Below are 174671 nucleotides of genomic sequence, written 5' to 3'. Positions count from 1 at the left end.
ACCACGCGGTTCCGGCCGCCACCGGGGCCGCCGCCGCGTGGGCCGCGGCCCCCGCAGCGCTAGCCGACCGGAGCGGGAGCCGGCGCGATGCGCTCGACGGCGTACGTCGCCGCGTCGTTGGTCATGCCGTTGAAGCCGTAGGTGGTGTGCGCGAAGGACGGTTGCCCGCCCGGCGTGCCGTCGCAGATGGTGTCGCCTTGGGCGCACAGCTGCAGCGTCTTGGGGGCGTAGTTCGCACCGATGGTCAGCTGGGGTGCGTCGTACTGCTGCAGGAATTGGCTCGAGGGTGTGCCGAACAGCGTCACGGCGGCAACGTGATTGGCGACCTCGGCCGGCAGCGGCTGCGGTACGACGGCGGCGGGGATGCCTTCGGGCGCCCGGTCGGCGGTGGCGTACCCGGCGACCATGGCGCCCTGGCTGTACCCGCCAAGGACGATCTTCGTGGCCGGGCAGTTCGCCGCCGTTGCCTGCACGTGGGCGCCGGCGTCCTTGACTCCGTCGATGACGCTGTTGGCGAACGCTTCTCGATTGTTGAAGTCGGTGCTGGCGGCGTAGTTCACCGGGTAGACATCCAGAGTGCGCGCGCCCAGTTGGCCGCGCAACGCGTCGACGTAGGACTGGCCGACACCGCCCACACCGGGGGCTTCACCGGAACCGCGGGCGAAGACGAGCTCCACGTCCGGGCAGGGTTCCGCCGAGGCGGCCGGGGCCGAGGTGGTGGCGAGGATTGCGCCGGCGGTGAGGACGGCGGCGCCGAGCAGGCGTGGCAAATGTCGGGTAGTCATGAGCCGGAGTTACCCCGGGGTTTGCCAGCCAAACCAGCGGCGCGCGTTGACGCGCGCGAAAACGGGGTATGTCGGATGGATGACCAGTGCAAACGTGCCACGCGCGTGACCGAGACAGACCAGCGTGACCTGGGGGACTCCGACAGTCCCATCGAGGACGAGTTGGAGGACGCCTTCCAGCGGATGATCGGGGAGGGCACCCAGCGGCTGCACCGCCCGTGGCGTGAGGTGCTCACCACGGGGTTCTTCGGCGGTACCGAGGTGGCCCTCGGCGTTCTGGCCTACCTGTCGGTGATGAACCAGACCCACAACCCGTTGCTGGCCGGGCTGGCGTTCTCCATCGGGTTCCTGGCGTTGCTACTGGGCCGCAGCGAGCTGTTCACCGAGGGCTTCCTGGTGCCGGTGACGACGGTGGTCGCCAAGCGGGCCAGCGTGGCCCAACTGCTGAAGCTGTGGAGCGGCACGTTGGTGGCCAACCTGGTCGGCGGCTGGCTGGTGATGTGGCTGATCATGACGGGGTTCCCGAAGCTGAGGGCGCAGACCATCGAGTCGGCGAGTCACTACGTCGACGCGCCGCTGGGCCCGGAGTCGATCGCGTTGGCGGTGCTCGGCGGCATGGCCATCACCCTGATGACCCGTATGCAGCACGGCACCGATTCGATGCCGGCCAAGATCGCCGCCGCCGTCGCGGGTGCCTTCCTGCTCGCCGGTTTGCAGATGTTCCACTCGATCCTGGATTCGTTGTTGATCTTCGGCGCCCTCATCGCCGGAGACGCGCCGTTCGGGTACCTCGACTGGCTGGCCTGGTTCGGGTACGTCGCGCCGCTCAACGTGCTCGGTGGGCTGGCGCTGGTGACACTGCTGCGGTTGATCCGCAGCAAGGACCGGTTGAAGGACGAGCGGGAGGACGCCGAAGCCTAGACTTCGGCGGCCTCCTCGACGAAGGTCTCCTTGATTTCCTTGGGCCCGAACGGCCACGTCTTCTCGGTCTTGGCGTAGATCAGGAAGGCGACGCAGCCGATGACGATCCAGCCCAGCGACAGCGCGATCGACAGCCAGGTCGCCGAGTAGTAGACGTACACCCAGCCGATCAGGGCGACGACGGTCGGCAGCGGGTACAGCCACTGCCGGTAGGGGCGTTGCAGATTGGGCTGCCTGCGGCGCAGCACCACGATCGCGGCCACCTGCGCCAGCGACTGGATGATCACCAGCGTCGCCACGGCGGCGTTGATGATCGTGGTCAGGGTGAACAGCGACCCGATGATGGTGATGACGCCCATGGTGAGCACGCCCGCGGTGGGCAGGTTGAGCTTCGGGTGCAGCTTGGCGAACACCGTCAGGAAGACCTTGTCGCGGGCCGCCTCGAAGGGGACGCGGGAGCCGCCGAGCAGGCCGGCGAACACCGAGCCGATGGCGGCGACGACGATCAGCACCGTAATGATCTGCGCCGCAGTCGAACCCCACGCCTGTTCGAGCACTGAGGAGGCGACGGAGGTGGAGGCCTTGATCTCTTCGAGCGGCAACGAGCCGAGCACGCCGATCTGCAGCAGGAAGTAGATGCCCATGATGCCGAGGATGGAGTAGACGATGGACCGCGGGATGGTGCGGCCGGGGTCGCGCATCTCGGCGCCGAGGTAGGCGGTGGTGTTGTAGCCGAGGTAGTCGTAGACGGCGATGATGAGGCCGGCGCCGAGGCCTGCCCAGAAGGTGCCGTGCGACCCGAAGGCGCCGGGGGTGAAGGCGAAGGCCTGCGCGCCGCTGAAGTGGCTGTAGGCGGCGATGATGGTGCTGAACACCGCGACCAGCATGACGACGAACAGCACCGTGGTGAGCTTGCCGATCTGGCCGATCTTGCGGAACAGCGCGGCCATGATCACCAGTGTGATGCCGACGCCGATGGCCTTGCCCAGCAGGGTGTTTCCCCCGTCGTCGGTAACGCCGGGAATGAGGTAGCCGAGGTACTGGACCAGGCCGATGATGCCGGTGGACATGATCAGCGGGATGAACAGCACCGCGCTCCAGACGAACAGGAACGGCATGAGCCGGCCGGTGCGGTACTGGAAGGCTTCGCGGAGGTAGATGTAGGTGCCGCCGGCGCCGGGCATGGCCGCGCCGAGCTCGGCCCAGATGAGTCCGTCGGCCAGCGCCAGGAGGGCGCCGACGATCCAGCCGAACATGGCCTCCGGCCCGCCGAAGGTGGCGACCATGGCGGGGATCGTCACGAAGGGGCCGATGCCGCACATCTGGGTCATGTTGATCGCGGTGGCCTGCAGTGGGCCGATCTGGCGTTCCAGCGCCGGCTGCTGGGGCGTCGTGGCGCCGCTTGACGGTGAGCTCATCACGCACCTCCTTCGTTGTAGTTTGTTAGTAAAGTTTCTTAACATACTCAGGGCGAGTGTGCGAGAGTTCACGTGTAAATTTCCGGAGTCGACGGGATGGGAGGTGGCGGTGGACGGCCGCACGGCACCGCAGGCGGGAACCCCGGCGAACATGCGCGCACTCAACCAGCGGCTGGTGCTCGACCGGCTGCGCGAGCACGGCGAGGCCACCCGGCCCGAGATCGCGGCCGCGACCGGCCTGTCGAAACCCACTGTCGGACAAGCGCTCCTGGACCTCGAAGAGCACGGCCTGGTGCGGGCCATCGGTCGGCGGCTGGACCGCCCCGGCCGGGCGGCGGTGGTCTACCGGACCGCGCCGGATGCGGGGTACATCGTCGGGGTCGACGTCGGACGCCGCGCCCTGCACGTCGCGGTCGCCAATCTCGACGGCGTCGTCGTCGCCCGCGTCGAGCAGCCCAACCGCAGCCGCTCGGGGGCCATGCTCGTGCGCATCGTGGGCGATTCGGTCGCCAAGGCCGTCGCCGAGGCCGGGCTGGCCGACGACGACATCGTGGTCACCGTGGTCGGCACGCCGGGCATCCCCGACACGTCGACCGGCACGGTGCACCGCTCGCCGAACCTGCCCGGCTGGGAGCGACGCGGCCTGCTCGGCGAGCTGATGACGTTGCTCGGCGTGAACGGGTCGACGGTGCTGGTGGAGAACGACGCGAACCTGTGCGCCGTCGGCGAGTACGCGCGCGGCGCGGCCCAGGGCGTCGACGTGGTGGCGTGCCTCACCGTCGGCACGGGCATCGGGCTGGGAATCCTGCTCGGCGGCAACCTGTTCCGCGGTGCGCGCGGGGCTGCGGGCGAGATCGCCGACCTGCCCTACGGCCGTGTCCCGGCGGGGGTGAGCTCGCACCGGCCCGGGCCGGTGGAGGTGGTGGCGGCCGGTGACGCGGTGGTGTCGGCGGCCCGCTCGGCGGGGCTTTCGCTGTCGACGGCCAAGGCGGTGTTCGAGGCGGCCCGCGGCGGCGACGCGCGTGCAGTGCAGGTAGTCGCGGACGAGGCGTCCAAGCTGGCACGGGTGGTCTCCGTCGTCACCGCCGTGCTGGACCCGGGCCTGATCGTGTTGGCGGGCGGCATCGGCCGCAACGTCGACCTGCTGGCCGACCCGATGCGCCGCGAACTGGCCGAGACGATTCCTTTGGTGCCCGACATCGTCGGGGGAGAGCTGGGGGACGACGCGGTCCTGGTCGGGGCGATAGCGACGGCGATGGACACGGCGTGGGACTTGGTGTTCGAGCGAAGGGTGTTGGGGCGGTAGTGGACGTCATCGTTGAGCGGGACGAGGCGGCGTGCGGCGTGACCGTCGCCGAGGTCTTCGACCGCGCGGTCCGGTCGGGGGCTCGGACGCTGGGGCTGGCGACCGGGTCCTCGCCGCTGTCGGTGTACCGGGAGCTGATCCGCCGGCACTGCGAGGAGGGGTTGTCGTTCGCGGCGGTTCAGGCGTTCCTGCTGGACGAGTACGTGGGGCTGCCGGCGGGGCATCCGCAGTCCTACGCGCAGGTGATCCGGACGGAGTTCGCCGACCACGTGGACCTGGGGGGTGTGTTCGGCCCGGACGGTAATGCTTCCGACTTATCTTCTGCGGCAGCGTCTTACGACGCGCTGGTGGTCGAGTCGGGGCCGGTGGACGTGCAGCTATTGGGGATCGGGGCCAACGGGCACATCGGGTTCAACGAGCCGGGTTCTGCGTTGGACTCGCGGACGCGGGTGACGACGCTGACTTCACAGACGCGCCAGGACAACGCGCGGTTCTTCGCGAGCATCGACGAGGTGCCCCACCGAGTGATCACGCAGGGGCTGGGCACGATCAGCTCGGCCCGGCACCTGGTGTTGATTGCGACGGGGGAGCACAAGGCGGCGGCGGTGGCGGCGGCTTTGGAGGGGCCGGTGACGCCGGAGTGCCCGGCGTCAGTGCTGCAGCGTCATCCAATGGTGACGGTGGTGGTGGATGAGGGGGCTGCGAAGGGACCTGAACGGATCGGCTCGTGAACGTCCCCTTCGTGATTGCGACGTTCATCGGCGTCCTGCTACCAATCTTCGCTCCACGCAGCGACATCGCGCGAGCTCGCCGGATTTTCCGGGCGGGTGTGGGAGTGGCGGTGGTGTCGGCGTTCTTCATCGGCTTTCCGCCGGACTGGAAGTCCGGTGCCCAGTTGTCGGCCTTCGTCGCGTTCATGATGCTCGGAACCGCCTACTTCACCAGTCCGTACCTGAAATTCCGCGGGAAGATCCACGCCGCCTACCGGGCGGACGCCGAGGCAGAGGACCCACCTGGCCCGACACCACGAGGCGCGACCCGGCTTCTGACGTCAGCGCGAAAGCTGTGGTGGTTCATCGTCGCGGGAATGGCGTTGTGCACGTTCAACGTCGTCCAGCCTGTCCTGACGGGGGACGATCCGCGACTCGCGATGGCTATGGCCGCCGTAATCCTGGTCATCGCAGTCGTCTTCGGTTTCGCCGACGGGCGAGCCGGTGACCCGATCGCGCAGGGACAGACACTTCAGTTCGTTCTCGCCTCGGTCCTCACCGCAGGCATCTTCGCGCTGTTGTACCTCGGCGCCCGCGCGGTTGGCAAAAGGAAGCGTAGTCCTGGCTGAGGGCAGAAACTGCCGCGCTTCGGGGACCTCTGCATACCGGACAATGGGAAGAAACCGGGACGTCGAGGGGTGGAGATGCAGGTCGATCCGCAGGTGTTGCGTGCGCTGGCGGGACAAGCCGACCGCGTCGCGGGTGTAGTGACGTCCGCAGACGTGGGGACGAAGGTGGTCACGGCAGCCGATGGCCTGCCCGGCTCGACGACGCAGTGGGCGGCGCACACGGTCGGAGACCACTTCACCGTGCAGGCCAAAAAGCTGGTCGACGACGTCACCAAGATGGCGCAAGCCGTGCGCGGCGCGGGCGATACGTTCGAGGTCGCCGACGACGCGCTCGCGAAGTCCTTCGACGGGTTGTTCTAGGCGATGCTTCCGTCACGATCCAGCTTGCGAGGTTGGAATCCCGACTCGTTGACGACGTCGGCTGATGGGATCTCCGCTGGAGCGAAGACGGTGGCCGATGCGGTGAACGGCCTCGATGACTCCTGCCGTCGCATGCCCGAGACGAAGGCATGGTCGGGTCGATCGCACGAGGCGGCGACCGTGATGTTCGGGCGGGCCGAGCGCAACGCCACGGCGTTCGCCGCGTACGCGCGCGACCTGGCCGTGGCGCTTCGTCACGGCAGCGACACGATCGGCCCGGCCCGGGCCGCGCTCTTGGCCAAGGCTGATCAGCTTGATGCCGGCCCGTTGGAGGTCACCGATCAATGGGTGGTCCTCATCGACCCGGTGAGGATGTCGGCCGAGGAGATGGCGAAGCTCGAAGAATTGGCACGCACTGAGCAGGAAGCCGTCAACCGCATGCTGACGGCGGTGGGGGATGCCGATGACACTACCGCGAATGCGGTTGTGGCCGCGGGGAAGTCGCGTGGCTTCGTCGAAGCGGGCCCGCCTACGGACTTGGGTTCGTTAATGATGCCGGTCGCACAGCGTCCAGGTGACCAGGTGCCCGATCCGCGCAATCCGATCGGCGTCCTGGCGCAGGAGGCGATCCGCAACGGAGACATGTCGGTGAAGATCCGGGAGGTGAGCGAGCCGGTCAAGAACCAATACGGTGACGAGGTCACCACGGTGACGATGCAGGACGGCAGCAAGCAGGTGCTGACGAAGTACGATCCGTTCGATTGGCCAAGTAAGGGGAACTTCAACTCGATCACGCAGTACGACAAGGACGGCAACAAGGTGTCGGAAACCAGTTCTTGGCACGACTACGGCACGGATTGCGATCAAACCACCATCACGTGGCCCAACGGTGCCTCCTTCATGATGTCGATGGACCCCTCGGGCAACAGAAGCGCGGGATTCACCACACCCCTGGGGAAGCACTCCTCGGTGCCGGTCGAGTTGATCGACGACATGTCGAACAACGCCGGCGGCCTGATGTCCGGCTTGGAAAAGCACATCGCTGGCGGTGGTTCCCTGCCCATGGTGACCGCCGAGTCGCTCGAGAACGTCGGCAAGACAGCCAAATTCGGCGGACCAGCCTTGAGCTTCGCGACGACGGTCTTCGACATGGCAATGGCCGACTCGGGTCGTGACAGGTGCATTGCCGCGGTGGCTGGCGCGGGCGGTTTCGGCGGGGGCTGGGGAGGAGCAGAGGCAGGCGCCGCTGCCGGTGCGTTCTTTCCTCCTGCCGCGCCCGTCTTGGTGCCAACCCTCGCTGCCGGTGGTGCCATCTTGGGAGGGTTCTACGGCGCCGACCTCGGCAAATTCGTCGGAGAAATCGTATGTCCCTACTGACACTGCCCGAGCCCGCCAACTGGCCCGACGGCCGGAGTCGATCAACACGTGCGTCGCTGGCGATGACAGTGCTCATCCTCGCGGGTGTCCTGGGCGGTGCGCACAGTGTGGTGCGCGGCGACTTCTTCACCGCGACGGTGTTATTCGGCCTGGCAGTACCCTTCGTCCTGACACTCGCGATGCTGCACTTCGTGTCTCGAGGCAAGACGGCGTTACGCGCCAGCCACGATCCCTCAGGCACTGTCTTACGAACGGACCGAACATTCAGCGCGACGATTCTGGTCGTGCTCGGGTTGTTCGTGCCGTTGGGAGCCTTCGTCGTGGTCTTCACGCTGACTGGCGATCTGCGCATGTTCTCCGGCGAGCGCGCCCGACTGGCGGCGATGGTCGTCATGGGCCTAGCTGCGGTGACGGCCCTCACCGGACTGCTTATGGCTTGGCGCCGTGGCGGGGTTGGATACGTGAAGCTTACGCCCGGGGGCGTCGAGGTCGCCGATATCAAGAGCACGGAAATCGTGGCGTGGGATGACATCGTCGGGGTCGATGATCACTCCGAGGTCAACAAGAAGACCCGCAAGGCCGTCGTGCTCCGACGTCGCGACGGCACCGAAAAGACGATCGACGGATGTGACTTCTACGTTCCCGAGGGTGCCGGGCTGTACTGGATGGTGCGGCACTACTGGCGCCACGCGAATGACCGTCCCGAGCTCGTCGACGGCCGGGCTGTGGCGCGACTTGGTGAGGGGCGGTTCGACACCGGTGTGGTGTAGCCGTGCGACGAAGATGGGTGACCTAGACAAATAGCCCGCTGCGGCGTTCCGACTTGGCTGACTACCGGCGACAATCCTTGCACCGACGCGCAGCCACGCTGTGAAACGACCGTGTGACCACCGTAAACGCCCGGACGGCTGCTCGATTTGTAACGAATTGCGTTCCACCGCCGATTCTTACCTCTGTGGTGCGCGTCCTCTCAGGGGCGTCTCCGGCCCATCGAGTCGACCCACAGCCTGCACAGGAATAAATCATAGGTTGGCTATGTAGTGTTTATTTGGGTCGGGGTGACTCGGAGCTACCACTCCGGACAAAGGAGCAAATGACGATGAACCTCAAGAAAGCGGTCGCAGGAGCGGCCTTCGCGGGCGGGATCGGGCTGAGCCTCATCGCCGGCAGTTCAGGGGTCGCGCTCGCGGCTCCTGGTGGTGGCGGCGCGTGCCAGCCGCCGTTCTGCGCAGGCGGACCTGGCCCGGGCGGCCCAGGCGGACCGGGTGGACCACAGGGACGTGGTCCCGGCGGACCGGGCGGCCCCGGCGGACCTGCTGACTTCCGCGGGCCGGGCGGCCCCGGTGGCGATCGCGGCCCGGGAGGGCCCGGCGGCCCCGGTGGGCCTGGCGGTCCAGGCGACTTCCGTGGTCCGGGTGGCCCCGGCGGTCCTGGTGGCCCCGGCGGACCCGGCGACGACCGCGGCCCCGGAGGGCCCGGCGGACCTGGCGGTCCAGGTGACTTCCGCGGCCCAGGCGGCCCCGACAACACCCGCGGACCCGACGGTCACGACTGGGGACCACGTCCCCCGGACGCCTTCGGTGGTTGGCGCGACGCCCCGTGGGGCGGCGGACCGGCGCCGTGGGGCTGGGGAGCGCCACCGCGTGTCGGCTGGGACCGGCCGCTGCCGCCTCCCGGCGGCTACTGGAACTATGGGCCGGTCAACTACTTCGGCTACAACGAGACGCCGATCTTCGATCCGGGCTTCAACGCCTGGGGCTTCTACTTCTTCGGAATCTGGATCCCGCTGTAGACCGATCTGACAATGAGCAGCCGCCTCGCGACGACGCGAGGCGGCTGTTCGTCTTCGGGTAAGACCTTGGGGCGCTGTACCTTACGTCAGAACTTGCCCACCAACGCGTCGCACTGCACCGGCAGGTCGCGCACCCGGACGCCGGTGGCGTGGAAGACCGCGTTGACCACCGCGGCGGCCGAGCCGACGATGCCGATCTCGCCGGCACCGCGCGAGCCCATCGGATTGGCGTGCTCGTCCAGGTCGTCGAGAGCGACGGCCTCGATCTCGCCGATGTCGGCATGGCTGCTGATGTGGTAGCTCGCGAAGTCCTGGGTGACGACGTGGCCGAACCGGTGGTCCCGCACGCTCTCCTCGTGCAACGCCATCGACAGCCCCATGGTCATGCCGCCGATCAACTGCGAGCGCACCGTCGTCGGGTTGATCACCCGGCCGATCGAGAACACGCCGAGCATCCGGGACACCCGGATCTCACCGGTGTACCGGTTGACCCGGGCTTCGACGAAGTGGGCACCGAAGGAATACATGCCGTAGTCGTCGACCTCGTCGTTCTCCGGGGCCTCGGTCATGGTGGTGGCGCCGACGGCCGGCTCGTCGCCGTGTTCCTTCCGAAAGGCTTGCGCCGCAGCCACGATGGTGCCACCCCAGGAGCTGGTGCCCGACGAGCCACCCGCCACCGAGGCGGGCGGCAAGTCGCTGTCGCCGATCTGCAGGTCGACGGCGTCGACCTCGCAACCCAGGGCGTCGGCGGCGATCTGCGTCAGGGCGGTCCACGCCCCGGTGCCGATGTCGACCGCTCCGATCTCGACGAGGTAGCGCCCGGCCGCGTCGTGGGTGATGCGGGCGGCGTTGCCGGGCATGATCATCGCGGGATACGCCGCCGACGCGACGCCGGTGCCCACCAGCCATTCGCCGTCTGTTCTCGGTTGCCTTGTGGCCCAACCGAATCGGTCGGCGCCGGTGCGCAGGCAGTCGACGAGTCGGCGGTTGGACCACGGGTTGCCGGTCTCGGGGTCGACGTCGGGTTCGTTGCGGATGCGCAGCTCGATCGGGTCCACGTCGCAGGCGACGGCGAGTTCGTCCATCGCCACCTCGAGGGCGAACATGCCGGGGCATTCGCCGGGCGCGCGCATCCAGAAGGGAACGGCGACGTCGAGTTCGGCGAGCCGGTGCGACGTCTGGCGCGTGGCCGCGGCGTACATCATCCGGGCCGGGGTGCCGGTCTGCTCGGCGTACTCTTTGACCGTCGCGGTCTGTTCGACGACCTCGTGGCTGATCGCGGTGAGCCTGCCGTCGCGGTCGGCGCCGAGGCGCACGTGCTGAATGGTGGGGGTGCGGTAGCCGACGAAGGCGAACATCTGCTGGCGGGTCAGCGCCAGCTTCACCGGACGGCCGGGCTCGCGCTTCGCGGCCATGGCGGCCAGTACGTTGTGCGAGTGCGGTGCACCCTTGGAGCCGAAGCCGCCGCCGACGTTCTTGGCGACCACGCGGATCTGCTCCTCCTCGAGGCCGAGGGTGGTGGCCAGGGTCTGCCGGACCACGTGCACGCCCTGACTCGAGTCGTAGAGCGTCAGCAGCGGGCCGTCCGGGTCCCAAATGGCAATGGTGGCATGGGGTTCCATCGGACTGTTGTGCTCGTGCGGGGTGGTATAGGTCTGGTCGACCGTGACGGCCGCGTCACGCAGGGCGCCCTCGACGTCACCGTCGGAGGTGTCGGTCTCGTGACCGGAGTTGACCTCCTCGGGGGCGTAGAGTCCAGGATGGTCGGCGCGCAGCTCGGTGTCGTGCTCGGCTTCGTCGTAGTCGACGCGGACGAGAGCGGCTGCCTGTCTGGCAGTTTCGGCGCTGTCGGCAAGGACGCCGCCGATGAGCTGGCCGCGGTAGTGCACCTGGTCGTCCTGCAGGATCACCAGGTCGCCGTCGGAGGTGTCGGCCAGGGTGGGCGCGTCGAACACGGTCAGGACCGCCTCGACGCCGTCGAGGGCCAGGGCAGCGGTGGTGTCCATGGTGAGGATGCGGCCCTTGGCGACGGTGGCCTGCACCGGGTGCAGGTACAGCGGGGCGTCGACCGGATACTCGAAGGCATAGGTGGCGGTGCCGGAGACCTTGGCGGGGCCGTCCAAGCGGGCCAGCGAGGTGCCCATGGCGCGGTGGTCGATGGTGGTCATCACTGGTGTCCTTCGACGAGGGAGGTCAGGGTGGCGACGATGGCGCCGCGGGTGAGGCCGACCTTGAACTCGTTGCCGCTGACGGGTTCTGCCTGCCGCAGTTCCGCGTCGGCGGCCGCGGCGAAGGTGGCCTCGGTGGCGGACTGGCCGCGCAGCGCCGCCTCGGCGTGGGTGGCACGCCACGGCTTGTGCGCGACGCCGCCGAGTGCGATCCGGGCGCTGGTGACGGTGTCGCCGTCGAGGACGACCTCCGCGGCGACGGAGGTCAGCGCGAACGCGTAGGACGCGCGGTCGCGGACCTTGCGGTAGGTGGAGCGGGCGCCCTCGGGTGGGGACGGGATCTCCACGGCGGTGATCAAGGCGCCGTGCGGCAGGTTGGTGTCGCGGTCGGGTTGATCGCCGGGCAGTCGGTGGAAGTCGTTGAGCGGCCCACGATGTTCGCCGTCCTCGGTGACGTAGACGACGGTGGCGTCGAGCGCGGCCATGGCGACGGCCATGTCGGACGGATGGGCGGCGACGCAGTGCTCGGAGGCGCCGAGGATGGCGTGGTAGCGGGTGTAGCCGCCGATGGCCGAGCAGCCCGTGCCGGGGGTGCGCTTGTTGCAGGGGGTGCTGACGTCCTGGAAGTAGACGCAGCGGGTGCGCTGCAGCAGGTTGCCCGCGGTGGTGGCCGCGTTGCGCAGCTGTCCGGAGGCGCCGGCGAGCAGCGCTCGGGACAGCACGGGGTAGCGGGTGCGGACGACCGGGTGGGCGGCGAGGTCGCTGTTGCGGACGTCGGCGCCGATGCGCAGCGTCCCGTCGGGGAGCTGGTCGACGTCGTGAAGTGGCAGGTGGCCGACGTCGACGAGCAGGGTGGGTTCGGCGATGCCGAGCTTCATGTGGTCGACGAGGTTGGTGCCGCCGGCGAGGAAGGCGGCGTCGGCTCGGCCGGCGATGGTGGTGACGGCGTCGGCGACGCTGGTGGCGCGGTGATACTCGAAGGGAATCATCGGGCGGCCTGCTGGATCGCGGCGACGATGTTCGGGTAGGCCGCGCAGCGACACAGGTTGCCGCTCATGCGCTCTCGGATCTCGGCGTCGGTGAGGTCGGGGGTGCCCTCGATGTCGGCGGTGACGTGGCTGGGGGAGCCGGCCTTGAGTTCGTCGAGCATGCCGACGGCGGAGCAGATCTGGCCGGGCGTGCAGTAGCCGCACTGGAAGCCGTCGTGGTCGAGGAAGGCCTGCGCGACGGGGTGCAGGTCGTCGTGGCTGAGGCCCGCCGCGGTCTGCACGTCGGCGCCGTCGTGCGCAACGGCGAGCGCCAGGCAGGTGGTGGCGCGGCGGCCGTCGATCAGGACGGTGCACGATCCGCACTGGCCGTGGTCGCACCCCTTCTTCGGCGCGGTGACGCCGAGGTGCTCGCGGAGCAGGTCGAGGAGCGTGATGCGGTTGTCGACTCGGACGGCGCGCTCGGTGCCGTCGACGCGCACGGATATGTCGGTGAAGTGGGCTGACTCCATCGTCGGGGACTACCCCGGGGTAGGGCGGTGAAACCGGCGGAGTCGACTTGTCCGTGCCAGCGCCGGACTGACGAAACCTACGGCCGGACGAGCAACTGCCCGCGTTCGTCTACTTGGGGGAAGTTCACCGTGGCGCGGGGTGGTTGGCCGTCGAAGACGTACGCCCGGCAGACGAAGGCTGCCGTCGACGACGATCCAGACGCGCCGGGCGATTCGACCTCGCCGCCGACGGCCCACACCTCTTTGACGTGTTCGGCATTGGTGCCAAGCCAGACGTTGTCATCCTCTGACAAGCGATCCTTTTTGGCATAGATGTCTCGGAAGGAGGCGTTCGATGGAGCCAACAGGTTGTGCTTCACCGCATCTTCACACATAGTCTGCGCCGGACCGGTGTTTGTCGCCGGCCGGGTCAGGCCGAACCAGTACGTCATGCTTCCGCTGACGACCACGATTGTCAGTACGATCGCTCCGACGACCAGGGACATGACGACCCGTCGGCTCATGCGTACCTCCCCGTCGATCGAGCGGCCGTCACCCCACGCCCACGTAGTGATCCTCGTCGATCTCCCGCTCGCCGCTCCACCGGTAGGCGACCAGCGCGCCAGATTTGACCGCGCTGAAGTCCACGCAGGCCGTGCGGTCGGTGAAGTCGACTCCGCGCTGCGGTCGCCCCTCGCGCCAGTAGTGACCGTAGAACACCGGCACGTCCCCGCGGTAGGAGTAGGACTGATCGTCGGCCTCCACCTCTGTGCCGGGGAGTGGCGGATATGGTTTGCCGTCAATCGTTTTGAAGTTCGAGCCCATGACGGCAAGCGCGCGGAGCGTCGTGGCGTCGTCGTCCCACCACGCCACCCGCGCGCGGCTGCGCCCGTTGCCGTCCCTGTCGAAGTACCTCTGCTGCCCGTGCCCGACCAGGTCGATCTCCGGTCCCTTCAGTAGCACTTCGACGGCCTCGTAGAGGGGGTCGCCCTTCGTCGTCGCGCGGGCGAACTGGTCGCGGGAGGTGAAGCGGTTCAACCCCAGCACCTCCACGACGACTCGTATCGACGGTTCGTGCCAACAGGCGTGCACCACCCGCAGACCGCCGAGGTCGAGCCACAGCGGGAGCGTCGTGAACCAGTCGAGGTACTCGGTGCGGGTGTCGCCGTCCACCTGGTCGAGGAACGCCTGGTGTTGGCTCGTGTTCTTCTCGGTGTGCGCCCGGAGGAAACCGCCATCGGGTGAAGGGGTGTCATAGGCAACCGCGTTGAATTCGTGGTTGCCCATGACGATCTGAGCGCTACCGGCGTCGACCATGCCCTTGACGATCCGTAGGACCTCCAGTTGGGCGGGCCCTCGGTCGACCAGGTCGCCGACGAAGATCGCTTGCCGTGTCGGGTGCTCGTACGCGCCACGCGACTGGTTCACGTGACATCCGAGGCGGTTCAGCAGATCCGTCAGCGGCGCCGCGCAGCCGTGGACGTCGCCGATGACGTCGTATCCGTTCTCGTCGGAGCTGGCGGTTGACTCCGTGGACGCGGGCATGGGCGTTTCCTTCTGTTGGGGTCTACGGCTCCGCCTCATGGAGCAAGTCGATCAGCAGCTCACCGCAATCGCCTGCCTGCGAACGGTATTGGCGATCAGTCGCGTGCTGTCGCCCGACAACCGGGTGGCCAACCCTTCAACCCGAATTTAGCGCACGGATCTGACACCGCTCAATTGAACCGCTTCGATGGCCGGAACGAATAGTGCGCGCGGCCGGGATTGGCCAGCCGGACATCCCAGCCGGCGTACCTCACCTGGCGGATTCGATGGCGGTGGTGTTTCTCCACTCTCTCGGGGGCTGGCCGAAACGTCGGCGGAAGGCGCGGCTGAAGGCAGCTTCAGACGAGTAGCCGACCTCGTTGGCGATGGCGCCGACGGGCGCGGAGCTGGTGCGGAGGAGGTCGGCGGCGCGGCCGAGTCGGCGATTCGCGATATAGGTCAACGGTGGCTCGCCGAGGAGTCGAGCGAACCGCTGAGCGAGTGCTGTTCGAGAAACGTCGGCGACGCTAGCGAGCTTCGCGACCGACCAGGGGTGGCCAAGATCGCGGTGGATGGCCGTCAGGACAACGCTAAGTGCGGGATCCATTGCAGCGGTTAGCCATCCGGTGGATGTGGGTCGGCGTCGGGACCACTCGCGCAAGACGTGGATGAACAACAGGTCCAGCAGGCGCGAGATCATCACCGACGAACCGGGGCTCGGGGACGTCACCTCGACGAGCAACAGCTCGAGCGTGACCGGCAGCCACTCCTGGCCGTGCGGTTGAGCGCTCACGATGAGCGCCGAAGGTAGCACTGAGAAGCCGGAATCGGCGATGGCGTCGTTGGCGGTGAAGGTGCCGGTCAGCCATCGCGGTGTCCGGGGGTCGGCGTCGGGCGCCCCTGCCTGCAGGTGATGGCCGTCCCCGCGGGCGCACAGAACCAGATCGCCGGCATTCAAGGCGTCGGCAGCGGATATTCCTGGCCCCTGGATTCGTATCGGACCCTGCTCGACGAAGTGGAACCGGCGCGTCCCAGCAGGCATGGCGATGTCGAACGGCGTGCGAGAGGTGTAGCGGGTGACCGACTGACTTTGCAGCTGCACGGTGTGGAGGATTTCCGAGAGCGCGTCCTCGTTCGCGGAAGAGGCCCGCCACTCGGATACGAATGGCGGTTCGGCAAAGTAACCCGGCTTTTGAGTCATTGTCCTGCGCCGATCGTACACATAGCCTCGAATGGGGACCGGCATTCCGTCGGACCCGTTTGTCGTCTCGAATCCTTTTGTCCCACAGAGGAAGTGTGCATTGTCCATCAAGCATTCCATTGTTTTCTGCCACGGCGTCTGGGCCGACGGCTCGTGCTTCAACGCGGTTGTTCCCGCGCTGCAGGCCGACGGACACGAAGTGATGTCCGTCCAGTACGGCCTCGACACCTTGGCCGACGACGTGGCGGCGGTGAAACGGACGCTGGAGCGGGTCAACGGCCCAGTCATCCTCGTCGGTCATTCCTACGGCGGAGCCACGGTCACCGCGGCGGGGGTCGACAATCGTGTGGTCGGATTGGTCTACATCGCCGCGGTCACGCCGGACACCGGGGAATCGGTACAGAGCTTGCTCGACCAGTATCCGACGGAGGTGTTCTCGCACATCCAGGTCGCCGACGGCCGGGCCTGGATGCTTCCCGGCGGCGTCGTGCATTTCGCGGGTGACCTTTCCGAGGACGAGCAGAAAGTAGTGTGGGCCACCCACTACCCGCCCGCCGCCGACCTGTTTGAGCACGAGATGGGTGACGACGTCGCATGGAAGACGAAGCCGAGCTGGTTCATCGTGGCCAAGAAGGACCGCACCGTGCATCCCGATCTCGAGCGCTTCCTGGCCAAGCGCATGGGCGCAACCATCGTCGAAGTCGACAGCAGTCACGTCCCGATGGTGTCTCAGCCGGACGTGGTCGTCGACGTGATCCGAAGCGCCGTAGCCAATCTTCAGACGGGCTGACGGCTGGGGCACGTCGCGGAGCCGCTCAGGCGAACCGCTCCTCGATAGCCCGGAACGAGTGATGCACGCGGCCGTGACTGACCAGCCGAATGTCCAATCCGGCGTCCTTGACGAGTTGGATCGCCCGCACGATCGCGTCGTCGATCCACGCGTCGGCGTTGCCGAACACCCCGCCGCCCAGCCGCGTCAACAGCACGACGTTCGACCTTGCGCCGACGGCCGCGAGCAGCGTTGCCTCGTACGCCGCCTCGAGTACTAGCCGCGCGAAGGCCTCCCACGCCGCCGGCCGTCCCTCCCCATACGCCACCGGCAGCGCCGAGCAGAACGCCTGCGACACCCGACGAGGCTCGGACACGTCGGTCACCTGGACGTCGCGATGGAGGCCGATGGCCAGCCGCCCGCGAAGGTCGTCACGGTCCTCCTCGGTGCCGCGATCGAGGAGGTCCGTGATGGCCCGCAGCCCGTCGCGCGTGCACAGCGCGTACCCGTTGCGCATCGTCCACAGCTCCGTCACGGGCCGGCCCAGCGTCGCCGACAACGACTCACCCACGTGGGCCAGCGCGTCGACCTGACGATCGCGGGTCTGGCCGATCGCGTCGCCGACGGGCACGAAGTAGTTGCGGTAGATCGTCGCCGCGCCCGCGGCCACCGCACAGGCCGGGCCCTGCGTGTGGTCGTCGACGTAGCGCGTCACGCCGTCCTCGGGGGTGACGTGCGGGCTGGTCATCTCCAGGAGGTTGAACTGCGACGCCACCTGGAACAGCGCCCCTTCGAGCTCGGGGTCGGCGTGCATCGCGCGGGCCTCGCCGGTGACGCATCGCACCGTAGAGCGTTGTGTCGCAGGCAGGTTGATACCATCGCGCAACTGCGCCAGCGTCGGAACCGACAGCGATCCGATGCCGTGCCGCGCCCCGGTGACCGTCGACACCAACTGGTCGCCGTCGACCCTCAACAACTCGCGGGTGACGTCGTAGGCTCCCTCGGGGAACCCCGTGAGGCGGGCGAACCAGTCGTCGGTCATGAGCTCGATGGTGGCACGCGGCTCCCGATGAGTTTCGCCGACTGCATGGGTCTGCCTCACGTCACCCCTTACGCTCGCAGCCGGAGGACCCATGCCACGCACCAATCTCTCGATGTCGATCTCCGCCGACGGATACGTCGCCGGCCCCAGCCAGAGCCAGGAGCATCCGCTCGGCGTCGGCGGTCAGCTGCTGCACGGGTGGCACATGGGTCCTGAGGCAGATCATCCCGTCAACCGGCAGGTGGTCTCGGAGATGCTCGACGGCATGGGCGCGACCATCATGGGCCGCAACATGTTCGGGCCGGTGCGCGGTGAGTGGGGCGACTCGGACTGGACCGGCTGGTGGGGTGACGAGCCGCCGTATCACTGCCCGGTGTTCGTGCTGACCCACCACGCTCACGACCCGATCGCGCTGACGGGGACGACGTTCCACTTCGTCACCGACGGCGTCGAGTCGGCGTACGCGCAGGCATGCGAGGTGGCGGGGGACCGGCCGATCAGCATCGCCGGCGGCGCGTCGTGCGCCCGGCAGGCGATCCGCGCGGGCCTCGTCGACGAGATCGACCTTCAGGTCAGTCCCGTGATCCTCGGCGTGGGGGAGCGGCTGTTCGACGGCTTCGACGCGGGCAACCCGCACCTGGAGTTGGAGCGCGTCCTCGAAGCGCCCGGGGTGGCACACCTGCGCTATCGCGTTATGCGGTGAGCTCCGCCGATCGCCCCGAGGCTGAAGATTGAGGCCGACGCCGCCGTGGCTGGGTAGGGGCGCTCACCCAGCCGTGTACGTCCTCGTACGAGCTATGGCCGTGACGTACGTGACGGTCGTTGTTTCGCATTCAGTCGCGGAAACCACGACCGTGGCGCAGAAATCGCGCCTAGCACCCGAGAGGGGCAGTGGGCCAGAGCCCTCGGCCAATCAACCGGCTTTTGTCCTCGTCCACTCCCTGTTGTCGACGTGGTAAGGGCAGCTGCCCCGGATAGAGCCGCCTATCCCAACGCCGCGGTGATCTCTGGGATCGGTCGCAGGTGCTCGTCGAGCAGAACGGCCACGCCGTCCACGTCGTTGCGCGCCAGGGCGTCGACGATCGCGCGGTGCTGGCGGTCGATCTCGGGCACTCGTTGCGGCCGAATCTGCAACGCGCGCACGGCCACCCGCTGTTGGCGCGACCGTAGCGCGTCGTACAGCTCGGTCAGGATCGAGTTGCCGTGCGCGTCCACGATCGCCCGATGGAAGGACCGATCCAGCCGGGCCACGGTGAACCAATCCTGTTCCTGGCCGGCGTCTTCCATGCGTTGTGCCAAACCGTCCAGGGGCTCCGGCGCGCCCGACTCGGCCAGGCACAGTTCCCGCGCCGCGTGGCCCTCGATCAGCCGTCGTGAGGCGTACACCTCCTCGAGTTCGCGCGAGGTCACGCTGCGTACCTGTGCGCCTCGCCGGGGCAGCAGGTCGATGAACTTCTCGGAGTTGAGTCGGTGGAAGGCCTCGCGCACCGGGGTCCGGGACGTGCCGACGAGTTCGGAGACCCACACCTCGTCCAGGAACCGGCCGGCCGGCAACGTGCCCTTGATGATCTCGTCGCGCACCCACTGGTAGACCCGGTCGCGCGCCGACGGGGTCGCGCCCGCCTCAGAGACCTCGACGGCCATGTCGACTCCTTCCGATGCTCGCAGAGTACTGGACACTTGACGCACATCTTGTGTATACAAGAGATGTACAAGCGCTGTGCCCGTCGCCCGACCACTTCAGGGAGAGACCGTGGAACCGAATCGTCGCTACGCCGTGTGGCTGTCCGGCCCCAACGTGGCCGCCGCCGAAATCGCCCGCCAGATCGGCTACGGCGCGGCCGTCCTCGACATTGAGCACGGCACGTTCGACCTTGCCGACCTGGAACGCTTCATCCCGTTCCTCAAGGCCATCGGACTGGAAGTCATCGCGAAAGTGCTTGGACCCGAACGTGGCCCGATCCAGCAGGCGCTGGACTTCGGGGCCGACGTCGTCGCCATCCCGCACGTCGAGAACGCCGCCCACGCCGCCGTCGTCACCGGGTACGCCAAGTTCCCGCCGCTGGGCGACCGCAGCTTCGCCGGCGGCCGCACCTCCGCCTACGGCGGGTTCACCGACGAGTGGGTATCCGCCCAAGATGCCAAGACACGGTGCTACCCGATGATCGAAGACGCCGGCGCGATCGAGCAGATCGACGACATCCTGGCCCTCGACACCGTCGACGGGGTCTTCGTCGGCCCGTCAGACCTCTCGCTGCGGCGCGACCGCGGCGCCTACGCCCGCACCGACGGCGACTTCGCCGACCTGGCCCGCATCGCAGCCGCCGCCCGCACCGCCGGCAAGCCCTGGCTGCTGCCCGCCTGGAGCCCCGAAGAGAAGCGGTTCGCCGTCGACCACGGCGCCGACCAGATGGCGCTCACCATGGAGCACGGCGCGCTGGTGGCCGGGCTGTCCGCCGCCCTCGACACGATGGCCGGCATCGACCGCAGCCCCGCCCTGAACGGCAGCAACCGATGAGCGACGTTCAGGCACACGACCTCGACGCGGTGCCGTCGACCAAGAGCCCGGGGCGATTCCGCTGGCAGATCGGCGGCCTGCTCGGCGCCGGGATGTTCGTCAACTACATCGACCGGGTGAACCTGTCGGTGGCCACCCCGGCCATCATGGACGACTTCGACATCAGCGCCGCGCAGATGGGCATCCTCGCGTCGGCGTTCCTGTGGACCTACGCCCTGTTGCAGATGCCGATCGGCAGCATCATCGACAAGATCGGCGTCCCGTGGGTCAACCGCGTCGGGGTCTTCCTCTGGGCCCTCGCGTCGTTCCTGGCCGCGGCCGCCGGCGGTCTGGGTCTGATGATCGTCGCCCGCCTGGCGCTCGGGGTCGGCGAGGCGCCGACGGTGCCCGCCGGCTGGAAGGCCATCGGTCAGTGGTTCCCGAAGCAGGAACGCGGCACGGCCACCTCCATCTTCGACGGCTGCGCCAAGCTCTCCAACGTCGTCGGCATCCCCATCATGGCGTTCCTGGTGTCGACGTTCAGCTGGCACGCCGCGTTCCTCTTCACCGGGGCGCTGAGCCTGGTCTACCTGGTCGCATGGTGGCTGCTGTACCGCAGCCCGGTGCAGGCCGTGGCCGACGGCAAGATGTCGGCCGAGGAGCTGGCCTACCTCAAGGCCGGTGACGCCGAGAACGAAGAGAACATCTCGGAGGGGTCGCTGCGCGGGATCGGGTATCTGCTGGGCCGGCGCAAGACCTGGGGACTGGCGCTCGGTTACGCCTCCTACACCTACGCGTACTACGTCTTGCTGACCTGGCTGCCGGGCTATCTGAAGAAGGAGTTCGGCGTCAATCTGCTTCAGGGCGGCCTGTATTCGATGATCCCGTGGCTGGTCGCGGTGATCGCGCAGTTCCTCATCGCCGGGCTGCTGATGGACTGGTGGATCAAGCGCACGGGTCAGGTCACCAAGGTGCGCCGCATCGTGCTGGTGGTCAGCATGCTCGCCGCCTTGGCGGTCACCGGCGCCGCCTACGTCGACACCATCGGAATGGCCATCGTGTTCATCTCCATCGGTGCGGCCGGCCTCGCAGTGTCGGTGCCCGCCGGCTCGAGCATCGTCTCGCTGATCGCCCCGGAAGGCCTCACCGGATCACTCGGCGGCATCGTCAACTTCATCGCCAACCTGATCGGCATCGCCGCACCGATCGTCACCGGCATGGTCGTCGACGCCACCGGTTCCTTCGCTGGAGCCTTCATGGTGACCGGCGTGGTGCTGCTTCTCGGAATCCTCTGCTATACCGTCGTTCTCGGACGGATGGACCGCATGGCCCCGCCGCCCGTCCCCGCCTGACCCATCACAGGAGGTCCCCATGGTCGTATGTTCGGTCGCCCAGTTCGCCCCCGGCGACGACAAGACCGCCAACCTGACGTCGATCCGCGGCCTGGTGTCCGAGGCGCGGGCACAGGGCAGCGAGCTCGTCGTCTTCCCGGAGTACTCGATGTTCACCGTCCCGGTGATGGACGAGCGGTTCGTCGCGTCGGCCGAGCCCCTCGACGGCGCCTTCGTCGCCGAGTTGAAAGCGCTTGCCGCGCAACACCAGATCGCCGTGGTGTGCGGTCTCAACGAGGCCGCCGACCACGGCGACCGCATCCACAACACGCTGCTCGCGGTCGACGCCTCCGGTGAGGTGGTGGCCACCTACCGCAAGCTGCACCTCTACGACGCGTTCGGCTACACCGAGTCCAGCCTCGTGCGGCCGGGGGAGATCGAACCGCCGCAGACGTTCACCCTCGGCGGTTTGCGCTTCGGCCTGCAGACCTGTTACGACCTGCGCTTCCCCGAGGTGAGCCGGCGACTGGTCGACGCCGAGGCCGACGTCGTGCTGATGCCCGCGGAGTGGGTGCCCGGCCCGCTGAAGGAAGACCACTGGACGACGCTGCTGCGTGCCCGTGCCATCGAGAACACCGTCTACCTGGCCGCCGCCGACCAGTGTGGAAAGTCCGGCGCCGGCAACAGCATGATCGTCGACCCGATGGGCGTCGTGCTGGCGTCGGTGGGGGAGGAAGAGGGGCTCGGCACCGCCACCCTCGACCCCGAGCGGATCAAGCGCGTGCGGGCGAAGAACCCGGCAATCCACCTTCGGCGCTTCGGTGTCGTGGAGGCAACGCCACCGGTCTGACGGTCGTCCCCGAGGGGACGCTTGACCGGAGTGTCACTTAGTGACACAGTGGTCCTGTCATTAAGTGACAGGAGGTTGGGACATCAACACCGCGGCGGCATCGAACACGGCCGAGGACAAGCAGGCCGAGGCGCGTCTGCGCGTGTCCCGGCATGCCTGCGAGCTGTTCTGGGAGCGAGGCGTCGCCGCGACCACCGGTGACGACATCGCCGCTGCCGCAGGACTTTCCACCAGAACGATCTGGCGCTACTTCCGCAGCAAGGAGAGCTGCGTGGAGCCGGTGCTGGCGTTGTCGGCGAGGCGCTTCATCGCGCTGGCCACTCGCTGGCCCGACGAGCTGTCATTGGCCGACCACATGGCGGCGGACATGCTCGAAAACCCGCTCACCGAGCGGGAACTCGCCGACGAGATCGCCTCATTGCGGATCGCCACCATGTCGGCGACGGAACCGGCCCTGCGCACCGCGTACCTGATGGTGCACGACGACATGGAGCGCGGCTTCGCTCCCGTCGTCGCCAGGCGGTTGCGGCTTCCGGAGGGCGATCTGACGGCGCGCCTGTTCGCGGCGGCCGTCACGGCGGCGTTCCGCGTGGTCGACGAAGACGTCGGGCGCCGCGTCATCGTCGAGAAGGAACGGGTCAGTCAGCAGGAGGCCTTGGCGTTGGTCGACCGGGCCATCCGTGATGCCACCAACGGCCGTCTGGGTGGGCCGGTGGAGCCGTGACGTAGCCGGATTACCAATTCCCTCAACCACATAGCACCGACATCTGCACCGCCAGGACACCTCCTGGCGCGCTCAACCATGCCCTCTACCCCCTGTGAAAGGACTGTCATGGCACTGCCCGCCCCGATCTCCGTGGAGGACTTCTTCCGTCCGCCGACCCGCGCGGCCGCGACGATCTCTCCGGACGGCACCAAGATCGCCTTCCTCGCACCCTGGAAGGAGCGCCTCAACGTCTGGGTTCAAGGCCTCGAACCCGACGCCGACGATGCCCGATGCGTGACCGCCGACGAGAACCGCAGCGTCCTGCACTTCGAGTGGACCGACGACCCCCGATGGCTGATCTACCTCCAGGACAGCAACGGTGACGAGAACTGGCACGTCTTCCGCGTCGACCTCGACGACCCCGATGCCCCCGCCGTCGACCTCACGCCGTCCCCGGGCGCGATGGCCGCGCCTCTACGCGAAGTGAAGAACGGGACGACGGCCGTCATGCTCAACAACCGCGACGCCACCCTGCTCGACGTCCATCAACTCGACGTCGCCACGGGCGATCTCACTCTGAAGGCACTCAACCCCGGACACGTCAGCGGATGGCTGTGCAGCGACGACGGAACCTTGTTTGCCACCTCGCTCACCTCAGCCGGAGACCTACAGTTATCGGGCTGGGACGACGCCACCGGGACCCTGCGCCCCATCGTCACATTCGACGGCAGTGACTACCCCACGGGCATTCACCCGCTCGTCGTCACACCTGACGGCACGGGGGTGTGGATGGGGTCCTACCGCGACACCGACCACACCCGGATCGTGCGCGTCGACCTCGCCACCGGCGAGGAGACCGACGTCGACGGTCATCCCGGACTGGACGTCGACCCACGGGGAATCGTGAGCCCCATCCTGCCGGCGCCGCTCATTCAGGACCGGCGCACCGGCGAGTTGCTCGGGGTGCGCTATTACGGCGAGCGCCAAGTGATCCGCGCGCTCGACTCCCGATTCGGCGACGTCCTGGCCAACCTGGAGAAGTTGTCCGAGGGCGACGTCGGCCGCCTCTCCTCCGACGAGTCCGGCCGGCGGTGGGTCGTCGGGTTCAACCATGACCGCGATCCCGGCGCCACCTACCTGTACGACCACGACACCGGAGAGAGTCGCCTGCTGTTTCGGCCCTTGCCGCATCTCGACCCGGAGGCGTTGGCGGCCATGCGGCCGGTCACCATCCCCTCGCGCGACGGCTGGGACCTGCATTCCTATCTGACGCTGCCGGTCGGGGTCGAGCCGCGGAACCTTCCGCTGGTGCTCGTCGTGCACGGCGGGCCGTGGTACCGCGACGGCTGGGGGTTCGACGCCGGGGTGCAGATGCTGGCCAACCGGGGATATGCGGTGCTGCAGGTCAACTTCCGCGGATCCACGGGATACGGCAAGGCGTTCCTCAAGGCGGCGATCGGTGAGTTCGCCGGCAAGATGCACGACGACCTCGTCGACGGGGTGAACTGGGCCGTCGAGCAGGGCTACGCCGACCCCGACCGCGTGGCCATCTTCGGCGGCTCCTACGGCGGGTACGCCGCCCTCGTCGGGGTCACCTTCACCCCCGACGTCTTCGCCGCCGCGGTCGACTACGTCGGAATCTCCGATCTTGCGAACTTCATGCGGACGCTGCCCCCGATCGCGCGCCCGCACCTGGCCAACAACTGGCACAGGTACGTCGGCAATCCCGAGGACGCGCAGCAGTTGGCGGACATGATGGCCCGGTCACCGATCACCAAGGTGGACCAGATTCGTACCCCGCTCCTGGTCATCCAGGGCGCCAACGACGTTCGCGTCGTGCAGGCCGAGTCCGACAACCTGGTCACCGCACTGCGGGCCCGTGGCGTCGAGGTGGACTACGTCGTCCAGGCCGACGAGGGACACGGAGCAGTCAACTCCGAGAACGTGTTTCAGATGTACCACGCCGTCTCGGGGTTCCTCGCCCGGCACCTCGGCGGTCGCGCATGAGCGAGACCCTCGACGACCGGAAGCCCAGCGCGCTGCAGCAGGCGGGAGGCGCGCCGGGGCTGATCTACGCCAGCGTGCCCAGCATCGTGTTCGTGGTCGCCGACGCCGTCACAGGGCTGCACGTCGCGACGGCATTGGCGGTGGGCGCCGGTGCGGGCATCGCGCTGCTGCGGCTGCTGCGGAGGGAGCCGTTGCAGCCGGCGGTCTCCGGTCTGCTGGGCGTCGCGATCTCCGCGTTCATCGCCTACCAGAGCGGCGACGCGAAAGATTATTTCCTGGTGGGTATTTGGGGGAGTTTGGCGTTCGCGGTGGTCTTCTTCGCCTCGGTGCTGGTGCGTTGGCCGCTCGTCGGCGTCATCTGGAGTGCGATGAGCGGAGGCGGCCAGGCGTGGCGTGCGGACAGGTCCGCACGGATGGGCTACGACGTCGCGACGCTCGCCCTGGTGGCCACGTTCGCGGCCCGGTTCGTGGTGCAGAACTGGCTCTACGGTCTGGAGGCCACGGGATGGCTGGCTTTCGCCCGAATCGCCATGGGATATCCGCTTAGCGCCGTCGCGCTCGTGGTCGTGGTGTGGGCGGTCCGACGAGCTGACCGGCGGATGGCGGTCCGTGTGTCCTAGGAGAGCAACTCGACCAGTGCGGCGAGGTCCTCTGCGTAGAGGTCGAACGAGTCGTCGGCCGATGGGCGCTCCGCGCCGGGGCGAGCGACGTAGGCGGTACGGAACCCGTGCTCGGACGCTGCGCGGAGATCCCAGGGATGAGCTGCGACGAACAGCGTCCGTGCCGGGTCGAGCCGGAGCGCGTCGATCGCATACTCATAGGCGGCGGGAGCGGGTTTGAAGGTGCCCGCCGACCCGGTGGACAGGGCGACGTCCCAGCTGATTGCGTTGGTATTCGCCAGCCGTGCAAGCGAATCGAGATCGCCGTTGCTGACGCCGGCGACGAGGTGGTTCTTGCGAAGCGCCGCCGTCGCGGGCGCCACGTCCGGCCACGCGGGGTATTCGGAGTCCAGGTCTTGCACGAGGGCCAGGGCGGCGGGTGCGGGGTTCCCGCCCGACCGCGTGATGGCCTCGCGCGCCGAGTCATTGACGAGCTGTCGATGCGGTCGCGAGGGCGCGGTGCCGTCCACGACGGCGTTCATCTGCTGTTCGAGGATCTCGGCCCAGACCGTGTAGAGGGCCGCGCCGTCGTCCACACCGGCTTCGGCGGCGAGGCGTTCGGCCACTGCCTGCCATGTCCCGTCTTCGTCGACGAGGGTTCCGATGACGTCGAAGACGACGGCGTCAATCTGCTCGGGGACCAATGCGGATCTGTCCATGGCTTCCACTCAAGCAGACTCCGCTGTTAATCGTGCGCACCTGCGCGTGACGGTGCCACCATGGAACCCATGGCTGACGAGATGACGTCCGAACGCGAATTCAACGCACGCAACATCGCGGAGTTCCGAAGCAACGGTGGAAAGGTCGGCGGGCAGTTCGAGGGCTTCCCGCTGTTGATCGTGACCTCGACGGGTGCCAAGAGCGGTGAGCGACGCGAGAACCTCATCGCCTACTTCGACGTCGACGACAAGATCTACGTCGTCGGCTCGGCGGCCGGCCGCGACGCCAGCCCGGGGTGGGTGTTCAACTTCCGGGCCGACCCGACCGTCACCGTGGAGATCGGTGCCGATCCGCCGACGCAGATGGTCGCCCACGAACTGCCGAAGGCCGAGCGCGACCGCGTCTACGACCTCATCGTCGAGCGGGCGCCCGGCTTCGGCGAGTACCAGAAGAAGACCGACCGGGTGATCCCCGTCTTCGAACTCGCCGGCAGCTGACGCGGTCTACCGCGGTTCGAGCTCGACGCGGTCGCCCCGGCGCATGGTGCCCGCGACGACGACCTCCAGGTACGCCCCCGCGCACGGCAACACGCCCATGTCCAGTGCGGGGACGCGGTTTTCGGCCGCCGGCGTCCGCAGCGCACCCGGATCCCTCGGCAACGAGCCGTGCTCCAGCGTGGGGATGACGCATCGCGGTGTCGGGCCGATGGCGCGGAGCCGCACCTGTCCGACCACGAGAGTGCTACCCGTCCAATCGTTTTCGGCGTAGGCCGGAAAGCCCGGCGGGGTCGCGATCACCAGATTGGGGCGGTAGCGCTCGGCCTCCGTGCCGATGCGTTCGAGCGTTGCGGTGGTGATGACGTGCACCGGGGCGTAGTCGGTGAACGAGGTGCCCGGGGTGGCCTCCGCCAACTCCAACAGTGGCGCGTCGACCTCGGCGTCCAGGCCGAACTCGAGTACCTGCTCGGGGTCGGCCCGCTCCAACGACGCGCCTGCCGGCCGACTGTGCGCCAGGCGGACCGGGCGGTCGAGCAGCTCGGAGAGCCGCGCGTCCACCTCGTCCGCGTCGGCCGACACGTGCGATCCGTCGGGCAGGCGGATGCTCACTCGGTCGGAATGCACTGTTGCGCTGCAAGTTAGGAGATCACGCCACAGCCGGGCCTGCTTGGCGCTTGCCACTCGGCCGGTCGCCTCGTCGATCAATGCCAGGCGACGATCGTTCTGGACGCCTTGCTCGTCGACGAACAAGGCGTCAACGGCCTCGCCGAGCATCGACTTCACCGGGTAGCGGTACAGCGTGCCCACGTGCATCTGCACGTCGACGGCGGAAGCGGTCATGACGACACCTTATGGGCGTCGAGTAGATCACCCCACTCAACTGCCACGACGGCTGCGGCGTCAGAGTCGACGACGTGACCGCGACTGGCCGCCGCTACCAGGGCCCGCCCGAGCGCGAACGGCGACAGGCCGCGGTCGGTGCTCACCTGCACCAGTTCCGCGAAGGCGTCCGCCGGTTCGCAGCGCCGCAGGCCCACCAGTATCCCCAGGGCGAGGTCTAGGCTTCGAGTCCCGGAATGCTCGTCCGTCCATGGATCGGCGAGGCGGTTGCTGCCGTTCACGTGCGGTCTCCCTCTACGACGTCGGCCCACTTGGGTGATCGTGAAATGGGGCCGTGCACCCAAACGATAGTCCCGGCCGTCTCGGGGTCGAGGCTTTTCAACCTTGGAAGTCGCTGTGCCGGGGCTGGTGGGGCACCTGCGCTTCGGGGTCGTCAACGGATGATGACGATCGTCAACGAATGATGACGCCTCGTGGCGCCGCATGCCGCCGGTCAGGCACCGTGGCGCCTCGGAGTCGTCCAAACATAATGGGTCGGCACACCCAATTGATGGGAGGGCGCCATGGCGGCGCGAGTTCGTCACGATCGGAGTCTTCTTGACCGCCGTCGGCGGTCGGCGGGAGCGTCGACACCTCGCGGCACGCCGTCGGCCCTGGTCACACCCGCCAAAAGCACCCGCGCAGGTATCTTCGTATGCACGATGACCACCGCAGATGCGTCGGAGAGCCGGAGTTTCACCGCCAAGGGGCTCGCGACCCGGGAGCGCATCCTGAGCTCGGCCGCCGACGTCCTGCTCGCCGACGGGCTGACGGCGTTCAACCTGGACAAGGTGCGTCAGGCGGCCTCGGTCAGCGGATCGCAGCTCAACCACTACTTCGTGGACCGGCAGGACCTCATCCGCGCCGTCGTGAAACGCCAGGTCGAGATCGTGTTGCAGTTCCACCGGCAGCCACGGCTGGGGGGACTCGACACCTTCGAGGACTGGGAGCAGTGGGCACGTCTCAACGTCCGCTACCTGCGCAAGGTCGGCTACCGCGGCACCGCCACGTACCACGTGCTGGCCGGTCAGCTGGCGAAGTCGGACGCGGCCACCCGGCAGACGTTCGCCGACGGGTACTGGCGCTGGGTCACCCTGCTCGAGGACTCGTTCGCACGGATGAAGAGCCAAGGCCTGCTGGTCAATTCGGCCCAACCCCGCCAGCTGGCGCTGGTGGTCGTCAGCCTGCATCAGGGTGCCGGCCTGCTGGCCTTCGCCTACCGGCAGGAGTGGCCGCTGGCGGACGTCACCCGGTGCGTCGTCGACTACATCCGCATGTTCGCCAAGGACGCCGACGAGCGCGCCCCGCGCCCCGCGCGAAAGTCCCGACCCCGACGACGTCGGCACCCCGTGGAGCAGGAGGCCGCCCCACGGTTCACGGCCAAGGGCATGGCCACCCGTGCCCGCATCATCGACGGCGCCGCCGAGCTGATCTTCGAGCGAGGAGTGAACGGCACCAGCCTGGACGACGTGCGCCGAGCCGTCGGCGTCAGCGGATCGCAGATCTCCCACTACTTCGAGGACAAGCAAGATCTCACGCGTGAGGTCATCGCGGCGCGCACCGACTTCGTCGTCGCCTTCCACACCCAGGGGGCACTCGGTCACCTGGACACCCTCGACTCCCTGCGGACCTGGGCCGATCTGTGTTGGGCCCAGGCCGGCGAGAACTACCTGCGCGGCGGATGTGTCTACGGATCCCTGACCGGTGAACTGCTCGAAGCCGACGACGTCGTGCTCGACGCACTGGCCGACGGGTACGACCGCTGGCTGCAGGTCTTCGAGGACGGGCTGGGGGCGATGTGCCGACGTGGCGACCTGACGCCCGACGCCGATCCCCGCCACCTCGCCGTCGCGATGATCGCCGCCCACCAGGGCGGCACGTTGCTCACGCACGTCACCGGAACCGCCGAACCCTTTCGGACTGCCGCGAACGCTGCGCTCGACTACGTCACCAGCTTTGCCGCGCGCCGGCCCAAGTCTGCAGCGAGGCCGAAGAGGTCGTAGAAGGGGCCCATTCTCGGGCCGACGCCCTGGACATTATGGGCTGCGTCACCCACAATAATGGGCGGTAAGACCCATTGTGCGTGATCGCTCACCACGCCGACCGTGGCCTCGACGCGGGCGAGATCCTTACGCGCACTTCGCGCACACGAGGTGGGAGAGAACATGGCAGAGGTCTACGACGTCGTCGTCCTGGGCGGCGGGCCGGTGGGCATCAATGCCGCCGACCGCGCCCACGCGGAAGGTCTGTCGGTCGCGCTCGTCGAGCGTGAACTCGTTGGGGGCGAATGCAACTACTGGGGGTGCGTGCCGAGCAAGTCCCTGCTGCGACCGGTGCTCGCCGTCGCCGAGGCGCGCAAGGTCGACGGGGCCCGCGAAGCCGTCGTCGGCGCGATCGACGCGAAGGGCGTCTTCGCCCGGCGAGATCGGTACGTCACCAACTGGGACGACGCCCCGGTCGCCGGCGCGGTCGTCGGCATGGGCGTCGACCTGATTCGCGGGCACGCCCGCCTCGACGGGGCACGTCGCGTCGTCGTCACCACCTCGGAGCGACGACTGGAACTCCATGCCCGACACGCAGTGATCGTGTGCACCGGCAGCACCGCCGCGGTGCCCGACCTTCCCGGCGTCGCCGAGGCCAAGCCGTGGACCAATCGCCGGGCGACCGACAGCAGTACGGTCCCCGATCGGCTTGCGGTGGTGGGCGCCGGGGGAGTGGGCGTCGAAATGGCCACGGCCTGGCACGGTTTGGGCTCACGGGTCACGCTGCTGTCGCGGACCGCCCGGCTGCTGCCGCGAATGGAGGCGTTCATCGGTGAGTACGTCCACGGCGGTCTCCTCGAGGCAGGCGTCGACGTACGAACCGAGGTGCTCGTCACCGAGCTGCACCGCCCCGGCGGACGCGGGCCCATCCAGGTCACCCTCGACACCGGCGACGGGCTCGAGGTGGACGAGATCCTCTTCGCCACCGGCCGGACACCGAACACCGCCGACATCGGGCTGGAGAGCATCGGGCTCGCGCCCGGTTCGTGGCTCGACGTCGACGAGACGTGTTTGGCCCGAGGCGTCGAGGGCCAGTGGCTGTACGCGCTCGGCGACGTCAACCACCAGGCGCTGCTGACACACCAGGGCAAGTATCAGGCGCGCATCGCCGGCGCGGTGATCGGCGCGCGTGCGCACGGCCGACCCGTGGACTCCGACCCGTGGAGCGCGCACGTGGCCACCGCCAACGACCTCGCCGTCCCGCAGGCCTTCTTCACCGATCCGGAGGCGGCGGCGGTGGGGCTCACCGCTGACCAGGCGCGGCAGCGAGGACACCGGGTGCGGACGGTCGAGGTGGACATGGGGCTGTCCGTGCCCGGCGCGAACTTCTACGCCGACGGCTACACCGGTCGGGCACGGATGGTGGTCGACGAGGACGACCACACGCTGCTCGGGGTCGGCTTCGTGGGTCCCGGGGTGGTGGAGATGTTGCACTCGGCCACCGTCGCCGTCGCGGGCCGGGTGCCGATCGCACGGCTCTGGCACGCGGTGCCGTGCTTTCCGACGATCAGTGAAGTGTGGCTTCGGCTGCTGGAGGCCTACCGGGACGGGGCTTCAGCAGGCTAGCAAGATCGGTGATGTTGCAGGCCAACAGGTTTGGCTGTGGCACGCCCGCCGTCACCAGCGGAGCATTGCCGGGCCGGGTGATCAGGGCGCTGCGCATGCCGGCGCCCTGCGCCCCGATGGTGTCCCAGGTGTGCGCCGCCACCATCATGCACTGCGACGTGTCGACTCCGAGCTGCGCGGCCACCCGGCGGTAGAGGTGGATCGACGGCTTGAACACACCCAGGGTGTCCACCGTGAACTGGTGCTCGAAGAAGTCGCCAAGACCGGCATTGTCCAGTGGCGACGAGACGTTGGGCTGATGCGGTGAATTGGTCAGGGTCACCAGACGGTAGCCGTCGGCCCGTAGCTGCGCCAAGCCCGGGGCCACGTCGGGGTGGGCGGGCATCGTGCGCATTCCCTCGGCCAGTGACCGCACGTCGTCGTCGGTGAGCGCCACGTCGCGGATCGTGGCGACCATCTGCAGGACTGCCCTGCCGAGGGCGAAGAAGTCGACGTAGTAGCCGGACAGCGTCAGCGTCATCGAATAGGTGACGAGCTCGCCGAACCACGTGCGAAGGACATTTGCGTCGCCGAAGATCCGCTCGAAGTGCGGACCGAGCGATTCGATGTCGAGCAGAGTCTCGTTGACGTCGAAGACCAACACCGACGGCGCTGCGGGGTCGAGGCTCGTCATGGAATTTCCTAGGGCCACTCGAGTATGGGTGTTCCTACCCAATGTAGCGAGCGCCTGGGGGACGCGGTTGGGCCTTGACCGAGGGAACGGCGGCGCGAGACGATCTGGGTGTCAGCACCAAGCTTTGGAGCCTCACTCACCGTCCCGAGCGCGTGAAGTCCGCGTTCGACGGTAGCTGTCGCCGACTGCGGATCTCGACGGCGCCCAGAACGTTCGGTGTCTCGCCGCTTCCCCGACGCCTTAAGGAGATGTGCGATGCCCTCGTCATCAACGTCCGACACGACTCCGGCCTCCAGGCCGAGGCGGGTCGCGGTGGTCACCGGCGCCAGCCGGGGAATCGGTGCGGCGACTGCGTCGCTCCTCGCCAGCGGTGGGTTCCGTGTGGTCGTCAACTATCGTTCCAGCGCCGCAGAGGCTGACGAGGTAGTCGAGACCATCAGTGCCGCCGGTGGTGAAGCCGTTGCGATTCGGGCCGACGTAACCGCAGCCGACGACGTGTCGGCACTGATGAGCGAGACCGAACGACGATGGGGCCGAATCGACGTGGTCGTGCACAACGCCCTCATCCCGTTCGCGATCACGTCGTTCGCCGATCTGAGTTGGGAGCAGCTTGGCGGCAAGCTCGACCGCGAGTTGCACGCCGCGTTCCTCGTCACCAAAGCCGTTGTGCCCGGGATGATGTCGCGCAAGTACGGACGCCTGGTGTACCTCAGCACAGGGTTGTCCAGGCGGCCTCGCGCCGGGATGATCACCCTCGGCACCGCCAAGGCGGCCCTGGACCAGTTCGTTCGCTACGTCGCACTGGAGGTGGCGCCGCACGGTATTACGGCGAACCTCGTCGCACCCGCCACGGTCGACGAAACGAAGGTGACGGAACAGTTGACGGCCGATCAGATCGACCACCTCGGCGCGACCAACCCCATGGGACGGCTGGTCCGGCCAGAGGAAATAGCCAGGACCGTGGCCTTCCTGGCAAGCGAGGCGTCCGCCTTCACCACCGGCCACTACCTCCCGGTCAACGGCGGCCTGTCCATGGACTGAGCCCGACGCACCCAACGAACAGGACGTTCCATGCACACGATCGACCTCGCATTCGCCGGACACGGAATTCACGAAGAGCTGGTCGCCTACGTCGCCGACCAGGAGGGCTACTACGCGGACGAGGACGTCCACGTCGCCATCCGCGACGGTGTCCACTGGCCTATCGATCGTCTGCGCCGCGGCGCCACCATCGGCCTCGGCCGATCGTTGTTGTCGCGGCTGACCGACGACGTCGGCTGGAAAGTGCTCAGCGTCAACACCCATCGCCCGCTGTTCTGGTTTCTCGGCAACGCCGAGGTGTCGTCGATGGACGACTTGCACGGGCGAAGATTGGCAGTCCATGCCGCGCACACCGCGCCCGGGTGCTTTGCTCGAATCGTCATGCGCAAGCATGGACTCGACCCCGATGGGGACCTGACGTGCGTGGCGCGCGATCCGGGCGACTACCAGATGGACCTACGCCGACTGCGCGACGGCTCGATCGACGCCGCCTACGTTGGCAGCACCCTCTCGCCGGAGCAGGTCGCCCACGAGGAGGGGTTTCACGTGCTGGCGTGGGTCGGCGACCACTTTCAGATCCCGACCGTCGGCGTTGCGGTGGACCCCGCCCACGTTCCGTTGGACAGCCCCGCGCTTCGCGGCCTGGTGCGCGCCAACGAGCGGGCCCTTCGAACGTTGGCCGAACAACCGGAAGTGGCCGTCGAGTACATCTCCGCATTTCTCAATCGAGTTACCAGTGACGAGGCCGCGCAGTATCACCAGCGCTACGTCGCTCCCCACTTTTCCGCCGACGGACACGTCGACCTCGACGTGGCGCGCGGCGCCATTGCGGAGGTCGCAGCCGAACTCGGTGTCCCGGAGGTTGCAGCCGAGACGGTGTATCCGACGCAGCACCCATAGATACGTGACCGGTCGGCTACCATCGGTGGGGTGCCACGACCACCAAATCCCGACGTCCGGCGCCGCCTGCTGTCGGCAGGCCTCGACCTGGTGCACGGCCGCGGCTTCGCGGCCAGTGGCGTCAAGGACATCACCGATTCGGCCGGCGTGCCGAAGGGATCGTTCTACGCGTACTTTCCTAGCAAGGAGGCCTTCGCCGCGGCGATCCTCGAGCACTACTGGTCCGACATCGAACGGCGGCTCCTGCCGATCCTCGACGAGAACGGCCCGGCGCAGGAGCGGCTCGTCCGCTTCTTTCATGCGTTGGCCGACGAGCACGAGGACGGCGACTTCCTGCTCGGCTGCCTGATCGGCAACCTGTCGCTCGAGCTCGGTGGGGCCAGCGAGGCGGTGCGCGATCAGCTGGCCAGCATTCTCGACCGCTGGGACGCCGCGCTGACGGCGTGCGTGCGGTCGGGGCAGCACGGCGTGGGGGGCATCCGCACGGATCTCGACGCCGACGAACTCGCCGCCACGCTGATCGAGGCGTGGGAGGGTGCGGCGTTGCGGGGCAAGGTCACCCGGAGCCGGACGCCGTACGCCCGCTTCGAGACGGTCACCGTCCCGGCGCTGCTGCGCTAGATCCCTGCGGCTGGCCCACTGTGATCAACGACGCTCTATACATAGACGACCGGTCACGTATTATCGGAACCGTACGCACCCGTCGACCCTGAGGATCGCCATGACCGTCGCGCCCCGCTACGCCGAACCGCTGCATCCCGCGCTACCCGCCTCTGGCTTCGAGCTCGATCTCGCGCATGCCGCCCTGGTGGTCACCGACCCGCAGATCGACTTCCTCAGTCCGGATGGGGTGTCTTGGGCGATCTTCGGCGACAGCATCACCGAAAACGGCACCGTCGCCCACATCAGCGAATTGTTCGACGCCGCCAAGCTCGCCGACATCACCGTCGCGGTGTCGCCGCACCACTTCTATCCCACCGACTCGCAGTGGCGCTTCGGCGATCCACTCGAGGCATTCATGGGGGGAGTGGGCATGTTCGGACGGCAGGGCGCGTACACGCTGGACGGCTTCGCCGGCTCGGGCGCCGACTTCCTGCCCGCCTACCGCGACCACATTCACGACGGCCGCACCGTCATCACCTCGCCCCACAAGATCGTCGGCCCGGAGTCCAACGACCTCGTCCTGCAACTGCGCAAGCGCGGCGTCAACCAGGTCATCCTCGCCGGCATGGCCGCCAACCTCTGCGTCGAAGGACACATGCGCGAACTCGTCGAGCAGGGTTTCGAGGTGGTCGTCGTGAAGGACGCTACCGCAGGGCCTCGACTGCCCGAAGGCGACGGCTACCTGGCCGCGCTCGTCAACTACCGATTCTTGGCCAGCGCGGTCTGGACCACGGCCGAGGCCGTGAACCACCTCATCTCCAACACCCCGAACACCGAAGGACGTTGAACAACATGACAATCCACGATCCACGACACCACACCCTTGCGTTGAACCACGGCGGCGGGCAGATCCCGGCGCTCGGGTTCGGCACGCTGGTCTCGGACAGCAGGAAGACCCGAGAGGCGACCGTGGCCGCCGTCGAGGTCGGCTTTCGCCACCTCGACTGCGCCGAGCGGTACCGCAACGAAGCTGAAGTCGGCTTGGCGCTCAAGGACCTACTCGGCAGCGGCGCGATCCGTCGCGAGGACCTGTTCGTCACCACGAAGCTGTGGAACAACAACCATCGGCCCGACCGCGTCAAGCCCGCCCTGCAGGCGAGTCTGCGCAAGCTCGGACTGGACTCGGTCGACCTCTACCTGGTGCACACCCCCTTCGCGTTCCGGCCCGGCGACGACCAAGATCCCCGGCATCCGCACGGAGCGGTCGTCTACGACGACGGGGTGACACTGGCCGAAACCTGGTCCGCCATGGAAGGTCTCGTCGACGAGGGGCTGTCCCGCGCGATCGGGCTGTCCGACATCGACGCCGACGGCACCCGTGACGTCATCGCCGGTGCCAGAATTACACCGGCGGTCGTGGAGGTGGAGTCGCACCCGTATCACCCGCAGTGGGAACTGCATCGTCTGTGCCAGGCCGAAGGCATCGTCCTGCTCGCGTTTGCGCCACTGGGCCACGCGCTGGAACCGCGCCTGCTCGACGACCCGCTCATCGTGGAGGTGAGCGAACAAACCAGGCAGACACCCGCGCAGGTGCTTCTGGCCTGGGGCATCCAACGTGGCACCGCGGTGCTGACGTCGTCGGTGACACCGTCCCGCATCGCCGAGAACGTCGACGTCACCGCGTTGCCCGACGACGCCGTCCAGTCGATCAGCGAACTCGAGACCAGAATCCGGTTCAACTCCGTCGTCGACGCCGGCGAACCCGGGTTCCTCCAGGTGCCGCAGGGGAGTTGACTGACGACCACATGAGATCGAATGGCTACGACCCCGACGTGCTGGCCCCCGGGCTGGACGTGGTGTTCTGCGGCGTCAACCCGGCCGCCAGCGCGGCGGCCGACGGACACAACTTCTCCAGCGCGAGCAACCGCTTCTGGCCGGTCCTGCACCTGGCCGGGTTCACCGACACCCGGCTGCGCGCCCAGGACGAACGCCAGCTGCTGACCTACGGCTGTGGCATCACCGCGGTGGTGTCCCGCCCGACGTCGACGGCAGCCGAGATCGGACCCGAGGAGTTTCGGGACGCGAAACCGTCCTTCGAGGCCAAGATGCGCCGGTACCGGCCCCGGGTCGTCGCCTTCCTCGGCAAGCGCGCGCTGTCGGCGATGCTCTCGACGCGAGACGTCGACTGGGGAAGGCAGCCGACGGATCTCGCCGGCTCGATCGCGTGGGTGCTGCCGAACCCGAGCGGGCTCAACCGAGGCTTCACCCTCGACGCGCTGGTGCGGGCCTACGCCGATCTTCGCGCCGCGGTGCCCGGCCGCTGACGACGCCACCAACGATCACCACGAGTCAAACCATCGCCCGACCGACGGTGCCTCCCTTACCGTCACCCCACGTGACCAACGCCCACCTCAGTCGTCGCCGCGCGCTTCAACTACTCGGACTCGCCGGCGGCGCAATGGCATTCGCGCCGGCCCTCGCCGCGTGCGGATCCGAGGGCAGCACCGCCGCGCTGTCCACCACCGCCCCGACGGGCGGACGCTTCGACGGCGTCACCCTCAAGCTGCTGGTCAACCAGCCGCACGTGACGTCATTCCGTGACGTGCTGGCGCCCAAGTGGAAGGACGCCACCGGCGGCACCCTCGAGGTCACCGCCGCACCGTACGACCAGCTGACCAGCAAGCAGATCCTCGACGTGCAAAGCGGTACGGGCGAATTCGACGTCTTCGACTACTTCTACTTCGGTCTCGGCGACCTCGTCGACGCCGGCGCGCTCACCGACCTCACCGGGTGGATCGACGCCAACGCCGACAAGATCGGGACGAGCGGCTACCTGAAGTCGATCTACGACCCGTACACCCTGCTCGACGGCAAGCGCTACGGACTGCCCTACGACGGCGACGTCCACATCCTCTTCTACAACGCCGAACTCTTCGACAAATACAAGGTCGCACCGCCCACCACGTGGGACGAGTACGACGACGTCGCCGCCAAGATCACCACCGACGCGAAGGGCTCCGCCTACGGCGCGATCGTCTCCGGTCAGCAGGTCCCGATGATCCTCGGCTGCTCCTACATCAACCGACTCACCGGTTACGGGGGAAACCTGTTGGACGCCAACGGGAAACCCGAGCTCACCTCCGACGCCTCGGTCGCCGCGCTGACCCACCTCGTCAAGGTTTCGCCCGCCGCGTTGCCCACCCCGCTGCAGATCGGCTTCGACCAGGCCAACACCGCCTTCCTCACCGGGCAGGGCGCGATGCTCGACACCTGGACCGACATGGCCCTGCGGGCCGAGGACCCGACGGCCTCGAAGATCGCCGGCAAGTGGGGCGCGCTCTCGCTGCCCGTCGGCGGTGCCAACACCACCCCGCGCACCGCGCTCGACGCCGGCTTCGGGCTGGGCATCTCCACCGCCACCAAGAACCAGGACGCCGCGTCGGCGTTCATCTCCTGGGCCACCGCCGCCCCGCAGAACCTGGTCGTCTCCTCCACTCCCGGCGCCGGCATCGACCCAGCCCGCGGCGAGGTGCTCGACTCCGACGGCTACGCCAAAGTGGTGACCAAGGCCATCGGCCCCATCCGCCAGGGATTGAACGGCAACCCGCTGGTGTGGCCCAAGACGGCCGGCGCACCACAGTTGCTGCAGGGCTTGGTCGACCAGATTGCGTTGGCCGTCAACGGCACCCAGACCGTCCAGCAGTCGCTGGAGAACTCCCAGCAACAGTGGGACAAGGCCCTGGCCTAATCCTCGTGTTGGGCCTCATCCCGCCCACACGTCCTCCACGTAGTGGTCGGACGCCACCAACCCCTCAATCCACTCCTTCGCCGCCGCGTCATCCGCACCCGTACGCGCGCTGTAGATGGCTCGGAACGCCGCCCGCACCGCCGGCGCCATCCGACCCCCGTCACCACAGATGAACACGTGGGTGTTCTTCGCCGGATCGCCCAGCAGCTCCCAGACGTCGTCCGCATCGGCGGCGATCCGATCCTGCACGTACTTGACCCCATCCACGGGAGCCCGCGAGAACGCCGGCCGCATCCGCACGATGCCCTCCCGCTCGCCCTCCTCGAACGCCTCGCGGAAGATGTAGTCCACGTCCGGATCGCGAACGCCGAAGAAGCACAACGCCGGTGAGAACGGTTCACCCGCCTGCTTCGCCGCCAACCTGTCACCGAGGAAGCCGCAGAACGGTGCGACGCCCGTGCCCGCGCTCACCAGGATCACGTTGCGCTTCGGCTCCGCGCCCGCGCGGAACGCCTGCCGCGCCGGGTCGATCCTCGCCCGGATCCGTGTACCGGGCGCGACCCCGGCCAGATGATTCGACGCCACCCCCTTGAACAGCCCGTAGCCCGACCGCGCCGGCGTGTCGAGCACGCTGACGATCAGCGCCACCTCGTGCGCCGACAACTTCGACGACGACGCGATCGAATAGTGCCGTGGCGTCATCGGTTCCAGTAGCTCCAATAGTTCGGCACCGGTCAGTGCGCACGCCTTGAACTGCGCCAGGCACTCCAGTGGGCTCAGCGCACACGGATCGTCCGAGTCCGCCAACGCCTCGAGCGCCTTCCGTTCCGGCTCGCACGGGTTGACCGCCGCCATCTTCTTCAGTTGGCTGCGCGTCGCCGGCTTGCGCAACTCGACGAAGTGCGTCAGCAGCTCGCGCACGCTCACCTCGCGGTCCAGCGCGATCAGCCGTCGCGACGTGCGCCGCGGATTGATCGACAGCCGCAGCTCTGGGTCGATCTGCAGTAGTTCCAGCACCGTGTCAACCACCTCGGGTGGATTGTCGGCCAGCACCGTCAGATGGTCACCCGTCGAATACGACACGTCCGCGGGAAGCGCCACCCGGACATAGTGTTTCGCCTGACCCGGCACGTTCACCAACTCGTCGTTGAGTGTGACCGTCATCGGCTGCACCGCGAACCGTTCGTCGATCGCCGCCGTCAGCAGGCCCTCGATGAGGCGCAGGTCGTACAACGGCTCGTCGTTCGTGGTCAGCGATACGGCATCCGGATCGCCGTAGTGCTCAGCCAACGCCGACCACAACGCCGTCTCGAACTCCTCCAGCGTTCCCGTCAGATCACCCGACGTGTCCGCCGCCGCCCTCGGCAGCAGCGGTCGTCCACCGAGCGCCGTCAGCCGCTCGTCGTAGATCTTGGGCACGGCCTGGTACGTGTCCGCCCAGTTGTGATCGCCGACGCCGAGCACCGCGAACAGCGGCTCATGTTGGAGGACGGCATCATCCGACTGCAACCACGAGTAGAACTCCCGGGCGTCATCCGTCGGCTGACCGTTGTACGAGGATGCGACGATCAGCACGGCATCGGCCTGGGGTAGCCCGTCCACCGCCGTGTCCAATGCCGCGACCGTTGCGACGCAACCGATGTCGGTCGCCTCCTCCGCGAGCTGCTTGGCCAGTGCCCGGCAGGTGCCGAGATTCGAGCCGTGCAGCACCGCCAACGTCGTCCCCGCCCGAACGGGCGCCGACGCCGACGCCGACGTGGTGACAGCAGTGGCAGGAGCCGTCGCCACCACCACCCGCTCCTCCGACGTTCGCCGCACCAGTTCCACCGAGAACCCGACCGGTCGTCGGCTCAACCCCTCCCACTGCAACACGTAGTGCTGCGAGTCGATCAGCCGGTAGCGGTGCACCAGCCGCGCGAGCAGCATTGCCGCCTCGTGCAACGCGAACTGCCGCCCGATGCACGACCGCTCCCCGGTGCCGAACGGCTTGAACAGCGCCGTCGACCGACCCTCGGCGACATCGGGGTCGAACCGGGACGGGTCGAACAGCTCCGGGTTGTCGCCCCACTCCGGCTGCCGGTGCAGCGCGCCGGTCAGGATGGTGAGGGCCTCGCGCGCCTTGACCGGATAGACGCCGCCGATCACCGTTTCCGCCAACGCCATCCGATCGAAGTTGAGCACCGGTGGCGACAGGCGCAGCGTCTCGCTGATCACCTGGCGCAGGTAGGCGAGCTTGCCGATGTCGTCGTACGTCGGCAGGTAGTCGTCGTCGGGGCCGAAGACGGCGTCGACCTCGGCTTGCACGCGGGCCAGCACCGCGGGGTGGTGCACCAGGTTGTAGACGGCGTTCGGCATGAGCTCCGACGTCGTCAGCTGCCCGGCAATCAGGAAGGTCATGATCTGGTTGCGGACGTTGTCGTCGGACAGGGTCCCGTCAGCGCCGAGCATCACGTACAACAGATCGCCGGTGCCGCCGCCAGAGTGTCCGGCGATCAGCTCGTCGAAGTACCCGTGCAGGGTGGCCAGCTCCGCCTCGAACGCCGGGGACTCGCCGTTGGTGAAGACCTCGGTCAGCGCGTTGGTGAAGCTCTGCGGAATGGGCGCCAGGCCGTCGTAGTCGTACGACTCGAACCGCGCCCCGAACCCCGCCAGCCCGACGGTGTCCATGGCCAGCTTCTGCAGATCGCCGGACACGTCGACCGGCCCCACTCCGAGGCGCGCGTCCCACCGCGCGACCAGCTGCTGGTTGATCGCCAACATCGCGTCGTGGTAGTTGCGCAGCCCGGAGTAACTGAATCCGGGCAGTAGAACATCGTGTGCCGTCTGCCAATTCGGCTCGCCGTGGAAGGCGGTGAACAACCCGTCCCCGGCTAAGGGGCGGATCCGCGACAGCGACGCCGTCGGGTTCTTGGCGAACCTGCTCTCGTCGCACAGTTCCGCGACGAGTTCTTCGGAGCACGCGTAGAGCTTCCGATCACCGCTCCAGTCGCCGTAGAAGATCGGGCCGTGCAACTCGGCGAGGATGTCGATCGGCAGCGCGTATGGCCTGCCGGCGAGTTGCGCGTCGGTCGGCAGGGACACGGAAGGGACGTCGTCGAGCGACGGCGGTGCGGACGGCGCGTACTCGGGCATTCGCGCAGCATAAGCATCGTGAGGTGCATATTTTCGGCAACGTTGAAAATGCGCAGTACTTGGGGTGACTCACCGCCCCGGTCGTCGCACCGTGATGTCGTCCGACCGGGTTCGCGCGGCGGCATCGGCAGGTGCGACCTGCACCGCCAACGCCCTGCCCGCTTCCTCGAACACCAGCGGCGGCGGGCCGTCGTGGAGGTGCTTGTCGCCCCACTGCACGAGGGACAGGAACGCCGGCAGCAGGTCCTCTCCGGCGTTGGTGAGCCGGTACCGGTCGCGCGCCCGCTGGCCCGGCTCCTGATAGGGCTCCCGTGCGACGATTCCGGCGGTCTCCAACTGCTTCAGCGCCCGCGAGACGGCTGGCGCCGAGCTCTCCGTCCGATCGACGAAGTCGTCGAAACGCACGGTGCCGAAGAACAATTCGCGCAACACCTGGAATGCGGTCTTCGTGCTCAGCACGTTGAGCACCTTCGTCATCGAACAGCCCTCGCCGATGGACCACTGCGAACGATCGCTGAGCGAGGGTTCGAACTTCATCGTCCACTCCGTCCTGAATAACGCTTGCATTAGTCAGAATAGCATGTTGTCATAGAGATGACTAACGACAACGTTATTCAGATGAAGGAGTCGGCATGACCTACTTGATCACCGGTGCCACCGGCAAGACCGGCGAGCGCGCCGTCCGCACCCTGCGCGTGCGCGGTCACCGCGTCCGCGCGTTCGTCCACTCCCGCGACGAACGCTCCGAGGCTCTCGAGAACCTCGGCGCAGAGATCGTCACCGGCGACTTGCTCGACTTCCACGCGGTGAGTTCGGCGATGGCCGGTGTCACGGCGGCCTACTTCTGCTACCCGATCCTGCCCGGTCTGCTCGACGCGACCGCGATCTTCGCGCAGGCCGCCTCCGAGGCCGGCGTCGACGCCGTCGTCAACATGTCGCAGATCAGCGCCAGGCGGAACGCGAAAAGCCATGCTGCGCAGAACCACTGGCTCAGCGAGCGGATCTTCGACCGGTCGGCGTTCAAGACCACGCACCTGCGGCCGACGTTCTTCGCCGAGTGGCTGACCTGGCAGTGGTCCCGCGACGAGCAGGGCGGCGTCTTCCGGCTGCCGTTCGCCGGCGGCCGGCACGCGCCGATCGCCGCCGCCGACCAGGCCCGCGTCATCGCCACGATCCTCACCAACCCCGCACCGCACGACCGGCAGGTCTATCCGCTGCGCGGCCCCGTGGAACTCGATCACCACGGCATCGCCGCCGAAGTGGCTGATGCGCTCGACATCCCGGTCCGATACGAGTCGATCGACCTCCCCACCTTCGAAGAGCTGCTGGCCATCCAGGGTCGCGTCCCCTACGCCATCCAGCACCTCGTCAACGTCGCGCAGGACTACCGCGAGGGGATCTTCGCGGGCGCGGACAACCTCGTCGAGGTCATCACCGGGACGCCCGCGAAGACGGTGGGGGAGTTCGTCGCGGCGAATCGGGGCGAGTTCGACGGGACGGGGCAGCAGATCGCCTGGGAGAAGCTGCGCGCACGTTAGCGGCGGCGGCCGCGCGACAGCCGACCCGGGGACTCGCTCTCAGTAGACGTCGCGCACGTATCGCTTCTCGCGCTTCATGGAGTTGACGTAGTCGGTGGCGGCGTCGTCGTCCAGCCCGCCGTGCGCCGAGACGACGGCATGCAGCGCATGGTCGACGTCCTTGGCCATCCGCGTCGCGTCGCCGCACACGTAGAAGTGCCCGCCCTCCTCCAGCCAGGAGAACAACTCCCGACCGTGCTCCAGCATCCGGGTCTGCACGTAGACCTTCTCCGCCTGATCGCGAGAGAACGCGAGCTCCAAGCGATTCAGAACTCCCGATTCCTGCCAGCCCACGATCTCGTCCTCGTAGGCGAAGTCGTGTGCACGGTGCTGATCGCCGAAGAACAACCAGTTGCGGCCCTTGGCCCCTCGTAGGGCCCGCTCCTGCAGGAACGCCCGGAACGGCGCGACCCCGGTGCCGGGGCCGACCATCACGATGGGCGCGTCGTCGTCGGCGGGCACCCGGAAGGACTTGTTGGGTTGCAGGAAGATCTTGGCCTCGACCCCGCGGTCGGCCAGGAACGTGGAGCACACGCCGCCGCGTTCTCGGCCGTTGGACTGGTACCGCACCGCCGCGACCGTGAGGTGGATCTGGTCCGGATGCGCCAGCGGGCTCGAGGAGATCGAATACGCTCGATGTTGAAGTGGTTTCAGCAGCCCGAGGAACTCCTCGACGCTGAGGTCGTCGCCCGCAATCTGCAGGATGTCCAACGCGTCCTTGCCGTACAGCCAGCGGTCCAGCGTCTCCTTCACGCCGCCGCGCAGCACGTGCGACAGCTCCTCGTTGTCGGCGCGACTCTCCACCTCACCGAGCAGATCCTTTGACGGCGCGCTGATTTCGTAATTCTGACTCAACAGCTTCCCGAGCGGCTCCCCGTCGACGAGCGTGCCGACCGACATCCGGAAGTGCTCGACGATCGCGTCCACCAGGGCGGGGTCGTTCTCCGGGATGACGGCCAGCGCGTCGCCGGCCTCGTACTCGATTCCGCTGTCCGCCAACGCGAATTCGACGTGCCGGATCTCCTTGTCCGAACCGGCACCCGACAGCAGCCGGTTGGTCGCAACCCGCGCGGTGAACGGGTTCTTGCGCGTCCATCCCGACCGGGCGACCGCACTCGGCGCCGGCGTGCTCGGCATCCCCGTCGCGCCCGAGGACGGCACCAATGCGGTCAGCGCCTGCTGAATCCACTCCGCGGCATCGGTCTCGTAGTCGACGTCGCAGTCCACCCGCTGCAACACCCGGGTCGCCCCGAGCTGCTCAAGGCGCATGTCAAACAGCTTGCCCGCCTGACAGAACCCGTCGTATCCGGTGTCGCCCAGGGCCAGCACCCCGAACGACACGCCCTCCAGGCGTGGCGCCACGTCGGCTGCCAGCGCCTCCCAGAACAGCTCCGCGTTGTCGGGCATCTCGCCCTCGCCGTACGTCGACGTCACGATCAGCACGTACTTGAGGCCCGCGAACTCCTCGAGCTCGATCTCGTCGAGCCCGCTGACGGTCACGTCGAAGCCCTGCGACTTCGCTGCCGCCGCAGCGTCGTTCGCGACACCCTCGGCGTTGCCGGTCTGCGTCCCGTACAGGATCCGCAGTGACGGCCCCGGCTCGACCTGGTCGGCGACGGCAGGTGGCGGGGCGTTCACGTTCATGGCGAGCCGCGAGTGCAACCCGGCCAGGAAGCCCGAGATCCACGCCCGTTGGTCCTCGTTGAACGGCGCGTCCTGCGGGATGTAGGCGATCTTCGTCATGCGCTCTCCTCGCAGGCTCCGAGCCCGCATGTCGATCGTCGATTCGCTCCGCAAGCGTCGCTCATGCGCTCTCCAACGAGTCGAACGACGCCGCGACGTCCGGGATGGACTGCGCGGCGAACAACTCCTCGAACGACGGCAGCCGGCCTATCCGTTCGACGTTCTTGGCGTCCTGATGCAGGATCCAGCCGTACGTGCCGGGACTGTCCATCGACAGCACGTTGCGCTGGGTCAGGGCCGCCTTGTAGTCCGTGATCCGCTTGTTGGCCACGAACACCGCCAGGTTCTCGTCGGTGAAACCGTCCACGGCGTCGCGTGCGTACTTCTGCAGCTTCTGGATGAGGTAGTAGTCCTCGGTGAGCACCAGGTTGCGCACCGCCTTGCCGACCCTCGCGTCGGCGACGTCGGTGACACCCGGCAGACGTGAAAGTGCCACCTGCTGAGCCATGTTCAGCACCGTATAGGTGTTCAGCAGCGCATACATGTCTTCGGTGTCGGTGACCCCGTACCCGGGCACCGCGCCGCCGAGCACGTACTCGTCGTCGCGGTAGGACCGCTTGAACTTCGCCACCTGGTGACCGGCAAGCGCCGTCGCCAACTCGTCCAGCAGCTCCTTGCGGGTCTTGGACGACAGGATCGCGTCGGCGTCCTGATACTGCAGCAGCGCCCTGGGCATCGCGAACACGACGTGCGTGCGCGTGGTCTCCCAATCGGCCAGCAGGTCGGCGCCCTTCACCGAGCCGGTGGCCGCCACGTGCCACTCCAGCAGCGTGCGTGCCGCCTCCTCGTGGAACGGCGCCTGCGTCACCGGTGCCAGGGTGACGGAGTCGGCGCTGACCTTCGACGGCAGGTCACCGGTCGGGTCGTACTGGTAGAGGAAGCCGCCACTCATGCCGTTGGCGACGCCCTTGCCGAAGCCGCCGATGTTGAACACCGCGCCGTTCGTCATGTATTCGCAGAGGAACTCGCCGACGCCCTCGACCACGGCGGTCGCGCCGGAGTTGCGCACCGCGAACCGGTCACCGGCCTCGCCCTCGACGAACAGCCGGCCGCCGGAGGCGCCGAACAGCGCGAAGTTGCCGATCAGCACGTTGCCGCCGGGTCGTGTCGACCCGCCACCGGGGGAGCGCACCGTGATGCTGCCGCCGCACTGGCTCTTGCCCACGCCGTCGTTGCAGGTTCCCTTGTGGGTCATCGTCATTCCGTCGTTGCAGAACACGCCGTAGCTCTGGCCGGCCGACCCCGTCGTGGTGATGACGACGCTGTCCGGCAGCAGATAGCGTCGGCCGCGGTGGTCGGTCGCGACCGCGCTGCCGGTGGCGCCCTCGTGATTCAGCATCCGCTCGATGTCGATCGCCAGCTGACCGCCGACACTCTTGTTCATGTTGCCCAGCGACACCGGATCCGCGACGACGCCGTCCAGGCTGGGTTGGGCCGTCAACTGGGCCAGGAACGAGTCGTCGACCGCGTAGTCCTTCTCCAGGTAGATCGGGTTCTCGGGCACGAATCCGTGTGCCGGTGCGAGCATCGCCCGCAGGTCGAGCCGGCCGATGCTCGAGGGGTGGTCCAGCAGGTGCAGCAGATCGCTGCGACCGCGGGCGTGCCGCAGCGACGACAGCCCGAGGGTGGCCAGGATCTCGCGCACCTCGTGGGAGATGTTCAGCAGGTACTGGGCCAGCGCGCGCGGGTCGCCCTCGAAGGCTTCGGCGTTGGTGGTCAGGCCGGCCGGGCACTTGATGTTGCAGTTCTTGGCCATCACGCACTTGAGCATCATCAGCGCGGTGGTGCCGAACTCGTAGCTGTCGGCACCCAGCAGCGCGGACTTGACGACGTCGCTGGCCGTCTGATGAGCGCCCGAGGCCCGCAGCACCACCTTCTGCCGAATCCCGTTGGCCACCAACGCCTGGTGTACCTCGGCGACGCCGATCTCGGCGGAACGCCCGGCGTACTTCAACGACGTCACCGCGGCGGCACCGGTGCCGCCGGTGTTGCCCGCGACGTTGATGACGTCGGCACCGGCCTTGGCGACGCCCGCGGCGATGATGCCGATGCCCTCGCTGGACACCAGCTTGACGATGACGCGGACTCGGGCGGCCTTGCAGTCGTGGATGAGCTGGGCCAGGTCCTCGATCGAGTAGGTGTCGTGGTGCGGTGGCGGCGACACCAGCTCGACGCCGGGGGTGCCGCCGCGGGCTGCCGCGATCTGCACCGTCACCTTCGGAGCCGGAAGCTGGCCACCTTCACCGGGTTTGGCGCCCTGCCCAATCTTGATCTCCAACTCGCGCAGCATCGGGTCGGCCAGGTAGCCGGCCCAGACCCCGAACCTGCCGGAGGCGAACTGCTTGATGCGCGAGCCGCGGATGGTGTCGTAGCGGGTGATGTGTTCACCGCCCTCGCCACAGTTGGACAGGCCGCCGACCATGTTGGTGCCGTGCGCGACGGCTTCGTGGGCCGGCGCCACCAGCGCACCGTGGCTCATCGCGCCCGAGCTCAGCGTGGCGGTGATCTCGTCGGCGGGCTGCACCGCCGCGAGCGGGATCGAGTCCGGTGCCGGCCGCAGCTGCGCCAGGTAGTGCCGCGCCCGACCGCGCGCGGTCAGCCACAACCGGTCGCCGATCACCTCGTGGTCGACGATCGCGTCGCCGAACCGTTGCAGCAGCGAGTCGGCGAGCGCAGCCAGCCGTTCGGGGGTGTGGGTCAGCCGCAGCGTGAACTCGTCACCGACTCTCACCAGCGTCAACCCGCGGACCAGGTAGGAGTTGTTGCCGAACTGTGCGAACTGGCCCATCTCGGAACGGAATTCGTCGGCCGTGTGCGCGAAGTTGACGTCGGCGGGGAACGCCAGCACGTCACGGAGGGCGGCCGGACGGCGGGCCCGCTCGGCGTTGACCGCGAACACGAAGCTGCGGTAGCCGGGCGTGATGTCGAAGCTGTTGATCGCCCGCGGCGTCATCTCCTCGAAGCTGTTGTTGCGGTATGCCTCGTCGTCCAGGCCGAAGGCCCCTTCGAGTTGGTGCAACGGCAGCGTCCTGAGGAACAACGGGTCGGTCATCTCGTGGTTCGCGGGCCGGGCTTCGTCGCCGAAGGAGATGGCTTCCTCGGTCATGTCGATGAAGCCGCGCACCGCGGTCGTGCCGTAGGAGTGGCCGGCACCCTCGGCCCGCTCCTTGAACAGGCCGAGCAGTGGCACGTCCTTCTCGTCGCCGACTTCGACCGCCCGGGCGTGCCATTCGGCGGAGGTGTCGGACAGGGTGCGGAAGCCGACGCCGCCCACCACCGAGATCACGTTGGGGAAGTACTTGTTGAGCACCGGCCCGTTGGTGTCGAGGTAACTGGGTTCGAAGAACTCGCCCCCGATGTAGCTCTCCACCGTGCACAGGCCGACGCGACCCATGGTCTTCATCAACGACTTCTCGGCGGCCTTCTTGAACCGCTTGAACGCGGCCACGACGGAGGCGTCATCGGGGCCGAACTTCTCCTCTGCGCGCATCTGCACGCCGAGTGAGTAGACCGCCGACGCGCCGAATCCCAGGACCGTCGCGACGTGGTGCGACGAACAGACCTGACCGCTCTCCACGATCACCGACACCCGCCGGCGCAGGCCCTCTTCGATGAGCCGCTGGTTGACCGCCGAGATCACGATGGTCATGGGCATCGCGGCGAGCTCGCTGGTGACGTGGCGGTCGGAGATGACCGCGATGCCACCGGATTCGCGGGCAAAGGCCTCGACCTCGTCGCACAGGTCGTCGATGCCCTTGATCAACGCGGCCGAGTTCGCCTCGCCGTCGTCGGGCACCACGCGGTACCGGCTGCCGAACCGCCGCACCGGCGTCTGCTTCTGGTCGCGGATCTTCAGCATGTCGAGGTGGGTGAGAATCGGCGACTGGATCATGATCTGCGGCGCGGGCGTCGCCCCGCTGTTGGGCTTCGCGCCGAGGGCGACCCGCAGCGTCATCCCGTCGGCCTCGCGGATGCTGTCCAGCGGCGGGTTGGTCACCTGAGCGAAACGCTGCGAGAAGTACCGCGCAATGCCGCCTTCGTGATTGGACAGCGCGTTGATCGCCGCGCCGTAGCCCATCGCGGAGATCTTCTCCTGCCCCGTGGCGAGCATCGGGTCCATCAGGAACTTGAAGCTCTCCTGGTTCAGCGAATACGCCACGTACCGCTGATAGCGGTTGAGGTCGCCGTTGTAGCGGGCGGGCGACAGTTGCCCTTCCGGCGGGACGGCGGGCAGATCGTCGAGGTTCACGCGCGCCTCGGCAACCATTGCCGGGTAGTCATGTTGTGCGGCAAGCATTTCCAGCGCCTCGGTGGTGGTGAACGAGCGCCGCCGGGTGTGGTCGTAATACAGCATGCCGCCGGCTTCGATTCGGCCGCGGGTGGTCACCTCGTCGGGCGGGAAGTAGAGCTGGCCCGCTTCCGACATGACGCCCAGGTACTCGGCCGTCTCGACGGTGCGCAACGGGCGCAACCCGAGCCGGTCGAGCCGGGAGCCGATGTAGCGGCCGTCACCGAAGATCAGGGCCGCCGGGCCGTCGTTCTTCTCCTCGTAGAGGCTGAAGAACTCCAGCATGGCGCGCACCTCGGGGGACAGCGTGGGGTCGTTCTCCCACGCCGGCGGCATCATCGCGACGACGGCGGTGACGAGGTCGAGGTCGTCTTCGAGGACACGGTTCTGCAGGGTCTGGTCGAGGCGGCAGCTGTCGGACTGGCCGTGCGGCCGAATGATGGCGCGGTTGCGGGCCAGGGCGACGGCGTTGTCGGAGAGCCGGTTCTTCTTGTCGGTGTTGAGTTCGCCGTTGTGCGCCATCAACCGAAAGGGTTGAGCCATGGTCGCGTTCGGCTCGGTGTTGGTGGAGAAGCGCGTGTGGAAGAACATCGAGTGCACTTCCATCGACGGGTCGGACAGATCGCTGAAGTAGGGCACCACTTCGTTGGAGTTCAGGCGACCCTTGAGCACCTGCGTGCGGGCGCTCAGCGACAGGGGGTACATGCCGCGAAGTTCGGGACGGGTGTAGGCGACGCCCTCGATGGCCATCAGAGCGTCGTGAATGCTGCGGTCCGACAGCGGGCCGCCGTTCGCCGCGGTGAAGACCCACTGGCGGATGGGCAGTTGGTACTTGACCGCGGCCGGTCGGATGGCCGTGTCGTCCACGGGCACCTCGCGTTCGACGAGGACGTCGAAGCCACGGTCGGCGAGGGCTTGGCGGATGACCTGCTCGGCCTCGGCGTGGAACGCCGGGTCGTTGGGCAGGAAGAAGTTGCCGACGCCGAAGACGCCGAGGTCGAGGTCGGATCGGCCGGTCACCCTGCGGAAGAAGCGCAACGAGAGGTCGAGGTTGACGCCCGCACCGTCGCCGACGCCCTCCGACGACATGCCGCCGCGGTGGGGGACCGCGCAGAGCGCCTCGTGCAGCTTGCGGATGACCTCGTGGGTCTGCCGACCGTCCTTGCGGGTCAGCAGGCCGACGCCGCAGCTGCTCTTTTCCTGATCCGGGTCATACAGTCCCATCACGCGAGGCTCACCCCTTTAGAACGCAGTCGCAACACCCGGGGCCTCGTCGTTGAGCATGGGCGAGCACAAACACCTTAGGATACCCTCATCCGGCGGTCGGTGCAGCGCTCGACGTCGGCGACGGTGGCGACGCTCGGCTCGTCACGAGTTAATCCATCGCCTCGGCGCCGGGTCTGCGCCTAACGTGCCCCCACGTGACTCGTCGCGTTCCCACCTGGCTGGCGGCCCCAGCCATCGCCGGCGTGGCGTTGCTACTGGTGTATCCGACGATGTACCTCGTCGGCCTCGCCCTGACCAAGTCCTCACTTGCCAAGCCGCTCAACCACTTCACCGGACTGGACAACTTCGCCGGGGCCTTCGCCTCGCCGGCGTTCACGCCGTCGCTGTGGAAGTCGACGGTCTTCGCGGTCGTCGCCGCCGTCGTGACGACCCTGCTCGGGCTCGGCATCGCGCTGCTCCTGCGGCACCGGGGCGGCGGCTTCGGCGTCGTCGGTGCGCTGTTCCTGCTACCGCTGGTGACCGCCCCGGTGCTCGTCGGGGTCGCCTGGAAACTCCTGCTGGCCCCGGTGGGCGGCGGATTCGCCACCCTGTTCAAGGCCGTCGGCCTCGAGGGCTTCAACCCGCTGGGCTCCGGCGTCGGCGCGTTCGTCGTGCTGGTGGTCATCCACGTCTGGCAGTGGACGCCGTTCGCGACGCTGATCGCCTTCGCCGCGCTCGGCGTCGTCCGCCCCGAGCTCCTCGAGTCCGCCCGCATCGACGGCGCCACCCCGTGGCGCACCTTCACCACCGTCACGTGGCCCGCGATCGCCCCCAGCATCTGGGCGGTCGTCGTGCTCGAACTGGTCATCGGCTACAAGGTGTTCGACGTCCTCGTCGTCATCACCGCCGGGGGACCGGGGTTCTCGACGAGCCTGTCGCCGTTCGTGATCTACCAGACCGGCCTGCGCGGCAGCTTCGACATGGGCACCGCCGCCGCCCAGACCCTGGTGTTCGGCCTCGTCGTGGGCGCCGTCGCCACCGTCGTCACGGCGCTGCGGGCCCGTGCGGTCAAGGCCGACGCGTGAAGGCTCGGCTCGTCCTCCTCGGCGGGGTCGCGGTGGCCCTGCTGCCCATCGCCTACCTGCTCTCGCTGGCCCTGCGTCCCGCCGGTGAGGTGCTCAACTCCAGCCTGCTGCCCGACACGGTGACCTTCGACAACTTCGTGAAGGTGTTCGACACCATCGAGCTGGGCACCATGCTGACCAACTCATGGGTCTCGGCCGTCGGCGCCGCGGTACTGGCGGTCGTGATCGCCACGCCGGCAGCCTATTTCACCGCGCGACACGTTCGCGGCGACCGCCTCCTGACGATCCTGCTGGCCAGCTACTGCGCGCCGCCGATCGTCGCGATCATTCCGCTGTTCTTCCTGCTGCGATACGCCGGGCTCACCAACAGCCTCGCCGGGCTCGTCCTCGTCAACGGGCTCGCGGGGGTCCCCGTCGCCGCCTGGTTGCTCGACGGCTTCGTCCGGCGCATCCCCGTCGAGATCGACGAGGCCGCGGTCATCGACGGACTGTCGGTGGCCGCGACGCTGCGCAAGGTCATCCTGCCGCTGCTGTGGCCTGGCATCGTCGCCGCGTTGCTCGTCACGTTCTTTCTGTCCTACAACGACTTCCTCTTCGCGGTGTACCTCGCCGTGACGAAGGAGAGTCAGACGCTCACCGTCGGACTGTCCCTCTTCCAAGGCGATCGCAACGTCCAGTTCGGCCAGCAGGCCGCGGCCGGACTGCTCGGCCTCGCCCCCGTCTACGTGCTCGCGCTCGCAGCTCAGCGCTACCTCGTCGGCGGACTTACCACCGGAGCCACGAAATGAGCCACGTCGACGTCGTCGGCCTCACCAAGACCTACGACGACCGCGCCGTCGTCGACGACCTGTCCCTCACCCTGCCCGACGGGTCGTTGACCGTGCTGGTCGGTCCGTCCGGCTGCGGCAAGTCGACCACCCTGCGCATCGTCGCCGGATTGGAGACCGCCGACGGCGGCACGGTGTCGATCGGTGGTCGTGACGTCACCGCGGAGTCCCCGCGGACGCGTGACGTTGCGATGGTGTTCCAGAACTACGCGCTGTACCCGCACTTGTCGGTGGCCGCCAACATCGCGTTTCCGTTGCGCAACAACGGCGTCGCGAAGGACGAGGCGGCGCGGCGGGCGCGTGAAGCCGCCGACCGGGTGGGCATCAGCGCGCTGCTCGACCGCAAGCCGCGGCAACTGTCCGGCGGCCAGCAGCAGCGGGTGGCCATCGCCAGGGCGTTGGTCCGCACGCCGAAGGTGTTCCTGTTCGACGAGCCCCTGAGCAACCTCGACGCCAAACTTCGCGTCGAATTGCGATCGGAAATCCGGCGCCTGCAACAGGATTCGGGCATCACCGCGCTCTACGTCACGCACGACCAGGAAGAGGCGATGACGATCGCCGACCAGCTGGTGGTCCTCGACGCCGGGGCGATCGCGCAGGTCGGCACGCCCGAGGAACTTTACCGGCGGCCGGCCAACGCGTTCGTCGCGGCGTTCATCGGCTCGCCGAGCATGAATCTGCTGCAGGGCGCCGTCCGGGGCGGGACGTTCGAGGGAGACGGGGTCCGGTTCGCCGCGCCCGGCACCGACGCCGCGGCCGTGACGCTCGGCGTGCGGCCCGAGGACCTGCTCGTCGCACCGGCGGAGCATGGCGAGGGCACCGTCGAGATCGTCGAATTGCTCGGTCCCCGTTACGTCTTCATCGTGACGGCCGGCGCGCACCGGCTGACCGCCGTGGTCGAGGCGGCCACCGTCGCGGGCTGGGGGAGGACGCCCGCCCCCGGGGACGCCGTGACGGTCGACGTCCGCGCCGACCGGGTGCACTTGTTCGACACCGCGTCCGGCCGCCGGGTCACCCCGTAGGTTCCCGCGAGCAGACATAAAGGGCCCTCAATCCCGTGGAATGAGGGCCCTTTGCGTCTGCTCGCCGGCAAAGGCTAGCGCTCGGTGCGCCCGATGCCCCACGCGTACGGCGGGGGAGTGCCGTTGACCTGATACGCCCCCAGCACCTTGGCCTTGAAGATGCGCGGGTTGTGCGACGCGACGGTGCGGGCGTTGCGCCAGTGTCGGTCCAGCCCGCGCGCCGACGACGTGCCCGATGCGCCAAGGGTGTCGAAGAGGTTCGACGCCGCGTCGATCGCCAGCTGCGAGGCCGTGACCTGCGCGGCCGAGGACTCCAGTTCGGCTCGCTCACTGGCCTTCTGCAGGCCGTCGGCATCCGCGGGATCCACCAGCGCGGCCGCGTCGATGGCCTCGGCGACCTTCAGGGCCAACGCCTCGGTGGTGTACGCCGACGCCCAGATCTCGCCGACGCGGGCCAGCACCTGCGGGTCGTCGCGCACGCGAGAACTGTTGGCGTGGCTGAAGTTCCGTTCGCGCTGCTGCACCTCGCGGGTGACGTCGACCAGCACCGCGCGCGTGATGCCCGCCAGCGACGCCAGGTGGTTCAGTTGGTAGAGCGCGGTCTGATAGGGGTGGCGCTCGCCGAAGGCCACCAGGTCGTCGACGTGGGCGTCGTGGAACTCCGCGGTGCCGGTGCCGGTGCCCCGCTGGCCGAACCCGTCCCAGTCGTCGTGCACCACGACCCCGGACTGACGGGTGTCGACGATCGCGATGGCCGGGTCGTCGCCGACCCGCGCGTAGACGTCGGCCCACTCGGCGAAGATCGTCCCGGTCGTGTAGTACTTGCGGCCGTTGACGACCGGCTGGCCGTCGAACGTGCGTCACCTCGGTCTGCACGCGGTCGATCGACGTCGAGCCCGTCTCGGTCCAGGCGTTGCCCGCGATCTCCCCGTCGACGAACCGCTCGAACCACCGCCGCACGTCCTCGCCGCGGCGATGCCGGAACAGCACGTCCTCGGCGAAGACGAAGTGCCCGCGCAGCGCCTGCGCCAGGTTGGCGTCGGCGGTGGCGACGTCGATCCACAGCGCCGTCACCTCGCGCCAGTCCAAGCCCCACCCGCCAAACTCGGTCGGCACGCGCAGCGCCCCGAAGCCCGCCGCCTTCAGCGCGTTCACGGCGTCGACCGGCAGTTCGCGGTCGAGGTCACGCTGGCGCGCCCCGGCCGCGATCTCCTCGAGCACGGGTGCGAAGTGAGCGCGGGCGTCGTGGACACGGGCTTCGGCGATGATGGTCACAAGGCTGCATTGAACTGCGAAAACACCCAAAAAGCGTGGCTTTGACTCTGCCAGAGTGCAACCCGACGGCCCCGAAGGTTCCGGTCATAGGGTGACGCCGTGACTCGCACGCCCTGGACCACGCTGCCCACCGACGACGAGACCGAGCGGTGGGATGCCGTTGCCGACGAGACCGGCCGGCTGCTCGCCCGCGACGCGCTCGCCCGCGACCGCGCCAACGCCGACCCAGAGGGGGAGCTCAAGCTCCTCAAGGACTCCGGTCTGGCCAACCTGCTGATCCCGCGCCAGTTCGGCGGCCACGGCGGACACTGGTCGACCGGTCTGCGCGCGGTGCGGATCCTCGCCCGCCACGACGCGTCGATCGCGCAGATCCTGAGCTACCACTACTGCAACCAGGCGGCCATCGTCTTCTTCGCCGACCCGTCGCGCTGGGAGCACTGGTACGGGGCGTCGGCGCGGGGCAGCTGGCTGTGGGGTGACGCCGTCAACCCCGTCGACCCCGACCTCGTGCTGACCGCCGACGGGACGGGCTACCGGCTCAACGGCCGCAAGCGATTCGCGACCGGCGCCTCGACGGGTGACGTCACCCTCGCCATGGCCGCCGACGGCGAGCCCGGCGCCCGGATCCTGGCCACGGTCGTCCAGCGGGACCGCGACAACGTCGAATTCGCCGGCGACTGGGATGCGTTGGGCCAGCGGCTCTCCGCAAGTGGCAGCGTCGAATTCCACGACGTGGCGGTCGCGCCGGAGGACATCCTCGGGGAGGTGGGTGAGGAACCGTACTCGACGCTCGTCACGCCGGGCGTGCAGCTGGGGTTCGCCAACCTGTACCTCGGCATCGCCGAGGGCGCGCTGGAACGAGCCAGGGAGCTGACGCTGGAGCGGCGCGGCGCCTGGCTGCTCGGCACCGCCGAGCACTACTCGCGAGATCCGTTCGTGCAGCGCGTGTTCGGCGAGCTGCTGTCGCGCACCGCGGCCGTCGAAGCGCTGGCCGACCGCTGGAACGCCCGCTTCGACCGCGTGATCGCCCGCGGCGCCGACGTCACCCCTGCCGACCGCACCGACGCCGAGATCGGCATCGCCAAGCTCAAGATCGTCGCCACCGAGACCGCGCTGGACGTCGCGCACCGCGTCTTCGAGGTCACCGGCTCCAGTTCGACCCGCAGCCACGTCGGCCTCGACATCTACTGGCGCAACATCCGCACGCACTCGCTGCACGACCCCGTCGACTACAAGAAGCTCGAGGTCGGCGCGAACTACCTCACCGGGGACGTGCAGCCAATCACGTTGTACACCTAGGCAACCGGCCACCCGGCGAGTGCCAGGTCGGCGACCTGCCGTAGTTGGTCGCGGGTGGCGCCGCTTTGGGCTTGAACGGCGAGGCCCTGGCAGATCACCAAGACCCACCGGGCCAGCAGTACCGCGTCGACGCCGATCGGCTCGCCGTCGGCGATCGCCCTGTCGAATCGGTCGGCGAGCTGGTGCACCGTGGCCTCGCGCAGTTCGACCAGCCCGGGTGCTCGCCCGACGGTCAGGCAGCCGGGGATCTCGCCGCTGACGGTCTGCGCTGCGCCGTGCACCATCGCCTGGGCAACCTCGCGGGCCGTGGGGCGGGCGAGAGCGTCGAGGAGGTAGTCGCCGGGTCCGGCGAGATAGCGCTGGGTGGCGCGGGCGAACAGGTTCTCCTTGGATCCGAACTCGGCGTAGATGCTGCGCCGGTTCACCCCCGTCGCGTCGCTGACGTCGGAGATCGACACGCCGTCGAAACCGCGTGCCCAGAACAACGTCATCGCGGCGTCTTCGACGTGATCGGGGTCGAACTGCCTCGGCCGTCCTACCGTCACGGTGGCACCTCCTCCGTGTGATGCCGGTCACAGGCGGAATGTCTGCGTCGCCAACAGGCTTGACCACAGCGTACTTAGTAACACAACGGTTCGTAACTATCTGGAGGTCAAGACATGAGCACAGCACCCCTGACGGGACGACGAGCACTGGTGACCGGCGGGTCGCGCGGCATCGGCGCCGAGATCGTCCGGCGACTGGCCTCCGACGGCGCCGCTGTCGCCTTGACCTACTCGTCGTCGAAGGCCGAGGCTGACGCCGTCGTCGCCGAGGTCACCGCGACCGGCGCCACGGCGCTCGCCATCCAGGCCGATGCCGCGGACCCGACGCAGACCGCAGCTGCCGTGGACCGGGCCGTCGCCGAACTCGGCGGCTTGGACATCGTGGTGAACAACGCCGCCACGGCGATTCTCGCCCCCGTCGACGAGTTCACCCCCGAGCAGTACGACCGGCTCCTGGCCATCAACGTGGGCGGGGTGTTCTGGACGGTTCACGCCGCGCTCGCGCATCTCGGTGACGGCGCCCGCATCATCAACATCGGCAGCGTCAACGCCGACAGCGTCCCGACCCCGGCGACCGCGGTGTACGCGCTGACCAAGGGCGCGGTGTCGTCGTTCACCCGTGGACTGGCCCGCGAGCTCGGCCCGCGCGGTATCACCGTCAACAACGTGCAGCCCGGTCCGATCAACACCGAAATGAACCCCGACGAAGGCGAATTCGCCGACTCGCTGCGACCGCTCACCGCGCTCGGGCGCTACGGCAAGACCAGTGAGGTGGCCTCCGTGGTCAGCTTCCTGGCCGGCCCTGAGTCGGCCTACGTCACCGGCGCCAACGTCAACGTCGACGGCGGCTTCACCGCCTGACGGCAACGATCGTCGGCTAGCGCGCGTCCCGCACCGCGAGGTAGTGCTCGGAGACCGGCACTCCCTCGGTGTAGCGCTCTACGGCCTCCTCGATGAGCCGGTCCTGCCCCGTCAGCCGGGTGTAGTGCTGGTGCATGTGCTCACCCCAGGAGCGCACGACGAAGGTCTCCACGTACGTCGACTCGTGCTCGATGCTGCGGAACAGGCGCCACTGCGCGGCCCCGGTGCGTTGCCGGGAGCGGCCGAGCACCGTCATCGCCGCGAGGAACGCCTCCTCGTCGGCGGCCGCCACCCGATACGACGTCAGCACCAGCACCGGACCGTCGAGTGGTTCGGGCTCGAAGATCAGGTTCGGCTCCGGCCAGTGCGAGGACGGCGTGAGGTCCAGGCTGCTGGTCTTGGCGTGCAGCGGCCACCACAGCGACGACATCGCGCACACCACCAGCAGGCCCGCGCTGACCAGAAGGCTGGTCGAACTGGACGCGGCCCCGGCGATCAGGCCCCACACCACGGAGCCGAGCGCCTGCCCGCCCATGAAGATCAGCTGGTACACCGACAGTCCGCGGGCGCGCACCCACGCCGGCAGGCTCAGCTGCATCGAGGCGTTCAGCGTCGACAGCGACAGCAGCCAGGACGCCCCGCCGACGATCAACGCCGCCAACACGATTGCGAAGACGGGCACCAACGCCAGCACCACGGTGGCGAGCGCGAAGCCGGCCGCTCCCACCGTCAACAGGACGTTCTGGCCGAACCGGGACCGCAACCGCCCCAACAGGAACGCGCCGATCACCGCACCGAGGCCGATCGCCCCCAGCAGCAGGCCGTAGCCCGAGGACGACAATCCCAGGTTGTTGGCCGCTACCACCGGTAGCAGTCCCCACAGCGCGCTCGCCGGTCCGATGAACAGCGCGGCGCGCAGCAGGATCCGGCGCACGATCGGCGAACTGCGGATGAACCGGCCACCGGCGCTCAGGGCGGCCAGCGCGCGCTCCGGTGGATAGTCGCGTTCGACGGCGGGCCGGCGCCACCACACCAGCACGACGACGATGCCGACGAAGGACACCGCGTTGAGGGCGAAGACCGACGTCGGGCCGGCCACCGACACCAGCACCCCGGCGATGGCCGGACCGATCGCCCGCGCACCGTTGAGGCTCATGCTGCCCAACGCGGCTGCAGCCGGAATCTGTTGGGCGGGAACCAGATCGGGTTGAATGGCCTGCCACGCCGGGGCGGTCAGCGCCTGCCCGCACCCGATCACGAATAGCAGGGTCAGCAGCACCGCGGGTGTGGTCAGCCCGGCACCTGTCAACGTGGCGAGCAGGCCCACCCCCGCGGCCATCGCCCCCTGCGTCGCGATGAGCAGTCGGCGCCGGTCCACCAGGTCGGCCAACACCCCCGACGGCAACGCCAGCAGCACCACCGGCAGCGTGGTCGCGGTCTGCACCAGCGGCACCAGCACCGCCGCGCGGGGATCGCCGACGAGCATCCACTGCGCCCCGACGGTCTGCATCCAGGTGCCGAGGTTGGAGACCAGTTGCGCGATCCACAGTGCGCGGTAGACCGGTGATCGCAGCGGCGCCCATGTCGAGATGGGTGCGGCCGTGTCCGTGGCCGAGGTCATTCCGGTCGCCCCCGGCTGGACGCGGCCGGGCTCAGCCCTTGACCAGGGTGAACTGTCCCAGTTCGCTGATGCCGCGCTTGAAGAAGTCGCTGCAGCCCACCAGGTACTTCATGTACCGCTGGTAGACCTCTTCGGAGGTGGCGGCGACCGCGGCGTCGTGATGCGCTTCGAGGGCCGTGGCCCACAGGTCCAGCGTGCGGACGTAGTGCTCGTCGAGCAGCTGCTTGTCGGCGACGGTGAAGCCGGCGGCTTGGGACAGGTTGACGATGTCCTCGTCGCACGGCACCGAACCGCCGGGGAAGATCTCCTTGGCGATGAACCGCATGAACCGCAGGTCGGTCATCACGATCGGGATGCCCATCTCGGGCCAGCGCTTCAGCGGGTGCCCGAGGATCGCCTGGATCAGCATCCGGCCGTCGGCCGGCAGGATACTGCTGCAGAATTCGAAGAACGGGGCGTAGCGCTCCTGCGGGAACGCCTCGATCGCCTCGAGGCTGATGATGCGGTCGACGGGCTCGTCGAACTGCTCCCAGCCCATCAGCAGCACACGCCGCGACCGCTCGGTGTCGACGCCGTCCAACAGCTCCTGCGCGAACTTGGACTGGTTCTTGCTCAGCGTCAGACCGATCACGTTGACGTCGTACTTCTCCACGGCGCGCTGCATGACCGAACCCCAGCCGCAGCCGATGTCGAGCAGCGTCATGCCGGGCTCGAGCTTCAGCTTGCCCAGCGCGAGGTCGATCTTGGCCATCTGGGCCTCTTCGAGCGACATGTCGTCGCGTTCGAAGTACGCACAGCTGTAGGTCCGCGAAGGGTCCTGGAACAACCCGAAGAAGTCATCGGAGAGGTCGTAGTGCGCCTGCACCTCTTCGAAGTGCGGCTCCATCTCCTTGCGTGCCTGCGGTGGCGTCACCGTGCTCTCAACCATTTCCCCGACCAACTTCCGTCCGATTGCCTCGAACTCTTAGTTTCCTGCGTGTCCTGCATAAGCGTGAAAGTGATTGTCCCTCAGCCGGTTACGCCTTCTCAAGGGTGAACTGGACCACGTCGGTGTAGCCCTCGCGGAACAGGTCGGCGCAGCCCACGAGGTACTTGAGGAACCGCTCGTAGATCTCCTCGTTGGTGATCTCGATGGCCTCGTCCTTATGGGCCTCGAGATTCGACGCCCACGTGTCGAGGGTCTTGACGTAGTGCGGCTGCAGGTGCTGCTCGCGCGTCACCGTGTAGCCGGCCTTGACGGCGTGATTGGTGACCATCGACGCCAGCGGCAGACGGCCGCCGGGGTAGATCTCGTCCATGATGAACTTGATGAAGCGCACCCGCGACATGGTCAGCGGCAGCTTCTTGGCCTTGATCTCCTCATCCTCGGGGATGGTGATCGTGTGCAGCATCTGCACGCCGTCGTCGGGCATCCAGTCGTAGGTCTTCTTGAAGTAGTCGTCGTACTTGTTGAAGCCGAAGTGCTCGAAGGCGCCGATCGAGACGATGCGGTCCACCTTGCCGCTGAAGTCCTCCCACGGCTGCAGGCGCACTTCCATCGTGCGATCGCCCTTGTAGTTGGCGAGCCAGTGGTCTTCGATGTGCTGCTTCTGGTTCTCCGACAGCGTCAGGCCGATGACGTTCACGTCGTACTTCTCGACCGCGCGGTTGATCGTGGCGCCCCAGCCGCAGCCGATGTCGAGCAACGTCATGCCGGGTTCGAGGCCGAGCTTGCCGAGCGACAGGTCGATCTTCGCCAGCTGCGCCTGCTCGAGGTTGTAGTCGTCCTTCTCGAAGTACGCGCAGCTGTAGACCTGATTGGGGTCCTGCCAGAGTTTGAAGAACTCATTGCTGATGTCGTAGTGGAACTGGACTTCCTTCTTGTCCGACCCGCGCGTCTGCGACGCGGACTTGGACAGCCACTGGGACTGCGCAGGTGACGGGGTTTGTGTCTCACTCGAGGAATTCATGAACCAACCTGTCGGCTATCGATTATGGCGTTTGCGGCCGTGCCGCCCAGCGTCTTCTTCACCATGCCGGCAGATCGACTCTATCCCCGTGCGGCGGTGAGATCGACGCCGACGCGGCCGGATGGGTGACCTTTCCCACAGCCCGTCCCGACTGCGGGTTTGCCGAGGGGCGGCCCACGAGTTGCTGAAATCGCGTTCGCCGGACCCGGGGTGACATCCGCCGGCCGCGCAGCCCAGACTGACCCCATGACAGAACGTGAGGACACCCGCGTTGCGGTCTACCTCGACTTCGACAACATCGTGATCTCGCGATACGACCAGGTGAACGGTCGCAACTCGTTTCAGCGCGACAAGACCAAGGGTCTGGAGGTCGACCGGCTGGCCCGCGCGACCGTGGACGTCGGCGCGATCATCGACTTCGCCTCGTCCTTCGGAACCCTGGTGCTCACCCGCGCGTATGCCGACTGGTCGGCCGACGTCAACGCCGGTTACCGCGGTCAGCTGGTCGGCCGCGCCGTCGACCTGGTCCAGCTGTTCCCGGCCGCGGCGTACGGCAAGAACGGCGCCGACATCCGGCTGGCGGTCGACGCCGTGGAGGACATGTTCCGGTTGCCCGACCTGACCCACGTGGTGATCGTCGCCGGCGACTCCGACTACATCGCGCTGGCCCAGCGGTGCAAGCGGCTCGGCCGCTACGTCGTCGGCATCGGGGTGGCGGGTTCGTCGAGCCGGTCGCTGGCTGCGGCGTGCGACGACTTCGTCATCTACGACGCGCTGCCCGGTGTGCCGGTCTTCGAGCCGACCCCCGCCCCGGTCAAGGACGAGGACGAGGGCGAGCCGGAACCCGAACCCAAGAAACGGGCCCCCCGCCGGCGGGCCACTCGGCCGCAAGCCGTGGAGGAGGAGCCGGAGGCGCCGGACCCGCAGGCCGACGCGACGGGTCTGCTGCAGCGGGCGCTGCGGATCGGCTTGGAGAAGGACGACGTGGAGTGGTTGCACAACTCCGCGGTCAAGGCGCAGATGAAGCGGATGGACCCGTCGTTCAGTGAGAAGTCGCTGGGCTTTCGGTCGTTCAGTGACTTCCTGCGCTCCCGATCCGACGTCGTGGAGCTCGACGAGAGCTCCACGACGCGGATGGTGAAACTGCGCAACGAGTAACTTTCGCGCGGTCCGTGCACCCACCGTTGCGCCGAACGCAACGGCGGGTGCACGAATCCCTAGGCGATGGTGTGGATGATGTCGGGCTTCATCACGTCGAGCTGCTGGCTCCAGTACGGCCAGGCATGGCTGCCGTTCGGCGGGAAGTTGAACGTGGCGTTCTGGCCACCCGCGCCGGTGTAGGCGTTCTGGAACGCGGTGTTGCTGTCGCGGGTCAACCCCTCGAGCGTGGTCGCGGGCAGGTCAGCCCCGCCCAGCTCGTTGGGCGTGCCGTTACCGGTGTAGACGTAGAGCCGCGTGCCGTTGGATGCGAGCCGGCCGGCCTGCAGCGTCGGGTCGTTGCGCTGCCAGTCCGGTCCACCGCCGGGACCCCACATGGCGCCCGCGTCGAACCCGCCGGCATCCCGCATCGCGAAGCCGACCAGCGTCGGCCAGATGCCCTGCGACAGGTTCAGGAAGCCCGACTCGGACCCGGCGAAGCGGAAGTTGCCGGGGTGATACGCGGCCAGGATCAGCGCCGCACTACCCGACATCGAGAGCCCGACCACGGCGTTGCCGGACGGCGAAATGCCCTTGTTCTGCGACAGGTAGGCGGGAAGCTCCGAGGTCAGGAACGTCTCCCACTGGTAGTTCTGGGTCTGGCCGTTGCCGACGGCGGGCTGCTCCCAGTTGGTGTAGAAGCTCGACATGCCGCCGACGGGCATCACCACCGACACGCCCGAGTTGTGGAACTTCTCGAACGCGTTGGTCTCGATGTCCCAGCCGCTGTTGTCGTCGCGGGCCCGCAGCCCGTCGAGCAGATACACCGCGTGCGAGCCGCCGGGCTGGAACCTGACCAACACGTCGCGCCCCATGGCGGCCGACGGCACCTGCAGGTCTTCGACCGGCAATCCCGGGGGCGAATACGCGCCCGCGGTCGCCGATCCGCCCGTGACGCCGATCAGGCCGGGCAGCGTGACCGCGACCAGTGCGGCTACTGCCGCGCGCCGACCCAGGCCGCGAAATCTCTCAAACATCGTCATGTCTCTGCTCATCCGATCTCGTGAATGCCGCTCTCACGGCGGCTCGTGGCACGGGTACGACGCCTACCTCGGCTCGCCGGACCGGTTGTCGCTTCTTGGCAACCGCCCTAGGCAGACTCCGCGGAGGAGACTGCCGTCACCTGTTTACTCGGCGTGTCTTACCCGATCGTTACTCGTTGACACGTGACCAGATCGTGCCGTCACACATGTTGCGAAGAGTGGCTTCCGACCACCTACCATTGGGGCTCGTCTTCTAGTCAGTGCTGAAAATCAATGGAGTTTTGTTGACGTCTATTCGTTGTGCCCGTGGGTCGTGGTTGGCCGCCTCCTTTGCGGTGCTGGCCGTCCTCGGTGGTGTCGTGGTGAGCGGGTCGGAACGGTGCGTGCACGGCTGTCAGGTGCTGGCGGCGCCGAAGGATCTCGCCGAGGCGCAACCGGCGGCAGTGCCGACGTCGACGCCTGCCGCATTGTCGGTCGTCCCCGCGCCGGCGGCCGACAAGATCAATCCTGCCAGCCCGGTGATGGTCACCGCTACCACCGGAACCATCACCGACGTGACGATGACCAGCGACAGCGGAAAGGTCATCCCCGGTGTCCTGACCCCCGACCACACGACGTGGAAGCCGACGATGCAGCTGGGGTACGGCCGCGCGTACACGCTGTCGGTGTCGGCCCGCGGCCCCAACGGCATGCCGTCGCGGCAGGAGTCGACCTTCCACACGGTGTCGCCGAGCAATCAAACCCAGGTGTACTTCGAGACCACCGACGGCGGGCTGCTGCAGGACGGCGCGACCTACGGCATCGGAGAGGTCGTCGTCGCCCACTTCGACGAGGCGATCGACAACAAGGCCAACGCCGAACGGCACCTTGCGGTCACCACCAACCCGCCGGTCGCCGGATCGTGGTACTGGGTCAACGACCAGACCGCCCACTGGCGGCCAGCGAAGTACTACGCGCCGGGCACCACCGTCACGGTGGCGGGCAACGTCTACGGCACGCCGCTCGGCGACGGGTTGTACGGACAGGAGGACGAGCACGTCTCGTTCAAGATCGGTGACGCGCACGTCTCGGTTGCCGACGACAACACCCACATGGTCAGCGTGTACGACAACGGAAAACTGGTCCGCACGATGCCGACGTCGATGGGCATGGGCGGAATCCAGACCATCGCCGGCACCACGTTCTCGTTCTTCACGCCGCCGGGTGTCTACACCGTGCTCAGCAAGGCCAACCCGGTGATCATGGACTCCTCCACCTTTGGGCTGCCCACCAATTCGCGGCTGGGCTACAAGGAGTCGATCTCGTATGCCACCAAGATCAGCACCGACGGCATCTACCTGCACCAGCTGAACTCGACGGTGTGGGCCCAGGGCAACACCGACACCTCGCACGGCTGCCTGAACCTCAACGGCGACAACGCCGCCTGGTTCTTCGACTTCTCGGTGCCCGGCGACGTCGTCGAGGTTCGCAACACCGGTGGCCAGCCGCTGCAGATCTCACAGAACGGCGACTGGACCGTGCCCTGGGATCAGTGGCTCAAGGGCAGCAAGCTGACGTAGTCGGTGTACCCGTGCGCGCCCGGCGTGTAGTAGGTCGCAGGGTCCGGGTCGGCGAGCGGTGCGTGGGCGGCGAACCGTTCCGGTAGGTCCGGGTTCGCGATGAAGGGCTGGCCGTACGCCACCAGGTCGACGAGGTCGTCTGTCAGGAGCTGATTTCCGCGCTCCTGCGTCATCCCGACGTTGCCGATCAGCGTGCCGGTGAACCGCGACCGGAAGTGCCGGAACATCGCGTCCCCGCCGAGGTCCCTCAACGGCGTCGCAGACAGGTCGGCCATCGCGCCCATGAGCATCCAGTGTGCGAGCGGGTAGGCCGCCAGCCGGTCGGCGACGTACTCCGCGGCGGCCAGCGCGTCGTCGCCGGAACGGAACAGTCCCGACTCGGGCCACGCGGGCCCGGCCTTGACGCCGACGCGCCCGACGCCAATGCGGGCGGCGACGGCGTCGACCACGTCGAACAGCAGGCGGGCCCGGTTGGCGACGGCGCCGCCGTAGGCGTCGTCGCGCCGGTTGGTGGCGGGGTTGAGGAACTGGCTGATGAGGTAGGAGTAGCCGGCCTGCAGTTGAACCCCGTCGAAGCCCGCACGCATGGCGTTGGCCGCCGCCGTGGCGAAGTCGTCGACGGTGGTGGCGACGTCGCGGGTGGTCATCGCGCGCGGCGTCACGGTCGGCTTGCTTCGCAGCGACGTCGGCGCGCGCATCTGTGGGTCGACCGCCGACGGGCCGAGCGGCGGGACGCCGTCGAAGAAGTCGGGGTGGGAGACCGCGCCCGCGTGCCACAGCTGGGCGACGATGACGCCGCCGCGCCGGTGCACCGCGTCGGTGACCGCCGACCAGGCGCGTACCTGTCCGTCGGTGAAAAGCCCTGGGACGTCGTGCCATCCGATGGCATCGCGACTGACCCAGATGCCCTCGGTGACGATCAAGCCCGCCGAGGCTCGCTGGGCGTAGTACTCGGCGTGCAGGGCGGTCGGCACGAGGTCGGCGTTGGTAGCCCGGGAGCGGGTCAAGGGAGCCATGACCACCCGATTGGCCAAGTCGAGATCACCCATTCGATAGGGCGTCAGCAGGGGTTGGCCAGTGTCCGCAGCGGTGCTCATGTGTCCGACGCTAGCCACGGATCGGAATTAATGCAATTATTTCTGCGTTAACGCCATCACTACGACGAGAGGATCGACCACGTGAACGCAGAGGCACCCTACGAACCAAGTCCGTTGGCCCGGGAACGTGCGCAGGTGGCGCTGTACGAAGCCACCGACGGAACCATGGGAGACACCCTGGAGGGCCGACCGGTGGTCATCCTGACCCACCTCGGCGCCAAGTCCGGGCTCGTGCGCAAGTCGCCGTTGATGCGCATCGAGCACGACGGCAGCTACGCCGTCATCGCCTCGAACGGCGGCGCTGCGCGAGATCCATTGTGGGCGGGCAACATCGCCGCGCACCCCGAGGTGCGCATCCAGGACGGTGCGACCGTTCACGACCTGCGCGCCCGCCGGGTCGCAGGCGAGGAGCTGGAGCAGTGGTGGCTGCGGGCGTACGAGACGTTCCCGCCGTTCGCCGGATACCGGCACGCAGCCGGTCGTGACGTACCGCTGTACGTGCTCGAGCCCGCATGACCTCACCCCGCCGCGGTCGGCTCGTTTACAGTCGGTTGATGACCACGCGCCGACCGACCAAGCGACCCGGAGGTCGAACGGCGGCGGTCACCAACGCGATTCGGTCGGCGGTCGAGGAGCTCGTCGCCGAGAAGGGCCGCGACAAGGTGTCGATCCCCATGGTGGCCGAACGGGCGGGCGTCAACGCCACGACGATCTACCGCCGATGGCCCGACGCGGGCACGATGATCAACGACATCGCCACGTACCAGCTGGATCCGTCGCGGCCGCTCCCCGACACCGGCGACCTGCGGACCGACGTCGCGACGTGGGCCACCGAGGTCCTGCAGCACTACCGTCAGCCGGTGAACGCCGCATTGCTGCGAGCGGGCTCGGCAGCGGCGGGGGACGCCGAGTCCGATTGTCTACGTGGACTTCTCGACGAGGCGGCCCGCCTGGTCGAGCGGGCGGGTGCGACCGCGCCGGTCTCGGCGCAGGACGTCGTCGACGGGGTGCTCGCACCCGTGATGTACCGCATCATCTTCCTGCCGGTCAGCCTGACCGACGACTACGCCGAGCATCTCACCGACAAGCTGTTCGGGTGAACGCGCAGTCCGATGCGACTGCGGCCCTCGAGGTTCTACGACGGGCGATCGACGGGGTCGGCGACGGCCAACTCGGGTGCCCGACGCCGTGTCGCGACTACACGGTGGCCGACCTGGCCGAACACGTCGTCGGGAGCGTGACCCGCATCAGCGCCGCGGCGGGTGTGATGGTGGTCGCGGTTGCCGACGGTCCGCCGCTGCGGCAGGTGCTCGAGGTCGGCCGCGACGCGGTGGCCGGCTGGCAACGTCGAGGCGCCGACGGCGAGGTCGACTTCGGCGGTCGGACGATGGCCGCGCGAGACCTGCTGGGCGTCATCGCCCTCGAATTCGTCGTGCACGGTTGGGATTTCGCCACGGCGGTGGGCGCCGAGCTGGTCGTCCCGGAGGGTCTGTCCACCCATCTGCTGACGCTGGCGCACCGAACCGTGACCACGGAGAGCCGACTGGTGGCGGGCTTCGACCCGCCCGTTCCGGTGGCCGACGGTGTCGGTGCGCTGGACCGACTGCTCGCCTTCACCGGGCGGGCGTAACCGGTGTTGCGCGGAACACGCCCGTCGCCTACCGTGCGTTAAAGCAATTCATTCTGCATTAATCCGGAGAGGTCGTCATGACCAGTTCTGCCCCCACCGTCGTCCTGGTACACGGCGCCTTCGCCGACGCCTCCGGATACGCCGGCGTCATCCTCGAGCTCACCTCGGTGGGAGTCGCCGTCGTTGCACCACCGAACCCATTGCGCGGCTTGGCCTTCGACGCCGAGATCGTCCGCTCCTTCGTCGCAGCCGTCGACGGTCCCGTCGTCCTGGTGGGGCACTCCTACGGCGGGGCGGTCATCACCCAGGCCGCCGTCGGGTTGGCCAACGTCGCCGCGCTGGTCTATCTGGCGGCCTTCGCCCTCGAGGAGGGAGAGAGTGCGGGCGGCGTGCAAGCTCCGTTCGCCGAACCGCTGCTCGCCAGTGCCGCGCGCCCGAGCAGCTACCCCGCCGGCGGTGGCGCCGCCGAGGGTCCCGATCTCTTCATCGGAGCCGAGGGCTTCCGGGAGACGTTCTGCGCCGACGTGCCGGTGTCCGTCGCGACGGTGATGGCCGCCACCCAGCGGCCCGTCGCCGCGGCCACCCTTGGCGAGGCGTGCACCGGTGCGGCATGGAAGACGACGCCGTCCTGGTACCTGGTCTCGGCTCGCGACAACGCCATCAACCCCGATGCCCAACGGTTCATGGCGCAGCGGATGGGCGCCACCACCGAGACGATCGACGGCTCGCACACGGCGTTCGTCGCCCAGCCCGTCGCGGCGGCGGCGTTCATCCTCAAGGCCGTGGCGCACGCTCGTGGTTGAGCTGCTCACTCTCGCGCTAACCGCGCACGGGGGCCTCGAACGTTGGAGCCAGTTGACCTCCGTCGAGGGCAGATTCGCCATCGGCGGTGCCATTTGGGACTACAAGGGCGTCCCGGGCGTCCTGGCCGACATCACGGTGGCGCTCGACCTTCGTGAGGAGCGGGTGACCCTCGATCCCGTTGGCGGCCCCGACACCCACACCGTCTTCGCGGACGGCCGCCTGGAGCTGAGGTCGTCGGCCGGGGAGGTGCTGGAGGCTCTCGACGATCCGGGGGCGGCGATGGCCCAGCTGGCCTACGACGCACCGTGGACGGCCCTGCACGCCGCCTACTTCGCCAGCGAGGCGTGGTGGACCTACCTCACCGCACCGTTCCTGTTCACCCATCCCGGTTTTCGCGTGCGAGAGGTGGAGCCGTTCGTCGAGGACGGCATCGCCTACCGAACGCTGGCGGTCACCTTCCCCGACGACGTCGACAGCCACACCACGGAGCAGTTCTTCCACTTCGACGACACCGGGCTGTTGTTTCGTCACACCTACACGGTGGACATCCTCGACGGGGCGACCGGAGCCAACTACCCCAGCGGGTGGCAAACCGTCGACGGTATCGCGGTGCCCACCGTGCGCCGCATCTACGGTTACGGCGAGGACCGCGCGAAGATTCCCGATCCGGTGCTGGTGTCACTCGACATCTCCGAGTTGCACTTCCGCTGAGCGCCGCGTAGCGCGAGGAACGAGACCGTCAGCCGAGGGCCGCGTAGGCCCCCAGCTCGTCGACGAACCCCGCCGGGAACCGCAACGAGCCCTTCTGCGTCCGCCGGATGAATCCCGTGGCCGCCCTGGCCGACAACGGCTTGCCGGGAAATTCGAGGAAGTCCGCCAACGGCACTCGCGGCTCCCACACCGGCCACGGCCCGACGTCGGAGACGTGCACCACGCCGTCCAGATCGGCCCACGCCGCCCGGCGCGACCACTTCGTACCGTCCCACGGCCGATCGGCCGACGGGTCGTAGTGGCCGGGGCGGGCGAGGCGTCCGCCGATCCACGCCGCCACGGGCACGCTCACCGAATTGCCGACCATTCGCCATCGTTCGCCGCGCCGGGCGACCTCCTCGGCGGGTGCGGTCCAGTCGACGGGAAAGCCTTGCAGCCGTTCGGTGTCCCGAAGGTCGGGGGTCACGTAGTTCCCCGACGGCAGGCGAATGGCCGGGGGAGACGGCACCCCGATCGACGACCCGCACTTGATCGGCGGCACCGCGTCGACTGCCCAACCGAAGGAGCGCATGCCCTCGGTCCAGTAGAAGCCGCAGGCGACGTCCGGATACCCGTACGCCTCGGGCGGTTTCACGCAGTCGTCGGCCAGCAGGACGTCGCGTGGATCGCCGACCCGCGAACCCACCAGGTACCAGCGGTTGCGCCGCTGCGGCAAGCCGAAGGCGTGCGTGTCGACGACCCGGTAGGCCCACCGGTAGCCCAGTTCGGTCAACGCGGACGTCACGACCCGCAGTGCGGCTCCCCGGCCCAACGAAATGAGGAACGGCACGTTCTCCAGCACCACCCACGGCACGTCGCCGCCGTCCAGCAGCCGCAGTACCTCGCCGACCAGACTGCTTCTGGCGCCGACGATTCCGGCCTTGCGGCCGACACTGCTGAGATCCTGGCAGGGGAAGCCCGCGACGACGAGGTCGGTCCCCTTCGGCAGCGAGGCGACGTCACGGACGTCGGCCTCCAACTTGGTGTCGGGGAACCGCCGGCGTAGCACGTGCATGGCGGGCGTGGAGTTTTCGACCAGCAGATGCGCGTGATGACCACTGGCCGCCATGCCCAACTCGAGGCCACCGATGCCCGCGAACAGCCCGGCGACCCTGAGGTTCACCGGAGCCATTCCACCGCAACGGCATAGCTCAGGCGCGAGGGCACTGCGTTGCCGATCATGCGCGCCAGCGCGGTGCGACGGGTGACGCCGTCGAAGGAGAACCAGTCCGGAATGTATTGCAGCCGTGCGGCTTCGTGCGCGGTGATGGTGCGACGCCTGCTGGGATGCACGTAGCGGCCCATGCACATGCTGTAGAAACCCGTGGTGATGGTCTGCGACGGTCGGTCCCACGCCAGGCGGCCGTAGATCGCCTTGTAGCTGTGGCCGCCGGAGGCGTGGCAGGCCGGGCGTTGCCGGTCGGGCAGGTCGAAGTCGCCGTTCTCGAAGAGGTAGTCGATGCGTTGCCGCGTCGCCGGTGCCGAGCGGGCGGGCTCGTCGACCAACCGGCCCGACTCGGGTACGGCCTCGAGGTCCTGAAACGCCCACGCCACCGAACGGCCGTTCCTGCGATGCCGGTCGACGACCTCGGCGACGGTGACGGAGTGGGTCAGGCTGGCCATCAGCACCAGTCGTCGCCGACGCTGGGGGACGCCGATCTGGCTGAGGTCGACCACCCCGACGGACACCCGGTATCCGAGCGCGTCGAGTGCGTCGGCGGTGCGTTGGACGACGGCCCTGCGGTCGTTGACCGCCCCCGGCACGTTCTCGATCAGGACGTGCCGGGGCGCAAGCACTTCTGCCGCCCTGACCATGGTGCGGTACAGCTCGTTCTTGTCGTCGGAGTGGCGGGTGCGGTTGTTGAAGTCGCTGTGTCCCTGGCAGGGCGGCCCGCCCACCAACACGTCGACGCCCGCGTGCCGCGTGGCGAGCAGGCGTTCGGTCGGGGTCAACCGGGCGCCGACGCGTCCGGGGAACACGTCCTCCACGTCTTGGGTGAGGGTGACCGCCGACGGGAAGTTGTCGGCATAGGTCTGGGCGGCCACCGCGTCGACGTCGACGGCGAGCACAGGTTCGAACGACCGGTTCAGGGCGCGCGCGGCCTCCGCCAATCCGATGGACAGCCCACCGCAGCCGGAGAACAGGTCGACCACGCGCAACGCCGTCCCGGCCGCGCCGCTGGGCGGTGCCACGCGGCTCTGCAACCAGGCGCGCTCGGCCTCGTCGGCGCACGTCGCCCGGGTCTCCGTGCCGCGGTAGCCGGCCAGCGCACTGGCGGTCTGGCGGCCGTCGCGCCGGGACAGCATCCGTTCGTAGCTGCCGTTGCGGGTGCGGAAGCGTTCGAGCCCGACGTCGCGGGCGACGTCGGCGGTGGTGCTCACCTGCCGATGGTATGCAGCGAGTTCGCCAATAGTGTGGAGGCATGGCCGAGTCCTGGGCGTCCTCACCCGAGGCGCGGGCGCGCATGCAGTCCAACAAGAGCCGCGACACCAAGCCGGAACTGGCGCTGCGCTCGGCGGTGCACGCCAGGGGTTTGCGGTATCGGGTGTCGGCGAAACCGCTGGCCGGGGTGCGGCGCACGGCCGATCTGGTGTTCCCGCGGGCAAAGGTCGCGGTGTTCCTCGACGGCTGCTTTTGGCACGGTTGCCCCGAGCACCACACCGTGGCGTCGGCGAACGCCAAGTTCTGGGCCGACAAGGTGGAGGGCAACCGGAAACGGGACCGCGACACCGACGGTCGACTGGCCGAGGCGGGCTGGGTGAGCGTGCGGGTCTGGGAGCACGAGGACGCGGTGGAGGCCGCGCGTCGCGTCGAGACGATCGTCCGCGCCCGCGTTTGACGCACGCGTCGGGAATGGGTGGTAGCCGTCACATCCACCTTGCGGAATTAATCACCTCCTTGGTTAGTTGTGCTCACTAGTTCTTCGAGCAACGGGGTGAAACATGATCGATCTCAAGGCCGTCGCAGCTGGTGTCGCCGTCGCGGGTGCGCTGGCGTTCGGATCCCTCGGCGCCGGGGTGGCCAACGCCGCTCCCGCCGATCCCAATGTGCCCTCGGTGCAGGGCACCAGCAGCCAGACGGACGACCACGCCACCGTCCCCTCGCCGTACGCCGCTTACGGGGGAAATGGCATGTGCGCCAACCCCGGGCTGTACTTCGTCAACATCTGCGTTTGAGCGCCCACCTTCGGATCAGCGCGATTCAAAACCGTCGCCTCCGATCGCTGGTGGCGCAATCGCCGAACCCGGCGGTCTAACAGCAGGTCCGCGGAGGCCCGCACCGGCGCAATCGTCGGGCCCCGATCCGGTCCCAACGGCGCCGGGCCAAGAGCCCTCACGTGCGCCGATACCGTCTGCGAGCAGGTCAGTCACAGACCACAGCCCAGGAGGTGGCGATGGCCAACCGGAATCCTCTGGAGCCGACACCCATCCGTCGGCCGCGGGCGGACCAGGCCCGTCTGGTGGCCGACGTGCTTCGCCACCAGATCCACGCTGGCGGCTATCCCGACGGGTTGCCCACCGAGGGTGACCTGGCGACCGACTTCTTCGTCTCCCGCAACACCGTCCGCGAGGCGCTCGCCACGCTCAAGGACGAGGGCATCATCGACCGCGGCCCCCGCACGGGCACCCACGTCGCCATCCGCAAGTACGACCACGGACTCGATTCGCTCGTCGGACTGAAGGAAACGTTCAAGGGCTACGGCGACATCCGCAACGAGGTCCGCGCCGCGATGACGGTGGCAGCGCCGCCCGCGGTCGCGAACCGTCTGAAGCTGAGCCCCGGCGAGCCCGCGGTGTTCGTCGAGCGGTTGCGTTACCTCGGAGACCTTCCGCTGTCCCTCGACATGACCTACTTGGCGCCCGACGTCGGCCGCGAGGTCCTCGAACACAGCCTCGAGGTGAACGACGTATTCGCGCTCATCGAACAGGTCACCGGCCAGCGCCTTGGCGAGGCGAACCTCGCGGTCGAAGCGGTGCCCGCGGACCCCCATTCCGCTGCCCTGCTGCAGGTGCCAGACGGCACCCCGGTGCTGCTCCTGGAACGGCTCACCCACCTGGACGACGGGCGTCCCGTCGACCTCGAGTACATCCGCATGCGTGGGGATCGAATCACGCTGCGCGGCAACCTAGTTAGGGGAATCTGATGGCCCTGGTCAACCAACGCGTCGACGTACCGGTGACGATCGACGAGTCGCTCTGCATCGAGGGTTGCACCCTCTGCGTCGAGATCTGTCCGCTGGACTCATTGGCCATCAACCCGGAGAACGGCAAGGCGTTCATGCACGTCGACGAATGTTGGTACTGCGGACCGTGTGCCGCGCGCTGTCCCACCGGCGCCGTCACCGTCAACATGCCCTTCCTCATCCGCTAAGACACCCGGGAACGTCAATGAAACGCACACTCGTGGCGATGCTTGCTGCCGCCACCACCCTCACCGCGTCATCCTGCTCGCTGGACTCCACGTCCCAATCCGCCGACACCGACACCGTGAACGTGGTCGTCGGTTACCAATCCAAGACCATCAACACCGTCACCGCAGGAACCCTGTTGAAGGCCAAGGGTTTCCTGGAGAAGCGGCTCGACGACATCACCAAGACCTCCGGCGTGCACTACAACGTGCAGTGGCAGGACTACGACACCGGCGCACCCATCACCGCCCAGATGGTCGCCGAGAAGATCGACATCGGCTCGATGGGTGACTACCCGCTGCTGATCAACGGGTCCAAGACCCAGGCCAACGAGCGGGCCAAGACGGAGCTCGTCTCCGTCACCGGCTACAGCCCGACCGGTTCCCTCAACATGATCGTCGTGCCGCCCGCGTCGACGGCGCGCAGCGTCGACGACCTCAAGGGTCAAAAGGTGTCCGCCAGTGTCGGATCGGCGGGGCACGGCACGCTGGTGCGCGCGCTCGACACGGCGGGCGTCGACCCGAAGACCGGTGTCGAGGTGCTCAACCAACAACCTCAGGTGGGTGCCTCGGCGTTGGAATCCGGTCAGGTGCAGGCACTCTCGCAGTTCGTGGCGTGGCCGGGCCTGCTGGTCTTCCAGAACAAGGCCAAGTTGCTCTACGACGGTGCGGAGGGTGACTATCCCACCTTCCACGGCGTGGTGGTCCGCCGCGACTACGCCGGTCGGCACCCAGAGGTGCTCGACGCCTTCCTGCAGTCGCAACTCGACGCTACCGACTTCCTGAACCAGAACCCGCTGGAGGCAGCCAAGATCGTCGCCGACGGAAGTGGTCTGCCGCAGGAGGTGGTCTACCTCTACAACGGCCCCGGCGGCACCAGCTTCGACAGCACGCTGAAACCCTCACTGGTCCAAGCGCTCAAGGGTGACGTGCCGTACCTGAAGTCCATCGGTGACTTCGCCGACCTCAACGTCGACGGCTTCGTCTCCGACCAGGCGATCCGCAAGGCCTTCTCGGCTCGCGGCCAGGACTACGACGCCGCGCTGAACTCGGCGACCAACCCGTCGCCGCTGAAGGGGCGGGATCCGGTGTGCAACGTCGCGGTGTCCGATCCCAAGCTCGCCGGTGAACTGTGGGTCGACGGCAAGGACGCCACCCAGCCCGCCGCCAACCCCGGCTGCCTGCTGCGCGCCGTTCGTGACGCCACCGCGCACGGCGAGAAGGTCCGCGCCGCCTACGTGTCCGACGCCGAGTTCGGCACCCGATGGTTCGCCGACAAGTCCGTGTGGGTCCGCGACGGGCGCGACTTCCTGCCCTTCGGCACCACCGCCGGCGCCGAGCGCTACACCGGAACCCATCCCGGCGCGTCCGTCGTCGACTACCAGCAGGCGCTGGCGGGTGCGGTGTGACGGCCCCGCCCGCGGTGCTGACCGTCGACGAGCCCGCCGTCGCCGTCGCGGCCACCGCGTCGTCCCGGCGACGGGGGTGGCCCGCCGTGCTGGTGCGCATCGGATCGGTGGCCGCGGTCGTCGCACTCTGGCAGGTGTTGACCGCCAACCACGTACGGCTGTGGCTGCGCTTCGACACCCTGCCCACCGTCACAGAGATCGCGTCGGCGTTCGCGCGCCGCGTGGCCACCGAGGACTACTGGCTCGACCTCGGCCAGTCGCTGATTCGCATCCTCACCGGCTTCGCGCTCGCGGCGGTGGTGGGCGTCGTCACCGGCATCATGCTCGGCCGGTCGCCGAAGGCCGCCAACGTCTTCGGTCCGCTCGTCGAGCTGGCCCGTCCCATCCCCGCCATCGCCATCGTGCCCGTCGCGATCCTGCTGTTCCCCACCGACGAGGCCGGGATCGTCTTCATCACCTTCCTCGCGGCGTACTTCCCCATCATGGTCAGCACCCGCCACGCCGTGCGCGCCCTGCCCACGCTGTGGGAGGACTCGGTGCGCACGCTGGGCGGCAACCGGTGGGACGTCCTCGTCCGAGTCGTGTTGCCGGGCATCCTCCCCGGTGTCTTCGGCGGGCTCTCGGTGGGCATCGGCGTGGCGTGGATCTGCGTCATCTCCGCCGAGATGATCTCCGGCCGCCTCGGCGTCGGGTATCGCACCTGGCAGGCCTACACCGTGTTGGCCTATCCCGAGGTGTTCGTCGGGATCATCACCATCGGTGTGCTGGGCTTCGTCACCTCCGCGGCCGTGGAACTGATCGGCAGACGGGTGACCGGTTGGCTGCCGCGTGGCCAGGGGGCGAACCGATGACCGGCGAGGGGATGAGCCTGACGCTGCGGGACGTGGTCCTGAGCTACGGCGGTGCGCCGGTCGTCGACGGTCTGCACCTCGACGTCCGTCCCGGTGAGATCCTGGTGCTGACCGGCCCGTCGGGCTGCGGCAAGTCGACCGTCCTGCGGGCGCTCGCCGGGCTGCTGACGCCGGATCGAGGGGACCTGCTGGCCGACGGCGCTCCCATCGTCACCACGTCGCGCGACCGGGCGATGGTCTTCCAGGACAACGCGTTATTGCCCTGGCGCACCGTGCAATCCAACGTCGAGCTGGCACTCAAGCTCGCCGGCCGACCGCGCAGCGGCCGTCGTGAGGAGGCCCTGCGCTGGATCGCCGACGTGGGGTTGACCGGCTTCGAACGCTACCTGCCGAAGAGCCTGTCCGGGGGCATGCGGCAGCGGGTCCAGTTGGCCCGTGGGCTGGCGGGGGCGCCCCGGGCGGTCATGATGGACGAGCCCTTCGGCGCCCTGGACACCCAGACCCGCGCGACGATGCAGCGGTTGCTCGTCGACACGTGGCGGGCCCACCCGACGACCGTCGTCTTCGTCACCCACGACGTCGACGAGGCACTTCTCCTTGGCGACCGCATCGCGGTCCTCGGTCGCGCGGGCCGACCGCTGCGTGCGGTGCTCGAGGTGCCGTCGCCCCGCAACCCCGACGTGTCGCGAAGCGCGCTGAGGGCTGAAGCGATTTCCGCACTAGATGATTCGGACTTGGTGAGCTGATGCAGATTCCCCCGATCGACGACGCCATCCAGATGGAGTGTGACGTCCTGGTGATCGGCGGCGGTACCGCCGGCACGATGGCCGCGCTGACCGCCGCCGAGCACGGCGCGCAGGTGCTGCTGATGGAGAAGGCCCACGTTCGGCATTCCGGCGCGTTGGCGATGGGCATGGACGGGGTGAACAACGCGGTCATCCCCGGCAAGGCCACGCCGGAGGACTACGTCGCCGAGATCACCCGCGCCAACGACGGAATCGTCAACCAGCGCACCATCTATCAGACCGCGACCCGCGGGTTCGCGATGGTGCAGCGGCTGGAGCGCTACGGGGTGAAGTTCGAGAAGGACGAGCACGGTGAATACGCGGTGCGCCGCGTGCACCGCTCCGGCTCGTACGTGCTGCCGATGCCGGAGGGCAAGGACGTCAAGAAGGCTCTCTACCGCGTGCTGCGGCAGCGGACGATGCGGGAGAAGATTCGCATCGAGAACCGCTTGGTGCCGGTGCGCGTGCTCACCAGTGACGGCCGCGCCGTGGGGGCCGTCGCGCTGAACAGCCGCACTGGCGACTTCGTCGTGGTGAGGGCGAAGGCCGTCGTCCTCGCGACGGGTCCGTGCGGCCGGCTGGGCCTGCCGGCGTCGGGATATCTATACGGCACCTACGAGAATCCGACCAACGCCGGCGACGGCTACTCCATGGCACTGCACGCCGGCGCGGAGCTCTCTGGCATCGAGTGCTTCCAGATCAACCCGTTGATCAAGGACTACAACGGCCCCGCGTGCGCCTACGTCGCGAATCCCTTTGGCGGCTATCAGGTCAACGCTCTCGGCGAGCGCTTCGTCGACTCCGACTACTGGTCCGGGCAGATGATGGCAGAGGTCAAGAGCGAGATCGAGTCCGCGCGTGGCCCGATCTACCTCAAGGTGAGTCACCTGCCCGACGAGACGCTCAGCACGCTCGAAGGCATCCTGCACACCACCGAGCGGCCCACCCGCGGCACGTTCCACGCCAACCGCGGCCACGACTACCGCACCCACGACGTCGAGATGCACATCTCCGAGATCGGGCTCTGCGGTGGGCATTCGGCGTCGGGCGTCTGGGTGGACGAGAATGCCCGCACCACCGTGCCGGGGCTCTACGCGGCCGGTGACCTGGCCTGCGTTCCGCACAACTACATGATCGGTGCGTTCGTCTACGGAGAACTCGCCGGCGCACACGCGGCGACGACGCTGGCGGACGCCGCCACGCCGGACGTGCTCCCGGCCGACCAGATTGCCGCCGCGCACGAGCTGATCTACCGGCCGCTGCGCCACCCGGACGGGCCACCGCAGCCGCAGGTCGAGTACAAGCTGCGCCGGTTCGTCAACGACTACGTCGCGCCGCCCAAGACGGCGGCGAAGCTGTCGCTGGCGGTGCAGACCTTCGACCGGATGCGCGACGAGGTGGCGGCGATCGGCGCGACGACGCCACACGAGCTGATGCGTGCCGTCGAGGTGTCGTTCATTCGCGACTGTGCCGAGATGGCCGCCAGGTCCTCCCTGACGCGCACCGAATCGCGGTGGGGTCTGTATCACGACCGTAGCGACATCCCCGAGCGCGACGACGTCGGCTGGCGCTATCACCTCAACCTCCGCCTGACTCCCGACGGCGACATGGAGTTCCTCAAGCGGCCCGTCGCACCGTACTTCGTCCCCGTTCCCGGTCTCGACCAATTACCCAGCGGGGAAACCGAATCCGTCGTCGTCGCCCAGCCCGACCTGGTGGGCGGGCAGGCTCCGGCCAGCGCCGTGTCGCGCGTCGTCGACCCCGCCGGCCAGCCCCCGTCTCCGCGGATCGCCGCCGTGCTCGCACTGGACGAGCCCACCCTCGAGGACCTGACGCCGTACCTGGTCGACGACGACCCCGGCGTCCGGCGCACGGCGGTCGACGTGCTCACCGAGCATCTCGCCGACGGCTGGGCGACGGCGTTGGTAGTCGCGTTGGCCGACGCCGACGCCGAGGTCAGGCGGATCGCGGCCGACGGTGCGCGCGAGCTCGTCGAGGTGCTTCCCGAACCCGAGGCATTGGCTGCCGCCCTGGGCTCCGACGATCCCGTGGTGCGCAGCGTCGCGGTGTACGTGCTCAGTGCTCGGCGGGCGGGCGGGGCGGAGCAGTATCGCCGCGCGCTGGCCGACCGGGATCATCGCGTGCGGATCGAGGCGGTCCGGGCGTTGGTGTCGGTCGACGACGCGGGCGGGGTCGCCGCCGCGCGCGGGGATGCCAATCGCGAGGTGCGCATCGCCGTGGCCAACGGTCTGGGCACGCTGCGCACCGGAAGCGACGCCGTGCGGGCGTTGGTGGGGGACTTCGACCCGCTGGTGCGGGCCGCGGCGTTGGCGGCGATGGGGTCGGTCGCGTGGGACGACGGCGACGCGACGGCCGTCGAGGGCGCCCTCGACGCGTCCGCGTGGCAGATCCGGCAGGGTGCGGCCCGGGCGCTGGCTGGCGCGCCGTCCCCGGCCGCCGCGGTGCCCCCGCTGTCGCGCGCACTGACCGATCCCCACCTTGACGTGCGCAAGGCCGCGGTGTTGAGCCTGACCCGGTGGGCGGCCTCCGAGTCGGCTGCGCGCGACGCCCTCGAGGGGGCGTTGGAGGACGGCGACGCCGACGTGCGGGCGTATGCCCGCCAAGCCCTCGCTGCTACCGCAGTGAGTCGATGATCTCGCGCGTCGGGCGGTCGACGACGTCGTCGAAGTCGTGGTGCTTCTTCAGATAGGCGGCGACCATCGGACACAGTGCGACGATGCGCCGTCCGTCGGCCCGGGTCGCGGCGAGTGCGTGGGCGATCAGCACCGTGGCGAGGCCGCGGCCGCCAAAGGCCGGCTCGACCTCGGTGTGCACGAACACCCGGTCGTCGTCGCGTTCCACGAAGCGCGTGAGGCCCACCGGCCGCCCCTCGACCGCCACCGTGAACGTGTCTCCCGTACGGGCGATCACGACCGGTGCGCCGGTGTTGTCCGTCAGGTCACTCATCGCGCCCCCTTGGCTCCGTACGATCGACCCGACCCTAGCTTCCCGACGACAGGCGCGCGATGGACCCGAGACACGTACACGTCGACGAGCAGACGCCCGACGCCTACCACGCGATGGTGACCGTCGCGACCGCCGTCACGAAGGCCGCGCGAGAGGTGGGACTGTCGCGCAGCCTGACCGAATTGGTCAACGTCCGCGTCTCCCAGCTCAACGGCTGCCCGTCCTGTCTGGAGGTGCACCACGCCCGTGCCGCCGCGGCCGGGGTCACCGACAAGCAGCTCGCCTGCCTGTCGGTGTGGCGTGACACCGAGTTGTTCGACGACCGCGAGCGGGCCGCCCTGCGGCTGGCCGAGATCACCACGACGTTGCCCGACCACGACACCGCCGAACGTGAATATGCCCGCGCCCAAGAGGTTCTCACCGACGACGAGCTGTCGGCCGTCATTTGGGTGGCGACTGCCATCAACGCGTTCAACCGGGTGTCTTTTCTCAGCCGCCACCCGGTTCGGCCCTGACCGCACTGTGACCTGGCTCACAAACGGCGTACGATCGGAGCATCTCTCCTGAAAGGAGATGCAGATGAAGGGTGCCTATCGAGATCCCGTCGACCACGCCCGTACCACCCAACCGCATGCCGGTGAGTCGTTCATCGACACCCTGTGGTTGCCCGGTCTGATCCTGATCATGCTCGGCACCGCCACTATCGCCGGGTTCCTGGCGGCGACGGCGTACAACCGGCCGGATTGGCAACTGCCCCTTGGCTTCATCGCCGGGGCCTTGGTCACCGCCGGCGCCGTTCTGATCACGTTGGAGCATCATCGCGTCAAGCGCGTGGAGGAGCGCTGGCTGGCCGACCATCGACCGCCTCGGTAGGTCACCGGGGTGCGCGCGGCCAATTGTCAGGTCGTGCCGAATTGCCTTGCCAGCGGTAGAAACACGACGTCGACGATCTCCACGATGGTCTCCGGCGTCGCCGCCGTCATCGTCATGAACAGTTCGTGCCGCAGCAGGTCCACCGGCAGCACGACGATGCGAGGGGGCGGCATCGTGGCGATCTCGCCGCGGGCGACGGCGCGCTCGAGCACGGTGTCCATCACCGACGGCCCGTCCGGGACGAACCACGCGCGGATCTCGCGTGGCGATCCGCCCGCTTCGTCGTAGAACGCCCCGAGTCGCGCCGCGATCAATCCGATGATGCGCGACCGTCGTTCGTTGAACTCGGTGAGGGTGGCCAGCACGTCGCCGCGCAGCGTGCCGGTGTCCGGGGTGGGAATCGAGTCGATCTCACCGCGGTGGTGGATCACGGCCTTCAGCAGGTCCAGTCGCGACGGCCACCGCCGGTACAGCACCGAGCGGGCCGACGACGAACGCTCGGCCACCGACTCGATGGTGAATCGCTCGTAGCCGCCGTCGAGGAGCTGATCCCACCCCGCGTCCAGGATCGCGATTTCCAGGGCGGCTCCGCGTCTGCGCAGCCCCTGCGCCTTAGAGGACATTTGCGTATCTTATCCCTGCACAGTAGCGTCGATAAGCAACACTCATGTAGCTAAAGCTCGGAGGAATTCCATGACCAGACGCAGCGCCCTCATCTCCGGCGTGAGCATCGCCGGACCCGTACTCGCCTACTGGCTGGCCGACGCCGGGTGGGACGTCACGCTCGTCGAGCGCGCCGAGCGCCTCCGCACCAGCGGCTACCCGGTGGACGTCCGCGGCACGGCGGTCGACGTGATCCGCCGGATGGGTCAACACCGGCAGATCGTCGAGCGGAGCTACCGCCACGTACCGGTCCAGCTGCTCACTCCCGGCGGCCGCCGACTCTGCACCCTGGACTTCGGCAGGCTGCTCAACAGCTCCGAGGCCGGCGACGTGGAGATCACCCGCGGCGCGCTGAGCGAGGTGCTCTTCGCCGCGACGAGCGACCGGGTGACCTACGTCTTCGGCGATTCGATCGAGACCTTGACGCAGACCGACCGCGGGGTCGACGTCACCTTCCGGCACGGCTCGCCTCAGACCGTCGACGTGGTCGTCGGCGCCGACGGCATCCACTCGAACGTCCGTCGCCTCGCCTTCGGCGACGAGTCCCAGTTCGTCCGGCACCTGGGACCGTACGCGGCGATCTGGGACCTGCCGGGCGACATGTTCGCGCCCGGAACGGGTTTCATGTACTCGCACGTCGGCCGCACCGCGATGGTCGAGCGACCGGCCGACGGCAGTCCGGCGCGGGCCTTCATGGCGTTCGTCCACCCGGCGCCCGGCACGGTGGACCGGCACGACACCGGCGCGATCCTCGGCGCCGTGCGCGGCGCCTTCGCCGAAGACCGTTGGCGCACCGGCGACGTCCTCGACACGTTGACCGGCGCCGAGGACCTCTACTTCGACACGGTCAGCCAGGTCCGGATGGACACCTGGAGTTCGGGTCGAGTCGCCCTGGTCGGCGACGCCGCCTACGCGCCCGCGTTCCTGTCCGGGCAGGGCACCAGCATCGCGATCGCCGGCGCCTACGTGCTGGCAAGTGAACTCGTCCGAAGCGACCATCCGGACGCGGCGTTCGCGGCCTACGAACGTCGACTGCGCGCCTACGTGGAGAAGAACCAGAACCTGGCGCTGCGGACCGACTCGTCGGTGATCTCGCGGACGCCCGGCCAGCTGCTTCGCCGCAACGCCAAGCTGGTGACGGTGCCGTGGCTGCAGCGACTGGGGCTCGCGCACCTGCTGCAGACGTCGCTGCGGACGGCCGCCACCGACCTGTCGCTGGCCGAATACGACCTTCGGGTCGCGAGCACGTCGGGCGTCTAGGGGGAATCCCGCAGCCGCAGAGCCAGTCCCGTCGCCCGGACCGCCCTCTTCTCGATCGCCGCCCGCACCTCGTCGGCGGATCCCACCACCCGCACCTTCGACTTGGCTCGGGTCACCGCCGTGTAGAACAGCTCACGGGTCAACAGGCGTGAGTCGACGGGCGGCATCAGCACCGTTACCTCCGCGGCCTGTGAGCCCTGGCTCTTGTGGATCGTCATGGCGTACATGGTCTCCAGGTCGGGCAGCCGGCTGGTGGCAAACGCCCGCGGTTCACCGCCGCCGGCGATCGCGGCCCGCAGCCCGTCCGGCCCGTTCACCGTCACCCCGGTGTCGCCGTTGTAGAGGCTCAGCCCGTAGTCGTTGGCCGTCACCAGCACCGGGCGGCCCGCGTACCAGTCCGACCAGATCGGTTCGCCCGTCGACTCGGTGAGCCACCGCTCGACCTGACGGTTCCAGTGCTGTACGCCGTGGGGTCCGCGGCGATGCGCGCACAGCAGGCGGTGCTCGTCGAGTGTCTCCAGCGCAGCCCGGGCGTCGCCTAGGATCGCAGCCTGGCGCAACGCAAGTGCTTGCGGCAGAAGCACTTTGCGCAGGGCCACGGCCGGATCGTCGTCGACCATCCATTCGACGTGGTCACCGCCGGCCGCGAGCACCGCGATCGCCGTGTCGGCGTCCCCGTCGCGGATCGCCGAGGCCAACGCGCCAATCGATTCACCGAAGCGGTGCGACGTGCGCAGGGCCACCACCGGCGAGCCCGTGCCCGCGCCCAGCCCGTCCACCAGGTCGGCCAGCACGGCCCCGGCGTCGACGGAGGCCAACTGATCCGGGTCGCCGACCAGCAGCAGCCGGGACTGCGGGCGCACGGCCTCCAGCAGCCGGGCCATCATGGTCAGCGACACCATCGACGTCTCGTCGACCACGATGACGTCGTGCGGCAGTCGGTTGCCGCGGTGGTGGCGAAAGCGCGACGAACTGTCGGGGCGGCTGCCCAGCAGGCGGTGCAGCGTGGTGGCCTGCAGCCCGGAGAGCCTCCGCTGGTCGACCAGGTCCAGTACGCCGATCTCCTCGCGGACCGCCTGCTGAAGCCGGGCGGCCGCCTTCCCCGTGGGTGCGGCCAGGGCGATGCGCAACCGCGCTCCCGACGCGGCCTGCCCGGCGAACAGAGCCAGCAGCCGCGCGACCGTGGTCGTCTTGCCGGTGCCCGGACCGCCGGTGAGGACCGTGACCCGTTGGGAGAGAGCAATTTCGGCGGCCTCGCGCTGCTCCTCGTAACCGGCCGGGAAGAGGCGTTCGACGTCGGCAGTCGACGCCCCCGCGCCCCGCGACACCATGGCCCGTAGGTCGTCGGCGACCTGTACCTCCTCCCGCCAATACCGGTCGAGGTAGAGCAGGTGTTCCTGCCGCCGCAGGACGTGCGGCGCCTCCAGCAGCGGGCTGGCCCACACGGCCGCCAGCCAGCCGTCGACCGCCGGCCAGGGCAGGTCGGCGACGTCGACCTGGGATTCGACCGACCGCAGGTCCAGGCACACCGAACCGGCGCGCAGCCCGCGCACCACCAGGGCGAGGGCCAGCGTCACCCGCTCGTCGTCCTCCTTGGCCAAGGCGCTGAGCCGCTGCGCGACCAGCACGTCGGCGGCGTCGATCACCGCGGCCTCGTTGAACACCGCCAGCAGCCCGGTGGCGCCGACGGCGCGCCGCCAGCTCGCGGTGTCGACCGGTTCGACCGACGTCACGAGACCACCGTCCCCGCGTCGAGCAGGGCGGACAGGGCGACGACGAGCGGTGCGGGCGGTTGCCAGTCGAACACCCCCGCCGGATGGCCGTCGGCGACCGGGGTGTCCGCGCCGCACATGCCGCGTACGAACAGGTACAGCACGCCGCCCAGGTGCACGTCGGGCGAGTACCCGGGCTGCCGCCACCGCAGAAAGCGGTGCAGCACAACGCTGTACAGCAGGGCCTGCAGCGGGTAGTCGGAGTGCAACATCGCTTCGACCAGGCGGGCGCGTTCGTAGTCCGCCGACGTCAGCGCACCGTCGCCGTCGCCCAACCAGTTCGACTTGTAGTCGACCACCACGTAGCGGTGGCCGTCGCCCGAGGGGATGCGCAACACCGCGTCGACGGACCCGTTGAGGTACCCGCGCAGCGTCTGGTTGCCCAGGGCGTCGCCGGTCAGCCTGTCGGCGTAGCTCGCCAGCGGGTCGTCGTCGGGGAGGTGCTCGGCGAGCAACCGGCCGACGTCGCGCAGGTGGATCCGAGGCGCCGTGGCGCGCAGGTCACCACCGGCCAGCGGGAATTCGAAGTCCAACTCCCGCAACCGGTCTCGCAGGCCGATCTGACGCAGCGTCAGGTGCGCGGCCAGTGGGCCGAGTGGCGTGTCGTGCATCGGCACCAGCGCCGCCGCGAGGTCGGCCGCGGGCACGTCCACCGGCCACCACACCGAGTGCTCCACGATCTGCGCCTCGAGTTCGGCGGCCAAGTCGGCGGCGAACGGGTCGGCGGTCTCCAGCACCGCGTGCATCAGCGTGCCGAACGTGGCGCCCTTGGGCAGGTCGGCCATCGGCGACGGCAGCGCGGGTCCGGTCGACGGCTGCAGCAGCGGAAGCTCGCCGACCTCGTCGTCGAGGGCGACGACCTCCGGCTCGCTGCTGACGCCCGACGTCTCGGCGGCCCGGATCAACCCGGAGTAGGACGTGCGACGCCACGTCGTGTCGATCGACCGGTGAAAGTGCCTGGCGTCCAGGCCCGTCGGCGTGGGGTCGACGGGCGGCCGCGGTGCCGGCACGAGGACGGACTCCTCGAGGACCGGTCCGCCGACGGCCTCCCACTGACGCAGTCGGGCGAGGGCGTCGTCGTCGGTGATCTTGCTGGGCACGCACCGGTTGGGCACCACCGGTTCACCGGGCTGCCTGCCACGCAGCAGTCGCGACAGTCCGCCGTTGGGCTCGTCGTTGGCGGGTGCCCACCACGCGACCACCTGGGACTGCGCCCGGGTCATCGCGACGTAGGTCAGCCGGCTGTCGTCACCGGCGGCCTCCTCGCGGCCCAGCCGCTCGACCTCGCGGTAGTCGGGGCTCTCCTTGCCGCCGATGTGCAGGCAGCGGGTGGGCCCGTCGTGGAACAGGATCAGGTCGCGTTCCGGCACCCAGCGGTTGAACGCGAACGGCAGGTACACGATCGGATACTGCAGTCCCTTGCTCACCCACACCGTCATGATCTGCACGGCCGCGGCGTCGCTGTCGAGCCGACGGTTGCGCTCGGCCGTCCCGCCGCGGTCGTCGCGCTCGGTGCGCAACCAGTCGCGCAGGGCGGGCAGCGAGTGGTGCTCGCGATGGGCGACGTCCTGCAGCAGCTGTGTCATGTGTGCCAGGTCGGTCATGTGCCGTTCACCGTCACGCCAGGACAGCACGCGCTCGAGCATGCCGCGCAGTTGGGCGGCTTCGAAGATCGCCGCGACCCCGCGCTCGCGAGCGTGTCCGGCCCACTCCCGCAACGTCTCCGCGATCTCGTCGGTCAGCTCGTCGCCGCCGCTGACCAGGTCTTCGGCGGTCTTGCCGAAGAACATCGTCGCCGCCGCGGCGCGCACCACACCGGCGCGGTGCGGCTGGTCGAAGGCCTCCAGCAGCGACAGCCAGTCGTCGGCGGCTTGCGAGGCGAAGATGTCCGAGTCTCCGGTGTACACCGCCGGCACCCCCGCCCGGCCCAGCGCGAGCTGGCACACCCGGGCATCCTTGTGCGTCTCGACGATGATGGCGACGTCACCGGCCTGGACCGGCCGGCCGTCGAACGTCGCGCCGCTGGCGAGCAGGGCGCCGATGTCGTTCGCGAGATCCCTGCCGATGTGCTGACGCAGGTCGTTGATCGACACGTTCTGAGTTCCGCGGCGGCCGAACGTACTTCGTTGCACCACCCGCAGCCGGAACGGTTCGGCGTTGGGCGCCCCGACCAGTCGGCACCCCTGGTTGGCGGCGTCGACGTCGTGCACGACGATCGCGGGGTCACCGAGTTCGGCGCCCCGCAACACCACCTGCAACCGGTCGACCAGTGCACTGTCGCTGCGCCAGTTGGTGCCGAGGGTCTTCTTGGCGCCGGCGGTCTCGGCGGCACTGAGATAGGTCACGATGTCGCCGCCGCGGAAGGCGTAGATCGCCTGCTTGGGATCACCGATGAGGATGACGGTCGACCGACCGCTGAAGGCGCGGTCGATCACCTGCCACTGCACGGGGTCGGTGTCCTGGAATTCGTCGACCATCACGATGGGCCACCGCCGGTGCATGCGGAGCCGCGCGGGGGAGTCCTCGGCGTCGAGGGCCTGCGCGAGGCGGGTGAGCAGATCGTCGTAGCCAAGGACGCCCTGGCGGCGTTTGCGCGTCTCCAGTTCGGCCAGAACGTGATTGGCGAAGGCGACGCACACGGCGGCCCGGGATTCCGGTGCCGGGTCCAGTGGGCGCAACTCGGTCGCCGGGTCGTTCACCACTTCGCGCGCAAGCTTCAGCGCGTCGGGGTAGCTCAGCGCGGGGTCGTCGCGCTGCTGCCCGAAGTGGGCCAGGTAGAGGTCGTCGACGACCTCGGTGACCAGGTCGGTCAGGCTCTCCACCAGCGTCACCCGGGAGTCGGAGTCACCTGCGACGCCCAGCGACTTGAGCACCAGTTGGCAGAACTGGTGGGTGGTGGCGATCGTCGCGGCGTCGAAGTCGGCCAACGCGTCGCGCAGGCGCTGTCTGCGGGCCGCGCGCTCGGGCTCGGTGCCCGTCAGCAGGTGGGTGACCAGTTCGTTCTGACCGACGGCCGACGGGTCGTCGAATGCCTTTGCCGCATCGGTGATCTGGCGGCGGACGCGATCGCGGAGCTCCTGGCTGGCCGCCCGCCCGAACGTGATCAGCAGCATCTGGTCGAGCGTTGCCACCCCCTCCGCGACGTAGCGCGTCACCAGCCCGGCGAGGGCGAACGTCTTGCCCGTTCCCGCGCTGGCCTCGAGCACGGTGGTGGAGGCGGCGGCGGGCAGCTCGCCCAGCAGGTCGAAACGGTCCATCAGATGGTCACTTCCGCGCGCAGCATCGGCAGCCAGAGCCTGGCCGCGTAGGCGCCGAGCCGGTGCGTCTCGCCGTCGACCTCTTCACCGGGACGCAGGGGCTGCATCAGTGCGGACAGCCAGGTGTTCTGCCCCCAGGCCCGGACCTGGGCGGGATCCTGGTCCTCACCGGGATAGTTGCCCGACTTCCACCTGAACGACGCCTCCCGCTCGGGGTCGCCGCCCTCGTGGCGGGCCGCCGCCCACGCGTAGGACGTCTTGACGGGCAGGGGCAGCGGCTCACGGCGGCCGGCGTCGTAGATCTTCACCAGATCGCCGAGGATGTCCGCGGCGGGCTGTCGGGGTTGTGCGAGGGCCCGTTCGCTGGGCCGGGTCCCACGTCGGGCCCGCCCGATGCAGATTGCGGACCAGTCCCGGTCGGGGTGCTGAGCGTACAAAGCCAACAACGGAATCCAGGACGCCAGCAGGTGCTTGCCGTCGAGCTTGGAGTAGGTGACCGAGACCAGCCGGTCGTCGAACACCGGCGACACGGTGCCCGTCAGCCGGCGTCCGGACCCCAGGTCGACGTCCACGTCGTAGGCGTCGGCGTCGGGCTTGCGGTACGCCAGGGCGGTGGCGGCCAGCATGGTTGCCTGCTCGCGCAGTTCACCGGCCTTGCGCCAGCCGAGTTGCCCCGGCGGAAGGGTGCCGCGGCGCCACTCGGCCTGGCGCGCGTCGTCGGGGCTCATGCCGCGCAGCATGTCGGTGAGCATCCGATCGCCGACCGCCCATTGCTCGAGGGCGTCGATGTCGACCGAGATCTCGTCGGCCACGCCGTCGACGTCCCACGGCAGCGTGTACTCCAGCGCCCGGAAGAACCCCTTCACGGGATCCTTGAAGAAGCCGACCAGGTCGGCCAGGCCGACGTCGTCGTGTGGCTGGGCGGGCAGCGGGCCGGAGACGAACTTGGGCTGTTCGCGGCGCTCGCTGGTGCTGGCCCGGGCGGCCGCGAGCACCGTCGAGTCGAACGTGAACGGCGCGCCGGGCACCAGCGCGCCGGGGACTACGTTGCGAATGTCGAAGGGCTGCAACGGGTGATGGACCACGACCCGGTCGCGGACGGGCTGCGGCGTCGTGGCGTCCAGGGCGTCGAGCAACTCGGCCAGCGGCACCGCCGGCGGCCGGGGCTGCCCGGAGTTGGCGTTGGCGCCGGTGTAGGTGACGACCAACTTCTCGGTGGCCGCGCCGATGGCGTCGAGGAGCAGTTGCCGGTCCTCGGATCTGGTGTCGCGTTCCCCGGTCAGCGGAGTGCGGGCCAGCACGTCGTCTCCGTCGGTGACGCCTTGGCGGGGGAACGTGCCGTCGTCGAGACCGACGAGGCAGACCACCCGGTGCGGCACCGAACGCATCGGGACCATCGTGCACACCGTCAGCGTGCCGGTGCGGAAGTTGGCGCGCGTCGGCCGTCCCGCCAGGTGGCGTTCCAACAGCGCCTTGACGTCGGGCAGGCGCATCACGGTGTGGGCCCGCGGCCCGGCGTCGTCGAGCACCCGACCGAACTCGCGTTGCATCTGACTGGTCTGCCACGCGTCGGCGTCGTCCACGCGGGTGGTCGTCTCGATGCCCTCGGTGAGCGCATGCAGCCAGTGCTCGAGCGGATGGTCGCCGGTGAGCGCCTCGACGGTGCGCTGCAACCGGTCGACGAACTCGGCGAGCTGACCGGCGAGTTCCACCCGGTTGCTGCCGACGTCGTCCAGCGGCAGGGTGGCGCCGACCCACGCGTGGGCGTCGTCGGACATGGCCACGCCGGCGAGCACCCTGTCGACGCCGAAACGCCAGGTGTTGTGCACGAAGTCGACGCCGTAGGGCTGACGGTGCTCCTGGTCGAAGCCCCAGCGGACGTTCGCCTGCCGCACCCAGCGGGTGATGTCCTCGAGGTTGTCGTCGGTGAAGCCGAAGCGGGCCCGCACCGGGGCGGACTGCGCGAGGTTGAGCACTTCGCTGGCGGTCACCCGGCTGCCGGCCAACGCGAGCAGTTGGGACGCCACGCCCAGCAGCGGATTGGTCTGCACCAGTGAACGATCCGCGAGTCGCATCCGCAGCTGATGGGCCGGGTGGGCGCCGCGCAGCACGTCGCCAAGGCCGAAGTCGGCGTTGATCAGCGGCGCGTAGGCCTCCACGTCGGGGCACATCACCAGGATGTCGCGGGGCTCGAGCGTCGGGTCGTCGGCGAGGAGGCCGAGGAGCACCTCGCGCAAGACGTCCACCTGCCGGGCCTGGCCGTGGCAGGCGTGCACCTGCACGGAACGGTCGGCCGTCGTCACGGTACGTCCCTGCGCGCGAACGGAATTGGCGGCAATGTCGGATTGCAGCCACCCCAGCAGCGTGTCGGGGTGCTCCCGGCCGCCCAGATGCTCGTCGGTCCGAAGGTCGGTGGGCAGGCTGAGCTGCAGCTCGCGCAGATCCCTGCCGAGCGTGGCGAGCAGCGGATGGTGAACGGCGCGGTGGCTGGTGTCGTCGCGGCGGGGGACCGGACCGCGCGCACCGGACAGGGCTCGCCACAGGTCGTCGCTGGGGTGGGGCAGCCACAGGTGCACGTCGTGGTGGGTCGCCAGTGCGTCGACGAGCTCGATCTCGGTGATCGGCAACCTGGTATGGCCGAACAGCGACAGCCGCGGGGGCAGGTCGGAGGCCGACGAGCGCAGGCGCGCAACGGTTTCGCGATGGCGGACGTGCGGCGGGTCGGCGTCGACGCGGGCGACCAAGGCCTGCCACAGCGGGGGTTGCCACCGCAGGTCGGCGTCGAGGTCGACGGTGCCGTCGCGCCAGTCGGCGAGCAGCTGAGGGCGTTGTCTGGCATACGACGCGAAGAGCCCCGCGATCCGGCGGGCCACCGCGTAGCGCCTGCCCTGCCGCAGCTCCCGCTCCTCGCCGGTGGCGAAGTGCCCGAGGTGCGTCGCGAGCGTCCGGCACCAGGGCTGGTCGAGGCTCTCGTCGACGACCTGGAGCAGCGGCCACACCATGGCGTCCGGCGACCACGGATCGTGCTCGGTGGTGCCCGTGATCTCCGCGATGAGCGAATGCGGGTTCCGGAACTCGACCCCCGCGCACACGCCGTCGGCACCCGCGCCGCGGCCCAGGACGTGGGACAGGCGCTGGCTCAGCCACCGTTCGACGCCGCGGGCGGGCACCAGCACCAACTCCGTCGCGAACGGATCGTCGAGGGGTTGGCTGAGAAGGGCGCCCAGACCGTCGGCGAGGAGGTCGGTCCGCTCGGCACGGTGAAGGTGAAGCGACATTTGACGCCAGCCTAGGGGGCGCCGCCGACAGAGGTCGCGGGAATTCCTACCGTCCTGCCCGCCCGTTGCCAGTGAACGCCCAGAGTGGTCGCCTACCGTGATCGGCGGAGCTTCCCCCGGCTCCGAGATGACTCGGCCCCCGTCACGACCTCCCCCTGTGGTGACGGGGCCGAGATCATCGTTAGGGTCCATGGCGATGGCCGACCACGAGCTCAGGGATCACATTCTGCAGCGTGCCGAGGGTGAACTCGGTGCCTCCGTGCGGCTGGTGGTGTCCGCCGCGTGGCGCGACCTGCCCGCGGACGCCCCGCTGACCGATGCGATCGGCCGGGTCGACGCCACCGTGGCGGCGCTGGAACACCTTCTCGCCGCCGCCTCGACCGCACCCGCCGCCGCCGAGCTCGAACATGCCCGTGCCGCATTGCGTTCGGCGCTCGACGGGCAGGCCGCCGCGCAACGCGTCGCGGACGCCCTCTCCGCCGACCGCATCCAGTTCCTCGAGACCAGCCTGGAGTTTCACGACCGGCACGGTACTCAGCCGTGCCCGGTGTGTGCAGCGAGCGTTCTGGACGACGAGTGGGTGGTGCGGGCCCGCGCCGCACTGGCCGCGGAGAAGGACGCCGCGAGTGCGCTGCGGGTGGCCAGGTCGACGGCGCATCGCGCCCGCCAGGCGTTGACCGCACTGGTCCGGGGGGTGCAGGCACCCCCCGCCGACGACGCCGGCCTCTCCGAGGTGGTCGCGGCCCGCGCGGCTCATCAATCGTTCTCGGTGGTGGCGGCCGACGGTGACGACGCCCTGGCCGCACACGTGGCGGGGGCGCTCCCGCAGCTCCGGGCGGCCTACGACGCGCTCGGTCGGGCCGCCGCGGCCGAGCTGGAGACGGCCCGCCAGGCGCAGACCTGGTTGCGTGGATTGGGCTAGCTGGCGGCGAATTCCTCGGGCAACCCGTCGATGCCTGCCTGAATCGCGGCGATGGCGCCCTTGCGGGCCTTGAGCTTGCTGGCCCGGTGGGCCTTGGGGTGCAGCCCGGCCGCGGCCTCTGCGGCGACGTCGTGGGCGCGCGCCAGCACGTTGTCGTCCTCGACGATCTCGTCCAGCCAGCCGGCGTGCACCGCGTCGTCGCCGGTGAACACCGCCGCCATGGACACCGCGCGCTGAAATGCCGAGCGCGTCAACCGGTTTCGCATGATCTCGATGGCCGAGATGGGCAGCACCATGCCGATCGCGACCTCGTTGGCCTGGCACCGCGAACTGGGTGACCCGACGCGGTGGTCACCGCTGAGCATCAGGAAGGACCCCATGGCGATGGCCGGGCCCGTCGCCGCCATGATCACCGGAACCGGAGAGCTCAGCAGCCGGATCGAGAGCTCGAACCCGCCGGAGAGCATGCCGAGTGCGGCGGCGGCGTCACCGGAGTTGAAGACGCTGAGGTCGAAGCCGGCGCTGAACACCCGCGAGTTGCCCGCGAGGACGACGGCCTTGACCTCGCCGTCGGCGGCGGCCTTCTCGGCGCGGTCGAGCGCGGAGTTGACGTTCTGCTGCATCGCCGGCGACAGCACGTTGACCTTGCCGTCGTCGAGCGTGATCGTGGCGACGTTCTCGGTCTGCTCGTAGGCAACGGTGCTTGTCATCGACTCTCCCTGTGGGTGCGGTTCGAGCCGATCGTACTTAGCCCATGGGCGCGGAATGACGCCCAGCCTGTCCGTTCCGAATCCAGGGGAAGTCCAACTCGGTGGTCTCGTCGAACTGACGGGTCCGCCAGCGGTCTTGCACTTCGGCCACCGCCTTGTTCATCCGGTCGATCTCGGCGCGGAACACGTCGGGCTGGGTCTCCTTGGACGCGTAGTGGAAGTAGGACAGCACGCTGCGCAGCAGTTCGAGCTTCTGCTTCTCCCGCTTGGCGAGGTCGTGAGTGGTCATCAGCTCGATGCGTTGCACCGGCTGCAGGTTGCCCCAGTCCAGGCGGAACTTGGTCTCGAAGGTCTCGGGCTTGCGCCACCCGCCGGACTTCGTCGACTTGCCGCCCGGTCGGGGGCGGTCGGAGTAGGTCAGCGAACCGTCGAACCGGTCGAGGATCGACCCGCCGAGCTCCGCGCGACTGATCGCCGAGTCCCACACGGTTCGCCATTCCTGTCCCGGAGCCAAATATGTGAGTTCGCTGGGAAGGACGAGTTCGGCTACTTCCGGAGCGCTGTCGAACTGCACGTGCTCGTAAGCAGCAACGGTTGGGTGGTCGACGAAGTCGAACTGGATGTCGTGGGCGGCGGTGTGTCCGAAGTTGCGTACGACCAGCTCGATGACGTGCCAGTCCGAGGGATGCGGCTCCATGAACATCGTCACCTGGGGTCGCACCTGTTCGGCTTTGAGCTGCCGATTCTTCGTCATCTGACGATTGGCCCATGCCAGCACGACGATGCCGAATGCGAGCGCGGCCCACGCCGCGATCGCCAACCAACCCGCCGATCCGAGGTCTCTCAGATCATGCGCCCGATCGTAGATCCAGTTCACTTTGCCCCCACTTGCTAGCGACGTGTCCGATTAGACCCTAGTGCTTCGCTGGCGATCTCGGAGCGCGAGACCGTTTGGTTGCCAGAATTGCACCTTGCCGTCCGTTTTCGATTCGAATTCGATGCCAATCTTGGGGCAGATGTGAATGGCGTAACTGAATTTGCTCCAAGGGGTGCGCGATTGGGGTGGTTGCAGGCGGGTCATGGGATCGCAAATCGCAAACTCCGATCAAATATGTTGTGCATCAACACTATTGATGCACAATCCGGCTTTCTGCAGAGATTTGTCGGTATTCCTGGTAATTGACGGTCAGGCTGTTACCATTGCTGAGCAAATGAGTACTTTGCATTCGCAGTCTGGAGAAGTCGGCCCCGATGGGCTACGTCTTGCCTTTCTCGCAGAGCTTTATCATCCCCACGTCGGCGGCCAGGAGATCTTCTTCCAGGAGCTTGCGGAGGCAATGGTCCGGCGGGGTCATTCCGTGGACGTCTACTGCATCACCCACGACGCTGCACTGCCAGCCCGGGAGACCCTGAACGGCGTTCGTATTCATCGGAGCAACGGCAGCGGGATCTATCCCAAGCCGGTGATCCCCGCCCTTAGGCGGAACTGGTCTGACATCGTCCGTTACAGCGCCGGTGTCCGTCGGCTCGGTTTCGGACCGCCGCACGACTTCTATCTGTTGAACCAGTGGCCGTTGTTGCACGTCCCGGCGCTGCCCCGGTGGGCACGGGCCCGCAGCGGCATCCATTGGTGTGAGGTGCGCACCACCGGACCCGTCCGCGTGCTCCAAAAGCACCTGCCACGGATGGTCGCGACCAACTTCGCCGTCGGAGAAGCCGTCGCGGCAAGCATCGGCCGGGAGTCGGGGCGCGAGTTCACCGTGTTGCCGAGCGGTATCGAGCTCGCCCGCTACCGGTCGACGGAACGCAGCGGCCGCTCCGGAGTGCTGTACGTGGGACGGCTGGCCCCACACAAGAACATGCCGCTACTCGTCGACGCCTTCGACCTGGCGGTGTCTCAAGGCTTGGAGGGCGATCTGGTCATCGCCGGCGACGGACCCTCGCGGGCCGAGGTCGCCGAGTACGCGAGCCGCTCGGTCAACGCGTCCCGGATTCAGGTGCTCGGTTCGATCGACGAGGAGCAGAAGGTCGACCTGCTCTCGCGTGCAGCGGTGCTGGGGATGTCGAGCATCCGCGAAGGCTTCCCGCGGGTGATCGCCGAGGCCATGGCGAGCGGCTTGCCCGTCGTCACCGCCGCCTTCGAAGAGAACGGCGGCAAGGACGTCGTCGCGCAGTACGGCTCGGGGATCGTCTGTGGAACCCAGCCCGCTGATTTTGCCGCGGCTCTGCTGGCCGCCAACGCGGGGTGGGACGGCTTCTCGCGAGCGGGACTCGTCGGCGCGCAGTCGTTGGACTGGTCGGGTATCGCGGCCACCTTCGAAGCCAAGATCCGGCAGGTCGTGCCGATGCAGCTGGCGGAGATCTACAACTGAGCCGAACGGCTCTGCCCTTCGGCGCCACCGCACCTCGTCGACCTACGTGCCCGTCGCGTCCCGTCGACGACGGCTACGCCACACCACCGCCCCGGCGACCACCGCAGCGAGCGCGACGCACCCGACACCGATGGCAAGCCACGTCGGCCAGCTCGCGCCCCCTTGCGGCGCGGCCGACGCCGACACGCCGGGATCGATCGACAGGTCGTCGACCACGCCCGCGGCGCCGGCGGCCGCAACGTTGCCGTCCAGGCGCGACCAGCCGCCGGGAAGCCGGGACACGTAGTCCAGGATCGGTTCGACCAGCGACCACGGGCCACTGGTGGTCACGAGAATGACCGTTCGGTTGCGCGGCTGGTCGGCGAAGGCCTGAATCGACCCAAGGCCACCCTCGATGTCGGTACGCAGCTGGTTGCTCAAATCGATTCGCACGGAGCTGCTTTCACCACCGATGGGCGGCTGCAGGGACGTCTTTCCGATCGTCGCCGCATTCGCCAGGATCAGCGCGCCCGTCGTCGAGTCGGCAGCAGACTCGAGGTCGACGACCCGCGGCATCATCGCCGTGCCGCTCGTGCGCGCGATGTCCGCCACGGTCCGGGCCGCGTAGTCGAGCTCACCCGGGTTGGTCCCGTCGAACGCGACGAGGAATTCGGGACTGAACTCCGACGGTACGGCGCTGAACCCGCCAAGAGCCGGTCCGCCGCGTCGCATCGTCAACGTGGAACGGGGGTCGAGCTGGAAGGTCAGCGGGGCAATCGTCGGGCTGCACAGCTGCCGGGGGCTGAAGGTCAGGTCGAATTCGAAATTGATTCTCTGCGTGAGGAAGTCGGAGGGCAGGTCGAACACGGCGTCGACGTGGCCACTGTCGTTGAGCGGTGACGTGTAGACCACATGGCCGTTGGCCCGCACCATCAGGCTGGCGGAGTCGAGTGACGCGACCGGCGTGTAATTGGCGAGAAGGTGCACCTGTACGGCGTCTACCCGTCCTTGCCCCAGCGCCGAGCGGTCCACTCCGACGGTGAGTTTCGACGTGCGCAGCACGGTGCTCTCACCGGCGATGTTCAGTTGGCCAAACGATAGCTCGTCCGAGGTGGACTCAGTGCGTGAACCGGCCTCGTCGACGCGCGCGGTGGGCACTTGAAGCAGGGATTGCAGTTGGTTGACGACGGGGGACAGCTGATCGGCGAGCTGATCTCCCCGTCCGGTGACCTTGAGGTAGACGTCGGCCCTGCCGGCGTTGACGACGTCGATCGCGGCGTCTCCGCCTTCGATGACGACGGCACGGGTGAACTCCGGCGCGGGTGGGGGCGTCGCGCCGCGGCGCTGCTTGACGACCGTGATCGCCGTCTTCTGCGGCGCGTAGGTTCGTGCCACGACTGACGCCAGCGTCAGGGCCGCCTGCTGCTCCGATTGATCGGCGTCCACTGGAGCGTAGATGGTGAGTCCCTGGAGGATGGGTGGGAAGAACTCGGCAAGAGTGTTGGGGGCGGGCTCATTTCCGGCGAACACCGCGGCGAGGTCACTCAACTGCACCTGCTCTGCTCGACCGCAGCGCAGCTCTTGCGGGAGCGGAGCCTCCCGCACGGTGAAGGACAGCCCAATGCCGGCTGGGCCGGGCTGGGCTGCGGAGACGTCGACGTCGAACGGCACGACCGCTTGAGCTGGACTGACGGCGGGCAAGTCCACCGTCGCCAAGAATCTGCCCGTCGTGTCGTCGATCTCGACGAATCCCGCACCGAAGTCCACCGGTGCGTGAATGAGGCCGCGGAGGCGTCTGACGCTCATGCCTGGTTGGAGCGGGATGGTGAAGTCCTGGTTGTTGTTCGCGCCGGTCAACGTCATGGACGGGTTCAGGCCCAAGTCATCCCAGGGCATCGTCAGTTCGTCGGCCGTCGCGGGGTCTGCGTTGAGTGGATCGGCACTGGCCGTCAGCGGCGAGGTGAGCGTGCCCGTGAGCAGGACCGCCAACAGCAGCCTCAGGGCCGGACCGACGTTTCGCCGCAACGACTTACGTCCCGCATGCGTACTCGCCGGCCTACCGGTCCCCTGGGTGTGTCGAGAAGACACCGTCGCTCCCGCCTCGAATGAGTGCCCGTTGAATCACGTCTGCCGACGCACGGTACTGGGAAACGGTGCTCCGCGGAGGACAACGCGCCGTTGGGCAAGCTGCCGGGGCGGGCGTGGCCGTGTCCGTCCAACGGAAGGACTCGGCCCGGCTACCATACTGTTCGCAAGGGCTACAGGACGGAGCGTCGCAGTTGGTTGCCAACGCGTCGAAAGTCCCTGCGACCGCGATCGAGCGGATTTCGTCGCTCGAAAGACGACTACTGCTGAGCAAGCTGGTCGTGGGCGCCCTCGTCGGGCTCTGCATCGGAGCGGCCGCGGGTGGACTGGCGTTCGGCGGCATGGGCCGAAACGTCACGGCGACAGCCTTTCTGCGACTGCAAAATCCCGCCGACCTGACTGCCGTTGCGGGAGGGGCGAGCCAAATCACCCCCGACAATCAGGACGGCACGACGCAGTTCGTGGCGGGCGAGGTCGCCTACCTCTCCGGCGACGGTTTCGCGCTGGCCGTCGCCAGGAAGATGGCCAAGAACGAGCCGGTGGAGTTGAAGGTCATACAGGCGAATGAATCCACCGTGGTGACGGTCAGCTGCACCAGTGTGTCCGGCGACGAGGCCAGGAGGACCGTCCAGACGGCCATTGATCTGTACGGGCAGCAGCTCCAGCAGCGGGTCGACCGGCAAGTGCGGACGATTCTGCCACGGCTGTCCGTGTGGCTCGCGCAGAGCGAATCCGACCCTGCACGCGCACAGTCAATTCGGCGGTTGCGCGACAGTGTGCAACTGCAGGCGGACATGGCGCGGAATCTGCTGGTGATGCAGGCGCCGACGCTGACCGACCCCGCCGTCGACGCGTGGGTCGTAGGTGCAATCGTGGGCGGGCTGGTCGGCGGCGCGGGTGCGCTCGTCGGTCTGCTCGTCCGCTGGCGGCGCTCGGGAGTGGGAGCGGTGGGAACGGTCGTCGCCGATGGTGCGGACGGAATCCTTCTTCCCGCGGTCGATCTCGACATGCCGCCGCGAGATGAATGGTCGACCGAGCAAGCACGCCTCGCCAGCACTCTTTACGCGCTTTGCCCTTCCAGCACGACGCCTCGCGTCATCCTCGTCGTGGGGGCATCGGCGTCGTCGGGGTCGTCGGTCATCTCGTCGCTGTTCGAGCTCGCAGTCGAGCGCAGCCCCTCTCAGCCTGCAGTGACGACGCGGGTGGTGGACGGTGGAGCAATCGGCGACGAGGGCATCACCCCCGATCTGGTCGACTCGGCCACGATCGTCGTATTGGTGGCACGCCTTGCCTTTGACGATGCAGCAAATACGGAGTGCGGCCTGAACTTAACGGGTGCGTCTCGTGACGCGCCGCTGATGGCCGTGTTCACCTATCGTCGTCGGCCATGGGCACGGATGTTTCGCACGGATTGACCGGCCGCAAACGCCCGGATGGGCGACGATGATCCGATGACCGACCTCTTGTTCGATGCGAGACACATCGAACAGAGCGGAATAGGTACCTACATTCGCGCGCAGCTTCCCCGTCTGGAACAAGTGCTGGCCCGGCATCACCGCACGCTCGCCGTCCTGACGGACCGCGGCAACGCGCCCGTCGTCGACGACGGAACCGCCGTCGTCTTCTCGGAATTCCCGGCCGCGCCGATGTATTCGGTTCACGAGCAGAAGGTCTGGGATTGGGCCGTGCGGGAGATCCGGCCCAGGGCGATCTGGGTACCCCACTACCCCTTCCCACTTACCCTCTTACGCCCGGCCAATCGGGACGTATTGAGCTTCAGCACGGTCCACGACGACAACCATCTCCTGGCTAGGAACGTCAGCGGTCAGGGTGTCGGTCGGCGTCTGTATGCACGCACGATGCTCGAACTCGACGCACGCAGGTCGAGTACGGTCTTCAGTCCGACTCAGGCTGCGGCCGATGCGCTCGCGAAGTTCGTCCCCTCGGCCGAATTCGTCGTCACGCCCATTCCCGTCGGCGAGGAATGGCTCAAGCCGGTCGACGTAGGTTTGTCTCCCGTGCAGGGCAAGTACATCCTCTATCTCGGTAATGTGAAGCGGCACAAGAATCTGCCGGCCCTGCTGGACGCGTACAGCCAAGTTCAGCAAGACATTCCGCACGATTTGGTCATTGCGGGCAGCGGCGCGTCGGTCAAGATGCTCGACGATCGGGTCCATGCATCGGCCACGGCACTGGGAGAAAGCGTTCGCATGATCGGACGGCTTGACTTCGAGAAACTCCGTGCGCTGGTCGCAGGGGCCGACGTCCTGGTGATGCCGTCGTTCAACGAGGGTGCCGGGCTTCCACCGCTGGAGGCAATGGCGTCCCACACTGCGGTCCTCAGTTCGGACATCCCGTCGCTCCGCGAGACGTGCGGCGACGGCGCCGACTATTTCGACCCGAACGACAGCCGACAGCTCGCGAGACTGATCCGCACCCACTGTCTCGACGACCACGCTCGGGCGGAGCTGGCGTCGAGGGGATGGGCACACGTGACGCAACGTCAAGCACTCATTTCGACCGATGCGGCGGCCTCGACGATCGTGGCGAAGCTCGATCAATGCCGCGCATGAACGTCACCAGGCGGAGCTTGCTTCTCGCTGCGCCCACGGTGCTCGCCGCCGTGGCGTGTTCACCGGTTGCGTCGAGGCCGACGGTCAACGTCCGGGACCACGGGGCCGTCGGGGACGGTAGCCGGGACGACTCGGCGGCGATTACCGCGGCGGTGGGTGCCTTGGCGTCGGGAAGTGTGCTGCACTTCCCGGTCGGGAGCTATCGCTTCGCCGAGCTCAACCCACGGGCCGGCGCGGCCGTCGCCATCGCCGGCATGTCCGACGTCGACGTCGACTTCGAGCCGGGTGCGGAACTGTTGATGGACAACGTGGATCAGCGAAGCAACACCGGCACCAGTCACGGTGTCCTGGTCCGCGGGCCCGCATCGAACATCTCGATGCGCAACGTCAAGATTCGATGGGCGCGTCAGCCCAAGCGATCGATGGGCGACGGCATCAGGGTCGTCGGTTTCGCGAGTGACGGCGCCGTGCCGAGCGGGTGGAGTGGGTCACCCACACCCGTCAGCGGAATCAGCTTGTCGAACTGTGTCATTCAGTCCGCCCCGCAAGCCGGTGTCGTCATGAACGGCGTCTCCGACATCACCGTCTCCAACCTTCGGTCCGAGCACACCAAGGCAGACGGGTTGCACTTCAACGCGTGCCGGCGCGCCAAGGTCAGCGGACACGTCGCCGTGGACAACGGTGACGACGGACTGGCCCTGGTCACCTATTTCGCCGACACACCGTCGTTCGACTCTGCGGCGGGGACTTTTGCGTTTCCCGGGCTGACCGAGTGGTCGAATGCCGACTTCGCCATCGAGAACGTCACCGTGTCCGGCGGACGGGCCAATGGTGTTCGCGTGGCTGGTGCCCAGCGCGTCGCCATTCACGGGTTGACGGTTTCCGACAAGCAGTTCGGTGCTGCGCTGATGGTCGACTCGTCGACCGCCGGGTATGACGTGAGTTGGGAGTACGTCAGCACCCGGGGCCTTTCGGTCACCGGTCTCACCGCCGACGACTGCGAGACCGGGGTGCACGTGCTCGCCCGGCCGCCCGCCGCCGTCGACGCGCGTTTCAGCGACTTCTCCGTCGACGTGGGTGACGCTCGTCTGACGCGGTGCACGAATTGGGCCGTCCGGGTGGAATCGCTGTCGAGCCAACGGGTCACCGGGGTGAGTCTTGGAACGTGCGTCATAGATTCGACGTCGGCCGCCGGGGGTAACGGGGGTGTCGGGCTGGCCGGTACCACGGACGTTCACATGGACCACGTGACGGCCGAGCAGTCGCAACCCGTCACGATGTTCTCGGCGCTGGATACCAGTCGACTGACGGTGGGAGACTTGGAATTGACCGTCACCAAGCCAGAGAGCGCCGCAGAACCGTTGCCATGTGCGCGATTCGAGAACACCGACGGCGAGATCGACGTCATGGCGGTGCGCTGGCCATCTGCACCCTTGTCGTGGACACCGGTGACGATCTCAGAACCAACGGACTGCGATCCGACGTCGCCCGCTCTCAAGGTGCAGACACTAACCGTCGAGCCGTCCGAGCTCGCGGGCCGAACGGGCACCTGCTGAGCGCGTGGGCGGACGGCTGCATCCAGAGGAAGATGAGCGAGTGCGAGCGGTCAACGGGATACACGAGTGACAATGAAGGAATGGGGAGGGAACGCACGTGCGGGTAATGGTTACGGGGGGCGCCGGCTTCGTCGGCAAACAGCTGGTTCGCATTCTCAGCGGCAAGACCGATCTTCTGGTGGCAGATCTGCTTCGCTACGGAACGCCCGATTGGCTGACTGAAGAAGGTTCCGACTTCCGCTTTCAGCGGGTGGACATCCGCGACGCGGCTGCCACGCGCGCGGTGGTCGAGGAGTTTGAGCCGGACGTCGTCATCCACCTGGCAGCGATCCACTACATTCCGGAATGCGACTCCGACCCGGCGAATGCCGTTGCCACAAACGTTTCCGGCACCGTCAACCTGTTGGCCAGCTGCCCGGCCGGGGTGCGCTTCGTCTTCGCCAGCAGCGGCGCGGTCTACCAGCCCGACGAAGCGGCGCACCGCGAATTCGAGTCGAGGCTCGGCCCGGCCGACATCTATGGCATCACCAAGCTGCAGGGGGAGGAGTACGTCCGGGCGTTCGCAGCCGACCGCGGCATCTCGGCCGCCGTCGTCCGACTCTTCAACGTCATCGGGCCCGGGGAGACCAACCCGCACCTGTTGCCTGCGATCGTCGCGCAGCTTCGGGCGGGCGTGGACTCGATCAGTCTCGGAAACACCTGGCCCAAGCGCGATTACATCGACGTGCTCGACGCCGCCAACGGCTTCGCGACCGTCGCGCTCGGGACGAACCCCGATGGGGTGTCGTGCGAGACGGTCAACCTCGGTAGTGGACACCAGTACTCCGTGGACGAGATCCTGTCCCGAATGCGTTCGGTTCTGGGCTTGGACTTCGAGGTCCGCCAAGACCCCACCCGCATGCGCGCGGTCGACCGTCCTTTCCTCGGTGCGGACATCACTCACATCGAGGAGGTGTTCGGTTGGCGACCGGCGCACGACCTGGACGAGACGTTGACGCGGACGTGGGCGAACCCGGAGTTCCTCCCGGCGCTCAACGGACGCTTGACCTGAGGGTCGGGCGCTCCTAGGTCACCGAGAGGGACCGTCCGGCCGTGCGTCTGGTGCTCCAACCGGCGATGAGGGCGCTGCCGATGGTGAGCAACAGCAGATAGATGACGATGCCGTAGCTCAAGATCTGAATGCGCCACATCTCGGAGAAGCAATAGGCGACCACGCCAGCCGAGCCTGCGATCACGGTGCCGTAGCGGACGATCCGTGCCAGCAGGTAGCCGGCGAACCCGTAGAGGCCGAACGTGTAGATCCAACCCCAGGTTCCATACAGGGCGTAGGTGTCGGCGAACACCGACACGGTGAAGAAGTTGGGCGCGAACTTCACCGAGTAGCCGAAGACCGAGGCCCGCTTCCAGCTGTTGTCCTTGCTGACCTTTTCGAATTGCAGGAAGGTTGGCTCGATCGCGGTCAGGGCGTCGACGGGATCCGACGCGACGTGCCACGCACCGCTCATGACCGCGTCGGACACACCGATCGAGACTTGGGCGGGCACCGCGAGGTATGCCCCCATTTGATACAGGTTCATTGCCGCGGGGTTGGATACGCCGGCGTCCCGGTAGTAGTTCGCGTTGCGAAAGTAGTTGAGGGCGCCCAGAAGCGCGAACCCCACGACGCCTATGGCGATGATCGCAATCCATCGATTCGACGACTTGGCCGAACGTCGGCGCGTCGTCGTCCGCTGCCGTACCCACATCGCGAGGTAGACCACGCTCGCCATGAGCAGGGAGAGTCGGTGTGCCAGCATCGCATTCATGAGCAGCAGCGCAACCGCGAGGACCATGAACGGCCAGGCGAGCAGCTTCCGGCGCCACAGGTAGACGCCTATCGGTGCGGCAAGGATCGTCGAGTACCGCAGCGTCGTGGGGGAGGCGGTATTCGACAGTGAGCTGTAGAGATCGTTGCCGGTTTGGGCGCTGAGTGACGCGATGATGGAGAGTGGGCTACCGATCTGGTAGAGCGAATATCCGATCCCCACCGTGGCCGCGAGCAGGATCACGAAGAAGTACCGACGTTCGAACATCGGCGAGGCGGTCAGCTCGACCGTCGTCGCCCGCGGTCGCGACTGGGTGCCGAGCCGCCATCCCACCATGGACACCGACACCACGGCCCCGTACCAGAAGGCAAGCAGCACAACGCTTCGCAGCGTCAGGTTCGCTGGTTCGGAGAAGCCCGCGAGCCTCTCCCAGGATCCGCCTGCGTACCCGAGCAGGTAGAGGCCACCCAACACCACCCACGCGCCGAAGGATGCGCCCACGGGAGCCAGGATGAAGACGGCCGGGGTGAACCACTTTGGCGGGACGAAGGTCTCCTCGTCCGCCGTCGTCGCCGGTGCGTACCGATCAGTCGTGAGCATTGTTCTTCTTGACCGTCGAGGTCGTGAGCTTCACGTCGTATTCGGGGGCACTCCTTCGCGCCACCACGTGATACAAGACCGCGGTGAACGATTCGGAGAGGACGAATGCGAGGAAGATCGCGGTGTTCGAATGCCACCCCAGAAGGAAGCCGACACCCATCGCCAGGTAGACCACGGTGCTCGTCGCCCGGACCCAGAACACGATGGTGGTCTCACCGGCCCGTCGCAATGCCGCGAACGGCACCGTCGACGTCAACATGAGCCCCTTCCACAGGCAGGCCAAGACCAACGCCAGTGCGCCGACGTTGGCCCATGCCGGCCCGAAGATGAGGCTGCCGAGTCCGCCAAAGGCTCCGAGGAGGACCCCCGCGAGCCCGGCGACGAAGATGCCCGAGACGATCACGAGCTCACCGTGGTGTCCGTGTGCGAGCAGCCGAAAGCGACCGTAGGCGATGATCGGTTCGAGGGCGTTCGAAACCGTGGAGATGACGCGGAATCCGACCGAGGCGGCGGGTCCCATGGTGACCAGGACGATGGATGTGATTGCGGGTTGAACGGCGCCCACCACCGCCGTCTCGGCCGTCACCCAACCCGACCGCCGGACGTCGGGTGGCATCCCGGAGAACCCCCTCGCGCCGCGAGGCCGATACCGGATCAGCGTTGCGACCAGGGCTCCGGCGGCGAGCAGTCGGATGCAGTGGTCGTTGTGGTGAATCGCCAAGACGAGCGCGCACGTTCCGGCGGAGATCAAGACGACCGCCGCGATTGCTTCGCGCTGCCAGTCGCCCCGGACCATTCCGATCGATCTGGTCATGAGCAATCCGGACATGAGTCCGATCGAGCTGAACATCAACACCGCGGGGTGGGCCACCGGGGGTCCCGCGATGAGCGCCGCAGCAGATGCCGCGCTCAGCAGCGCGGTCCACGTGGGCAAGGTCAGGCGGTGGTCCGCACCCGGTGTCGCCAACAGACCTTCGACGATGAAGGCGTTCAACAATTGGGCGACGTAGACACCGATCGCCAACGACAGTGCAAGGAAGCCCTGGGCGTCGATCGGGGCGATGCGGGCGTACACGGCGAGGAAGATGGCGGGAAAGGCGTTGAGCGCCAAGCCTGCCACCACCTGCGCAACGGCGGCCAGGTGCTTCGTGCCGGGCATTACGGTTGCGTCGAGATGGTCGTCGCCTTCGCACCGCTGCGGTGACGTGAGAGTCCGTACTTTGGATGGAACGTGACGACGGCGGCCAGCCGACTGCTGCTCGCTGCGGTGGCGGAGCGCACCAGGAACACCTGTTGCACGGTGTCGACGTCGAGCCTTGCGACCACGATGAGGTCGGTAGCCCGACGTACCGCCTCCGACAGGAGCCACGACTCACCCAGCGCGCCGGCGTCGACGATGAGAGTGGTCTCTTGTTCGGCGGCGTCGAATGGGGACGTCGACTCGTCCACCAGTCGGATGGTCTGCACGGGACCCGCTTCCGCGGCGGCCGCCGCAAGCAACGACGCGATGACCGGGGTCCCGGAGGATGACGACGCCCCGATGACCACCACGGTCCGGGTGGGGCCGGCTGACGTGCACTGGGCCAGGAGCGTTCTGGACAACGGACTCGACTGGCTTTGGCGCGCAGCCTCTTCGAGATCCACCGTCGGCCCGATCACACCGTCGACGTAGGCGCTGAGGTCGCTCGGCGAGGTCAGGCATCCCGTCTTGCGGCGGCGCGCCAGTTGACGCAGCGGCACTATGCAGGCCCCCAGGAAAGCGCCGAGAACCGCGCCGAGCAGCCAACGGCTCTCGGAGGCCTCGTTGACGGCCGGAGCCTGAAGCACCGTGATGCTCGCGGGTGTTCCCGCCTCGAGTGCGATCGAGTCGCGGACGGTCCGGATGTCGTGCACGCGGGCGAGGTCGCCCGCCGCGTTGGCCTCGACTTCCCATGCGTCGAGCGCCGGGAGGATGGTCTGCAACTGACGCTTGGACCGCTCGCCGACTTGCGCGCCGTAGACGTCGATGGCCGCCTGCACCAGGCGGGTGGCATCTGCGTCGGAATCGGCGCTGCCGCTGAAATCTATGACGGCCGAGCCGATTTCCTGCAAGACGTCGATGTTGGCCGGATCGGACTGCCCCAGGCTGACGCCCACGGCGCGGGTGAAGCCAATTCCGGACAGGTAGGCGACTTCGCCCGCCACGTACTGGGTGATGTAGGCCTCCGTGTCCGGCGTGGTGCGGTCGGCGCCGGTCGCCAGCGCCGTCAGCTCCACCGGAGGTGTGAGCCTGATGAGTGCGGTGGCCGTGGATTTGGTGGCCAGCGCGGAGAAGCAGAGGCCACCGATGATTGCTCCAATGAGCGCACCGACGGCCATCCCCGCCGCGAACCGCGCGCTCCGGACCCGGGTGGCTCCGCGTGGCACCTTCAGCGGTGGTGCCGCGGCCCGTGACATAACGGGGGATCTTACGGCGGTTCGGCCAATTTCTTGGGCAAGCGGGCAACGCATTCTCACGCGGCGACGCCGGCGCATCGAAGCGCTCCGTCTTGGGCGATCGGCCGACTGAGGGCAAGGTCACACGTGCGCCATATCTTCGATGGCTGAACTGCTGCGTCGTCGACGCATGTCTCGGATAACGTGAGTGAGTGACAAGCTCTCTCACGGGGTTCGACGACTGGCTCAACCGCCAACTCGAGGAGTGTGCGCGCGCGGCCGGCGAAGACGTCCCCACCTACGTGGCGCGGGCGGTCGCGTCGCGGATGGTGACCGAGCAGCGGCGGGTCGACAGCCCCGGGTTCATCGAACTCATGACGCATCTGGCCGCCTCCGGAACGTTTGCCGTGTCCACGATGCCGGACACTTCGGCGACCGTAAACGACCCGTCGCGACTACGGGCCCTGTATGCCACCGGTCTGTTGGACAGTCCGCCGGACGAGGCCTTCGACCGGATCACCCGCGCTGCGGCGGCAGCCCTGGACGCACCCCACTCGGCAGTGTCGCTGATTGACGTCGACAGGCAATTCTTCAAGAGCACCGTGGGCATGGGCGGGAATTCGCCGGAGGAAAGGGAGACCACCCTCGACCGGTCGGTGTGCCAATATGCCTTGGCAAAGGGCACTCCGCTCTTGATCGAAGACGCGCGAGTGCACCCAATCTTCAAGAATCACCCGGCCGTCGTCGACGGCAGCGTGGTGGCGTACCTCGGCATTCCGCTCCTCGACGACGACAAGAACGCCATCGGTACGCTGTGCGTTTTCGACGACACGCCGCGCCTGTGGACCACCGGCCACGTGCAGATCCTTGGTGATTTCGCCAGCCTCGCCGCCGAGCGGGCGTTCGGTCCCGGAGTGAATCCGACGTACTAAGGGGCAAACACGCGTCGTCGTCCGACGAAACGTTATGCGCAAACGTCAATTCACAATTAGAGTCGGGCCCGAGGATTCAGCGGGGGGACCGAGGTGGCAATCGCGTGAACGTGGTGACACAGGTGTCCGACGGGCGCGCCACGGCGACCCGGGCGGACGCCACCGACAAGATCAGCCGTCGTGTACCCATGAACGCCCCCCACTGGATGGAACGATTCCGCTCCGACCGGTGGCACGTGACCATCACGGTCGTCCTCGACCTGCTGGCCGCCGCTGGGTCGGTTGCTGCAGCGCATGCGTGGCTGCCGTCCACCGAGGACACGCGCTACGTACTGGTGTACTCGTGGGCCTTCGTGCCGTTGGTGGTGCTGGTGCTGAGCACCCGGTCGCTGTACACGCGCAAGCTGGACTTCAAGTTCCTCGAGGACTTCGAACCGGTGGAGACCGCGGTCGCGGTCGCAGCACTGGCAACGTTGACGCTGGTCATGGTGGCCGTTCCCGCGTTCGAGCCGGGTGTGGTGATCGGAAACTACGTACGCCCAAGCGATCTGGTGGTGCGGATCTGGGTGTGTGCGGCGATTCTGATGCCCGTCGTGCGGCTCGCCAGATCGCAGGTCTACCGCTACCTTCGGCGAAAGTACCGAGTCGGCTCGCCGGCCCTGATCCTCGGCTCGGGTCCGATCGCGTACCAACTCGTCGCACGGATGCGCCAAGTTCCCGAGTACGGCTTGCATCCCGTCGGTCTGCTCGACGACGTTCGGCCACCCGAGGCGGACACCTTCGACTTGCCTTATCTGGGTACGACGTACGACCTCGAAGCCGTGGCACGCCGCGTCCGCGCCGAGGATCTCATCGTGGCGCCGTCGTCGGTGTCCGACGAGCAGTTGGCCCGTGCGGCTCAGGTGGCGCAGACCCTCGGCATCCGAGTCTTCGTGGTACCTCGGCTGTTCGACGCCGTCGGGGTCGGCACCCGCGTGGAACACCTCGGCGGCATACCGCTGTTGGTGCTCGCCCGCGTCGACCCCAAGGGCTGGCAGTTCGCGCTGAAGCACGGGTTCGACCGGACGATGGCCGCCGTGGGCCTGTTGCTCATCTCTCCGCTGTTCCTCACGCTGGCGCTGCTGGTGAAGACCACCTCGCCCGGCCCGGTCTTCTACCGCCAGCAGCGAATTGGCCGAGACTCCAAGGTCTTCGACTGTTTGAAGTTCCGCAGCATGCGTCCCCTGGATCCGTCGGAGGAGGGCTTTGCGCCGAAGGCCGGTGACGCGCCCGGCGGCGTGGAGGGCGTCGACCGCCGCACCAAGATCGGCAAGATCATGCGCAAGACGTCGTTGGACGAGTTGCCCCAGCTGCTCAACGTACTCAAAGGAGACATGAGCCTGGTCGGACCGCGTCCCGAGCGGCCCGCGTTCGTCGAACTGTTCGAGATGCAGGTCCGCCGTTATGGTGACCGGCACCGCGTCAAGGCCGGCATCACCGGCTGGGCGCAGGTGCACGGTCTTCGAGGCCAGACGTCGATCGCCGATCGGGCCGAGTTCGACAACTACTACATCGAGAACTGGTCGTTGCGGCTGGACTTCCGAATCCTGGTGCTGACCGTCTTGGCGGTGTTCCGCAGCGTGGAGGACTGATCATCAGCCGTCGACGGCGTTGCGCGTCAAGGCTTTTCCGGATGGTCCCGCCGCCGCCGGGCGAATGTCGTGAGATGAGGTGGGCCGGTGTATGACCCACCGAGTCACGTGGGCTTGATTCCGGACGGACTGCGCAGATGGTCCCGAGTCAACGACGTCGACCTCACCGACGCATACCTCAGGGGTGCACACAAGATCGTCGACGTGCTGGTCGCCTTGCAGCGACTCGGCGTGCGGACCGTGTCGGTCTACAACCTGAGTCGCGCCAACCTGTCGCGGCGCGACGACGAATTGGAGCCCGTGTTCGCGGCCTCCGTGCAGTTCTTCGGCACGCTGCTTCCCGCCCGCTTCGATCCCGCGGTGTGCAGCGTGCGCCTTCACGGCGACCGCAGCGCATTGCCGGAGCCCTATCTTGCCGCCGCGCGCGGAGCCGAAAGTGCCTTGAGCGGGCGGGGTTTCACGATCAACGTCCTGGCCGCCTACGACGCCCGTGACGAGCTACGCAACGCTCACGCCAAGGCCGGCGAGCTCGGGTGCGACGTCAACGACGCGTTCGACATCGGCGACGTGGACCTCGTCATCAGGACCTCTCCGGAGCCTCTTCTCAGCGGGTTCCTGCCGATGCAGTGCCAATATGCACATCTGCAGTTTCTGTCGACGCCGCTCAACGACCTGGAGGTCGAGCAGGTCGACGACCTGGTGGCGAACTACCGACGTCTGCCGCAGCTCCGTGGGAAGTGACGCGTGTGGAGTCCAGTCGTAGTCCCATCGTGATCGGTGCTGGCCCCGCCGGGCTCACCGCAGCCCTGCGGTTGGTGCAGAAGGGGGTGAAGCCTCGGCTTCTCGAGGCAACCAGCCACGTGGGTGGCTTGGCCCGCACGCCGCGTAGCGGCGAATGGTGCCTCGATCCCGGCGGTCATCGCTTCTTCACCAAGTACGAAGAGGTGCTGGATCTTTGGAACGCGTTGCTGCCGCCGGATCAATGGCTGTCGGTGCCGCGGAGTTCGGCGATGCTGGTCGACGGCAAGTACGTCAAGTACCCGCTGGTCGGCCGTGACATCGTGACCAGACTCGGAGTCGTCCGGGGGTTGCGTGGGCTGAGCAGTTTCACCGTGTGGCGAATGCTGCGGAGCGGCGCGCCCAGTGGGCAGTCGGCGAACTTCGAGGAGTGGGGTACCCACGAGTTCGGTCGATACTGGTACACCGTCTTCTTTGACGGCTACGTTCGCAAGACGTGGCTGGCCGATCCCGCAGAGTTGGCCAGTGACTGGGCAAATCAGCGCATCAAGCCCATCGACTGGTCGATGCGGAGCAAGCGCAAGCACCCCGGCGAGGACGTCTTTCGATACCCGCGGCGTGGCCCCGGCCAGCTGTGGGACGCAGCCGCTGCCGCGCTGGTCGACGCGGGGGTGACTCCGACGCTCAACGCCCGGGTGGAGCGGCTCTGGACGCACGACGGGACGTGGTACGTCGAGCTGCACGGCGGTGAGGTGATCGAGGGTGACGCGGTGTTCTCCAGCATGCCCCTGCAATCCCTGGTCGAGGCGCTGCCCGAGGCGCCTCGACGTGTTCGGGTGGCTGCCTCGACTCTGCATCACCGCGGGCTGATCACGGTCGCCGTCGCGTTGCGCGATCGCCACGACATCCCCTTCAACTGGGTGTACACCCCTGGTGCGGAATTCTCCTGCGGTCGCATTCAGAACTACGGCCGATGGTCGAAAGACCTGCACCCGGCGGGCTGGGGCGGCACGTTCTTGGGATTCGAGTACTTCGTCCGTCCCGACGGTGACCTCATGGCCGCCGACGAGAGTTCGCTAAGTGACCTCGTCGAAGCCGACATTCGGGCACTTGGCCTCGGTGACTCCGCCATCGACCACGTCATGATGCTTCGTTCCCAAACTGCCTATCCGGTCTACGACCCGGTGCGGGAACGCAGCGTCGGCCGCATTCGCGATTACCTGCGCCGTCAATACCCCTCGCTTCATCCGATGGGGCGCAACGGCATGCATCGATACGACAACCAGGATCACGCGATGTTGAGTGCCATGCAGAGTGTGGCCAAGTACTTCGGGAAGGACGTCGACCCGTGGCAGGTGAACGTCGACCGTGACTATCACGAAGCGGGGCTGCTCAAGAAATGAATACCGATGGCATGTTTCTTAGGATTCGCTCAGCTTTGTCAAGGGCTCCGCACAGAACTCTGGGTTAAATTCGATGCCGAGCCTCCCCCCGGGCTCGTGAATGAATCGGCCTCGCCACCTACCCCCCCTGGTGGCGAGGCCGAGTTCGTTTCCGGCCGCAGTGCCGAAGCGTGTGTGGGGACCTGTGCCGATACAGATGGACGATCACCCAGCCAATGGGCTCTGTCACGGCTCCGCGCTGCCCCGCGGACTTGGTAGAGAGTCCCCTCCCCACGATTGGGCAGGTGCGTCAATTAAAGCACTAGTCGCCCGGACGTGCAGCGGTGAAACCGTTGGCGCGCAACCATCTAACTCAGGGGAAGTTCCACGCCGGCCGTCGAGGGATCGGCGTGCAACACGATGGTGCTCGGCTCCGTGCCCATCGGCACGTCGTAGACGAGGGGCGTCTCCCTTTGCTCTCCCGGCCCGATCTCGGCGGTGGTGCCGCCGAGGAACGCCGTTGCCTCGTCGTCGAGCGGGAACGTCTGACCCGCAGCGCTCAGTTGCTGAAACGTCGCGACGAAGGTCTGCGGCGCGGCCCCGGTGTTGGTGACGTTGAGGTAGACGACGTAGTACATGCCGTCGGCCGTGGTCTCCACCGCGTCGCTGACGGTGGAGGTGATGGTGTCACCGGTCTCGGTGCCCGCGATCGAGAAGCTGTAGTCCCCGTCTGTGCCTACCGCGCCGGGCGGGGGAGGTGTCAGGGATTCGGTGGGCGTGGGTGCGGCGTCGGTCGGCGAGGTGGTGGTCTCGCTGGAGGACGTCGCAGATGAGCTCGGTTGTGACGCCGCGGTCGGCTTGTCGGTGCGCATCACCACGAGCGCGACGACGACGGCGATGACCACCAGCAGGACGGCGCCGCCGGCGAGGAGGCCGATGATCAGCTTCGTGTTGGACTTGCCGCTCGGCGGGGGAGGTGCCGGGTAGTACCCGGGCGGCGGGCCCGGAGGGGGTGCGAAGGCCGCCGGCTCGAACGCGGTCGTCGTGTCGGCGGTCGGGGTCTGCGATTCGGTGGGTGGTTCCTCGTGGGACGGCTCGGGCGCCGGGTCGTCGGTCCGTTCCGGCTCCGTCGACAACGAATCCCAGGACGGCAGCGGCGGATTCCAGGACGTCGCGTCGTCCACGGGGGGCTCGTTGGCCACCGCCGGCGGATGGGTGTCGTAGGGCTGGACGGGTTGTTCCTGGGCGCCCTCGGGGGTGGGCTCCTGCACGACCGGGCGGGTGGCGTAGACGTTGGCGGCCTCGTCGCTCGGCGACGTCGCCTGGCCGGGGGCGGGCGCGCGGTGCTCGGTCCAGGTCCAGCCGTCCCAGTACCTCAGGCCGCCGGGATTCTCGGGATCCGGATACCAGTTGGCCGGTGTGGGCGGTGTCGTCATCGCAGGCGTCTCCCGATCCGGCGCCTCTGTGGCGCTGCGCACCGAACTTAGCGCAGGCTGTGAGCCGTCGCGCCACTTCTCCAACGAGACTCAGCCGCCCATCGCGGTGCGCCACTGGTCCAGGCTGGTGGCCCGGTAGACGTAGTTGGTGTCGCGCACCTCGGACAGCGACGCGCTGGGCTTGGCCGAATACCAGTGCCCGGGAAAGACGGTCGGATCGCCGGGCAGCTGGGACAGCGCCTGCAGGCTGCGGTACATGTCGTCGACGTTGCCGCCGGGGAAGTCGGTGCGTCCGCAGCCCTCCAGGAACAGCGTGTCGCCGGCGACCAGTCGGCCGTCGAGCAGGAAGCACTGGCTGCCTGGCGTGTGGCCGGGGGTGTGCAGCAGCTCGATCTCGACGGCGCCGACGGCCACCTTGTCGCCGTGGTCGTGGGCGGTCAGGTCGCCGAGCGGGATGCCGGTGATTCGGGAGACCCAGTCGGCCTCGTGGGTGTTCACGTGCACCGGGACGCTGACCCGCTCGAGCAGCTCGGCCAGGCCCTTGAGTTCGAAGCCCATCATCGATCCGCCGACGTGGTCGGGGTGGTGGTGGCTGACGAGCACGCCGGACAGGTGCATGCCGTCGGACTCGCACGCGTCGAGCAGGTCGTTGGCCGCATAGGCGGGGTCGACGACGACGCAGTCGCCGGTCTCGCGGTCGCCGATCAGGTAGGCGAAGTTGCGCATCTGCTGGGCGATCGCGTCGCTGGCGGCGTAGTCGGTGCCGGACAACAGCTGCCTGAAGTAGAGGCGTTCAGCGCCGGAGGAAGTCATCGGACCAGCCTATTTCCCCGTCGGCGGGCCGATAACCGCAGGTGTAAAAACCGCACGTCAGGTGGTGTTTGACTGCACACCAAAAAAAGACGTATCGATGGCGCATGTTTACTACGGTCAGTCGTATGCAATTGACGCGGTTCACCGATCTGGGCCTGCGGACGATGATGCTGCTGGCCTCCGGCGACTCCGACGGCCGACGGGTCACCATTCGCACCGTCGCCTCCGCGGCCGGGGCGTCGGAACACCACATCGCCAAGGCGGTCGCGCGCCTCGTCGACCTCGACATGGTCGCCGCCCGGCGTGGGCGCATCGGCGGACTGAGCCTCACCGAGGCCGGTCGCACGGTGTCGGTCGGCTGGCTCATCCGTCGGCTCGAAGGCGACCAAGAGGTCATCCAGTGCGAAGGCGTGACGCCGTGTCCCTTGCTGCCGGGGTGCCGGTTGCGCCGTGCGCTGTCCGACGCCAAGGAGGCGTTCTACCGCGAGCTCGACCGTCACACGGTCGACGACCTGGTGCGGGACGCTCGGCTGCCGATCGTTTCGCTCCACCTCGCCACCACCGAAACAACCACCGAAGGGATCCCACGATGACCATCACCACCGCCGTCGACGCCAAGGACGAGCTGGCGCCGGAGCACACCGAGATGGTGGCGGCGACGCTGCCGCTGGTCGGCGCGAACATCGACGAGATCACGTCGGTCTTCTACGGCCGGCTCTTCGAGCACCATCCTGAGCTGCTGCGCACGCTGTTCAACCGCGGCAACCAGGCGCAGGGGGCGCAGCAGCGGGCTCTCGCGGCCTCGATCGCCACGTTCGCGACTCATCTCGTCGACCCGACGCTGCCGCATCCGGCGGAGCTGCTGTCCCGGATTGGCCACAAGCACGCGTCGCTCGGGGTGACCGCCGATCAGTACCCGATCGTTCACGAGCACCTGTTCGCGGCGATCGTGCAGGTGCTCGGCGCCGACGTGGTGACCGCCGAGGTGGCCGAGGCGTGGGACCGGGTGTACTGGATCATGGCCCAGACGCTGATCGATCTGGAGACGGACCTCTACGCCGAGGCCGGTGTGACCGCCGGTGACGTCTACCGGCGGGCGCGGGTGCAGGCGCGGGTCGACGACCCGTCCGGCGCGGTCCTGGTGACGGTCTCCGCCCTCGGCGACGGGATGACGAATAGTTTGCCCGCGCAGTATGTTTCGGTTGGGGTGACGCTGCCCGACGGCGCGCGCCAGCTACGTCAGTACAGCCTGGTCGCGGGCGGAACCGGTGAGATGACGTTCGCGGTCAAACCCGTAGAGGCGGTGGGTGGCAATCCGGCCGGTGAGGTGTCGAACTGGATCCGGGACAACGTACGGGTCGGCGACCTGCTCGACGTCACCCTGCCGTTCGGCGACCTGCCCGCCCCGCGGCAGGGTGCGTCCCTGGTGCTCGTTTCGGCGGGCATCGGCGTCACCCCGATGATCGGCATCCTCGAGGCGCTGGCGGTCCAGGCGCCCGACACGCACGTGCGGATTCTGCACGCCGACCGCAGCGCCCAGACCCATCCGCTGCGGCAGCGGCAGTACGAGCTGTCGACCCGGTTGCCCAACGCCAGCCTCGAGGTTTGGTACGAAGACGGCGGCCCGGGCGCCCACGCCGGTCGGCTGGTGCTGGACGCATCCGAGCTGCCCGAGACGGCCGAGGTCTACTTGTGCGGGGGCAACGGGTTCGTCCGGGCGGTTCGCGAGCAGCTCGAAGCCGGTGGCGTCCCCGCCGGTCGCGTGCACTGTGAGCTGTTCTCACCCGACGCCTGGCTGGTGTGAGGCACCGGCCGGATTGGCCGCGAGGAGCTGCGGTTTGGTGACGCCAGCACCCGGGTTGTACCCTCTCTAAGTCCCACGGCATGGAATTTTCGACGGCCGCGGGCGGTTGCCCCCTTAGCTCAGTCGGTAGAGCGCTTCCATGGTAAGGAAGAGGTCAACGGTTCGATTCCGTTAGGGGGCCCGGGTGGTGCCCATGGCGGTGTAGCTCAGCTGGTTAGAGCGCACGACTCATAATCGTGAGGTCGGGGGATCGAGCCCCCCCACCGCTACAAGACGACAATGCAAGTGAATGAAGAAGGACGACTGACGTGGCCTCGAGTACAGACGTACGGCCCAAGATCACCTTGGCCTGCGAGGTGTGCAAGCACCGGAACTACATCACCAAGAAGAACCGGCGCAACGATCCCGATCGCCTCGAGATCAAGAAGTTCTGCCCGAACTGTGGGACGCACCGTCCGCACAAGGAATCGCGCTAACGGACGACGTCCGGGCCTTCGGCTCGGAGTCGACCGACAAGGGAACTGATTCGTGCCGCTGTCTCCAGAAATCGTCGGAACGCACTACCGCCATCCCGATTTCTACGAGGTCGGCCGCGAGAAGGTCCGTGAGTACGCGGGTGCCATCAAGAACGACGACGCCGCCCACCACGACGAGGCCGTCGCGACCCAGTTGGGCCACGATGCCTTGCTCGCGCCCTTGACCTTCACGTCGGTGTTCGGTTACACCGCCCAGCTAGCGTTCTTCGAAAACGCCAACGTCAGCGTCACCGACGCGCAGATCGTCCAGGTCGACCAGGAGTTCAAGTTCCTCCGGCCCACCAAGGTGGGTGACCGGTTGTTCAGCGACGTGTACGCGCATTCGTACCGGCGGGCCCACGGCACCGACATCATCGTGTTGAAGACCATCATCAGCAACGACCGCGATGAGGTCGTGCAGGAGACCTATACGACCCTCGCGGGCCGTGCAGACGAGAGTGGAGAGGGCTTTTCCAATGGCGCTACGTGAGTTCAGCTCGGTCAAGGTCGGTGACGAGCTGCCGGAGCGTGTCATTCCCCTGACGCGGATGGACCTGGTCAACTACGCCGGCGTATCCGGTGACCTGAACCCGATCCACTGGGACGACGAGATCGCCAAGCAGGTCGGTCTGGACACCGCGATCGCCCACGGCATGCTGACCATGGGCCTGGGTGGCGGCTACGTCACGTCCTGGATCGGCGACCCGGCCGCGGTGACCGAGTACAACGTGCGCTTCACCGCCGTGGTGCCCGTGCCCAACGACGGCGTCGGCGCCGAGATCGTCTTCAACGGACGGGTCAAGTCCGTCGACCCCGAGGCCAAGTCGGTCGTCATCGCGTTGTCGGCCACCACGGGCGGCAAGAAGATCTTCGGTCGCGCGACCGCGACCGCGAAGCTGGCGTAGAGGTGCCGCTCAAAGCCGACGTCCTGGGAATGGTGCATCACTATCCCGAGAGCTTCAAGATTGGCCGCGAACAGGTGCGTCAGTTCGCCCGCGCGATCAAGGCCGACGACCCGGCGACGTTCGACGAGGCCGCCGCCGCCGCCCTCGGCCACGACGACCTGATCGCCTCCCCGACGTTTCCGTCGATCCTGGCGCTGCTGGTGCAGCAGGACTTCTTCCGCAAGGTCGACGTCGGGCTGACCACGATGCAGATCGTCCAGGTCGACCAGAAGTTCGTGTTCCACAAGCCGCTGGTGGTCGGCGAGACGCTGACCGCGTCGCTGGAGATCCAGTCCGTCGTCGAGCGGTTTGGCGCGGACATCGTGGTCACCCGCAGCGTCTGCGTCGACGAGAAGAACGAAGTGGTGCTGGAGGCGTTCACCACGTTGATGGGCCACGAGGGCGACAATTCGATCCAGGTCCAGTGGGACGCGGAGAGCGGTCAGGTCGTCCGGACCGCCGCCACGGATTAGTAACTCGCAACAGGGCCGTTGTACACTCGGTCCTCGGGGTTCTTCCCAATCATGCGCGCTGTCCGTCGGTTACTGATCGGCCGATCGGGGAGCGCGTAAATTGTGTAAAACTCCGAAACGGGATGGTGCTGCCAGCAGTTCCGTCTGTGAAGGGGCGTAGCTCAACTGGCAGAGCAGCGGTCTCCAAAACCGCAGGTTGCAGGTTCAAGTCCTGTCGCCCCTGCTCCACTGATCGACAGCGTGGACACTGGAAGGTGACCACCAAGGAAACCGACGAAAGGCATGCGGTGAGCGACGATCGCAACGGTGCCGACTCTCCAGTCGACGACATCGAGTCCGACGTCGACTCTCGGGTCGACGCCGTGGACGCAACCGACGATGCCGTCGACTCGACGCCCGGGGTAGCCGGCGCCCGCAGTCAGACCGCAGTGGCGACCCGGCCGCAGCGGCCCACCGGCAAGCGCACCCGTCGCGAGGCCACCGGCTCCGCCGCAGGCGCCGCACCGGCGACCAAGTCGGACTCGGACGACACCAAGAACGGCGACGGCAAGAAGCCCAAGACCGCCAACAAGCAGTCGGGCCCGTCGCGTAATCCGATCTCGTACGTCCTGAACTTCCTGAAGCAGGTCGTGGCCGAACTCCGCAAGGTGATCTGGCCCAACCGCAAGCAGATGATCAGCTACACGACCGTGGTGCTGGTGTTCCTGGCTTTCATGGTGTCGCTCATTGGCGGCGTCGACCTGGGCCTGGCAAAACTCGTAACGCTGGTATTCGGCTGACGAAGCCGCCACGCGCACGAGCGAAAGATTTAGAGAGGACTGACACGTGACTTCCTTCGAGGGCGACACGCCTTCGGCTTCGGCTGTGTCCGACGCACGCATTGAGGACGCCGATCCCACCACGGTGATCGCGAGCAGAACTGCGGAGTCGTTGGAGTCGTCGACGGCCGAGGCCGTCGCCGAAATCGCGGACGTCGAGGACGTTCAGGACGAGGTCGAAGACGCACCCGCCGCCGAGGAGACCGAGGCTGGACGTGACGAAGACCCAGAAGAAGAGCAAGACCCCGCCGTCGCGCTGAAGAAGGATCTCCGCAAGAAACCCGGCAACTGGTACGTCATCCACTCCTACGCGGGCTACGAGAACAAGGTGAAGGCCAACCTCGAGACGCGTGTCCAGAACCTCGACGTCGGCGACTACATCTTCCAGGTGGAAGTGCCGACCGAAGAGGTCACCGAGATCAAGAACGGCCAGCGCAAGCAGGTCAACCGCAAGGTGCTGCCCGGCTACATCCTGGTGCGCATGGAGCTCACCGACGAGTCGTGGAGCGCGGTCCGCAACACCCCGGGTGTCACGGGCTTCGTCGGTGCGACGTCCAAGCCGTCGGCGCTGACGCTCGACGACGTCGTCAAGTTCCTGCTCCCGCAGGGCGCGGCGAAGAAGCCGGCCAAGTCCACCTCGGGCGGCGCCGCGGCGGCCGCCGAGTCCGGTGGTCTCGAGCGGCCGACCATCCTGGTCGACTTCGAGGTCGGCGAGTCGGTCACCGTCATGGACGGCCCGTTCGCCACGTTGCCCGCGTCGATCAGCGAGGTCAACGCCGAGCAGCAGAAGCTCAAGGTGCTGGTGTCGATCTTCGGTCGCGAGACGCCCGTCGAATTGGCCTTCACCCAGGTCTCCAAGATCTAAGAACAACGAGAACAGGAAAGAACACGTCATGGCCCCGAAGAAGAAGAAGGTCACTGGGCTGATCAAGCTGCAGGTCCAGGCAGGTGCGGCCAACCCCGCCCCGCCGATCGGCCCCGCGCTCGGTCAGCACGGCGTCAACATCATGGAGTTCTGCAAGGCGTACAACGCCGCGACGGAATCCCAGCGTGGCAACGTCATCCCCGTGGAGATCACGGTCTACGAGGACCGCAGCTTCACGTTCGTGCTGAAGACCCCGCCCGCCGCCAAGCTGCTGCTGAAGGCGGCCGGCGTGCAGAAGGGCTCCGGCGAGCCGCACAAGACCAAGGTCGCCAAGGTGACTTGGGATCAGATCCGCGAGATCGCGGAGCAGAAGAAGGAAGACCTCAACGCCAACGACATCGACGCCGCGGCGAAGATCATCGCCGGCACCGCCCGTTCGATGGGAATCACGGTCTCCTAGTTAGACGTTGTAACCAGCTAGAACGTGGGAGGGCCCGCTTCGGCCCGCGCACCACGACCCAACGCAAGTGATTGGAATCCAATGAGCAAGAACAGCAAGGCATACCGCGAAGCGGCCGAGAAGGTCGACCGCGACAACCTCTACACGCCGCTCGAGGCCGCGAAGTTGGCCAAGGAGACGTCGTCGAAGAAGCAGGACGCCACCGTCGAGGTCGCGATCCGCCTGGGCGTCGACCCCCGCAAGGCCGACCAGATGGTGCGTGGCACCGTCAACCTGCCGCACGGCACGGGCAAGACCGCCCGCGTCATCGTGTTCGCCGTCGGCGAGAAGGCCGAGGCCGCTGTGGCCGCCGGCGCCGACGAGGTGGGCAGCGACGACCTGATCGAGCGCATCCAGGGCGGCTTCCTGGACTTCGACGCCGCGATCGCGACGCCCGACCAGATGGCCAAGGTTGGCAAGATCGCCCGCGTGCTGGGCCCGCGTGGCCTGATGCCCAACCCGAAGACCGGCACCGTCACCCCCGACGTGGCGAAGGCCGTCAACGAGATCAAGGGCGGCAAGATCAACTTCCGCGTCGACAAGCAGGCCAACCTGCACTTCGTGATCGGCAAGGCGTCGTTCGACGAGAAGTCGCTCGCCGAGAACTACGGCGCCGCGATCGACGAGATCATGCGTGCCAAGCCGTCGTCGTCGAAGGGCCGTTACCTGAAGAAGGTCACCGTCTCCACCACGACCGGCCCCGGCATCCAGGTCGACCCGGCCATCACCCGCGGTTTCGCGGAGGCGTAGGCCGAAGGCCGGAGCCGACCATGGGCTCCGCGGCGTAGCCATTTTCTAGCGAGCTCCTCGGCACCTTCGGGTGCCGGGGAGTTTTGCGTTATGCGGTCGGCACCATCACGGTGACCAGGAGCGCGCGATGATCGGTGCCCGGCAACTCGACGGTCTTCGTCGATGTGGCGGTGGCCTTCCTGGTCAGGACGTGGTCGATGCCGAGCACCGGGGGATACGGCTCGTTCGACGGGAAGGTCAAGTTGCGACCGGACCCAGCCTGCCGCGCCGCGTCCTGGTAGCCGTTGGTCAGCAACCGGCGGAACGCCACCATGTCGATCGTGGAGTTGAAGTCGCCGCCGACGATGACCGCTCCGTCGCCGTTGCCGCCGGCCACCTGGGCCAGCGTGGCCGGGAACTTCGCGATGTCACCCTGCCAGCCGCTGATCGGCCGCGGCCATGGCGCGTCGAGGTGCACGGTCAGCAGCGACACCTCGTGGGCGACGCGAGGGATGCGGACGTCGGCGCGCACCATCGCCAGCTGGTAACCCGGGATGCGGGTGGAGTCGGTGATCGGGTGCCGGCTGTAGATGCCCACGCCGGCGGACACCGGGCGCGCGTCGAGGGACTGGTACGGGAAGGTGTCGTCGATGCCGGCCGCGGCCAGCCCGCGGGCCGCGGCCGGGGTCAGCTCCTGAACCATCAGGACGTCGGCATCCGCTGCGGCGACCCGGGCGATGGCGTCCGGCTCGGCCAGGCCGTAGAGCATGTTGACCGTCATCGTCCGAACGGCCACCGACGCGGGGTCGGGGGTGGCGCCGACGAACCAGGGCACCTGAAGCGCGACCAGTACGGCGGTGAGTAGGGCGGCGACGGCGGCGAGGACCCATCGCCGAACCCAGACCAGCACGACGACGGCGACCGGGGCGGCGAGCATCAGGTACGGCGCGGCGATGACGACGTACAGCACGCCGTGGGTGGGGATCGGGGTGAAGCGCACCACCAGGGCGGCTGCGGCCGCGAGGATCAGGGCGACGCCAAGGCAGATGGCGACGACTCGACGTGCGGTGGTCAGGCTTCCTCCTCGGATGGCGTCATGCCGCACGTGCAGTGACGCGGTGTCGAGACCAGTATTCCTGCGTCTCGGCGCGCTGGCATTGCAGACTCGTACCGTGCCCCCGCCCAGGAGATGGATTGTCACCGTGTTCGGCGTAATGTGCGCCGCCATGATCAACGTTGCGTCGGCCGCCGCCGACCCGCCGCCGGTGTCGCCGCAGGCCCGGGCAGCGGGGCTGGTCGACGTGCGCACCGTGGTGCCCGACGCGACGGTCGACCTGCGATATGCGACGGCCGACAACTTCGTCGGGGTGGCGCTCTACCCGGCCGACGCGCGGTGTCTGGTGCACGAGTCGATGGCCGACGGTCTGGCCACGGCCGCGAATGCGCTTCGGGCACAAGGGAACCGGCTAGTGTTCTGGGACTGCTACCGTCCGCACGACGTCCAGGTGAGGATGTTCCAGGAAGTGCCCGACCCGAACTGGGTTGCGCGACCGAGTGTTTACGCGCGTAGCCACGAGGCGGGGAGGTCGGTCGACGTGACCGTCGCCGACGGACACTACGGGTGGCTGCTGGACATGGGTACGGGGTTCGACGACTTCACCCCGAAGAGCCTGGCCTACGCCACCGACGGGGTGACTGCCGAGCAGCAGGCCAACCGCGCCCTGCTGCGGACGGCGATGCAGGCCGGCGGTCTCACCCCGTATGCGGGGGAGTGGTGGCACTTCGACGGACCCGGCGCGAAGGATCCGCGACCGATTCTGGACGTGCCGGTGAACTGAGCTGGTGGCGTCAGCTGGCGATCTGCTCGCCGCTGCCGAGGCAGACGTGCGAGAGGTTCGCGAACGGAAAGTCGCAGGTGACGCAGGCGCCGTCGGTACTCACCGGCGCCGGCTGTGGCTGGTGGCCGGCGTGAATCCAGGGGACACGCACGTGCCCTGGTAGTGCCAACAGACCATTGATCATGACTTCCCCCGAACGTCATCGGCGCAAGCTCCCCCTGGCCGATGAACCAACATTAGCTCACGGCAACGTCTTGTGCACCGGGGAAAACCCTCGAGTTTCGAGCGGGCATCCCCGTTGCGCCACAACTCCGCCGTCGTGAGCCACGGCTATGAGGACATGATCAGCGTGGCCGGACGTTGCCGTGGTCCGCGGTGAGGTTCAGAAGTTCGCAGTGCACAAGCCGTCGTGTTTTGGACAAAACTTTGCGCAGTTTTCATTGGTTGCCTGCTCAGGGAGCGAGCACCACGCTGCAGTCTTGATGTCGTGTTTCGCAGCCTTTCCTTCGGGGCTCGCAGCCGAGTTTCCTGGTGCCCCAGTTGCGACCGCGTCATCGCAGTAAAGGTTCATCAAGACTACAGATTTCTTCGAGCCGTCGATCTGACGCTTCGCCTTCTGCCATGAAGTGACAGTGCACTTGTCAGTCGCCAGCTGGCCACCGAACACCGTCGAAATGATTGGCGTGGAGCCCCATCCGGAAACTGTCGATGAGGCGTCGCTATAGGTCTTTCCGATCAGCGGGTCACTGCTTGCGGCTGAAAGTCCGCTGGTCATGGCCAGCATGGCAATGGCGGTAGCAAGCACCGCAAATATACGAAAAATAGAACTCATACAACCCCCCATGGTCGCAACGTGCGTTTCGCCGTACGAGTGACCGGCAACCGGATAGTAGCCAGCGCGGCCTAGGATTACCAGGCAGTGCTTGACGCCGCCCGACCGAGCCGCATCACGAACGGGCAAGTACAGGTGCGGCACATTCCGGGCTGATGTCGTCCGCTTTCAATGGCGCTGGGTCACCCTCCCCTGGCAGGCCATGCCACCTTGGGTGGTCCGGGTGGCCCATTGAGCTTGTGCTAACCACCGTTTCGGCATAGCTGGAGAATCGGAGGCAGGAGTTGGGCTATCTGACGGGCCACCGCGCCAAAAAATTCGGGGCGGTGGCCGATAGGATCCGAAATATCTGACGACTCGTCAACGGCAATTTGAGCGCGCAACGAAGCGAGGTCCTCGAGGGACTCTGCATCGTGCCGAGAAGCGATCATCGCTGCCTCGGTCAGTGTGAACGTGCGGCGAAGTCGATGCGGGGCATGTTCCAGAACGGTATCTCGGTGGGCCCTTGTCATCGTGAGCACTAGGTCGGCGTCTGCAACAATTCGCTCATTGATCTGTCTAGCAGCGAAATCGGAACAATCACCACCGAGTGACCCGAGAGCGAGCGCCGCCTCAGGGTGAATTGGAAGTCCTCGCAGCGCGTGGGTGCCTGCGCTGGATGCAACGAAGCTCGGAAGGCCGTGCTCAACGCCGTACGCGACGGCGAGGCGCTCGGCCGTTGGTGACCTGCAGATGTTTCCGGTGCAGATGAACAATATGTGCAGGGCAATCTCCCCCTCATCAAGCACATTGGCGGCGTCGGCCCATATGACCGCCCCCAGTATTCGCGATACACGCACCCGCCGCTAACGCTCTAGGTAGGCCGGGCGCTCGATCGGGACTACGAACGTGGTACCCGAGCGGGCGATTGTGGAGGAACGAAACCCGAGCGATCGTGTTACAAGTACGAGATTACCGACGTGAAGCGCGCCTCGCGAGGACAGGGCCGACTTCGAGCGCAAACGCTGCCACGCGGCACCGCCTGGCGACACACATCAACCCTTCGATCAGATTCCAGACGTTGCTGGATTATATTCAAAGTGAAGGGAAAGCACTGAGCCGAAGATCGGCGTTCCCGGTGAAACCGCTTGGCGCCAAGGAGTTTTGACCGACTAGGGGTTGCAGGTGCGTACGGGAGAAGCAGCTGAAATCCGGCTACGGCAGGTACCTTCTGAATCTGCTCGCAGAAGAGCGCTGATGGCGATAGCTTGTCGATCGCTGGTCGGGCGGCTCGATTGGCGCGAACTGCTGTGTGACTAGATCCGCACCATGCTCACTCAGGTTGAGATCGTTCGAAGCGGTAGTTCGGGGCGTGGCGAGTACGTCGTGAAGGCGTTAGCATGAGGCTTGAGCGGCATGCTGCGGCGGAATTATGTACCTGTGGGGGGTATGGCGGGGGGTGTTCACCAAACTGTTGACGTTGCCTCGAGGGGGCCGAGGTGGGAATATCACCATAATTTTGGCATGCGGCGCCAACGGTTCGTCCGATGTCGGTCGGGTTGAGGGTTACGACATGAATTGTGTTGACGGACTGAGCGACTCAGCGAGTCAGCCACTGGTCGAGGGTCACTCATGCCTTTACGAGATTCCGTGACCGACGCACCCGATTCGCAACGGGTGGTTCGAATCCTCGGAACTCACGGCGTGCCTGCCAACTATGGGGGATTCGAGACGGCAGCTGAGAATGTCGCCCGTTACCTGACAGATCACGGTTGGCGCGCCATTGTCTACTGCCAGACTGATCATGAAGGCCCGATCTACGAGGATGCATGGAATGGCATCGAGAGGGTCAACATCTCCGTGCCGAACCTAGGTTGGTTGGGCACGGCGAGATTCGATTGGATGTCGATCCGGCACGCAGTCAGGCATCGCGACGTCTGCCTGACATTCGGCTACAACACCGGGGTGTTCAACATCTTGCAACGCCTGCATCGGGTGCCAAACGTCATCAACATGGATGGTATCGAATGGTCGCGTAGACGATGGGGAGTTCTCCGGCAGGCGATTCTGTACGTCAACGAACGCTTCGCGGCACTCTTCGGAAACGAACTGATCGCGGATCACCCAGAACTCAACAAGTACCTGCGGACCCGTGCTCCTGCGCGGAAAATCACGACGATTACGTATGGCGCTCATCGGCCCGAGGATCCGCCAGAGGAGTTGGTCGAGGCACTTGGCCTGAAGGCGCAGCAGTACTTGACCCTGATTGCCCGGCCTATACCGGAGAACTCGATCCTCGAACTGGTACAGGGGTTTTCAGCGAAACGGCGCAGTATCCAACTCGCGATCCTCGGTGCGTACGACGGTGGTGACGATGCGTATCATCGAGCGGTACTGGACGCGGCGAGTGACGAGGTCACGTTCTTGGGGCCCATCTACGATCCTGCAACGGTGCAAGCACTGCGTTACCACTCTCTTGGATATCTTCATGGGCACACAGTGGGAGGTACGAATCCGTCACTAGTCGAAGCCTTGGCTGCTGGCAACCCGGTGATTGCACATCAAAATAAATACAACAGGTGGGTCGCGGGGGAGGCCGGCCTCTACTTCAGGTCCCCTGCCGAAGCCGAGAAGTGCATCGATGAACTTCTCGACAACCCTGAGCGTGCGGAGGAGTTGAGTCGACATGCTCTGGCGCGTTTCGAGAGCGAGTTCACATGGGACCGCGTCGCTGGGCAGTATGAGGCGTTGCTTCGCAAGAGCGCGCTTTCCCTTCGGACACAGAGTGATTGAAGGGGATTGGAAATGAGGGGGGATTGTGGTCAATGTTGGAATCGTAGGGCTCGGGAAGATGGGCCTATCGCACTTCTCGATCATCAACGCACACGCCGACGTCAAAGTCGTTGGCGTGTGCGACCCGAGTGGGTACATCCGTGACGTCTTGGGCAAGTACACCGGTGTCGACACATACGCCGATCTCGGAAGAATGCTGGACTCAGCCCACGTAGAGGCAGCGGTGATTTCGACGCCGTCGAAATTCCATGCTCCGATGGTGCGTGCCTGCCTTGAGAGCGGAATCCACGTCTTTTGCGAAAAGCCGTTTTGTCTCGACCCGGCTGACTCAGTCGCCCTCGCGGCACTTGCCAACGAACGAGGTCTTGTCACTCAGGTCGGCTACCACAACCGCCACTTGGCTACGTTCAATGAAGTGAAGCGGATCCTGGACCTGGGAGTTCTAGGCACGGTCACGCGGGTGGTCGCCGAGGCTTACGGGCCAGTCGTGCTGAAGTCAAAGGGCAGCACCTGGCGGAGCAAGAAGGACGAGGGCGGAGGTGCACTATATGACTACGCAGCGCACCCAGTTGATTTGCTCACATGGTATTTCGGCCGCCCGGAGTCAGTGTCGGGCACAGTGCTTGGCCGGGTCTTCTCGGCTGAAACCGAGGATGAGGTGTTCACGACGTTGATGTGGCCAAGCGGCGTGAGCGGTCAGGTGTCGGTCAGCTGGTCAGATGAGTCCCAGCGAAAAATGACGACCCGGATCTCGATCTGGGGCACGAACGGCAAAATTTTTGTTGACCGCCAGGAGACTCAGGTGTACCTCCGCGACGCTACACATGCGCCCGAGGAGTATGGCAAAGGTTGGACGGTCCGATACACGACCGATCTCTCGGGCGAGGTCGACTTCTATGTACGAGGGGAGGAGTATTCGATCCAGCTCGACACATGGGTGAAGCGGATCAGACGGCAGGCGGTCTCCGGATCCGCAGATTTTGCGGAAGCAAGTATCACCGATGAGGTGCTCAGCGCGATTGTTAACAGCGCAGACGGAAGTGAACGCAGGCTCGACGCGCATCCAGACGCTACCGACAAACTCCCCCAACGGCCGACTGGATTCTGGGGTCGAAGTAGGCAGCGGCGTCGGCTTCTCTCCCTGAGTGGAGAATGATCTACATGGATCGTCTCCTTTTTGGTGATAATCAGTTCTTTGGTATTAACCACATGTCAGAAGAGAAAGCGCGTGCCCAAGCAATGCGCTTTCAATCACTCGACGCAGTCATGTCAGTGCTCGACATGGCCTACGACGCGGGTGTGACAACCTTCATGTGCACAACGCACGATCGTGTCGCCGATGTGACAGACCGGGTCCGTGCCAAACCTGAACGGTATGTCGGACAAGCCTTTCTTCCATGTATGCCATATGCGCACAAGTACGCAAATGCAATGTCCGAGGCGGGGATGTTCGGCGCAGTCAAGCAGTTTCTGCCGGATGGGGGATTCTTCGATGCGGCGATGCGCAGCGGTAAATCCTTCGCCAAGAAGGATATTGAGGGGGTGATGACGCTCCTCATTGACAGCGAGATGAAGATGTTTCACGGGCTCGATACGCCGGTTGTCTTCCTGCAGAACGTCGTTGTCGACTTTCTACTCGGGATGGGATTCACCGAGGCTTTCCGGATATTCGCTGATCACGTGTCGAACGCGTACGGTGCCGAACCGGGATTCATAACGATGAACATGCCGCGACTGCTCGACGCGCTTGACGCGGTAGGTATTGCAAACCCGATCGTCTGCTCCAACATCAACAAGATCGGGTTCCGGATGTCTGGCGGGATTGACGCATACATTGACGCACTCACCAGCCGGAAGTTTCGCGCGGTTGCCATGTCGGTCTTCGCCTCGGGTTCGATCCGACCAGACGAGGCGATCGAATGGGTCACCTCGCTCCCCAACATTGAGTCAATCGTGTTCGGCGCCTCAACTCAGGGAAACATTCAATCCACGGTCGAACTCGTCAGAAAATACTCGGCTATCGACTGAAATCAAGGCCTTGCACGGCTGACCTCCGGTGAACGGGGGTTCTGATTGCTTGTCTTTCTTTGCCTAGGCTCACTTGTTCGGGCCCTGCATGGTGGAGGGCGCCGGGCTAATGTGGCTACTGGCGAAGCGTCCTGTTTTACGTGGCCTGCGCGCGAAGGGCAAGAAGCAGTCGGACGGAACCGACCGTCTCATGAAGGAAGGTGGGACCTCTTTGACGTCGTCTCTTTCACGTCGGGCGCTGCTTGGGTGGACCGCTTCTGCGGCCAGTGCGGCCATTGCTGCAGCGATGGCTCCAACGGGCAGATCAGCAGCGGCACCGGCGGATTTGCGAATCTCAAACGCGCCTTCCGTTGCAAGGACCTTCTTTGTCTCATCGTCAGGAAGCGATGACGCGGACGGAATGACGTTGGAGTCAGCCTGGGCGACTATCCAAAAGGCCAACTCCTCGCTCCCCGTGGACTCGTCGGTCCTCCTCTTCCGGCGAGGTGACACGTTCTATGGGGAGCTGAACTTGCCTTTTGGTTGCGAGGTCGGTTCCTACGGTTCAGGCGCGAGGCCCATTCTCACGATGTATAAACAGCTCAACGCACCTCAGGGTTGGGATGAGCATGCTGACGGTGTCTGGAAGATTGACTTAGGCTCCCCCGATACGCACGGCGGATACACAGCGACGAACGACGCCAACGTCGGCTTTCTGGTGGTGGAGGGCGTGGTCAAACCTGCTCTGAAGTTTGCGTTATCCGACCTCGACGCCCCGTGGGATTTCTATTGTGACATCCCAAACGACACGCTATACGTCAGGTCTTCCGGGAACCCGGCAACTATCGCCAGTGATATCAACGCCGCACCAAAGGGTAATGCTTACGGAGCGACAGGGGCCGTCATTCATTGCGCAAAGGGGGGGAACGATATTCACGATGTCCATGTCACCGGCACCGGTGGCTGCGGCATACGTGGAAATGGTTCCGATGTACACATACACGACTGCCTAATTGACTATATCGGCGGATCTTGGTTGGCAGGTCAGCCGGTCGACAATACGCGCTATGGCAATGCTATCGAAAACTGGCCCAACGTTAGTCGTTGGACCGTTGAGAAGAACGAAATCGCACAAGTCTACGATGTGGCCTGGAGTCCGCAGGGCCGTGATCAGAACGGCGGCCCAGTCTTTTGGGAGGACATGACTATTCGGGACAACTACATACACGATTGTGGTCAGATGTTCGAGATATGGTCCCAGAATAGCAATGCTGAATCGCCAGGTTTCGTGCGGATACTGATAGAAAATAATGTCTGTGAGCGTGCTGGTTACGGAGTCTTTTCAGACGTAAGGCCAGACCAAGATGTCCGCGTCCATCTTCTGAGTTATCGATTGCAAACTCCAGTCGATGTCACAATCCAGAACAACACATTCGACGATGCTTACTCGGCGTATAGTTACCATGCTGAAGGGCCTCCTAGCGGCTACGTGACGCGTAACAATACGATCCGCTTAAAGGCTGGAACGAAGATGCAGTTCCAGCGGCCTGAAACCGTCGAGCAGGCAGCGGATTGGCAGGCTGCAACCGGCCGCGAATCGGGGTCCACTATTACAGTACTTCCTTAACCAAAGTGGTGGTTGCCGGCGCTCAGCTGCCCGCTTTGCTGGTGGTTCCAGACTGAGAGATTCATGTCAAATCGGCGGCCGCGGGTTCCACGTCTCAACTGTGAATGGCAGCAACCACGCTGAAGGGAGTGTCCAGCCGCCGTAGGCGACGATCGATCTTGCATCGGCCGGCCGGAACTTCCACAGGACCGTTAGGCTTAGACCAATCGAAACGGCCAAGGGGAAAGGGCAAAATCGGGCCAGCAGCGCCTAGGTCAGGAGTCGCCTTTTCCTTTTCTGAGGACTTCCCGGGCCGTAGTCCTTACTTTGCTCCGCAACAGCATTGTCTGCATTTCACGCCTCGTGTGACCACGGACTAGGAGATGCCTCCCTCTAGACATGCTGACATAGGTCAGCCCGAACTCTGCCGCCAAAACCTGCAACGATTTTCGAGAGTATAACGAGATATGGCCATTGCGCGGTGCGGCATACCACCAATTCAGACGCTTCTCGTCGGACACAACACCGTCGTGTATAGAAGTTCCGATCATGACTATCAGATCATTGGGTGTGCACTTCTCTAAAAGAGACTGAAGAGAGCCTAGCGGATTAGGTGTGTGCTCAAAGACCTCAATAGAGGAGCAAAAGTTATATTTTCCTTGATTTTCAGACGATACATCCGTTTGGCCAAACGGATCCCAGCAATCGTACGACCATCCTGTATCTCGTAAGTATTTGGCCATTCGTCCGTTGCCGCCGCCATAATCGAGGCCGATCGTTGTGCCCGTCTTTCCTGCCAGAAACGTCGCAACCCACTGTGCGCTATCCCTGGGCCGAATCTCGGCGTAATCGGGGTCAACGGTGGCATAATAATCCCTGTTATAGATGAACTCAGACCACTGGTGATCTGTAAATCCATCGCAGAAATCAGTAAAAATGAATTCGCATTCGTTGCATCGAAAGTACATCACGGGAACTCCGGCCACCCCAGAAGGGTATTTCCGGCCGTGGCAAGTCTTGTTGAAGTCTAAGAGATCGAAAGTGGTCGTTTCGCTCGCACAAATTTTGCACGACGGAGGATTTTTCGAACGAATTAAAAGATCTACCGCGTATGTTCTCAACTCGATCATTGCACCCCTCATTTCGGCAGATGTTCGACGCCTAGCTGTCGCATTCCTTTCGCGATAGCCTCTGCTAGTTTTGGCAGACTGAACAAATGTGTGCCTGCTAGTTCTAAATCACCTGAAGTTGTTTACGCTACAGCTTTCGGCTGGTAGGGGCCGCTTGCTCCGACCAGGTGGGAGGAAACAGTCCTTCGAATTGTATTATGAGCAGCCTGAGCTGGCCGGTGACAACGCTCGATCTATGCAAAAGTGGCTAGCTGACTTCGTTCTGGGAGGTGACTGTTGCGTGACGACGGTCCGAACCTAGGCCGAGAGCGACGCGACTAGTCACGTTTCACCGTCGGCAACACATCGATGACGACGGTCGCCGACCGTGCGGCCGTTGTGCTTCATGACGTCGGCGGTGGCCGCGAGGTCCTAGGTACTATCCGACGGTCAGGGTGCTGACCGAGGTCATACCACGGTGGTCCGGTGGGCTTCGGGCGCGTCGCAGGCACGGTTAAACATTGGTCGGGTGCGAAAGCCGTTCTTGGAGATACGAAATGAGCGCTGGTGGTGCCTCGGGTCGTGGTATTTGGGGATGGCCCTGTCCCGCAGTTGTTACCGTGATGGAGATGTTGGTGACATAGCCATTGGGCCCCGACCGTCGATTGCGCGCGAGTTCGGCCGGCATTGTCGACTATGCGGCCTTCGGCATGGGGCTTGACGAAGCGGATGGCCTTCGCGGCGCATTCACCAGCAACGACCGCCCGCGCTCGGGCCAGTTGGGCGTAGAACGTCTTCTCCGGGCGCTTGGATTGCCTCCGACGCTGACCTGGGCGCCTAATGGCCAGCGATGCAGCTGCGCTCCCAGACACAAAACCACCGTTAATAGGGCAGCTCACCCGAGAATCCTCAGACCATGGCCTGAGTCAGGTGCAAAGAAAGGGTCATTCTTGATTTTCTGCGGCGCCGTGCGCTTGGTGGCGTGGAAGCTGGCCGGTCCGGCTCGCCGCGGCAAAGACTGAATTCGCGTAGTTATATGACTCAGGCGTGCCGATATCAATGATTGGGGATCTTGTCATCACGAACCGCGGGCGCAGCCAGGGGAGACAGGGCTCAAGAAACTGTTGCTCGAAGGAGGAGGGCCCGGTCGGGAGCAAATCGAGTAGATCGCTACGGCAGGCGTATGCGCCGGCATTGATCATCCCTGGTCCGCTGGCACTTTTCTCACGAAAACCGACTACGACCCCAGCTGACGTGCTAACGCTCCCGTATCGGCTGACCTCCGCAATCTCCGACAGGGCCATAGCCAACTGATTTGTACCGAGAAGATCGAGTAGCGCGCGATAATCTACGTCTGCGAATGTATCGCCGTTGACGAAAAGGAACTCAGACGCCAGATGAGACTTTGCTGCTAGAAGCGCGCCCCCAGTGCCCAGAGGGGCGTCTTCGAAAGAGTACGTTAGTGGCACTCCGCGATAACTATCTCCGAAATGACTCTTGATTACGTTGGCCGCGTAACCCACTAGGAGGTGAATTTCGTTGACTCCCTGGGCCATCGCGCGGTCGAGGAGATGCTCCAGGAAGGGCTTGCCTGCGATGGGCGCCATAGGCTTTGGGACACCGTCCGGGATCGCACCATGTAGTCGTTTGCCGAGTCCTCCCGCTAATGCAACGAGTTGCATAGATCATCCTTTGCATTCGCGATGGCGCAGTTCATTTAGGAAGCGGAGTGCTGCGTACGGCGCGCTGGAATCCGCCAAGTTGCTGCGCCGCTTTTCGTGAAGAGACACGGGGTTACTGATCCTCCGCACTCCTGCTCAAGGCTGCGCTTGACTTCTATCCGGCGTTGGGGGTCGACGATCATCATCAGGAACCCACCACCGCCCGCGCCCGATACTTTGCCGGCGACCATGCCATGTGACTCCGCAACATGATAGGCACGTTCGATTGTCGGATTTGAAATTCGGGAGGCTAATCGCTTCTTGGCTTCCCAGCCACGTAGCAGCGACTCCGCGAACCCCGGTATGTCGCCCACCACAAGCAGATCCTTCATTTCAAGGGCCTCCGCGCGTATTGAGTGTGTCGCATCGAGGGCGTCGCTATCTCGTTCGATGACGTTGCGTTGTTGCTCGGCGATGACCTCCGAAGAAAGGCGGGAGACGCCTCCGAAGTACAAAAGCAGAGAAACCTCCAGCTCGGCGATGACCTGTCGACTTATACGTAGCGGGTTGACTACAACCTCACCGGTGGATCGAGCCTCCATGAAGTTGAAACCGCCGAATGCCGCCGCATAGTGGTCCTGCCAACCACCCGCCATGCCGAGATCGACTCGCTCAATTTCCCAGGCTAACCTTGCGAGCTCATACGGCCCAGGGGACACACCCAAGAGTTCGCATGTCGTGATTAGCATGGCGACGACCAGCGCTGACGATGAACCAAGCCCTGACCCCGGGGGAGCATCAACCTGAGTGGCAAGCTGTAGGGGAAATGGTGCGCCGCCATTGAACTCGGCGATCACGCGTCGGTAGACGGCCACGTGAAGTGGAAAGTGCTCTTCTAGTGACGTGAGATCACCAACATCGGCCTCGCCGGCCCGATCACGGTCCGGGGACCGAAATGCGATCACATCCCCTGGACCACGGTCAGCGAACGCATAAGCGTAACGATCAATCGTTGCGTTGAGAATTCTGCCGCCGAACTCGGTTGAATAGGGGTCTACGTCGGTACCTCCGCCGCCGAGACCGAGTCTCAAAGGTGCTCTCCCACGTAACACTGTCATCCCTCGATTTCCTCCCCCAGCTTCCCTACTGCGACAGCAAAGTCCCAGAGGGAATCAAACGACGCATCGGCCATATTCTCCGGATCGACACGACCCCCAATCCGAATACTCGCACAACCGCCAACCTCAGCAGCGACATTGCGCGCCAACTGTATGTCGCTTCTGCTGTCGCCGACCATGATGCTTAGGTCTGGGACACTGCTGGGATTATTTGCTAGCCATTTAAGGATGAGCTCCGGTCTCGGCTTTCGACAATTGCACTTGGCCGCCTCTAGGTGCTGGCATACCTGAAATCCATCGACCCGCACGCCGTCTGTTGATAACACACTCTGAACGTGGTCGTGTATTGCCACTAGATCGTCATTGCTCATGAGTCCTTTGCCGACACCCTGTTGATTAGTGACGACGACAAGGTGAGGTGCCCACCCCCGTAGAAGTCGCAGGGCGCGCCGAGCGTTAGGCAGCCACTCGAAGTCCTCACAGGTCCGAACGTAGTCACCAACAATCCGCCGATTGATCACGCCGTCTCTATCGACGAACAGACACCACTCGCGGCCAGTGCGTTCCAAGATCATCTCTTGGACAGCACGCTGGTTCGCCGGGTCGCTGCTACTTCGCTGCGAAGATCGCGTATTCGACATGTTCGGAGATTGCGTGGATGAACACGATATGAGACTCCTGAATTCGCCCGGTATCACTTGAAGGGACATTGATCAAGTAATCCGCGAATTCCGCAAGCTTCCCACCAGATGCACCTGTTAATGCGACAACTGTGACTCCAAGCTCCTTCGCTACGCTGGCAGCGCGAAGAATGTTCGCAGAGTTTCCGGAGGTACTAATCGCCACAAGGGTGTCGCCGGGTCTTGCGGATGCCTGAAGCGCTCTCGCAAAAACGGTGTCGTAGTCGTAGTCGTTTGCGACCGCTGTAACGTGCGACGAATTGCCGTGGAGCGCTTCTGCCCCGAGCGGCGGCCGATCAAAAATGAAGTGCCCCGTCAGTTCCGCAGCAAAGTGCTGTGCATCTGCCGCGCTGCCACCATTTCCGCACATAAACACTCGTGCACCGGTGCGGTAACCCGCAATTAACCGTTCCCCAACGGCGCGAGCTGTCTCGAGCAAGTCCGCGTCATTCAGAACACGCGTCTTAACCGCGACGGTCTCGGCAAAAATATCCGCAACGTCCCTCATGCTCAGTCCCCCTCTTAGACATCCCCATGTCGGCTTCGCACCTGACGCCGCCATGGCCCCCTGGTGGTCCAAGCTCCACCGAATATCGCTGACCAATCGGCGCGGCGGCTCGGCTGCTAGTGTCACAATAGACGGCGCTAGGCGTTGTCTGCCCATCCAGGACGAGATGAATGCGCCACCATCACGTGAACGTACCGGAGCTCAGTTGATCGGCCCAGCCAGCGCGCCCGTCCGGCTCTATAGCCCGTTGCATGATGTATCCGAACATTTCGTTGAGCGACTGTCGGAGTCCCTCGAGGCTGGTGGTGTTCCTTCTATCCGGCTCGAGTCTCGCAATGGCGAGGTCGCGGGAAGCCTGCGCGCCAAAGCCCTTGCACTAGGCGCGCACATCAAAAACGGTCGCCGTTACGCCCGCGAAGGTGGGCCAAACGTCGTTGCATGGCCCCTACTCGGCTGGTTGGACATGCCGTTATGGCGCCACTACACCAATCAGACATTCATCGCGATGCACGATCCCGAACCGTTAGCGCGGCAGAACGGCCTCTCGCCACGGGCAGCGGCTCTGTCACGCAAGCTGTCAGGATCTAAGTGGCCTCATCTGGTCACGATGAGCCCGGAGGCGCACGACGTCGCTGCCCGGTACTTCGCACCTGAACGGATTCACCTTGCACCACATCCAATGAGGGCGCCGAGTTCAGACAGTGCGGTGCGGCCCGTCCGAACGGTTCTGGTATTAGGCCAGTACAAACCAGCACGCGATTTGGATGCGATGGCCGCTATCGCTCCATCGTTGACCGCTGCTGGCTGGAATCCAACCGTGGCGGGGCGCGGTTGGCCGCCAATACCCGGGTGGCAGCTAATAAATCGCTTTCTGCCGGAAGAAGAGTTTCATGAGCTTCTGGCGTCGGCATCGGTCGTGCTCTTGCCCTATCGCTACTATTTTCAAAGCGGCGTTGCCCTACGCGCCCTCGAGGCCGGCGTACCCGTCGTTGGCCGCAGCACGGGGTTTTTGACATCGATTCTAGGGGCAAATTTTCCTGGCGCTGTTGGTAATTGGGATGACCCGAGTTCGTGGTTGGCGGCTGTGGAGGCGGCTGCGCTCGGACGGTCGGATCAAATGCGTTCCGCCTCAACTTATTCGAGGCTTGGATCGTCAGAATGGTGCGCGCTGCTGCAGCAATCCGGCGAGTTGACAGGTCAGTAGGCCATGACTAGCGGCACGGGCAGCGTGTTACACGTGCTGACAGTGCACTTCAACACACCCGATCTGACGTCGCGCCTTGTGAAAGAGCTTCCGAGGGAGTCGCCTCACGGTCGCGCTGTAGTCGTACACGTGCTGGATAACTGCTCTACGCCTGCAAATCTCTGTGCTCTACGGGCCGGGATCGACGGATTGCCGGGGGTGACACTTGACATCAGAACGACGAACATGGGCTTTGGTGGCGGGATGAACGCGCTCGTAAGCAGCTCCGACGTGAAGGATGACGATGTCATATGGCTTCTCAACCCGGACACGCGGCTCCGTGCGGGCTGTCTGGAGTCCCTTGAAGACGAGCTCGATTCAGGCGAATTCGACCTTGTGTCACCACTTATTTACAGCGGCAATGAACTAGATCCCTGGATCTGGTATTGCGGCGGCTCAATCTCCGTTCGCGAGGTGCGTGTTAAACATCAACTTTACGGTCGCCGTCTTGCCGATGCGCCGCGTCGCGCGTTTGAAACAGAGTTCATCACTGGAGCAGCGCCGATGATGCGTGCGTCCACATTCCGCACCCTGGGAGGGTTTCCTAGCGGCTACTTTCTTTATTGGGAAGACACGTACTTCTCATGGAGCGCCCGCGAACGGGGATGTCGGCTCGGCGTAGTACCGTCAGCCCATCTCTGGCACGCGGTCGGCGCTTCGTCAGGCACAGGGCAAAGTCAAACTTTTTACTATTGGTCCTCTCGCAATCGCTTCACTTTCGCCCGCGACATCGGAGTCTCACGACGCCGACTCGCGTTTGGGAAAGGGGGTATCGAAACGCTTCGCACCATCGGTAAGGCGCTGCGTGAGACGGAGGGGCGCCTGCCCAAGGCGATCGCAGCCACCCGAGGAATCTTCGAAGGTTTCACCCAAGCCGGCAAGCCCCACAGGTGCCGCAGATAGCGGTTCGGTGGAGCATAGTCTGCTGGATGAGCTCGACCGGGGCGGCGCGGCGCCGGTCGCTCTTGAAGTCTGGGGGCTCTGCTGCAATCTGTCGGGGTCGAGAATCGCGAGAGGGGTTGGACACCAGGCAATGAAAGTTCTTTTGCTGACCCCGTACTCGCCACTGATACATCACGACCACGCAGCCAATGACCTTGCCTCACCATTGGTACAGGCACTAGCTCCGTTGATGGACCTGCATGTGTATGCGCCGTCCCAACAAAATGGACTGCTTCGGAGCTGGCAAGTCGAAGGGGTGACCTACCACGCCGGCTCACCCGTAAAACGAACACAATTAGAACGAGTTGGGCGGTATCCGTTCGCTGCCCGCGGATCGTGGTCACGGCAATCCACCAGGGAGGCTGCGGCTCTCGTTCAGTGGCTGCAGCCCGACATCCTGCATGCGGAGTACGCGCAAGCATTCGAGCCGCTCCAGCTTTGCGCTGGGCGGACTCGCACAAGTATCACTTTGCATGACCTACCAGGTGAGATTGTGATCCAACCGAGGTCGGAGATGTCCTACATTCGTCGTTGGTTACAGCAACTCGAGCGCGCAAAGTTCGAGCGCATGAAGAACGACATGAAATGTAACATCGATGGACTCATTGTCTTTTCTGAGCGCGACAGAGACAAGATTTCGAGCTCTCGAGGAATCGTAGAGGTGGCATCGGTCGGACTCAACCCTACGACCGGTCGATGGCAAGGAGATCGCCGACACGTCGCGGTCTTTGGGGGTGCATTGTGGCGTTCGGAAAATGAGGCTACAGCGATTTATCTTGCACGGGAAGTGATTCCGTTGGTACGGCAGCATTTGCCGGACGCCGAACTTAGAATTTTCGGCGCGCGCCCGACCGCCGCTGTAAAGGAGCTCGACGCCGATGCGGGGGTGACGGTAGTCGGTGAGGTCGACGACTACGACGATGAGTTACAACGTGCCAGCGTCACGCTCGCTCCCGCGATGGTGGACGCCGGAATACTTATGAAAGCCATTCGTGCGATGGCAATGGGCTGTCCGGTGGTCCTTAACTCGGCGAGCGCTAGTCCGATCGCGGGGCTCGATCCAGGTGTGCATGCGTTGGTTGGCGACAACCCAAGTGAGCTCGCCGCACACATCGTCCTCCTGATGCAGGACCGCGAACAGGCACGTCGGCTTGGACAGGCGTCAATGGGCCTTGTCCGGGAGCGCTTCAGCTGGGAGCGCACCGTCGAGGTGTACTGCAGAGTGTTCGACCAACTACTTAGGGCTCGAACTTAGCTTTCCAGGTTGCGAGTTGGCTTGCTGCATCAGTACTTAGCGCGCCCTGAGTGTTCAAGAACGACCATTCTACTCAGGGTGAAACTCCGCCTGGGCCGCGCCCCGTACTCCAGTACGGATAGAAAACACCGCGCCGGCATTTGGCTGTTCGCCATCGCGAAGGTCTTGGCGAGAGGTGGTGATGAAAAGGACGCTGCGGCCGTCCCCGCCGAAGGCGCAGGAACTCACCTGAGTGACGCCGGGTACAGCTATCGCTTCGACGAAGCGCCCTGCCTTATCGTAGTGATTCACCACCCCGTCGCCCCACACCGCTATCCACAATCCGTCGTCCTCGTCGATCGCCATGCCATCGGGAACTCCCCCTAGACCGTCAAATCGAATGAGCGTCTGGCGTCCCGACCATGCGCCTGTATGGGGGTCAACGTCGAAGGCGTCCACGCGCCGGGTGGGGCTGTCGATGTAGAAAGCTCGCGTGCCGTCAGCCGACCACTGAACACCGTTTGAGATCGACACGGATGCAAGGAGTTCAGTCACTCGCAGGTCGGGCGCAACTCGGTAGACGGCTCCGTGTTCTGGTTGACCGATGTATGACATGGTCCCGATGACGAAGCCCCCGAGGGGGTCGCAGCCGCCGTCGTTCGTGCGTACCGTCGCATCGTCACTCACCACTGTGGCGAGATGTTCGAAGTCGGATAACTCCTCGTTCGAGAAGACGAGGCCGTGTTCCGTTCCGATGACGAAGCCGGAACGCGCGCGATGTCTGATTACCGTCGCGGCCCGGCCTGGCACCGGGTAGCGGCGGATATCCCCGTCGGAGTCGATCGCGACGACCGCACTCGCGAAAACATCCATGCATAACAGGCGATTGCCGCGAGAGTCCCAGAACGGCCCCTCTCCGTGGTGGGCGAACGAACGGGTCAATTGTTCAGCGATACGCATCGGATCGTCCCCAAATCTCCATTGGGTGGCGATGCTAGCCGCTAGCCCGATGCCGACTCGACCCCAAACGCTGACTTCGGCGATGCACATACAGCAGCCTCAGCGTCAGCGAGCCAGCCGATCTCTGCCCTCGCAACCGCAGCGCTTTCACCGATCTATGCTGCGCACTTTCGTTGAGCCTCATCACAGCCACAGCGTGTCGTCACAGTTTCTTAACCAACCAGGTTGGAGGCGACATCTAGGCTGCTCCTGTGAACACCAGTTGGCGCTCCGCCAAGCCGTTGGTCGTGCTCTCTGCCGTACTGACGATGGGTTGCTCTGGTGCCGGACAGACCGGGGCCGAACCAGCAACCGGCCACTCAGTCTGCCCCCCGGGGCGTGTAGTGGGTTGGGGTGATTCGTTGACTTACTCGCTTACCAAAGTTGACGGTGTCTGGCGGCAAGCTAAACCAACCTGGCTAGACACGATCGGCGAAGACCTCCACGTGCAGACGGTAAACTTCGGCGTCCCGTCACAGGGATCAGCTGAGATCGCGGTCCGGCAAGGTGGTTTGAAACCCGCAGTCACGCTGATTAACAATCGAATTCCGTCCGGATCAACAGCGGCAGTTCCGGTACTTGCTATAAGCCCCATAGATGGCTGGACTCAATATGCTAAGGCCGGCACGATGGAGATGCACGGCACACTCGCTGGTGTGTCTGGCAACCTGCAGCACACAATGTCATCGGGGGCGGAGATCTTCGGATTCGTTCCAGATCGAGCACCCGAATCAGTCGTGCCGGTCCCGGCGGAATCCGTATTCAGCAGTGACATAGGGGCCAACTACCGGGCCTGTACTCAGATTATCTGGGCGGGGACTAACAACGGGGGACAAAAGACGGCAATCATGCGTGATATCGCTTCGATGGTCGACTCGCTTAGTGAGCCAAAGAAGTACTTGATCGTCGGGGCCGTGCCCAGCGTGAGAAGCGAACTATCGATTGTCTACGGTTCGCGGTTCGTCGATCTGCGAAGTTGGCTCGTAACGGATGGTCTCGCTGCAGTTCGCTTGCCCCCAACGCCCGCCGACATCGCGGCGGTCGAAGCCGGGGATATTGCACCGGCATTGACGGTCGATGGCACACACTTCACACAGGCTGCATACACGGCAATAGGGCACCATCTTGCGTCCATAATCAATGGATTAGTTTGACAGTGCCGAGACCGAGCACGTAGGTGCTAATTGGTAGCACTTAGGACTTATAGACCACTTCGGTAACTGCCACAAGGGATGCGGTGGTGATTGCTTTGGTCTGGTGGAGGCTCCCGTTAATACAGTTCGGCGCCACGGGTTGGTAGGTCCGTTCCGAAGGAACGACGATGCCATAAAACTCGGCGTTTGGTAGTTGCGCTGAGGTATACGTGGAGTCGGCTGGTGTTGCGCTTGTGCACCCATTCAAGAGCACTGCGTAACTTTCACCTCCGGGGTGTGCCCCGGGTTCCGTGGCGATTGTTTCTTCGGCGTACGTGCGGCTGCTTTGGGTCATAAGCGCAGCCACACGATGGTGGTGTACGACTCTTGAAGATCTGGCCAGTCGCGACGGGGCGAGTTCTAGTCAACGTCGCTTCTGGCTGCCTTTTCGACCGTCGTCAACAATGGTATGGAGATTAGGGCGCTGCTGGCGGCTCCGTCGCGCCGACGTGCAGGCGGTTGCGGTTGGTCTTCCCTGCAGCGGGTATCGGTGCCACTCCGCAGAGGTGGGCGAACGCGCAGCTGATGTGTGTGGTCTCGGGACATAGGTGACGCATTATTATCGGGACATGTCTGCCGTTGTTGGTGGCGGGTTGCGTTGAAATTGCGGATGTGACGGCGCTCATCGAATTTCCCCAGTGGCGCTCCTTGAAATCCCCACTTGCGAGCAACCGTCACTGTAGTGGTTGGCGTGTTCCGGTGGTCGTTCGGCGGAGTTTCTCGGCTCGAGCGTTGTGGTCTCGTAGGCGGTAGGAATTGCCGTCGGGGTTGAGCACGACCGAGCGGTGTAGAAGGCGGTCGACCCCGGCTGCGGCGTCGTAGTCGAAGTCCTCCAACGACGCCGGTGTCGGCAGGCAGGCGAACCGCAGCCGACCCGCCAGCCTGCGGGCTTCGGTGGCCTCCACTTCGATGGACAACAGCCGGTCCAGGGCGGCGGTCATCGACAGGTCCTGGGCCGCTGACTGATCCAGGACCGCTGGCAACGCTTCAGCGGCGTCGCGCAGCTTCAGCACGGCAAGACGTCCGCGCAAGCGTTGATAGAGGCTGGCCGCTTCGGCAGTGTTCGGGGCGGGCAGACGGTCACCGGCATCGGCGGTGGTGCGAGTAGTCATGACAGGGTGTTCCTTCCGCGGGCGGTACGCTCGTAGACCGACAGGTCGTATAGCACGGCAGTGGAATCGAATTGTGTTGTGGTGTATTGGTTCTCATCGAGAGGGCTATTAGCAGTCGTTGTGCGTCGAAGGGTGGCAGCCGCGGCCAGAGCTTCCGGCCCCGGCGGGATGCGTTTCTTGCGGCGGTGCGGCCTGCTCCAGGGCGTAGACGTGACCGCGGTCGCTGACCATCACCCCGGTCCCATCAGCCGCTAGAGGATGGCGGGCGATGGTGATGCCCGAGGCGGTCACCACGTCGATGACGTCGGCCCCGAGTACGTGGGTGACGGTCACGCTTGTCGACGCGAGCTCCGGCGGCACCGAGTACCGGTTGCCACGATAGGAGACCAACGCTTGCCGCGACACCACCCGCTCGGAGGTCAGGATCGCCGGATACGCCCGCGCCGGCATCGGATGCAAACCGTCCTGGCTGGCGACGGTGGTCCACCGAGGCTTTCCCGTCGAAGGTCGGACGCAGCCGAGTGTCACCGCGAAGCCGACAGAATTCGTCGAGGCGTTCTTGGGCTTGTTCGACTGTCAGGTCACCAGGCAGTGTTCGCCACCACCGTTGCGCGGCAGTGTGATTGAACTTCTCCACCACGCCTTTACGGCTGCCGCGCCGTGGCGGGCAGATCGCCACCGACACCCCGTAGTGCTTGGCCACCCCGGCAAAGCTCGCCGTCACTCGCCCAGACTCCGGGTGACAGACCGTGGCCATCCGATCAAAGCGCTACACCCGGCTCACCCCACCCAGACCCCGACAGATCCGGTCGAGCCCGTCGATGACCCAGGGTTGGGTCATCTCCGGTGCCACCACCCCGCGCTACTTGCCCGAGCAGGCCAGGCTGCCCACGAACAGGTGCGCCATCGACCCTCATCCCCACGACGCTTGGGGGTCAGGCAGATCCAGCCAATCCCATTGCGTCTCTTCACCTGCCGGATGCTCGATGACGGCGTTGGGTGCTCCGTCGCGGTCAGGCACGCCTGGCATATCGGCCGCAGCTTGCGCTCGCGGACCTGGCGGGTCAACGTCTGATACGACATCGCGTACCCGAGGCCCTCAAGTTCATCGCACAACGTGCGCACCCACAGATGCGGGTCGTCGACCAGCCGGGCGGTCGCGTAAGCCAAGAACACCTCGAAGGGATTCACCGCGGTGCGCCTGCGCACGCCCGGAGTGCTGGTGCCGTTCAGATAAGCCCGGACCGTCTTGCGGTCACGACCGGTGTGTCGGGCGATCCCCGAGATCGACCACCCTCGTTTGCTTAGAGCATGTACTTCCACATCGTCCTCCCATGTCAGCATGAGAAAGCGGGTCTCCTCTGATAGTCAATGCGTGGTCAGAGACCATCAGCTTCAAGGGAGACCCGCCCCCATTGGCGGTACCACACAGGTGGGGAATTTCGATGAGCACTACTGGGGAATTTCAGCGAGCGCCGTCAGATGGGTTTGGTTGATGTTCGGGTGTGCAATGACAGCTCTGTGATGCCATCAAGCACTCGGAACTGGTGATCCTCGACTACGACAGTGACGATGATCCCCGCGCGGGTTCGTCCGACTCGCAGTCGCTGCCCGGCGACCATCACGACACCATCTTTGGGAACTCGCCGCTGCACGCTCGCGGTCCAGCTGGCGGGGGTGGAGGGAGCGCCCAGGTCGCGGGACGGGCTACTCGAATCAGTCGAATCTCATTGAACGAGAACGGGTTCGGTAGTGTCCTGAGTAGCATGTTGCCTGGCGTGGCGTGAATGGGGCCCACGTCGAATCGCAGAGTGACTCTCGCCCCGGCGATGCCAGTGCAGGTGCAGGTTTCCGGTCACCCATGTCCCGATGACGACGGTCAAAGATGTCCTGAACCCATACACGTCACAGCCGACCGGGGTTTAGAGATGTCGGCAGTTGCCACCAATAAGGCGGCCTCGGATCGAACCCGACTGCTGCACTGTTAGCTGGTGCGAATCTGCGCCGTTGAGTCGACCGAGCTGCCCCCAAAGCATCCGTACTTCGGCGTAAAGGCGCTGGACTGGATCACAATAGAGCGCACGCGGCTATGAGCGGTGTGGCAGACACACGGGACAGTTGGTCGGCTATTTGCACGACGTCCGGCAAGTCTCAGAAAACCCCCGCCAAGTTGAGCGACTCCCCAATGACTGGGGTGATTCTCTGTCCGTATGCCGGGGACATGTGTACCGCATCAGCTTTCGTTATGACGGTGCCGACAAAGCTTGGGCACTTGCTTGACGCGCAGAACCAAGGGCGCGAATCCACCCACGTCGCACCGATAGAAGCTGCGAGAGCCTGCTCCGCGTTGGCAGTCGATCGCCAATCATTGGTAATACGACTGATGCAGTTGGCTGGCGCGCTCGATTTTTTTCCGTAACATTCGCTGATCAGGACATCGGAGGGCGGAGGTGCGAGGAACACAATTTTTTTCACGTTGCCACGAAACTTATTGATGAAGGCGCGCATTGAATCAGCCCATTCCTTGGATGTGATGTCGTGGTCTGTGCCCCTGACCTTTCTGCCTGCCGTGTACGCGTGAGAGATGAAAACGATGTCGGGTTTGGTGGTGTTGATATAGTCCACTGCTCGTTGCTTTCTCGCAGGGCATGCTTCGGCCAGCTTTTCGTCGGAGCCGCTGAGCGGTGTGTCGATGAAATAGCACATATATTGGGCCTCGTTGTGCAGCTGTACTCCGCCGCCAGAGTTGACGGCGATGTCACGCAAAGGACCGAGATAGGCGATAGCTACGGAATCGCGAATCGCCGATCAACACTGCCTTCTTTCGCGCTAACTGATCACCCCATGTGCAGTTCGACGTTGGGTTCGGCGCCCCACAACCCTTGACGTCGGAGACTGCGATCTCACCGTTGATCACGGTCTCAGCTGGCGGGTTAAAGTTGGGCCACTCCGTGGCTTTGAGCGCGCTGACGATTTCGTCGTGTAGCACCGTCCCGAACGGGGCCAATTTGGCGTCGGCCGGGTAGGTACCCGACACGGACGCATCAGCAGGATCAGCGACTGCAAGGTCTGGCGGTGCGACGGCGGGTGCCGCCGGCTGAAGCATAAAGGTGAGTAGTCCAACGAGCAGAAAGCTCATCGCGGCAGCTGCAGCGAACTGACTGGACCGATGCGCTTGGTACCGGCCGCGCCGAATATCCTTAATGGCATTACGAATTTTGTCCGTGTCGATGCGTCGCAACGGATTCTCCACGCCATGGTAAGACGCTATCGCCAGACCGGAGGCGAGAGCGAGCACGACGACGTAGTAATAGATTCCGACGTCCATAATCGCGCCCGCGATAACGATTACCGGCCAGTGGACGAGGTATAGCGAGTAAGAAATTCCCCCGATATAGGTGCTGACTGGGTTGCGCAGAAACGCTTGAAAGCGGGGTTCTCCGCCTACTCCTGCGACGATAACCAGGGCGGCACCGGCTACCGGAAGAATTGCCCACGGTGCAGGAAACGCGGGGGAGCCCTCCGCAATCAGAAACAAACTAGCTGCAATCATGGCGAGTCCGAGCCACGACAAGAGCGGCCGGAGTGCTGTTGGGAGGTGGGCGAGGGACCCGGCGGCGATCGATAAAATCGCACCGACACCCAGCTCCCATACGCGCGCGAACGTACTGAAGTACGCCGCCGTCGGTGTCGTCGCTGTTTCGTATATAGCCCACAAGAGGGACGCGGTGGCGATGAATCCCATGGCTACCCCCGCGATGGCCGTCCGGCGTGAGTGAGGCCAGTTCCTACGGACAATCACCACGCTGATGACGAAGATTATCGCAGGCCAGACGAAGTAGAACTGCTCCTCGATCGACAGCGACCAGTAGTGCTGAATCGGAGATACGGCAGCGCCCTGAGCGAAGTAATCGGTGCCCTCGGCTGCAAAGTGCCAGTTGGCCATGAACGCGAAGGCGAAAAGTGCGTCGAGGCCGACCTGATGGGCTCGAAATTGCTGGAACACTAATGTCGCTGCACCGAATGTCAAGGCCAGAACGACCGTGGCGGCGGGAACGATGCGGCGGATTCGGTTCCAATAAAAGTCTAGGAAGTTGACAGTGCCGGTCTCCTCGGCATCGCGCATAAGGTTTCCGGTGATCAAAAAACCTGAGATCACAAAGAACACATCGACGCCGACGAACCCTCCGGGCGGCCAGTCCCAAAGGTGGCTCGCGAACACGGTGAGGATCGCAACCATCCGCAGGCCCTGAATATCGAGTCGATGCGACGAAGTCGCAGCATGGCGGTATCGGCGGCGTGAGGCGCGCTGATACCGCTTAAATACAGATATCAAGTCTTCCCCCCTCGGCGGACGCCCCCCCGGGCCACGCGGCGAAGTCTACGACAATTGTGGGCATAGCGACGTCGAGCGCCGGACAGCGTCGGCTGGTCTGCCGGATCTACTAAGTGACGGCGCCCCGATCGCCGGCAGACATCGACCGATTCATAGTTCCAGCCGGGTGGCTTTTAGTGCCTGGATCGGTCGCTCGACCGTAATGATCAGGGTTCGACCCGGCTAGTTCCGCCCGTCGCCACATGGCCTGGGTTAGGTCCTACGTCCAGAAAGCCCAGCCTCTTAAGCCCTCTCGCCACGTGCGAGGTTCTCTCAGCTTGCCTACGCTCATGTAGCAGGCCAGCGACCGCCTTGGTGTCGTTTCTAGCGCCCGAGGATGGAGTCGGCCGCCGTGAACTCACTCCGCCGGCGCCTCGAGACCATGCTAAATTTTTTCAATGGGGGAATTACGTTCGTCTGTCGTCTCGCGACTTCCGCAGCCGCTGGTCAAACGGTTGCGGGCTGCAAAGCGGGCGCTGGTGCAATCCTGGGAAGACGAGACGGAGATCGTCGCGACTTTGGCGGCAGCGGGGTCTAATGCCGACAGTCGAGTGCTCGTCGACGTCGGTGCGCACCAGGGCACGGTAACGGGTCTTTTCGTGGACCTAGGGTGGTCAGTGATCGCTTACGAGCCCGACCCATCGAATCGGGAAAAGTTTGAGCAGCGATTTGGTTCGCATCCTCGAGTGGCGCTCTCAAGCTCCGCCGTTTCGGATTCACCTGCGAAATCCGCGTCGTTCTTCACCTCGCCGGTGTCGACAGGCGTCAGCACTCTTGCCGCATTCCACGAATCACATGAGCAAACCACAAGCGTCGATGTCGTGACACTCGCCGAGGATTTGCGGTCGCGCGGCCTGAAAAATGTTGACTTCCTGAAAATTGACATCGAAGGCTTCGATTACTTCGCGCTGAAGGGTTTCGATTGGACGTACGAGCCACGCTTCGTACTTTATGAGTTCGAGAACCGTAAGACTGTTCCACAGGGTTATTCTTTGGCGGACAGCGCGGCTTTCGTAATTGAGCACGGCTACCACCTTGTGTACTCGGTGTGGGAACCGATCGTCGAATACGGCACTCATCACGAATGGCGTGGCCTTTTTCTACAACAGCCGTCGGACGTTTCTTCGTGTTGGGGGAATGTGCTCTGTTTTCGAGATGCTGACGACGCGATTCGCTGTATGCAAACGTTCGGTCCAAAACAGCACCGGCTGCTTGGCCGCCGTCGGCACGCGTGACGACATTGAGCATTCGCGGATCGGTTCGGAGGGCGGGTGATGGCCGAACACGATGGTCGACTTCGTCAATTGACGTAGAACTTACAAGGACAGCCATATGACGGGCTATTCATACTCGCGCCTCCGGAGGGCAAAGTTAGCTTTTTGGCGCTACTTCAATACCGTGGTGGACGCAGTCAGAATGCCCATTCGACAGCCGCAAATTCTGCTTGTGACCGGCAATGCAACTCCTTCGAAGGCGCAAAATGTTGAGGCACGGTTACGCTTCCTGGTAGCTCATTTTGGACATCCGGTACGTGTCACACGCGCACACCGGGGGTCGATGCGCGCTTACTTGTGCAGCGCTGGTGTTGCTACAGCAGACCCAGAGGCAGTATCTAGATTCGCTCTACGGCGTTTGGAGTGGGTGGCTGATCTTGATTATGAATCCAATCCGGTTGACGGCTGGGACCTGCTCGAGCTCGGTTCGGCGCTAAACCGTCGAGGTGCTCGACGAAAGTCATCGGCGATTGCTCGACTAACATTCGGAGAGCACATCCAGAGACTGAAAGAATGCGGTCCGCGGCCCGTGTACTTATTCGGAACCGGTCCTTCGTTGCAACTGGCGAGCGAGCGGCAGTTTGCCGACGGGATCACCGTCGTCTGTAACACAATCGTCCGCGATCCAGAGCTTTGGCACCATCTGAATCCGGCCTTCTTCACAGCTGGAGATGCCATTTACCACTTTGGCCATAATCCACACGCGCAAGCATTTCGAGCCGACGCTTTGCGGCGGCTGAAAGAATCAGCTGGTCGCACCCTGTTTGTTTATCCGGCACAATTCGATGTTGTCGTGCGCTCCCAATTTCGCGAGGTTGAAACACTTCTGGTGCCAATTCCCTACGGCGAGCACGAGGACATATCCGTGGATCTGACTAAGCGCTTTAACCTTCCACATATCGGAAACGTGCTTAATTGTTTACTGCTGCCGCTTGGCTGTACGTTGGGAACCGATATTCGATTATGGGGGTTCGACGGGCGTGCGCCTAGTGATGCGGGATTTTGGTCAAATTCGGATCGCCATACCTATCCCGAGCTCATGCAGTCCATCCGCGATTCGCATCCTGCGTTCTTTGCCAAGTCGATACCGGTCGGCAACGAGGTTCAATATGTGAAACAGGTTCACGGAGACTTGCTGGAAGACCGCCTCGCCGAAGCCGAACGTCGCGGTTTTCAATTTCGTATGCTCCATCGCTCCTGGACGCCCACCCTGCAGAAGAGATACAACGAACCACTTCGTCCATGTGACGAGTAGTCGCGAACCTCGGGCGACAGGTGAAACTCAGGCTAGGCGAGAGGGGTGCAATGAAGTACGCAAGCGTGACGAGACAATTTATCCGTAAGGGTTCAGCAACTAGCCCGATGGCTTTTCTTGAGGGCCACTTCGATGCATCTCGGTGTGGTTGCGCGTCAGAGGGAGCGTATGCCTAAACGGGGGATCATAAGCGGTCGGGGTCAGTTCGCATTCGCCGATCGATCCGGTCGAAGTGCCGCAATCGGCGGGGTTTGGTTGCTGGGGCTAGGCATGGTTGCGGCGTTTGCTGCTGGTGCCGGCACAGTGGCGCTTGGCTACTGGATGTTACTACCCGTGGTCACGGCTCTCGTCGCGTTCGCTGCCCTTTCTGTTTGGCGACGCAGACGCGTGGGGACCATATCGAACCGGATTCCTACGCTGACGCCCAATGTCGCATTGATTGCTCTCCCGACGGCACTGTCGGCGATAGCCGCAATCACCCCAGTCAGCCTATCCTTTAGTGCCTTCTTATTGATATTGACAGCTGGAATTGCATTCGCTATGCGACGCCCTTCCACCGGCTCATTTAGAATGGACCTTACTTGGTCATGCGCAGCTTTGCCTGTCCTCGCGCTGGCAATTGTCCTGCGACCGAATTTTCCAACCGACACGTTCGATTTGCTTTATTTTGTCGTGGGCTGCCTAATCACCACACGCGCGGTGTGCCTTTCGGAGTCGAAATCGAGCGCAGTGATATCGCTTATCGATGGCGTCGGACTCTTTGTGGTTGTGTCCATTGGGCTTTGGTTGGTGGGTGTCACCGGGACAGCCGACCGTACGGAAGGGCTAGGAAACTCGCTCACAGGCGGAATGCGTGCTATTTTCCCGTTGTCCGTTTCACTGGCCGCCACGCCGGCTATGGCCAGCGTGTACATCACCGCAGTCGTCCCAGTCATTATGTACTCCGGGCGATATCGCTTTTTTCGTCTGGTTGCAGCAGTCTGCGCCGTGAGCGTGATCATTTTGAGCGACTCAAGGGTGTCTTTGCTTGGGTCTGCCTTCGTGTGCGCCTGTGTACTTCTGCTTCCACGAATGTTCCGCCGAGTCGCGCCCTGGCTCGTCGGAGTCGCGATGATCGTTCCCTTCATTTACGAGTACGTAAAGGTTGTCTTCGGACAAGTGATGACGGCGGCAAGTTCGTATGCGCCATGGATCATCCGTCCCGACGAGGAAGCTTCGACTCTTGCCGGTCGTGACCAAATTTGGTCACGTTCTATCGATTTTTACGAGCAGCGAGTCGACTGGCTCCATCAGATGATTGGTCACGGCACCTACGGTCAGTCGACATCGGGGGCTTCGTCGTACTACTCGGAGGGCTTTGAAGGCTTTGCTAACGACCTCCAATTGGTTACACCGCACAGTTCCACGCTGCAGATCCTCTTTGACGGTGGCTGGCTTGTTGGTGTCGCCGTACTCGTCACAATGGTGCGCATCGCATGGGTGCTTGCGCGCGGAAGGGCGAGTGCAGACCTCGCCGGTTTGTCGATGTTGGTAGCGCTCTCGATCGTGGGAGTGTCCGAGGTTGCATTGTCGCCGAGCAACTCTCGTCAACAACCGACGTGGTGGGTCCTGGTTGCGCTAAGCATCATCGTGTTCATTCGGCAGCGTTCGGTGACCCCCGACGAGCCTGGCTCAGAGAAGAACGCGCCGACTCCACTGGACGGCCTTGTTACGAACAGGGACCCGCGAGAACCGAATGCTGTTGCAGCTGCCCCAGCCGGTCCGGAGGCTGCAACAACCTTGTCCGATGAATCGCGGCATCCGTCCCAATAGGCCGAGGGAAACCCGATCCGTCTACAACCGGCGGTGCAAGTGACGGCATCCGACCACCACCGATCAATTGAGCTGATGCTGTCTCTGTGTAAGTAGTTGGCTAGAGGATTCCAGCTGACTTGAAGGCTTCCGACATCACTGGAAATATTTTGTCTCCGTACGACGGTGCCATATGCACGCCATCGCGTTTGGTCAGTGTTTGACCTACGAAGCTTGGGCACTGGCGTGATTGGTTGCAGAACCACTGGCGCGAATCCATCCAGGCCCCGCCAACGGACTCGGCGATGCGGCGCTCGTTGTATGCAGTGTCGCTCCATTGTTTCGATACCCGGCCGACACAGTCTGCAGGTCTGCTGTCACCAGCGCGGTAGCAACGATCGATTGACACATCGCCGGGCGGAGCGGCCAGAAGCACAATCTTTTTTGTGCTTCCCTTGAATTTTGCCACGATACGTTTCATCGACTCGAACCATTCGCGCGGTGTCATTGGCTTATCGTGTCCGACGACTTGCTTTTCTCCATAGGAATTGGCGATTATCACGATTGCGGGTTGCTTGGCATTGATTACATCGATCGAATGCTGCTTTCTTGCAGTGCAGGCGTCAACCAGCCGCTGGTCGTCGTATGCGATCAGGTCGTCAGTAAATTCACACCCAGGCATTGCCTCTGCGCGCACTTGAATCTGATTGTCAGAGTCCAACGCGATCCGGCGCAGGGGGCCCGCGTAAGACAGTGCCACCGAATCCCCAACGATCACCACTAGTGTCGGGGCGTCCTTCGATCCCCACCGACAGAGTGCCTGATCAGGGAATAGTGTTCCGCCGCAGTTAGTCCTGACTTCTGGGTCGGCCTCCGGTCCGCTGATCACCGATTCCACCGACGGCTCAAGGCCGGGCCACTCCTTGGTCTTTAACGCTTCGCTGATCTCAGCGTTTAACGCCAACTCCAGCGGCCCTGCTTTGGGTGCGGCGGCATCGTTAGCGCTACCGTTGCTGGTGATGGTGTCGACGCTCGGGAAAGGGGCCGATTGGTCGTCGAGGCCATGCACTAGTGCCACCACGGTGACGACCACCATGAGCAGCGCAGCCACCGCAAGATATCTGCTGGTCCGCGATTTCCGACGCTGGGGATACCGTACGTCCTTTAGCGCCGCCGCTTGCTTACGAAACCAACGAATTAAATTCGATATCATCGAACCCCCAAAAGAACGGCCGCTCGAGCCTCTGCTGGTGCAAGTACATAAGGGAGTGACTGGCGCGGTGACTCGCAAGTCCCTCAAATGACGGTAATAGCGGCGACCTCAGCAAGATCGCTGCAATTACATCACGTCGTGCCCGTCCAGTCCCCGCCGCTGTGGGAATCGTCCCGGTAGATGCCGCCCGAGTTGGGTTTTCCCAGTTGATACTCAGGTCTGCAACGTATTGACCTGCGGTTTCTGCCGGTCTACTTCCGTGGTTGCGCAGTGACTCGGGTGCGATGCCGGAGAAGGTCCGGCTAAGATCTTGGTCAGTCCTCGCTCAACTCGGTACCCTAATTCTGTATGCTTACGTGCTGGCGTCACATTGTTTGCTACGCCTAGCCGTACACATCCGCGAGGCGCCATTCAACTCGACCGTAGTTCCTCTTGAGTCAAGATTCCCGCGGACGACAAGTCGACCAGCTTGCTTGGTGAAAGCCATCGCGTCTTTGCCGATGGAAAATGCCAGGACGACGCTGGCGGCGCCGCCGGGGAGCAATGATGCCGACGAGACTGTCTCGCTATCTAAGCTCTCCGCGACAGCCGGGTTCGGCTCGAACTCATCACCGTTTACAAGCAGCTCCTGGATCATTGGATTGAAGTAAGCCGGCTTGTCTGAGTAGTTGACAACGAGAACCATCACGATCACCCAAGGCCCATAGAAATCGGTTGGGCCAACTGTATTGCGCATAGTCGTGCCTTCGACCGTCATCTCCAAGCCCGCGTCCACAATCGCCGTGCCTTGCATGACGGTGGGCATGGTCGAGCTCTGGGTGGCGCATCCCGCGGTTAGCTGAACTGCACAGACAGCAATGAACGCGCGCCTCATGGCAGGGGAGAGGGCATGGCTGAGCCTATGCCCTATAGTGCTTGCGACCTCGACACCTTTCAAGCCCCGGTCACACCCCATCAGCACAGATGTCGGCTGGACGACGTGTCTTCGGAGGGTAAGTGCAGTTCATATCGGGTTGTTCTACGGTTAGTCTCTGAGATTGTTTCTGAGGCGAGTTACTACGATCGCACTTAGAACGAGAACAAAACATATTCCGCTCGCCGCGAATGCAAGCGGATGACGCACGGGAACTATGAGAGCGACCACGCTCATTACGAGCGCTCCCGCAGCGAGTGCGACTCCAGGCCAGTTCGCCGCCCACGATCTCCACGCAATGTCGAGCTTGTGCATCGCCGAAAGTATGAAGGCCACAAGCGCCATCGCCGCGTACCCCGCGACGGTTGCGTACGCAACGCCTTCAGCGCCATATCTCGGGGCGAGAAGCAAGATGGACACGAGAATCAACACGGCGCCTGAACCCGACGCCAGTGAACTGAATTTCGGGAGCCCAGCGGTCTGGGTTAGGTAGTTCATCGGGATCAAATAGAGGCCATATGCAGCTTGGCCGACCAGAAGAACTCCGGTGAGGAAGAACGAAGGCCAGTACGCTTCGGCGAAAATAAAACCGCCCACCGCTGCTACCCCTGCCCCCACGATCGCGGGTACAAGGAAAGCAGCTATGAGCTGCCACGCGACGGGTGCGAAGGTTTCGCGAGTGGGCGCGGGAAACACTTCACACGAGTAACGCGGAAGCACTGCTCGATTCGATTCGGAGAGTACGAGAATAGCGACGGACGCAAGATTCAACCCGAACGACAAGAGCCCTACCTGCTCGAGTGGGGCGACCGCCGCCATCACAGGTCGACTGAGAGACATCAGCGCCCACAGCGACGCGGCATGGGGAATCAACGGAAGCGTGAACTTGACCGCATAATGGACATTCTCGGCCAGCACTTTCGCGCGAGGAAGGCGCACTAGCGACACCGCAAGCAGGGCTGAAAAGACTGCGCTTGTTAAGTCCGAGAGAACCCACCCAAGCACCCCCATCTGGAAGAACACAACCAGTACGAGCTTGGAGACAGCCGTCACTAGCACCGACGTCGCAGAGAGCCAGACGAAGCGTGGAAGGTCCTCCCGCGCCTGAGCGACCCACATGGCAAAGGTGGACGCGGCGGGCTGAAACCCGATGGCGAGGACCTCGATCGCCCAGATCGTTCCTTTCACGCCAAACAGGTCAGGTACGAAGAATGCGAAGACGGCGGCTATGACGGCGACGGCGATTGGCAGGAGTAGGTAGCAGTAGAGTCCAGTGACGCGGAGCAGGGCGGGGCCGTCTTCATCGCCTCGAGCAGCGGCACGGACGATGAGCTGAATGAGCGGTGCCGCCAAGAGAGAGGTCAAAAGCAGCGCCGCGGCTGTGAGCGTCGATGCCGCACCGTATTCTGCGGGCGACATCGCATGCGTGACGAATGGAAGCACCAGCAGCGAGACGCCCCGCTGGAGGCCCGCGAGCGAAATGTAGATCGCGGCCGCCCGCCCAGTTCGGCGAGCGCTCCTTTTGACTTGGGCATGCGCCCCTCGCTCCGGAGGAACAGGCGCAATCCGGTGTCGCCCGGCTGCTACGACTCTCAACGGCGGTGACTTGCGAACGTCGATCTCACTGCCTCCCCGTGCGATCTACTCGGATCCGAGCCGTGCGGTCGCTCCGCCATCGACGACTAGTACTGCGCCTGTGATGAACCGAGCGTCGTCGCCGATCAAGAACGACACGGCCCCAGCGACTTCGCTCGGCTCACCGATGCGGTGCAGCGCTGTGCGTTCTCGTAGGACCGCCCTACGCTCCTCGGCCGACTCCCCCCATCGGGCGAATCCCTCGCGAAGCTTGGCGGTGTCGATAGCTCCGGGCGCCACGGCGTTAACCCTTATCTCCGGAGCGAGGTCCATTGCTGCCGAACGCACCCAACCTTCCAGGGCCGCCTTTGTGGTGGCGTACGCAGTGACTCCACCTGATGTTGCGCGCCCATGGACGCTGCCGATGACGACGACCGAGCCATCGTTTGCTGCTAGGTTTTCGCAAGTACCCGATATCAGAGCATCCACGGCGATCACGTTGACCCGGAGGGCATCGAACCAATCCGTCAGCGATGTTTCGCCCGCCCTTGCGATGGGCTGCACGGCACCGTTGTGGACGACTGCCTTTATCCGGTATTCGCTGGCCAGTGTACGGCCGAGCTCTATCAGCTCATCAGACTTGCGAAGATCAACTTGCAGTTCTTTGTCGGCCGCGGGGGACGGGTTACGGTCAATGCCGATTGCGACGTAGCCGTCGTGACGCATGCGCTCACACAGAGCCGCCCCAATGCCGCCGGCTGCTCCCGTAATGATGACCGCGCGGGTCACTTGGAAAGCTCCTCGACGAGGAAGTCGACGGCTGTCTTACTCGCGCGGATGACACCCTCACGGGTATTCGACGCGTTATGCGCCCCTAAAACGACGTTAGGTAGCGCACGGAGTTCGCTATCGGTAGGGAGTGGTTCCACCTCGAACACGTCGAGCGCTGCGCCCGCGATGCGACCGTGTCTAAGAGCATCGATCAGATCCGCCTCAAGCACGACTGGGCCCCGCGCGACGTTGATCACATACGAGTCCGGGCGCGCCAGGCTAAGCCTTGCTGCATCAATGAGATGAAAGGTCTTCGGAGTCAACGGACACGCCAAGACGATGAACCGGCTGGCGGCCATCAGCGTGTCGAGGTCGACGAGCGCGACGCCTGCTGGCGCCGCGTCGATGAAGGGGTCGAACGCAACGACGCTCATGTCGAATCCTAGGCCGCGCTTGGCGATTTGTTGTCCGATCGCGCCAAACCCGACTATTCCAAGCGTGGTACCCGCCAGTGTGACGCCCTCTATTTTGGGCCACTCGCCGCGGCGAACGGCCGCGTCCACGGCTATGTAACCGCGCACCAAATTTAGGATGTAACCAAATGCCGAGTCGGCAACTTCGAATCCAAATACGCCTGGCGTATTGCGGACCGGCACCCCGTGATCTCGAGCTGCTTCGTGGTCCACGGAGTCCATGCCGATCCCCCAGCGGATCACCGTCCTCAGCTTTGATGCGCCCGCGAAGAACTCACGATCAAGGTGATCGTCACCAGCGATGATCCCCACAAGGCGATCGCGATATTCGAGTAGTTCGGCTGCGGTGAACTGCTGCCGCGTACCCAAATCCGGTGCCAGGACCTCGAAGCCAAGATCTTCGATGCGTTCCCGGTGCAATGGAAGCTCGACTTGCATCTGACGGCATGTCACGAGGACCAGCGGCGCGCTCACTTGCTGATCCCATAACTATCCGCGATCGCCGAGGCAAGTGCGAAGTCATCTTCGATGTCGATGTCGACGGCCTCAAGTGAAGTCATCTCGACCATGCGTGGACGCAGACCGATGCGATTGCCGCGCTTTCGCAGCACTTCGGGCGTAAAGATGAAGAAACACGAATTCTCGATGAAGAGCGGTGCAAGGTCCTGCGTCCGCAGCAACACCGAGGGATCGTGATTGACCGGCTGATTGTCGGCGTCCCACAGGCGCGCCTGAAGCCGCGTGACGCTGAAGATCGAATCGAAACCGCGGCCGGGAGTCAAAAAGGACTGCAACGCAGCAGAAACGGTGTCAGCCCTGAGGAAGGGGTTCGTGGAATGCGTCTGTAGCACCACATCAGCGTCGACCTGGTCGAGTGTGTTGAGCAGAACGTCGTTCATCGCGATGGCGCCATCACGAAGATGCTCCGGCCGAAGCAGCACCAAAACCTGAGGGAAATTCTGGGAACAGTCTTCAATGATGAACTCGCTATCGGTGTCGACCACGACGAGGTCGATCTCAGGCACTGAGTTCAGCATACGAATAACATGGTGGTACAGGGGAATACCCGCCAGGGGTCGGTAGTTCTTACCAAGGACGCGCTCACTGTTGTGGCGCATCGGAACGATAGCGACGGTGTGGGTCATTGCTCTCCGCTGATGGCTATTGGGATGTCTTCCGAGTACAAGATCTTGCGTCCAGGTGCGGGCGGCGGATCATAACTCTGTGAGTCGGCGGGGTAGTAGAAGCGTTCGAGCAAGCGTGCGGATACGTGGCTAGGTTGTCGGAACCCTTCCCATGCACCAATAAATTGGGCGGACCGAAACAGCGGTATACCAACGACATTGGTGCGAAGGCGCCCAGCCTTTGCTGCATCTAGGTAGTCACCCGCAATATTCGAGACCGCGAGTGCTATCGCCCGTGGCACGGACATCTTCGAGCCCTCGACAATGCGTGCATATGCGATGGCTTCCCGCCGATATCTGTTGCGGGTAATACTCCAGGTCTCTTCATGGACGTGAACCACGGGCGCGTCTGCAACATAGGCGACCTTGTGCCCAACGTCGATGGCCCTGCGTGCAAAGTCGAGGTCTTCGAGCCCTGTGAGGGTCTCGTCGTATCGGAGCTCCTCCCATAGCGATTTGAGGACGGCGGAGTTCGCATTGTTGTTGAACGGGTGGCCCTGGTCCCAATTGTTCTCGGCGGGAAACCACTGCAGCATCACCCGCGACTCGGAGAATTTCGTCCGCTCGTCTCCAACCTGCCGTCCGAACGCTATCGCGACGCCGTCATGGTCGAACGCGCTCAGGAGATGCTCGACGTAAGTGTCGTACACGGGGTAGACGTGAGCTGAAGCGAAGACCAATATGTCGCCACTGGCCGCCGCGCACCCCCTGTTGAGCGCCCGGCCGAACGAGAACTCGTTCTTGGAGATGTGCACCACGGTGCAACCGGCAGCCTCGGCGATGGCGACGGTGTTGTCAGTGGATCCCGAGTCCACAAGAATGATCTCGTCGAACTTGACGGTCTGTTGCTGGAGGCCCTTTAGCAGTCGGCCAATGTGCCTGCCCTCGTTTAGAGCCCGAATAACGGCCGATACGCGGCGTGGTGCGTCCCCGTTACTCATACCTGTACTGCCAGCCGGCTGCTGGCCGGCTGAAAACCTCGATTAGATGCACTTACTGCGATCTCGTTCTTCATTGCCACCCCCGCTCCGGAGAATACTGGAGACCGCGATGCGGCGCATGCGCGGCGTCTTAACTTCGCGTGCAGTTTGCGGCCTCGTATCAACGGTGCTGCAGAACGTCAGCCCCCCGTTTGGAGGCCACGACTCGGCAATTCTAGTGGCACGACGACGTCTGACGCGCTGGCCCCGATGCCCACATTGTCCGACCACGACGTCGTTACCCAAGAGCCGGTTCGCCGAAAGTGTTGTCTACCAAGCCGAGTGAGAGGTGTTCACGACGACGAGCGATCGGAGGCGGAACGTCCGCTGTCATCGCCGTAATAGCTGTAGCTGTATGTATCGTTGCCACGACCAGGCGTCATCGTAAAGACGACACCGAGTGATGAAGCTCCGACGTCCTCGAGGTTTCGAACCGCGTGCGCGAGTTGGTCGCGTTTCGTTTGACCGAATCGTGCCATCATCAGGACGCCGTCGGAGTTAGCCGCGAGGATCGCCGCGTCCGTGACCGCGAGCAACGGGGACGAGTCAATTATGACGTAGTCGAACTGAGCACGCAGCTCACTTAGGATCTTCTGAGCCGCCAGCGACCCCAGCAGTTCGCTGGGATTAGGGGGGGTTGGACCCGCTGTCAGGGCTGTCACGCCCGCGAACCCGGTCTCTTGCAACACCTCCGAGAGTGGCGCCCTGCCACTCAACACAGTGCTGAAACCCACCACCCCGACAAGATTTAGATATTTGTCGAGCATGGGACGTCGCATATCGCCATCGACGAGAACGACTTTGTTGCCAGTTTCCGCCAAAGCCAATGCGATGTTGATCGCGGTTGTCGACTTACCTTCTCCCGGGAGAGAACTTGTTATCACAATAAGACGCGGCGGATTGTCGACGGCAAGAAACTGCAGGTTCGTTCGTAATTTGCGGAAGGCCTCGGCTATGGCCGAGTTCTCCCGGTCGAACGCAATCGCTGGATCCTCCCGCCGATCCTTGTCAAGGGGGATGGACCCGACGAGGCCGACCTTGGTGATTGCCTCCAAGGTCTCACGATCCTTGACCGTATTGTCGAGCCGATCGCGGATAACGGCCAACCCCATTCCCAAGCCAAGCCCTACGGCTAGTCCGAGAGCAGTATTTCGAAGCGTCTTGGGCGTGACCGGACGATCTGGAATCGCCGCGCGCTGCTCGACAACGACCCGACCCTCGGGGGAGGACCCATCCTCGGGCGTCTCCAATTCCTTCGCCATTACCACGAACTCATCTGACAACGTGTTGGCGATGTCCCGTGCGCGGACTGGCGACTCATCAAGGACTGAGACGTCGATCAGAACTGTGTCAGGTTTGGCGGTGGCCGTCACTCTTTCCTGCAGCTCCGCGGCGCTCATGTCGAGACCGAGTTTATCGATGGTGCGTTGGGCCAGTGTTTGGCCCGTGAGCAGACCGGTATACGAGAGCACTCGCTTCTGGGAAAAAAGAGTGCCCTGATATATATCAGAAAGCGATTCACCAGCAGCTGTAGAAACGAAGAACCTCGTCGAGGCCTGGTACAGCGGTGTCGTGAGCATCGATATCGTGACGGCCCCAAGTACCGCTGCTAGTGTCGCCGCGCACACGGTGAACCACCGAGCACGCAGCAACTTTGCGAAGTCCTGCAGATTCACCGCCACCCCATTTCACTGTCTTTCCATGCCCCCGCATGCAATCCTGCATCCCGCAGACGTCAAACCCTACCGCCCGCTGCGACTTTGGGTCGCCTTTGGAGTGGTTGAACGGACAAGATAGCAGGACCCAGCCATTCCGCCGGATAGCTGCACGCTCCGTTCATCCTTGGCAGGCGGGGGGTGAGGCGTTGTGAATAACGTCGTCAACCAGTGGTTGCACCGGGACGCGGGGCGTTCCCTGGGCCGCCGGTCGCTTAGGTGAGTCGATAGTTCCCGAGATTTAACTGGCGGTATAGCTACCTGAATCTTAAAGGTCGGGCGCACAAACTCTGTGCCGCGAACTGCTCGGACCCGCTGACCATCGACGACAGCGCTCGTCAGCATTGCGCCCCTGGAACAACGCACCAGATGGCGACGAGTCGCGTCGCGGGTCGCTCGCAGGTGCTTGTCTTGATGGAGAACGTTCCGTACGGGCCGATCGACGCGCCAAGACAGCTGCAGATGCTGGTGTGCGAAGTGAAGCTGAAGAACCAGCCAGCCACCGGCTTCAGGAACCCGTGCGGGAACGACAGCGGCGAGAGCTCGCAGATCGTCGTGGGGCCGCCCGGCGCATAGCAAGGCTGCACGCGAGGTCGAGGTCAAAGAGCGTATGGCCCGCGATTGTCGTGACGGAACCTCGAGTGGGAACCCCGTCAGCCCATCGAAGCACATGATCAGCACGTCATTGATTCCGCGGTTGGCCAGGTCCAAGCACACCAACGCCCAGAAGGACGCTCCTTCGTGGGGCAGGACCCGGGCTCGACGATCCGTGCGGTCTTGCGTTCTATCCGGTGCACGTAGGTACCGAAACCTTTGGAGTGACATTGTCGATCAATGGCTGAACCGGTACCCGCGCTTCACCTGAAGCTGTGGGCTCGGAGAGCCGGAAAGTTAGAACAGCAGTTTTTCCGGGCGGTATTGCCACCTGGGCTTCAAAGCTCGGGTGGCCGCGCTCTGTCGCCCCGAAGACACGGATTCTTGTGTCGTTTGCAAGGACGCTAATTAATTGCGCACCCTCGGTTGCGAGAAGGCGGACCGACGTGAGCATTGCGCCCTTTGGAATATTGTCCGCGAGTCCTGTGAAGAACCCCATTCGCCCTGCGACGTAATCCGATAATTGTGTCGCATCTGCGAGTGTGTTGGTCAACCGTACGGTGACGGTCGACAGTCGTGTATTGCCGTCGCATCCGTCGGCGACGTACTCGATCTGTCGCTCCAAGTAGTAGTCCATCTTGTTGCCGCCGAGGTTGTTGATGACGACGCCCGCGTATGGCGCCGGATCGTCGGGGACCTCATGGGCCAGCGGAGTTTCCTCCAGAAGCTTCTGGTCGGTGGGCGACGAGCTCCACACCGCGATTCGGCGCTCGCTGACCGCTCGACCCAAGGCGTCGAACAACGTGCGAGGTGACTTCAGCGGGCCGCTGATCTTCTTGACCACTTCGCTGGCCACGTCTTGCAGATACTGCTTCCGAGCGGACTGATCTGTGGGGAACCGGTCATACACCGTCGACTCGGTGAGTTTGACGACGTTGCCCTCCGTAACCGTCTCGCCATCCCGCATCACCACTGGCCCGGTGGCGCCAAGGATGTAGCTCAGCGCGACCGGATCAATAGCGATGACTCCGTCGACGTCCATCCCTGACTGTTGTGCCCACATTGACTTCCAGATTTGTGCCGCATACGGGAAGTGGGCGCTTTGATTGCTGTTCTTGATATCAGTAGTCGGTTTCGTGAACCCATATTGTTGATCGAAATCTTGGCCCAGGCTGATGGGTTTGAATGACTCGTCGAAAAACTCGGTGTTTTGCCCCAGCGTGTCCACGTTGGGCTTGCCGTTGTCGAGTCGAAGGATTCCGAATCCGCCGACCAAGCCGCCGGTACCTCGGGCTTCGGCGTTGGTCTGGAAGGCCATGAAATAGCTGCGGGGGCCGTCGGCACCCATCATCGAGGGTGCCAGCTGGGCAGCGATGGCCGTGCCGCTTAGGAGTTTCATGAGGTCAGATGTCTGGGCCTGAAGTTTTGATCGGGCTTCGCCAAGCGCCGAGACATAGTGCGGATCGGAAATCGCCTTGGCGTCTGCGTCGAGCCGGGCGGCGGCTGCGGCGATCGTGCCCAGCGCGGGTTCTTCCTTGCGCAATGCCTGCACATCGAGCCGACCGTCGGCCAGCATCTGATTCGGCGCGATGGCCGTGCCGACCTCTGCAGCGGGCTTCAACACCTCGGCGGTCAGGCCGAGTACCACGTCGGATATTTGTTGACCGGTCTTGAAGGGGCTGCCCAGCCACGGCACGACGGAGACGATGTTCCACGGCAGGCTGTGCGTTGCGTCCCGAGCCGCCTGCGCATGGGACTGGGCTTCACCTGCAAAGCGCGCTGCATCAGCCGTATTGCCCTGCAACAAGGCATCTTTGGTCTGCTGCGCGCTGGTACGCGCCTGTTCAAGATTTGTCTTCGCCATTTGCGCTCGGAACCCGAGCCAGACGCCAACCACGATCACCGCGACCAACACCGCAAACCCTGCCCAAAGGACAGGTCGCCGCCTGAGCCAGTGCCGCCCTTCGTGATCGTCTTCTATTCGAGACTTGTCGTCGGCGATCGGATCGTCGTTAGAACGACGCCAAGAAGAGAGGCCCACTCAGTACATTCCCCGTGCTCCGGTTGCAGCCTGCGCCAATGGAACAGCTACAAAAGATGGCCAAAACGAAATAACTCGCCAGTCAGTGCCTGATGGCACTGACTGGCGAGTTACGTTCCGAGTCCTCAGTTCTACTGAGCGGTCTGGTACGGCCCGACCTGGAAGGTGACAGCGATGGAGTTGGCGAAAGCGCTGACCCCATCGCCCACACTCGTGAAGAAGGTGCCAATCGGGCCGGGAAGAACACTGCCCAGCACCTTGAAGAGCTGACCGGTGCCCGCGGCCACGACGTAGGCGGCGGTGCCGATGAAGACGACCGCACCCCGCACGATGGATTGCGCTGCATTGTTGAAGCCCTCCACCGCGTAGCACCCTGCGGAGAAGTCCACATTGGCGCATGGGCTGGCAGCAGCGGCTGGAACGGCGGCGAGCGTGATCACCGGACTGACGAGTGACGACACAGAATTGCCCACGCCCTCGACGAACGTCGTGGAGCTCGGCGCCGCATGGGCCAGCGTCGGCGTAATCATGGCCGGCGTAAGAACGGTAGCGGCGGTGAGGGCCGCAGCAGCGGCACCGACCTGAAACTTCGTGAAACGTGTTGTAGCAACGGTTGACATTTCTCCCCCAGCTGTTCGACCAAAGCTAATTGCGATAAAGATCCCAGACTGTGAGCATCTTGTCAACACGAAACGCCAGCTGAGGTGGGACGATGGTGGACACAAAGCGCCGTTCCGTCGCACGAACGCCGAGCGCTTAGATCGGCTGTGCAAACCAAATCGGGCGTTTGTCTTGCGGGGCTTCGGCGCACGGGTCAATAATGCGTGAAGCTATTGCCACCGGGGGGTGGTGTCCGTGGATGGCGCAGGGGGTTCGAACGTGTCGGTTTGGCTGTCGATCTACTTGGTCGGACTCCTGCCAGCGGCGGGGCTGATCGCATCAATTGCATTCTCCCGACGTACGTCTCACAAGATGCCGCCGCGCATGGTTGCCCGGGTGACGTTTTCCGCCAGTCTCGTCTGGCCACTGTTGGCGATCGCCGGCGTCCAAGTGGCGAGTCTCCTGGTTCTCAAGACTGCGCTCGGCCTGGTGCGGGGCCGTGGCCACGAAGCGATCGCGACCCCTGACGGGCCGGGCGTTCCCGTTCTTCAGCCGCTCGCCGTGGCAGCTGCCTGAGACTCCGGTTCGCCTCCGCGCTGTGCAGCAACCACACAGCTTCTGACACGACCGTCAATCGGCCCGTCTGACGCCGCTGGCTGTGCGAGCATGCCCAGGGAGTCAGCGCTCGCGTGACTCGAAGGCGCGTTAGGTGGAGGTCGGTAGATGCGTCGCACGCTTCGTTCAATTGGGGTCTTCTTCGTCGCGATGCTCGGCGCCGTCGGCTTGGTCGTCGGGTCGGCGTTCGCGGCCGCTCTGGCCTTTGGCGCCACTACCGCACTCATCGTGCCCGGCACCGGCACCCACAACATCGACGGTCCGAACGCGGTGACGGGTTACAAGGAGAACGCCGCCAACCGCTACATCAACGTCTCGGGCCAGGCCTGCAGCACGGGTGACGACTGCAACCTCGTCGGCGTTCCGTATCCGGCGAGCTTCTTTCCGTTGGTGATCTTCCCGGGATGGTGCCCAGGGCTGTCGTGCGACACGTGGAACAAGTCGGTGGGAACGGGTGTCGCCCACTTGGACACCGCGCTGAACACGGCTCTGGCGGCGAACGGCACGGACCCGATCATTCTCTTCGGGTATTCCCAAGGCGGAGCGGTCGTTTCGCAGGAGATGTACAACATCAAGGACGCTGACAAGAGCCGCGTCTCCGTCGTCACGATCGGCAACATCAACAATCCGCTGGGACTCTGGTCGCGGCTGAGCTTCCTGCCGACCATCCCGGGATTGGACATCTCCTTCAACCCGCAGTTGCCGACCAACATCGGCATCAAGAGCACCAACTACAGCTTCGAATACGACCCGGTCGGCGACGCCCCGCAGTACTGGGGCAACCCCCTGGCTCTCCTGAACGCCGTGGTGGCGCTGGAGTACGTGCACGGCTATTACCTGGACCCGACCAGCAACGCGCCGAACGACACGCTGCCCTACGGGTACACCGCCGACCCGGACGGCAACGGGACGCTGGCGGACGCCATCGCCAAGGCGCCGCACCGGCAGTACGGCGACGCGACGTTCGTGCTCATCCCGCAACAAGGGGCGTTGCCGCTGTACCAGCCGATCGTCGACATCGGCAAGCAGCTGGGAATCAGCGGTCTGGTCAATCCGCTTGTCGCACTGGTCAACCCGGTGACCAAGCTGCTTGTCGACCTGGGCTACGACCGCGTCACCAACCCGGGTATCGCCCGGACGCTGTCGATCCTGCCGTTCAACCCGTTCACGCTCAACCCCGTCGACTTCTCGGTGAAGTTCGTGGCCGCCATCGCGCAGGGCATCCAGGATGCGCTCGCCGGCGGCGTGTCCTTGACCCCGGCCACCACGCCGGTCCAGCCGCCGTCGACCCTGGTAGCGCGCACCGTCGCCCCGCAGACGGTCGACCCGGTGGAGAACAAGAAGGTCGCCGCGGTCGTCAACACGGCAGCGGTCGGCACCGGCCTGCAGGAGGGCTCGGGGGAGAAGGGCACCACCGATCAGGACGCCGCCGCGAAGGTGACTGCGGACGGGGCTGCGGCCGATGCCGCCGCTACGGCGCAGAAGGACGCAGCGGACAAGACAGCTGCTGAGGCCAAGGCAGACGCCGACGCCAAAGCCGCCGCGGAGAAGGAAGCCACGGACAAGGCTGCCGCCGACGCGAAGGCCGCTGCAGAGAAGGCCGCAGCCGACAAGCTGAAGGACGCCAAGGACGCTGCCGACAAGCAGGATGCTGCGGCCAAGGCCGCCGCGGACAAGGCGAAGGAAGCGGCCGACAACGCCAAGGCCGCCGGTGCCGCCGGCGACGGCAAGACGACGGTCACCGGCACCGAAACCGGCACGACCACCGCCGCTCCCGCCACGGAGTCGGACGCCGGCGGCGCGGAGAAGCAAGCCGCCTAATCCGACGTCGAGCCCGGCACTCGTAGAGAGTGCCGGGCTCTTTCGTGTCCGAGGCAATCAACCGGTGAGCAAGCGAAACGCGCGTCTACGGCTTTGCCGTGGCGACCTGCTTCGTGAAGTACTCCGCGAGTGCGTCGACCGCGTCGGCCGGCGAGTAACCCACGGATTCGATCTTGGCCAGGTCGAGGGCACTGTTGCGAGGCCGTGGCGCAACCGGATTGGACGCCGTCGAAAAGTATTGGGCGGTGCTCACTTCGGTGACCCGGTCCGGATCGTGGCCGGCGAGGGCGAACACCCGTTTGGCGATCTCGGCCCACGACATGACCGGCCCGGCCCCGGTCACGTTGTACGCGCCATACGGAAGTCGCTCGTCGACCAGATGTCGGATGGCGCGGCTCAAATCCGAGGTGAACGTCAGTCGCCCGAACTGGTCGCCGACGACGGACGGGTCGACTCCACGTCCGGCCAGCGACACCATCGTCTTCACGAAGTTGGCGCCGTCGCCGATTACCCACGAGGTCCGCAGAATGTAGTGCCGCGGCACCGTGGCGACGACGAGATCGCCGGCCGCCTTCGTCTGCCCGTACACCCCGAGCGGCGACACCGGATCGTCCTCGCGGTACGGGCGCTCCGCGGAGCCGTCGAACACGTAGTCGCTGGAGACGTGGACCAGCGTGAGGCCGTGTGCCGTCGCGATCCGCGCCAAGGCGGTCACCCCGGTGACGTTGGCCGCCCAGGCCGCGGCACGCCCCTCCGGGGTCTCGGCCGCATCTACGGCGGTGAACGCCGCCGCATTGACGATCGTCTCGTAATCTGCCCAGCGACGGGCACTTTCGAGATCGGGTGCGGTGAGGTCGACGTCGCCGCGACCGGCGAACTCGACGTCCGACCGATCGGCGTACGCGTCACGCAGGGCCCGGCCCAACTGCCCGCCGCCGCCGAGAACCAAGGTCTTGCGGGGCGCGACCGGCGTCACGTCGGCCAGCCGCGGATGGTCCCGATCCTTCGCCGACAACTCGGCGCGCTCCAACGGAATTGGCCAGCCGATCGCCACGGTTTCGTCGGCCAGATTCAGGAACGTGTACGAGGCGTCGGGGGAGTAGTGGTCGTTGACCAGGTAGGCGTACGCCGTGTTGGGCTCCAGCGTCTGAAAGGCGTTGCCGACGCCGCGGGGCACGAACACCGCCCGCGACGGGTCGAGTTCCGCGGTGGCGACCGCGCCGAAGGTGGGGCCGGCGCGCAGATCCACCCACGCGCCGAAGATGCGACCCGAGGCGACGGAGACGAACTTGTCCCACGGCTCGGCGTGGATGCCGCGGGTGGTGCCAGTGGCGTCGTTGAACGAGATGTTGTTCTGAACCGGACCGAAGTCGGGCAACCCGGCGGCCACCATCTTCTCGCGCTGCCAGTTCTCCTTGAACCACCCGCGGTTGTCCCCGTGGACGGGCAGGTCCCAGACCGTCAGTCCGGGGATTGCAGTGGCATTGGCCTGCAACGGCTTACCGTACTCGGTCACTGTCCAAGCTCCGCGTAGAACGCTTCGGTGGCGTCCTTGGTGGGTGCCCACCAGTCCTCGTGGTCGCGGTACCAGTCGACGGTGGCGGCCAAGCCGGCCTCGAAGTCGCCGTATCGTGGCCGCCAGCCGAGTTCCTCGCGAAGCTTCGTGGAGTCGATCGCATAGCGGAGATCGTGACCGGCCCGGTCGGTGACGTGTTCGTAGTCGTCGGCCGCACGGCCCATGATCTGAAGGATGAGTTCGACGACGGTCTTGTTGTCCTTCTCGCCGTCGGCTCCGATGAGGTAGGTCTCGCCGATGCGACCCTTCTCCAAGATCGTCAGCACCGCCGACGAATGGTCGTCGGCATGGATCCAGTCCCGTACGTTGCGGCCCTCGCCGTACAGCTTGGGCCGAATTCCCCGGAGAACGTTCGTGATCTGCCGTGGGATGAACTTCTCGACGTGTTGATAGGGACCATAGTTGTTGGAGCAGTTCGAGATCGTCGCGGCGACACCGAAGGATCGCACCCACGCCCGCACCAACAGATCGCTGCCCGCCTTCGTCGAGGAGTAGGGCGACGAGGGATTGTAGGGAGTGTGCTCGGTGAACCTGGCGGGGTCGTCGAGCTCGAGGTCGCCGTACACCTCGTCGGTCGAGACGTGGTGCAAACGGGTGCCGTGCGTGCGTGCTGCCTCCAACAACGTGAACGTGCCCACGATGTTGGTCTGCAAGAACGGATTCGGGTCGTGCAGCGAGTTGTCGTTGTGCGACTCGGCGGCATAGTGGACGACCGCGTCGGCGGACCCCACCAGCTCGTCGACCAGAGTCGCGTCGGCGACGTCGCCGCGAACGAAGGCCACGCGGTCGTCCGGCAGACCCTCGAGCGACGCGAGGTTGCCGGCGTAGGTCAATTTGTCCAACACGGTGACGTGATGATCGGTGTGGTTGACGACGTAGTGCACGAAGTTCGAGCCGATGAAGCCGGCACCGCCGGTGACCAGCAGCCGCATCATCGGCCCCGCTCGAGCAGATCGAGCAGATATGTTCCGTAACCGGACTTCAACGTTGCGGCGGCTCGAGTCTTCAACTCGTCGTCGGTGAGAAGTCCTTGGCGCCAAGCGATTTCCTCGGGCACACCAATCTTCAAGCCGGTGCGTCGCTCCATCGTCCGCACGTACTCAGCGGCGTCGGTCATCTGGTCGAACGTCCCCGTGTCCAGCCACGCGGTCCCACGAGGCAGCACCTGAACCTGGAGACGGCCTTGCTCGAGGTAAGTCCGGTTGACGTCGGTGATCTCATACTCACCGCGGGCGCTCGGACTGAGGTCACGCGCTATCGCGACGACGTCGTTGTCATAGAAGTACAACCCGGGTATCGCGTAGTTGCTCTTCGGTTGCGCGGGCTTCTCCTCCAGGGATATCGCTCGCCCATCGCCGTCGAACTCGATGACACCGTAAGCGGTTGGCTCGCTTACCCAATAGGCGAAGATGGCGCCGCCGTCGACGTCGGTGAAACGACTGAGTTGTCCGCCAAGCCCCGGGCCGTACAGCAGGTTGTCGCCGAGGACGAGTGCGACCTTGTCACTGCCGATGAACGAGGCGCCCAGAGTGAACGCCTGCGCCAGGCCGTCCGGTGAGGGTTGGCGGGCATAGGAGATCGACACTCCGAATCGGGACCCGTCGCCGAGCAGCCGCTCGAAGCCGCTCGCGTCGTGAGGGGTGGTGATCACCAAGATGTCGCGGATGCCGGCAAGCATCAGCGTCGACAATGGGTAATACACCATCGGTTTGTCGTACACCGGGATCAGCTGTTTCGACACTCCCAGCGTGATCGGATGCAACCGCGTACCTGACCCCCCGGCCAAAATTATCCCCCGCACGCGTACATGGTGGCATAGCCCGGGAGCCTGGGCTCGCTCATGGGGTCGGAGGCGCGGGCACATACGAAGGAAGCCCGACACTCGCGAGAGTGCCGGGCTTCCTTTACGTCGGTGACCGTCAGGCCACGGTGACGGCGCCAGGCTTGAGGTAGGTGACCAGGCTGACGTCGATGGACTCGTCGACGAAGTAGTACTGACACCCGGTCAGGTACTTCATGTAGCGGTCGTAGTTCTCGACGCCCGCCGCGGCGATGGCCTGGTCCTTGTGGTTCTCCAGGGCGGCGGCCCAGATGCCCAACGTCTTGATGTAGTGGTTGCGCAGCGACATCGCCTCGGGCACCGTGAAGCCGGCCTTCTCGCCGCGCTCGATCATCATGTCCGTGCTGGGCAGGCGCCCGCCGGGGAAGATCTCGGTGACCATGAACTTGATGAACCGGGCCATCTCGAAGGTCAGCTTGCGGCCGCGGGCCTGCAGGTTGTCGGGGTGGTAGGCGACGCTGCTCTGGATGGTCATCCGGCCGTCGTCGGGCATGACGTCGTAGCACATCTTGAAGAAGTCGTCGTAGCGCTCGAAGCCGAAGTGCTCGAACGCCTCGATCGAGACGATGCGGTCCACCGAGCTTCCGAACTGCTCCCAGCCCTCCAGCCGCACGTCGAACTTGCGGTCGGTGTCGACGCCGCCCAACAGCTGCTGGCAGTAGGCCTGCTGGTTCTTGCTGAGGGTCAGGCCGATGACGTTGACGTCGTACTTCTGCATGGCGCGCAGCAGCGTCAAGCCCCAGCCGCAGCCGACCTCGAGCAACGTCATCCCGGGCTTGAGGTCCAACTTGTCGAGGTGCTGGTCGACGTTGGCGATCTGCGCCTCCGACAACGTCACGTTCGGCCCGGTGAAGTAGGCGCAGCTGTACTTGCGCGTCGGGTCCTGGAACACCCCGAAGAAGTCGTCCGACAAGTCGTAGTGGGCCTGGATGTCCTCGAAGTGAGGCGTCATGTCCTTGATGCCGGTGTTGTCAGCCATGGTGATCTGCTGAGCCTTTCTTGATTCACTGCAGCGGGCGCGCAGATATGTCGTCGTCATGGGGTCCCGTTGTGACGGACCCTACCCGCGGATGGGGGCCGCAACGCGCAAACTCGCCCCTCAGGGGCTACAGAGTACTGGTTGCCGGCCGGCGGACTGCACCTCGACCGCCGACTTCGTGAAGGTGAACTGGTTGACGTCGGCCTGGCCCAGCTTGAACAACTGGGCGCACCCCGTCAGGTAGTGCACGTAGCGGTCGTAGACCTCTTCGGACTGCAACGCGACGGCCTGGTCCCGGTGCGCCTGCAGCGCCTCGGCCCAGAGATCCAGCGTCCGTGCGTAGTGCGGCTGCAACGACTGGGTCCGGGCGAGGGTGAAGCCGGCGGAGGCGGCGAGCTCACCCACCATCTCGGTCTTGCACAGCTGACCGCCCGGGAAGATCTCGGTCATGATGAACTTGATGAAGCGGAAGAGCTCCATCGTCAGCGGGACGCCGTTGGCCCGGGCGTACTCCATCGAGATGCCGCAAATGGTGTGCAGCATCATCACGCCGTCGTCGGGCAACACCCGGTAGGCCATCGCGAAGAAGTCGTCGTAGCGGTCGGCGCCGAAGTGCTCGAAGGCGCCGATCGACACGATCCGGTCGACCGGCTCGTCGAATTGCTCCCAGCCGTTGAGCAGCACCCGCTTGGACCGCGGGCTCGCCGAGTCGGCGAACAGCTTCTGGACGTGGGCGTGCTGGTTCTCGCTCAACGTCAGACCCACGACGTTGACGTCATAGGCCTCCACCGCGCGCATCATCGTCGCGCCCCAGCCGCACCCGACGTCGAGCAGCGTCATCCCCGGTTCGAGGCCCAACTTGCCAAGCGACAAGTCGATCTTGGCGAGCTGCGCCTCTTCGAGGGTCATGTCGTCGCGCTCGAAGTAGGCGCAGCTGTAGGTGTGCGTGTCGTCGAGGAACAACCGGTAGAAGTCGTCGGACAGGTCGTAGTGCGACTGCACGTCGTCGAAGTGCGGTACGAGGTCGGCCACGGAGTGGATCCGCCTTCCGGGTGATCGGACGCGAAACCAGAACCAAATGGTCGAGGGGAGTGGAACTTCCGCGAAGGTGTGGGTTACTTCTCGAGCGTGAACTGGCAGACGTCGATGTACCCCTCGTGGAAGCCCTTGGCGCAACCGGTGAGGTAGTGCATGTAGCGGTCGTAGACCTCTTCGGACTGGATGGCGATGGCCTCGTCCTTGTGGGCTTCCAGCGCCGCCGACCACGTGTCCAGCGTCCTGGCGTAGTGCTTCTGCAGGGACTGCGTACGGGTGAGGTTGAAGCCGCCTCGGGTTGCGTACTCCTGCGCCATCTCGGTGGTCGGCAGGTAGCCGCCCGGGAAGATCTCGGTGAGGATGAACTTCACGAACTTCGCGATGCCGATGGTCAGCGGCAGCCCGGCCGCAGTCATCTGCGGCAGCGTCAGCGCGGTGATGGTGTGCAGCAGCATGACGCCGTCGTCGGGCAGCGCCTTGTGGGCCATCGTGAAGAAGTCGTCCCAGCGGTCCTTGCCGAAGTGCTCGAAGGCACCGATCGACACGATGCGGTCGACGGGCTCGTCGAACTGCTCCCAACCCTGCAGCAGCACGCGCTTGCTCCGCGGGCTCTCGTGCTGGGCGAAGACGCTCTCGACGTGCGCCTTCTGGTTCTCGCTGAGGGTGAGTCCGACGACGTTGACGTCGTACTTCTCGATGGCCCGCAGCATCGTCGAGCCCCAGCCGCAGCCGACGTCGAGCAGGGTCATGCCCGGTTCGAGGCCCAGCTTGCCCAGCGCCAGGTCGACCTTGGCGAGCTGAGCTTCCTCCAGCGTCATGTCGTCGCGCTCGAAGTAGGCGCAGCTGTAGGTCTGGGTGGGGTCGAGGAAGAGACTGAAGAATTCGTCCGACAGGTCGTAGTGGGCCTGGACGTCCTCGAAGTGCGGCTTGAGGCCACCCTTCTTGCGGGTAGTCGACATGGTGAACAATGCCTCTCTTGGCTGATCAGTGACTCGGAACCGTCGCCCATGACGCACCGAGCCGGCCGATGCGGTCCACAGGGCACTCTACGCTGACCACTCCGAGGCGGCCGAATCCGAGCTCGTGGTCAGGGGACTTCAGCAAACGTGGTCTTCAGCTCGCCCACGATGTCGTCCCACAGGGGTTCCGGCAGGTCGTGGGCCATGCCGTCGAACAACACCAGCCGGGACCGGCGGATCGCCTTGGCGACGGCGCGGCCGCCGGACGGGCGCATCAACTTGTCGGCCCGGCCGTGGATCACCACCGTCGGGGCGGTGATCTGCTTGTCGTAGCGCAGCAGGCTGCCGCTGCCGAGGATGGCGCTGAACTGCCGTGCCACGCCGGCCGGGTAGTACGACCGGTCGTAGCTCTCGACGGCTTGGGCCCGCATCTGCTCCTCGGGCACGGGATAGCCCGGGCTGCCGATGATCTTGCTGACCGCGACCGTGTTGGCGATGACCCCCTCGCGCGAGGTGTCCTTGGGACGCGTCGTCACGGCCCGCAGCTGCTTGGGACCGGGCGGGGGAAGCATGGCCTGGTTGTTGCTCGAGAAGACGATGGCCAGCGTCTTGGTGCGCTGCTGATACCGCGCCGCGAAGATCTGCGCGATCATCCCGCCCATCGACGCGCCGACGACGTGGGCCTTCTCGATCTGCAGGTGGTCCAGCAGCGCGGCGGCGTCGTCGGCCATGTTCTCCAGGGTGTAGACCGCCGGGTTGCGCAGGCCGAGCTGTGAGCGCGCCATCCGGGGCAGCAGCTTCGCCCCGGTGTGGCCGCCTTCGACCTTGCTCGAGAGGCCGACGTCGCGATTGTCGTAGCGGATGACGCGCAGCCCCTGGTTGATCAGGCGCTCGCAGAAACCCGTGCGCCAGAACACCAATTGCGCACCCAGACCCATGATCAGCAGGACGGCGGGATCGTCGGGATCACCCATGTCCTCGTAGAAGATGTCGAGCTCACCCGACTTGGCGGTACCGGAGCGAATGTCCACTAGGCGTCCAACTCGTCGGAATGTTCGCGGGAGACCTCCACCATGAAGTTGGCGAAGTACCCCGTCAGCTGCGGATCGCTCATCATCTGCCACTTCGGTGCCAGCAGCTTCATGTAGCGCTCGACGTAGAGGAACTGCTTGCCGATCAGCACCAGCTCGCGCGGCAGCTTCACGTCGTAGGCCTCGGCCAGCGTCGAGAGCTGCTTGCCGATCTCCGCGTAGGACAGGTCGCCCAGCGACGTCATCGTCAGCGGAGTGGCAAATGCCTCAAGGTCTTTCGCGGCGTCGCCGTCCGGCGTGACGTTGCCGACGGCGCCCATCAGCACGACGATCTTGCCCGCGGCGGCGTGGTCCTTCTTGACCAGCAGTGCGTACACCAACTCGCGCAGCAGCCAGCGGGTGCGGGGGTCGATGCGGCCCATGATGCCGAAGTCGAAGAAGACGATCTTGCCGTCGGGGTCGACGTAGAGGTTGCCCGCGTGCAGGTCGCCGTGGAAGAGGCCGTGCCGCAGCCCGCCCTCGAAGACGCTGAACAACAACGCCTTCACCAGGTCGGTACCGTCGAAGCCAGCCTTGCGGATGGCGGCCACGTCATCGATGCGGACGCCCTGGATGCGTTCCATCGTCAGCACGCGCTCGCTGGTGAGGTCCCAATAGACTTGCGGCACACGGATGTTCTTGCCCAGCGGCGAGGCGTGCATGTGCGCCACCCACGCGTCCATCGACTGCGCCTCGAGCCGGAAGTCGAGCTCCTCGGCGAGGTTGTCGGCGAAGTCGGCGACGACGTCCTGAGCCGAGAGCCGCCGACCCAGCTTGGCCAGCTCGACCAATTGGGCGCCGCGCTTGAGGATCTGAAGGTCGGCCGCCACCCGCCGGCGGATGCCGGGCCGTTGAATCTTGACCACGACCTCCTCACCGGAGTGCAGCGTGGCGTAGTGCACCTGGGCGATCGACGCCGAGGCGAACGGCTTTTCGTCGAAGCTCTTGAACAGGTTGGCGGGGTCGTCGCCCAGCTCTTCCTTGAACAGCTCGTGGACCTTCGAGGCGTCGGCCGGCGGCACCCGGTCCAGCAGGGTGCGGAACTCGCGGCTCATCGGCTCGCCGAACGCGCCAGGGCTCGAGGCGATGATCTGACCGAACTTGACGTAGGTAGGCCCGAGGTCGGCGAAGGCCTGCGGGATCTGCTTGACGATCTTCTGCTGCAGGGTGCCGCGGCCGACGAGGTTGCTGACGACCCGCGCTCCGGTGCGGGCGATCTGCCATCCCGTCACCCCGACGCGGGCGGCTTCGACTGGCAACGGAACCCGATCCAGCCGGGCTACCTCGCGGTGCTTGGTGGTTGTCATAACTGCAGTGTCTCAAAGGTGCCCCGGCGGGCGGAAATGTCGTGTGGCAAGCGTCACAGCACCGGTGGCCGTGCGCTCGGCTCAGGCAAAGCTGTGTTCGACCTCGGCACGGCTGCGTTCGGGGTCGGTGCCGGGCACGTGGGTGGGCAGGGTGTGCGCGACGGTGGTGCCGCCCGCCACCCTGGCCTTCGCCTGTTCAAACTCGGGGAACGGACCCGCCGCGGCGTGAAGTCCGTTGAGCACCGACCAGATCGCGGCGCGACGGGCGGTGCGCTCGACGACGTTGGGCGACTGATGCTGGATCAGCTGTCGGGCCCACTTGGGCATGGTGTCGCGGATGGCCCAGTCGAGCGCGCTCTGCGGCAAGGGGAGATTGGGTCCGGTGGCCATCGCCGCGCCGTGCGTGAGCGCCAGCCGCGGGAGGTAGGACGCGAGGCAGTCCAGCGTCTCGGCCTTGGTCGCCGGGAGGTCGGTGCCGCCCAGTGCGTGGCCCACCCTGACGAACTCACCGTAGTAGTCGTCGATTCTCTTGCCGCGCAGAGGGTTTGGATGGTATCGCTCATGGGCGGTGGCGAGGCCCCAGACGACGGTGGCGTAGTTCCACCGCAGCCAGTCGGGATCGTCGGCGTCATAGGTCGCACCGTCGGGCCGCACGCCCTTGATGGTGTGGTGCATCGCCCGCACGGTCTGGGCCAACCGCTCGGCGGTGGCGGTGGAGCCGTAGGCGGTGCCGATGAAGAACGCGATCGAATGGCCCAGCCGGACCGACAGGCCTGCCGGGTCCAGGCGCGGGGGAGCGGTGCCCGATTCGTCGCGCTTGACGAGTCGGGAGTGGTGCACTCCCATCCAGTAGATCGACGGGTCCAACCGTTCGAGGTACGCCGCACACTGCAGTCCGAAGATCAGGGTAGGCAGGTGCGAGTGCACGTGCCACACCGCGCTGCCCGGGCCGAACCATCCCGGATCACCGAGTGGGCCGGCGAACTCCATTCCGCGGAAGAAGTGCGTGCGGACGTCGTCGTCGAACTTCTTCTGCAGGCGGTGCTCCACGATGTGATGCGGCATGAACATGGGCGCCCCTCGCTGCTTTGACTACGTGTGTTGTCAGAGTAGCGCGCCGGGTGTCTAGTTGGCCTGCGTCTCGGGATCTTCGGCATCCGCCTCGCGGTGCAGCATCACCAGTCGGCCCCGATGCGGTGCCCGGGGTGCCGGCGTCGCCCGGTTGATCCCCAGGACGTCGCCGATCTCGGTCCAGGTGGCGCCGGCGTCGTGCGCGGCCTCGGCCGCGACCTGTACGGCGCGGCTGGCGGCTTCGAGTTCGACCTCGGAGCGTTTGCGCTGCCGCCTGGACTGCTTCTCGGGTGGGTGCCTCGCGCGGTCCAGCTGGGCCTGGGCCTCGGCGAGACGTTTCATGTGAACCCTGTGAACGGACACTTCCGGGTTGGCCGCGTCATCGGCCTGACTATGCCTGCCCATTGATTTGCCGACCCCCCGATCAGTGACGTCATGATGTCAGGGTGGGTCGCGCGAATCAACTCGAAGGCACTGGTCACAACTGACGTCCAAGGTGATTGTGTCTGCGCTCGGCAACGTTTTTGGTGGGTGCTGATGTCACCTCGGGCCCAGCTCGTCGGTCCGAAGTGGTAACCACTTTCGCTGGCAATAACCTGCCGACTTGCGCCAGATGTCCTTCGGAGTCTGTCGAACGCCCGGCCCGCACTACAGACTCCCAGCAATCACTCAACGGAGTGGAACCAACCGTCGAGGTTGGACGGCGAAGTACGACTAGGGGGAAAGAGCGACATGGCCATGAACCAGGCACACGGACGGCGCGTCAAGGCCGCGGCGGCAGTGGCAGGCGGGGTCGCCGTCGTGGCGATGGGCCTCATCGGCGTCATGGATGGCGGTGCGCCCGCCGCGAGCGCATCCTCGGGGGCGATGAACTTGGGGGAGACGACGACGAGCACCACTCCCGTCAAGGACATGCCCGCCAAGGCCGTGCCCGTGGTCAAGGCCGCGCGCTACGGGGCCAGCTAGCCGGCGTTCTCGACCAGCGCGTCGACCACGGGTCGCCAGACGGGCGCGGGCAGATCGTGGCCCATGCCGTCGACGACCACGAACCGCGCACCGTTGATGGCGCGAGCGAGGTTGCGGCCGTTGCGAATTCGCATCATCGGATCGTGTGATCCGTGCACCACGACCGTTGGTGCGGTGATGCGGCGGGTGAAGCGCAGCAGGCTGCCGGTGCCCAGAATGGCGTCGAATTGCCGCAGACCGCCCTGCTTGTAGTCGCTGCGCGCGGTCAGCGTTTCGACGCGGTGACGCAGCTGGTCCTCGGTCGGCAGGAAGTTCGGGCCGTTGATCACCGCGATGTTGTGCATCTCGACGGCCACCTTGGCGGCCCGCGGTGCGTCGCTGGCCGGCGGGTTCAGCGCCAGCCGGATCACCCGCCACGACGGCAGGGCCGACAAGGGCTTGCCCGAACTGGTCATCAACAGCCCCAGTGACCTGACCCGGTCGGGATGCGAGCCGGCCAGGATTTGGGCGATCATGCCGCCCATCGACGCCCCGACGACGTGGGCACTCTCGACGCGGAGGTGGTCGAGCAGTCCCAGGACGTCCTGTGCCATGTCGACCAACGTGTACGGCACCGGGCTGGGCCGGCCCAGCAGGTAGCGCCCGATCCGCGGGACCACCGACCCCTCGGCGCGCTGACCGCTCATCTTCGTCGACAGCCCGACGTCGCGATGGTCGAATCTGATGACGCGATAGCCACGCTTGACCAGCAGCTTGCAGAAACCGTCCGGCCACATCGGCAACTGCGCGCCGACGCCCATGATCAGCAGGATCGCCGGGTCGGCGCGGTTGCCGATGTCTTCGTAGTACAGCTCTACCGGGTGGTCCGGGTCTCCGCACTTGGCCCGTCCAGTCCGCTTGCGCATGACGCCTTTCTACCTTCAGACGCAGAGCGGGACTCGACGCCGTCGACGACGTCGAGTCCCGCTGGGTCGTACTGCTGCGGAGACTTAGCCTCCGGTACCGACGCACACGCCACCGGCGCACGCCGACGCGCCACCGGGTCCGGCGCCGGCGCCCGCTCCCGGGACACCCGCCGAAGCTCCGCCGGGTCCGGCGCCCGCACCGGCACCGGGCA

General features: G+C 65.8%; 159 protein-coding genes, 3 tRNA genes and 3 pseudogenes. 89 read left to right on the top strand and 76 right to left on the bottom strand.

All coding sequences use genetic code 11. The features are described from left to right. Positions 1 to 59: 59 nt before the first annotated feature. Positions 60 to 785 (bottom strand): cutinase family protein, encoded by a 726-nt coding sequence (locus tag H7J06_RS27825; protein ID WP_264042650.1) that lies wholly within the window; start codon positions 783 to 785, stop codon positions 60 to 62. Between the two features lie 105 nt (positions 786 to 890). Between H7J06_RS27825 and H7J06_RS27820 the strand changes: the two genes are divergently transcribed. Then, positions 891 to 1706 (top strand): formate/nitrite transporter family protein, encoded by an 816-nt coding sequence (locus H7J06_RS27820; RefSeq protein WP_264042649.1) that lies wholly within the window; start codon positions 891 to 893, stop codon positions 1704 to 1706. Here the strand turns inward: H7J06_RS27820 and H7J06_RS27815 are convergent. Then, entirely contained in the window at positions 1703 to 3124 is a 1422-nt protein-coding gene (locus H7J06_RS27815) for an APC family permease (protein WP_264042648.1), read from the bottom strand. The genes H7J06_RS27820 and H7J06_RS27815 overlap by 4 nt on opposite strands. 109 nt (positions 3125 to 3233) lie before the next feature. On the opposite strand from H7J06_RS27815, the gene H7J06_RS27810 reads away from it, so the two are divergent. The 7 genes from H7J06_RS27810 (at position 3234) to H7J06_RS27780 (ending at position 9298) form a co-directional block, all read left to right on the top strand. Further along, positions 3234 to 4430 carry an ROK family transcriptional regulator gene (locus H7J06_RS27810; RefSeq protein ID WP_264042646.1) on the top strand — a complete coding sequence of 399 codons (1197 nt, stop codon included), beginning with the start codon at positions 3234 to 3236 and terminating at the stop codon, positions 4428 to 4430. After that, positions 4430 to 5161: a glucosamine-6-phosphate deaminase gene (locus H7J06_RS27805; RefSeq protein WP_264042645.1), complete on the top strand. Its 732-nt coding sequence runs from the start codon at positions 4430 to 4432 to the stop codon at positions 5159 to 5161. Before H7J06_RS27810 ends, H7J06_RS27805 begins: the two co-directional genes overlap by 1 nt. After that, the gene (locus H7J06_RS27800) at positions 5158 to 5769 is read left to right on the top strand and encodes a hypothetical protein (protein WP_264042644.1); all 612 of its coding nucleotides are present in this window, start codon (positions 5158 to 5160) and stop codon (positions 5767 to 5769) included. Before H7J06_RS27805 ends, H7J06_RS27800 begins: the two co-directional genes overlap by 4 nt. A gap of 75 nt (positions 5770 to 5844) precedes the next feature. Continuing rightward, a complete protein-coding gene (locus H7J06_RS27795) occupies positions 5845 to 6129 on the top strand; it encodes a type VII secretion target (RefSeq protein WP_264042643.1) in 285 nt (94 codons plus the stop codon). A gap of 90 nt (positions 6130 to 6219) precedes the next feature. Next, on the top strand, positions 6220 to 7506 hold the full coding sequence (locus tag H7J06_RS27790) for a hypothetical protein (protein WP_264042642.1): 1287 nt from the start codon (positions 6220 to 6222) through the stop codon (positions 7504 to 7506). 107 nt (positions 7507 to 7613) lie between these two features. Then, positions 7614 to 8276: a hypothetical protein gene (locus H7J06_RS27785; protein WP_264042641.1), complete on the top strand. Its 663-nt coding sequence runs from the start codon at positions 7614 to 7616 to the stop codon at positions 8274 to 8276. Positions 8277 to 8605: 329 nt separating this feature from the next. Continuing rightward, a complete protein-coding gene (locus H7J06_RS27780) occupies positions 8606 to 9298 on the top strand; it encodes a chitin-binding protein (protein WP_264042640.1) in 693 nt (230 codons plus the stop codon). Positions 9299 to 9384: 86 nt separating this feature from the next. Here the strand turns inward: H7J06_RS27780 and H7J06_RS27775 are convergent, their stop codons facing one another. The 6 genes from H7J06_RS27775 to H7J06_RS27750 form a co-directional block, all read right to left on the bottom strand. Beyond that, positions 9385 to 11466: a xanthine dehydrogenase family protein molybdopterin-binding subunit gene (locus H7J06_RS27775; protein WP_264042639.1), complete on the bottom strand. Its 2082-nt coding sequence runs from the start codon at positions 11464 to 11466 to the stop codon at positions 9385 to 9387. After that, positions 11466 to 12455, bottom strand: a complete 990-nt coding sequence (locus tag H7J06_RS27770) for an FAD binding domain-containing protein (RefSeq protein ID WP_264042638.1) — start codon at positions 12453 to 12455, stop codon at positions 11466 to 11468. The genes H7J06_RS27775 and H7J06_RS27770 overlap by 1 nt, the downstream gene beginning before the upstream one ends. After that, complete coding sequence (locus H7J06_RS27765) at positions 12452 to 12964, bottom strand: 2Fe-2S iron-sulfur cluster-binding protein (protein WP_264042637.1); 513 nt, start codon at positions 12962 to 12964, stop codon at positions 12452 to 12454. The genes H7J06_RS27770 and H7J06_RS27765 overlap by 4 nt, the downstream gene beginning before the upstream one ends. A 77-nt stretch (positions 12965 to 13041) precedes the next feature. Further along, entirely contained in the window at positions 13042 to 13467 is a 426-nt protein-coding gene (locus tag H7J06_RS27760; RefSeq protein WP_264042636.1) for a hypothetical protein, read from the bottom strand. A 28-nt stretch (positions 13468 to 13495) separates the two neighbouring features. Then, positions 13496 to 14488: a metallophosphoesterase gene (locus H7J06_RS27755; RefSeq protein ID WP_264042635.1), complete on the bottom strand. Its 993-nt coding sequence runs from the start codon at positions 14486 to 14488 to the stop codon at positions 13496 to 13498. 250 nt (positions 14489 to 14738) lie between these two features. Beyond that, positions 14739 to 15668: a cupin domain-containing protein gene (locus H7J06_RS27750; RefSeq protein ID WP_372515422.1), complete on the bottom strand. Its 930-nt coding sequence runs from the start codon at positions 15666 to 15668 to the stop codon at positions 14739 to 14741. 31 nt (positions 15669 to 15699) lie between these two features. Here H7J06_RS27750 and H7J06_RS27745 point away from each other — a divergent pair, with 31 nt between their 5' ends. Further along, positions 15700 to 16458: an alpha/beta fold hydrolase gene (locus H7J06_RS27745; protein WP_264042633.1), complete on the top strand. Its 759-nt coding sequence runs from the start codon at positions 15700 to 15702 to the stop codon at positions 16456 to 16458. 25 nt (positions 16459 to 16483) lie between these two features. Here the strand turns inward: H7J06_RS27745 and H7J06_RS27740 are convergent, their stop codons facing one another. After that, a complete protein-coding gene (locus H7J06_RS27740) occupies positions 16484 to 17479 on the bottom strand; it encodes a hypothetical protein (RefSeq protein WP_264042631.1) in 996 nt (331 codons plus the stop codon). 91 nt (positions 17480 to 17570) lie between these two features. On the opposite strand from H7J06_RS27740, the gene H7J06_RS27735 reads away from it, so the two are divergent. Continuing rightward, a complete protein-coding gene (locus tag H7J06_RS27735; protein WP_264042630.1) occupies positions 17571 to 18182 on the top strand; it encodes a dihydrofolate reductase family protein in 612 nt (203 codons plus the stop codon). A gap of 281 nt (positions 18183 to 18463) precedes the next feature. Here H7J06_RS27735 and H7J06_RS27730 read toward each other — a convergent pair whose 3' ends face one another. After that, positions 18464 to 19123, bottom strand: coding sequence for a GntR family transcriptional regulator (locus H7J06_RS27730; RefSeq protein WP_264042629.1), 660 nt, complete (start codon positions 19121 to 19123; stop codon positions 18464 to 18466). A 109-nt stretch (positions 19124 to 19232) separates the two neighbouring features. On the opposite strand from H7J06_RS27730, the gene H7J06_RS27725 reads away from it, so the two are divergent. From H7J06_RS27725 to H7J06_RS27700, 6 genes are all read left to right on the top strand, one after another. Continuing rightward, positions 19233 to 19997 (top strand): HpcH/HpaI aldolase family protein, encoded by a 765-nt coding sequence (locus H7J06_RS27725; RefSeq protein ID WP_264042628.1) that lies wholly within the window; start codon positions 19233 to 19235, stop codon positions 19995 to 19997. After that, positions 19994 to 21328 (top strand): MFS transporter, encoded by a 1335-nt coding sequence (locus H7J06_RS27720; protein WP_264042627.1) that lies wholly within the window; start codon positions 19994 to 19996, stop codon positions 21326 to 21328. Before H7J06_RS27725 ends, H7J06_RS27720 begins: the two co-directional genes overlap by 4 nt. A 19-nt stretch (positions 21329 to 21347) precedes the next feature. Next, entirely contained in the window at positions 21348 to 22157 is an 810-nt protein-coding gene (locus H7J06_RS27715; protein ID WP_264042626.1) for a carbon-nitrogen hydrolase family protein, read from the top strand. Positions 22158 to 22221: 64 nt separating this feature from the next. Beyond that, entirely contained in the window at positions 22222 to 22881 is a 660-nt protein-coding gene (locus H7J06_RS27710; RefSeq protein ID WP_443678423.1) for a TetR/AcrR family transcriptional regulator, read from the top strand. Between the two features lie 108 nt (positions 22882 to 22989). Then, complete coding sequence (locus H7J06_RS27705; protein ID WP_264042624.1) at positions 22990 to 24870, top strand: S9 family peptidase; 1881 nt, start codon at positions 22990 to 22992, stop codon at positions 24868 to 24870. After that, positions 24867 to 25490, top strand: coding sequence for a DUF3159 domain-containing protein (locus H7J06_RS27700; RefSeq protein ID WP_264042623.1), 624 nt, complete (start codon positions 24867 to 24869; stop codon positions 25488 to 25490). The genes H7J06_RS27705 and H7J06_RS27700 overlap by 4 nt, the downstream gene beginning before the upstream one ends. Here H7J06_RS27700 and H7J06_RS27695 read toward each other — a convergent pair. Then, complete coding sequence (locus tag H7J06_RS27695; RefSeq protein ID WP_264042622.1) at positions 25487 to 26188, bottom strand: HAD-IA family hydrolase; 702 nt, start codon at positions 26186 to 26188, stop codon at positions 25487 to 25489. The two genes, H7J06_RS27700 and H7J06_RS27695, sit on opposite strands and share 4 nt — an antisense overlap. Before the next feature lie 69 nt (positions 26189 to 26257). Between H7J06_RS27695 and H7J06_RS27690 the strand changes: the two genes are divergently transcribed. Continuing rightward, positions 26258 to 26686 (top strand): nitroreductase/quinone reductase family protein, encoded by a 429-nt coding sequence (locus H7J06_RS27690; RefSeq protein ID WP_264042621.1) that lies wholly within the window; start codon positions 26258 to 26260, stop codon positions 26684 to 26686. A gap of 6 nt (positions 26687 to 26692) precedes the next feature. Here the strand turns inward: H7J06_RS27690 and H7J06_RS27685 are convergent, their stop codons facing one another. Beyond that, positions 26693 to 27526, bottom strand: coding sequence for an MOSC domain-containing protein (locus tag H7J06_RS27685; RefSeq protein WP_264042620.1), 834 nt, complete (start codon positions 27524 to 27526; stop codon positions 26693 to 26695). Further along, entirely contained in the window at positions 27523 to 27807 is a 285-nt protein-coding gene (locus tag H7J06_RS27680; protein ID WP_264042619.1) for an ANTAR domain-containing protein, read from the bottom strand. The genes H7J06_RS27685 and H7J06_RS27680 overlap by 4 nt, the downstream gene beginning before the upstream one ends. 420 nt (positions 27808 to 28227) lie before the next feature. Between H7J06_RS27680 and H7J06_RS27675 the strand changes: the two genes are divergently transcribed. Beyond that, positions 28228 to 29568 carry a TetR/AcrR family transcriptional regulator gene (locus H7J06_RS27675; RefSeq protein ID WP_264042617.1) on the top strand — a complete coding sequence of 447 codons (1341 nt, stop codon included), beginning with the start codon at positions 28228 to 28230 and terminating at the stop codon, positions 29566 to 29568. A gap of 162 nt (positions 29569 to 29730) precedes the next feature. Next, positions 29731 to 31173 carry a dihydrolipoyl dehydrogenase family protein gene (locus H7J06_RS27670; RefSeq protein ID WP_264042616.1) on the top strand — a complete coding sequence of 481 codons (1443 nt, stop codon included), beginning with the start codon at positions 29731 to 29733 and terminating at the stop codon, positions 31171 to 31173. Here H7J06_RS27670 and H7J06_RS27665 read toward each other — a convergent pair. Continuing rightward, positions 31115 to 31846, bottom strand: coding sequence for a haloacid dehalogenase type II (locus tag H7J06_RS27665; protein WP_264042615.1), 732 nt, complete (start codon positions 31844 to 31846; stop codon positions 31115 to 31117). The genes H7J06_RS27670 and H7J06_RS27665 overlap by 59 nt on opposite strands. Before the next feature lie 255 nt (positions 31847 to 32101). Between H7J06_RS27665 and H7J06_RS27660 the strand changes: the two genes are divergently transcribed. The 7 genes from H7J06_RS27660 to H7J06_RS27630 all read left to right on the top strand — a co-directional run bounded on the left by H7J06_RS27660 (position 32102) and on the right by H7J06_RS27630 (position 38138). After that, on the top strand, positions 32102 to 32887 hold the full coding sequence (locus tag H7J06_RS27660; RefSeq protein WP_264042614.1) for an SDR family NAD(P)-dependent oxidoreductase: 786 nt from the start codon (positions 32102 to 32104) through the stop codon (positions 32885 to 32887). 30 nt (positions 32888 to 32917) lie between these two features. Then, positions 32918 to 33787 (top strand): ABC transporter substrate-binding protein, encoded by an 870-nt coding sequence (locus H7J06_RS27655; RefSeq protein ID WP_264042613.1) that lies wholly within the window; start codon positions 32918 to 32920, stop codon positions 33785 to 33787. Positions 33788 to 33817: 30 nt separating this feature from the next. Further along, positions 33818 to 34408 (top strand): TetR/AcrR family transcriptional regulator, encoded by a 591-nt coding sequence (locus H7J06_RS27650; RefSeq protein ID WP_264042612.1) that lies wholly within the window; start codon positions 33818 to 33820, stop codon positions 34406 to 34408. 100 nt (positions 34409 to 34508) lie between these two features. Further along, positions 34509 to 35237 carry a cysteine hydrolase family protein gene (locus H7J06_RS27645; protein WP_264042611.1) on the top strand — a complete coding sequence of 243 codons (729 nt, stop codon included), beginning with the start codon at positions 34509 to 34511 and terminating at the stop codon, positions 35235 to 35237. Between the two features lie 5 nt (positions 35238 to 35242). Continuing rightward, positions 35243 to 36184: an aldo/keto reductase gene (locus tag H7J06_RS27640; RefSeq protein WP_264042610.1), complete on the top strand. Its 942-nt coding sequence runs from the start codon at positions 35243 to 35245 to the stop codon at positions 36182 to 36184. 11 nt (positions 36185 to 36195) lie between these two features. Beyond that, the gene (gene mug / locus H7J06_RS27635) at positions 36196 to 36714 is read left to right on the top strand and encodes a G/U mismatch-specific DNA glycosylase (RefSeq protein WP_264042609.1); all 519 of its coding nucleotides are present in this window, start codon (positions 36196 to 36198) and stop codon (positions 36712 to 36714) included. Between the two features lie 71 nt (positions 36715 to 36785). Then, positions 36786 to 38138 carry an ABC transporter substrate-binding protein gene (locus H7J06_RS27630; RefSeq protein WP_264042608.1) on the top strand — a complete coding sequence of 451 codons (1353 nt, stop codon included), beginning with the start codon at positions 36786 to 36788 and terminating at the stop codon, positions 38136 to 38138. 15 nt (positions 38139 to 38153) lie between these two features. On the opposite strand, the gene H7J06_RS27625 is transcribed toward H7J06_RS27630, so the two are convergent. Together H7J06_RS27625 and H7J06_RS27620 are read right to left on the bottom strand one after the other, a co-directional pair. Further along, positions 38154 to 41270, bottom strand: coding sequence for a bifunctional cytochrome P450/NADPH--P450 reductase (locus H7J06_RS27625; protein WP_264042607.1), 3117 nt, complete (start codon positions 41268 to 41270; stop codon positions 38154 to 38156). 69 nt (positions 41271 to 41339) lie between these two features. Further along, entirely contained in the window at positions 41340 to 41807 is a 468-nt protein-coding gene (locus tag H7J06_RS27620; protein WP_264042606.1) for a winged helix-turn-helix transcriptional regulator, read from the bottom strand. 95 nt (positions 41808 to 41902) lie between these two features. Here H7J06_RS27620 and H7J06_RS27615 point away from each other — a divergent pair, with 95 nt between their 5' ends. After that, the gene (locus H7J06_RS27615) at positions 41903 to 42808 is read left to right on the top strand and encodes an NAD(P)H-binding protein (RefSeq protein WP_264042605.1); all 906 of its coding nucleotides are present in this window, start codon (positions 41903 to 41905) and stop codon (positions 42806 to 42808) included. A 39-nt stretch (positions 42809 to 42847) separates the two neighbouring features. On the opposite strand, the gene H7J06_RS27610 is transcribed toward H7J06_RS27615, so the two are convergent. Together H7J06_RS27610 and H7J06_RS27605 are read right to left on the bottom strand one after the other, a co-directional pair. Further along, positions 42848 to 44590: a sulfite reductase subunit alpha gene (locus H7J06_RS27610; RefSeq protein WP_264042603.1), complete on the bottom strand. Its 1743-nt coding sequence runs from the start codon at positions 44588 to 44590 to the stop codon at positions 42848 to 42850. Between the two features lie 61 nt (positions 44591 to 44651). Then, positions 44652 to 50102 carry a glutamate synthase-related protein gene (locus H7J06_RS27605; protein WP_264042602.1) on the bottom strand — a complete coding sequence of 1817 codons (5451 nt, stop codon included), beginning with the start codon at positions 50100 to 50102 and terminating at the stop codon, positions 44652 to 44654. A 197-nt stretch (positions 50103 to 50299) separates the two neighbouring features. Here H7J06_RS27605 and H7J06_RS27600 point away from each other — a divergent pair, with 197 nt between their 5' ends. Genes H7J06_RS27600 through H7J06_RS27590 form a run of 3 tightly spaced genes read left to right on the top strand, consistent with a single transcriptional unit; the run spans position 50300 to position 53018 of the window. After that, positions 50300 to 51169, top strand: coding sequence for a carbohydrate ABC transporter permease (locus H7J06_RS27600; protein WP_264042601.1), 870 nt, complete (start codon positions 50300 to 50302; stop codon positions 51167 to 51169). Further along, positions 51166 to 51957, top strand: a complete 792-nt coding sequence (locus H7J06_RS27595; RefSeq protein WP_264042600.1) for a carbohydrate ABC transporter permease — start codon at positions 51166 to 51168, stop codon at positions 51955 to 51957. Before H7J06_RS27600 ends, H7J06_RS27595 begins: the two co-directional genes overlap by 4 nt. Continuing rightward, on the top strand, positions 51954 to 53018 hold the full coding sequence (locus tag H7J06_RS27590; protein ID WP_264042599.1) for an ABC transporter ATP-binding protein: 1065 nt from the start codon (positions 51954 to 51956) through the stop codon (positions 53016 to 53018). Before H7J06_RS27595 ends, H7J06_RS27590 begins: the two co-directional genes overlap by 4 nt. A gap of 74 nt (positions 53019 to 53092) precedes the next feature. On the opposite strand, the gene H7J06_RS27585 is transcribed toward H7J06_RS27590, so the two are convergent. Then, on the bottom strand, positions 53093 to 53737 hold the full coding sequence (locus H7J06_RS27585; RefSeq protein ID WP_264042598.1) for an acyl-CoA dehydrogenase family protein: 645 nt from the start codon (positions 53735 to 53737) through the stop codon (positions 53093 to 53095). Between the two features lie 265 nt (positions 53738 to 54002). Continuing rightward, positions 54003 to 54173: pseudogene (locus tag H7J06_RS32740) on the bottom strand (acyl-CoA dehydrogenase family protein); the annotation flags it as partial. Between the two features lie 219 nt (positions 54174 to 54392). Between H7J06_RS32740 and H7J06_RS27575 the strand changes: the two are divergent. Next, positions 54393 to 55592 carry an acyl-CoA dehydrogenase family protein gene (locus tag H7J06_RS27575; RefSeq protein WP_264042596.1) on the top strand — a complete coding sequence of 400 codons (1200 nt, stop codon included), beginning with the start codon at positions 54393 to 54395 and terminating at the stop codon, positions 55590 to 55592. Here the strand turns inward: H7J06_RS27575 and H7J06_RS27570 are convergent. Further along, positions 55589 to 56137: a TetR/AcrR family transcriptional regulator gene (locus tag H7J06_RS27570; protein WP_264042595.1), complete on the bottom strand. Its 549-nt coding sequence runs from the start codon at positions 56135 to 56137 to the stop codon at positions 55589 to 55591. The two genes, H7J06_RS27575 and H7J06_RS27570, sit on opposite strands and share 4 nt — an antisense overlap. Positions 56138 to 56251: 114 nt before the next feature. Between H7J06_RS27570 and H7J06_RS27565 the strand changes: the two genes are divergently transcribed. Then, on the top strand, positions 56252 to 56998 hold the full coding sequence (locus H7J06_RS27565; protein ID WP_264042594.1) for a 3-oxoacyl-ACP reductase family protein: 747 nt from the start codon (positions 56252 to 56254) through the stop codon (positions 56996 to 56998). A gap of 16 nt (positions 56999 to 57014) precedes the next feature. Here H7J06_RS27565 and H7J06_RS27560 read toward each other — a convergent pair whose 3' ends face one another. From H7J06_RS27560 to H7J06_RS27550, 3 genes are all read right to left on the bottom strand, one after another. Then, on the bottom strand, positions 57015 to 58619 hold the full coding sequence (locus H7J06_RS27560; RefSeq protein ID WP_264042593.1) for an MFS transporter: 1605 nt from the start codon (positions 58617 to 58619) through the stop codon (positions 57015 to 57017). Positions 58620 to 58650: 31 nt separating this feature from the next. Then, the gene (locus H7J06_RS27555; RefSeq protein ID WP_264042592.1) at positions 58651 to 59547 is read right to left on the bottom strand and encodes a cyclopropane mycolic acid synthase family methyltransferase; all 897 of its coding nucleotides are present in this window, start codon (positions 59545 to 59547) and stop codon (positions 58651 to 58653) included. Positions 59548 to 59635: 88 nt separating this feature from the next. Beyond that, complete coding sequence (locus H7J06_RS27550) at positions 59636 to 60568, bottom strand: cyclopropane mycolic acid synthase family methyltransferase (protein ID WP_275079967.1); 933 nt, start codon at positions 60566 to 60568, stop codon at positions 59636 to 59638. Positions 60569 to 60814: 246 nt separating this feature from the next. On the opposite strand from H7J06_RS27550, the gene H7J06_RS27545 reads away from it, so the two are divergent. Beyond that, a complete protein-coding gene (locus H7J06_RS27545) occupies positions 60815 to 61726 on the top strand; it encodes an NYN domain-containing protein (RefSeq protein WP_264042591.1) in 912 nt (303 codons plus the stop codon). Positions 61727 to 61785: 59 nt separating this feature from the next. On the opposite strand, the gene H7J06_RS27540 is transcribed toward H7J06_RS27545, so the two are convergent. Beyond that, the gene (locus tag H7J06_RS27540) at positions 61786 to 62748 is read right to left on the bottom strand and encodes an esterase family protein (RefSeq protein WP_264042590.1); all 963 of its coding nucleotides are present in this window, start codon (positions 62746 to 62748) and stop codon (positions 61786 to 61788) included. Positions 62749 to 63029: 281 nt separating this feature from the next. On the opposite strand from H7J06_RS27540, the gene H7J06_RS27535 reads away from it, so the two are divergent. After that, positions 63030 to 64307, top strand: a complete 1278-nt coding sequence (locus H7J06_RS27535) for a L,D-transpeptidase (protein WP_264042589.1) — start codon at positions 63030 to 63032, stop codon at positions 64305 to 64307. Here the strand turns inward: H7J06_RS27535 and H7J06_RS27530 are convergent. Continuing rightward, positions 64277 to 65404, bottom strand: a complete 1128-nt coding sequence (locus H7J06_RS27530; RefSeq protein ID WP_264042588.1) for an alkene reductase — start codon at positions 65402 to 65404, stop codon at positions 64277 to 64279. The two genes, H7J06_RS27535 and H7J06_RS27530, sit on opposite strands and share 31 nt — an antisense overlap. Positions 65405 to 65485: 81 nt before the next feature. Here H7J06_RS27530 and H7J06_RS27525 point away from each other — a divergent pair, with 81 nt between their 5' ends. The 5 genes from H7J06_RS27525 to H7J06_RS27505 all read left to right on the top strand — a co-directional run bounded on the left by H7J06_RS27525 (position 65486) and on the right by H7J06_RS27505 (position 68549). Beyond that, on the top strand, positions 65486 to 65920 hold the full coding sequence (locus H7J06_RS27525; protein ID WP_264042587.1) for a nitroreductase family deazaflavin-dependent oxidoreductase: 435 nt from the start codon (positions 65486 to 65488) through the stop codon (positions 65918 to 65920). Between the two features lie 38 nt (positions 65921 to 65958). Then, positions 65959 to 66504 (top strand): TetR/AcrR family transcriptional regulator, encoded by a 546-nt coding sequence (locus H7J06_RS27520; RefSeq protein WP_264042586.1) that lies wholly within the window; start codon positions 65959 to 65961, stop codon positions 66502 to 66504. Further along, positions 66501 to 67034, top strand: a complete 534-nt coding sequence (locus H7J06_RS27515) for a TIGR03086 family metal-binding protein (protein WP_264042585.1) — start codon at positions 66501 to 66503, stop codon at positions 67032 to 67034. Before H7J06_RS27520 ends, H7J06_RS27515 begins: the two co-directional genes overlap by 4 nt. A 77-nt stretch (positions 67035 to 67111) precedes the next feature. Further along, complete coding sequence (locus H7J06_RS27510; RefSeq protein ID WP_264042583.1) at positions 67112 to 67837, top strand: alpha/beta fold hydrolase; 726 nt, start codon at positions 67112 to 67114, stop codon at positions 67835 to 67837. 52 nt (positions 67838 to 67889) lie between these two features. Further along, on the top strand, positions 67890 to 68549 hold the full coding sequence (locus H7J06_RS27505; protein ID WP_264042582.1) for a hypothetical protein: 660 nt from the start codon (positions 67890 to 67892) through the stop codon (positions 68547 to 68549). A 28-nt stretch (positions 68550 to 68577) separates the two neighbouring features. Here the strand turns inward: H7J06_RS27505 and H7J06_RS27500 are convergent, their stop codons facing one another. Continuing rightward, positions 68578 to 69720: a DNA cytosine methyltransferase gene (locus tag H7J06_RS27500; RefSeq protein WP_372515420.1), complete on the bottom strand. Its 1143-nt coding sequence runs from the start codon at positions 69718 to 69720 to the stop codon at positions 68578 to 68580. Continuing rightward, on the bottom strand, positions 69708 to 70970 hold the full coding sequence (locus tag H7J06_RS27495) for a DNA cytosine methyltransferase (protein WP_264042580.1): 1263 nt from the start codon (positions 70968 to 70970) through the stop codon (positions 69708 to 69710). Before H7J06_RS27495 ends, H7J06_RS27500 begins: the two co-directional genes overlap by 13 nt. Before the next feature lie 41 nt (positions 70971 to 71011). Here H7J06_RS27495 and H7J06_RS27490 point away from each other — a divergent pair, with 41 nt between their 5' ends. The 8 genes from H7J06_RS27490 (at position 71012) to H7J06_RS27455 (ending at position 78695) form a co-directional block, all read left to right on the top strand. Continuing rightward, complete coding sequence (locus H7J06_RS27490; RefSeq protein WP_264042579.1) at positions 71012 to 71428, top strand: very short patch repair endonuclease; 417 nt, start codon at positions 71012 to 71014, stop codon at positions 71426 to 71428. Between the two features lie 103 nt (positions 71429 to 71531). Continuing rightward, positions 71532 to 71765, top strand: coding sequence for a hypothetical protein (locus H7J06_RS27485; RefSeq protein ID WP_264042578.1), 234 nt, complete (start codon positions 71532 to 71534; stop codon positions 71763 to 71765). Positions 71766 to 71983: 218 nt separating this feature from the next. Beyond that, on the top strand, positions 71984 to 72733 hold the full coding sequence (locus tag H7J06_RS27480; protein ID WP_264042577.1) for a GntR family transcriptional regulator: 750 nt from the start codon (positions 71984 to 71986) through the stop codon (positions 72731 to 72733). Then, complete coding sequence (locus tag H7J06_RS27475; RefSeq protein ID WP_149480443.1) at positions 72733 to 72960, top strand: 4Fe-4S dicluster domain-containing protein; 228 nt, start codon at positions 72733 to 72735, stop codon at positions 72958 to 72960. Before H7J06_RS27480 ends, H7J06_RS27475 begins: the two co-directional genes overlap by 1 nt. Positions 72961 to 72977: 17 nt before the next feature. After that, positions 72978 to 74405 (top strand): ABC transporter substrate-binding protein, encoded by a 1428-nt coding sequence (locus H7J06_RS27470; RefSeq protein WP_264042576.1) that lies wholly within the window; start codon positions 72978 to 72980, stop codon positions 74403 to 74405. After that, positions 74402 to 75256 (top strand): ABC transporter permease, encoded by an 855-nt coding sequence (locus H7J06_RS27465; protein ID WP_372515419.1) that lies wholly within the window; start codon positions 74402 to 74404, stop codon positions 75254 to 75256. The genes H7J06_RS27470 and H7J06_RS27465 overlap by 4 nt, the downstream gene beginning before the upstream one ends. Further along, positions 75253 to 76002: an ABC transporter ATP-binding protein gene (locus H7J06_RS27460; protein WP_264042575.1), complete on the top strand. Its 750-nt coding sequence runs from the start codon at positions 75253 to 75255 to the stop codon at positions 76000 to 76002. Before H7J06_RS27465 ends, H7J06_RS27460 begins: the two co-directional genes overlap by 4 nt. After that, positions 76002 to 78695, top strand: coding sequence for a fumarate reductase/succinate dehydrogenase flavoprotein subunit (locus tag H7J06_RS27455; RefSeq protein WP_264042574.1), 2694 nt, complete (start codon positions 76002 to 76004; stop codon positions 78693 to 78695). The genes H7J06_RS27460 and H7J06_RS27455 overlap by 1 nt, the downstream gene beginning before the upstream one ends. Here H7J06_RS27455 and H7J06_RS27450 read toward each other — a convergent pair. Then, positions 78676 to 79008, bottom strand: coding sequence for a GNAT family N-acetyltransferase (locus tag H7J06_RS27450; RefSeq protein ID WP_264042573.1), 333 nt, complete (start codon positions 79006 to 79008; stop codon positions 78676 to 78678). The genes H7J06_RS27455 and H7J06_RS27450 overlap by 20 nt on opposite strands. A 59-nt stretch (positions 79009 to 79067) precedes the next feature. Between H7J06_RS27450 and H7J06_RS27445 the strand changes: the two genes are divergently transcribed. Both H7J06_RS27445 and usfY read left to right on the top strand, forming a co-directional pair. Continuing rightward, a complete protein-coding gene (locus H7J06_RS27445) occupies positions 79068 to 79523 on the top strand; it encodes a carboxymuconolactone decarboxylase family protein (RefSeq protein WP_264042572.1) in 456 nt (151 codons plus the stop codon). A gap of 64 nt (positions 79524 to 79587) precedes the next feature. Then, positions 79588 to 79881 (top strand): protein UsfY, encoded by a 294-nt coding sequence (gene usfY / locus H7J06_RS27440; RefSeq protein ID WP_264042571.1) that lies wholly within the window; start codon positions 79588 to 79590, stop codon positions 79879 to 79881. Positions 79882 to 79907: 26 nt separating this feature from the next. Here the strand turns inward: usfY and H7J06_RS27435 are convergent, their stop codons facing one another. Further along, positions 79908 to 80504 carry a TetR/AcrR family transcriptional regulator gene (locus tag H7J06_RS27435; protein ID WP_264042570.1) on the bottom strand — a complete coding sequence of 199 codons (597 nt, stop codon included), beginning with the start codon at positions 80502 to 80504 and terminating at the stop codon, positions 79908 to 79910. A 70-nt stretch (positions 80505 to 80574) separates the two neighbouring features. On the opposite strand from H7J06_RS27435, the gene H7J06_RS27430 reads away from it, so the two are divergent. Further along, positions 80575 to 81804, top strand: coding sequence for an FAD-dependent monooxygenase (locus tag H7J06_RS27430; RefSeq protein WP_264042569.1), 1230 nt, complete (start codon positions 80575 to 80577; stop codon positions 81802 to 81804). Here the strand turns inward: H7J06_RS27430 and recD are convergent. From recD to recC, 3 genes are read right to left on the bottom strand one after another with little or no spacing between them, the layout of a single operon-like run. Then, on the bottom strand, positions 81801 to 83477 hold the full coding sequence (recD, locus tag H7J06_RS27425; RefSeq protein WP_264042659.1) for an exodeoxyribonuclease V subunit alpha: 1677 nt from the start codon (positions 83475 to 83477) through the stop codon (positions 81801 to 81803). The genes H7J06_RS27430 and recD overlap by 4 nt on opposite strands. A 56-nt stretch (positions 83478 to 83533) precedes the next feature. Beyond that, positions 83534 to 86833, bottom strand: a complete 3300-nt coding sequence (recB, locus tag H7J06_RS27420; RefSeq protein ID WP_264042568.1) for an exodeoxyribonuclease V subunit beta — start codon at positions 86831 to 86833, stop codon at positions 83534 to 83536. Beyond that, complete coding sequence (gene recC / locus H7J06_RS27415) at positions 86833 to 90111, bottom strand: exodeoxyribonuclease V subunit gamma (protein WP_264042567.1); 3279 nt, start codon at positions 90109 to 90111, stop codon at positions 86833 to 86835. The genes recB and recC overlap by 1 nt, the downstream gene beginning before the upstream one ends. Positions 90112 to 90307: 196 nt before the next feature. On the opposite strand from recC, the gene H7J06_RS27410 reads away from it, so the two are divergent. Continuing rightward, the gene (locus H7J06_RS27410; protein WP_264042566.1) at positions 90308 to 91033 is read left to right on the top strand and encodes a hypothetical protein; all 726 of its coding nucleotides are present in this window, start codon (positions 90308 to 90310) and stop codon (positions 91031 to 91033) included. On the opposite strand, the gene H7J06_RS27405 is transcribed toward H7J06_RS27410, so the two are convergent. Together H7J06_RS27405 and H7J06_RS27400 are read right to left on the bottom strand one after the other, a co-directional pair. After that, a complete protein-coding gene (locus tag H7J06_RS27405; RefSeq protein ID WP_264042565.1) occupies positions 91030 to 91743 on the bottom strand; it encodes a crotonase/enoyl-CoA hydratase family protein in 714 nt (237 codons plus the stop codon). The genes H7J06_RS27410 and H7J06_RS27405 overlap by 4 nt on opposite strands. Positions 91744 to 91780: 37 nt before the next feature. Then, entirely contained in the window at positions 91781 to 92620 is an 840-nt protein-coding gene (locus H7J06_RS27400) for a DUF8453 domain-containing protein (protein ID WP_264042563.1), read from the bottom strand. Between the two features lie 334 nt (positions 92621 to 92954). Here H7J06_RS27400 and H7J06_RS27395 point away from each other — a divergent pair, with 334 nt between their 5' ends. Continuing rightward, positions 92955 to 94115 (top strand): glycosyltransferase family 4 protein, encoded by a 1161-nt coding sequence (locus tag H7J06_RS27395; protein WP_264042562.1) that lies wholly within the window; start codon positions 92955 to 92957, stop codon positions 94113 to 94115. A 42-nt stretch (positions 94116 to 94157) separates the two neighbouring features. Here the strand turns inward: H7J06_RS27395 and H7J06_RS27390 are convergent, their stop codons facing one another. Next, on the bottom strand, positions 94158 to 96119 hold the full coding sequence (locus tag H7J06_RS27390; RefSeq protein WP_264042561.1) for a cellulose biosynthesis cyclic di-GMP-binding regulatory protein BcsB: 1962 nt from the start codon (positions 96117 to 96119) through the stop codon (positions 94158 to 94160). 401 nt (positions 96120 to 96520) lie between these two features. Here H7J06_RS27390 and H7J06_RS27385 point away from each other — a divergent pair, with 401 nt between their 5' ends. The 4 genes from H7J06_RS27385 to H7J06_RS27370 all read left to right on the top strand — a co-directional run bounded on the left by H7J06_RS27385 (position 96521) and on the right by H7J06_RS27370 (position 101359). Continuing rightward, complete coding sequence (locus H7J06_RS27385) at positions 96521 to 97594, top strand: hypothetical protein (protein ID WP_264042560.1); 1074 nt, start codon at positions 96521 to 96523, stop codon at positions 97592 to 97594. An 18-nt stretch (positions 97595 to 97612) separates the two neighbouring features. Then, positions 97613 to 98752 (top strand): glycosyltransferase family 4 protein, encoded by a 1140-nt coding sequence (locus tag H7J06_RS27380; RefSeq protein ID WP_264042559.1) that lies wholly within the window; start codon positions 97613 to 97615, stop codon positions 98750 to 98752. Then, a complete protein-coding gene (locus H7J06_RS27375) occupies positions 98740 to 100308 on the top strand; it encodes a glycosyl hydrolase family 28-related protein (protein ID WP_264042558.1) in 1569 nt (522 codons plus the stop codon). The genes H7J06_RS27380 and H7J06_RS27375 overlap by 13 nt, the downstream gene beginning before the upstream one ends. Positions 100309 to 100414: 106 nt before the next feature. Continuing rightward, positions 100415 to 101359, top strand: coding sequence for an NAD-dependent epimerase/dehydratase family protein (locus H7J06_RS27370; protein ID WP_264042658.1), 945 nt, complete (start codon positions 100415 to 100417; stop codon positions 101357 to 101359). A gap of 13 nt (positions 101360 to 101372) precedes the next feature. On the opposite strand, the gene H7J06_RS27365 is transcribed toward H7J06_RS27370, so the two are convergent. Genes H7J06_RS27365 through H7J06_RS27355 form a run of 3 tightly spaced genes read right to left on the bottom strand, consistent with a single transcriptional unit; the run spans position 101373 to position 105149 of the window. After that, entirely contained in the window at positions 101373 to 102713 is a 1341-nt protein-coding gene (locus H7J06_RS27365; RefSeq protein ID WP_264042556.1) for an O-antigen polymerase, read from the bottom strand. After that, positions 102700 to 103872, bottom strand: coding sequence for a hypothetical protein (locus H7J06_RS27360; protein WP_264042555.1), 1173 nt, complete (start codon positions 103870 to 103872; stop codon positions 102700 to 102702). Before H7J06_RS27360 ends, H7J06_RS27365 begins: the two co-directional genes overlap by 14 nt. Continuing rightward, the gene (locus H7J06_RS27355; protein WP_264042554.1) at positions 103872 to 105149 is read right to left on the bottom strand and encodes a hypothetical protein; all 1278 of its coding nucleotides are present in this window, start codon (positions 105147 to 105149) and stop codon (positions 103872 to 103874) included. Before H7J06_RS27355 ends, H7J06_RS27360 begins: the two co-directional genes overlap by 1 nt. Positions 105150 to 105340: 191 nt before the next feature. On the opposite strand from H7J06_RS27355, the gene H7J06_RS27350 reads away from it, so the two are divergent. The 4 genes from H7J06_RS27350 (at position 105341) to H7J06_RS27335 (ending at position 109832) form a co-directional block, all read left to right on the top strand. Continuing rightward, entirely contained in the window at positions 105341 to 106060 is a 720-nt protein-coding gene (locus H7J06_RS27350; RefSeq protein ID WP_264042553.1) for a GAF domain-containing protein, read from the top strand. Positions 106061 to 106248: 188 nt separating this feature from the next. After that, positions 106249 to 107691, top strand: a complete 1443-nt coding sequence (locus tag H7J06_RS27345) for a sugar transferase (RefSeq protein ID WP_275079985.1) — start codon at positions 106249 to 106251, stop codon at positions 107689 to 107691. Positions 107692 to 107778: 87 nt separating this feature from the next. Further along, positions 107779 to 108432: an undecaprenyl diphosphate synthase family protein gene (locus H7J06_RS27340; protein ID WP_264042551.1), complete on the top strand. Its 654-nt coding sequence runs from the start codon at positions 107779 to 107781 to the stop codon at positions 108430 to 108432. Then, positions 108429 to 109832 carry an FAD-dependent oxidoreductase gene (locus tag H7J06_RS27335; RefSeq protein ID WP_372515418.1) on the top strand — a complete coding sequence of 468 codons (1404 nt, stop codon included), beginning with the start codon at positions 108429 to 108431 and terminating at the stop codon, positions 109830 to 109832. Before H7J06_RS27340 ends, H7J06_RS27335 begins: the two co-directional genes overlap by 4 nt. 347 nt (positions 109833 to 110179) lie before the next feature. Here H7J06_RS27335 and H7J06_RS27330 read toward each other — a convergent pair whose 3' ends face one another. Both H7J06_RS27330 and H7J06_RS27325 read right to left on the bottom strand, forming a co-directional pair. Beyond that, positions 110180 to 111289, bottom strand: a complete 1110-nt coding sequence (locus tag H7J06_RS27330) for a DUF2510 domain-containing protein (protein ID WP_264042549.1) — start codon at positions 111287 to 111289, stop codon at positions 110180 to 110182. Between the two features lie 48 nt (positions 111290 to 111337). Beyond that, positions 111338 to 112060 (bottom strand): MBL fold metallo-hydrolase, encoded by a 723-nt coding sequence (locus H7J06_RS27325; protein ID WP_264042547.1) that lies wholly within the window; start codon positions 112058 to 112060, stop codon positions 111338 to 111340. A 125-nt stretch (positions 112061 to 112185) separates the two neighbouring features. On the opposite strand from H7J06_RS27325, the gene H7J06_RS27320 reads away from it, so the two are divergent. The 13 genes from H7J06_RS27320 to rplA all read left to right on the top strand — a co-directional run bounded on the left by H7J06_RS27320 (position 112186) and on the right by rplA (position 118728). Next, the gene (locus H7J06_RS27320; protein WP_264042546.1) at positions 112186 to 112653 is read left to right on the top strand and encodes an RrF2 family transcriptional regulator; all 468 of its coding nucleotides are present in this window, start codon (positions 112186 to 112188) and stop codon (positions 112651 to 112653) included. Then, positions 112650 to 113864, top strand: a complete 1215-nt coding sequence (locus H7J06_RS27315; RefSeq protein WP_264042545.1) for a globin domain-containing protein — start codon at positions 112650 to 112652, stop codon at positions 113862 to 113864. The genes H7J06_RS27320 and H7J06_RS27315 overlap by 4 nt, the downstream gene beginning before the upstream one ends. 108 nt (positions 113865 to 113972) lie before the next feature. Continuing rightward, a tRNA-Thr gene (locus H7J06_RS27310) sits at positions 113973 to 114045 on the top strand. A 14-nt stretch (positions 114046 to 114059) separates the two neighbouring features. After that, positions 114060 to 114133, top strand: a tRNA-Met gene (locus H7J06_RS27305). A gap of 39 nt (positions 114134 to 114172) precedes the next feature. Continuing rightward, positions 114173 to 114340, top strand: coding sequence for a 50S ribosomal protein L33 (gene rpmG, locus H7J06_RS27300; protein WP_056550495.1), 168 nt, complete (start codon positions 114173 to 114175; stop codon positions 114338 to 114340). 52 nt (positions 114341 to 114392) lie between these two features. Further along, positions 114393 to 114869, top strand: a complete 477-nt coding sequence (gene hadA / locus H7J06_RS27295) for a (3R)-hydroxyacyl-ACP dehydratase subunit HadA (protein WP_264042544.1) — start codon at positions 114393 to 114395, stop codon at positions 114867 to 114869. After that, a complete protein-coding gene (gene hadB, locus H7J06_RS27290) occupies positions 114856 to 115284 on the top strand; it encodes a (3R)-hydroxyacyl-ACP dehydratase subunit HadB (protein WP_264042543.1) in 429 nt (142 codons plus the stop codon). The genes hadA and hadB overlap by 14 nt, the downstream gene beginning before the upstream one ends. A 2-nt stretch (positions 115285 to 115286) precedes the next feature. Continuing rightward, complete coding sequence (hadC, locus tag H7J06_RS27285) at positions 115287 to 115796, top strand: (3R)-hydroxyacyl-ACP dehydratase subunit HadC (RefSeq protein ID WP_264042542.1); 510 nt, start codon at positions 115287 to 115289, stop codon at positions 115794 to 115796. A 150-nt stretch (positions 115797 to 115946) separates the two neighbouring features. After that, positions 115947 to 116019, top strand: a tRNA-Trp gene (locus tag H7J06_RS27280). A gap of 64 nt (positions 116020 to 116083) precedes the next feature. Next, the gene (gene secE, locus H7J06_RS27275) at positions 116084 to 116575 is read left to right on the top strand and encodes a preprotein translocase subunit SecE (RefSeq protein WP_372515421.1); all 492 of its coding nucleotides are present in this window, start codon (positions 116084 to 116086) and stop codon (positions 116573 to 116575) included. Positions 116576 to 116621: 46 nt separating this feature from the next. Further along, complete coding sequence (gene nusG / locus H7J06_RS27270) at positions 116622 to 117479, top strand: transcription termination/antitermination protein NusG (RefSeq protein ID WP_264042540.1); 858 nt, start codon at positions 116622 to 116624, stop codon at positions 117477 to 117479. Positions 117480 to 117507: 28 nt separating this feature from the next. Continuing rightward, positions 117508 to 117939, top strand: a complete 432-nt coding sequence (rplK, locus tag H7J06_RS27265) for a 50S ribosomal protein L11 (RefSeq protein ID WP_056550480.1) — start codon at positions 117508 to 117510, stop codon at positions 117937 to 117939. An 81-nt stretch (positions 117940 to 118020) separates the two neighbouring features. Then, the gene (gene rplA / locus H7J06_RS27260) at positions 118021 to 118728 is read left to right on the top strand and encodes a 50S ribosomal protein L1 (protein ID WP_264042539.1); all 708 of its coding nucleotides are present in this window, start codon (positions 118021 to 118023) and stop codon (positions 118726 to 118728) included. An 88-nt stretch (positions 118729 to 118816) separates the two neighbouring features. Here the strand turns inward: rplA and H7J06_RS27255 are convergent, their stop codons facing one another. After that, positions 118817 to 119812: an endonuclease/exonuclease/phosphatase family protein gene (locus tag H7J06_RS27255; RefSeq protein ID WP_264042538.1), complete on the bottom strand. Its 996-nt coding sequence runs from the start codon at positions 119810 to 119812 to the stop codon at positions 118817 to 118819. A gap of 121 nt (positions 119813 to 119933) precedes the next feature. Here H7J06_RS27255 and H7J06_RS27250 point away from each other — a divergent pair, with 121 nt between their 5' ends. Continuing rightward, entirely contained in the window at positions 119934 to 120545 is a 612-nt protein-coding gene (locus H7J06_RS27250) for a M15 family metallopeptidase (protein ID WP_308205839.1), read from the top strand. A 382-nt stretch (positions 120546 to 120927) separates the two neighbouring features. Here H7J06_RS27250 and H7J06_RS27245 read toward each other — a convergent pair whose 3' ends face one another. Continuing rightward, entirely contained in the window at positions 120928 to 121377 is a 450-nt protein-coding gene (locus H7J06_RS27245; RefSeq protein ID WP_264042537.1) for a hypothetical protein, read from the bottom strand. Positions 121378 to 121619: 242 nt separating this feature from the next. Then, positions 121620 to 122165, bottom strand: coding sequence for an arsenate reductase/protein-tyrosine-phosphatase family protein (locus H7J06_RS27240; RefSeq protein WP_264042654.1), 546 nt, complete (start codon positions 122163 to 122165; stop codon positions 121620 to 121622). Between the two features lie 841 nt (positions 122166 to 123006). On the opposite strand from H7J06_RS27240, the gene H7J06_RS27235 reads away from it, so the two are divergent. The 4 genes from H7J06_RS27235 to H7J06_RS27220 all read left to right on the top strand — a co-directional run bounded on the left by H7J06_RS27235 (position 123007) and on the right by H7J06_RS27220 (position 127783). Continuing rightward, positions 123007 to 124149 carry a DUF1972 domain-containing protein gene (locus H7J06_RS27235; RefSeq protein WP_264042536.1) on the top strand — a complete coding sequence of 381 codons (1143 nt, stop codon included), beginning with the start codon at positions 123007 to 123009 and terminating at the stop codon, positions 124147 to 124149. A 25-nt stretch (positions 124150 to 124174) separates the two neighbouring features. After that, positions 124175 to 125305: a Gfo/Idh/MocA family protein gene (locus tag H7J06_RS27230; RefSeq protein ID WP_264042535.1), complete on the top strand. Its 1131-nt coding sequence runs from the start codon at positions 124175 to 124177 to the stop codon at positions 125303 to 125305. Further along, positions 125305 to 126177, top strand: a complete 873-nt coding sequence (locus tag H7J06_RS27225; RefSeq protein ID WP_264042653.1) for a hypothetical protein — start codon at positions 125305 to 125307, stop codon at positions 126175 to 126177. Before H7J06_RS27230 ends, H7J06_RS27225 begins: the two co-directional genes overlap by 1 nt. A gap of 88 nt (positions 126178 to 126265) precedes the next feature. Continuing rightward, positions 126266 to 127783 (top strand): hypothetical protein, encoded by a 1518-nt coding sequence (locus H7J06_RS27220; RefSeq protein WP_264042534.1) that lies wholly within the window; start codon positions 126266 to 126268, stop codon positions 127781 to 127783. Between the two features lie 254 nt (positions 127784 to 128037). Here the strand turns inward: H7J06_RS27220 and H7J06_RS27215 are convergent, their stop codons facing one another. The 5 genes from H7J06_RS27215 to H7J06_RS27195 form a co-directional block, all read right to left on the bottom strand. Continuing rightward, positions 128038 to 128748, bottom strand: a complete 711-nt coding sequence (locus H7J06_RS27215; RefSeq protein ID WP_264042533.1) for a class I SAM-dependent methyltransferase — start codon at positions 128746 to 128748, stop codon at positions 128038 to 128040. Positions 128749 to 129815: 1067 nt separating this feature from the next. Beyond that, positions 129816 to 130553, bottom strand: a complete 738-nt coding sequence (locus H7J06_RS27210; protein WP_264042531.1) for a sugar phosphate nucleotidyltransferase — start codon at positions 130551 to 130553, stop codon at positions 129816 to 129818. A 35-nt stretch (positions 130554 to 130588) separates the two neighbouring features. Then, the gene (locus tag H7J06_RS27205; RefSeq protein WP_264042530.1) at positions 130589 to 131650 is read right to left on the bottom strand and encodes a GHMP family kinase ATP-binding protein; all 1062 of its coding nucleotides are present in this window, start codon (positions 131648 to 131650) and stop codon (positions 130589 to 130591) included. Then, a complete protein-coding gene (locus H7J06_RS27200) occupies positions 131647 to 132225 on the bottom strand; it encodes a D-glycero-alpha-D-manno-heptose-1,7-bisphosphate 7-phosphatase (protein ID WP_264042529.1) in 579 nt (192 codons plus the stop codon). Before H7J06_RS27200 ends, H7J06_RS27205 begins: the two co-directional genes overlap by 4 nt. A gap of 34 nt (positions 132226 to 132259) precedes the next feature. After that, on the bottom strand, positions 132260 to 132838 hold the full coding sequence (locus H7J06_RS27195; protein ID WP_264042528.1) for a D-sedoheptulose 7-phosphate isomerase: 579 nt from the start codon (positions 132836 to 132838) through the stop codon (positions 132260 to 132262). A 166-nt stretch (positions 132839 to 133004) separates the two neighbouring features. Between H7J06_RS27195 and H7J06_RS27190 the strand changes: the two genes are divergently transcribed. The 3 genes from H7J06_RS27190 (at position 133005) to H7J06_RS27180 (ending at position 136278) form a co-directional block, all read left to right on the top strand. Then, positions 133005 to 134042 (top strand): glycosyltransferase family protein, encoded by a 1038-nt coding sequence (locus tag H7J06_RS27190; RefSeq protein ID WP_264042527.1) that lies wholly within the window; start codon positions 133005 to 133007, stop codon positions 134040 to 134042. A gap of 3 nt (positions 134043 to 134045) precedes the next feature. After that, positions 134046 to 134984, top strand: a complete 939-nt coding sequence (locus H7J06_RS27185; protein WP_264042526.1) for a glycosyltransferase family 2 protein — start codon at positions 134046 to 134048, stop codon at positions 134982 to 134984. Between the two features lie 607 nt (positions 134985 to 135591). Continuing rightward, positions 135592 to 136278: a glycosyltransferase family 4 protein gene (locus H7J06_RS27180; RefSeq protein WP_264042525.1), complete on the top strand. Its 687-nt coding sequence runs from the start codon at positions 135592 to 135594 to the stop codon at positions 136276 to 136278. Positions 136279 to 136347: 69 nt separating this feature from the next. Here H7J06_RS27180 and H7J06_RS27175 read toward each other — a convergent pair whose 3' ends face one another. Then, positions 136348 to 137217, bottom strand: a complete 870-nt coding sequence (locus H7J06_RS27175; protein WP_264042524.1) for an SMP-30/gluconolactonase/LRE family protein — start codon at positions 137215 to 137217, stop codon at positions 136348 to 136350. Between the two features lie 401 nt (positions 137218 to 137618). Between H7J06_RS27175 and H7J06_RS27170 the strand changes: the two genes are divergently transcribed. Further along, positions 137619 to 138410: a hypothetical protein gene (locus H7J06_RS27170; protein WP_264042523.1), complete on the top strand. Its 792-nt coding sequence runs from the start codon at positions 137619 to 137621 to the stop codon at positions 138408 to 138410. A 713-nt stretch (positions 138411 to 139123) separates the two neighbouring features. On the opposite strand, the gene H7J06_RS27165 is transcribed toward H7J06_RS27170, so the two are convergent. The 4 genes and pseudogenes from H7J06_RS27165 to H7J06_RS27150 all read right to left on the bottom strand — a co-directional run bounded on the left by H7J06_RS27165 (position 139124) and on the right by H7J06_RS27150 (position 143897). Continuing rightward, positions 139124 to 139561, bottom strand: a complete 438-nt coding sequence (locus H7J06_RS27165; protein WP_264042521.1) for an ATP-binding protein — start codon at positions 139559 to 139561, stop codon at positions 139124 to 139126. Next, positions 139558 to 140905, bottom strand: a pseudogene (locus H7J06_RS27160) (Mu transposase domain-containing protein). Before H7J06_RS27160 ends, H7J06_RS27165 begins: the two are co-directional and overlap by 4 nt. 807 nt (positions 140906 to 141712) lie before the next feature. Beyond that, the gene (locus H7J06_RS27155) at positions 141713 to 142327 is read right to left on the bottom strand and encodes an SGNH hydrolase domain-containing protein (protein WP_264042520.1); all 615 of its coding nucleotides are present in this window, start codon (positions 142325 to 142327) and stop codon (positions 141713 to 141715) included. Next, complete coding sequence (locus H7J06_RS27150) at positions 142320 to 143897, bottom strand: acyltransferase family protein (RefSeq protein ID WP_264042519.1); 1578 nt, start codon at positions 143895 to 143897, stop codon at positions 142320 to 142322. Before H7J06_RS27150 ends, H7J06_RS27155 begins: the two co-directional genes overlap by 8 nt. 437 nt (positions 143898 to 144334) lie before the next feature. Between H7J06_RS27150 and H7J06_RS27145 the strand changes: the two genes are divergently transcribed. The 3 genes from H7J06_RS27145 to H7J06_RS27135 all read left to right on the top strand — a co-directional run bounded on the left by H7J06_RS27145 (position 144335) and on the right by H7J06_RS27135 (position 148277). Continuing rightward, a complete protein-coding gene (locus H7J06_RS27145; RefSeq protein WP_264042518.1) occupies positions 144335 to 145171 on the top strand; it encodes an FkbM family methyltransferase in 837 nt (278 codons plus the stop codon). Positions 145172 to 145577: 406 nt separating this feature from the next. Further along, positions 145578 to 146465: a hypothetical protein gene (locus tag H7J06_RS27140; RefSeq protein ID WP_264042517.1), complete on the top strand. Its 888-nt coding sequence runs from the start codon at positions 145578 to 145580 to the stop codon at positions 146463 to 146465. 270 nt (positions 146466 to 146735) lie between these two features. After that, on the top strand, positions 146736 to 148277 hold the full coding sequence (locus H7J06_RS27135; RefSeq protein WP_264042516.1) for an O-antigen ligase family protein: 1542 nt from the start codon (positions 146736 to 146738) through the stop codon (positions 148275 to 148277). A gap of 100 nt (positions 148278 to 148377) precedes the next feature. On the opposite strand, the gene H7J06_RS27130 is transcribed toward H7J06_RS27135, so the two are convergent. From H7J06_RS27130 to H7J06_RS27095, 8 genes are all read right to left on the bottom strand, one after another. Further along, entirely contained in the window at positions 148378 to 149367 is a 990-nt protein-coding gene (locus H7J06_RS27130; protein WP_264042515.1) for an SGNH hydrolase domain-containing protein, read from the bottom strand. Positions 149368 to 149821: 454 nt separating this feature from the next. Further along, the gene (locus H7J06_RS27125) at positions 149822 to 150274 is read right to left on the bottom strand and encodes a DUF4352 domain-containing protein (protein ID WP_264042514.1); all 453 of its coding nucleotides are present in this window, start codon (positions 150272 to 150274) and stop codon (positions 149822 to 149824) included. A 219-nt stretch (positions 150275 to 150493) separates the two neighbouring features. Then, entirely contained in the window at positions 150494 to 151801 is a 1308-nt protein-coding gene (locus H7J06_RS27120; protein ID WP_264042512.1) for a lipopolysaccharide biosynthesis protein, read from the bottom strand. Positions 151802 to 152023: 222 nt separating this feature from the next. Then, positions 152024 to 152746 (bottom strand): SDR family NAD(P)-dependent oxidoreductase, encoded by a 723-nt coding sequence (locus tag H7J06_RS27115; RefSeq protein ID WP_264042511.1) that lies wholly within the window; start codon positions 152744 to 152746, stop codon positions 152024 to 152026. After that, on the bottom strand, positions 152743 to 153675 hold the full coding sequence (locus H7J06_RS27110; RefSeq protein WP_264042510.1) for a phosphoglycerate dehydrogenase: 933 nt from the start codon (positions 153673 to 153675) through the stop codon (positions 152743 to 152745). The genes H7J06_RS27115 and H7J06_RS27110 overlap by 4 nt, the downstream gene beginning before the upstream one ends. Further along, positions 153672 to 154346 (bottom strand): acylneuraminate cytidylyltransferase family protein, encoded by a 675-nt coding sequence (locus H7J06_RS27105; RefSeq protein WP_264042509.1) that lies wholly within the window; start codon positions 154344 to 154346, stop codon positions 153672 to 153674. Before H7J06_RS27105 ends, H7J06_RS27110 begins: the two co-directional genes overlap by 4 nt. Then, positions 154343 to 155326 (bottom strand): glycosyltransferase family 2 protein, encoded by a 984-nt coding sequence (locus H7J06_RS27100; RefSeq protein WP_264042508.1) that lies wholly within the window; start codon positions 155324 to 155326, stop codon positions 154343 to 154345. The genes H7J06_RS27105 and H7J06_RS27100 overlap by 4 nt, the downstream gene beginning before the upstream one ends. 332 nt (positions 155327 to 155658) lie before the next feature. Further along, on the bottom strand, positions 155659 to 157041 hold the full coding sequence (locus H7J06_RS27095) for a tyrosine-protein kinase domain-containing protein (protein WP_264042507.1): 1383 nt from the start codon (positions 157039 to 157041) through the stop codon (positions 155659 to 155661). A gap of 453 nt (positions 157042 to 157494) precedes the next feature. Here H7J06_RS27095 and H7J06_RS27090 point away from each other — a divergent pair, with 453 nt between their 5' ends. Next, a complete protein-coding gene (locus tag H7J06_RS27090; protein WP_264042664.1) occupies positions 157495 to 157656 on the top strand; it encodes a hypothetical protein in 162 nt (53 codons plus the stop codon). Between the two features lie 66 nt (positions 157657 to 157722). On the opposite strand, the pseudogene H7J06_RS32735 reads toward H7J06_RS27090, so the two are convergent. The 3 genes and pseudogenes from H7J06_RS32735 to H7J06_RS27080 all read right to left on the bottom strand — a co-directional run. Then, a pseudogene (locus H7J06_RS32735) lies at positions 157723 to 157833 on the bottom strand (transposase); the annotation flags it as partial. A 31-nt stretch (positions 157834 to 157864) separates the two neighbouring features. Continuing rightward, the gene (locus H7J06_RS27085; RefSeq protein ID WP_372515417.1) at positions 157865 to 159715 is read right to left on the bottom strand and encodes a DUF4012 domain-containing protein; all 1851 of its coding nucleotides are present in this window, start codon (positions 159713 to 159715) and stop codon (positions 157865 to 157867) included. Between the two features lie 131 nt (positions 159716 to 159846). Beyond that, positions 159847 to 160335 (bottom strand): hypothetical protein, encoded by a 489-nt coding sequence (locus H7J06_RS27080; protein WP_264042506.1) that lies wholly within the window; start codon positions 160333 to 160335, stop codon positions 159847 to 159849. Positions 160336 to 160711: 376 nt separating this feature from the next. Here H7J06_RS27080 and H7J06_RS27075 point away from each other — a divergent pair, with 376 nt between their 5' ends. After that, positions 160712 to 160891, top strand: a complete 180-nt coding sequence (locus H7J06_RS27075) for a hypothetical protein (RefSeq protein WP_264042505.1) — start codon at positions 160712 to 160714, stop codon at positions 160889 to 160891. 147 nt (positions 160892 to 161038) lie between these two features. Next, complete coding sequence (locus H7J06_RS27070) at positions 161039 to 162751, top strand: PE-PPE domain-containing protein (RefSeq protein WP_264042504.1); 1713 nt, start codon at positions 161039 to 161041, stop codon at positions 162749 to 162751. Between the two features lie 85 nt (positions 162752 to 162836). Here the strand turns inward: H7J06_RS27070 and H7J06_RS27065 are convergent, their stop codons facing one another. The 10 genes from H7J06_RS27065 to H7J06_RS27020 form a co-directional block, all read right to left on the bottom strand. Beyond that, complete coding sequence (locus H7J06_RS27065; RefSeq protein ID WP_264042502.1) at positions 162837 to 164267, bottom strand: sugar nucleotide-binding protein; 1431 nt, start codon at positions 164265 to 164267, stop codon at positions 162837 to 162839. Further along, the gene (gene rfbB / locus H7J06_RS27060; RefSeq protein ID WP_264042651.1) at positions 164264 to 165259 is read right to left on the bottom strand and encodes a dTDP-glucose 4,6-dehydratase; all 996 of its coding nucleotides are present in this window, start codon (positions 165257 to 165259) and stop codon (positions 164264 to 164266) included. Before rfbB ends, H7J06_RS27065 begins: the two co-directional genes overlap by 4 nt. Beyond that, positions 165259 to 166128: a glucose-1-phosphate thymidylyltransferase RfbA gene (gene rfbA, locus H7J06_RS27055; protein ID WP_264042501.1), complete on the bottom strand. Its 870-nt coding sequence runs from the start codon at positions 166126 to 166128 to the stop codon at positions 165259 to 165261. The genes rfbB and rfbA overlap by 1 nt, the downstream gene beginning before the upstream one ends. A gap of 118 nt (positions 166129 to 166246) precedes the next feature. Beyond that, entirely contained in the window at positions 166247 to 167146 is a 900-nt protein-coding gene (locus tag H7J06_RS27050; protein WP_264042500.1) for a cyclopropane mycolic acid synthase family methyltransferase, read from the bottom strand. Positions 167147 to 167266: 120 nt separating this feature from the next. Next, entirely contained in the window at positions 167267 to 168178 is a 912-nt protein-coding gene (locus H7J06_RS27045) for a cyclopropane mycolic acid synthase family methyltransferase (protein ID WP_264042499.1), read from the bottom strand. Positions 168179 to 168261: 83 nt separating this feature from the next. Continuing rightward, the gene (locus tag H7J06_RS27040; RefSeq protein ID WP_264042498.1) at positions 168262 to 169140 is read right to left on the bottom strand and encodes a cyclopropane mycolic acid synthase family methyltransferase; all 879 of its coding nucleotides are present in this window, start codon (positions 169138 to 169140) and stop codon (positions 168262 to 168264) included. Between the two features lie 128 nt (positions 169141 to 169268). Further along, positions 169269 to 170171, bottom strand: coding sequence for an alpha/beta fold hydrolase (locus H7J06_RS27035; protein WP_264042497.1), 903 nt, complete (start codon positions 170169 to 170171; stop codon positions 169269 to 169271). Beyond that, positions 170171 to 171517: an ABC1 kinase family protein gene (locus tag H7J06_RS27030; protein ID WP_264042496.1), complete on the bottom strand. Its 1347-nt coding sequence runs from the start codon at positions 171515 to 171517 to the stop codon at positions 170171 to 170173. The genes H7J06_RS27035 and H7J06_RS27030 overlap by 1 nt, the downstream gene beginning before the upstream one ends. A gap of 81 nt (positions 171518 to 171598) precedes the next feature. Next, complete coding sequence (locus tag H7J06_RS27025; RefSeq protein WP_264042495.1) at positions 171599 to 172588, bottom strand: oxygenase MpaB family protein; 990 nt, start codon at positions 172586 to 172588, stop codon at positions 171599 to 171601. Between the two features lie 54 nt (positions 172589 to 172642). After that, the gene (locus H7J06_RS27020) at positions 172643 to 172930 is read right to left on the bottom strand and encodes a hypothetical protein (protein WP_264042493.1); all 288 of its coding nucleotides are present in this window, start codon (positions 172928 to 172930) and stop codon (positions 172643 to 172645) included. 396 nt (positions 172931 to 173326) lie between these two features. Here H7J06_RS27020 and H7J06_RS27015 point away from each other — a divergent pair, with 396 nt between their 5' ends. Continuing rightward, positions 173327 to 173554 (top strand): hypothetical protein, encoded by a 228-nt coding sequence (locus H7J06_RS27015; RefSeq protein ID WP_264042492.1) that lies wholly within the window; start codon positions 173327 to 173329, stop codon positions 173552 to 173554. Here the strand turns inward: H7J06_RS27015 and H7J06_RS27010 are convergent. Next, positions 173551 to 174459 carry an alpha/beta fold hydrolase gene (locus tag H7J06_RS27010; RefSeq protein WP_264042491.1) on the bottom strand — a complete coding sequence of 303 codons (909 nt, stop codon included), beginning with the start codon at positions 174457 to 174459 and terminating at the stop codon, positions 173551 to 173553. The genes H7J06_RS27015 and H7J06_RS27010 overlap by 4 nt on opposite strands. Between the last annotated feature and the right edge of the window lie 212 nt (positions 174460 to 174671).

Source organism: Mycolicibacterium hodleri (assembly GCF_025822245.1).
GTDB lineage: Bacteria > Actinomycetota > Actinomycetes > Mycobacteriales > Mycobacteriaceae > Mycobacterium > Mycobacterium hodleri.
This window is presented reverse-complemented; position numbering and strand designations above follow the sequence as displayed.

Coding starts and splice junctions, on each gene's coding strand:
- H7J06_RS27405 (WP_264042565.1), bottom strand. CDS start 91,743: ATGACAAGCACCGTTGCCTACGAGCAGACCGAGAACGTCGCCACGATC.
- H7J06_RS27660 (WP_264042614.1), top strand. CDS start 32,102: ATGCCCTCGTCATCAACGTCCGACACGACTCCGGCCTCCAGGCCGAGG.
- H7J06_RS27090 (WP_264042664.1), top strand. CDS start 157,495: ATGGAGAACGTTCCGTACGGGCCGATCGACGCGCCAAGACAGCTGCAG.
- H7J06_RS27700 (WP_264042623.1), top strand. CDS start 24,867: ATGAGCGAGACCCTCGACGACCGGAAGCCCAGCGCGCTGCAGCAGGCG.
- H7J06_RS27545 (WP_264042591.1), top strand. CDS start 60,815: ATGACAGAACGTGAGGACACCCGCGTTGCGGTCTACCTCGACTTCGAC.
- H7J06_RS27455 (WP_264042574.1), top strand. CDS start 76,002: ATGCAGATTCCCCCGATCGACGACGCCATCCAGATGGAGTGTGACGTC.
- H7J06_RS27490 (WP_264042579.1), top strand. CDS start 71,012: ATGGCCGAGTCCTGGGCGTCCTCACCCGAGGCGCGGGCGCGCATGCAG.
- H7J06_RS27175 (WP_264042524.1), bottom strand. CDS start 137,217: ATGCGTATCGCTGAACAATTGACCCGTTCGTTCGCCCACCACGGAGAG.
- rplA (WP_264042539.1), top strand. CDS start 118,021: ATGAGCAAGAACAGCAAGGCATACCGCGAAGCGGCCGAGAAGGTCGAC.
- rfbB (WP_264042651.1), bottom strand. CDS start 165,259: ATGCGGCTGCTGGTCACCGGCGGTGCCGGCTTCATCGGCTCGAACTTC.
- H7J06_RS27695 (WP_264042622.1), bottom strand. CDS start 26,188: ATGGACAGATCCGCATTGGTCCCCGAGCAGATTGACGCCGTCGTCTTC.
- H7J06_RS27180 (WP_264042525.1), top strand. CDS start 135,592: ATGAAGAACGACATGAAATGTAACATCGATGGACTCATTGTCTTTTCT.
- H7J06_RS27745 (WP_264042633.1), top strand. CDS start 15,700: ATGGGGACCGGCATTCCGTCGGACCCGTTTGTCGTCTCGAATCCTTTT.
- H7J06_RS27485 (WP_264042578.1), top strand. CDS start 71,532: ATGATCGATCTCAAGGCCGTCGCAGCTGGTGTCGCCGTCGCGGGTGCG.
- H7J06_RS27530 (WP_264042588.1), bottom strand. CDS start 65,404: ATGAGCACCGCTGCGGACACTGGCCAACCCCTGCTGACGCCCTATCGA.
- H7J06_RS27120 (WP_264042512.1), bottom strand. CDS start 151,801: ATGTCGCCCGCAGAATACGGTGCGGCATCGACGCTCACAGCCGCGGCG.
- H7J06_RS27325 (WP_264042547.1), bottom strand. CDS start 112,060: ATGACTTCCTCCGGCGCTGAACGCCTCTACTTCAGGCAGCTGTTGTCC.
- H7J06_RS27370 (WP_264042658.1), top strand. CDS start 100,415: ATGGTTACGGGGGGCGCCGGCTTCGTCGGCAAACAGCTGGTTCGCATT.
- H7J06_RS27475 (WP_149480443.1), top strand. CDS start 72,733: ATGGCCCTGGTCAACCAACGCGTCGACGTACCGGTGACGATCGACGAG.
- H7J06_RS27360 (WP_264042555.1), bottom strand. CDS start 103,872: ATGCCCGGCACGAAGCACCTGGCCGCCGTTGCGCAGGTGGTGGCAGGC.
- H7J06_RS27645 (WP_264042611.1), top strand. CDS start 34,509: ATGACCGTCGCGCCCCGCTACGCCGAACCGCTGCATCCCGCGCTACCC.
- H7J06_RS27655 (WP_264042613.1), top strand. CDS start 32,918: ATGCACACGATCGACCTCGCATTCGCCGGACACGGAATTCACGAAGAG.
- H7J06_RS27195 (WP_264042528.1), bottom strand. CDS start 132,838: ATGAGGGACGTTGCGGATATTTTTGCCGAGACCGTCGCGGTTAAGACG.
- H7J06_RS27625 (WP_264042607.1), bottom strand. CDS start 41,270: ATGCCCGAGTACGCGCCGTCCGCACCGCCGTCGCTCGACGACGTCCCT.
- H7J06_RS27560 (WP_264042593.1), bottom strand. CDS start 58,619: ATGACCTCGGCCACGGACACGGCCGCACCCATCTCGACATGGGCGCCG.
- H7J06_RS27755 (WP_264042635.1), bottom strand. CDS start 14,488: ATGCCCGCGTCCACGGAGTCAACCGCCAGCTCCGACGAGAACGGATAC.
- rplK (WP_056550480.1), top strand. CDS start 117,508: ATGGCCCCGAAGAAGAAGAAGGTCACTGGGCTGATCAAGCTGCAGGTC.
- H7J06_RS27780 (WP_264042640.1), top strand. CDS start 8,606: ATGAACCTCAAGAAAGCGGTCGCAGGAGCGGCCTTCGCGGGCGGGATC.
- H7J06_RS27670 (WP_264042616.1), top strand. CDS start 29,731: ATGGCAGAGGTCTACGACGTCGTCGTCCTGGGCGGCGGGCCGGTGGGC.
- H7J06_RS27750 (WP_372515422.1), bottom strand. CDS start 15,668: ATGACTCAAAAGCCGGGTTACTTTGCCGAACCGCCATTCGTATCCGAG.
- H7J06_RS27815 (WP_264042648.1), bottom strand. CDS start 3,124: ATGAGCTCACCGTCAAGCGGCGCCACGACGCCCCAGCAGCCGGCGCTG.
- H7J06_RS27565 (WP_264042594.1), top strand. CDS start 56,252: ATGAGCACAGCACCCCTGACGGGACGACGAGCACTGGTGACCGGCGGG.
- H7J06_RS27615 (WP_264042605.1), top strand. CDS start 41,903: ATGACCTACTTGATCACCGGTGCCACCGGCAAGACCGGCGAGCGCGCC.
- H7J06_RS27760 (WP_264042636.1), bottom strand. CDS start 13,467: ATGAGCCGACGGGTCGTCATGTCCCTGGTCGTCGGAGCGATCGTACTG.
- H7J06_RS27450 (WP_264042573.1), bottom strand. CDS start 79,008: ATGAGTGACCTGACGGACAACACCGGCGCACCGGTCGTGATCGCCCGT.
- H7J06_RS27165 (WP_264042521.1), bottom strand. CDS start 139,561: ATGACTACTCGCACCACCGCCGATGCCGGTGACCGTCTGCCCGCCCCG.
- H7J06_RS27410 (WP_264042566.1), top strand. CDS start 90,308: ATGGCCGACCACGAGCTCAGGGATCACATTCTGCAGCGTGCCGAGGGT.
- H7J06_RS27125 (WP_264042514.1), bottom strand. CDS start 150,274: ATGCCCACCGTCATGCAAGGCACGGCGATTGTGGACGCGGGCTTGGAG.
- H7J06_RS27365 (WP_264042556.1), bottom strand. CDS start 102,713: ATGCTCACGACTGATCGGTACGCACCGGCGACGACGGCGGACGAGGAG.
- H7J06_RS27540 (WP_264042590.1), bottom strand. CDS start 62,748: ATGACGATGTTTGAGAGATTTCGCGGCCTGGGTCGGCGCGCGGCAGTA.
- recC (WP_264042567.1), bottom strand. CDS start 90,111: ATGTCGCTTCACCTTCACCGTGCCGAGCGGACCGACCTCCTCGCCGAC.
- H7J06_RS27685 (WP_264042620.1), bottom strand. CDS start 27,526: ATGACCGCTTCCGCCGTCGACGTGCAGATGCACGTGGGCACGCTGTAC.
- H7J06_RS27480 (WP_264042577.1), top strand. CDS start 71,984: ATGGCCAACCGGAATCCTCTGGAGCCGACACCCATCCGTCGGCCGCGG.
- H7J06_RS27520 (WP_264042586.1), top strand. CDS start 65,959: ATGACCACGCGCCGACCGACCAAGCGACCCGGAGGTCGAACGGCGGCG.
- H7J06_RS27675 (WP_264042617.1), top strand. CDS start 28,228: ATGACCACCGCAGATGCGTCGGAGAGCCGGAGTTTCACCGCCAAGGGG.
- H7J06_RS27015 (WP_264042492.1), top strand. CDS start 173,327: ATGAACCAGGCACACGGACGGCGCGTCAAGGCCGCGGCGGCAGTGGCA.
- H7J06_RS27730 (WP_264042629.1), bottom strand. CDS start 19,123: ATGGCCGTCGAGGTCTCTGAGGCGGGCGCGACCCCGTCGGCGCGCGAC.
- H7J06_RS27185 (WP_264042526.1), top strand. CDS start 134,046: ATGACTAGCGGCACGGGCAGCGTGTTACACGTGCTGACAGTGCACTTC.
- H7J06_RS27105 (WP_264042509.1), bottom strand. CDS start 154,346: ATGACCCACACCGTCGCTATCGTTCCGATGCGCCACAACAGTGAGCGC.
- H7J06_RS27795 (WP_264042643.1), top strand. CDS start 5,845: ATGCAGGTCGATCCGCAGGTGTTGCGTGCGCTGGCGGGACAAGCCGAC.
- H7J06_RS27345 (WP_275079985.1), top strand. CDS start 106,249: ATGAACGCCCCCCACTGGATGGAACGATTCCGCTCCGACCGGTGGCAC.
- H7J06_RS27620 (WP_264042606.1), bottom strand. CDS start 41,807: ATGAAGTTCGAACCCTCGCTCAGCGATCGTTCGCAGTGGTCCATCGGC.
- H7J06_RS27605 (WP_264042602.1), bottom strand. CDS start 50,102: ATGGGACTGTATGACCCGGATCAGGAAAAGAGCAGCTGCGGCGTCGGC.
- H7J06_RS27550 (WP_275079967.1), bottom strand. CDS start 60,568: ATGAATTCCTCGAGTGAGACACAAACCCCGTCACCTGCGCAGTCCCAG.
- H7J06_RS27510 (WP_264042583.1), top strand. CDS start 67,112: ATGACCAGTTCTGCCCCCACCGTCGTCCTGGTACACGGCGCCTTCGCC.
- H7J06_RS27775 (WP_264042639.1), bottom strand. CDS start 11,466: ATGACCACCATCGACCACCGCGCCATGGGCACCTCGCTGGCCCGCTTG.
- H7J06_RS27555 (WP_264042592.1), bottom strand. CDS start 59,547: ATGGTTGAGAGCACGGTGACGCCACCGCAGGCACGCAAGGAGATGGAG.
- H7J06_RS27590 (WP_264042599.1), top strand. CDS start 51,954: ATGAGCCACGTCGACGTCGTCGGCCTCACCAAGACCTACGACGACCGC.
- H7J06_RS27050 (WP_264042500.1), bottom strand. CDS start 167,146: ATGGCTGACAACACCGGCATCAAGGACATGACGCCTCACTTCGAGGAC.
- mug (WP_264042609.1), top strand. CDS start 36,196: ATGAGATCGAATGGCTACGACCCCGACGTGCTGGCCCCCGGGCTGGAC.
- H7J06_RS27460 (WP_264042575.1), top strand. CDS start 75,253: ATGACCGGCGAGGGGATGAGCCTGACGCTGCGGGACGTGGTCCTGAGC.
- H7J06_RS27080 (WP_264042506.1), bottom strand. CDS start 160,335: ATGTCAACCGTTGCTACAACACGTTTCACGAAGTTTCAGGTCGGTGCC.
- H7J06_RS27435 (WP_264042570.1), bottom strand. CDS start 80,504: ATGTCCTCTAAGGCGCAGGGGCTGCGCAGACGCGGAGCCGCCCTGGAA.
- H7J06_RS27250 (WP_308205839.1), top strand. CDS start 119,934: ATGATCAACGTTGCGTCGGCCGCCGCCGACCCGCCGCCGGTGTCGCCG.
- H7J06_RS27825 (WP_264042650.1), bottom strand. CDS start 785: ATGACTACCCGACATTTGCCACGCCTGCTCGGCGCCGCCGTCCTCACC.
- H7J06_RS27135 (WP_264042516.1), top strand. CDS start 146,736: ATGGTTGCGGCGTTTGCTGCTGGTGCCGGCACAGTGGCGCTTGGCTAC.
- H7J06_RS27210 (WP_264042531.1), bottom strand. CDS start 130,553: ATGCAACTCGTTGCATTAGCGGGAGGACTCGGCAAACGACTACATGGT.
- H7J06_RS27385 (WP_264042560.1), top strand. CDS start 96,521: ATGGGCCGAAACGTCACGGCGACAGCCTTTCTGCGACTGCAAAATCCC.
- H7J06_RS27720 (WP_264042627.1), top strand. CDS start 19,994: ATGAGCGACGTTCAGGCACACGACCTCGACGCGGTGCCGTCGACCAAG.
- H7J06_RS27735 (WP_264042630.1), top strand. CDS start 17,571: ATGCCACGCACCAATCTCTCGATGTCGATCTCCGCCGACGGATACGTC.
- H7J06_RS27315 (WP_264042545.1), top strand. CDS start 112,650: ATGACCATCACCACCGCCGTCGACGCCAAGGACGAGCTGGCGCCGGAG.
- H7J06_RS27205 (WP_264042530.1), bottom strand. CDS start 131,650: ATGACAGTGTTACGTGGGAGAGCACCTTTGAGACTCGGTCTCGGCGGC.
- H7J06_RS27380 (WP_264042559.1), top strand. CDS start 97,613: ATGGGCGACGATGATCCGATGACCGACCTCTTGTTCGATGCGAGACAC.
- H7J06_RS27020 (WP_264042493.1), bottom strand. CDS start 172,930: ATGAAACGTCTCGCCGAGGCCCAGGCCCAGCTGGACCGCGCGAGGCAC.
- H7J06_RS27145 (WP_264042518.1), top strand. CDS start 144,335: ATGGGGGAATTACGTTCGTCTGTCGTCTCGCGACTTCCGCAGCCGCTG.
- H7J06_RS27100 (WP_264042508.1), bottom strand. CDS start 155,326: ATGAGTAACGGGGACGCACCACGCCGCGTATCGGCCGTTATTCGGGCT.
- H7J06_RS27470 (WP_264042576.1), top strand. CDS start 72,978: ATGAAACGCACACTCGTGGCGATGCTTGCTGCCGCCACCACCCTCACC.
- H7J06_RS27200 (WP_264042529.1), bottom strand. CDS start 132,225: ATGATCTTGGAACGCACTGGCCGCGAGTGGTGTCTGTTCGTCGATAGA.
- H7J06_RS27375 (WP_264042558.1), top strand. CDS start 98,740: ATGCCGCGCATGAACGTCACCAGGCGGAGCTTGCTTCTCGCTGCGCCC.
- H7J06_RS27220 (WP_264042534.1), top strand. CDS start 126,266: ATGGTGGAGGGCGCCGGGCTAATGTGGCTACTGGCGAAGCGTCCTGTT.
- H7J06_RS27715 (WP_264042626.1), top strand. CDS start 21,348: ATGGTCGTATGTTCGGTCGCCCAGTTCGCCCCCGGCGACGACAAGACC.
- H7J06_RS27395 (WP_264042562.1), top strand. CDS start 92,955: ATGAGTACTTTGCATTCGCAGTCTGGAGAAGTCGGCCCCGATGGGCTA.
- H7J06_RS27040 (WP_264042498.1), bottom strand. CDS start 169,140: ATGTCGACTACCCGCAAGAAGGGTGGCCTCAAGCCGCACTTCGAGGAC.
- H7J06_RS27430 (WP_264042569.1), top strand. CDS start 80,575: ATGACCAGACGCAGCGCCCTCATCTCCGGCGTGAGCATCGCCGGACCC.
- H7J06_RS27770 (WP_264042638.1), bottom strand. CDS start 12,455: ATGATTCCCTTCGAGTATCACCGCGCCACCAGCGTCGCCGACGCCGTC.
- H7J06_RS27030 (WP_264042496.1), bottom strand. CDS start 171,517: ATGACAACCACCAAGCACCGCGAGGTAGCCCGGCTGGATCGGGTTCCG.
- H7J06_RS27445 (WP_264042572.1), top strand. CDS start 79,068: ATGGACCCGAGACACGTACACGTCGACGAGCAGACGCCCGACGCCTAC.
- H7J06_RS27705 (WP_264042624.1), top strand. CDS start 22,990: ATGGCACTGCCCGCCCCGATCTCCGTGGAGGACTTCTTCCGTCCGCCG.
- H7J06_RS27070 (WP_264042504.1), top strand. CDS start 161,039: ATGCGTCGCACGCTTCGTTCAATTGGGGTCTTCTTCGTCGCGATGCTC.
- H7J06_RS27025 (WP_264042495.1), bottom strand. CDS start 172,588: ATGTTCATGCCGCATCACATCGTGGAGCACCGCCTGCAGAAGAAGTTC.
- H7J06_RS27640 (WP_264042610.1), top strand. CDS start 35,243: ATGACAATCCACGATCCACGACACCACACCCTTGCGTTGAACCACGGC.
- H7J06_RS27245 (WP_264042537.1), bottom strand. CDS start 121,377: ATGAGTTCTATTTTTCGTATATTTGCGGTGCTTGCTACCGCCATTGCC.
- H7J06_RS27665 (WP_264042615.1), bottom strand. CDS start 31,846: ATGACGAGCCTCGACCCCGCAGCGCCGTCGGTGTTGGTCTTCGACGTC.
- hadB (WP_264042543.1), top strand. CDS start 114,856: ATGGCGCTACGTGAGTTCAGCTCGGTCAAGGTCGGTGACGAGCTGCCG.
- H7J06_RS27690 (WP_264042621.1), top strand. CDS start 26,258: ATGGCTGACGAGATGACGTCCGAACGCGAATTCAACGCACGCAACATC.
- H7J06_RS27190 (WP_264042527.1), top strand. CDS start 133,005: ATGAATGCGCCACCATCACGTGAACGTACCGGAGCTCAGTTGATCGGC.
- recB (WP_264042568.1), bottom strand. CDS start 86,833: ATGGACCGTTTCGACCTGCTGGGCGAGCTGCCCGCCGCCGCCTCCACC.
- H7J06_RS27320 (WP_264042546.1), top strand. CDS start 112,186: ATGCAATTGACGCGGTTCACCGATCTGGGCCTGCGGACGATGATGCTG.
- H7J06_RS27500 (WP_372515420.1), bottom strand. CDS start 69,720: ATGGCTCCGGTGAACCTCAGGGTCGCCGGGCTGTTCGCGGGCATCGGT.
- usfY (WP_264042571.1), top strand. CDS start 79,588: ATGAAGGGTGCCTATCGAGATCCCGTCGACCACGCCCGTACCACCCAA.
- H7J06_RS27765 (WP_264042637.1), bottom strand. CDS start 12,964: ATGGAGTCAGCCCACTTCACCGACATATCCGTGCGCGTCGACGGCACC.
- H7J06_RS27010 (WP_264042491.1), bottom strand. CDS start 174,459: ATGCGCAAGCGGACTGGACGGGCCAAGTGCGGAGACCCGGACCACCCG.
- H7J06_RS27740 (WP_264042631.1), bottom strand. CDS start 17,479: ATGACCGACGACTGGTTCGCCCGCCTCACGGGGTTCCCCGAGGGAGCC.
- H7J06_RS27355 (WP_264042554.1), bottom strand. CDS start 105,149: ATGTCACGGGCCGCGGCACCACCGCTGAAGGTGCCACGCGGAGCCACC.
- H7J06_RS27610 (WP_264042603.1), bottom strand. CDS start 44,590: ATGACGAAGATCGCCTACATCCCGCAGGACGCGCCGTTCAACGAGGAC.